Consider the following 229,673-nt stretch of genomic DNA (forward strand, 5'->3'; position numbering starts at 1 on the left):
GGCTACCTGCCGATGGCGGAGAACATGCCGTCGGGCACCAGCTACCGGCCGGGCGACGTGATCACCATGTACAACGGTAAGCGGGTGGAGGTGCTCAACACCGACGCCGAGGGCCGGATGGTCCTCGGCGACGCCATCGCCCGCGCCTGCGAGGACGGCGCCGACTACCTGTTCGAGACCTCCACCCTGACCGGCGGCCAGGTGGTCGCGCTGGGCAAGAGGATCGCCGGCGTGATGGGCACCCCGGAGCTGTGCGAGCGGGTCCGGGTGGCCGGCGAGGCGACCGGTGAGCCGGCCTGGCCGATGCCGCTGCCGGACGACGTGCGCAAGGGCATGGACTCCGACGTCGCGGACATCTCGCAGGTCAACGCGGGCATGGACCGGGCCGGCCACATGCTGCAGGGCGGCGTCTTCCTGCGTGAGTTCGTCACCGAGGACGTGGCCTGGGCGCATATCGACATCGCCGGCCCCGGCTACCACTCGGGTGAGGCGACGGGCTACTGGACCAAGGGCGGCACCGGCGTGCCGGTCCGTACCCTGCTCCACCTGGTCGACGACGTCGCCGCCAACGGCTGACCCCTGGATCCACTCGACTTCGGGGAGGTTGCTGCCTCGGCACGCCGGGAGCCAGCAACCTCCCCGAAGTCGTTTCAGAAGAGCTCGGGGCGGCGCTTGCGGCGTTCGTTGTAGTCGCGCATGCGCTGCGGGTAGCCCATCAGGCCCACGTCGTAGATGGGAATGGCGAGCTGGTGCGCGAAGCGACGGGCCGCCTCCGGGCCGCCGACCCGCCGCCGGGTCCACTCCCCGTCGTCGGCGATCAGGATGACGGTGGTCTCGGTGACCGTGGTACGGGGTTCCAGATACGCCTCAACCCCTCGCCGAGTGCGGACAAAGTTCTCAAGATGGTCCAGATCGGCGCGTTCGGCGATCCGCTCGCGGCCCACCGCGCCGGTGCGCTTGCGTCGTCGGAACAGCCCCACCGCACCCAACTCCTCCCCCGCGGGTCATCGAAGACGGTGCCAAGCGTACGTGGCGGCAACGTGTCGTTGGGCACCTCACTACGCGCTCCGTCCCCGGTGGTGACAAGATGACCGAGGTGGGGTGTGCCTTTTACTCCCCCGTAACCCCCGAAGCAGTGACGCGAACTGGGAGTTGGAACGTGAGCGAGCCGAACGACACGACCTTCGACATCGTCATCCTCGGAGGTGGTAGCGGCGGCTACGCGACCGCCCTGCGCGCCGTCCAGTTGGGCCTGACCGTCGCCCTGATCGAGAAGGGCAAGCTCGGGGGCACCTGCCTGCACAACGGCTGCATCCCGACCAAGGCCCTGCTGCACGCCGCCGAGATCGCTGACCAGACCCGCGAGTCGGAGCAGTTCGGCGTCAAGGCCGAGCTGGTCGGCATCGACATGGCCGCGGTCAACGCGTACAAGGACGGCGTGATCGCCCGGCTCTACAAGGGCCTCCAGGGGATGCTCAAGAGCAACAAGGCGATCACCATCGTCGAGGGCGCCGGCCGGCTGGTCGCGCCGAACACCGTCGAGGTCGACGGCAAGCGCTACACCGGCCGTAACGTCGTGCTGGCCTCCGGCTCGTACGCGAAGACCCTGCCCGGCCTGGATGTCGACGGCGAGCGGATCATCACCAGCGACCACGCCCTGGTCCTGGACCGGATCCCGTCCTCGGCGATCGTGCTCGGCGGCGGCGTGATCGGCGTCGAGTTCGCCAGCGTGTGGAAGTCCTTCGGCGTCGACGTGACCATCGTCGAGGCGCTGCCCCGCCTGGTCGCCGCCGAGGACGAGGAGTCGTCGAAGGCGCTGGAGCGGGCCTTCCGCAAGCGGAAGATCAACTTCAAGGTCGGCAAGCCGTTCGAGAAGGTCGAGAAGACCGCGAACGGCGTCAAGCTGACCATCCAGGGCGGCGAGACCGTCGAGGCCGAGCTGCTGCTGGTCGCCGTCGGCCGGGGCCCGAACACCGCCAACCTCGGGTACGAGCAGCAGGGCGTCAAGATGGACCGCGGATACGTGCTCACCGACGAGCGGCTGCGCACCAACGTGCCGAACGTCTACGCGGTCGGCGACATCGTGCCCGGCCTCCAGCTCGCGCACCGCGGCTTCCAGCAGGGCATCTTCGTCGCCGAGGAGATCGCCGGCCTGAACCCGGCCGTGATCGACGAGGCCGGCATCCCGCGGGTCACCTACTGCGACCCGGAGCTGGCCTCGGTCGGCCTGACCGAGGCTAAGGCCAAGGAGCAGTACGGCGCCGACAAGATCAAGACCTACAACTACAACCTGGGTGGCAACGGCAAGAGCCAGATCCTCAAGACCGCCGGCCACGTGAAGCTGGTCCGGGTCGAGGACGGCCCGGTGGTCGGCGTGCACATGGTCGGCGCCCGGGTCGGCGAGCTGATCGGCGAGGCGCAGCTCATCTACAACTGGGAGGCGTACCCGGCCGAGGTGGCGCAGCTCGTGCACGCCCACCCGACGCAGAACGAGGCCCTGGGCGAGGCGCACCTGGCCCTGGCCGGCAAGCCGCTGCACGCGCACGCCTGACCACGACAAACGCGGCGTCCGGCGACGGGCGATGATCCCACCAGGGAAATGAAGGAGTCTGGAGAACATGCCGGTATCGGTCACCATGCCCCGGCTCGGCGAGAGCGTCACCGAGGGCACCGTCACGCGCTGGCTCAAGCAGGAGGGCGACACCGTCGAGGTCGACGAGCCGCTGCTTGAGGTGTCCACCGACAAGGTGGACACCGAGATCCCGTCGCCCGCGGCGGGCGTGCTGAGCCGGATCGTGGTCGGCGAGGACGAGACCGCCGAGGTCGGCAGCGAGCTGGCGGTCATCGCCGGCGAGGGCGAGGCCGCCCCGCAGGCAGCCCCGGCCGCCCCTGCGGAGCAGGCCGCGGAGGCCGCCGCCGCGCCGCAGGCCGAGGCGGAGCAGCCGGCCGTGCAGGAGCCGGCGGCCCCGGCCCCGGTGCCGGCGGGCCCGGGCACCCCGGTCAAGATGCCGGCTCTGGGCGAGAGCGTCACCGAGGGTACGGTGACCCGCTGGCTCAAGCAGGTCGGCGACAGCGTCGAGGTGGACGAGCCGCTGCTGGAGGTCTCCACCGACAAGGTCGACACGGAGATCCCCTCGCCGGTCGCCGGCACGCTCCTGGAGATCAAGGTCGCCGAGGACGAGACCGCCGACGTCGGCGCGGACCTGGCGATCATCGGTGCGGCCGGTGCCGCCCCGGCCCCGGCCCCGGCTCAGCCGACCCCGGCCCCTGCCCCGGCCCCCGCGCCGAAGGTCGAGGAGCCGACCCCGGGTGTGTCGTACAACGAGCCGGCGCCGGAGGCGGAGACCGCCGCCCAGCCGGCGAAGGTCGAGCAGGCCGCGCAGCCGGCCGCGCCGACCCCCACCCCGCAGCGCCCGACCGCGCCGGCGCAGGGTGGCGGCGAGGAGGCCGCCGGCTACGTGACCCCGCTGGTCCGCAAGCTGGCTGCCGAGCACGGTGTCAGCCTGTCCTCGATCAACGGCACCGGTGTGGGCGGCCGGATCCGCAAGCAGGACGTGCTGGACGCGGCGGAGAAGGCGAAGGCCGCCAAGGCGGCCCCCGCCGCCCAGCCGGCCCCCGCCGCGGCGGCGGCCCCGGCCAAGCCGGCCGCGAAGCCGCAGCCGAGCGCGAAGCGGGGCACCACCGAGAAGCTCCCCCGGATCCGCGCGGTCATCGCCAAGCGGATGCAGGAGTCGCTGCACGAGATGGCGCAGCTCACCACGGTGATCGAGGTGGACGTCACCAAGGTCGCCAAGCTGCGGGCGCAGGCGAAGGACTCGTTCCTGCAGCGGCACGGCGTGAAGCTGTCCTTCATGCCGTTCTTCGCCCTGGCGGCGGTCGAGGCGCTCCAGACGTACCCGATCGTCAACGGCAGCATGGACCTCGACGCCGGGACGATCACCTACCCGGAGGCCGAGCACCTCGGCATCGCGGTGGACACCGAGCGGGGCCTGATGGTGCCGGTCATCCACAACGCCGGCGACCTCAACCTGGGCGGGATCGCCAAGCGGATCGCCGACCTGGCCGAGCGGACCCGGACCAACAAGATCAGCCCGGACGAGATCGCCGGGGCGACCTTCACGCTGACCAACACCGGCAGCCGGGGCGCCCTCTTCGACACCCCGATCGTGCCGTCGCCGCAGTCGGCGATGCTCGGCACGGGTGCCGTGGTGAAGCGCCCGGTCGTGGTCAACGACCCGGAGCTGGGCGAGGTCATCGCGGTCCGGTCGATGGTCTACCTGGCCCTGTCGTACGACCACCGGCTGATCGACGGCGCGGACGCGGCCCGCTTCCTCGTCGCCGTCAAGGAGCGGCTGGAGGCCGGCAACTTCGAGGCCGACCTGGGGCTCTGACCCCGGCGGAGACGCCCTGAGGAAGGGGGCGCGCGGTGTACGCCGCGCGCCCCCTTCCTCGTACCGGAATCCGGCACGGGAAGCGTTCGGCCGCTGAAAGACTCGTCCGGTGAGCGGCTTCGGGTGGCGGAGGCACCTCGGGCCGGCGGTGCCGGTGGCCCCCGCGGCCCGGGTCGACCGGTTCGAGGTCTTCTTCGACCTGGTCTTTGTCTTCTCGTTCTTCATCATCACCCGGACCACCGCACAGGAGATCAGCGGCGGGGCGCTGCTGCACGCCCTGCTGGTCCTCGCCGTGCTCTGGTGGACGTGGGTGTTGCACAGCGTGGTCGCCACCCGGGTCCGGCTCGGCGAGGGCTTCGTGCCGGTGCTGATGACGATCGGCATGGCGGCGCTGTTCACCTTCGCCCTGTCACTGCCGCAGGCGTTCCGGGATGTGCGGGGCGCCGCCGGGCCGATCGTCGCGGCGATCAGCTACATCGTGGTCCGCCTGGTCCACGTGCTGCTCCTCCTGCACTCAGTACGGGACAACCCGAACGAGCGCCGGCCGTTGATGCGGTTCGCGCCGGAACTGGCGGCCAGCACCCTGCTGCTGCTCGCCGCCGCGCTGATCCCCCCGGCCCTGCACGGCTCCGCCGCGGCCCCGATCGTCCGGGACGGGCTGTGGGCCGCGGTGGTGCTGCTCCAGTACACCAGCGGCCAGCTCATCAGTTCCTCGGGCTGGGGCATCGCCTCGGCCGAACACTGGACCGAACGGTACGACCTGATTCTGATCATCGCGCTGGGCGAGTCGGTCATCTCGGTCGGCGTCGGCAGCAACCTGCTCGGCCAGCCGCCCACCGGGCCGGCCGTGGCAGCGGCGGTGCTCGGCATCTTCTTCACCGCCGCGCTCTGGTGGGCGCACTACGACATGATCGGGCCGGCCGCCCGGATCGCCCTGCACGCGGCACAGGGCAAACCCCGGCTCACCATGGCCCGGGACGCCTACGCGTACTGCTACCTGCCGATGATCGCCGGCATCATCCTCTTCGCGCTCGGCGCCGAGGCGATCGTCACTCAGATCACCAACCTGCACGTCTCCAACTGGGAGCCGGCCCACGGCCCGGCCGCGCCGCTGCTCTTCGGCGGGGTGTTCCTGTACCTCGTCGGCAACATGCTCTTCCAACTGCGGACCCTGCGCACCCTGAGCTGGACCCGGGTCGGCACGCTGGGGCTGCTCGCCATCTGTCCCCCGCTGGTCGGCCGGCTGCCGGCGCTGGCGACCCTGGCGCTGCTGACCGTGATCTGCGTGGGCATGGTGGCCGCCGAGGTGGTGATCTTCTCCGAGGGCCGGACGGCGCTGCGCGAGCTGATCTTCGAGGAGCGGGTCACCCATGAGGCGCACGAGGCCGCCTACCGGGCCCGTTGGCACGAGCCGAACGAGCCGGACGAGGGGGAATGAACCGGCGCGGGCTGGTGTGATGGACCGGCCGGCCGGGGGCGACCACCCGGTCGGGCAACGGGGTAGGATCCGCAACCAGCGTCGCGGTGCACCCGGCTCGAAGACCGCCGTGGGCATGGAGGCGCGGGACGTAGGGAACCATGTGCACCCATCCCACTCACCGGCCGGGCGGCTGACCGCCCTCGGCACCCAGTTGATCGAGATCCACGACTGGCTCCGCGAGGAGCTGGCCCGGCTCCGCGCGAGTCTCGACTCCCCCGGCAGCGCCGGCACGGGCCTGACCCGCGAGCTACGGGCACACTGCGTCGGCTTCTGCGCGGCACTCGAACGGCACCACAGCGGCGAAGACGACGGCGTGTTCCGCCTCCTCGCCGAGCAGGTGCCCGAGCTGAGACCCGTCCTCGCCGAACTGCGCGAGGACCACCGCGTGGTCGCGGACCTGCTGAACCGGATCGACGCCCTGCTCACCGGGGCGGCCGACGGGGCGACGGTCCGGACCGAGCTGGACGGCCTCGCCGCGCTGATCGAGTCGCACTTCAGCTACGAGGAGCGGAAGCTGGTGGCCGCGCTGGACGCGGTGAACGGCACTGCGGCCGAGGAGTTGTTCTCACTTGCCGTGCCGGATCGACCGGATGCGCCGAGCGTGAACCGAGCGGACGGCCGCGACGTGGGAACATCCGGCGTCCGTCGACCGGGACGCTGGCGAGACCCATCCGAGGGGACGGAGACAGCATGACCACGGGGACGACCAACGCGGCAGCGGCCGGGACCTGGCGGCTCGGCGACCGCACGGTCAACCGGATCGGCTTCGGCGCGATGCGGCTGACCGCCAGCGCCGACGGCAGCCCCAGCGACCGGGACCGGGCGGTCGGCGTGCTGCGCCGCGCCGTTGAACTGGGCGTCAACCACATCGACACGGCCGCGTTCTACTTCTCGGCGCGGCGCTCGGCGAACGAGCTGATCAACCGGGCGCTGTCGCCGTACCCGGAGGATCTGGTCATCGTGACCAAGGTCGGGCCGGGCAGGGACCCGTCCGGTGAGTGGCTGCCGATGGCCCGGCCCGACCAGCTCCGCGGCCAGGTCGAGGAGAACCTGCGCCAGCTCGGCCGCGACCACCTCGACGTGGTCAACCTCCGGGTGTACGGTCCGGAGCCGCTGGCCGAGCACTTCGGCGCGCTGGCCGAGCTGCGCGACGCCGGGTTGATCCGCCACCTGGGCGTCTCCGCCGTGCAGCCGCATCAGGTCGCCGAGGCGCGCGCCATCGCCCCGGTGGTCTGCGTGCAGAACTCGTGGGGCCTCGGCTACCGGCTGAGCAACGACGCGCTGATCCGGGACTGCGCCGCGCACGGGACGGCCTTCGTGCCGTTCTTCTCGCTGGCCACCAGCGGACGGGAGGCTGGCGCGACCGGTGTCGAGCACGACGAGGTGCGCGCGGTCGCCCGCGAGCGCGGCGTCACCCCGGCCCAGGTGCGGCTGGCCTGGACGCTGTATCAGGGGCCGAACGTGCTAGCCATCCCCGGCACTGGCAACCCCGACCACCTCACCCAGAACGTCGCCGCCGGTGCCCTCCGCCTCACCCCCGCCGACCTGACCCGCCTGGCGGCCGTCCACCGCGGGAAAGGAGGGGCCCCCTCTTAACGCCTGGCGTTGTATAGGGGCCCCCTCCTAACAAGCCGCTCGGCGGATTCGCCCGTTGGCAGAATCAGCGGGCGTGGGGTGGTCGGGGCCAGGGCGGGCGCACATGCTGGAGGGATGGCGATCTTCTCCGTACAGGCTCAACCGACCGACGCGGCGAGCTGGCTCGACCTGGCCCGCCGGGTCGAGGCGGCCGGTTTCGACTCGCTGTCCGCCGCTGACCACCCGGGCCTCGGCGCGTCGCCGTTCGTGGCCCTGGCCGCCGCGGCGGCGGTGACCTCGACGCTGGGCCTCGGCTCGTACGTCTCCAACGCCGGGGTCCGCGAGCCGATCCTGCTCGCCACCGACGTGGCCACCCTCGACGTGGTCTCCGGCGGCCGGGCCCGGCTCGGCCTCGGCGCCGGCCACACCCCGGCCGAGTGGCGGGCCGTCGGCCGGAAACGCCCCGACGTCGCCGGGCGGGTCCGCCGCTGCATCGCCGTCGCCGAGGCGACCCGCGACCTGCTGGCCGGCGAGGAGGTCACCGTGGACACCCCGGACCTGGCCGCCCACGCCGCCCGGCTCGCCGGGTTGCGGCCGGTCCAGGCCCATGTCCCGCTCACCATCGGTACGGCGAACTCGACGCTGTTGCGCTGGGCCGGCACGCACGCCGACGTGGTCGGGTTGGCCGGCTTCGGGCGTACCCTCGCCGACGGCTACATGCACGAGGTGCGGTGGCGGGCCGACCAGCTCGAAGCGCAGTTCGCCCAGGTGGCGGCCGGTGCCGCCGGCCGCGCCGAGCCGCCCGTCCTGGAGGCGCTGGTCCAGCAGGTCACCGTGACCGACGACGCCGAGGCCGCCGCCGCGCGGTTCGCCGCGCACGGCGGCCTCACCGCCGCCGAGGTGCTCGCCACGCCGTTCGTGCTGATCGGCACCGAGGACGAGATCGTCACGGCGGTCGCGGACCACCAGCGCCGCTGGGGGATCACCCGCTTCGTGGTACGCGCCGAAGCCGTCGACGCGATCACCCCGCTCCTCCCCCGCCTGGCCACCCTCTCGGCTTGAGCTACCCGGTTCGCCGGTGCGGATCCGCCGTCACCCACACCACCGCTCGCCCCGCCGCTGGCGGGCCAGGTGCCGCCGCAGATCTTGGGCAAATATGCGGGTGGCGGCGATGAGCAAGGTGTTGTCGGCCGCGCTGCGTCGTAGCACCTCGTAGCACATCAGGTCTAACCTGTCGCCGTGGCAGAGCATGCTCCGCGCGAGATCACGCAGCGCGAGCTACGCAACGACTCAGATGCCATCATGCGCGACGTTGAGCGTGGAGAATCGTTCACCATCACCCGCAACGGCACCCCGATCGGCCGGCTGATCCCTATCCGGCGACGCACCTTCGTTCCCCGAGCCGAGGTTATGGCGGCCTTCGCGACGGCACCCGCGCTCGACGAGTCCAGATTCCGCAGGGACCTCGACGCAGCGATCGGGCAGGATCTTCTCGACCGTGAGTGGTGAACTCCCCCTTCGTGGCCTGATCGACACCAACATCGTCATCCACCTCGCCGGCCCGAATCCCGCAGAGCTTCCCGAGGAGATGGTGATCAGCGCCGTCACCCTCGCGGAACTGTCCGCTGGGCCCCACCACACGGACGATCCGCGGGAAAGAGCGCGCCGAACGAGCGTCCTTCAGCACGTGGAAGCGACGTTCGAACCGTTACCCTTCGGCGGCGAGGCGGCGCGAGCGTTCGGTCTAGTCTCCGCGGCCGTGCTGGCCACGGGCCGCGGCACTCGCCGCAGGATCGCCGACCTCATGATTGCATCGGTGGCCCACACGAACGGCCTGCCGCTCTACACCACCAATCATGCCGGCTTCGAGGGGTTGGACGACCTCGTCACGGTGAGGGCGGTGAACCGCCCCGCGTAGCCTCGGCACCGCCGCCCGGCGCTACGCCGCTCGACGGCGTGGGCTACTCGAAGTTGGCGGCCCGGTGGGCGCTCCCGGGCTTACCTCCATGAGCGATATAGCTGGGAGGCACGTATGTGACTCACAGTCATATCGCTCTCAGGACTTGCCCACTCCGCCCGGCGGCTGCTCGGCAACGAACACACCGACGCCCTGCACGCCTTCGACCAGACCCTCGGTCCTGAGCGCGAAGATGGCTTGCCGGACAACGATGGTCGAGACTCCGTGCTCCTTGCAGAGCTGAGCCGTGGACGGGAGCTTGTCTCCCGGAACGAGTTCACCGGACGCGATCTGCCCACGGATATGATCCGCGAGCTGCGCCCATTTGGGCTTGGCGGGCATCTGTTCTCCCTGGTCTGCACCGCCATTTGAGCACGAGGCAACTTGTTATGGCAACCGATGCCCGCCCATGCCTTGCTTTATATAACCGCTTATCTTAGGCTCGCCTCGACCGGCTCCTCCTGGTCTGCAAACCCGGAGCTGGTCGCCCCGTAGGACCACCCGGCCGGCCACTCCCCCGGTGTCGGCCGGGTGCCACCCTGCCCGCGACAACGCGGTCGACGGGCTCGTGAGCAGGCCCGGGGCGGGTGCCGGGCTCCGGTCGACGATGCGCGCGCACGGCCGACCCCGCCCGTCTCGGTGCCGCACCCCGACCAGAGAGGTGGAACAGCGTGCGGTCACTGGTCGATCAACCGGTGGACGCGATGGAGAAGGTGCTCGGCGAGCTGCCGATGCCGTGGATCCTCACGGCGGACGACGTCCGGCTCGCCATCCGGGCGGTGCGGGTGCACGCGCCCGAAGAGTGGCCGACCGGCCCGCTGTGTCGCAGCGACCGGACCCCGTACCCGTGCCTGCTGCACCGGTGGGGGCGGCGGGTGCTGCGCTCGTGCGGCCTGCCCGACGACTCCTCGGGATCATGGCGTGGCGTCGGACGCGGCGAGCCGGACTGGCCCGTCAACCTGGTCGACGAGCTGGCGGGCCGCGGCGAGCTGCTGGTCGGCGTACCCGATGGGGGTGCTGAGGGTGTGGCCGCGACGGAACGCGCCGCCGGTGCCGCTCGCGCCCCGGCACCGGCGGACCTGGCGACGCGGGCGGCGCTGGTGCTCGTGCGGCCTGCGCTGGACCACCTGCCCGGACCGGCACGCGCCGGTCCCCACCGAGCCGCCCGCGCCACCGCCCAACAGCCGGTGGTGGGACGCGGCGACCCAGGCGAACCCGCAGGTGGGGCGGGTCGGTTGGCTCACCCCGGCGCAGACCTGGCGGGCCAACGGCGGCCGGTGGTGAGCGGGGCGCACCTGCCGATCCGGCCGCTCTGGCTCTGCCGGGCCTGCGCCGCGCCCTGGCCGTGCGCGACCGCCCGGCTCACCCTGCTCCGCGAGTACGCCGACGACCGGGTGGCGCTGCTGGTCTATCTGGGCGGGATGCTGCACGACGCGATCGGCCAGCTGAACCGCCTGCACCCGCAGGACGGACCGTCGCCGGAGCGACTCTTCGCCCGTTTCCTGGGCTGGGCGATCCCCCGACGCCAACACTTGACTTCGAGAGCACTCGAAAACGAACACTGAACGGCATGGCGATGACACGAATCCTCGGCCGCAGCGGCATCGAGGTCAGCGCGATCGGCATGGGGTGCTGGGCGATCGGCGGTCCGCTCTGGGGCGACGGCGGGCAGCCGTTCGGCTGGGGCGAGGTCGACGACGACGAGTCGATCCGCACCATCCACCAGGCGCTCGACCTGGGCGTCACCCTCTTCGACACGGCCAGCAACTACGGCGCCGGCCACAGCGAGCGGATCCTCGGCCGCGCCCTCGCCGGCCGTCGCGACGACGCGGTGATCGCCACCAAGTTCGGCAACCGCTTCGACGAGGCCACCCGGCACGCGACCGGCACCGACGCCAGCCCGGCGTTCGCGGTGACCAGTTTGGACGAGTCGCTGCGCCGGCTCGGCACCGACCACGTCGACCTCTACCAGTTGCACATCAACGACCTGTCGCCGGCCGCCGCGCTCGACCTGGTGGACACCCTGGAGGGCCTGGTCGCCAAGGGCAAGATCCGGGCGTACGGCTGGAGCACCGACAACCCGTCGTCGGCCCGGACCTTCGCCGAGGCGGGACCGCACTGCACCGCCGTACAGCACGACGAGTCGGTGCTCAACGACAACCCCGATGTGCTGGCGGTCTGCGACGCGCTCGACCTGGCCAGCCTCAACCGGGGCCCGCTCGCGATGGGCCTGCTCACCGGCTCGACCCGCGCCGTCGGCAAGGACGACGTACGCGGGCTGGCCCCGGAGTGGCTGAGGTGGTTCACCGACGGCCGGCCGACACCGGAGTGGTCCGCTCGGGTCGCCGAGATCCGGGCGGCGCTGACCGCCGACGGGCGCACCCTCACCCAGGGCGCGCTGGGCTGGCTGCTGGCCCGCAGCCCGCGCACGGTGCCCATCCCCGGCTGCCGGACGGTGGCGCAGGCGGCGGAGAACTTCGCGACGCTCGCGCTCGGCCCGCTGCCCGCCGAGGCGTTCGCCGAGGTGGAACGGCTCCTGGCCGACCTGCGCCCGGCCGGCGCGGCACGCTGACCGGTCACCGGGGGCGTCGAGTGACTCATGCCGCTCGACGCCCCCGGCACCGCGGCCGTATCCGAAGATATGAGCATGCGGATCCTCATGGCCGGCGCGTCCGGCTTTCTCGGCACCCGGCTGGTCCACCGACTCACCGCGGACGGGCACCAGATCACCCGCCTGGTCCGCCGCGCGCCGCGTACCCCTGACGAGCGGCAGTGGAACCCGTCGGCCGCGCAGCTCGACCCGGCGGTGGTCGCCGACGCCGACGCTGTGGTCAACCTGGCCGGCGCCGGGGTGGGCGACAAGCGCTGGAACGACGAGTACCGGCGGGTGATCCGCTCCAGCCGGGTCGACCCCAGCACCACCCTGGCGATCACCATCGCGGGGTTGTCCGCCGCCGACCGGCCCGCGGTGCTGCTCAACGCCTCCGCGGTCGGCTGGTACGGCAACACCGGTGACCGGGTGGTCGAGGAGGACTCCCCCGCGGGCGAGGGCTTCCTGGCCGACGTCTGCCGGGTCTGGGAGGCCGCGACCCGGCCGGCCGAGGACGCCGGCGTACGGGTGGTGCGGCTGCGTACCGGGCTGCCGCTGCACCGCGACGGCGGCATGCTCAAGCCGCAGCTGCTGCCGTTCCGGCTGGGCATCGCGGGGCGGCTGGGCAGCGGCCGGCAGTGGCTGCCCTGGATCTCGATGCGCGACTGGCTGGACGCGGTGGCGCTGCTGCTGGCCCGCGACGACCTCGCCGGCCCGGTCAACGTGGTGGGTCCGAACCCGGTCACCAACGCCGAGTTCACCCGGGAACTGGCCCGCCAGCTGCACCGGCCGGCGATCATCCCGATTCCCGCGCTGGCCCTGAAGGTCGTCCTCGGCGGCTTCGCCCACGAGGCCCTGACCAGCGCCCGGGCCCTCCCCGGCGTGCTCACCAGGGCCGCCTTCCCCTGGACCCATCCCCAGCTTCCGGCAGCCCTGCACGCCGCCCTGACCGAGTGAGCGCGCGTTGATCATGGAGTTGTCGCGCCGACACGCCGGGCGACAACTCCATGGTCAACGGGGAGCGGGCGGGTTGGTCAGCAGCCGATGACCCAGTGGTTGGGGGCGGTCTGCCTGAGGGTGGTGGTGTAGAAGGTGTTGTAGAGGCCCATCTTCTCGTTGCTGCCCAGGGCGTAGGCGTAGCCGCCGGACTGGTAGGCGCGGCCGGCGGTCACGTGGGCGTAGTTGCTGGCGGTGACGCAGACCGGCGCGGTGGTCGGGGACGGGGATCCGGTCGGGCTCGGGGACGTGGTCGGGCTCGGCGAGGTGGTCGGGGAGGCGGTCGCCGTCGGGGTCGGGCCGGGGTTCGAGCCGCCGCCGTCCAGACCGAAGAAGAGCGCGTCCTGGTACGTCGAGCAGATGGTGTCCAGGAAGTACGCCGCCGCCGTACCGCACTGGTCGACGGCCGAGCCCGGGTCGACCGGCGTGCCGTGGCCCATCCCGGAGACCCGGTAGAGGCGGACCGCGTCGTTGCCGTACACCTCCAGGCTGGTGCCGGCGGGCAGCGAGGCGGTGCTGGTCGGGGTCTGCGACACCCCGAGCACGTTGGTCCACTGGTCCCGGGACTCGGTGGCGTTCGCCGTGGCGACGGTGTAGTCGCTGGTCCCGTGCCAGATCGCCACCCTCGGCCGGGGGCCGGCGTAACCGGAGTACGCGGCCCGGACCAGGTCGCCCCACTGCGCCGGGGTCTTGTCGACGCCCGGGTTCATGCAGGTGTACGCGTTGATGTTGCTGGTGGCGCAGCGGTAGGGCAGCCCGGCGATGACCGAGCCGGCGGCGAAGACGTCGGGATAGGTGGCGAGCATGACCGCGCTCATCGCCCCACCGGCCGACAGGCCGCTGACGTACACCCGGCCGGCGTCGGTGCCGTAGCTCGTCTTCGCGTAGTCGACCATCTGCTTGATCGACAGGGCCTCGCCCTGGCCACGTGCGGTGTCGCCGGTCTCGAACCAGTTGAAGCAGCTGGTGGAGTTGTTGGCCGAGGCCTGCTGCGGCACGATCAGCGCGAACTTCCACAGGTCGGCGTACTTCTGCCAGCCGGAGTTGGCGAAGTAGCCGGAGGCGTTCTGGGCACAGCCGTGCAGCAGCACCACGGCCGGCGCGCCGGCCGGCAGGTTGTCCGGCCGGTACGCGTACATGGCGAGGTTGCCGGGGTTGGAGCCGAAGCCGGTGACCTGGGTGAGCGTGGCGGCCTGGGCGGGCAGGGCGACGGCGAGCACCGTGGTCGCGGCCAGCACGATCCCGGCCGCCGCCCCGGCGAGGCGGGTGAGGATGGATGAGGAGCGGCGCACGGCGACCTCCTGAGGACGAATGTGAACTGGGTCACCCGGAATTTGCCGCGACGTTACGGCCGTGTTTCGTCACCCGACATGGTCGCCGCTCACATATTTACGAGCGCCGAAATGTGTCGTACGCCGGGTGGGGCCGGCGCGGCCGCGCCACCCAACCCGCACGTCGGCAAGGTTTCGTGTCTGACCGGCCTGTCCCGATCCGGTTGGTAACGTCCGCTGCGTGCCGACCTCCCCGTCCCTGGCCACCGACCCGTCGCCCGCGCCCCGTCCCCGGAACCGGCGCGCCGACCTGGTCGTGGTGCTCGCCGCGGCGGCCCTGGCGATTTGGGTCACCAGCGGGATGTGGTGGGACCCGAACACCCGGGCGATCACCGTCAACTCCAGCGACCAGGCGCTCTTCGAATGGCTGTTGGCCTTCGGCGGGCACGCGGTCACCCACGGGGAGAACCCGTTCTTCACCCACCTGATCAACGTCCCCGACGGGGTGAACCTCGCGGTCAACACCTCGATCACCGTGTACGCGGTGGTCTTCGCGCCGCTGACGTACCTGGTCGGGCCGCCCGCGACGTTCCTGGTGATCCTCACCCTCAACCTGGTCGCCACCGCGGTGGCCTGGTACTGGCTGCTCAGCCGCTATCTGGTGGGCAGCCGGCTGGCCGCCGGGGTGGGCGCCCTGTTCATCGGCTTCTGCCCGGCGATGGTCTCGCACGCCAACTCCCACCTGAACTGGACCGCCGGCTGGCTGGTGCCGCTGCTGATCTGGGGCGTGTTCCGGCTGCGCCGCCCCGGCCGGGCGGTACGCGGCGGGATCGTGCTCGGCCTGCTGGTGGCGCTCGCCTTCTCGATCGCCGCCGAGGGGCTCTTCTTCACCGCCCTGGCGGTCGCCCTCTTCCTGGTGTTGTGGGCGCTGCACCCGAGCCGCTGGGCCGAGGTCCGCGCCGCGCTGCCCAGCTTCGCCGGCGGGCTGGGGGTGACCGCGCTGGTGGCCGGGGTGTTGCTGGCGTACCCGCTGTGGCTGCACTTCGCCGGGCCGCAGCGCTTCCACGGCACCGGCTTCGACCCGCTCATCCACTCCGAGGACATCGCCGCGTACGGGTCGTACCCGCGCCGGTCCCTGGCCGGCTGGGCCGGGCTGGGCACCTCGCTGGCCCCCAACCCGACCGAGGAGAACTCGTTCTTCGGCATCCCGCTGCTGCTGCTCGCGGTGGCCTGTTTCGCGCTGCTCTGGTGGCGCGCCGAGCGGGCGTTCCGGGCCACGCTCACCGCGCTCGGCGTCACCGCGGTGGTCTTCGCGGTGCTGTCCTGGGGGCCACGGGCCAGGTGGAACGGCCGGCGGAGCGACCAGATCCTCCCGTTCGGGGTGCTGGACAACCTGCCGGTGATCAATGCGGCGCTGCCCTCCCGGCTGGCCCTGGTGGTCGCCCCGGTGATCGGGCTGCTGCTCGCGTACACCGTCGACCGGCTCCGCGTCCGGCCGCCCCGGCACCGCGCCATCACCGGGGCCTGGGCGCTCGGCTTCGCCGTCGCGCTGCTGCCGCTGCTGCCCACCCCGCTGCTGACCAGCGTGCGGGAACCGATCCCGGAGTTCATCACCAGCGGCCACTGGCGACAGTACGTCTCGCCCGACGGGGTGCTCACCCCGCTGCCGCTGGCCGTCGACGTCACTCCCGACGGCCAACGCTGGCAGGCGTACGCCCTGGCCCACGGGCAGGGTGAGTTCCACATCCCGGCCGGGTTCTTCCTCGGCCCCGGCGGGCCGGGCGGACGGGGCCGGATCGGGCCGGTGCCGCGGACCTTCGACTCGCTGATGGACCAGGCCGGACGGACCGGGCTGATGCCGATCATCACCGAGGGCAGCATCGAGGAGTCCCTGGCGGACCTGCACCACTGGCGGGTCGAGACCGTGATCCTGGCCGACCGGGTGCACGGCGCCAAGTACGACATCCACGAGGACGCCGTGCACCGCACCGCCACCGCCCTGCTCGGTCCGCCGCAGCGGGTGGACGACGTCTGGCTCTGGAAGGTCCCGCCGCCCTGACGCGACGAGGCTCACGGCGCGCGCCGGGAGGTCACGGGGCTAGGCTGGGCGGGTGAGCGTGACGACTTCCGGGCTGGCCGCCATCCGCGCCGGTGTGCTCGACTACCAGGCCGCGTGGGACGAGCAGCGCCGGCTGCACGAGGCCGTGGTGGCCGGCGAGCGGGGCGACAGCGTGCTGCTGCTGGAGCACCCGAGCGTCTACACCGCCGGCAAGCGGACCGAGCCGTGGGACCGCCCGATGGACGGCACCCCCGTGATCGACGTGGACCGCGGCGGCAAGATCACCTGGCACGGGCCGGGGCAGCTCGTCGGCTACCCGATCGTCAAGCTGCCCGACCCGGTGGACGTGGTCGCGTATGTCCGGCGCACCGAGCAGCTGCTGATCGACGTCTGCGCCGAGTTCGGACTGGCCGCCGGCCGGGTCGAGGGGCGCAGCGGCGTCTGGGTGCCGGAGGACGACCGGGGGCCCGCCCGCAAGGTCGCCGCGATCGGCATCCGGGTGGCCCGGGGCGTCACCCTGCACGGCTTCTCGATCAACTGCGACTGCGACCTGACGTACTTCGACCGGATCGTGCCGTGCGGCATCCGGGACGCCGGCACCACCTCGCTCACCGCCGAGCTGGGCCGCCCGGTCACCGTCGCCGACGTGCTGCCGGTGGTCGAGCGCCACCTGTCGACCCTCGTGCAGGTCTGAGCGGGAAGATCCGCCGCGTGGTGCCCCGGAGGGCAGCGCGCCGATCGTCCCCGTGGTGAACGGGCCGCAGGCCGACCACCCGCGCCGGCTACGGGTCGAGCTGCCGGACCGATCGCGTACCCTCGTCGGGTGCGGATCGACCTCGTCACCCTTGTCGTCGCCGAGTACGACCCGGCGATCGCGTTCTTCACCGAGGTGCTCGGCTTCGAGCTGGTGGAGGACAAGCCGTCCCTGACCAACGACGGCCGGCCGAAGCGCTGGGTGGTGGTCCGGCCGCCCGGCGGCGGGACCGGGCTGCTGCTGGCCCGCGCCGACGGGGAGCGGCAGGAGGCCGCGGTGGGTGACCAGACCGCCGGCCGGGTCGGCTTCTTCCTCCAGGTCGACGACTTCGACGCCACCTACCAGCGGATGGTCGAGGCGAAGGTCGAGTTCGTGCGGCCACCACGCACCGAGCCGTACGGCCGGGTCGCCGTCTTCCGCGACCTCGCCGGCAACCTCTGGGATCTGCTCGGTCCCGCCTGACCCCGAAGGGACCCGATGACCGACCTGATGTCGACCCAGCAACGGATCGCCGCCGAACTCCAGGTGGCAGCGACGTTCGACGCCGCCGAGGAGATCGAACGCCGGGTCGTCTTCCTCGCCGACCGTCTGGTCGACACCGGGCTGACCGCGCTGGTGCTCGGCATCAGCGGCGGGGTGGACTCCACCACCGCCGGGCGGCTCTGCCAGCTCGCCGTCGAGCGGGCCCGCGCCGCCGGCCACCCGGCGGTCTTCGTGGCGATGCGCCTGCCGTACGGGGTGCAGGCCGACGAGCACCACGCCCAGGCCGCCCTGGAATTCATCCGGCCCGACCGGGTGCTCACCGTCGACGTGCGGCCGGCCAGCGACGCCGCCCTGGACACGCTGGTGGCGGCCGGGCTGACCTTCCGCGACGCCGCCCAGCAGGACTTCGTGCACGGCAACGTCAAGGCCCGCCAGCGCATGATCGCCCAGTACGCGGTGGCCGGGGCGCTGGGCGGCCTGGTGGTCGGCACCGACCACGCGGCCGAGGCGGTCACCGGCTTCTTCACCAAGCACGGCGACGGGGCGGCGGACGTGGTGCCGCTGACCGGGCTGACCAAGCGCCGGGTCCGCGCCATCGCGCAGGCGCTGGGCGCCCCGGCGGACCTGGTCGGCAAGGCGCCCACCGCCGACCTGGAGAGCCTGGCGCCGGGCAGGCTCGACGAGGACGCGCTCGGCCTGACGTACGAGCAGATCGACGACTACCTGGAGGGGCGGCCGGTCCCGGCGGAGGTGGCGGCGGCGCTGGTGGCCCGCTACCGGGCCACCGACCACAAGCGGCGGCTGCCGATCGCGCCTCCGGTGAGCGGAGAGGCGGGCGACCCGGTCACCGCTGCGGTCCCCGCCCAGCGCTGATCCGCGCTCGCAACCACGGTTCGCCGAGCACGATCAGGCCGCCGATGCCGGTGCCGATCAACGTCTCCACACCCCGGTCGAAGAGCAGCTGGCCGGCCGGCCGGGGCGCCGCGAGCTGCCCCATCAGCAGCGCCATCGGGGTGATGAACAGCAGCGCCAGGCCGTAGTTGCGGCCGACCAGCAGCTCGGTGACGATCTGCAACCCCGCCACGACGAGCACGGTGGCGTACGGCGACAGGTGCGGTGCCAGCAGCACCGCGCTGGTCAGCAGCCCGAGCAGCGTGCCGAGGACCCGGTGCGCGGCGCGGACGAGCTGGGCGGTCATCCCCTGAACGGTCAGCGGGGCGACCGCCGCCACCATCGCCCAGTACGGGTGGCCGATCCCGACGGCGGTCACCGTGCCGCCGGCCAGCACCACGGCGAGGGCGTAGCGCACCGGCTCCCCCGTCCACCCGTGCGCCAGCCGGGCCGGGCGGCTCCGCTGCCGCCGCAGGACGCTGCCCACGTTTCCGACCAGCAGCGCGAACAGGCTGCTCAGCCCGGCCACGACCACGGCGATCGGCACGTCCGGCAGCGCGCGTGGGGCCGAGGCGACCGCGCCGAACGCGAAGACGAGGAACAGTGGCCCCGGCGGGTGCCAGTCCTGCGCGGCGGCGAGCGCCGAGCCCAGCGCCGCGACGGCCGCGGTGACCGGCACCGCGACCCACGCCCGCGACTCCAGCGAACCGACCAGCACCCCGAGGACGGTCGACAGCGTCAGCGCCATCCCGGCGCTCGCCTGCATCGCCATCCGGGACAGGTGCACGTGGTTGCGCCCGTAGAGCGAGGTGAACGCCCCGAAGACCGCGTACACCGACCAGCCGGGGTGATCCAGCGCGAGCACCGCGAGCAGCGGAACCAGCACGCTGATCCCGGCCCGCAGCGCGACCCGGTGGGCAGCCCCGGCCGGGCGGACGTGCAGCACCTGCCGCAGCATCACCCGCATCTGCTCGCGCATCCCGCTCCTCAGCCCCATCGGGTACCCCTCGTCGCTGTCGGCGAGGGGTACCCCGATGTCGGGGCGTGATCACGTGATCAGGGGGTGAGCCGGTGCAGGTCGCGCGGGAAGGCGGTCACCTCCCGGACGTTGGCCGCGCCGGTGAGCCGGGCCACGAAGCGCTCCAGCCCGATCGCGAACCCGCCGTGCGGCGGCATGCCGTGCCGGAACGCGTCGACGTAGCCGGCGTACGGCTCGACCGGTTCGCCCCGGGCGGCGAGGGCGGCCAGGTAATCCTCGTACCGGTGCAGCCGCTGCCCGCCGGTGACCAGCTCCATCCCCCGGAACAGCAGGTCGAAGCCGTTGGCGTACGCCGGCCGCGCCGGGTCGGGGTGGGTGTAGAAGGGCCGCTTCGCCATCGGGTACCCGGTGACGAAGAGGAAGTCCGAGCCGTGCTCGCGGTGGGCCCACTCGCCCAGCGCCCGCTCGTGCGCCGGGGCGAGGTCCGGCTCGTCGGCCGGCGCCCCGACGATCGCCAGCGCCTCGGTGAAGTGCACGGCGGGGATCTCCGCCGGCACCTCGGGCACGGTCACCCCGAGCGTGGCGAGCGCGCCACCGGCCCGGTCGGCGACCGCCCCGGCCATCCCGGCGAGGGTGTCCCGCAGCACGACCATCACGTCCCGGTGGTCGGCGACGAAGCCCAGCTCGACGTCGAGCGACGTGTACTGGGCCAGGTGCCGGACGGTGTCGTGCGGTTCGGCCCGGAACACCGGCCCCACCTCGTACACCCGCTCGAAGACCCCGACCATGAGCTGCTTGTAGAACTGTGGCGACTGGGCCAGGTACGCCGGCCGGCCGAACCAGTCCAGCGAGAAGACGTTCGCCCCGCTCTCGGTGGACGAGGCGACCACCTTCGGGGTGTGGATCTCCACGAAGCGGTGGGCGTCCAGGGTGGCCCGGAAGCCGGCCACCGCCGCCGCCGAGATCCGTAGCGCGGCCGACCGGGTCGGATGGCGCAACGCGGTCGGGGCGTGGTCGAGCTGGGTGGGCAGGGTCGCGGTGAGCGCCGGCCGGTACAGGTCGAACGGCGGCGGCACGGCGGGCGGCCCGAGCGGCCGTACGGTCGGCTCGGTGAGCTCGACCCCGGCGGGGGCGCTGTCGTTCGCGACCACCGTGGCCGTGACCTCGACCACGGTCTCCTCGGTGAGCTTCTCCACGGCCGCGCGGGCAGTCGGGTCGGTGACCACCACCTGGGCCAGGCCGGCGGCGTCCCGGACGATCAGGAACGCCACCGACTTGAGCAGCCGGCGGCGGTGCACCCAGCCGGCGATCCGGACGGTGTCGCCGATGTGGGCGTGGAGCTGGGAGGACAGGATGCGTTGCACGGCGGTTACCTCCTCGATCAATCGCAACGCGATCCCCGGGAGGTGTGGGCGAGCGGGTTCCTCGCGGTGCCACCACACCTTCGCCCCCGCCGGAGCGGGAGCCTCATTCGTCGCCCGGTGACGGGGGCCGGCCGGCGGGCTCTACTGGGCGCGTGACGCCGTTCTTCCCGCAGCTCGGGAGGGTCTTCGCGGGCCGTCGCCAGACCGCCTCGCAGCAACCGGCGGCTCTCTGACTGGCGGGTCGGCGCGCTACTCGGCTCCGTCGCAGCTTTGTCGGCGAGGGTAGCAGCCGATTCCGGGCCGTGTGACACCCTTTTCCCACGGTGGGGTGTTCAGCGTCACGACGTCCGCGGCGTGACGGCGGTCGCCCGACGTTCATCGACCGGCACCGTCCGGCGTAGGCTCGGATTCGTGACGATCGAGCACTCCACGCCGACGACCCCGCAGGCCAGCAGCAGCACCGTGGCACCCGAGGGGCGACGGCTGCTGCGGATCGAGGCGCGCAACGCCGAGACGCCGATCGAGCGCAAGCCGCCGTGGATCAAGGTCAAGGCCAAGATGGGGCCGGAGTACACGCAACTACGTGGGCTGGTCTCGCGCGAGGGGCTGCACACGGTCTGCCAGGAGGCCGGCTGCCCCAACATCTACGAGTGCTGGGAGGACCGGGAGGCCACCTTCCTCATCGGTGGCGACCAGTGCACCCGGCGCTGCGACTTCTGCCAGATCGACACCGGCAAGCCGGCCGAGTTCGACGCCGACGAGCCCCGCCGGGTCGCCGAGTCGGTCGCCGCGATGGGCCTGCGCTACGCCACCATCACCGGCGTCGCCCGCGACGACCTGCCCGACGGCGGCGCCTGGCTCTACGCCGAGACGGTCCGGCAGATCCACGCCCTGCGGTCCGGCTGCGGCGTCGAACTGCTGATCCCCGACTTCAACGCGGTCCCCGAGCAGCTCGCCGAGGTCTTCGGCGCGCGGCCCGAGGTGCTGGCGCACAACGTGGAGACCGTGCCGCGGATCTTCAAGCGGATCCGCCCGGCGTTCCGCTACGAGCGCTCCCTCGACGTGATCCGCCAGGCCCGCGCCGCCGGCCTGGTCACCAAGAGCAACCTGATCCTCGGCATGGGCGAGGAGCGGGCCGAGGTCTCCCAGGCGCTGCGCGACCTGCACGAGGCCGGCTGCGAGCTGATCACCATCACGCAGTACCTGCGCCCCTCCCCCCGGCACCACCCGGTCACCCGCTGGGTCAAGCCGGAGGAGTTCGTCGAGCTGCGCGAGGAGGCCGAGGAGATCGGCTTCGCCGGCGTGATGAGCGGCCCACTGGTCCGCTCGTCGTACCGCGCCGGACGCCTCTACCAGCAGGCGCTGGCGGCCCGGGGCAGCCTGCCGACCCCCGCCTGACCCCACCCTCGCCTCGGCCGGTGGCGTGTGCCAGCCGGCCGGGATCGTCGTGACCGGCGCCTGACCACGGCACGCCCAGCCACGTCGTCACACCCTCCGTTACCCATCCGTTACACAACGCGTGACGTTATGTGCCGGTTTGTGCGGCTTTGCGGCGTACGGATGGCGGCGGCGTGTGCCCCTGCCCGTGGTGCTGGCCGCCCTCGCCATCGTGGCCGGGGTCGCGTACCGGCTGTGGCTGCTGCGGCACGACGCCCCACCGACCAACAGCGACGAGGCCACCATGGGGCTCGCCGCGCTGCACATCGCCCAGGGACGACACCTGCCGGTCTGGTTCTACGGCCAGGCGTACATGGGGACGCTGGAGGCGTACCTCGCCGCCCCGCTGTTCGCGCTGGCCGGGCCGTCGGTGCTGGCGCTGCGGATGCCGACCCTCGCGCTGTACGCGCTCTTCCTCGTCCTGTCCTGGCGGCTCACCCGCCGGCTCGGCGGAGAACCCTGGTACGCCCTGCTGGTCGTCGCCTTCCTCGCGCTCGGCTCCGACCGGGTGGTGAAGAACCAGCTCATCGCCGGCGGCGGCTATCCCGAGCTGAACCCGGCCGGGGTGGCGCTCGCCCTGCTCACCGTCGGGCTGTGCGCCGGCAGATCAGCAACCCGGTCGACGCCGGGCCGGGCCGGCCGGTCGAGGGCGCGGCCGGCGTCGGGCCGGGCCAGCCCGGCCCCCGGCGTCATCGGCGCCGATCCCGACGCCGGGGCGCGGCTGCCGCGCTGGGCGGCCTGGGGGCTGGTCTCCGGGCTGATGCTCTGGGTCGACCCGCTGGTGCTGCCCTACGTCCTCACGACCGGCGCGGTGCTGGTGGCCCGCCGGCGACGGGAGCTCGCCGCCCGGGCGGGGCCGGTCGTGGCGGGCGCGCTGCTGCTCGGCGCGGCGCCGATGCTGCTGGACAGCCTCCGGCACGGCCGCAACCCGCTCGCCGCGATCCTCGACGCCAGCGGCGGGGAGGCGGCGACCTGGGGTGAGCGGCTGTACGGCGGGCTGGTGCTCGGGCCGCCGCTCGGCATGGGCTTCTGCTCGCCCGGCCACTGCGCCGACTGGCAGCTCTGGTGGGCGGTCGCCTTCCCGGCCCTGCTGCTCCTCGGCACGGCGGTCGCCTGGCGTGCCCTGCGAACGCCGATCCCGGCCACCCCGCCCGCGTCCCCGCCGCCGGGTGCGGTCGCCGCAGATCTCGGACACCTGCCGTTCGGACGGGACGGTAAGCGCCCAAGACCTGGCCAACCCGAGAGCGGCGACGACGAACGACGCGTGTCGGCGGCGGTACGGCTGGCGTTGCTGGCCGGGGCGGCAGCGGTGCTGCTCGCGTACACGGTGAGCAGCGCGGCCGGACGGACGCCGGTGGAGAGCGCCCGTTACCTCTCCTGTCTCGCGGTCGCCACGCCCGCCCTGCTCTGGCCACTGTGGCGCGCGGCGCGACGCGGCATCGTGCGCGGCGTCGGCCAGGGCGACACCGGCGTCGAGTCCGAGGATGTCGGCCGGGCCCGTCACCGGGCACCGAGCGGGGCGAGCCGGGCCGCCCGGGTCGGCGCGATCGCCGTGCTGGCGGCTGTCCTCGGCACGGCGACCGCCGCCACCGCCGACGCGATCGGTACGGTGCCGGCCGTGCAAGCCGAGGCGGACCGGCACCGGGCGCTCGTCGACGCCCTCGACGGGCTGGGCGTACGGCATGTGCGGGGCGGCTACTGGACCTGCAACCGACTCACCTTCGAAAGCGGCGAGAACGTGGCCTGCGCGGTGGTCGACGACGAGTTGCGCCCCGGACTCGACCGCTGGCCGGCGTACCGGCGGGTGGTGGCGGCCGACCCGGACGCGGCCTGGGTCGCACCGGTCGGCTCACCGCTGGCCGCCACGCTCGACCGGCGGCTCGATCCGAACCGGGGCCTGCTGGACCGGCCGCTCGACCCGCGCCGGGGCACGCTCGACGTGGTCGCCGTCGACGGCTGGCGGATCTACCTGCCCCGGCACTGACCCACCCGTGCGTGGCACCGCGCGGGAACGGTCAGCGGGCGTCCGGCTGCGGCACCGGGTCGCGGTCGAGCAGGCCGAGGCGGTGAGCCAGCGCCGCGGCCTCCACCCGGTTGCGTACGTCCAGCTTGGCGATGATCCGGGACACGTGCACGCTGGCCGTCTTCGGCGAGATGAAGAGACGTTCGGCGATCCGGCTATTGCTGTGCCCCTCGGCGACCAGGCGCAGCACCTCCTGCTCCCGGCTGGTGAGCAGGTCCGGTCCGGGGCGGCCACCGACGCGCAGCCCGACCCGGCGGGCCAGGATGGCGGCCTGCTCGCCCAGCGGGGTGGCCCCGAGCCGGGTGGCGATCTCGGTGGCCTCGCCGACCGCGGCGGCCACGACGTCCCGCTCGCCGGCCGCGGCGGCCGCCTCGGCCAGTTCGAGCAGCGCCCGGCCCAGCGGGTACGGCTGCCCGGCCGCCCGCCACGCGTCCACCACCACCCGCCAGGCCGACAGTCCGGCCCCGGCACCGGGGCCAGCGTCACCCGCGTCGGCACCCCCGCCGACGCCAACACCGGCAGTCGAACCGACACCGGCGAGGATCGCGGCGACCTGGGCGGCGTGCGCCCGCTCCGCCGGATAGCGGACGGGCAGGGCATCGGCCATCGCGGCCACCGCGCCGGCCAACTCGGCGTCCTCGACCAGCGCGGCGGTACGCGCGACGGCGCTGAGCACCGGCCAGCCCTCCCGGGGCAGGTCGGCCAGCCGTTCGTCGGCCAGGGCGGCCCGGCTCGCCCCGAGCGCCGCCACCTTGTCGTCCGCCGCGAGGGCGGCCTCGATCCGCAGCTCGCGCAGCGGCAGCCGACCGCTCGGCCAGAGGTACGGCCGGGCCAGGAACGCCAGCGCCCGGCCGACCAGCTCGTCGGCGGTCGGGTGGGCCCGGGCCAGCCGCAGCCCGGCCCGGAGCTGGAGCCAGTGCAGCCCGGAGACGCCCGGCGGGTCGATCCGGGCGGCCTCGGCGCAGGCCGCGTCGGCCTCGTCCCAGCGGCCCAGGGCGATCAGCGCCTCGGCCCGATTCGACAGCAGGTACGCCCCGATCGAGCGGCTGATCCCGACCCGGCGCGCCTCGGCCACCCCGGCCGCGGCCGCCTCGGCCGACTCCTGGTAGCGGCCCAGCTCGTACAGCACGTCGGAGAGGTAGACCAGGGCGCTGACCAGCGCCGGCGCGTTGTCGGTGGCCCGAGCCCGGGCCTCGGCCCGGCGCAGCTCGGCCAGCCCGAGATCGGGTGTGCGGTCCGTACGGCAGAGCATGGCGATCCGGGTGGGCAGCAGGGTCAGATCCACGCCGAGCGCCTCGGCACCGGCCGTCGCCTCGGCCGCCACCGAGGCGGCCTGCTTCGGATCGACCTTCATCAGGTGCGCCGCGATGTCGGCGAGCAGGCCCGTCCGCTCCGGCCCGTCCGGCACCCCGGCCGCCAGCCGGTACGCCTCGCCCAGCTCCGCCGCGCCATCGCTCTTGCCGAGCAGGGCCAGCAGCCGGCCCCGCTGGTCCAGCAGGCGGGCGGCGCGCAGCGGCTCGGCGGCGCTGTCCACCTCGGCCAGCCCCGCCCGGGTCAGGGTGAGCGCCCGGCTGAGGTCGCCGGCGGTGCTGGCCGCGTCGAGGGTCTCCTCCAGCACCCGGAGGTGGTCCATGCCCAGCCGGTCGGCGGCGTCGGGCACCAGCTCCCACAGTTCGAGGACCCGTTCCAGCAGCCGGCTCTGCTCGGCGTACGCGTACCGGTCGGCGGCGGCGCAGGCGGCCACCCGGGCGGTGACCAGCGCGCGCGGGTGGTCGTGTGCCGCGTACCAGTGGTGGGCGATCTCGGCCGGGGCTCGACCGGCGGCCACCAGGTGCGGCTGCGCCTCGATCGCGGCGGCGTACCGGGCGTGCAGTCGGGCGTGCTCGCCGGGCAGCAGCTCGTCGTGGACGGCCTCGCGGACCAGCGCGTGCCGGAACTCGTAGTCGCCGTCCGGGTCGGCCACCACCAGCTGGGCGGCCACGGCGGCGCGCAGCGCGTCCTCCAGCTCGGCCTCGGGCAGGCCGGCGACCTCGGCGAGCAGTTGGTGGGCGAAGCGGGTGCCGCCGGCGGCGGCGATCCGCAGCACCCGCTGGGCCGTCTCGGGCAGCCGGTCCACCCGGGCCAGCAGCAGGTCGCGCAGGGTTTCGGGCAGGGCGGCGCAGCCCACCGGGTCGCCCGCGGCAGCCAACTCCTCGATGAAGAACGGGTTGCCCTGGGTGCGCCGGTGCACGTCGTCGACGGCCCGGGCGGGCGGTTCAGCGCCGAGCAAATCGGTGAGGATGGCCGCGGTGCCGTCCCGGTCCAGCCGGCCCAGCTCGACCCGGTCCACGCCGCGCGCCCGGTCCAGCTCGGCGAGGAAGGGGCGTAGGGGATGACCGCGGTGCAGCTCGTCGGTGCGGAAGGTGCAGACCAGCAGCAGGCGCGCGGCGCGGGCGCCCCGGACCAGGAAGCCGATCAGGTCCCGGGTGGACCGGTCGGCCCAGTGCAGGTCCTCGATGACCAGCACCAACGGCCGCTCCTCGGCGATCCGCCGGAACAGGTCGGCGACCAGCTCGAACAGGTAGCCCCGCGGGGTGTCCGAGGCGGTCTGGCCGGCGGGCGTGGCGACGCCGGCCGGCACCCGGGCCAGCTCCGGCAGCAGCCGGGCGAACTCGGCCTCGTACCCGGCGAAGGCGGCCGGCCCGTCGTGGCGCAGCACCTCGCGCAGCGCGGCGGCGAACGGCGCGAACGGCAGGCCGGCCTCGCCGAGTTCCAGGCACTGGCCGACCAGCACCCGCGCGCCGACGCCGTCGGCCAGGACGCCGAACTCCTCCAGCAGCCGGGTCTTTCCGACGCCCGCCTCACCGCCGACCAGGACGGTGGCGGCCTCCCCGGCGCGGGCTCGGCCGAGCGCCTCGCGCAGCCCGGCCAGCTCCTGCTGGCGGCCGACGAGGACGGTACTGGCGGCGCGTACGGTCACGGCGTCGAGCATGCCATGACGGGTGCCCGTACCGTCCCGGCCGACCGGCCCGTCTGCCGCCGGCCCGGCCGCCCCCGTGTCGGCCGGGCCGGTGCCGTCCGCGCGCCGGGCCACGGTCGGGCCGGCCGCGCCACCGGCTCCGGGCGGCGTCGGGCCGACCCGACCGGTCGGTCCCCCGTCGGCCGGGGCGGTCGTCGCGCTCCCGTCCCCGCCGCCGGGCGGGGGCGCGGGCCGGGCGGCCGGCGCGGCGAGCGTGGTCACCGGACGGTACGGGCGGCGGGGTTCCGGCGCCCCAGCCAGCCCCGGGGATGGCGGCGGGGCAGCGACCGGGCGAGCCGGTCGCGGGCCGCGTCGGCCCGGAGCTCGGAGGCGTAGGTGCGGTGGAGGGCGAGCATCAGATCCGCGCTGTTGCTGAACATGTCGGTTCCCCTGTCGTACGGTTCGTTTCGTTGTCGAGGTCGACTTTCCGCCCGAAGGTGGCCCCGGTGCATGGGTCCGTCGCCTGATCTTCGACCGCGTCGCCTCCTTACCCGGGGCCTCAGTCGCGCGGCGGCGACGTAAGGTACTCAGCCGCGCGGCGTGGGGCCGGCCACGGATCAACCGGTTGCCGGGCGACCACTAGACTTGCGGCATGGCAAAGCCCCAGGAGAAGGTTTCGTTCGGCCAGCGGCTGAAGCAGATCGGGATGGTGTTCCGATTCACCGCCAAGCAGGACCGCTGGTTCGCGCCGTTGGTGGCGGCGGCGGTGCTGATCCCGCTCGCGCTCACCGTGGTCGCGGTCATTCTCTCGGGCTGGATCTGGCTGCCGATCGGCATCCTGCTCGCCCTGCTCGCCGTGCTGATCGTGCTCAACCTGCGGTCCAACGCGGCAATGATGAACGCCGCCGAGGGGCAGCCCGGCGCGGCGGCCCAGATCATGGAGAGCATGCGCGGCGACTGGCGGGTCACCCCGGCCGTCAGCTCCACCACACAGATGGACATGGTGCACCTGGTGCTCGGCCGCCCCGGCGTGATCCTGCTGGCCGAGGGGAACCCGCAGCGGGTACGCGGACTGCTCGGCCAGGAGAAGCGCCGGCTGGCCAAGGTGATCGGCTCCGCCCCGCTGCACGACTACGTGATCGGCCAGGGCGAGGACGAGCTGTCGATCCGCAAGCTGCGGATGACCCTGATGCGGCTGCCCCGCACCCTCTCCCCCAAGGACGTCAACGCCCTCGACAAGCGGCTGAAGGCGCTCACCGCCCGCCCGCAGCTGCCCAAGGGCGCGATCCCGAAGAACATGCGGCCGCCGCGGGGCGCGTTCCGCCAGACCCGGGGTCGCTGACCCCCGTCGTACGCGAGAAAGCCGGGCTTGTCTTCGACAGGCCCGGCTTTCTCGTGTCCCGGTAAACCTCAACCCACCCGTCATCGTCTGTACCCGCGATGAAAGACGACGACGCCCCGGCACCGACCGACCCGTTCGACGAGTTCGTCCGTAGCCGCTCGACCGCACTGCTGCGCTCGGCGTACCTGCTGACCACAGACCGGCACGCCGCAGAGGATCTGCTCCAGGAGGTCCTGGAACGGCTGTACGCGAAGTGGCGACGAGCCCGCGCCGCGCCCGACACCTACGCCAGAAAGATCATGGTGAACCGCGCCATCGACCGTTGGCGGCTGCGGGGCCGGCGGCCGGAGGCGACGCTGACCGACGCGGCCGTACCGCTGGCCGCCGACCACGCCGATGAGGTGGCCACCCGGCAGGTGGTGCTCGGGGCGCTGCGCGCCCTGCCGCCCCGGCAGCGGGCGGCCGTCGTGCTGCGCTACCTCGACGACCTGTCCGAGGCCGAGACCGCCCAGATCATGGGCTGCTCGGTCGGCGCGGTGAAGAGCCACACGGCGCGGGGCCTCACCCGGTTGCGGCACCTGACCGACCTCGGGCGGGTCGAACGCGACACGCTGCCCGGCACCTCTCCCATGACCCGGAGGATTCGATGACGTACGACCTGGAAACCGACCCGGTACGACGGGCCTTGGCGGTGACCGCGGACGAGGTACACCCGCCGGCCGATCTGGTGGACCGTGCCCGGCGGGGTGGCCGGCGCCGGGTCCGCCGGCGGCGCGTCCTGACGGGTGCGCTCGCGGTACTGCTGCTGGCCGGCCTGGCCGGAGCCGTCCAGTTGGGCCGTGCTCCCGCGCCGGCCGAGGTGGCCGACGTCCCGGAACTCCTGCTCGATCAGCCGACCCGGGGCGACCTGGCCCACGACCGCGCCTACCTCGACCGGGTGCTCGCCACCTACGAACAGACCCGCGACGACAGCCCGCTACGAGGGCTGATCCGCTCGCCCGCCGGGCAACCGCGCGTGACGTGGGCGGGGACCACCCCGGCCGGCCCGGCCGCCGCCGTGGTGCAGCGGATGCGGGTTGACGGTGGCAAGTTGTCCGTGTTCATCGGGTTCATCGGTACGGACAGCGCCGGCCGGCCGGAACCGGTCGGCGCGGACATCTTCACGCTCGATTTCGGCAGCCGCGCATTCCTGACCGGTCCGGACCGGTCGGTGCTGGTGGTGCTGGACGTCGGCGACGACGTGGAGTGGTCCGGGGAGCGGACCTATCTCGCCGACCGGGTCACGCGCACGGACTGGCGACCGGTTACGTTCGCTGACGGGGCCGCCGTGGTCAGGGTGCCGCCGCAACGCGACCGGTACAGTGTGGCGGTTCGCGATGGTTCGGGCACATATCTGAGGATCGGGAACCTGACCGACCCCACGGTGATACCGAACGATCCCGGCCTCGGCTGGCGCACCCCAGCGGGTGGCGGTCGGCCGGGAGATGAAGCAGCCCTCTTCCCGGTGGCCCCGCAGGGCGCCGGGCTGGACCTGGAGAGCGTGCGCATGCTCCTCGGCAAGGGCGACAACGGCGGGGAGCATGAGACGGCCAGCCCGGCCACGGGATTCGACTGGAAGGCGTACGGCCGCACCGGACGGGGCGAGTTGTTCGTCGCCGCCGACATACGGTTCGGCGGCGACCCCACCCGCACGGTCGTCTACATCGAGCCGCTGGACTCGACCCACCCGCGGTTCGGACCGGTCATCCGGGTGTACGGCGACGAGGTGGACCCGAACGCGACGCTGCCGGTGGCCCTACGGCTGCCAGGCGAACGGGGCTGGCTGGTGGCCCGCAAGAACGCCACGCTGAGCTACCTGGACGAACAGGGCAGATGGCGGCCCGCGGGTCGGAACGCCGCGCTGCTGCCCGCCGTCACGACCCGGGTACGGGTGGACGACACCGAGGTCCCGCTCGGCTGACCGACGGCGCGGCATCCGCCCCACGGGGGCGGGTGCCGCGCCGGGCAGCTCAGGAGCCGGCACGGGCGGGGCGGGGGGCGTCGGCGATGACCGAGTCGGCGAGGCGGTCGTGCAGGCCGCGCCGGTGCCCGTCCATCAGCAGAGCGGGTACGACCAGGGCGAGCAGCACGCCGCGCAGCAGCGCCCGGAGCGGCCCGATCCGACCGCCGTCCGACCAGGCCAGGCAGCGGATCCGGGTGATGTACATGCCGGGGGTCTGGACGAAGAAGCCGAGGAAGAAGGCGTATTCGAGGATCAGCACCACCACCGGCGGCCAGCCGTCCCGGGCCGGGTTGGCGAAGAGGCCGGAAACCAGCAGGCAGAGCACCCAGTCGATGATCAGCGCGCCGAACCGGCGGCCGAGGCCGGGGGGTGTGAAGGTGGGGTCCGTGGCGGGTGGGACCGGCGCGGTGGCGGTGGTGGTCACAGCGGTCAAGGGTAGTCCGGCCCCCGGCGGGACCATTGGCACCGTGGTCAGCAGGGGTGTCGGTCACGGCCCGGGTACGCCGGTTCGACGCCTGACGGAGAATCGGGCAAAGGCCATCAGACGGGTCGTCCCTGGTGCAGAGGGTGCCACCCGATGGGTGGTTGACGGTGGCTCAGCGGGGTAGATGACGCTCCGCGAGGGCCGTAACACAGCGGAAACAGAGGAGACACGGCCGGGCAACCCCACCGCAATACCGTCGCCAGGAGCCAGCCACCGGAGTGAGCCTGCCAGGAGGACACGTGTTCGCCAATCCCGAGGAACTCCTGCGATACCTCAAGAACGAGGACGTGAAGTTCGTCGACGTACGTTTCTGTGACCTGCCCGGCGTGATGCAGCACTTCAACCTGCCGGTCGAGTCCTTCGACGACAGCGTCTTCACGGACGGCCTCGCGTTCGACGGTTCGTCGATCCGCGGCTTCCAGGCGATCCACGAGTCGGACATGCTCCTGCTCCCGGATGTCGCGACCGCCTTCATCGACCCGTTCCGCGCACAGAAGACCCTCGCGCTCAACTTCTTCATCCACGACCCGTTCACCCGGGAGGCATACTCCCGTGACCCGCGGAACGTGGCCAAGAAGGCCGAGGCGTACCTGGCCGCGAGCGGCATCGCCGACACCGCGTACTTCGGCGCCGAGGCCGAGTTCTACATCTTCGACTCGATCCGCCACGAGACGTCCGCGCACCAGTCGTACTACTACATCGACTCGGTCGAGGGCGCCTGGAACACCGGCCGCGAGGAGCAGGGCGGCAACCGCGGCTACAAGACCGCGTACAAGGGTGGCTACTTCCCGGTGCCGCCGGTCGACCACTTCGCCGACCTGCGCGACAGCATCGTGCGCCGGTTGGTCGACGCCGGCTACACCGTGGAGCGCTCGCACCACGAGGTCGGCACCGCCGGCCAGTCGGAGATCAACTACCGATTCTCCACCCTGCTGCACGCCGGTGACCAGATGCAGCTCTTCAAGTACATCGTGAAGAACGAGGTCTGGGCCAACGGCAAGACGGCGACCTTCATGCCGAAGCCGCTCTTCGGCGACAACGGCTCCGGCATGCACACCCACCAGAGCCTGTGGCTGAACGGCGAGCCGCTGTTCTACGACGAGACCGGCTACGCCGGCCTCTCCGACACCGCCCGCTGGTACATCGGCGGCCTGCTGCACCACGCGCCGTCGCTGCTGGCCTTCACCAACCCGACGGTCAACTCGTTCCGCCGCCTGGTGCCGGGCTTCGAGGCGCCGGTCAACCTGGTCTACTCGCAGCGCAACCGCTCCGCCTGCACCCGCATCCCGGTCACCGGCAGCAACGCGAAGGCCAAGCGGGTCGAGTTCCGGGTGCCGGACCCGTCGGCGAACGTCTACCTGGCCTTCTCGGCCATGCTGATGGCCGGCCTGGACGGCATCAAGAACAAGACCGAGCCGCCGGCGCCGATCGACAAGGACCTGTACGACCTGCCGCCGGAGGAGTGGGGCGACGTCAAGCAGGTCCCGGGCTCGCTGCCGGAGGTGCTCGACGCGCTCGAGGCCGACCACGACTACCTGCTCGACGGTGGAGTGTTCACGCCGGACCTGATCTCCACCTGGGTGGAGTGGAAGCGGGCCAACGAGGTCGACCCGGTGCGCCTGCGCCCGACCCCGCACGAGTTCGCCATGTACTTCGACTGCTGAGTCTCGACCGACGGCCGGGCCGGCTCCGCGACAGCGGGGCCGGCCCGGCCGCACGTAACGGGCCCCGTAATACCTTCGCGTCCGATACATTGAACGGGTGGACACTCCCCTACGCGAACCCACCTATCTGATCCTCACCGCGCTCGCCGCCGAGCCGCTGCACGGGTACGGCATCATCGGCGAGGTCACCACCCTCTCCCAGGGGCGCGTGGCCCTGCGTCCCGGCACGCTCTACGGCGCCCTGGACCGGCTGGTTGACGCCGGTCTGGTGGAGGTCGACCGGGAAGAGGTGGTGGACGGCCGGCTCCGCCGCTACTACCGCCTCTCCCCCGCCGGCGACGCCACGCTCAGCGCCGAGACCGAGCGGATGCGGCGCAACGTCGAGGCCGCCACCGACCGGCTGCGCCGTCGCGCCGCGAGCCGGGCGACGGCGCACCTGGCGGGCGGGCTGGCATGAGCGACCTCGAACGCCGCTACCTGCGTCTGCTGCTCGCGTACCCCGCCGAATACCGTCGGCTGCGCGGGGCCGAGATCGTCGGGACGTACCTCGACCTGGCCGGACCGGACCGGCGCTGGCCCTCACCGGCGGACGCCGCCGACCTCGTTCGCGGCGGCCTGCGCCAGCGGCTGCGGGCCGCCGGGGCCGCCGACCTGGTTCCCGGGGTACGCCTCGCCGCCGTCCTCGCCTTCCTCACGGCAACCGCCCTGGCCGCGGCCTGGTCCGTGCTGGAGTTGCGCCCGCCGGCACCCGAGTCGGGGCTACCGCCGCTCGGCCCGTTCAACACCATCGGGATGGTGGCCTGGGCCGCCTGGCTGGCCGCCGGGGCGGCGCACGCCCTCGCCCCACGGCGCTACGCGCGCCCGATTCTCTGGGCCGCCGTGCTGGCCACCGCCCTGGTGGTGCCGGTCTCCGCGCTGGCCGGCCTGGCCCGGCCGCCGCTGCTGGTGCTGGCGCCTCAGCTCGCGCTGGGCGTGGTCGCGCTCGGGATGCCGGCACGACTGCCGCTCGCGGCGCGCGCTGCCCTGCTCCCGGGAAGCGCCCTGGCCGCGGGCCTGGCGGCAAGCCGGATCCGGGACGGCTACTTCTTCGAGAGCTACCGTGGCATCGAGGTCGGGCCACTCGCCGGCACGGTGCTGCTGGTGGTCGCCCTGGTGCTCGCGCTCGACCGGGCGCGCGGGCGCGACTTTCGCGGCGGTTGGGCGCTCCTCGTCCTGGCCACCCCCATCGGACTGCTGTTCGTTCGGGAGCTGGCGGAGCGGGCCGTCGGACGGAACCCGGACTGGGCCGGGGTGAGCGGCACGGCCGTGGCCGTGGCCGTCGCCGGGCCCGCGCTCCTGATGTGTGCCCTGGCCGTCCGGGCCCGAACGGCGCCAGCACAGCCCCGATCGGCCTGCCCCACCTGCGGGTCGTCCCGGGGACCGACCCGATCGTGGGGACGCTGACGGCCCGGTCGTTCCGCGCCCTTGATCCACCCGACCTGCCGCAATCGGCGGTGCCGAGCGCCGCGGTGACCACAACCTGCCGCAACCCGAGTCGATCAAGGCAGGCCGAGGGCAGGTCGGGCGGATCGGTCAGCGGGCGCGGCGGGCCAGGCCGGCGCGGACCGCCCGAACCACCACCGCCACCACCAGCGCGGTCATCAGGACCGCGCCCGGCGCCTTGGTGAACCGGGCCAGGTTCGCGCCGTCGGGCAGGGTCAGGCAGGACGCCACCGCGCTGGGCGCCACGAACCACACGGTCCGGGCCACCGACAGCGTCGCCACCGCCAGCACCGCCAACGGCCAGGTCGCGTACCAGGGATGGAAGACCGGAGCGAGCAGCACCGTGGCGGCCAGCGCCAGGCCCGCCCCGGTCAGGGCCACCCGGGGCCGGGCCACGGCCAGCCGGAGCACCCGCTGCCGGACGTCGTTCAGCCGGCGCAACGCCGTCCAGGACCGCCACCAGAGCACCACCAGCAGCACCGCGAGCACCGCCAGCGCGACCACCCGGACGACCCCCACCGCCCCCGGTTCCCGGCCGAACAGCCCGCCCGCGTAATCGATCACGAACCCCACCGCGGTCGGCGGTGAGGTCCACTGCTGCGACTCGCCACTGCGGGCCACGCCGCCCACCCAGCCCAGCCCCAGCCCGGTGGCCAGCGAGGCGACCACCAGCGCGGCCACCACTCCGCCGGCCAGCCAGCCGCCGTCGCGGAGCAGCGCCCGCACCGTGTAGCGGCCCGCCACGGCCGCGAGCGCGGCGAACGGGAGCACCACCACCACGATGGCCTTCACCGCCACCGCCAGCCCCAGCAACACCCCGGCCACCAGCAGCGCCCCCGGCCGGCCGGGCCGGCGTACCAGCACCAGCAGGCCGAACAGCAGCAGCCCGAGCCCGACCGCGTCGTTGTGCGCGCCGGCCACCAGATGCACCCCGACGAGCGGGCAGGCCAGCGCCAGCCAGGCCGCCCGCCGGATCGGCACACCGACCGCCCGGGCCAACCCGGGCAGGCAGAGCGCGGCCAGCAGCACCCCGGCCACCGCGATCACCCGCAGCAGCACGATCGTCCCGGCCAGGCCACCGCCGAGCAGCACCGCCAGGCCCGCCAGCAGGACGAAGAACGGCCCGTACGGCGCCGGGGTGTCCCGCCAGATCGGCGACACCGTGTCGGTCCAGGGACAGCCGGCGGCGGCCACCCCGACCCGGTACGGATCGACGCCGTGCGCCCAGGACCAGCCCTGGCAGGCGTACGAGTAGACGTCCCGGCTGCCCATCGGCGGCGCGACCAGCAGCGGCAGCAGCCAGAGCCCGGCGGTCAGGTACGCCCAGCGGGCCGACGGAGCGCCCCAGCGCAACGACCACCAGGCCCACACCATCAGGACGGTGCCGGCCAGCCAGCAGCCGAGAACCGCCGGCCCGTGCGGGGCCCGCCAGATGTCGAGGAGTTCACTGCTGGCGGGGGCGCCGGGCAACGCCCCGCCCAGCCAGGCGGCGACGGTCAGCAGCACCGCCCCGGCGAGGCCGGCGTAGCGGGCGAGGGCGGCGGCGACGGGCCGGACGGGCCCGCCGCGCTCACTCACCCGCGTGTTCTCCTCAGTCGGCTGTCGCGTCGGCGGGAACCGGCTGCCGGGCCGCCCGAGCCGACCGTACCAACCAAACCGTGACCACGATCACCAACAGCGTCATCAGGGGCGCACCGGGCATCTTGCTCCACCGGGCCAGGCCGACGCCGTCCGGCAGGATCAGGAACGACGCGACGGCGGCGACCACGATGTACCACTTCTCCCGAAGCGCCGCGGTCGCGGCGAGGACGGCCAGCGGCCAGACCCAGTACCAGGGGTGCACCACCGGGGAGAGCGCCACGGTCAGGGCCAGCGCCAGCCCCGCGTGGTAGAGCGGGTCCCGGTCCCGGGCCCGCCACCAGAGCCAGACCAGCAGCACGGCGAGCAGCACCACCGCGATCCCCCGGGTCACCGGGAGCGCGTCGATGTGCGCGCCGAAGAGCACCGCGACGTACCCGACGGTCTGGCCCACGGCGGTCGGCGGGGAGGTCCAGGCGACCGCGGCCCCGCCCTGCGACAGGCCACCGACCCAGCCGAAGTCGAGGCCGCTACCGAAGGTCACCGCGACCACGACGGCGATCGCGCCGCCGACCACCCACCCGCCGTCGCGCACCAGCGTCCGAATCCGGTACGGCCCGACGATCGCCGCCAGCGCCGCGAACGGCACCACGACGAGGGCGGTCACCTTGATCGCCACGGCCACGCCGAGCAGCGCTCCACCGGCCAGCAGCGGACCGGGCCGGCCCGGCCGGGAGGCCACCACGGCCAGCCCGGCGAGCAGCGCCCCGACCATCAGGGCGTCGTTGTGCGGACCGCCGATCAGGTGCATGGCGACCAGCGGGCAGGCCACGGCCAGCCACACCGCCCGCTCGGCCGGTACGCCGCACCGCCGGGCGAGCACCGGCACGGCGTACGCGATGAGCGCCACGCCGGCCAGGCTGATCAGGCGGAACGCCACGATGCTGGCGGTCAGCGAGCCGGTCGCCTTGACCACCGCGCCGGCGAGCAGCACGAAGAGCGGACCGTACGGCGCCGGGGTGTCCCGCCAGATGTACGAGACGCTGTCCAGCCACGGGCAGGGCAGCGCCGACACCCCCTGCTCGTACGGGCTGATCCCGGCGGCGTAGCTGGCGCCCTGACAGGTGTACGCGTACACGTCCCGGCTGCCGAACGGCGGCGCGACCAGCATCGGCAGCAGCCACAGCCCGGCGGTCACCAGCGCCCAGCGGACCGACGGCACCCGGTCCCGCAGCGACCACCAGGCCCACACCAGCAGTGCGGTGCCGGCCAGCCAGCTACCGAGGATCAACGGCCCGTGCGGGCCCTGCCAGATGCTGACCGGGTTGGAGCGCAGCTTGCCGTGCGGGAGCGCGCCGCCGAGGAAGGTGGCCACGGCGAGCAGCACCGAGCCCGCCAGGCCGATCCAGCGCGAGAGGTGGTGAGACACCCCGCCATGCTGCCAGCCGGGGCGGGCGGGACCGACGGTGGGCACCGGAGCGGGTGATGTGTTCAGCACCGGTTCGCCGGCGTGAGGCTGCTGGAGATGGCGTACTCGCCCGGGGTCCCCACCCGCACCTCGGTCCAGCCGTCCGGCCCCGGCCGCAGGCACCCGTCCGCCCCGTCGAGGGACAGCCAGCGCGACCACCGGACCCGGACCGGCACGTTCCCGGCCCGATCCGTGGTGAACCGCACCCGCGCCTGGTCGGCGGCCACCAGCCGGCCCGGCGCACCGACCAGCGGCGTCGGGTCGGTCACGGCGTACAACCGCCAGTCGGCGTTCCGCCACACCTCGCGCAGGTAGGGCTGGCCGGCGAGGACCAGATCGGCCTCGGCCCGCCCCCACCGGTCCGGCGGGGCGTCGGGCGCGACCGCGACGTACTGGACCGCCTCCCGGCGGAGCCAGTCCGCGTAGGAGTCGGCGGTCGGCCCGTCGCCGTAGAAGAGTGCGTTGCGGTCGCTGTCCACCTGCCGTTCCCAGCCCCGCGCCAGTGGCACGGTCGGCGGCAGGTACGCCGACTCCCAGTGCTCCCGCAGCGGCACCACCTCGACCCGGCCCACCGGCTGCCGGCGGGCCAGTTCGTCGGCGAGCGGGCGGTGGAAGGCGGCGGCGCTCTCCGCCGAGCCCGCGCGGGTCACGTCGCTGACCATCACCGGGTTCTGCCACCAGACGGTGGCGGCGAGCAGCCCGGCCAGCCACGGGCCGGGCAGCCGGGCGTACCCGGCGAGCACCGGCAGCGCGAACAGCATCGGCAGCCGCAGCGCGTTGGAACCGATCGGGCTGGGCAGGTAGAAGGCGGCGACCAGCAACAGCACGGTGAGCGCCGAGCCGATCCGCAGCACCCGGCACCGCCGGGGTACGACGGCGAAAACCAGCACGGCCAGCGCCACGTTGATCTTCATCGACTCGGGCGAGTACGGCTGGGTGCCGCCGTTGCCGAACAGCAGGGCCATCGGGGCGAGCGCGAGCGCCGGCGCGACGCAGAGCACCAGGCTCTCGGCCAGCGGGCGGTCCGCCCGCCAGCCCCCCGGCAGTGCCCGTCCCGGGCCGTCGCCCCGGCGCAACGCGGCCAGCAGCAGCGCCGCACCGGCCAGGCCGGTGAAGAGCCCGGCCACCGGGCTGGCCCAGGTGGCGGCCGCACCGAGCACGGCGGCCAGGGTCAGCCGCACCGGCCGGCCCGGCCGGCCGGCGCCCACCGCGCAGAGGGCGAGCAGCCCGAACGCGAGGCCGACGGCGAAGGTGATCCGGCCGCTGGCCAGGTTGCCGACCAGCACCACCGCGCCGAGCACCCCGGCGAGCACCGGCCGGCGGGCCCGGTGCCGGACGAACAGAGCGCCCAGGGCCGCCGCGCCCAGCACTGCGGCGAGGACGCCCAGCGGCCGCACCCCGAGCCACGCGCCCAGCCGGGCGGTGAACAGGCTGTAGCCGTACTGGTTCACCCCGCCGTACCAGCCGAGGTCGATCGGCGCACCGCCGTGGCGGTCGACGAACCCGGCCCGGGCGACCTGAGCGGCCAGGTCGGTGCCCATCGGCGGGGCCAGCAGGAACACCACGCCGAGCACCAGCGCCACCCCGGCCGCCACCAGGCTCGCCGGCACCGTGTCCGCCGGCCGCCGGGTTAACAGGGGGCCCCTGCTATGCAGGAGGCGATAAGAGGGGGCCCTTCCTTTCACGTCAGTCATTGAGGACTCGTTCCATGGCGGTGCGGGAGCGGCGGGCGGTGCGGAGGTATTCGTCGAGGAACTCGCCGGGGTCGTCGCGGCCGAGCAGGCGCACCACCCCGGCCAACTCCACCCCGTGCCGGGGCAGTTGGTCCCCGGCCCGACCCCGGACCAGCATCAGCGCGTTGCGGACCTGCGCCGCGAGGGTCCAGCCGGCCGCCATCTCCACCGCGTCGTCCGGGTCGACCAGCCCGGCGTCGCGGGCGGCGGCCAGGGCGTCGAGGGTACGCGTGCCGCGCAGCTCGGGTCGCCGGCCGGCGTGCCGGAGCTGGAGCAACTGCACCGCCCACTCGACGTCGGCCAGGCCGCCCCGGCCCAGCTTGGTGTGGGTGGCCGGGTCGGCGCCCCGGGGCAGCCGCTCGGTCTCCACCCGGGCCTTGATCCGGCGGATCTCCACCACCTGCTCGCGGGTCAGCCCGTCGGGCGGGTAGCGCACCGGGTCGATCATCGCCTCGAACTCGGCGCCCAGGTCGGCGTCCCCGCACACGAACCGGGCGCGCAGCAGCGCCTGCGCCTCCCACACCTTCGACCAGCGGGCGTAGTAGTGGGCGTACGCGGCGAGGCTGCGTACCAGCGGGCCCTGCCGGCCCTCCGGGCGCAGGTCGGCGTCGACCCCGAGCGGCGGGTCGGGGGCGGGCGCGGAGAGCAGCCGGCGCAGTTCCTCGGCGATCGCCTGGGCCGCGGCACTGGCCGCCGACTCGTCCCCGCCCGGCGGCGGGTCGTAGACGAAGAGCACGTCGGCGTCGGAGAGGTAGTTGGACTCGTACCCGCCGAGCCGGCCCATGCCGATCACCGCGAAGCGCAGCCCCGGCGGCGCCGGCTGGGCGGCCCGGGCGGCCCGCAGCGCGGCGGCCAGGGTGGCGTCGGCCACGTCGGAGAGGGCGGTGCCGACGGTGGTGACGTCGGCCAGCGTGGGTACCGGCTCGGCGGGGCGGGGGGTGAGCGGGGCGAGCGAGCCGGCCCGACTCAGCACGTCGGCGCAGGCGAGGCGGACCAGTTCCCGGCGGCGCAGGGCGCGCACCGCCCGGATCGCCTCGACCGGGTCGTCGTGCCGGGCCGCCGCCGCGGCGAAGCCCTCGCAGAGCACCTCGCGGCCCCGCGGGGTCAGCTCGGCGTCCTCGGCCAGCAGCCGCAGCGCCTCCGGTTCGCGGGCCAGCAGGTCGGCGGCGTACCGGGAGGAGGAGAGCACCCGGGCCAGCCGGCGGGCGACCGGTCCGGAGTCCCGGAGCAGCCGCAGATACCAGGGGGTGCTGCCGAGCTTGTCGGAGACCTGCCGGTAGTTGAGCAGCCCCCGGTCCGGTTCCGGCGCGTCGGCGAACTCGCTGAGCAGCACCGGCAGCAGGGTGCGCTGGATCGCGGCGGTCCGGCTCACCCCGCCGGTGAGGGCTTGGAGGTGACGCAGCGCCCCGGCCGGGTCGGCGAAACCGAGGATCTCCAGCCGGTGCCGGGCCGCCTCCGGGGTGAGCCGCAGTCCCTCGGCGGGCACCCGGGCCACCGCCTCCAGCAGCGGCCGGTAGAGCAGTTTCGCGTGCAGCCGGCGTACCTCGGTGGCGTGGGTGACCCACTCGGCGCGAAACTCCTCGACGGCGCTGCGGCCCGGGGTGGCCGCGTAGCCGAGCGCGGCGGCCAGCCAGCGCAACGCGGCCGGCTCGGTCGGCACGGTGTGGGTCCGGCGCAGGCCCTGGAGCTGGAGCCGGTGTTCGACGCCGCGCAGGAAGCGGTAGCCGAGCAGCAGCGCCTCCCCGTCGGCCCGGCCGACGTAGCCGCCGGCGACCAGTGCGCGCAGCGCGGGGATCGTCCCCGGCGCCCGCAGCGAATCGTCGCCCCGGCCGTGCACGAGCTGGAGGAGCTGGACGGCGAACTCGATGTCGCGCAGCCCGCCCGGACCGCGCTTGATCTCGCGGTCCAGCTCCTTGGGCGGGATGTTGTCAATGATCTTCCGGCGCATCGCGCGGACGTCCTCGACCGCCTCCGGCCGTTCCGCGGCGGTCCACACCAGCGGCGCGAGCGCCTCGATCCACTCCCGGGCCAGGCCCAGGTCGCCGGCCGCCGGCCGGGCCTTGAGCAACGCCTGGAACTCCCACGTCCGGGCCCAGCGGCGGTAGTAGGCGAGGTGGCTGGCGAGGGTACGCACCAGCGGTCCGCGGTTGCCCTCCGGCCGCAACGCGGCGTCGACCGGCCAGGCGACCAGCCCGCAGACGTGGATCAGCCGGGTGGCGACCTGGGTCGCGGCGGCCAGGTCGTCGTCGGAGGCGGCGACGAAGATCACGTCGACGTCGGAGACGTAGTTCAGCTCCTCGCCGCCGCACTTGCCCATCGCCACCACGGCCAGCCGCGGCCGGGGCGTGCCCTCCGGCAGCTCGTCGACGGCGAGCCCGTACGCGGCGGCGAGGGTGGCGTCGGCGAGCCCGGAGAGCGCCGCCATGGTCTGTTCCAGCCCGCGCCCGCCGGTCAGGTCCGCCGCCGCGATGCGCAACAGCGCCAGCCGGTACGCCTGCCGCAGCACCGGCACCGGGCCGGTGACGCCGGTCAGCCGGGCGGCGGCGGCCAGGTCCAGGCGGCCGTCGGCGGCCGGCCCGCGCCCGTCCGGACCGGTGCCCAGCACCACCCACTGGCCGGGGTTGGCCACCAGGTGGTCGCCGAGCGCCGCGGACGCGCCGAGCACCGCGACCAGGCGCCGCCGCAGCCCCGGATCGGCGGCCAGGGCGTCCAGCACCGCCGGCTCGTCCGCGGTACGGCGTTCCGCCTCGACGAGGCGGTGCAGCTGGCGCAGCGCCAGGTCCGGGTCGGCGGCCCGGGAGAGGGCGGCCAGCAGCTCACCGGCCGGCTCGTCGGTGGGCTCCTGCACGTCCGGCCGCCACAGCCCGAGCCCGTCCGGGCCGAGCAGGTCGGCTGCCCGGGCCCGGCCGTCGCCCTCGGCGAAGCCGTACCGGGCGAGGCGTCCCCGGCTCGGGCGGGTCATCGTCACTGCCCCAGCAGGGGCAGGCTGCGGCGGAGGGTGTCGTCGTCGTCCAGTTCGCCGAGGGCGAGGGCGGCGAACCGGATCGCGAACGGCTGCCACACCTCCTCGACGTCGGCCATCACCTGGTCGCAGGCGGCCACCACCAGCTCCGGGTCGTAGTCCAGCTCGGCGAGGAGCGCCGAGTCACGGGCCCAGTCGGCGATCATCGCGGTGTCGCACTCGATGTGGAACTGCAACCCCCAGGCCCGGTCGCCGAGGCGGAACGCCTGGTGCGGGTAGCGGGTGGAGGCGGCGAGCAGGGTGGCCCCGTGCGGCAGCTCGGTGATCTCGTCGGTGTGCCACTGGAACACGTCCGGCATCAGCGGCACGTACCGGAAGAGCGGGTCGGTCTCGGCGGCGTCCCGCTTGCCGACCACGGCCGGCCCGACCTCCGGCCCGGACGGGCTCCGCTCGACCTGCCCGGCGTGCGCGCTGGCCAGCAGTTGCGCCCCGAGGCAGACGCCGAGGGTAGGGATCCGCTGCCGGACCGCCTTGCGCAGCAGCCCCTCCAGGGCGGGGAACCAGGGCGCGCCGGGGCTGCCGTCGGCCAGCGGGTACGCCTGCTGCTCGCCGCCGAGCACCACCAGCGCGGCGTACCCGTCGAGGTCGGCGGGGAGCTGGTCGCCGGCGTACGGGCGCAGCACCCGCAGGTCGACGCCCCCCTCGGTGAGCCATTCCCCCAGTCGGCGGAGGTCGTCGGTCGGGTCGTTCTCGATCACCAGCGCGGTCGCCACGACGTCGAGGCTATCCGGTGGGCGGCGGACGGCCCGGAACGGCTCGGCGGGCGGCTCACTAGGCTGCCGCTGTGGCCATCGACGACTGCCTGCGCCCACCGGTCCTGCGTCCCGGCGACACCGTGATGCTGGTGTCGCCCTCCGGTCCGACCCGGCCCGAGCGGGTGGCCCGCGGCATCGAACTGCTGACCGGCTGGGGGCTGCGCCCGGTGCTGGCCCCGAACGCGTACGCCCGTCAGGGCTACCTGGCCGGCGGCGACGAGCTGCGGGCCGCCGACCTGAACACCGCTTTCGCCGACCCGGAGGTACGCGGGGTGATCTGCACCCGGGGCGGCTACGGCGCGCAGCGGGTGGTGGACCGGGTCGACATGGACGTCGTCCGCCGGGACCCGAAGGTGGTGGCCGGCTTCTCCGACATCACGGCGTTGCAGTTCGCGCTCTGGCGGGGCGCCCGGCTGGCCAGCGTGCACGGCCCGGGGGCGGCGTGGCTGGACGACCGCACCCCGCCCCGCTCGGCGGAGTCGCTGCACGCCGCGCTGATGACCACCGAACCGGTCACGGTCGCCGCCGTCGAGGCGGAGGAGACCTTCCCGGTACGGGTGCCCGGCCGGGCGGCGGGCCGGCTGCTCGGCGGCAACCTCTGCCTGATCGCGGCCTCGATCGGCACCCCGGACCTGCCGGACCTGACCGGGGCGGTGCTACTCGTCGAGGAGGTGCAGGAACCCCCGTACAAGATCGACCGGATGCTCACCCAGCTGCGCCGCTGCGGCGCGCTGGCCGGGGTCGCCGGGGTGGCGGTGGGCCAGTTCACCGAGTGCGCGGACGGCTGGGACACCACCGTCGCCGACGTGCTGACCGAGCGCCTGGGCGACCTCGGCGTCCCGGTGCTCGGCGGCCTGCCGATCGGTCACGGGGTCGGCCAGCTCACCGTCCCGGTCGGCACCCCCGCCGTCCTGGACGCGGACGCCGGCACCCTGACCGTCTCCCCCGCCGTCCACTGACCCCCACCCCCGACCCGTCGATCATGAAGTTGGCGGCGGGTTGAAGGCCGGCCCACACCCGGCCGCCAACCTCATGATCACCCGGTTCAGAGCGGGGTGAGGTGGGCTACGGCGCCGGTTTCCAGGGCGACCCAGACGGTGGCGTCGGGGGTGACGGTGAGACCGTGCGGTTCGGACCGCGGGGTGGGCAGTTCGTGGGCGGTGATCCGGCCGGCGGGGTCGATGTGGCCGATCCGGTTCGCGCCCCATTCGGTGAACCAACAGCCCCCGGCCGGGTCGGCGACGATCGCGTGCGGCCGGGCGGCCCGATCCGGCAGCGGGAACTCCTCGATCCGGCCGTCGGGCGCGATCCGGCCCAGCTGCCCGGCGGCGATCTCGACGAACCAGAGCGCGCCGTCGCCGCCGAGGGTGATGCCCACCGGTCCGGCCGCCTCGGTGGGCAGGGCATGCAGGGTCACCTCGCCGTCGAGGCCCATCCGGCCGATCACGTTCGCCCGGTTGAGGGTGAACCAGAGGGCGTCGTCCGGACCGGCGGCCAGCATCGACGGGAACCCGCCAGCGACCGGCAGCGGAAACCTGGTCAGCCCCCCGTCCACGGTGACCCGGCCGATCGAGTCGTCGCCCATCCCGGCGTACCAGAGGGCATCGTCCGGGCCGACGGCGAGGCCGCAGGGGCCGGTCCCCGGCGGCAGCGCGACGGAGCTGGTGTCCCCCTCGACGGTGATCCGGCCCAGCCGATGATCGCCGGAGCGCGTGTACCAGAGGGCACCGTCGGGGCCGGCGGTAATGATCAGCGGCCGGCTCTCCGCCGGGCCGGTGGGGTAGGTGCGGACCGCGCCGTCCCGCCCGAGCCGGGCCACGCCACCCGTCCCGGCCAACGTCACCCAGAGCGCGCCGTCCGGGCCAACGGCGATGGCGTACGGCCCGGAGCCCGGCCCGGTGAGGGGGAGCTCACGGATGACGGCTCTGGCCATGGGTTCACCCTTCGTCGCGGACAGCCCACCCTGCCGACCGGCCCTGCCTCACGCAACTGGTTTGTCCGTATATTGCAGGCGGATTTTCAGCGCGTTGACAGGTCCGCCACGGGTTGCCCCCAGGTCAGCCCGTCACTGTCGGTCACGTCAACGCACCACCACCGGAACTGGAGAACCGCATGATCCGCAAGCTGTCGAGGAAGAACGTGCTGGTCGGCCTGGCCGCCGCCGGGGTGCTCGGCGTGGGGATCGCTGCCCCCACGGTGGCACTCGCCGACGACAAGAGCCCCGCCCCGAGCGCCAGCGCGAGCGCTGACCAGGGCACCGACCGCCAGCAGAAGCGGGCCGACCGGCAGAACGAGTTCGCCGAGGCCCTCGCCAAGGAGTTGGGCGTGCCGACCGACAAGGTCACCGCCGCGCTGGAGAAGCTCACGGAGCAGCACAAGGGCGACCGGCCGGAGCGGCCGTCGGCCAAGGACCGGCAGGAGAAGCTGAAGGACCGGCAGGAGAACCGGCAGGCGCAACTGAAGGAGCGGCTGGACCAGGCCGTCAAGGACGGCAAGCTGACCCAGGAGCAGGCCGACGCGGTGCTGAAGGCCGTCGAGGCCGGCGTCTTCCCGGGCCCGGGCGCCCGCGGCCACCACGGCGGGTGGGACCGGACCGGCAAGTGACCCGGGTGGCCCCGCCGTCTCCGCACCGGCCGCCGCTCCCTCCCGGCCGGCACCCCTCCACGGCGGGGCCACTCCTGCCTCCTTCGACGCGCGCCCGGTAGCGCCGGCCGTCGCGGAACCCACGCCCCCGGGTGCGGTTGTTGTCGTCCTGCGGCAACAACCGCACCCGGACGCGTACCGGGCCCGGAACGACGCCCCCCGAGGTCACGCCGTGGCGGGCGGCGGGGTGTAGACGCCCAGGCGGTTCCCGGACGGGTCGAGCAGGTGCGCGTAGGTCAGCCCGCTCGGCGCGGACCGCAGCGGCACCAGGATCCGGCCGTCGGCCGCCTCGGCCCGCCGGCAGGCCTCCGCCACGTCCGCCACCTCCGCGTAGAAGATCGCGTAGTTTGGTGAGTCGCCGCCGATGGCCCGGATCGCGCCGCCGATCCCCTGCTCCCCACCGGCCGTCTGCCGGTACGACGCCCCCGGCCCGCCCCGCTCCTCGAAGGTCCAGCCGAACAGGTCGGCGTAGAACCGCTCGACCTCATCCGGCCGGTCGGAGCCGATCTCGAACCAGTTGACGGGCGTGCTGGACATGCTGCCTCCTTACCCGCGCCGGCCGGTCGGCCGACGCCGTCAGGAGTCAGCCTCGGGGTCCGCCGCGACAGCGTCCTGTCGGTGTTTCACCGTCAACCCCGGCCACCTCCCGCACCAGCGGGCGCAGCCGCCGCACCAGGTCGGGATGCTGCCCGCCGTAGCTGGCGTCGAAAGCGGCCAGCTGGTCGGGCGTGATGAACGGGGTCGACACCCCTCGCGCAGCCAGCCGTACCAGCACATCGGCGGTCACGTCGTCGAGGGTGATGTCGAGCAGGCCGGTCCAGTCCCGCACCGTGGCATCCACGATCAGGGAGAGCCGCAGGTCCGTCGCCTCGTCGGACCCCAGCACCCGCCGCACGCAACGCAGCAGCGCGAAGACCACCGCGGAATCCTGAAGCGGCTCGGGGTGGCAGGCGGCCAGCACCTCGACGACCACCTCGGCGGACGCCTCGCGGTCCGTCGCGAGCCGGTCGAGCAGCAGCCGAAGGAACGCCGCCCGATCCCACACCGGGACCATGGCCGGCAGCCCGTTCACCAGCCGCACGCAGCGCAGATACGTGTACGTCCGCTCCTGCTGGGTCGCCGGCCGCAACGGCAGCAGCCAGGCGTCGAGCAGCGCGTGGGCCGCCGACACGTGAACGATGCCGTTCACGTCTCCGAAGACGGCGAGCGCCGACGAAAGCTTGTCGAACACCGGCTCCAGGGCGTGCACGACGATGGCGGCTTCCGGGTCGCAGGACAGGTGGGCGTTCCGCCGCAGTCTGGCGAGCAGCTCGCGCGGCGCGGCGTAGCCGCTCGCCAGTTGCCCGGGCAACCCGGCGTTCCACGGCACGTCCATGTCCGGTGGCACCGCGAACCGGTCGTCCGTCCAGATGCGGACATCCCGCCCGGCCCCCTCCTCGATGCGTTCCAGGGCCAGCAGGTCACTGAGGCTCTGCCACTGCTCGGGGTCCAACTGGGCACGCCAGAGCCCCACCTGCGCCCGCCAGTCGTCGACCGGGTCGGTCGCCTGCGGGAACAACGTCCACCCGGTCACCGGACCGCCGTCGGCCAGGATGAGCAGCAGCAGGTTGGCGCTGTAGGCGGCGTACCGGGCGGGCACCCGCAGCCGGCGGGGGTGGTAGCTGTCGAACCGCCGGGCGCCGGCCGCGTACGGGGCGGCGCGGAACAGCCGCAGCAGCAGATCCCGCCAGGCCGCCCGGTCCGCCACCGCCCGCCTGGCCAGCCGCTCGTCGAGGAAGGCCAGCACGGTGGCCCGGGTGCTGAGCACGCCGTACGACAGCAGCGCGTGCAGCAGGTCGTCGTCGGGCGGCTCGCCGGCCCAGGAGAGGCTGGCGGCCCCGTCGCGGGCGACGAGATCGTCGACCACCTGCGCGGTGAGCCGGGCGACCAGGTACTCGCCGAAGGTGGCGTGCAGGAACTCGTACGTCTCGCGGCGGCGCTCCTCGTCGGACGAACGGGAGCGGTGGATGAAGAAGAACCGGCCCAGCACCACCTCGGCCGCCGCCAGCGGGGCGCGCAACCCGTCCCGTCGGGCCGCCCCGGACCCGCCGAACGGCAACGCGGCCAGGTCGGCGTCCAGTTCGTTCGTGGTCACCCACTGGACGCCCCGGTTGAACATCGCGAACGCGACCACCGCCAACCGGCGCAGCTCCTCCTCGACCGCCCGGTCCAGCTCCCGGTCGGGCAGGCCGTCGCGCTGCTTGACCACCTCCCGGCGGGCGAAGCGACTCAGCAGCCGCTCGTACAGCTCCCCCCGGCGCAGCTCCCCGGCCTGGCGCAGGTCGTGCCCCTCGGCGTCGTAGAGCGCCAGCATCAACAGCAGTAGCGGCTGCTCCGCCAACTCCCGGTGCGACAGCACGGTGGCCGGGTCGAGCGGCCGCGCGCCCGGCGCCCGGAACGCGGCGGCGTTGACCTGGTTCCAGGTCCGCACCCAGGTGTCGACCCGGGTCCCGTCGAAGGGCTCCAGCCGGATCGCGACGGTGCCCGGCGGCGGCTGGGCCCGGTCGGCCACGCTGGTCCGGCTGGTGACCAGCACCGCCACCGGCCGGCCCTGATCGGCCTCGCGCCGCTGGAACGCGGCCACCCGCCGGAGGTAGTCGGTCTGGCTGACCCCGGTGGCCTGGAGCAGTTCGTCGAAGCCGTCGAGCAGCACCACCGGCAGGGCGTCGCCGGCCGAGCGGGCCAGCACCGGCCAGTCCAGGCGTTCCCCGGTGTCGTTGCGGATCGCCTGCTCGATCTGGTCCTGCAGGTCGCCGGCCGCGTACACGTCGCGCAGCACCACCCGGACCACCAGGAAGTCGGCCGCCGGCAGCCGGCCCGCCACCACCCGGGTGAACACCGACTTGCCGGAGCCCGGCTGCCCGAGCAGCAGCAGGGGTGCCCGGGTCGCGCCGGGCGACGTGAGGTGGACGACGAGGGACTGCCACAGGTCGTCGCGGACCGGTTGCCGGTGCCACCAGTTCTCGTCGCTGGGCCGGGCGCCCGGGCCCAGCTCGGCGATCCGGCACAGCGGCGGCACGTACGCGTCGCCGAGCGTCGGCACGGTCAGCCCCACCGGCACGTCACCGGAGGAGACGACGGGCCGACGCAGTTCGGCGGCGTACGCGGCGGCGAGAGCGGCCCGCCGGTCGTCCGGTGGACCGCCCGTGGAGAGCGCGACCAGGGCGTCACGCAGCTCGGCAAGCCCGGTGGACAGCCCACGGACCTCCTCCCGGGTGGCCTCGTGCTCGTGCAGGCCAAGCCAGAACGACACCTCGGGGAAGTCGACGGCGAGCCGGGTCAGCAGGTCGCGATAGCGGTCGGCCGCGGTGGCCGGCAGCCGCGCCAGCGCCCTCGCGAGCTGCTTCTGCTGCGACCCGGTCAGCCGCTCCCAGACCTCCAGGCCGTGCAGGAAGGCATCGAGGTCGGCGGCCAGCCCGTCGTAGAACCGGGTCACGGCGGCGTGCAGCCTCGGGTAGGGCAGGTGCGGGCCGGGCACCGGCGCGCGGGTCCGGAAGAAGGCGTCGGTCAGCACGCGGGCTTGGACCGGGCCCGCCCCGGACAGCGCCAGCTGTTCGGCCTTGACGATCCGCGCCGCCGCCAGGTCGAGCGGCAGCTCGGCCTCGTCCAGCACCTCGAAGAAGGCGGTCACCACCAGCACCGCGTGCGCTGCCTCCAGCCGCTGCGTACGGCCGTACCGGGACAGCCCGGAGCGGTTCTCGGACACCCGGCGCAGCAACTCGTCCCCGAGCCGGACGACCCCCTTGACGTCGACGACTCCCAGCCCGGGCGGCACCGGCAACACCGCCGTCAGCCGCTCGAACCAGTCGACGAGCCGGCTCTTCTCGCCGCCCAGCAGGCGGACCGCGTCGGCGTAGCTGAGGGTGTCGCGCACCGCGTTCCTCCCCGGGGGACGGCAGACGCGCCAGGATCCCCTATCCGGACCGCGCGCGCTGTCGGGTTTCAGACCAGACTGAGCGGGTGCAGCCGGTCGTGCGGGATGTCGAGGTCGCCGGGGTGCAGCTCCCGGGTCACCGCCTCGGCCAGCGGGTGCACCGAGCGGATCCGGTCGGTGCGGAAGCAGCGCAGCCCGTCGCGCAGCCGGCACCAGGCCAGCAGATACCAGTGTCGGGCGTTGCCCAGGTAGGCCAGCGGCTCCACGTCCCGCGCCGAGTCCGCGCCGGAGCGGTCCGCGTACGTCAGGCGGAGCACCCGCCCGGCGGCGACCGCGTCGGCGACGGCGGCCGGGACGGGCGTGGCCGGCCCGTCGCCGATCAGGTGCACCCGGCCGGCGAGGCGGTGCGCCTCGGCGACGTCGGCGGCCGGCATCACGGCGACCAGCTTGCGCAGCGCCGCACCGGCGGCGGCCGCGAACGGCGTGCCGCCGAGGCGGTGCAACGCGAGGGCCATCGCCACCGCCTCGGCTGGCGTCAGGTTGACCGGCGGCAGGGTACGCGCCCGGTCGATCACGTAACCGCCGGTGCGACCCGGCTCGGCCCAGATCGGCACCCCGGCGGCCTGGAGCGCGGCGATGTCCCGCTCGACGGTCCGGGTGCTGACCTCGAAGCGCTGGGCCAGCCAGCGGGCGCTGCGCGGGCGCGGCGACACCGCCCGCAACTCCTCCACCAGAGCGTAGAGACGGTCCGTCCGGTTCACCCCGCGAAGCTATGCCCGGGGTACGACACGCTCAGAGCGACAGGTAGCGCTGCCGCTCGTACGGGGTGACCTCGCGGCGGTACTGCTCCCACTCGGCCCGCTTGTTGCGCAGGAAGAAGTCGAAGACGTGCTCGCCGAGGATCTCGGCGACCAGTTCGGAGCCGGCCATCACGTCGATCGCCTCGGCCAGATTCTCCGGCAGCGCCTCGTACCCCATCGCCCGGCGCTCGGCGCTGCTCAACGACCAGACGTCGTCCTCGGCGCCCGGGGGCAGCTCGTACCCCTCCTCGATGCCCTTCAGGCCGGCGCCGAGCATCACCGCGAAGGCCAGGTACGGGTTGGTCGCCGAGTCCAGCGAGCGCACCTCCACCCGGGCCGAGTTCGGCTTGCCGTACGCCGGCACCCGGACCAGTGCGGACCGGTTCAGGTGGCCCCAGCAGACGTACGCCGGGCTCTCGGTGATCCGGTCGGGCAGGGCCAGCGGGAAGAGCCGCTTGTACGAGTTGACCCACTGGTTGGTGACCGCGGTGTACTCCCGGGCGTGGGTGAGCAGCCCGGCGATGAACGACCTGGCCACCTTGGACAGCTTCATCGGGTCGCCGGCGTCGTGGAACGCGTTGCGCTCCCCCTCGAAGAGCGACAGGTGGGTGTGCATGCCGCTGCCCGGCTGGTCGGTGAACGGCTTCGGCATGAAGCTGGCCTGCACGCCGGTGGAGAGGGCCACCTCCTTGACCACGTGCCGGAAGGTCATGATGTTGTCGGCGGTGGTGAGCGCGTCGGCGTAGCGCAGGTCGATCTCCTGCTGGCCGGGGGCCACCTCGTGGTGGCTGTACTCGACCGAGATGCCGATCCGTTCCAGCGCCAGCACGGCCTGCCGGCGGAAGTCCCGCGCGACCGCGTGGGTGGTGTGCTCGAAGTAGCCGCCGGTGTCCACCGGGACCGGCACCGAGCCGTCCTGCGCGCCGTTCTCCAGCAGGAAGAACTCGATCTCGGGATGGGTGTAGAAGGTGAACCCCTTCTCCGCCGCCCGGGACAGCGCCCGGCGCAGCACGTGCCGCGGGTCGGCCCAGGACGGGCTGCCGTCGGGGAGCAGGATGTCGCAGAACATCCGGGCGCTCTCGCCGCTCACCCCACCCTCGAAGGGGAAGACCTGGAAGGTGGTGGGGTCGGGCATCGCCACCATGTCGGACTCGAAGACCCGGGCGAATCCCTCGATCGCCGAGCCGTCGAAGCCGATGCCCTCGTCGAAGGCCGCCTCCAGCTCCGCGGGGGCCACCGACACGCTCTTCAGGGTGCCGAGCACGTCGGTGAACCACAGCCGGACGAACCGGATGTCCCGCTCTTCCAGCGTACGGAGGACGAACTCCTGCTGACGGTCCACTTCCACACCTCGCGACACGTACGTCCGGCACCGGTCAGGCCGGTCCGGCCTGACCGCCCAGTCTCCACCGGCCTGATTACGCCGACGTTACGCGACCGCCTCGCGTACGTCCTGCCGTGTTCCGCGTGACGGCAGGTGGCCGACCTCCCGCGTCCGGTCGGGTTCGACCCGTCCCCCTGGGGCAAGATGAGGTCATGCCCACCCTGCGTCTCGCCCTGTGCCAGGTCGACCCGACCGTCGGCGACCTGGCCGGCAACGCCGGCCTGGTCCGCGCCTGGTCCCGCAGGGCCGCCGACGCCGGCGCCCAGCTCGCCCTCTTCCCGGAGCTGATGCTGACCGGGTACCCGGTCGAGGATCTGGTCTTCCGCCGCTCCTTCGTCGCCGCGTCGCAGGCCGCGCTGGAGCGGCTCGCCGCCGACCTGGCCGCCGACGGGCTCGGCGAGTTGCCCGTCCTGGTCGGCTACCTGGACGCGGACGGCCCACCGCAGGTCAGCTCCGACGCCGAGCCGGGCCGGGGCGCCCGCAACGCCGCCGCGCTGCTGCACCAGGGCGGGGTGGTGGCCCGGTACTTCAAGCACCACCTGCCCAACTACGGCGTCTTCGACGAGGACCGCTACTTCGTCCCCGGCAACACGCTGAACGTGGTGCGGATCGGCGGGGTGGACGTCGCGCTGACCATCTGCGAGGACCTCTGGCAGGCCGGCGGCCCGTTCGCGGTGGCCCGGCAGGCCGACGTCGGGCTGGTGCTCAACATCAACGGTTCGCCGTACGAGCTGAACAAGGACGACGTCCGGCTGCCACTGGTCCGCCGCCGCGCCGCGGAGGCCGGCGCGACCATCGCGTACGTGAACATGGTCGGGGGCCAGGACGAGCTGGTCTACGACGGCGACTCGATGATCGTCAGCGCGGACGGGACCCTGCTGGCCCGGGCCCCGCAGTTCGTCGAGCACCTGCTGCTGCACGACGTCGAGCTGCCCACGGCGCGGGAGCCGGCCGGCGGCGCGGAGGAACTGGCCGACGGGATGCGGGTGGTCCGGGCCGAGGTCGGCGACGTGCCGCCGGCCCCGGGCGGGGCGCCCGCGGTCGGCGGGATCATCGAGCCGGTCGCCGACGAGGCGGAGCTGTGGCAGGCGCTGGTACTGGGCCTGCGCGACTACGTCGACAAGAACCGGTTCCCGTCGGTGGTGCTCGGCCTCTCCGGCGGTATCGACTCGGCGGTGGCGGCGGCCATCTCGGTGGACGCGCTCGGCCCGGACCGGGTGGTCGGGGTGTCGATGCCCAGCCAGCACTCCTCCGAGCACTCCCGCTCCGACGCCGAGGAGCTGGCCAAGCGGACCGGCCTGGACTACCGGATCCAGCCGATCCAGCCGATGGTGGACGCCTTCCTGGCCAACATGTCGCTCTCCGGCGTGGCCGTGGAGAACCTCCAGGCCCGGGTCCGTGGCGTGATCCTGATGGCGCTGTCGAACCAGGAGGGCCACCTGGTCCTCACCACCGGTAACAAGAGCGAACTGGCCGTCGGATACTCCACCCTCTACGGCGACTCGGTCGGCGGCTACAACCCGGTAAAGGACGTCTGGAAGACGCTGATCTGGCGGCTGGCCAGGTGGCGCAACGCCGACGCCGGGCGCCGCGGCGAGACCCCGCCGATCCCGGAGAACTCGATCGGCAAGCCGCCGTCGGCGGAGCTGAGCCCCGGCCAACTCGACAGCGACACCCTGCCCGACTACGACGTCCTCGACCCGATCCTGATCGGCTATGTCGACGGCGACCTGGGCCGGGACGGCCTGATCGCGTCCGGCCACGACCCGGCCATCGTGGACCGGGTGCTGCGGATGGTGGATACCGCCGAGTACAAGCGGCGGCAGTCGGCCCCCGGCACGAAGATCTCGATGAAGGCGTTCGGGCGGGACCGCCGGCTGCCGATCACCAACCGCTGGCGCGAGCGCGGCTGACGCGACGGGCCGTCGTCCCGGCCGCGAGTGACATCTTCCACTCCGACCTCCCGCCGGCCGGTCGTCCGGTGCGACGATCGCGACGAACCCGGGGACCGCGAACGCGGCCTCGAGGAAGGAGAGAGTCATGGTGGAGTCCACCCCGACCGAGGTGACCGCCCTCTACGGCGGGCCGGTCACCCGACGGGTACGCACCCGCGACCTGATCGCGGCCAAGGAGCGCGGCGAGCGGTGGCCGATGCTCACCTCGTACGACCAGTACACCGCCGCGATCTTCGACCAGGCGGGGATCCCGGTGCTGCTGGTCGGCGATTCGGCGGCGAACAACGTCTTCGGCTACGAGACCACCCTGCCGGTGACCGCCGAGGAGCTGCTGCCCCTGGTCCGCGCGGTGGTACGGGCGACGAAGCACTCGCTCATCGTCGGTGACCTGCCCTTCGGCTCGTACGAGGAAGGGCCGGCGCAGGCGCTGCGCACCGCGGTGCGGTTCATGAAGGAGGGCGGCTGCCACGCGGTGAAGCTGGAGGGCGGCCGGCGCTGCGCGGCGCAGGTCGAGGCGATCGTCGGGGCCGGCATCCCGGTGATGGCGCACATCGGCTTCACCCCGCAGAGCGAGCACACCCTGGGCGGCTACCGGGTGCAGGGCCGGGGCGACACCGCCGAGGAGGTGATCGCCGACGCGCGGGCGGTGGCCGAGGCGGGCGCCTTCGCGGTGGTGCTGGAGATGGTGCCCGGCGAGGTGGCCAAGCGGATCACCGCCGAGCTGCGGATCCCCACGGTCGGCATCGGCGCCGGCCCGGAGACCGACGCCCAGGTGCTGGTCTGGCAGGACATGGCCGGACTGCGCACCGGCAAGGCGCCCCGCTTCGTCAAGCGCTACGCCGACCTGGCCGGCGCCCTCACCGACGCCACCCGCCGGTTCGCCGACGAGGTACGCGGCGGCGAGTTCCCCGCCGCCGAGCACACCTTCTGAGTACGCCGGGCGGTGCGGTCGGTGGCCGCACCGCCCACCTCGGCTGTCCGGCCGGTCTCGGTGGTCGGCTCGGCGGTGGCGAACGCGTCGTCGCGCGCCTCGCGCCGGCCACGGCCCGCTCAGGTGCTGGGCACGGCGGCCCGTCGGGCGGCCAGCCAGGGCACGAGCTGAACCACGCCGAATCCCACCTCCACGACGAGGAAGAGCCACAGCAGCCGGGCCACGCCGTGCGCCAGGGCGTACGCCTGCCACGCCGCGAACAGTGCGCGCGCGACACCGTCGAGCAGCCCGTGCAGCGGCAGCGGGCGGATCAGGCGCAGCAGCGCCCAGACGACCACGACCGAGCCCATGAGATTCGCGTACAACGTCTGCATCGGGTCCAGCGCCGGCAGGCTGCCCAGCCGTAGCGCGCCGCCGAGTTCCCGCAGGACGCCGTGCACCAGCGCGTAGGTCCAGGGCGTCGCGAACCCGATCGTGACCACCAGGTCGTACCAGGCGCTGGCGCGGACGACGCGCAGGTATGCGGGGCCGGACGGAACGTGTTGGTCGACCACAGCGGGCTCCTCATGGGCTTCCTGGGCCGCCGGTCTGGCGGCCGGAACGCCGACGACCGTAGACCTTGGAGTACGCTCCAAGGTCAAGTCCGCTCGTATCGGGGTGTCATGCGTATCGGAGAGCTGGCCGCTCAGTCGGGCCTGACCACGGACACGATCCGGTTCTACGAGAAGCTCGGCCTCGTCGCCGGCGCCCGGCTGGCGAACGGCTACCGGGACTTCCCGCCGGAGACGGTGCCCTGGCTGCACTACGTCCGCACGGCACAGGCCCTCGGGTTCTCACTGGCGGAGATCGCCTGGCACGGCGAGGAGTTACGCGACGCGCCCGACTCCGCGGCGGCGCTGTCGGCACTGTTCGCCGACAAGATCACCGTCATCGACGCGCGGATCGCGGAGCTGGCCGCCCTGCGGGCCGAGCTGACCGCCCGTGCCCGCACAGACTGCCCCCTACGCCCCACCACCTGACCGACCGGCCGGGCGGGATCCGCCACGGACCTTGGCAGGAAGTGGCCCCTGGAGGGGCTGCCTCCTACCAAGGTCCCAATCGGCTCACAGGTCGGTGACGCGGATGCCGGCGTGGGCCTTGTAACGCTTGTTGATCGCGATGAGGTTCGCGGTGAACGCCTCGATCTGGTGGGCGTTGCGCAGCCGGCCGGCGTAGATGCCCCGCATGCCGGGGATCCGGGCGGCGAGCGCCGCGACCACGCCGACCAGCTCCCGGTCCTCGGTGCAGATCAGCACGTCCAGGTCGATCCGGTCGATCTCCGGGTCGGCCAGCAGCGGCGCGCTGACGTGGTTGAAGGCGGCGCAGACCCGGGATTCCGGCAGCAGCCCGGCGGCCTGCTGCACGGCGCTGCCCTCCGCGACGGGCAGCGCGTACGGGCCCTGCTTGTCGAAACCCAGCGGGTTGACGCAGTCGACCACGATCTTGCCGGCGAGCGGCTCGGCCAGTGCGGCGACGGTGGCGGCGTGCCCGTCCCAGGGCACCGCGATGATCACCACGTCGCTGCGGCGGGCCACCTCGTCGTTGTCCGCACCGGATACCGCCGTACCGGCGGCGACGCCGGGCAGCGCGGCGATCTCCGCGGCGGCCTGTGCCGCCCGGTCGGCCGACCGGGAACCGATCAGCACGCTCTGCCCCGACCGGGCGAACCGATAGGCGAGCCCTCGCCCCTGGTCGCCGGTACCCCCGACGATGCCGACAATCAGTTCCGACACATCCGGCAACGTGCTCGCGTCATACCCCATGCCCGTCATCCTTCCAAACACCACCCTCGGCCCCGGCAGCCACCGTTGATCATGAAGTTGTCGCGGGGTCAGGCGCGTTCGAAGAGGACCTTGCGGTGGGTGGGGTCGGCGGAGACCAGGCGGACCGAGACGCGCTCGCCGAGCGGCAGCTCGCCGAGGCAGCGGGCACGGACCGGCGGGTGGTCCAGGGCGACGGTGCCGCCGGGGCGGCGAGGGGGCTTCGCGGGGCCGTTGCCCTGGGCCCGATCCGGGCCGGTGCTGTCACCGGGCTGTCGGGGCACCTCGGTGGACGGGCGTGGGGCGTCCACGTCCAGCACGGCCGCCTCGAACGTCTCCCCCACCCGGTGCTCCAGCAGCACCGCCTCGGCCAGCTCGACCGCGCCCCGGGCCGCCGCCGACGCCGTCCGGTCGGTGCTGGTCATCGTCTCCGGCAGCCTCGGCAACGCGGCGCGGGCCCAGTCGGGCACCTCCCGGCCCTCGTGCAGGGCCAGGCAGACCTCGGTCGCGTACCGGTCGGCCAGCCGGCGCAGCGGTGCCGTGACGTGCGCGTACGCGGCGGCCACCCCGCCGTGCGCCGGCTGCTCGGGCGGTTGCCCGTCGAAGGCGGTGTACGCGGCCCCACGCATCAGCTCAGCCGCCTGATCGATGAAGGCCGCCGCCCGAGGCTGGGCGGCGTCCAGCCCCGCCAGCACCTCGCCGACCGACATCCCCGCCGGCCAGTGCACGCCGAGCGGCCCGGCGGCCAGCCGCAGCCGGTCGACCGCCTCCGGCTTCGGCGCGGGCATCGTCCGCAGCAGCCCGATCCGGCCGGCGAGCATGATGTCGGCCGCCGCCATCCCGGTCAGCAGGGAGATCTGCGCGTTGTGCTCCTCCATCGGGCCGGGCCCGCGCAGCACCAGCCGCCAGCCGTCGCCGTCCGGTTCGACGTCCTGTTCGGGCAGGGGCAGGTTGACCGCGCCCCGGCGCAGACCCCGCGCGGTGAGCAGGGCACCGATCTCGGGCAGCAGGGCGATCGGCTCCGGCAGCCGGCCGGCGTCGGCGGCGCGCTGCACACCGACGTAGTCGAGCTTGGCCCGGCTGCGGACCCGGGCGCGTTCCACTGCCACGCCCACCGTCCCGCCATCGGCGTCGAGGTCGATGGTCCACAGCACGGCCGCCCGCTCGGCGTCGGGCAGCAGGCTGGCCGCCCCCTCGCTGAGGGTGTGCGGGTGCAACGGCACGTTGCCGTCAGGCAGATAGACGGTCTGCCCCCGGCGCCAGGTCTCCTCCTCCAGCGCCCCACCGGGACGTACGTGGGTGGCGACGTCGGCGATCGCGTACCGGACCCGGAAACCGCCACCGGGACGGCGGGCGAGATGCATCGCCTGGTCGAGGTCGCGCGACGCCGCCGGGTCGAGGGTGACGAAGGGTACGTCGGTCCGGTCGGCGACGGCCGGCAGCGGCGCGGCGGCCGACTCCTCGGCCTCGCGCTGCGCTGCGGCCGGGAAGCCCTCGGGCAGTCCCAGCTCGCGACGCAGCGCGCCGAAGTCGATGCGGGGCGCCAGTACGCGTCGGATCACCACGGCGTCAATCCTGGCAGCGCGGCGCACGATCCGCCTATAGGCCGACGGCTCCGGCTCGCGGCGACGAGTTGGAGTTGTCGCCGACTCGGTGGCGGTCGGCGGCGTACCCGACTCAGCCGGTCGTCCTGCGGGTGCCCGCCGGCTTGGCCGTCGAGCGGCCCGCGACGACCCTCGTGCCGGCCGGCTTCCGCGCGGCGGTGAGCCGCTTGTGCGTACCGGTCGAGGTGCTCGTCCGGGCCTCGATGCCGCTCACCGACGACGTCGCGGAGGTCGCCTTCCGGCCCGCCGCCTTGCGCGCGGCGGTCGAGGAGGCGCCGGTCGTCTTCTTCGCCGGGGCCTTCTTCGCCGGAGCCTTGCGGGCACCCCCGGCCGGGCGGGTCCCGGCGGCCTTCGCGGCGGTGGCCTTCTTCGCGGGAGCCTTCTTCGCGGCCGTGGTCCGCTTCGCCGGGGCCCGCTTCGCCGCCGTGGTCTTCTTCGCGGCGGTCTTCTTCGCCGCCGGGCCGGTCTTCTTCGCCGGGGCTCGCTTCGCCGGCGTCGTCTTCTTCGCGGCGGTGGCTTTCTTCGCCGCCGCCGTGGCCCGCTTCGCGGGAGCCTTCTTCGCCGCCGCCGTGGTCTTCCCGGCGGCAGCCCTCTTCGCCGCGGTCGTCCTGGCGGCGGCCTTGGCGGTGGCCGTCTTCGCGATGGCCTTGTTGGCGGCTGCCTTCTTCGCGGCGGTCTTCGTCGCCGGGGCCTTCTTCGCGGCGGTCTTCGTCGCCGGGGCCTTCTTCGCGGCGGCCTTGGTTGCCGGCGCCTTCTTCGCGGTGGCCTTGGTCGCCGGGGCCTTCTTCGCGGCGGTCCTCGTGCCCGGGGCTGTCTTCGCGAGCGCCTTCCGCGCCGCCGACACGACCTTCTTCGCGGCCGCCTTCTTCGCGACCGCCTTCTTGGCCGGCACCCGACCGGCACCGGCGCCCGAGGCGTTCGGCGACGCCTTCGTGACGGTGGTCGTGCTGGCCGCGCCCGGGGTCCGGCGGGCCGCGCTGGTCTGCTTCCGGGTCCTGGGGGCGGCGGCTGGGCGGGTGGTGGCCTGCTGCGCTTCGGCCATCTCGGTTCCCTCCTTGGGGACGTGCTGCCGCCGTCGCGGAGCACGAGTACCTCGACGCGGGCCGTCCCGCGCCGTCTACCTGTCCTCCCCGGCCCAACGGGCGTCCTCGGCGTCCCACGCTTCGTTACGCTCCCGCACCTGCTGCAGGGCGTTCTCCGCGTCGGCGGCTGAGGCGTACGGTCCGAGAACGTGCTTCGCGGGGCACACGTCGGCATCGGTCTCGACCCGGTGGTGTCGCGTGCACCAGTAGTAGTGCCCACCACTTCCGTCGTCGCTCATGCGATCACTGTGCAACGCGAAACGCCCGGCCGCCACCGGAACGCTACAAATCGGCGCCGACGTCTTCCACAGTAGACGTGCTCCGGGCCGGTCCGGGCCCGAACGGGAAAAGAGCGGCACCGGACCGGTCCGTGGCAATCCGGCTGCCGCGCCTCGGCCGGGCGGTTCCGCTGAACGGCCGCTACCGCCGACCTACGAGGGCCGGCAGTATCGGCACCCATGATCACCACGACGGCCGGTACGGGGTGTCCGGAGTGCGGTACGCCGACGGTGTCGATCCGCGAGGCGATGCCCTGGTGCGCCCGCTGCGAATGGAACCTCGACAGCTACGACCGCGCCCACCAGCCACCCGAGTTCGGGTGGTCCTGGATCGACCGGCGAACCCACCGGCTCGCGACCCGGCTCACCCGCCAGCAGTACGCCGCGCTCGTCGATCGCCCGCTGGAGTCGGCCGGGTTGGGGCTGGCCGGCACCGTGACCGTCGTCGTGTCGCTGCTGCTCCTGGTCGGGGTGCTGGCGTTGGCGGTGCTCGGGGTGTGGCTGCTGTTCGCGTACCCGTTCCCGAACCTCGCGATCGTCTTCGGGCTGGCGCTGATCGGGCTGGCGGTGGCGCTGCGGCCCCGGTTCGGCCGGATCGACCCCGACCTCGAGGTGCTCTCCCGGGACGAGGCACCCGAGTTGCACGCCCTGGTCGAGGAGGTGGCCGGCGCCATCGGCGCGTCGGCGCCGCACGTGATCGGCGTCGACAGCAGCATCAACGCGTACACGACGGCGGTGGGACTGCGCCGGCGCCGGGTGCTCTGTCTCGGGCTGCCGCTCTGGGGTGCGCTGGACGGGCAGGAGCGGGTCGCGCTGCTCGGCCACGAACTCGGCCACTTCGTCAACGGCGACGTCCGGCGGCTGCTGGTGACCGACCCGGCGTTGACGATGCTCGGCAACGCCGCCGACCTGTTCCGCCCGCGGCGCGACACGCCGAATGGCGGGCTGCTGGAAATGATCGGCGAGTGGCTGGGCCGGATCCTGTCGTGGCTCGTCTCCCGCCTGCTCTTCCTCGGCCACCTGGTGCTGGTCTGCACCGCGCTACGCGACAGCCAGCGGGCGGAGTACCTGGCCGACGAGATGTCCGCCCGGGTGGCCGGCACGGCGGGCGCGACGCGCCTGCTCGACGTGCTGCTCAGCCACGAGTCGGTGGCGCTGGTGGTCCGCCAGGGCGCGCGCGGCGGCCAGGGCCCGACCGGGTGGCGGGCGGGAATGCGGCGCTCGCTGGCCGGGGCCGCCGAGCGCCTGCCGCTGGTACGCCAGCTCTCCATCCGGGAGGACGCGTCGCTGTTCGCCACCCATCCGCCGGCGGGCCTACGCCACCGGATGCTCACCGCCCGGCCGTGGCAGGACCCCGGTCTGGTGCTCGGCGAGGCCCGCGCCGAACGGATCGACGCGGAGCTGGCCCGGCATTACGAGCGGATGAGCCGGATTGTGAGTTGGTCCGCGTGACCGCCCGGTCGGCCGCACTCAACGACCGGCACCGGCACTAACCTCTCCGCATGACCCCGCAGCGGCTCGACCGCGCCACCGCCCGTCGGGTAGCCGTCCGTGCCCAACTGCTCGACGCCGACCGGCCCGCCGACCTGCTGACGGTGGTAGACCGGCTGACGTTCCTCCAGATCGACCCCACCGCCGCCGTGGCGCCCAACGCCGACCTGGTCGCCTGGACCCGGCTCGGCGCCGCGTACCAGCCGAACCAGCTGACCCGGGCGCTGGAGGCCGACCGCACCCTGTTCGAGCACCGGGCGATGGTGCGGCCGATGGCCGACCTGGGGCTGCACCTCGCCGAGATGGCGGCCTGGCCGGAGGATGCCCGGCGCCGGGACTGGCTGGCGGCCAACGACACATTCCGCCGGTACGTGCTGGACCTGCTGCGCGACTCCGGCCCGCTGCTGAGTCGCGACGTACCGGACCGCAGCGTCGTGCCGTGGCCGTCGACCGGCTGGACCAACAACCGCAACGTCACGCAGATGCTGGAATTCCTCGCCGCGCGCGGCGAGATCGCCATCTCCGGCCGCATCGGACGGCAGCGGACCTGGGACCTCGCCGAGCGCGTCTATCCGCCCGGCACGCCGGCCGTGCCCGCCGAGGAGGCCGCCCGGACGCGCGACGAGCGCCTGCTGCGCTCGCTCGGCGTCGCCCGCGCGACGGTGGTCGGCGAAGCCGGCGAGCCGACCGAGATCGAGGGTACGTCCGGACTCTGGCGGGTCGATCCGGCCGCGCTGGACGGCACCCCGCTCGCCGGCCGGACCGCGCTGCTGTCCCCGTTCGACCGGCTGGTGCACGACCGCCGGCGCGCCCTGGAGCTGTTCGACTTCGAGTACCGCCTGGAGATGTACGTGCCGAAGGCGCAGCGGCGCTGGGGCTACTTCGCGCTGCCGGTGCTGCACCACGATCGGCTCGTCGGCAAGGTCGACGCGACCGCCGACCGGAAGGCCGGGGTCCTGCGCGTCGACGCGATCCACGAGGATGTCCCGTTCACCGCGGAGGTCACGGCGGCCGTGCACGCGGAGCTGGAGGCGCTGGCGTCCTGGCTCGGCCTGCCGGAGGTCCGCCGCGGGGAAAATTCAGCCGGTACAGCAGGGGGGTGGCCGGCGGCAGGGGGCTGAGGAATGCCCCGCTGCCACCGGCCCGGGACCAGCCGCCATCCGTTGCCGCGTCAGACGGCCGGTCAGGTAGTCACCGCACGGCGACTACCAGGTGAGGGCTGCCGAGAGCTGCCGGGCCTCCCAGCCGCCCAGGTCTAGGCGGTCGCATAAGTGCTGGGCCGACCGCGCTTGCCGCCGGCCGACGAGCTGGGCCAGATTTCGCCAGTGCCGGCTCCGACTTCCCGGATGCGGTGGCCGGGTTGGTGTCGGTGGGCGTGGTCATCAGGCAGTGCTGCGGGGGTGGCGTCGATGGTTGCTTCGCGCCAGGCGTTGACCACGCCGTTGGGGATGCGGCCCATGGGTTGCACCTGGTAGCCGTTCTCGGCGGCCCAGGCTCGTACGGCGGCGGCGTCGACCTCGCTCTTAGCGCCCGCCGGCCGGGCCAGGGTGGTGGGGGATGCGGGAGTCACCGGAGCGGCGGCGCCGTGGTTCAGGTCGTGGAGCCGGCCGCGGGCGTCGGCGAGTTTCTGTTCCAACGCGGCGATCTCCGCGTCGAGCCGTTGCCGGCGGGCCATGTACTCGGTGTGGCAGCGTTGGGCCAGGTCCGCCGCGAGGGTGCGGATCTTCTCGGCCAGTGCCCGGGTCCGGCCGTTCTCCGATCGCAGCGCGAAGGAGAGCAGGTGATCGACGTTGACCTCGACAGGCACGGTGGTGGGTTCTGGCGAGTCGGGCGGGTTTGCAGGGCCAGTGGTGGCGCGGATGCCCATCGGCACGGGCGTGCTGTCCCGTTCGCCCTTGGCGAGTCGTTCCAGATGTGCGCGTTGTTCTGGTGCAAGGAAGTCCTGCAAGGTCCTTGTCATCGCGGTTACGCCAATTCAGGGGTTGGTGAGCTGCTCGCTGATTGCGCTGGATGGCCGTCTCCAGAGAGATCGGATGGCTGCCTGCCAGGGGTGGCGCGCCTTTGGCCGGGCTGCACGTTCACAGCGGATCTCCTGTCGGGGCGAGGCGGACGGTTCAGATTTCGTGATGCTCGTGGCCCTTGGCGGCGCAGTCGTCCCAGATACGGGTCAGGTGCTGCGTCATGCGGATGGTGGCGGGGTGGTCGGGGTGTTCGCGCCGGTGGGTGGTGATGGTGTCGGCGAGCAGGGTCCGGGCGGGCTGGCAGTGACCAAGGTCGTACAGGATGAGAGCGGTGATGGCATGGGCCGCGAGAGTCGGGTGAGCGTGAGAGCCGGCGGTGGTGGCGAGATGTTCGCCGAGTTGCCGGTAGAGGTGGTAGGCGCGTTGGTGGTGCCCTGCACGACGGCGAACGGTGGCCAGAAGGTGTAGGGCGTGCAGGCTGCGCGGGTGGGTGGGCCCGTACAGGTAGGCGCTGTTCTGCTGGGCGTAGGTGGCCCAGCCGATGGCGTCGGTGGGGCGGCCGAGGCGGAGCTGTAGTTCGGCCAGGAGCGCGGCGGCTTCCGCATGTAGCGGATGGGCGGGCGCGGTGGCGGGGTCGACACCGGCCAGGCTGACGTGCAGGAGTTGCCGGGCGCGCAGCGGATCGGTGGGGGCCAGGGTTCGGGCGGTGGCGACGCGCCGTACGCCTTCGGCGATACGCCGGTCGCAGGCGGATGCGGGTGTGGCGCGCCAGGTGAGGGTGATGTCGGTGGGGCTGGCGCCGACGGTGATGCGGGCGAGGACGCGGTCGGCGTGGAGGGCAGCCAACTGCGGGGGTGTCGGTGCGCCGGTCGACGGGATGACCCGGGCCGCGTGCCGCAGTATCGCCCGACCGACAACGTCGGCGATGGTCGCATCGGCAAGAGGTCGTGGGCGGCAGCCCTGCTGACACTGGTAGCCCTCGTGCAGATCGGCGTAGGGCATCGGCCGGCGGCAGAACCGGCAGTGCAACAGTCCCGGACGCAGGCACAACACGCGCGGGGTGGCGGCCGGCCTGCCCGCGTGGAATGTGGCTGGGGTGGCGGCCCTGGTGACCCATTTCTGGACCAGGCGGGGTTCGAGGTTCAGCTGGCGGGCGACGGTGGTGACCGCGCCGTATGCCTTGACGGCGCGGGCGTCGGCGACGCGTTGGACGACGGCGTCGATCAGGTCTGGTGGGTATCTGCTGGGGACAGCCATGATCCGCGGTCTCGGTTGAGGATGTGAGTGGTCGGCTGTCGGGTGGGTGTCACCGGCCAGCTTGGTCTGTGTGGCGAATGCGCTGGGGCTAGGCATGGAGGTCCCAACGGTTGTCGGCCGTACGGCTGGGGTTGATCGGCACGCCGCTGCTGCCACGGGGAGGGTTACGGCGCATCGGGTGCAGGGTCGGCCCGTCGGGCAGGGTGATCGCCGGTCGGGGCGTGTAGCCGTAGCGGGCGAGCAACTGCTGCCCGTCCGTGAAGGTGGTGGTCCAGGACGGCAGGTCGACGCGGTCGATGCGGGCGCGGTGATGGGTCAGCAGCGCGGCACCGCGACCGGCCTTTTGGGCGTCGGGGTGTACGGCGAAAACCGCGAGGTGGTAGTGCGGCTCGGTGGGCTGTCTCGCGGACAGCCGACTTTCCAGCAGGTCAAACCGGCCGGCGTGGCCCCCGGCCGTGTCGGCGAGCCGGATGCGGTAGTTGGCGGGTGGTGGGATGGGCCGGTAGCGGTGAAAGCCGACGGCGGCGGCGGTGAGGTCGTCGGTGATGTGGACATCGCCGAAGAACAGTGCGTGCTCCACCCAGATCAACAGGACGTCGGCCAGGACCCGGCGGCGTGTGGCGGGTACGAGCCACTGGCCGAGCGGGGTGGCGTAGAGGGCGTCGGCGATCAACGCCGCGACCGCGTCCTTGTCCGTCCAACGCGCCGCCCGGATACGAGCGTTCGATTCCATGATTGGCGTCCCTGTCCGTGGGCTACCGGTAGGCGGCGGTGGCGAGGTCGCCGACCGTGGCGTCGATGGCGGCGGTGATGTCGCGTACCGGGTGCAGGTGCTGGTCGGCGATCGTCTTGAGGTGTGTGGTGAGGGTGGTGGTGTCGTCGGCGAGGTAGAGGTGTTCGGTGAGGCCGAGGACGGCGACGAGTCCGGCGAGGGCGGCGGTGTGGTTGTCCGGCTGCTGATATCGGGTGGCGATAGAGCGCAGCCGGGCGCGGGCCACTACCGACCATTTGCTGTCCACGGGCAGGTAGCTGTCGGCGCGTATGAGGCCGGCGAGGCGGCGGCGGGTGGCGTGGCGGAGGATGCCGGCGGCGACGAGGCCGGCGCGGGTGCGTTCGTACAGGTCGGCGGAGAAGCCGCGCAGGAACCCTTTCAGCGTGGGCAGGGTGCGGGCGTAGCGGATCGAGGTCAGGGCGGTGTCGGCGATCAGATCGTTGGCGGGCCGGTCGAGGTGTGGGCGTAGCCATCGCTCGTCGGCTGGGCGGGTCTCGTCGCCGAGGTCGACGTGTCCGGCCAGGTACAGGTTGATCAGGACCGCGCCGGCCAGGCCGAGGGCCAGTGCCTGCCGGTGGATGTGCGGCTGGCCGGTGTCGTCGTTGTGGCCGAGTAGGAACAGTTCGTCGCGCAGCGGCAGCGGGGGAAGCGGCATAGCCATGACGGGTCTCCTCCCTCTACCGCAGCCCGGTGGTGTGCTGTCGCAGCCGTGCGTGCACGCCGGTGTAGGCCGGGTCCGGGGTGGGGAGCAGTGCCTTGTCGACGGCGGCGAGGACGGTGTAGTTGGGGTCGCACACGTTGCCGATCGGCGCCCGCCCCACCTGCGAGATGAGCTGGTACGCGTCCAGGATCTCCAGACCGGTCAGTTCGCTGGCCCAGCCGACCATGTCGTGGTGGGCGATGCGGTAGGCGTCTTCCAGGGGGCGGGCGCAGCCGATCGACATGATCGACGTGTCGGTCTCCAGCCGGGGCCACACCGTCGACACGCCTTTGATGACCTCGACGGTGAGGATGGTGGTGGTGGCGATCTCCACGCCGACGCCGCAGGCCTCGCCCTCGCCCTGGCAGGCGTGGCCGTCGCCGAGGGCGAACATCGCCCCGTGCACGTTCACCCCCAGGTAGAGGGTGGTGCCGGCGCGCAGGCGTGGGGTGTCGAGGTTCCCGCCATGGGTGTCCGGGACGATGGTCGAGCGGGCTTGGAAGCCGCCGGGGGCGACGCCGATAGTGCCGATCATCGGATCGAGCGGCAGGTTGATGGCGTGATTCGTTTCGGTGGCCTGGAACCGGACTGTGCCGGCCTGCCGGTCGATGCCGTACACCCAGACCCGTTCCTCCAGCGGCGGCTGCAAGGTGGCGGTGTGGGAGGTGGAGGTGAGCGCACCGAAGTGCGGGAATGTCGAGGACACACCCCAGTCCCGGGCGGGGGTGATGGAGGCGAGGTGGATGGCGAGGGTGTCACCGGGCTCGGCGTCCTCGACGAAGAACGGCCCCGACACCGGGTTCAGGTAGGGCATGCGGCACACCTGCGACGGCAGATCCGCCGGCCCGCGTACGAGACCACCGAAGCAGTCCTCGGTGAAGACTTCCAGCACGTCACCGGAGTGCAGGTGCGCGACTGGTAGCCGCCCACCGAACGTGTACGCCAACTCGTCCCGAACCGGCCGGTAGGTGATCTTCTCCATGGCGATCACACCCGCTCCAGGTCACGGCCTGCCCGCTGCACGGGGGCGAGCCCGGACAGGGTGGGCCGGCGGCCAGACAGGTACAGGCCAGCGAGGACGATCACGCCGAGAGCCAGCCAGGCCAGACCGAGACGTTGCGCGGCGATGCTCGCGTTCACCACCACGTAAGCGAGGATGGCGAACCCGATCGCGGGCATGAGCAGGTGTGCCCACCAGTTCCCGCTGCGCTGGCGGATGAGGTGGTGCACCACCACGGAGACGTGCAGGACGAGGAACGCGACCATCGCCCCGAAATTGATCAGCGAGGACAGCAGAGTGATCCCGTCGGAACGGGCAGCCATGTACAGGCCCAGCGCCAGGGAGACGGCGCCGGTCAGCAGGGTGGCATTGATCGGCACGTTCCGGCGGATCGACACCCTCGCCAGAAACGCGGGCAACTGCCGATCCCGGGCCATCGCGTACAACAGCCGGGAGGTGGCGACCTGCGCGACCATCGAGTTCGGCAACCCCCACGCGACCGCGGTCGCCACCGCACACAGCGTCGCCAGCCAGCCCCCGCCGGCCACCAGAGCGGCGTCGTAAAAGGCAGTCCCGTTCGGATCACCGTCGGCCAACAGCCCGGACGGATCGGGGACGAGCATCGCGGCCAGCCACGTCTGGACGATGAACAACACCCCCGCCAGAACCAGGACGGCGGCCATCGCCCGGCCGATCTGCCGGGAACCGCCCTTGGCCTCCTCGGCGAGCATGCTGATGCCGTCGAAACCTAGGAAGGACAGCACGGCGATCGACACCGCCCCCGCCACGACCGACCAGGTGAAGGTGTCGGAGTTGTAGAACGCCTCCCAACTGAACCGGCCCCTCCCAGAGGCGACAGCCCAACCGGCGACGGCGATGAAGACCGCCAGGACGATCAGCTCACCGACCAGCATCACTCGGGTGACCACCGCGGTCATGCGGATCCCGACCGAGTTGACCACCGTGTTCACCGCAACGAAGCCCAACAGCCACAACCAGACCGGCACCGCAGGCACGGTCGCGTGCATCGCCACCGACGCCACCAGGTACAACAACCCCGGCACCAGGATGTAATCGAGGAGGATCACCCAGCCGGCGAGAAAGCCGACGGGTGGGCTGATGCCCCTGCCGGCGTAGTTGTAGACGCTGCCCGACATCGGGAACGCCTTCACCATCTGCGCATACGAGAACGCGGTGAACACCAACGCCACGACGCCGATCGCATACGCCAGAGCCACCATGCCGCCGGAGCCCGCGTACACGCTGCCGAAGATCGCCATCGGCGCAATCGGCACCATGTACACCAAGCCATACGCGATCAGGTCCCGAAACCGCAACCGCCGGGCCAGTTCCTGCCGATAGCCATAGCGGGCCAGCTCATCCTGCTCATACATACGCGAGCCTTTCCTGAGAAGGAGTAAAGGGGATGGGGCGGTGTCGATGTCCGTGGGGACGGCTTCACTGACAGACCGGCATGCCACCGCCCGGCCTGTAGCTGCGGTGTTGGCCCATCGGACTGCCATGTGCGAGAGGGACAAGGCCGGGCTTCTGCTACCCCTCCCGCGCACGCAGTGACATCCAGCCGGACGGAGGTGATGCCACCGTCAGCCGGGCTTATCCGTAATGGCCGGCCCCGATCGGCGCTGGCCTCTGCACGCGGTGGGCTTGCTGGCATGCCGGCAAGCCCACCGCCATCCGCCAGCGGCTGGGAGCAAGACCACCGGCCCCCGCCCACGCAGCCCTGCTGGCGGTACGCGAACGGGGAGTCACCCATGCGGTCGACGGAGTGCCCGACGCGAGCACCTGCCGGTGCGTCGGGTCGCGTTCCGACCTGTCGCCGATCGGCACGTCCATCTGGAGCTCCCTGCCGTGAGGTTGTCGCTGGCCACCGGCGCTCCGCTGGGGATCGGCACGTCGGCACATCCAGGCTGGCTTGGGCGGTGGACGGACGGAATGTCTCGCGAGTGCACCCGCGGTGCACCTGCCGTCACCTCATGTGCGGCTACCATCACCTCCACCGGTGACTGTCCGTTCCGGAAGGACGTGCGATGGCTACGGTGACGACCTGGACCGGCCAGGACGCGACCGCGCTACGGAATGCGTTGCGGATGAGCGTGACCGCCTTCGCCGAGCACCTCGGCGCGGCACGGCGGACCGTGGCCAAGTGGAGCAGCCAGGGCAGCAACGTGCTCCCCCGCGCGGACATGCAGGCCGCGCTGGACACCGTGCTGGCCCGAGCCACACCTGAGGTACGGGAACGGTTCGAGGCGCTACGGACGGCCGGCACCAGCGGGGCAACTGCGGTTACCTCGCGGCTGGATGCCGGGGCGCATGCGGATACTGGCGATGACGGAGACGGTGACTCGTGCTCGGATGGTGACGTGCGACGAAGAGATCTTCTACGCGGAGCGGCTATCGGCGTCGCCGCCGCACCCAACGTCGCGCCGCTGCTCGACGTGCTCTTCTCGCCACCGCCCTCAGACGGTGCGGCACTCTCCTTCCCGCAGTTCTCCCGGGCCGTCGCTGCCGCCAAGATCGACTACCAGGCCTGCCGGTACGAGCGTGCACTCGACCGGCTCGTGACATTGCTGCCGTCCCTCGAACCGGTGAAGTCGAGCGCGAATGGCGAGCGGCGGCAAGGGGTCGAGGCCCTGGCCGCCGACCTGTACCACGTCGTTGGCAGCGTCCTGCTGAAGGTGGGCGATCGCGGGACAGCCCTGGTAGCGGCAGAGCGGAGCACCCGAGCTGCTGCCAGGAGTCAGGACCCGGTGGCGATCGCCGCGAGCGCCCGGATCATGACCCATGCGCTCATGGGTAACAGCCACGATGCCCAGGCGGTGACCCTCGCCGAAAACGCAGCCGGCTCGCTCGACCGGGACACCCGCCTCGCATCGACCGATGCGGTGGCCGTCTACGGCGCCCTCGTCCTCCGGGGGGCCATCGCGGCCGCCCGCCGACACGACCGGGACACCGCACACGCGATGCTCGAAGAGGCAACCCGCGCTGCAACCCGCCTCGGCTACGACGGCAACGACCGGTGGACCGGCTTCGGTGCCACCAACGTCCTGCTGCATCAGGTCAACATCGCGCTGACCCTCGGCGACGCCGGGACAGCCGTCGCGATCGCCGACACAGTGGCGCTGGAGAAAGTGACGCTGGCCGAGCGCAAGGCGTCCCTGTTTGTCGACGTGGCACGCGCCTACACCCAGTGGGGCCGATACGAGCACAGCCTCAGGGCACTGCGCACCGCGTACGAGGTGGCGCCCGAGAAGGTCCGCTGCCGACCGACGGTCCGGCGCCTCGCCAGCGACCTCGCCGTGCTCGCCAACGGCTCTGTCCGCACCGCCGCTGTCGGTTTCGCCCAAAGCGCTGGGATCCGCGTGTGAAGGGCGGTCACCTCCAGATCGTCGTCTGCGGCGCCGGTCCCGCCTTCGATGTAACCGACCTCGTCAGGACCGCGCAGGAGCGATCCTGGACAGTGGCGATCACGGCCACGCCAAGCGCGATGGACTTCATCGAACCTCAGCGGCTCGAGACCCTCACCGGTCATTCGGTTCGGTCGACCTACCAGTCGTCGCCCGGCACCCGCCGGTCGCTTCCCGCAACCGATGCCCTGGTTATCGCCCCCGCAACCTACAACTCGATCAACAAGATCGCCCTCGGCCTGGCCGACAACTACGCCATGACCTCGGTCGCTGAGCTGATCGGCAGGCAGGTGCCGACCGTCATCGTCCCGTTCGTCAACGCTGCCCTCGCCGCGCGGGCGCCGTTCCGGCACGCCTTGGCCAGCCTTCGCGACGAAGGGGTACGCGTCCTGCTCGGCCCCGACGATCAGTGGGAACCGCACCCGCCCGGGAGCGGCAACGAGCGGCAGAGAGCCTTCCCCTGGGTGGTGGCATTCGAGACAGCGGCCCAGCTCGCTCACGAATCTCGACCGGCCACTTCCGGCCACACCTGACCGCAAACCGACGAGCCGTAGGTATTTCAGGCTCTGCTGAGCCCTATCCGCACAGTGGTGCCAACAATCCGGCGAAGTGTGCAATCAGCCGCCAGGTCTCGTCTGGGTTTTCCTCCTGCGTGAAGTGTCCAGCGCCCGACACAACTCCATCCCGGACATCGCTCAGGCCTGCGGTACGGAACCCTTCGATGTAGTCGGCGATCCGCCCGCCCTCTCGCTCGCCCCGCAGGTACAGCAGCGGAGTCGTGGCGGGTGGCCCGTCACTCGCCGCCAGGTTCGCCGCCGCGTCCTGAGTGAGGGTGCGATACCAGCTGAACCCTGCGGTCAGGGCGCTTTCCTCGGCGTACGCGGCAGCGTATGCGTTTCGGGCCTCGGAAGTGATTTTCGAGGGATCCGGCGTCAGGACGTCGAGAAAGTAGTCGAAATACTCCCGCTGCCGCCCCTGCACCAGCCGTTCCGGCAGGTCCGGGATCGAGTGGAAGGCGAAGTGCCAGATATACGGGTTACGAAGAACCTCCCCCCACGGGTCCACGCCGGGGATGACGGTGTCCATGATCACCGCCCGCTCGACGTCCCCGAAGCGCCGTAGGTAGGAATACACGACCATCCCGCCAGCGTCGTGGCCGACCAGGGTCAGGTCCTCAAGCCCGAGCGCCGCCACGAGCTGGTGGACGACCGCGGCGAGCTCGCTCTTGGAGCCGTCGGTCGCGTTACCGGTGGACCGTCCGACACCGGGCAGGTCGATCGCCAGCACCCGCGCCTGTCCCGACGCCAGGGACATGACCTGCTGCCAGGTACGCCAGGACTGGGGCCATCCGTGCAGGAAGAGGACGGGCTTGCCGTCTGGTGCCCCCGCCTCCACGACGTGCACGGAGGATCCATCCACCTCGACCTGGCTGTGCTGAAACATTTGATTGTCGACCATGAATGGCATCCTCACATCAGCCCCCGACAGAACCGAACCCAGCGAGGGTCTCCTCGGCCGGGCACCCACAGAGCAGCCCGAAAAGCCCGGCCAGGTCAAGGCCAAGCCGCTACGCGGTCGCCTCCGGCGAGCCTTGACCCGACCGAGAACCTCGGGCAGGGGCGAGCCTGCCCGACCGGGGAGCCCCCCTACCGCGAGGCGCATGGACAGCGGACAGCCAGGCAGAATTCGACTGTGACGATCTCGATCACCGGCTACCGGGACTTGTTCGCCAACGTCCGCAAACGGCCCAGGATGTGGCTCATCCGAGATGACTTCGCCAGCGTCGTGGCCTTCATCGAAGGGTGCAACCAGGCAAACGCCCGAACTTTACTGACCGGCTTCCAACCGTGGCTGGTGACGCAAGCCGGCTGTCTCGACAACCACGTCTGGGGGAGCATCGTCGCCCACCTGACCGAACCGATCGGCCCCAAGAACTTCTGCGACATGGACCCAGACCTCGATGCCCGCGCCGTTGAGACCCTGTTCGACCTACTCGATGAGTTCCTAGAGCTACGCGACGAGCATGACGGCCTGAACCGCATCTTCGCCGCACACGAACAGTGGCGCCGCCTCCGCGAACAGAACGGCTGCAGCGCCACCGACGCACTTACCTGCCCCACCGTCTCATGGCCCAGAGCCGCCAGCCGGATCAGGCCCAACAGCCCCACCCTTGACAACAACCATTGAGACTCGTCCGGTAGGGCGCTCCACCTTGTCACCCTGGCCCCTGGCCCGCTCCACAGTGTGTGGGCCTCACGGCGGAGATGGCTCTAGCCGGCCGTGTGGCCGCAGGAGCGGCGAAGCTCGTGGTGAGATTCGCGCCGAACAGCAGGATGCGGCCCCACGCGTCGGCCTCCGCTGGCTGCCCTATCAAGAGCGCCGTTCATTGGGCTATGGCGCGGACGAACGGCGCTTCGGCCCTGCCGGCCGCCAACTCGACCGGGCCATTTCTCGTTTGACAGCAGAGGACTTTCAACTCTGGGTTGAGGGGTAGATGCTCCCACAGCGTGAAGTCTCGCTCACTCACGATCCGGATGTCCGTTAGAGCTATGGGTTTTCGTCGGATCGAACGTAAACGATCAGGAACCCATTCAAGGCCGATCTCTGTCCTGCGGAGGTGACCGTGCCGCCACCGCCCGGAAAAGCCTCGCTTAGAACGGTCCCTATACGCAGCCGCCACATACCGCTCGCCGTCGCTTCCTCTAGACAGTCGGCCTAGCTTCGCACCGAGCGCGCCGCCGATGGTGTCGGCGACGAGGTCGCTTAGCAGGCTCCACATGCAGCCACTGTAAGGCGGAGGTCGCTGCCATCCACGTGCCAGTAGCCGGTACCCCGGGCGGTCATCACCGGGCACGAACGGTCACGGATTGCGGGCGTTGACCTGGCCCACCAGTCCCTTCGTACCCATGATCTTCGACCTTCCAAACTGAAGCTCGCCAGGGCGTCACGGGCGTCAGGGCGTCACCAGGGCGTCAAACGCCGGCCAAAGTTGACCAACGACGACCATCGACGCCTGAACATACAACCAGGCCAGAGCCTTGATCGTGGCTCTGGCCTGGTGGGCGACGGACGAGTCGACCTGTACGCCGGATTCTGTGACCGACGCGGCCCGAAGGCGCGTCGGCGGCGGCCATCCATCTCGGCCTGCCGTCGCCGGCAGGCTCCAGCGGCCTACCCGCAGACATCGGGCGGGCAGCCCTCAAGCGTCTGCGCGGACCGTCGCCTCGCGGTGACGGCCCTTTCTTGGCCTTGCTCCGGGTGGGGTTTACCGAGCCATCCCGGTCACCCGGGATGCTGGTGGGCTCTTACCCCACCGTTTCACCCTTACCGTCCCGTATCGGGTCGGCGGTCTGTTTTCTGTGGCACTGTCCCGCGGGTCACCCCGGGTTGCCGTTAGCAACCACCCTGCCCTGTGGAGTCCGGACGTTCCTCGGCGACGGGCCGTAAAGCCCGTCGACGCGACCGCCCGGTCGACTCGTCCGTCGCGTCCATCATCTTAACGACGCCCGCGCCGCCGCCATTTCCCGGCCGGGCGGTCAGCGCACGTCGATCGTCACCACACCCAACCCGGCGTCTTCGTCAGTACCGCACGCCCTGGGGCAATCCGCTACCACGCCGACGTGAGCTGCTCATTGAAGATCCGCTCACCCGTCGCCGGCTCGCGCAGTATTCCCGAGCCCAACACCTTGCCGTCCGCGTCCAGCGCCCGCAGGGTCACCTCCGTACCGATCGGCAGGGTGAGCAGGGCGGCCCCGCCGGTCACCGACGCGCTCGCCTGGATCTTCCCGTCGGCGACCGCCTCGATCCGCGTCGCACCCTTGTGCGGTACCACCAGCAGTTGGTCGGTGAGCACCGCCCGGTTGCCGTCGCGGGCCGGCACGCGGACCGCCAGCAGGTCGTACGCCGGGGCGTAGCCGGTGGCGACCAGCGGTGGCCGCAGCGGGCCGATTTCCGGCGCTGGCACGGTCGGAGCCGGGTCCCGGATCGTGGTGAAGGCCAGCAGTGGGGCGGCACCGGTGTCGCCCACCAGCAGCAGTGTCGGTCCCCCGCCCCGCGCCGTGAGCAGCGCGGCCTCGCCGCCGGACGCGTCGAGTCGGCCGGACCACCGCATCACCGGCCGCGCCTCGTCGACCAGGCCGGACTGGCAAGCCAAGCCCTGGTAAACCTGCCCAGCTTGCCGGGCCACCGTTGGATTGGGTGGTTCCGAGGTCGGCGCCCACCGGCCGTCCTCCGGGTACGTCCCGTTGGCGCTGCGGGCGCAGTCCGTCCCGACGCCCGGCTCTTCCTGCCGAACCTGCCCGTCGCACTCGACTCGCCACCAGCCCTCGGTGGCGGCCCGGTCGACGACGAGGTAGCCGTCGGTGGGCTGGGCCTGCCACTGCCGCCGCAGGCCGGACTTTCCGGCGACGGCACGGCCGAGAGAGACGCGGCAGCCGGCCGGGGCGAGGCCGAGCAGCCACTGGTTCTGCGCGCCGCCGGGCATCCCGAAGTGGACGCCGATGAGGTTGAACGGGTCGACCGGCCCGATGCTCAGCACGCCGCCCTGGAGCCGCGCCGGTGATGCCCCGACCGGGCCCTCCGAGACCACCAGGGCCGCCGACGTCGCCGAATGGTAGACCAGCACCACCTGACGGAACCCGGCGGACTCATCGGCGAAGAGCACCTTCACCGTCGGCAGGTCCGCGGATATGTGCAGCTCTTCGCGTCCGCGATCGAAGAGCCGGGTCACGTCGGCGACGAACGCCGCGTCCCCGGCCAGGCTGCCCCGGGTGGGTGAGTTGATCAGACGCCAGCCCCACGGCGAGTCGACCGGGTTGCCATGGAAGAGCTCAAATTCTTCGGACTGGTGGTGCAGGCCGGCGGCATTCAGCGCTGCGGGACCGGCCAGCGCCGCCGCAAGCACCGCGGCCACCGCCGCCGCCAGGCCGGCGAGGCGATGCCGCCGGCGCCGTCGCGCGTACCGCATCACCAGCTCGTACGGATCGGGGTCCGGGACCACCGTCTCGGCGATCCGGGCCAGCCCGGCCCGCAGTTCGTCCACGCTCATGCCCGCTCCCCCAGCAACCCGTTGACCAGCCGCGGCTCCGGCATGGCCAGCACCTCCCGGAGCCGGGCCAGCCCTCGGGCCGCCTGACTCTTGACCGTTCCAACGGAGCAGCCCATCGCCTCCGCCACCTCCGCCTCCGGCAGGTCCTCCCAGTAGCGCAGCACCAGCACCGTCCGCATCCGGACCGGCAGGCGGTCCAACGCGGCGAGCAGCTCGTCCCGGATCACCACCACCTCGATGCTGTCCGGGCCGGCCCGGTCCGGCACCGTCGAGGTGACGAGCTCCCGCAGCCCGATCCGGCGCCAGCGGCTGGTCCGCTCGTTCACCATCGCCCGGCGTACGTACGCCAGCGGTTCGTCGACCCGTCGCCAGTGCCGCATCACCTTCAGCAGCGCCTCGTGTACCAGGTCCTGCGCCGCGTCCCGGCTGCCCGTCAACAGGTACGCGGTGCGCAGCAGGTCGGCGTAGCGGACCTCCACGAACTCGCGGAACTCCGCGTCATCCACCACTTGGCTTCCCGTCGTGACCACGCACGGCTCGCTCCCCTCGTCAGGCCGGTTCGCAGGAATGGACGCGGGAGGGCGACGAAAGGTTGAGTTCCGGGAGGACCGTACTAGCCTCTGGGGAACCATGGATCTCTCCGACGCCGCGCTCCTGGTCGCCGCCGGTCTCGCCGCGGGCACGGTGAACGCGGTGGCCGGGGGCGGTTCGCTCATCACCTTCCCGGCCCTGATCGCGACCGGCCTGCCACCCATCCCGGCCAACGTCACGAATTCCGTGTCGGTCTTCCCCGGGTACGTCGCGAGTGTCGCCGGCAGCTGGGTGGACCTGCCGCGCGGAAGGCAGCTGTGGGCCCTGCTGCCCACCACGGTCGCCGGGACGATCGTGGGCTGCCTGCTGCTGCTGGCCACCCCGGCACGGACGTTCGAGTTGGTGGTGCCGTTCCTGGTGCTGGGCGCGACGGCCATGCTGGCCTTCCAGGATCCGCTGCGCCGGCTGGTCGGCCACCCGGCCGACCTGGACCCGCGCCGCCGTACCGTCACCGTGCAGGCCATGGTCGCTCTCGGGTCGGTGTACGGCGGCTACTTCGGCGCGGCGCTCGGGGTGATGCTGGTGGCCGGCCTGGCGCTGGTGCTGGACACCACCCTGGTCCGGGTCACCGCCATCAAGAACCTGCTCTCGGCGGTGGTGGGGCTGACCACGCTGGTGGTGTTCGCGCTCTTCGGCCCGGTTCACTGGACGGCCGCCGCGGTGGTCGCTCCGGCCACGGTGACCGGCGGCTACCTGGGCGCCCGGCTGGTCCGCCGGCTGCCGTCGGTGGTGCTGAAGACGGTCATCGTCGTCTTCGGCACGGTGATCGGCCTCTACCTGCTCTGGCGCGCCCTGCGCTGAGCCGCCCCCGCGCCGGAGGCCGTCGCGGCGGCCCCGGACACCGGAACGCCCCGGTGCGACGCCGCACCGGGGCGTTCCGACCAGGTTCAGTACGCCTCGCCGACCGGTTCCTCCGGGGAGTGCTCGGCGTCGCGGGCGGCCCGGTTCCACCTCGACCAGAGCACCCGCTCGCCGTAGCCGGCGGCCATCAGGTGCGCGAAGGCGAGGTAGGTCAGCATGCCGACGGCGAGCACTCCGAAGCCGACCCAGAACGGCAGGGCCAGCCCGTGTTCGGCCAGCTTGCCGGCGATGACCGGGGCCGGCGCGGCGGCGCCCCAGCGGACCAGGTTGAACGCGCCGGTGGCGACCCGCCGATCGGCGGAGCCGAGGCCGAGCGCCAGGTCGGTGAGGTTGGCGTTGGCCAGTCCCATGAACAGGCCGGCGAACACCAGCACCACCAGCGACATGGCGGTGCCGGAGGAGATGGCGAAGAGCACCATGCAGGCCAGCAGGCCGGCGATGGCGACGCCGACGGTCTGCACCGCGCCGATCCGGTGCGCGAGCCGGTGGCCGATCACCAGGATGCCGGCGGCCAGGCCGAGGCCCCAGCCGGTGAAGGCCAGCCCCAGCGGGATCACGTCGAGGTGCAGGTAGAGCGGCGTGTAGCCGAGCACCACGAAGAAGACGAAGTTGTAGGCGGCGGTCACCACGCAGAGGGTGATGAACGCCGGCTTGCGGTAGGTGGCGAAGATCGAGCCCACCTTGACGGGCGGCAGCTTGGTGGCGGGCTCGCGGAGTTTGCGCGACGCGACGGCCAGCGCGAGCACCATGAACACGCCGCAGACGAAGAACGGCAACCGCCAGCTCACCTCGCCGAGCAGGCCGCCGATCAGCGGGCCGACGGCGAAGCCGAGCCCGAGCGCGGTCTCGAAGAGCCCGACCACCCATTCCCGGTCGTTGGCGAGGTTGACCAGCACCACCATCGCGGTGGCGAAGAACATCGCGTTACCCAGCCCCCACACGCCGCGCAGCACGGAGAGCTGCACGATGTCGTTGCTGAACGAGGCGAGGATCGCGGCGAGGCCGACCACGCTGACGCCGGTGGTCAGCACGGGTTTGAAACCGAACCGCCCGCTGGCGAGGGTCGCCGGGATCATGCCGACCGCCATCACCGCGATGTACGCGGTGAACAGCAGTTCGACCTGCCAGGCGGTGACCCCGATGGCCGCGCCGATGGCGGGCAGGATCGGGTCCACCACGGCGATGCCGGCGATGGCGAGGAAGGCCACCAGTGTGGTGGCGTAGATGGCACTGCGGTTGGGCTCGGATCCCCGATCCACTCCGCCTCCCCAGATAGCTGTATCTTACAGTTAATTCGGTTGTATCATACAGCTATGACGGACGACCGCAGCCAGGAAACCGATCAGGATGAGGCAACCCTCGGCCGGATCGAGACCGAGGTGGCCCTGCTGATGCGACTGGGCGAGGCGACCCGCCGGGCCACTGGCACCGCCGAGCACCGGGTGCTGGACCGGGCGGCGTACGTGATCCTGCGATACCTGGACAGCGCTGGCCCGCAGAACGTGTCCGCGCTGGCCGCGCGGCTGAACCTGGACGGCTCGACGGTCACCCGACAGGTCTCCGCGATGCAGCGGGACGGCCTGATCACCCGTACCCCCGATCCGGCCGACGGGCGTGGCACGGTGGTCTCCGCCACCCTCACCGGGCGGCAGCGGATGGCCGCCGTCCAGGCGGCCCGCACCCGGCTCTATGGCGACCTCCTCGCCGCCTGGTCGCCCGACGACCGGGACTCTCTCGCGGACCTGCTGCACCGCCTCAACGAGGCACTGGACGCACGCAACCGCCGCCGCTGAGAACTCCACCGCCCCAGGTGTTAGGAGGGGCCCCCTGTACAACGCCAGGCGTTAACAGGGGGCCCCTCCTTTCAGGCGACCGGCTCGCGGGCGGAGTCGGCGTCGCGGGCGGGGCCGGGGGTGACGCGGGGGTCGCCCTCGTCGGCGAAGTAGTCGCCCGGAGTGGTGGCATCCACCCCGTCGGCCACCTTCACGGCCCGCAGAACCAGCGTCAGCAGCGCCGCCACCACCAGGTTGACCAGCACCGCCACGATCCCGACGTAGATCGTCTTCTTGGTGTCGAAGCCGAACTCGGAGAGCGGGAACGCCGAGCCGGCGAAATGCTTCTTCCCCGTCGCCGGGTTCGCCACCTGGTAGAGCATCCACATGCCCAGCGCCATGCCGGCCACCCAGCCGGCGATCAGCGCGCCGCGGTGGAACCAGCGGGTGTAGAGGCCCAGCGCCACCGCCGGCAACGTCTGGAGGATGATCACACCGCCGATGAGCTGGAGATCGATGGAGAACTGCGGGTCGAGGAAGACGATGCAGGCGACCGCGCCGACCTTCACCACCAGCGAGGCGATCTTCGAGACGTTGGCCTCCTGCGCCGGGGCGGCGTCCCGCCTCAGGTACTCCTTGTAGATGTTGCGGGTGAACAGGTTGGCCGCCGCGATCGACATGATCGCTGCCGGCACCAGCGCGCCGATGCCGATCGCCGCGTACGCGATCCCGGCGAACCAGCCCGGGAACTGCGCGTCGAAGAGCCGCGGCACGATGGTGTTGGTGTCCACACTGCCCGCCTTGGCCCCCGGCAGCGGCGTCACCTTGGCCGCGATGGCCATGTAGCCGAGCAGCGCGATCAACCCGAGCAGCAGGCTGTACGCCGGCAGCGCCGACATGTTCCGCTTGATCACGTTCCGGTTCCGGCTGGCCAGCACGCCGGTGATGCTGTGCGGGTAGAGGAACAGCGCCAGCGCGGAGCCGAACGCCAGGGTGACGTACTGGAGTTGGTTGTTGGCGTTGAGCAGGATGCCGTCGCCGGGGGCCGGGGACGCCTGGAACTTCGCGTCCGCCGCGTCGAAGATGCTGCTCCACCCGCCCAGCTTGTGCGGCAGGTAGATGACCGCCACCAGGATCACGACGTAGATCAGCGAGTCCTTGACGAACGCGATCAGCGCGGGTGCGCGCAGCCCGGACTGGTAGGTGTAGGCCGCCAGGATCGCGAACGCGATGATGATCGGCAGGTGCCGGGCCAGCGCGCTGTCCCCGGTGACGCCCATCGTCTTGAGCACCGCCTCGATGCCGACGAGCTGCAACGCGATGTACGGCATGGTCGCCACGATGCCGGTGATCGCGACCAGCAGCGCCAGGATCGGCGAGTCGAACCGGCTGCGGACGAAGTCGGCCGGGGTGACGAACCCGTGCCGGTGCGACACCGACCAGAGCCGGCAGAGCACCAGGAACACCATCGGGTAGATGACGATCGTGTACGGCACGGCGAAGAAGCCCGCCGCGCCGGCCCCGAAGATCAGCGCCGGCACCGCCACGAAGGTGTACGCGGTGTAGAGGTCACCGCCGACCAGGAACCAGGTGATCCAGCCGCCGAAGCTGCGCCCGCCCAGCCCCCACTCGTCGAGGTGCGCCATGTCGCGCGGCGCCCGCCACCGGGCGGCCACGAACCCCATCGCGCTGACCAGCAAAAAGAGGACGGTGAAGATGATGATCTCGGTCAGGTGATCCCGCCACATCAGTGGTCACCTCCGCTTCTTGGTCATCTGGTAGACCAGCGTGGTGGTGCCCACGCCGAGCAGGATCCAGGCCAGTTGCAGCCAGTAGAAGCGCGGGAATCCGAACAGCCGGGGTGAGTCGGCGTTGAAGAAGGCCGGGATCAACGGCACCACAATCGGTATGAAGAGCAACCAGTTCCAGGGGCTGCGATCAGTCGCCCTGGACCGCGCCGTGCTCGGCGCCTCCGGTTCGGGTGCTGCCACGTGACACACCTCCGGGAAAGTCGTGACTCGCCAGGTAACGGCCGGAGGTTACGGCCCTGTGACTCAGGTCACGTCCATCCCGGTGACGGCCATGCGCCAAGCGGCCCCCCGCGTGCGCCGAACGGCGGAGGCGGGGGGCCGATGCGCCACAGCGGAGGCGCCGCGGTCAGTGGGAGGTCAGGTGGGCGGTGTCGTTGACCGAGCGGACCGCGACCCCGCCGTCCGGGTACAGGTCCAGCACCGAGACGCCCGCGGTGTCCAGGTAGAGCCGGTGCAGGAAGGCGTCGCCGGCCGCGAGCGCGTCGCGCAGCATCAGCTTGATCGGTGAGACGTGGGAGACCACCACGACCGTCTCCCCCGGGTACGCGGCACGCAGCCGCTCGACCGCCCGGCCGGTCCGCTCGGCGACGGCGGCGAACGACTCGCCCTGCGGCGGGGCGACCCGGGTGGAGGCGAGCCAGGCGTCCAACTCCCCCGCCCAGCCCTCCCGTACCTCGGCGAAGGTCCGCCCCTCCCAGACCCCGAAGTCGCACTCGATCAGGTCGTCGTCCGGGCGTACCGGGGGGTTGCCGACGGCGGCGGCGATCGCCTCGGCGGTGGCCGTACAGCGGGACAACGGTGAGCTGACCACGGCCGCGACGGACGGCGCGAGGGCGGCGACCCGGGCGGCGGTCGCCCGAGCCTGGGCCCGGCCCCGGTCGGTGAGCGGCACGTCGTCGCGGCCCGAGTAGCGCTTCTGCACGGTCCGCCCGGTCTCGCCGTGCCGGACCAGGACCAGCCGGGTCGCGGTCTCGGTGGGGCGCGGCTCCCAGGAGGCCGGCGTGGTGGCCGGGTCGGTGCCGGTGGCCCGGCCGGTGGCGGCCCGGGCGGCCACCTCCCGGGCCGCGGCCCGGGCGGCCGAGTCGGGGGCGGCCACCTCGCGCGGCGGCTCCACGATCCGCGGCGACTCGACGGTCGGCCGGGCCGGGGCCCGGCCGGCGGCGGCGTCCATCGCCGCGTTGGCCAGGGCGTCCGCGTGCCGGTTGCGCTCCCGCGGCACCCAACTGAACCGTACGCTGGAGAACCGGCCGACCAGGCCGGCGGCCTGCGCGGCGAGCGGTCGCAGCCCCGGGTGCTTGATCTGCCAGCGGCCGCACATCTGCTCGACGACCAGCTTGGAGTCCATCCGCGCCTCGACCTCGGTCGCGCCCAACTCGGCGGCGGCCTCCAGCCCGGCGATCAACCCCCGGTATTCGGCCACGTTGTTGGTGGCCGTGCCGATCGCCTCGGACCGTTCGGCCAGCACCTCGCCGGTCTCCGGGTCGCGGACCACCGCGCCGTAGCCGGCCGGCCCGGGGTTGCCCCGCGACCCGCCGTCGGCCTCGACCACCACCGCGCGCACCGCCACGACGGCTACAGCCCCGGCTCGCTGGTACGGACCAGGATCCGCCGGCACTCCTCGCAGCGCACCACGTCCTGCGGGGCGGCCTTGCGGATCCGGGCCAGGTCGGCCCCGGCCAGCTCCAGCCGGCAGCCGCCGCAGCGGATGCCGGTGAGCAGCGCCGCGCCGAGCCCGGTGTCCTCGCGGATCCGGTCGTAGAGGGCGACCAGGTCGGCCGGGAGGTCGTTGGCGAGCGGCTGGCGGGCGGAACGCTTGAACTCCTCCTCCTTGGCGATCTCGGCCAGGCTTTCGTCGCGGCGCTGCTCGGCGGCGGTCCGCCGGTCCCGGGCCTCGGCGATCCGGCGCTCGACGCCGTCCAGCACGCCCTGCGCGGTCTCGCGCTGCTCCATCAGCTCCAGCTCGGCGTCCTCCAGGTCGCCCTGGCGGCGATTGAGCGAGGCCAGCTCGTGCTGGATCGCCTCCAGCTCCCGGGCCGGGCCGGTACCGGCGGCCAGCCGCGCCTCGTCCTTGCTCTTGCGGGCGCGTACCTGGTCGATGTCCTTCTCCAGCCGGGCGATGTCCCGGTCCAGGTCGTCGACGGCCACCTGGGCGCGGACCCGCTCGTCCTCCAGCGCGGAGAGTTCCCGCGCGAGCGCGTCCAGCTCGGCCCGCTCGGGCAGCGACCGGCGGCGGTGGGCGAGCTGGGCGAGGGCGGTGTCGATCGCCTGCAGGTCGAGCAGGCGGCGCTGCACCTTCGGGTCAGCCTTCACGGTCGGGGCTCCTTGTCGTCCGGTCGGGGTGCGGCGGCGTGCACGGTCCACGGGTCGGTGTCCAGGTCGGACACCACGGTCTCGACGCCCAGCTCGTCCCGCAGCTGGGCGGCCAGGTCGTCCAGCCAGGGCCGTTCGGTCGCCCAGTGGGCGGCGTCCAGCAGGGCCGGGCCGCCGGCGGCGAGATGCTCACCGGCGGGGTGGTGGCGCAGGTCGGCGGTGAGGAACGCGTCCACCCCGGCGGCGGTCGCTTCGGCGAGGAAGCTGTCCCCCGAGCCGCCGCTGACCGCGAGGGTACGAACCATACGCCGAGGGTCCCCCGCGGCGCGAACTCCCCAGGCCGTGACGGGCAGCACCGCGGCGGCGTGCCGGGCCAGCTCGGCGAGGGTCATCGGGGCGGGCAGTTCGCCGATCCGGCCGATGCCCCGCCCGGGGGCGTCGGCCGGCGATCCGGGTCGCGGGCGGTGCAGCGGACGCAGCCCGGTCAGCCCGAAGCGGGCCGCGAGGGCGTCGGAGACGCCCGGGTCGGCCACGTCCGCGTTGGTGTGGGCCACGTACAGCGCGACGTCCGACTTGATCAGCCGATGGACGATCCGCCCCTTGTACGTGGTGGCGGCGACGGAGGAGACCCCGCGCAGCAGCAGCGGGTGGTGCGCGACGATCAGGTCGGCCCCGGCGGCGAGCGCCTCGTCCACCGTCTCGGGCACCACGTCGACCACGCAGGCGATCCGGCGTACCGGGTTCGTGGGCTCGCCGAGCACCAGGCCGACCCGGTCCCACTCCTCGGCCCAGGCCGGCGGGTAGCGGCGGTCCAGCGCGGCCACCACGTCGGCGACCGTGGGCGCGAATCCGGTTGTGCTCACGGCCGGCCAGCTTACCGGCGTCGAGGCGGCTCTCACGCCCATGGCTGTCAGGAAGGACCCCTTGTACTACCGAATGCGTTGACAAGGGCCCCCTGCTTGCACCTCAACCCACCGGGGCGGCCGGGCGCGGCGTGCCGCGCAGCGCCGCGAGGCCGACCGCCCAGGGGAAGGCGTCCAGGTGCCGCTCGCCGGTGCCCGGCGGATGCAGCGGTACGACGTGGTCGCCGAACACGACGCGTATCCCCCACTCGCGCAGCCGATCCAGGCTGGCCCGGAACGCCGGATGCGCGGCCATCGCCGCGTTGGTGTACGGGACGGCCGCGATCGGCATCCCGAGCCCCTGCGCCTCGACCAGCAGCCCGAGCGCGAGGGTGTCGGCGATGCCGACCGCCCACTTGTTGATCGTGTTGACCGTCGCCGGGCAGACCAGCATCGCGTCCGCCGCCGGCAGCACGTCCGGGTCGCCCGGGTTCTTGTAGTGGGTGCGTACCGGGTGGCCGGTCTGCCGGGCCAGCGCCGCCCGGTCGACGAACTTCGCGCCGTCCGGCGTGGTGACCACGCAGACGTCCCAACCGTCCTGCCGGGCGAGGTCGACCAACCGGCCGACGTCACGGGCCAGCGGCGAACCGCAGGCGATGACATAGAGCACCCGGCGGCGCCCGTGGCCGATGTGCGGACCCTTCATCCGACCGGCACCGCGCTCATGCCGGCACTCCGCCACACTGATGATTCGCCCGCTCACGCTCGCTCACGCCGGCACTCCGCTGCGCTCCGTGCCACCACGAGGCACCACAACACCGCACTGATGATTCGCTCGCTCACGCTCGCTCATGCGCCAACTCCCATGTGCTCAGCCAACTCCGCGATCGGCGGAGGCGGCGTACCCCGTGTGCGACGAAGCACGTCCGACATCACCTCGTGGGCGATCGGCCGGCAGCGGATCTCGGACGGGGCGAGCCGGTCGCCGCGCAGCAGCATCTCCCCCGCGTTCGCGACGTCGCCGATCTGCGCATAGCCGCGGGCGATGTCGAGCAGGTGGTGCGCGCGCCGCTCGGGCAGCAGGCCGTTGAACGCGGCCTCGCAGATGGTGTGGTGGATCTCCACGGCCCGACCGCCGTCGCCCAGCTCCACCGCCGCGGCGGCCCGGTGCAGCTCCAGGTTGGTCGGGCCGAACGAGGTCCAGTAGTGGTTGTGGTCCCCGCCGACCAGGGTGGCCGCCTCCTGGGCACCGGTGAGCAGGTCGTCCACGGTGGCGGAGTCGCCGATCCGGGCGGCGGCCATCGCGCCCTGGAGCAGCAGCATGCCGTAGACGGAGAGCCGGCCCGGGGTGGCCTCGTTGCCGCCGCCGGGAGCGAGCCGGTTGGCGATGTTCACGTTGAGTTCGAGCGCGGGCCGGGCCCGGCCCATCGCCACCAGCGCGTTGCAGACCCGGGTGGTGGCGATGCCGGCCAGCAGCGGGTCGTCGGCCCGCTGGGCGACCGCCATCGAACGGTCGGCGGCCAGCCAGGCCAGGTCGCACTCGCCGAGCTTGCGCAGCACCGAGGAGGCGATCTGGTAGACCTGCCCGAGCAGGTGGGCCGCCTCCGGGGCCTGGTCCCCGCCGTAGCCGGCGTCGGCGGCCTGGGCGTCGCGCAGCAGCTTCGGCAGCGCCCGGGTGAGCATGCCGTAGCGGCCGTACTGGTAGGTGAGCCAGGCGTGGTTGACCGCCTTGCGCATGTCGCCCAGGGGCGGGGGGAAGGGCGCCGCGTCGAAGTACGCGCTCATCGAGTCGTACCGCTCCAGCGCCGCCCGGATCTCCTCGACCTCGACCTGGTCGATGCAGTTGAGGGCGTCGGTACGCCGCTCCGGGTCCTTGCCGAGCAGCAGTTGCACGTCGACGTGGAGGATGTCGGCGATCTCGTAGAGGACGGAGAACTTGTCCAGCCGCCGCACGCCGCGCTCGACCTTGTCGACCCAGCTCTTGGACTTGCCGAGCCGGTCGGCGAAGACCTGCTGGGACATCTTGCGCCGACTGCGCCAGTAAGCCACCCGGCGGCCTATGGGCAGTTCGTCCATCTCGCCATCCCTCCCCCACACCACGTCGGCTGATCTCCTCCGGGCAGCCATCGCGGCGGTCCGTCGGTCCCGCGTTCTCCCTCTGGTCGCACAGTCTGTACGTCAGCCGTACGGCCAGCCCTCGTAGTTTCCGTGCAAGTTGCATCAGCCGTTCGTCAGGTCAACGAGCACGGGTTACGGCAGTGACGGCGTTCGACGTGCGATGTGGACACCGTCCGGCCGGGTGAGAGGGGATGGCGCAGATGTGGGGGACCGTCGGACCGCGCGTGGCTCGCCTGTCGCCATTGGAACGGGTCCGGCTGCGCCGGGTCGCCGTCCGGTACGCCGTCCACGGCTGGGAGGTGACCCCCGGCGCATGCCTGGCCAACCGCCGCTTCGTCTGCGGCCGGGCCGGCTGTCCCACGGTGGGCTGCCATCCCGCCCTGGAGAACTGGGAGCACGCGGCGAGCGCCGACCCGGCCCGGGTGGCCACCTGGTGGTGCAGCCGCCCACACGGGGTGCTGCTGCCCACCGGGCGTTCCTTCGACGTACTGGAGGTCGCCGCCCACCTCGGCCGTCAGGTGCTGGACGCCGTCGCGTCCCACCCGGCCGGCTTCGGCGTACGCGGGCCGGTCCTGGTCACCCCCACCGGTCGCTGGATGTTCCTGGCCCGCCCGGGCGATCCGCTCCGGCCGGAATTGGAGCACTGCTTCCACGTGGTCCGGCACGGTCCCGGCTCGTGGATCCCGGCACCGCCGACCCGGCTGCCCGAGGGGGCGGTGCGCTGGGCGGTCGCCCCCGAGCAGGCCCGCTGGCAGCTACCTGACTCGTACCTGGTGCAGAACGCGCTGATCGAGGCGCTGCGCTCGGCCGGCATCACGCTCACCTCCGACCTGCTCCCCGGCCAGCTCCCCCTTCCCCGCCGCGGCCACTGACCGACGGTTCCCCGACAGCGTCCTCCCCCACACCGGACTCGTTGGAGCAGGTGAGAGCGCGTTCGCGCCAGAGCGGGGGTTGAGATGTCCACTGACGACGCGGCCCGCCACACCGGCGGCACCGAACCATCACGACACCACCGCCGCCCGCACCGCTGGGCCGGCACCCGGCCCTGGGGCACCCGCCCCGGCCGTCCCCGACCGACCGGCTCCCGCCCCAACACCACCCACCGTCCCCTCCGCTGACCCCCACTCCCGCCCCCGCCCATCGGCGTTGATCATTAGGTTGTTGCCCGCCCCTCCGCGTCGCCGACAGCAACCTCATCGTCAACCGGAGTCGGGCGGGGCCAGGGGGAGGGCGTGGGAGTGGAGGAGGCGGGCGTCGTCGGTGATGACGGCGTGCTGGTGACCGGGGAGGTGGTCCAGCCAGGTGATGCCGGCACGGCCCATCGCGACGGCGGCGGTGGCGTACGCGTCGGCCACCCCGAGATCAGGGCCGACCACGGTCACCGAACGCAGCCCCCGGGCCGGGGTGCCCCGGCGGGGATCGAGCACGTGCTCGCCACGTTCGTAGCCGCCGGAGGTGGCGATCGCCAGGTCGGTGCCGGCCAGCACCAGGCAGGTGGCCAGCGGGTCCCACGGGTGCCGCACCCCGATCCGCCACTCCTCGCCGGTGGCCGACCGGCCGCGTACCCGGACGTCGCCGCCGGCGTTCAGGCAGTGGTTGGGGGCGCCGGCCTCGACCAGGCGGTCCGAGGCGACCTGCGCCGACCAGCCCTTGACATAGCCGGACGGGTCCAGCCGCCCGGTGGCGTACGCGTCGAAGAAGCCGTCCGTCGCGCGCCACAGGTCGGCGCAGCGTTCCAGCACCGCGCGCAGGTCGGCCGAGGCCTCGGCGAGCGGCAGCGCACCCCGGTCGAACCGGCACACCTCGCTGTCGTCCCGGTAGGTGCTGAACCGGGCGTCGACCTCACGGAGCCAGCCGAAGGTCTGCTCGGCCAGTTCGTGCAGCGTGCCGGCGGGCAGGTCGTCGGCCAGGTCGAGGCTGATCGCCGTACCCATGACGTGCTCGACCCGGCGCAGGCCGGGCCGGCGTCCACCGGAGGCCATCGTGGTCAGGCCCGATCGATCGCGGCCTGCAACGACTGCCGGTACGCGTCGCTGGTGTAGGTGGCCCCGGAGACGGTGTTGAGGTTGGCGCTCTGCTTCGCGACCACCTCGCCGGCGGTGCCGCTGTAGCGGGCCTGCACGTCGTCGCTGCGCAGGCCGGACTGCCCGCTCTGCGGCATGCCGAGGGCGGTGGCGTCGACGATCCGGGTGCCGTTGAGGGTGATCCGCACCTGGAGCGACCCGTACTTGTAGCTGACCACCGGCCCGGTGACCGTCCGGTTGGCGGGCTTGGGCGCACTGGTGGTGGCCTTCAGCGCGGCGGTGGTGGACCTCGCGCCGGTGCTGGACTTCGCGCCCGGGCTACGGCTCACGCCGGCCTTGGCGCTCGGCTTCGCCGACGCCGGAGCGCTCGGCGCGGCCGATCGAACCGGAGTGGGGGCGGGTGCCGCGGACCCGCCGGGGGCCACGGGCGCCTCGGCGACGGGTCGGTCCTGGGCGACCTGGGTGACGCCCGGCGTGCCCTTGAGCACCACCAGCGCGGTGGTGCCGGCGGCCAGGCCGGTGATCGCGAGCAGCGCACGACGCATGGACGGAGGGCCTTTCTACAGCTCGAAGGTGGCGAGGTGGATCTGCCGTCGGGGGACGCCGGCCCGGCGCAGCACCCCGACGGCGTCGTCGACCAGGCCACCCGGCCCGCAGAGATAGACGTCGCGGCGGGTCAGGTCGGGCACCAACCGGCGCAGTCCCTCCGGGCTCATCACCTGGCGGGGACCGGGCTCGTTCCGGGAGCCGATCACGTACCAGACCGAGGTGTGCCGGGCCTGGGCCAGGAAGTCCAGTTCATGCCGAAGCAGGACGTCGGCCGGGGTCCGGGCGCGATAGATGAGGGCGGCTCCCGGCGGCAGTTCCTCCAGCATCGCCCGCAGCGGCGCGATGCCGCTCCCCCGGCGATCAGCAACGCCCGCTGCCTGGTCCGGTGCGCGGCGGTGAACGTGCCGGACGGGCCGACCGCCCAGACGCGGGTGCCCGGGACCAGGTCCCGCAGCTCGGCGGTGTACGCGCCGACCACCTTGACGGTCAGCCGCAACCAGCTGTCGTTGCCCGCCGCGGAGACCGAGAACGGGTGCGACTGCCACCAGCAGCCGGGGTTGAGGAAGCGCCAGCGGAAGTACTGCCCGCCGAGCAGGTCGATCTGGTTGAGCCGGCGACCGGCCAGGTAGATCGAGATGGTGTCCGGGGCCTCCGCCACCACGTCGGCGACGCGCAGCCGGTGCCGAAGGTTGAAGTGCAGCGGGGCGATCACCCGGCCCCACACCAGGGCGGCCACCACCAGCAGGTACGCGGCGATCCAGCCGGTGCGGACCGGGCCGGGCTCGAAAAGCTGCGCGCCGTTGCTGAACTGGTGCCCGTAGCCGAGCAGCAACGCCAGGTAGCTGCTCAGGTGCAGGTGGTGCCAGAGCTCGTACGGCAGGCGTCGGCGGATCGCCCGTACGGCGGTGACCCCGACCGCCACCATGATCCCGGCGGCCACGAACGCGGAGAGCATGTCCTCGTAGTCGCTGAGCAGGGAGCCGACCTCGCCGAGGATCGACCTGCGCTCCAGACCGGCGTAGCCGACCACGAGCAGGGCGAGATGCGCGAGGACCGCCACGAGCAGGGTGGCGCCGAGGTCCCGGTGCGCCCGGGAGAGGCGCTCGCCGCCGACCCAGCGTTCCAGCGGGCCGAGCCGGCTCATCATCAGCACCTGGACCAGCAGCAGGTAGCCGGCGACCAGGCCGGTGATCCGGCCGGCGGCGGTGAGCAGGTCGGTGGTCCCGGTCAGCGAGCCGGCCGAGGTGTCCAGCCACCAGGGCAGCACCGCGGCTACCAGGCCGAGCCAGAAGAGCCCGGCCAGAGCCCGGCGGCCGCCGGGCCCGCGACGCGGCCGGCCCCGTGGCGGGGGCACGGGGGCAGCCGAGGGCCCGCCGCACGACGGTGGCGTCCCGGCGCGGCCAATGAGGTGAGTGTCCTGATATGTCACGTATGCAACTTCATCGGGGTGAAATTCTGTGGGGGAAGAGGAAAAGATCTTGTCCAGCTGCGCCATCGTCGGGCGGTTGGTCCCGCTGGTCCAGGTCACCCAATCCGCGCCGTTCGCCGGCAGGGACGCGGGCGAGTTTACGCCCGGAGCGGCTGCTGACAACCCTGCCGTACGCCGCCGGAGCAGGGTGGCGGCCCGGGCGGTGAGCGTCGTGACGTGACATTTCGGCCCATCGGCGCTCTCCGCGGCGTGCTGCGGCTCAAGGAAACTTAAGGAGCGGATAAGCCTGCGCTGAGGCCGTCCGGCGCGCAGGGTCCCGCCCCGCGTCGCGGTGCCCGACTCGATCGAAAGTAGCGGTAGCAGCGGCGCGTGACCCTCGGCCGTTTCGGGTATGCCGCCGAACCGCTGAAGCCATGAGGGGAGCATCGCCATGCTCAGCAAAGAGGATCAGCGCAGGTTCGAACAGATCACCCGTCATCTGCGGGAGAGCGACCCACAGTTCTTCGCCCGCCTTGAGGACCGGGCCCGGGCCCGCCGAGGCCGGTACCTGATGCTTTTGACGATCGTGCTGTGGGCCTCACTGCCGGCGATGACCGTCCTGGCGGGGCGGCTGGCCGGCGCGATCTGCGCCGTGGTGCTGCTGGCCAACGCCGGACTCATGTGGCGGTTCCGGCGGCGTTGGCTATGACCGCGCCGACCGTCCCGTCCACGCCGGGAACGCGCCCCAACGGGATCAACGCGCCGAGAGGTCCGGGTCCGCCGTCGGTCGGGGACGGCCGAACTCCCGGTACGCCCGGCGCAACCGCTCGACGAGGCCTGGGCCGCCGATCGCCGCCCCGGGCGGGGCGAGCTGCCGCAGCAGCAGCTCCGGCCCGGCCGCCAGGGTGGGTGGCCGGTCGGGCAACGACACCGGGGACAGCCAGAACCGGTCCACCGCGTCGGCCAGCGGGGCGGGCGGCAGCCCGCCGAGCACCCGCGCCGCGCCGGCCACCGGAGGTTCGGGTTGGCGCTCCGTGCGCCGCTCGGCCGACTCGCCAGCTCCGGACCGGTCGGCCACCGGGCCAACCGCTCCGCCCGTCGCCCCCGTCCGCTCGGCCGACCCGCCCGCAGGCGCGACGGCCGACCCGCCGGCTGGGGCGCCCGCGCCGCGCAGCGTACGCAGCCGGGTGAGCAGCTCGGCCCGGCTCCGGCCACGCCAGTGCAGCAGCTGGAACGGGTCCGCGTCGAACGCCTCGGCGAGCAGGTAGAAGCTGGCCGCCAGGTGTTTGCACGGCACCGCGAAGTCGGGGCAGCCGCAGTGCTGTTCCAGCTCCGCCACGTCGGTCGGGAAGAGCGGCGCGCCCGCCGCGGCGAACAGCTCCTCCAGTTCGGCCGGCAGGTCGCCGGCGAGCAGCCGGGCACTGAAGAACGCCTGCCCGGCCAGGTCCGCCTCGATCCGCTCCCAGACCTCGTCGGGGTACGCCGCCAACCCGATCCGCACCGGGTACGGCGCCGGCCGGGAGCCCTGCACGTCGGCGGTGACCAGCCCGGGGGCGACGTCGAGCCGGAGCACCTGGCCCCGGCGCGCGTACGCCCGGCCCCGGGTGAGCCGGGTGCCGAGCGCGAAGGACTCCAGCACCTCCAGGAACCGCCGGGACCACCAGGAACGCCCGATCGCGCCCCGGGTGCTGCGCGCCCGCAGGCCGCCCTCGACCCGGCGCGGCGGCCCGAACTCCGCGAACCGGCGTCGGTCGTCCGACGTGCTCACTCCACCACCGCCCCGGACTCCAGCGCGAACAGCTCCCGCAGCGTCTCGGTGGAGAGTTCGGTGACCCACTGTTCGCCGCTGCCCACCACCCGCTGCGCCAGGCTGCGCTTGTCCGCGATCATCGCGGCCACCTTCTCCTCGACCGTGCCGGCGCACACGAACTTGCGTACCTGCACCCGGCGGCGCTGACCGATGCGGAACGCCCGGTCGGTGGCCTGGTCCTCGACCGCCGGGTTCCACCAGCGGTCCACGTGCACGACGTGGTTCGCCGCTGTCAGGGTCAGCCCGGTGCCGCCGGCCTTCAACGACAGTACGAAAAGCGGCGGCCCGTCCGCCGACTGGAACCGGGTCACCATGCTGTCCCGATCGGCCTTGCCCACCCCGCCGTGCAGGTAGAGCACCTCCCGGCCGGTACGGGCGGACAGGTGGCCACGCAGCATCCCGCCGAACTCGGCGTACTGGGTGAAGAGCAGGGCCTTCTCCCCCGCCGCGAGGACCTCGTCGACGATCTCCTCAAGGCGTTCCAGCTTGCCGGAGCGGCCGGCCAGCGCGGAGCCGTCGTGCAGCAGCTGGGCCGGGTGGTTGCAGACCTGCTTGAGCCGGGTCATGGTGGCCAGCACCAGGCCACGGCGTTCCATCCCGTCGCTGGACTCGATCTTCGCCATCATGTCGTCGACCACCGCCCGATAGAGCGCGGCCTGCTCGGCGGTGAGGTTGCAGAGCACCTCCATCTCCAGCTTCTCGGGCAGATCGGAGATGATCGACGCGTCGGTCTTGAGCCGGCGCAGCACGAACGGGCCGGTGATCCGGCGCAGCCGGTCGGCCACCTCGGCGTCCCCGTGCCGCTCGATCGGCTCGGCGAACCGCTTCCGGAACGTGGCGGCCGGGCCGAGCAGCCCGGGGTTGGCGAACTGCATGATCGACCAGAGGTCGGCGAGCCGGTTCTCCACCGGCGTACCGGTGACCGCGACCCGGTGTCGCGCGGGCAGCGACCGGACCGCCTCGGCCTGCCGGGTGGCGGCGTTCTTGATGGCCTGCGCCTCGTCCACGACCACCCGGTGCCAGTCGATCCCGGCCAGGTCGAACGCGTCCCGCCCGGCCACCGAGTAGGTGGTGAGGACCAGGTCCGCCGCGTGCACGGCCGCGGCGAACTCCGCGCCCCGCGCCCGTTCCGCACCGTGGTGCACGTGTACGCGCAGCTTCGGCGCGAACCGGGCCGCTTCCCGCTGCCAGTTGCCGACCAGCGACATCGGACAGACCAGCAACGTGGGCCCGGCCTCCGGCGGGTCCCCGGCGAGCAGGGCGAGCAGTTGCACCGTCTTGCCCAGCCCCATGTCGTCGGCGAGGATCCCGCCCAGCCCCAGCGACTGGAGGAACGCCAGCCAGGCCAACCCACGCCGCTGGTACGGCCGCAGCGTCCCGGCGAATCCGGGCGGCGGGTCGGCCGGGGTGAGCCGCCGCTCCGCCTCCCCGGCCAACAGCTCGCCCAGCGCGCCGTCGGCGGTCACCTCCAGCACCGGCAGTTCGTCGGGGCGGTCGACGCCGTCCAGGCCCATCCGCAGCAGGTCGGCCACGGTCAGCTCGCCGGCCGAGCGGAGCAGCCGCAGCCCGGCGGCGAGCCGCTGCGGGTCCAGCTCGACCCAGCGGCCCCGCAGCCGGACGAGCGGGGACTTCAGCTCGGCCAGCGAGGCCAGCTCCTCGGCGGTCAGCGGCTGGTCGCCGAGGGCCACCTCCCAGCGGTAGTCCACCACGGCGTCCAGCCCGAGAGCGCCGGAGGTGGCGGCGACCGCACCCGGGGCGGTGCGGCCACGCGCCCGCAGCCGGGCGCCGAGTCGCGCCGAGGACCGCCGCCACCAGGACGGCAGAAGCACCCCGAAACCGGCCGCGTGCAGCACCGGCGCCCCCTCGCGGAGGAACCGGTGCGCCCCGTCCGCGTCCAGGTCCAGCCCCTCCGGCGTGGCGGTCCGCAGCGCGTCCTCCAGCTCCGGCCAGAGCCGGCTGGCCCGGCCCAGCTCGGCGAGGAGCGTCTCCTGCGGGTCGACCCCGCGCCCGGCCAGCGCGGGCGTCGGCCCCTGCCAGACCTGCGCCGCGTCGACCACCAGGCCCGGCTCGTCGGCCGGGTGCAGTCCGAACTCGACCCGCCAGGAACCTCCCTCGACCAGTTCGGCCACCGGGTCGACATCCGGCTCGACCAGCCGGAAGGCGGCTCGTACCGCACCACCGGCGGCGTCCCGCTGCCAGTCGTCCAGCTCGGTACGGAGGGTGGCCAGAGCGGCCGGCTCGGCGGTGAAGGCGCGCTCCGGCCCGGTGAGCGCGGCCAGCCAGCGGGGCACCGGCCCGCCCGGCCGCATGCCCCGGTGCAGCGGGACGTCGGCGAGCGCGGCCCGGGCGGCCGCGTCGGCCAGCGCGTCCAGCGCCGCGGCGACCAGTTCCCCCGGCGCGGTCCCGTCCGGCGCCCCTCCGGACACGCGGCCACCCGCGGCCGGGTCGCCGCGGTCCGCGCCGGCCCGACCGGCCGCCCCGTCCCCGTCGGCCCGGGCGGCGCCGGCCTGGGTGACGGACCCGTCCTCGCCGGCACCGTCGGCCCGGCCGACCTCCCACTCGACGGCGGCGCGAGCGGCCGGGGGCAGGGCGAGGGCGAGCGAGCGCGCCCAGGCCGCATCGGTGCCGGTGAGCAGGGGCCGCCAGACCGCGCGGGCGGTCGCCACGTCCGCGTCGCCCACCGGACGCAGGTGACGCCGGGACCGCCCGTCCTTCGCCGTGCCCCGCACGGCCCGGCTCCGGCCGGTGGAATCGGCCCGCCCGGCCGGTGACCCCGGACCGGCGGCAACCGCATCCGCCACGCGGGGCAGGACCCGGCCACGGGCGACCAGGTCGGCGGCGAAGTCGGCCAGCTCGGCCAGGTGACGCAGGCTCGCGCCGATCACGGCGTCCTTCGGGTCGAGTGCCTGGAGCAGGGCGAACGCGGCGTCCGGGGCGTACGCGAGAGCGGGCACCCGCCACCCGGCGAGGGTGACCGGGCCGCGGACCGGCTCGTCGACGGCGGCCCGGACCAGCTCCGGCGAATCGAGCGGCGAGCCGGCCCGGGTGGGCAGGGTGAGCAGCACCGACGCCGGTTCGACGGGCGGGTCGCCGAGCGCGGCGGCGAGGCTGACCCGGTCGGCGGCGAAGGGGTGCGGGCGCTCGCGCGGCGCACGCCCGGGGCGGCGGGGGGCGCGGGGCGGCCGGGTGCTGTCCTCGGCCCAGACGGCGAGCCCGACGCCGGACAGCCACAGCCCGTGGATGACCAGCACGCACTCCCCCTCGACGACGCCCGGGGCCAGGATAGGCGGCCCCGGGCGGCTAGTGTCGGCGGCGTGGTCGATCTACTCGTGATCGGCGGCCTGGGGGTCGACATCCGCGCCCGGGTCGCCGCGCTTCCGCTGCCCGACGCCGACTCGCTGACCGTACCCCCGATCGAGCTGCGGATCGGCAACACCGGTGCCGGCGTGGCGCTCGCCGCGCACGCCCTCGGCCTGCGGGTGGCGCTGGTCGACGTGCTGGGCCCCGACCCGGCCGGCGACGTGGTCCGGGCGGCGCTGGCCCGCACCTCGGTACGGACCGTGCTGGCCGACGCCCCGGCCGGCACCCGCCGGTCGGTGAACCTGGTCGACCCGAACGGCCGGCGGATGTCCCTCTACGATCCGCGCCCCTGGACCGGCCCGGCGCCGTTCGCGGCGGCGGAGCTGACCGCGCTGGTACGCGACGCGGCGCACGTACACGTATCGATCATGGACTGGGCCCGGGACGCGCTGCCGGCGTTGCGCGCGGGCCTCGGCGATGGTGCGGCCCTCTCCACGGACCTGCACGACTGGGACGGCGAGAACGACTACCATCGCCCCTTCGCCGACGCGGCCGACCTGGTTTTTGTCAGCGATGTCCGGCTCGGCGACCGGGCCGGGAAGGTCGCCGACGGGCTGGCGCCGCGAACGGTGCTGGTGACCGGCGGGGCGGCCGGGGCGACCCTGCACGGGGTGGACAGCCCGCCGACGCGGGTGCCCGCGGCGACCCCGCCCGCCCCGGTGGTGGACACCAACGGCGCGGGCGACGCGTTCGCGGCCGGCCTGATCGCCGCCCGCCTGCGCGGCGCGTCCCCGCTGGAGGCGGCCCGGTACGCGGCCCGGGTGGCCGCCGCCGCCTGCACCCATGACGGGATGGAGTATCCGCCCGGCCTGCTGCCCCGCGACTGATCCCGGTCAGAGCGCCCCGGTCTCGCCGTCGGTCAGTTCGCGGAGGATGTCGGCGTGCCCGGCGTGCCGGGCGGTCTCCTCCACCATGTGGATCAGCACCCAGCGCAGCGACACCTCGCCGAGCTGCGGGTGCGGCACCACGTGCGCCAGGTCGAACCGGGCGGCCACCTCCCGGGAGCGGGCGCAGGCCGCCGCGTACGCCTCGGCCAGCGTCTCGACCGTCTCGCCCGGGTCGAGGGTGAAGCTGGCCACCGCCTCCTCCTCGGTGGTGAGGTAGACGTCGTCCGGCCCGGGCGCGAACAGCGCCGGGAACCAGTTCCGTTCCACCAGGGCGAGATGTTTGAGCATGCCGGCCAGGGTGGTCAGGGAGGGCACCAGCCGGCGACTCGCCTCGGCGTGGCTGAGGCCCCGCACCTTGCGCAGCACGATGGCCCGGTGGAAGTCGAGGAACGATTCGAGTACGGCCCGCTCGTCGCCCGTGCGGGCGAGGACCGGGCCGAGCGTGGGGTCGATCGTCGGGTCCGCCATTCCCGGACCCTAGTGCGGGACCGGCCGGCCCGCTGCCCCGCTATCCGCTGCGGCCCGGCCTGTGCCGGGGCAGGATGGGCGCATGGCTTCCACGGTGCAGATCCCCCTGGTGGGCGGCGCGGCCGACGGCGAGACGGTCACCGTCGAGCTGGACAGCAACGGCCGTCCGCCGCTGACCCACCACCACCTCGGCGCGGAGGGGTTGGCCGAGGCGCAGATCTACGAGCTGGAGTCGGACGACCACGGGGGCGAGCCGTGGATCTACGCCTGGCGCGGCCCGGCGGTCTGAGCCGGCCTCAGTGCGGCACCTGCGCCTCGGCGGCCCGGGACAGGGTCCGCGAGCGGATGCTCTCCAGCACGCCGCGGGTGACGTGGGAGGTGGTCCGGGCCTGGTCGCACACCTTCGCCACCAGTCGGGCGGTCTGCTCCGCCCGCGCGTCCCGCTCGTCCCACAGCCGGTCCACCTCGGCCAGCAGCGGGCCCTCCACCTCGCGTTCCACCCCGCGCAGCGCCGGCACGCCGAGCCGCTGGGCCAGGTCGAAGACCTTCCCGGCGTACGGCAGGGGCAGGAACGGCGTACCGGCCATGGCGGCGAAGATCAGGAAGTGCAGCCGCATGCCGACCGCCAGGTCGAAGTGGCGCATCAGGCCGAGGATCTGCCGGGGCGAGTAGTCGCCGTGCAGGATGCGTCCCCGCTCGGCGGTGGTCATGTGCGACATCACCCCGTGCGAGTGCCGGATGTCGTCGCGTTCCATCGGGACGAAGAGCACGTACGCGTCGATCCGGTGCACGAGGAAGTCACCGATCTGGGCGAGCAGCCGGTGGTAGCCGTCGATGTCGAGGCGCTCCGCGGCCCGGCCCGGCTCGCGTACGCTCAGCCCGACCAGCCGCTTGCCCGCCGGGACGCCCTCCTCGCGCAGCCAGCTCTCCGGGAAGTCCTCCGGTTCCAGCAGGAACGCCGGGTCGGCGGTGACGGTGATCGGGTTCAGCAGGCCGGCCTCCTCCAGCACCATCCGGGACTCCTGGTCCCGTACGGTCACCTCGGTCGCCCCGGCCAGGGTCTCCCGCACCATCCCGGTGTCCACGCTGTCGCTGAGCGGCCCGACACCGACCGCGTAGGTGAGCAGGGGCAGCCCCCGCTCCTGGGCGACCCGGACCACCCGTAGGTAGCGGCGGGCCTCGCGGTTGTAGAGGATGCCGCCGCCGCCGAGGATGAGCAGGTCGAGGTCGGCCAGGATCAGCGACGAGTCGGCCCGGCTGACGCCCTCCCAGGGCACCGCCTCCACGTCGGGATGGGCCATCGCGGTGTGCGCCGGGTTCCGGGAGAAGACAATGATCCGGGCGTTCGGCTCAAGGTGCCGCAGGTCGGACAGGAGACCGGTGAGGATCGCCTCGTCACCGAGGTTGCGGCCGCCGTACGAGCCGAGCACGCCGATGGTCAGTCCGGCGTCATCCGTCATCCGTCGCCCCTCCCCAGACCCGTTCCGCGCCGGTTTCCCGCTGCACCCGTGGACATACCTGGGGGGTAGGGGGTCAGCCGGGCGCGTCGACCAGCCGGGAGACCAGGGCGGAAACCACCTGGTCGACGTCGAACCCGGCGTCGATCGAGGTGGTCAACTGGTCGAGCAGGAACCCGTCCACCGCGTAGTGCAGCAGGGCCACCTCGAACGCGCTGCCGGGCAGCCCGGCCGCGACGTGGAACGCGACGTCGTCGGCGTACCCCCGGCGGAGCACGTCGCCGAGGGCGCGGCGCAGCTCGGGCCGGCGGGACGCCTCCAGCCGCAGCTCGAACAGCGCCCGGGTGAGGTCGGGTTCACGGGTGGTGCGCTCGACGATGTACCGCACATAGTCGGTCACCAGGGCGAGCGACGGCTCGCGCCGGCCCAGGTCGGCCAGGACCGCCGGGTCGGGCGCCATCCGCTCGAAGATCCGCTCGGCGAGGCCGGCGAGCAGCGCGGCCCGCGAGGGGAAGTAGTTGGAGGCGGTGCCGGTCGGTACGCCGGCCTCGGCGTCGACCGCGCGGTGGGTGAGCCCGCGCGCGCCGGAGGCGGCGAGCACCCGCAGCCCGGCGTCGGCGAGCAGGTTGCGTCGTTCCGGATTCCTGGCCACGAAGACACCCTAGCAATAACCACGACAGGTGTTGTACATTCTCTCTCGACCACGACAGCCGTTGTGGTTGAGTCCGATCCCCGGAGCCGATTTGCGCAAGCTCGTGTACTACGTCGCCAGCACCCTCGACGGCTTCATCGCCGCCCCCGACGGGTCCTACGACTTCTTTCCCCTGGTGCCGGAGCCGGACGTGCTGGCCCACCTGACCGCCGAATGGCCCCAGACCTTCCCCACGTTCGCCCACGCCCAGTTCGGCATCGAGTCGCCGCCCACCGGGCGCTTCGACGCGCTGGTGATGGGCCGCGGCACCTACGAACCGGCGCTGAAGCTCGGCGTCGCCAGCCCGTACGCCCACCTGAGGCAGTACGTCTTCTCCCGGTCGCTGCCCCCGTCCGACGACCCGCAGGTGGAGATCGTCAACGCCGACCCGGCGGCCTTCGTCCGCGAACTGAAGCGGCAGCCGGGCGGGGACATCTGGCTCTGCGGTGGCGGGCAGCTCGCCGGCCAGCTCCTCGACGAGGTGGACGAGCTGGTGGTCAAGCTGAACCCGGTCGTGGTCGGCAGCGGCATCCCACTGGCCGACCGGGGCTTCGCCCCGCACCGGTTCACCCTGGTCGAGGCGCGCCCCTTCGACAGCGGGACCGTCCTCCTCCGCTACGCCGCCGGGGCGCGGTAATCGGATTGCCTGGAACGGGCACCGCGTCGCACGGTGGACCGGTGACGGACGCGACGAAGAGCCGGATCCACTGGAGCGACCTGCCGGACCCGGTCCGGGCCGCCGTCCAGAAGATCCTCGGCGACCGGGTGGTGGAGGCCGTCTCGCAGCAGGGCGGCTTCTCCCCCGGCACCGCCGACCGGGTACGCACCGCCGGCGGCCGCCGGGCCTTCGTCAAGGCGGTCAGCCCGGCGCAGAACGATCGCAGCCCTCACCTGCACCGCACCGAGGCGCTGATCGCCGCCGCACTGCCCCCGGCCACGCCCGCGCCCCGGCTGCTCGGCAGCTACGACGACGGCGACTGGGTGGCGCTGGTCTTCGCCGACGTCGAGGGCCGGCACCCGGTGACCCCCTGGCACGCCGACGAGCTGGCGGCCGTGCTGTCCACCCTGGAGGCGATGGCCGGCGCCCTCACACCGGCGTCGATCGCGGCGGCGCCCACGGCCGCCGAGCAGCTCGCGGCGGACTTCGCCGGCTGGCGGCGGATCGCCGCAGACCCGCCGGCCGACCTGGCCCCGTGGGCCCGCTCGCGGCTGCCCGAGCTGTGCGCCGCCGCCGACCGGGGGCTGGCGGCGCTGGCCGGCGACACCCTGTGCCATCTCGACATCCGCGCCGACAACCTGCTCATCGGTCCGGACGGGACGGTCAGCGTGGTGGACTGGCCGTGGGCCTGCCGGGGGCCGGCCTGGCTGGACAGCCTGCTGACCCTGATCAACGTGCAGGTGCACGGCGGGCACGACCCGGAGGCGCTGCTGCGCGACCTGCCGCTCGCCGCCGGGGTGGACCCGGCCGACCTGACCGGCGTGCTGGCCGGGTTCGCCGGGTTCTTCCTCGACGGGTCCCGCCTCCCGCCGCCGCCCGGCATCCCCACCGTACGGGCGTTCCAGCGCTTCCAGGGCGACGCGCTGCTGCGCTGGCTGGACCGCCGGCTGCCCTGACCGGTCCCCCGAATCCGCCTGTCGTTGACGGCTTCAGCGACGGTTACGGGATCGGCGGGTCGCCCAGACCCCGCCGACGATCGCCGCGGCCACCGGCAGGAGGCAGCAGATCGTCAGGACCACCAGGTGCCACGGCTTGATTGCTCCCATGGCCGGGAGGATAGGCCCGGCTGACCAACGCCGCTGTCCCTGCCGATGCGTGGTGTGGCGCTGTGGCGAGGATCAGGGGCGCTTGGCGAAGTCGACGAAGGCGCGCCAGCTCTGTGGGGTGAAGACGAGGACCGGGCCCGCCGGGTCCTTGCTGTCGCGTACGCCGATGACGCCGGGCAGGTTGTCGGCCACCTCGACACACGACCCACCGTTCGAGCCCGAGCGGGTGGACTTGCGCCATCGGGCACCGCTCATGTCCATGTCTGCGCCGCTTCCTTGATCAGGTTGAGTGACTGCCTGCGGGACAGGGCTTCTCCACGGACGCCTCCCACCGCTGGTGAAGGTTAGCAATGTCATCAGCCTGGGTTACCACCTGCGCGCGGACCTGGTGATCAAGGTGCGCCACCACCGAGCCGTCGCTCAGGGTGGCCAGGATGAAGCCGCCCTGCAGGGCAGGGTAGAGCCCGGCGTCCTCGGGCACCACGAGTATCTGGACGTGCGGCAGCTCGGCGGTCTTGGCCAGATGGGCGAGCTGCTGTCCCATCAGCTCGGGGTGCCCCTTCATCGGACGACGCAGCACCATCACATCAAGAACGGCAACAACGTGACAGGCAGGTTCTCTGGTGAGAATCGCCTGCCGCCCGAGCCGGGAGGAAACCCGCTGCTCGATCTCTTCGACGGTGAGCAGGCTGCCTGCCAGCGTCATCCGAGCGTATGCCTCGGTCTGCAGGATGCCGGGAACGTACGCCGGCTCGTACCACCTCAGCAGCCTCGCGTCCCGCTCGTTGTCGATCCAGGCGCGTAGCCAGGGCAACGCGTCCTCGTCCAACGACGCGCGCCGAAGCAGCCGGCCGAACATCCCACCGGTGCCCAGTGCTTCGTCCAGCGCGGCGAGGTAGTCCGCCTTGGGCGGGCGCTGGCCGGTCTCCACGCCGGAGACATGGGACGCGGAGTAGTTGATGCGCCTGGCCAGTTCTTCCTGGCTGAGACCGGCTCGGATCCGGGCCTGCCGCAGCTCGCCGGCGATGAACTCCCACCACGACGCGCCCATGCTCCGCCCTGCCTCTCCCAGGTTTCCCGGTGAACTTCCCACGGCCTCTCACGGACCGGCCCTGGCCTGCTCAGCCGCCGCTCAGGGCGTCGAAAGCTCTTCCGAGCGTAGTGGTGTCCTCAGCAGACTGTCACGCAGCGGGCCTCCTCCCGTCCGGCCCGCTGCGGGGCCGCCCTCGGACCCTCCCCCGGTGCCTGGGCGGCCCCGACCCGTATCCAACAAGGAGAACTCGATGCGTAACGCGCTGCGCTGGTTCCGGTGCCGCACCGCCGTGCCCCCGCAACCCCTGCCCCGCCGGGTGAAGGGCGACAACCTGCCAGAGTGGATGTGCGAACCGACGCGCGTGCATCCGACGATGCGGCCGGGCAGCCCCGGCCGGCTGACCCGGGGCCAGGAGTGGCGGGCCAACGGCGGTCGCTGGTGACCGGCCCCGAACGGCACCTCGCCAGGTTTCCGATACCGCGCCTCGGGCCGTACCCCGATCGGCCACGGCCCTACCCACCCGGCCAGCCGCCGCACCTGCCGATCCGGCCGCTCTGGGTGTGCCGGGCCTGCGGGCAGCCGTGGCCGTGCGCCGAGGCCCGCCTGCTGCTCAAGGTCGAGTACGACGACCACCCCGTCGACCTGGCCGTCTACCTGTCCGGGCTCTACCACGAGGCGACCCACGACCTGTTCCGGCTCAACCCGCACGACGGTCCCACCCCGCGCGAACTCTTCGAACGGTTCGTCGCCTGGGGCCCGTACCGGAAGGGCCTGGTCGACCCACCGCCCGGACACGGATGAGCCGAGACGCCCAGGCTCAGCCGGGCGGGCGTACCTCGTGGGTGAGGAACGGCAGGGCGGCGGCGGGCAGCGCCGGCGACCCGATGATGTCGTAGTGGGTCAGGCCGGGCAGCACAGCCAGCCGGGACGCCGGCCGGTCGGTGCCGTCCCAGCCGGCGTCCCGGTGCCCGCCGCCGAGCAGCCCGAAGAACTCCGCCATGTGGCTGACGGGGATCGAGTCGGCGTCGGCGTAGACCAGCAGGACCGGCAGGGCGAGGGCGGCGACCTCGGCGGACCAGTCGTAGTCGCGGCGCAGCAGCTCGCCGGTCTTGGCCCAGAGCGTCGGCCAGTCCTGCGGGCGTGGCGCCACCCGCTCGTACAGCTCGTGAGGCGGGGAGCCGCGCATCTGCTCGGCCACCCGCTCGTCCTGGGCCGCCATCGCGGCCAGCACCTCCGGGTACCAGCCCCGCCGCCGGCACGGGGTGGAGACCAGCACCAGGCGGCGGACCCGGTCGGGGTGCTGGATCGCGGTACGCAGGGCCACCCCGCCGCCGAGCGAGTAGCCCAGCACGTCGGCCCCGGGCAGGTCGAGGTGGCGCAGCAGCGCGCCGACGTCGTCGGCCATCGTCTCGTAGCGCAGCGGGCGGTCGACGTCGGCGGTGCGGCCGTGCCCCTGGAGGTCGACCGCGATCACCTGCCGGCGGGCGGCCAGCGCGGGCCGGATCGGGGCGAACATCTCCACCGACCCGTAGCCGCCGTGCAGCAGCACCAGGGGTTTTCCCGTGCCGTGCACCTCGTACCAGAGCCGCACCCCGTTGACGTCCGCGTAGCCCATCCGGTTCCCTCCGTCGGTTCGGACCAGCTTCCCGCACCCGCCACCCGTCGGTGGCCGCTTCTGAGGGGGAACGCCGACGCCACATCGTACTCATCGATCCATCGATGAGTGCTTTCGAACGTGGTGGCCCGGCGGCGGGGACGCCCCGCCGCCGGGCCGTCGGATCACCGCCCGGTCAGCTCGGCGGCGGTGAGCACGTACCGGTGCAGCAGGCCCTCGTCACCGTGGACCGTGCCGTCCCGGCGCAGGCCGGCCTTCTCCAGCACCCGCACCGACGGCCGGTTGGCCGGGTCCACGGTGGCGTACACCACGTCCACGCAGGGTGCCGTGAGGGCGTACGCGACCAGCGCGCGGACGGCCTCGGTGGTGTAACCCCGGCAGCGCCGGGACGGGGCGACGCCGTAGCCGAACTCGACGGCGCCGGCGGTGGGCGGCCATTTCAGGCCGATCCCGCCCACGGCCAGGCCGGTATCCCGTTCGATCATCAGGTAGTGCCCGTGCGGCCGTTCCGGCTCGCGGGTGAGCCGGCCGGCGATCATGCGGTCGGCCTCGCCGGGGAAGTCCGCAGCCCAGTGCGGGCAGCGCTCACCGGCGGCGGCGACGGCGGCCTCCTCGGCCGGCCACGGGCGCAGCACGAGTCGGTCGGTGGTCAGGTCGGGAAAGAACAACGCGATTCTCCAAGGTCGTGGAGTGACCCGGGTCGCGGTGAGTCAGGAGGCGCGACCCGGAGGAGGGCATGGCAGGAGAAGCTCATGGCGATCCATGGCCTCATCTCCCCTGCGCCCACGACGGTCGCGTGTCCGCGCGACGGCACTCTAACCCATGATCCGGATACGCCGCGCCCCCGCTGCCTCGGGCCAAGGGGCAGCGGGGGCGCGACGAGGATCCGGTCAGCTGACGCCGGTAACCGCCTTGACCAGGTTGATCCCGAAGTAGATCACGAACGCGACGGAGACCGCCCACATCAGCGGGTGGATCGTCCGGGCCTTGCCCTGCGCCACCCGGATCGCCACCCAGCTGATGAAGCCGGCGCCGATGCCGTTGGTGATGGAGTAGGTGAACGGCATGAGCGTCATGGTCAGGAACGCCGGGACCGCGATGCCCACGTCGGTGAGGTCGATCTCCTTGACCTGGCGGATCATCAGCGCGCCGACGACCACCAGGGCCGGGCCGGCCGCCTCGCTCGGCACCAGCGACACCAGCGGGGTGAGCAGCAGCGCGCCGAAGAAGAGCAGACCGGTGACCACGCTGGTCAGGCCGGTACGCCCACCGTCGGCGATGCCCGAGGAGGACTCGACGTAGGTGGTGGCCGAGGAGGCGCTACCCGCGCCACCGGCGACCGCGGCGACACCGTCGACGAAGAGCACCTTGCCCAGTCGGGGCATGTCGGTGCCGTCCGCGTTGGTCAGGCCGGCCTGCTTGGCCAGGCCGACGGTCGTGCCCATCACGTCGAAGAAGTCGGCGAGCACCAGGGTGAAGACCAGCAGCAGGGCGGTCATCAGGCCGACGTTCGCGAACGCGCCGAACGACACGTTGCCGACCAGGTGCAGGTCGGGCTTCTGCCAGAGCGGGTCCGGCAGGGTCGGCACGTTGAGGCGCCACCCGTCCGGGTTGGGCTTGCCGTCGGCGAGGACCGCCCCACCCGGCTTGGCCAGGGCGTTGACGATCACCGCGAGGACGGTGGTGGCGACGATGCCGATCAGGACGCCGGCCTTCACCTTGCGGGCGACCAGGATGCCGGTGACCAGCAGGCCGACCAGGAAGACGACCGTGGGCCAACCGTGCAGCGTGCCGTTGGGGCCCGAGCCGAGCTGTAGCGGCACGCCGCTGCCGGCCCGGACGAAACCGCCGTCGACGAAGCCGATCAGCGCGATGAACAGGCCGATACCGGCGGCGATGGCCGCCTTCAGCTCGGCGGGGATGGCCCGGAAGACGGCCTTCCGGAAGCCGGTCAGCACCAGCACGGTGATGATCAGACCCTCGATGACGACCAGGCCCATCGCCTCGGCCCAGCTCATCTGGGAGGCGACGGCGTACGCGACGAAGGCGTTGAGCCCGAGCCCGGTCGCCACACCGAACGGCACCCGGCCGACGATCCCCATCATGATCGTCATGACCGCGGCGACCAGCGCGGTGACGCCGGCGACCGCCCCCATGCCGAGGATCTTGCCGTCGGCGTCCGGGGCCGTGCCGATGATCAGCGGGTTGAGCACGACGATGTACGCCATCGTCGCGAAGGTGGTGATTCCGGCGAGCACCTCGCGCTTGACCGTCGAGCCACGGCGGGTGATCTCGAAGAAGCGGTCGAGACGGCCGCGCTCGGCGGGTTCCGCCGACTCGACCGGGGCAGCAGGATCCTGCGTAGTCACGCTCATGGCGTGGCTTACTCCGTTCCGGGTTGGCCCGCCGGACGCACCGTTCGGGCGGTGGGGGTGCAGTCGTCCCGATTCGGTTGGCCCGGAGAACGTCGGAACGGCTGGGCTCCACGGATCCCCGTGAAGCACTACGAAGCCGCAACCCGAGCAGGGGAAGCGACTTCGCGCCTCCAGCTTAACCGCCGGGTAACGGCAGTTGACCTGCCCCTACCCTTACCGCCGCAGTGAGGGTGGGCAACGTCACGCCACGGTCAGCCGGGGCAGGGCCCGGCGAAGAGCGAGACGACCACCCGGACCGGCCGGGCATTCTCGGCCGTGACGTCCAGTGGCACGCAGCGGCGCCCCTTGACGAAGAACCCGCCGACGAACCAGGTGTCGCCGTCCGGGCAGGCGGCGAACCGTACCCCTTCCACCGGGCGGAACTCCCACGCCTGACCGTATTTCAGGCCGGCGTAACCACGAGCCTCCGGGCCGATCATGACCGTCGCGGTCGCGCCGGCCCGGACGCCCACCCCGACCTTGTAGTGGCCCCCGTCAGCGTCCTGGTAGCCGAAGGCAGCCGGATCACCGGTCGTCATCGCTTTCAGGCCCCGCCAGACCACCGGACCGGCGACGACGTCATCGGGGCCGGACGGGGTCGGCATCGGTTCGATCATGTGTGACTCACCGGGCCCGCAGCTGACGGGCCGGGGAACCTCGTCCGCCTCGGGGCCGGTCGCCACGGCGGCGGCGTCAACCATCGTGCTGGCGGTGGCCGCCGGGCTGGCCGTGGTCACGACCGGCCGGCCGGCGCGGTCCTCCGGCGTGCAGCCGTTGACCATCAGCAGCGCGGTGACGCCCGCGAGGGCACCCACCTCTCTCCGCATCGCCGACCTCCCGCCTACACCCTAGGGACCCCGTCAACTCGGCGTCCCGGGCACGAGATCTTGGCAGGAAACGGCCCGCACCGGGGCCGAAATCCACCAAGATCTCCCCGAGGGCCATCGGTTGCCGTGGCGGTTGCAAAACGGGGATGCGTCGTGAATCCGACCTTGGCACGCTCAGCGGATGCAGACGACTGACGACCTCGCAGCTTCCCGCTATGCGCGGATGCGATGGAACACCCCGTTGTCGGAGGAACATGCGGCGCTGCTTCTGCAGCGGCTCGACATCCGGCCGGGCGTGCGCGTGCTTGATCTCGGCTGCGGGTGGGGCGAGTTGCTGCTGCGGGCGGTTGCCGCCGGAGGAGTGAGCGGCGCAACCGTGACGACCGGCGTCGGTGTCGATACGGATGATGCCGCTCTCGCGAGGGGGCGGGCGCTGGCGGCTGACCGGTCGTTGGACAGGCAGGTCACCTTCGTGGAGGGGGAAGCGGCCGCCTCGCGGGAGTCAGGCGACCGCGTGCTGTGCGTTGGCGCCTCGCACGCCTTCGGCGGGACGGCCGATGCTCTCCGGGCGCTCGCCGAGTCCGTACGGCCTGGTGGCCGGCTCCTGTTCGGCGACGCGTACTGGGAGCAGCCACCAACGGCCGAGGCGGTAGAGATCTTCGGGGAGAAGATGGTGCCGCTCGCGGATCTCATCGAGCAGGCCCATGGGCTGGGCTGGCGAGTTCTGCACTTCAGCACCGCCGACCAGCGGGAGTGGGACGACTTCGAGTCCACCTGGCGCGCGAGCCGGCAGGAATGGCTGCTGCAACACCCGGGAGACCCTCGCGCGGCGGACCTTCAGAAGGAACTCGATGACCGGCTACGCGAATACGTCGGCGTCTATCGCGGCATTCTGGGAATTGGGTACTTCGTCCTCGGTCGTGCCTGATCAGATGGTCGTGCCCGATCAGGTGATGGTGGGCGCGGCAGGTTTCGAACCTGCGACCCCTCGCTTGTAAGGCGAGTGCTCTCCCACTGAGCTACGCGCCCGGAACGCCCGTACGGCGGGCCGGAGGTCCGGCAAGCTTACCTGCCGGCCTCCGGTCCGGTCGAACGGCGTGCCTGAAGGTGGGATCAGGCGGCGGCTTCGGCCAGGGCCTTGCGCCAGCCCTGCTGGTCCCGGGCCTCGCCGGGCAGGTTCATCTCGGCGAACCGGACCACGCCGGCCTTGTCGATGACGAAGGTGCCCCGGTTGGCGATGCCCGCGACGTCGTTGAAGACGCCGTACGCCTGGGCCACCGCGCCGTGCGGCCAGAAGTCGGCCAGCATCGGGAACTCGTAGCCCTCACGGTCGGCCCAGATCTTGTGGGAGTACACCGAGTCGACGCTGACGGTCAGCACCTGGACGTCGTCGTTGACGTACTCGTTGAGGTTGTCCCGCACCTCGCAGAGCTCGCCCTGGCAGATGCCGGTGAAGGCGAGCGGGTAGAACACCAGGAGCACGGTGCGCCTGCCGCGGAAGTCGGAGAGCCGGACCTCCTGGTTGTTCTGGTCCTTGAGCACGAAGTCCGGCGCCTCGGCGCCAACCTCGATCGGCATGGGAACTCCTTGGATCGGGTCTGGAGATGATCAGCCTGCCACACCCGGCGACGGGCGCCGCCGGGTGGCGTACGGGGGTTACTTGCGGCTCTTCGACCCGCGCCGGAGCACGAGCCGGGCACCGCTCCAGTCCCGACCCGCGTTGATCGTCGAGGTCTGCTGGAGGCCGGCGGTCTGGGCGCTCTCCGCGACCTCGCTCGGCTCGACGTGACCGTCCCGGCCGGCCTTGGGCGTCAGGAGCCAGACCACCCCGTTGTCGGCCAGCGGCCCGAGTGCGTCAACGAGGAGCTCGAAGAGGTCACCGTCGCCGTCTCGGTACCAGACGAGAACCGCGTCGACCACCTCGTCGGTGTCCTCGTCGACCAGCTCTCCACAGCGGTCGGTCAGGGCGTCCCGGAGATCCTGGTCGACGTCGTCGTCGTAGCCCATCTCCATGACGACCATCCCCGGCTCGATCCCGAACCGGTCCGCCAGGCTGCGTACCCCGTCGGCGGCCTGACCAGCGGTCGCGCTCACTGTCGCGTGCCTCCTCATCTCATCCCTGCTCGTGGCGTCGTCCGACGCCGTCGCGCCAAGTCCACACAGTTTGTGGCCCCCCGCGCAAGTGGCGCACCGGGTGGAACGGAATTTACCGTGCCAGCAGCGTGCGGGCACCCTGGGTAATGGCTTCCTCGGAGACCAGAACCTGCCGCGCCGCCGGACCTAATGGTACAAAACAGTCAAGGCCGGCAACTCTTCGCGCCGCCCCGACGTATCCGCCGTCCACCAGCGCGGCGATCACTCCCTCTCCCACCCCGCCCGACCGACGGGTCTCGTCCACGATCAGCACCCGGCCGGTGGCCGAGGACTCCCGGACGATGTCGGCCACCGGCAGCGGGGCGAGCCAGCGCAGGTCCACCACCCGGCTGCCGATCCCCTCGTCGGCGAGGGTGGCCGCGGCCCGCAGCGACATCCGCACCCCGTTGCCGAAGGTGATGATGGTGAGATCCTCGGCGGAGCCGACCCCGTACACCCGGGCCCGGCCGACCGGCACGTGGCGTGCGGCCCAGGCGCCCGGCTCGGCGTACTCGCCCAGCCATTCGCCGTCGCCGTCCGCGTAGAGGTCCCGGGTGTGGTAGAGCGCGATCGGCTCCAGGAACGCGCAGACGCTCCCGTCCACCGCCGCGGCGGCCAGGCACGTCCGCAGCATCGGCGCGGCGTCGTCCGGCCGCGCCGGCACCGCGATCACCAGCCCCGGCACGTCCCGGAGTACGGCCACCGAGTTGTCGTTGTGGAAGTGCCCGCCGAACCCCTCCTGGTAGGCCAGCCCGGCCACCCGGACCACCATCGGGTTCCGGTACGCCCCCTGCGAGAAGAACCGCATGGTGGCGGCCTCGCCCCGGAGCTGGTCCTCGGCGTTGTGCAGGTACGCCAGATACTGGATCTCCGGCACCGGCAGCATCCCGGCGACGCCCGCGCCCAGCCCGAGCCCGAGGATCGAGGTCTCGTCGAGCAGCGTGTCGAAGACCCGGGCCGCCCCGAACCTGTCCCGCAGCCCCTTGGTCACCCCGTACACCCCGCCCTTGGCGGCGACGTCCTCGCCGAAGACGGCCATCCCCGGGTGGTCCAGCATCCCGTCGGCGAGCGCCGCGTTGATGCTCTGCGCCAGGGTCAGCGGCCCAGCCAGCTCCGGCGGCTTGCCGCCGAACGCCTCGGCCCGGGCGCCCGCGTTCGGCCCGGCCGCGCGGGCCGCCGCGTCGGCCACCGCCCGGGAGACCCGGGCCGGTCGGCGTGGGGCCAGCTCCGCCACCACCTCGGCCGGGGACGCCAGTTTCGGCTCGTCGAGCACCTCCTCGGCGATCCGGCGGAGCTGCCAGCCGCGTTCGTCGTACCGGGCCAGCAGTTCCTCGCCGGTGGCGTGGCCCGCCGTCACCAGCAGCCGCGCCGTGGCCAGCAACGGGTCACGCGCCAGGTCCGCGCCGATCTCGGCCGGGCTCCGGTACGCGGTCTCCGCGTCGGCCTCGGCGTGACCCATCAGCCGTACGGTGGTCAGGTGCAGCACCGCCGGCCGGCGGTGCCGGCGCACCCAGCCCGCCGCCTGCTCCGCCACCCGGTACGTCTCGACGGGGTCGGTGCCGTCGGCGGCGAAATACCGGATCCCCGGCCTGGCCCGCAACGTCGCCTCGACCCAGCCCTGCGGCGAGCGCACGCTGATGCCGAGGCCGTTGTCCTCGCACACGAACAGGACCGGGATACGCAGCCCGGTGTGGTCGTACCAGCCGGCGGTGTTGAACGCGGCGGTGGCGGTGGCGTGGTTGACCGAGGCGTCCCCGAACGAGCAGACCACGATCGCGTCCGACGGCCACGGGGCGGTGGCGGTGTCCCCGCCGGACTCGGGCGTCACCGCGCCGGGCCGCCGGCCGCCACCGACCCGGCGCAGCCGTTCCAGGGCGAGCCCCATGCCGACCGCTCGGGGCAGGTGGGACGCGATGGTGGAGGTCGTCGGGATGACCGCCAGGTCGGGATGGCCGAACACCTTGTGCCGCCCTCCGGCGATCGGCTCCCGCGCCGAGGCGACCACGCCGCGCAGCACGTCCCGCGCCGCCTGCGCGTACCCGTCATCGGGATCCACTGCGGGCAGCGCCGGACCGGCCCCGCTGCCGGCCGCCGGGGGCACCGAGTCGGGAACGTCCGGAGCCTCGCCGGACCGGGCGGGCAGGGCACCGGCGTTGGGCGGGACCTCGACGGGCACGTCCCCGCCCAATTCGGCGGACGGGCCGACGGCTGACGACGGGCCGGCGGGCGGGGAGGCGTCAGCGCCCGAGGTCGAGCCGGCGGTCGGGGACGGGCTCGCGTCCGGCGACGGGTGAGCGGTGGAGGTCGGCGGCGGGCGGTCGGGGTCGGCGGTGCCCGGGGCCGCCGCCTCGGGTCCGGCGTCGTCGCCGGCGGCCGGCCGCCCGCTCGGGGGCGCGGTCGGAAAGTCCCCCGCCGCCTGGGCGGCACGGACACAGTAGAAGCCACCGGACCGGTAGTGCAGCAGGGCGGGGTCGGTCGGCCGCAGGGCGGCGGCGACGGCCGCGTTGCCTTCGTGGCCCGCCGAGCCGATCGTGTAGTAGCCCTCCCCGAAGCCGCGTAGCCACCGGGCGGCGAGGTCCAGCAGCCGGCTGGTCGCCTGAGCGTCGAAGAGGGCCAGTGCCTGCGCTCCGGTCAGCGGTCCACCGTCGGGCAGCCACTCGGCCAGGTCACGGCGCTGGTCCGGCCCGCCGAGCGCGCCCAGAGCCTCCCGGAACCGGTCGTCGAGATCTTGCGGGGTGGTCACGTCGGACAGCATTACCGACGGAGGCACGGGTCGCCCAGTCGGACACGATCGGACCGATCCGGGCGCGGCGCCCGCGCGGGCCTCCTAATCCTCGCCGCACGACTCCGGGCAGCCGCCGTCGGAGACCTTCCAGACCAGCTCCCGCAGCGTGGCCAGCTCTCCGGTGGTGAGGCCGCCGAGGAGCCGGGAGTCCGACATCACCTGCCGCACCTGGTCCCGTACGCGCCGGCCGGCCCCGGTCACCACCAGCGTCTTCTGCCGCCGGTCGGCCGGGTCGACCCGCCGTTCGACCAGCCCCGCCTGCTCCAGCCGATCGACCAGCGCGGTGACGTTGGACCGGTCGCAGCCGAGTTGCTCGGCGAGATCCCGGGCGGGCAGCGGGCGGTCGGGGTCGAGCGCGTGCAGGGCCCGGGCCGCGGCCGGGGTGAGCCCCAGCCCGGCGATCTCCTCGTCCTGGTGGTGTCGAATCGCGGCGGCGATGTGCAGGATCCGGCGCACGGTGTCCCCGGCCAGGCCGGTGCGGTCATCCACGTCGGGGCCGACGGCGGGAACGGTGGAGTGCGCCATGCCTCACATCGTACTTGCGAATCAATAGTGGAGGCATCCAACTATTGACCGACTCACCAATCGGCCGCCGCCGCGTGACCCCGGCCCGGCGCGTCAGCCCCGGAGGAACGAGAAGCGGACCGTACGGGTGGGGTTGTCGCCATTGGTGTCGACCAGACAGATCGACTGCCAGGTGCCCAGCCCCAGCCGCCCGTCGAGCACCGGCACGGTCGCGTACGGCGGGACGAACGCGGGCAGGACGTGGTCCCGGCCGTGCCCGGGTGAGCCGTGCCGGTGCCGCCAGCGGTCGTCGGCGGGGAGCAGTTCGTCGAGCGCGCGCAGCAGGTCGGTGTCGGAACCCGAGCCGGTCTCGATGATCGCCAGGCCGGCGGTGGCGTGCGGCACGAACACGTGCAGCAGGCCGTCGCCCTGGCCGGAGACGAACCGCTCGGCCTCGGCGGTGATGTCCCGGACGGACGGCCGGGACCCGGTGTGGACGGTGATCACGTCGGTGCGCACACCCGCATTCTGGCCCGACGGATGCTCCCGCGGTTGCCGCACGACCCGATATCGCAATGTTACTGGCCAGTACCTGTGTTCAGCGTCGCGTCTGAGGGAGGGAGGCGTGACGGAACGCGCCACGAGGGGGCAGGATGGCGCTAGAGACCAATCCCACACAGAACCGAGGGAACGCCTGTGGCTACGGAACGCAAGCGCCCGGTGATCACCGCTGGTCTGCCGAGCCAGCTTCCGGACATCGACCCTGAAGAGACCAGCGAATGGGTCGAGTCGCTCGACGGTGTCATCGACGAGCGCGGGACAAAGCGCGCCCGCTACGTCATGCTGCGCCTGCTGGAGCGGGCCCGAGAGCGCCAGGTCGGGGTGCCGTCCCTGACCACCACCGACTACATCAACACCATCCCGCCGGAGCGCGAGCCGTGGTTCCCCGGCGACGAGCACATCGAGCGGCGGATCCGGGCGTACATCCGGTGGAACGCCGCCATGCTGGTGCACCGGGCGCAGCGTCCGGAGATCGGCGTGGGCGGGCACATCTCCACCTTCGCCAGCTCCGCGTCCCTCTACGAGGTGGGCTTCAACCACTTCTTCCGGGGCAAGGACCACCCGGGCGGCGGCGACCACATCTTCTACCAGGGCCACGCCTCTCCCGGCATGTACGCGCGGGCCTTCATGGAGGGCCGGCTCAGCGCCGACCAGCTCGACGGCTTCCGCCAGGAGCTGTCGCACCCGGGCGGCGGGCTTCCTTCCTACCCGCACCCGCGGTTGATGCCGGACTTCTGGGAGTTCCCCACCGTCTCGATGGGCCTCGGGCCGATCAACGCGGTCTACCAGGCCCGATTCAACCGCTATCTGCACCACCGGGGCATCAAGGACACCTCCCAGCAGCACGTCTGGGCGTTCCTCGGCGACGGTGAGATGGACGAGGTCGAGTCGCTCGGCGCGATCGGCGTGGCCGCCCGCGAGGAGCTGGACAACCTCACCTTCGTGATCAACTGCAACCTGCAGCGGCTGGACGGCCCGGTCCGGGGCAACGGCAAGGTCATGCAGGAGCTGGAGGCGTTCTTCCGGGGCGCCGGCTGGAACGTGATCAAGGTGGTCTGGGGCCGGGAGTGGGACCCGCTGCTCGCGGCGGACACCGACGGCGCCCTGGTGAACCTGATGAACACCACGCCCGACGGCGACTACCAGACCTACAAGGCGGAGTCCGGGGCGTACGTCCGGGAGCACTTCTTCGGCCGCGACCCGCGCACCCGCAAGATGGTCGAGCACCTCAGCGACGACGAGATCTGGAACCTCAAGCGGGGTGGCCACGACTATCGCAAGCTCTACGCGGCCTACAAGGCGGCGATGGAGCACACCGGCCAGCCGACGGTGATCCTGGCCAAGACCATCAAGGGCTGGACGCTGGGCTCGCACTTCGAGGCCCGCAACGCCACCCACCAGATGAAGAAGCTGACGCTGGAGGACCTGAAGCTCTTCCGCGACCGGCTCTACCTGGACATCCCGGACAAGCAGCTGGAGGAGAACCCGTACCTCCCGCCGTACTTCCACCCGGGCGAGAAGTCCGAGGAGATCGAATACCTGCACGAGCGGCGCCGGCAGCTCGGCGGCTACCTGCCGACCCGGCGGACGCAGCACAAGACGCTGCAGATCCCGGGCACCGAGCGGTTCTCCGACGTCAAGCGCGGCTCGGGCAAGCAGAAGGTGGCGACCACCATGGCCTTCGTCCGCCTGCTCAAGGACGTGATGAAGGACAAGGAGTTCGGCAAGCGCTGGGTGCCGATCATCCCGGACGAGGCCCGTACCTTCGGCATGGACTCGCTCTTCCCGACCGCGAAGATCTACTCGCCGCACGGCCAGCGGTACACCTCGGTGGACCGGGACCTGTTCCTGTCCTACAAGGAGGCCACCGGCGGCCAGATCCTGCACGAGGGGATCAACGAGGCCGGTTCGGTCGCCTCGTTCACCGCCGCCGGCACCTCGTACGCCACCCACGGCGAGCCGATGATCCCGATGTACATCTTCTACTCGATGTTCGGGTTCCAGCGGACCGCCGACGGGCTGTGGGCCGCGGCCGACCAGATGGCGCGGGGCTTCCTGCTCGGCGCGACCGCCGGCCGGACCACGCTCAACGGTGAGGGCCTCCAGCACGAGGACGGCCACTCGCTGCTGATCGCCGCCACCAACCCGGCGGTGGTCGCGTACGACCCGGCGTTCGCGTACGAGATCGCGCACATCGTGGAGAACGGCCTGCACCGGATGTACGGCGAGGCGCAGGAAAACATCTTCTACTACCTCACCGTCTACAACGAGCCGATCTTCCAGCCGGCCGAGCCGCAGGGCGTGGACGTCGAGGGCATCCTCAAGGGCATCTACCGCTACTCCCCCGCCCCTCAGCTCGGCGCCGACGCGCCGAAGGCGAACCTGCTGGCCTCCGGCACGGGCATGCAGTGGGCGCTCAAGGCGCAGCAGCAGCTCGCCGAGGACTGGGGCGTGGCCGCAGACGTCTGGTCGGTGACCTCCTGGACCGAGCTGCGCCGCGACGCGGTGGAGTGCGAGGAGCACAACCTGCTCAACCCGGGCGCCGAGCAGCGGGTGCCGTACGTGGCGCGGAAGCTGGCCGACGCCGAGGGGCCGAAGGTCGCGGTCAGCGACTGGATGCGCGCGGTGCCGGACCTGATCGCCCGCTGGGTGCCCGGCGACTACACCTCGCTCGGCACCGACGGCTTCGGCATGTCGGACACCCGGCACGCGCTGCGTCGGCACTTCCACGTGGACGCCGAGTCGGTGACCGTCGCGGCGCTGCGCCAGCTCGCCCTTCGCGGCGCGGTGCCGGCCCACGTGCCGGCCGAGGCCGCCAAGAAGTACGCGCTGGAGGACGTCAACGCGGCCCCGGTCGGCGAGACCGGCGGCGACAGCTGACCCACCCGGCACGACAGGGGCCCGGCGCTACCCGCGCCGGGCCCCTTTTCGTCGTCTTCGCACGCTCCAAGACCGGCAACTTCAGGCAAAGTGCTGCCTCATGAGGCCGGAAGGCAGCACTTTCGGGGAAAGTGCGCGGATCCTGGCATCGCTCACGCCACCTGCTGGGCCGGCGGCGATCGCCGAGTTGCGGGCCGGCTGACGGCGGCGAAGCTGACGATGGTCCGGCGTCCCTGGCGGGAACGCCGGACCATCACCATCGCGGGCGACGCCCGGGACCGGCTCGGTCAGCCGACGGCGGCCAGGTCGGTCAGCCGGGCCAGCGAGTCCTCCAGGTCGGCGCCGACCCGCCGCAGGCCGAGCCGGAGCAGAGCGGCCTTGACCGGCCCGGCGGGCCACCGTACGACGATGAGCCGCACGATCGTCCCGCCTTCCTCCTCGTCCGGGGTCAGCTGTACGTAGATCTCGGTGCGCGCCTCGGCCCGGGCACCGGCGCCCCTGGCCCGCTCACGCCACCCGATCAGGGTCGGCTCCTGATAGGCGATCACCTCGGCCTCGTGCGCCGCGCCGCGCCCGGCCTGGACCCGTTGTCGCCGGCCGAACCCCTCTCCGGAGAGGACCTCGGCCGCACGGACCCCCGCCAGCCAGGCCGGCAACTGCTCGGCCCGCTGCACCACGTCCCAGACCGCTTCCACCGGCGCCATCACGTGCGCACTGCGTTCCACGAGGATCATTTGTCTTTCTCCCACTAAGGACATCCGCGATATTCGGAACTGTATGCGCAAATTCGGACTTAACCGGACGGGTTCGGAAAAGACACGCCGAAAAGCCTTGCGCGACCGTCCACGTCCGACCTATGGCGCATCGCCCGGCGTACCCCTAGAGTCGCGAACACGCTTCGCGCTTCCGGGAGGCCGAATGACGACCGCGCCGATGCCCGAGTTCCCCGCCGGCTTCCGGTGGGGGGTGTCCACCTCCGCGTACCAGATCGAGGGAGCGACCACCGCCGACGGCCGGGGACCGTCCATCTGGGACACCTTCGCCCACACCCCGGGGCGGATCGCCGACGGCAGCACCGGCGACGAGGCGTGCGACCACTACCACCGGCACGCCGAGGACGTCGCGCTGCTGGCCGGGCTCGGGGTGTCCGCGTACCGGTTCTCGATCGCCTGGCCCCGGGTCCAGCCCACCGGCGTCGGCCCGGCCAATCCCGCCGGGCTGGACTTCTACGAGCGGCTGGTGGACGAGCTGCTCGGGCACGGCGTCGACCCGGTCGCCACGCTCTTCCACTGGGACCTGCCGCAGGCCCTCGAGGACGCCGGCGGTTGGCTCGACCGGGACACCGCGCACCGCTTCGCCGAGTACGCCGACCTGGTCGCCGCCCGTCTCGGCGACCGGGTGAAGCTCTGGATCACCCTCAACGAGCCGTTCGTCCACATGAGCCTCGGGCACGGCACAGGCGAGCACGCCCCGGGCCGGACACTGCTCTTCGACGCTCTCCCGGTGGCCCACCACCAACTCCTCGGGCACGGCCTCGCGGTCGACGCGCTGCGCGCCCGTGGCAACGGCCCGGTGGCCATTGCGAACAACTACTCCCCGGTGCGGCTAGCCGGGGACAGCGACGCGGACCGGGCCGCCGGGGCGGCGTACGACGCGCTGCACAACCGGCTCTTCACCGACCCACTGCTCGGCCTCGGTTACCCGGAGGGGATGAGCTTCGACCCCGGCGTGGTCCGCGACGGGGACCTCGACGTGATCGCCGCCCCGCTCGACGTGCTCGGGGTGAACTACTACCACCCGACCGGCGTCCGGGCCGCCGAGGAGGGCTCCCCGCTGCCGTTCGAGATCGTGCCGCTGGCGGGCTACCCCCGCACCGCGTTCGACTGGCCGGTGGTCCCGGACGGGCTGCGCGAACTGCTCGTCCAGCTACGCGACCGGTACAGCGCCGCGCTGCCGCCGATCCAGGTCACCGAGAGCGGCTGCGCGTACGACGACGAGCCGGACGCCAACGGCCGGGTGGACGATCCGGAGCGGATCGCGTACCTGGACGGGCACCTGCGGGCGGTCCGCGCGGCGATGGACGAAGGGGTCGAGGTGACCGGGTACTTCGTCTGGTCGCTGCTGGACAACTGGGAGTGGGCGGAGGGCTTCACCAAGCGGTTCGGCCTGGTGCACGTCGACTACGCCTCCCAGCGGCGTACCCCGAAGTCGTCGTACGCCTGGTTCCGGGACCGGATCGCACGGCCGTGACCACGGTCGACCCGCCGCCGGCCGCGCTGCCGGCGGCGCTCACCGAACCGACCGTGCCGGTACGGCGGAGCTGGATCGCACTGATCTTCGCGGCCAACCTCGGCGTCTGGATGGCCTTCTTCACCCCGATCCAGGTGCTGCTGCCCGAGCAGGTGGCGCGGATCGCGCCCGGCGACAAGGAGGCGATGCTCGCCGTCGTCACCGGCCTCGGCGCGCTCGCCGCGGTGCTGGCCAACCCGCTCGCCGGGGCGCTGTCCGACCGTACCGTGCTCCGGCTGGCCGGCCGGCACCTCGGCCGGCGGCACGTGTGGACCGCGTCCGGCGCGGTGCTCGGTGCGTTCGCCCTGGTGCTGCTGGCCCGGCAGGACAGCATCGTCGGGGTGGCGCTCGGCTGGGTCGCCGCCCAGGTGTGCTTCAACGCGATGCTGGCCAGCCTCACCGCCGCCCTTCCGGACCGGGTGCCGGTCGCCCAGCGCGGCAGCGTCTCCGGCTGGGTGGGCATCCCGCAGGCGCTCGGCCTGGTGGTCGGGGCGGTGCTGGTCACCGCCGTGGTCACCGGCAACGCCGCCGGGTACGCCGCGGTCGCGCTCGCGATGCTGCTGCTGTCGCTGCCGTTCACGCTGCTCACCGGGGACGACCCGCTGCCCCGGGAGCACCGGGCGGCGCTGCGGCTACGCGGGCTGCTCGCCTCGCTGTGGATCAGCCCGCGCCGGCACCCCGACTTCGCCTGGGCCTGGTTCACCCGGTTCCTGGTGCAGACCGGCAACGCGCTCGGCACGCTCTACCTGCTGTATTTCCTCGCCGACGGGGTGCGTGTGCCCGACCCGGAGGGCGCGCTGCTGGTGCTGATCCTGCTCTACACGCTGGGCATGATGCTCACCGCGGTGGTGGCCGGGCGGCTGTCGGACCGGTCCGGCCGGCGGCGGGTCTTCGTGATCGTCTCCGGGTTGATCATGGCGGTGGCGGCGCTGCTGCTGGCGGTGGCGCCGGTCTGGCCGATGGCGGTCGTCGCCGCGTTGCTGCTCGGCGGCGGATACGGGGTCTACCTGGCGGTGGACGCCGCGTTGATCACCCAGGTACTGCCGGCCGCCACCGACCGGGCCAAGGACCTCGGGGTGATCAACATCGCGAACTCCGCGCCGCAGGTGCTCGGCCCGGCGCTCTCCGCCCCGATCGTGGTCCACCTGGGCGGCTATCCCACCCTGTACGCGGCCACCGCCGCCGTCACCCTCCTCGGCAGCGCCCTGGTATTGAAGATCCGCTCGGTCCCCTGAGCTGTTAGGAAGGGACCCTTTACCCCCACGAGGCGTTAAGAAGGGGCCCTTCCTTATTCGCTCGCCGGCCGCCGTAGGCTGGGGGACGTGACGGTACGTGTACGCTTCGCCCCTTCCCCGACCGGTATGTTCCACGTCGGCGGCGCCCGCTCGGCGCTACAGAACTGGATCTACGCCAAGCAGCAGGGCGGGGTGTTCGTGCTCCGCATCGAGGACACCGACGCGGCCCGCAACAAGCCGGAGTGGACCGAGGGCATCCTGTCGGCGCTGGACTGGATCGGCATCGAGCGGGGCAGCTACGAGGGCCCGCACTTCCAGTCGTCGAACGCGGGCGAGCACCGCGCCGCCGCTCAGCGGCTGTACGAGGGCGGCCGGGCGTACTACTGCGACTGCACCCGGGAGGACGTGCAGGCCCGCACCGGCTCCCAGTACGCCGGCTACGACGGCTTCTGCCGTGACCGCGGGCTGCCGCCGGGTGAGGGCCGGGCGCTGCGCTTCCGTACGCCGGACGAGGGCGAGACGGTGGTGGTCGACCTGATCCGCGGCGAGCCGACCTTCGAGAACAAGCTGATCGAGGACTTCGTCATCGCCCGGGGCGACGGCTCACCGGTGTTCCTGCTCGCCAACGTGGTCGACGACATGACCATGGGGATCACCCACGTGATCCGGGCCGAGGAGCACCTGCCCAACACCCCGAAGCAGCAGCTGCTCTGGGACGCGCTCGGGGTCAAGCCGCCGGTCTGGGCGCACGTGCCCGTGGTGGTGAACGAGAAGCGGCAGAAGCTGTCCAAGCGGCGGGACAAGGTCGCCCTGGAGGCGTACCGCGACGAGGGCTACCTTGCCGACGCGATGCGCAACTACCTGATGCTGCTCGGCTGGGCGCCGTCCGGCGATCGCGAGATCGTGCCCTGGTCGGTGATCGAGGAGGAGTTCCGGCTGGAGGAGGTGAACCCCTCCCCCGCGTTCTTCGACGAGAAGAAGCTGCGGGCGTTCAACGGCGAGTACATCCGGGCGCTCCCGGTCGAGGACTTCATCACGGAGTGCCAGCCGTGGCTGACCGGCACCGGCACCATCGCCCCGCCGCCCTGGCAGCCGGAGGAGTTCGACGTGGCCGCCTTCGCCGCGGTGGCGCCGCTGGCGCAGACCCGGATCGCGGTGCTCAGCGAAATCGTGCCGAACGTCGACTTCCTCTTCCTGGCCGACCCGCTGATCGACGAGGCGGCCTGGGCGAAGGCGATGAAGGAGGGCGCGGCCGAGCTGCTGGACGCGGCGATCGCCGCGTTCGAGGGGCTGGAGTCCTGGGACGCCGAGTCGCTGAAGTCCACGCTGGAGGCGGTCGGCGCGGAGCGCGGCCTGAAGCTGGGCAAGGCGCAGGCCCCGGTCCGGGTCGCGGTCACCGGTCGTACCGTCGGCCTGCCGCTCTTCGAGTCCCTTGAGGTGCTCGGCCGCGAGCGCACCCTGACCCGGCTGCGCGCCGCCCGGGTACGCCTGGTCTGACCCTGGACGCCCGCGAAGAAGGGGCCCGCCGGCTGACCGGCGGGCCCCTTCGCGTCCGGTGTGTTTCGTGGACGGGCCGCGCGGCCGGTCCGGTGCCGGTGTCGGCGCGTGCCGGTCAGCCCCGGCGCGCGGAACGGCGGCGGAGCAGCAGCCCACCCCCCAGCGCGCCGAGCACGACCACCGCCCCGATCGCCCACCACAGCCCGGCGCCGCCGTCGTCGGCGGAGCGCGAGGCGGCCGGTTCGAGGCTCGCCGACGAGGTCGCGTCGGCCGTCGGCGCGCTGGTCGGCTCGGCCGCCGGGCTGGTGGGCGGCACGGTGGTCGGTGGCGCGTCGGCCGAGGGGGTGGCGGTGGCCGCGCCGGTGGTCAGGGTGAAGGTGACCTTCCCGCTGGCCTGGTGGCCGTCGGCCGAAGCGACCTGGTACGCGACGGTGTACTCGCCGGCCGGCCCCGGGGTGAACGGCACGCTCACCCGCTTGCCGGAGATGGTCGGCTCACCGCCGGAGGCGGGCACGCCGTCCGGCCCGGCAACTGTGATCTTGATCGCACTGGGGTCCGGTGTGGCGAGGAACCGGAGTTCGATCTGCTTCGGGGCGCTCGCCACGCGCGCCCCGTCCTTCGGGACGCTGCCGGTCAGCGAATTGTGCGCGGCGGCCGGGCTGGCCGGCAGCGCGGCCCCGCCCAGCGCCACGCCGAGAACCACCAACCAGGTACGCGCCACACGAGCAAGCCTGCCCCCCATGAGCCCCTCCGTCCGGGTACGATCCGGCCGCTGATCATCGGCCGTTCAATTGGTCGGTCCCAGATCGCAAATAGTTCCAAATACTCTTCCAGCAGCTGCAACCGAGCGACGTTCCACGGAGTCTCTTCAGTGGGCACCGGTCTTCGCCGGGCGGCCATCACCATCGGCCGAGCAAGCGTGACCCGCAGCGGAAGCCAGCCATCGAACGGGGCGAGGAGGCGGCGATGGTCCGGAGGGTGAGGCGGCTGCTGGTGGCCGTAGCCGGGACGGTGATGGCGACCGTGTGCGCGCTGGCCCTGGCGGGCCCGTCCGCGGCCCACGCGGCGGCACCCAAGCCCGCGGTGGCCGGAGTGGACATCACCGGCGATCAGCTGGACGAACCCCTGCGGCTGCGCGCCGACACCCACCCCGCCGAGGTGACCACGGTGATCGACCAGGTCGACTGGCTGGGGCGTACCGGCCAGCCGCGCGGCCCACAGGCGGCGGACCTCGGTCCCAAGTACACCGTCGTGGTGCTGGCCGGGGACGTCCCGAAGAACACCTACGACCTCTACCCGCTGGCCAAGGGCGGGCCGCGGATCTACCGGCCGGCGAAGCAACCCGACCGGAGTAAGACCCTGGCCGGCTGGTTCTTCGGCCGGCTGAACATGTCCGAGACGCTGCGCGCGGCCGGCGTGCCGCTGGAGCGGCAGTTCGACACGATCAGCGGCGGCGTCGGGGGCGGCCAACGGGTCATTCCGGGCGACTCGCTTGCCCCGGGGCAGGACCTCGACGCGACGATGAACGAACTCCAGCGGCTGCTGCTGCTCAACGCCGGGGTGATGGTGGTCATCACCGTCGGGCTCGCCGGCATCGCGCTGCTGGTCCGCCGGCGTACCCGCTGAGGCCGGGCCGGCGACCGGCCCCCGGGCACCAGCCGGTCCCGGGGGTGTCCGGATCAGCACCAGCGGCGTGGCGGTCGTTCCTGGCGGACCGTACGGCTGCGGGGGCGGACGGCGCCGTGCCGGTGCGCGCCCGCCCAGCCGGGCAGGGCGCTGCGGCAGCCCTGCTCGATGACCGGCTCGGGCACGGCCGGCACCATCGGCTCGGCGGCCCGCTGCCGGGGCGCGGGCGGGTCGTCGTGGCCGCGTTCGGGCGCTCGCCCGGCCGGCGGCTCGACCGGATGGGTCACCCCCGTCCGGCGGGGGTGCTTGGCGGACGCCGGCTGTTCGTGGTGACCCGGCCGGCAGGGCTCGCCCTGGGCGCAGCCGTGCTCGGCCTCCCCGTGCGCCATCCCGGTCTCCTCACGTTCACCCTCGGCCGTCAGGCGGTCGCCCCGGCGTGCCACCTCACACCGTACTGGCCGGGTCCGACGGACTGTCCAGCGCGTACCGGGTCGGCCGGCCACCAGACGGACCGCGGCTAGCGGGCGGCGTCCAGGTCGGCGCGGGTGACCAGGGCACGCAGCGTGACCCCCTGCGCCGCCCGCGCCGCCCTCGGCCCGGTCCAGCAGAACCGGATCGGCCTCGAACCGATACTCGTCGGCGATCCGGCCGGACCGGAGCACGAATTGGCCGGTGAGCCGGCAGGTGGCGGCGAGGTCCCGGGCGAGATCGGCACGGGCGTTGCGGGTATCGGCCACGGGAGGTCATTCTCACCGATCGTTGGTGGGCGCACCCCGCTGCGCCGTGCCGGCCCACACCTGACCCCCTCGGTGTGGAGGCGCTGGTCACGGCATGTCAGGCTGAAGCGGTGAGTGAACCGGGCGGAACCGATTTGTCGGCCACACTGCGCCGGATCGAACGGGCGGCGGGCGCGCTGGCCACCGCCAGCGTGGCGCGGATGGACGAGGCCCTTCCCTGGTTCCGGGAGCTGCCGGCGGACCAGCGGGCCTGGGTCATGCTGGTCGCCCAGGCCGGTGTCCGGTCGCTGGTGCAGTGGTTGCGCCAGGGCGGCGGCGCGACCGACAGCAGCCAGGAGGTGTCCGACGAGGTCTTCGCCGCCGCGCCGCAGGCCCTGGCCCGCTCGATCAGCCTCCAGCAGACCGTGGCGCTGATCAAGGTCACCATCGAGGTGGTCGAGGAACAGGTGGCGCACCTGGCCGCCGAGGGCGAGGAGCAGCCGCTGCGGGAGGCCGTGCTGCGGTTCTCCCGGGAGATCGCGTTCGCCGCCGCCCGGGTGTACGCCCGCGCCGCCGAGTCGCGTGGCTCGTGGGACGCCCGGCTTCAGGCGTTGCTGGTGGACGCGTTGCTGCGCGGCGACTCGCCGGACGTGCTGGCCAGCCGGGCGGCGGCGCTGGGCTGGACGGACGCGCCGCCGGTGGCGGTGGCGGTGGGCCGATCGCCCGGCGGTGAGGTGGCCGCCGTGCTGCACACCGTCTACCGGCAGGCCCGCCGGATCGGGGTCGAGGTGATCGGCGGCGTGCACGGCGACCGGCTGGTCATCGTGCTGGGCGGGGCGGCCGACCCGTTGGGGGCCACCGACAAGCTGCTTCCCGCGTTCGGGGACGGGCCGGTGGTGGTCGGTCCGGCCGTACCCAGCCTGGACGAGGCGACGGACTCGGCGCGGGCCGCGCTGGCCGGGTTCCGTGCGGCGCCGGCCTGGCCGACCGCGCCCCGCCCGGTGCCCGCCGCCGACCTGCTGCCCGAGCGGGCCCTGGCCGGCGACGCCGAGGCCCGCCGCCGGCTGCGGCACGACGTGTACGCGGTGCTGGCCCGCGCCGGTGGCGAACTGCTGGAGACGCTGGACGCCTTCTTCGCCGCGGGCGGGACGCTGGAGAGCGCCGCCCGGGCGCTGTACGTGCACCCGAACACGGTGCGTTACCGGCTCAAGCGGGTCGCCGAGGTGACCGGCTTCTCACCGCTGGTCCCCCGGGACGCGTTCGCGCTTCAGGTGGCGTTGACCGTGGGGCGCCTCGACCCGGTGGCCCCGGGGGTCGCACCCGTCCCGAGTCAGACAATGACCGCAGGGGCCCGAAAATCATCCCAGACAGGCGATGACCGTCGCCGATTTTTGTAGGGTTCCTCCAAAGCTCCTAGTACGGCTTGGTGCCATGCGTTACAGCGCGACCCGCGAGTATCCGTCAGAGTCGTAGACGTGCTCGCCGTACTCTCACCTGGCCAGGGTTCCCAGAAACCCGGCTTCCTGACTCCCTGGCTCGCCCTGCCGGGTGCCGAGGCCCGCCTGCGCTGGTGGTCGGCGCTGGCCGGAGTCGACCTGGTCCACCTCGGCACCGAGGCGGACGCCGAGGAGATCAAGGACACCGCCCGCACGCAGCCGCTGCTCGTCGCGGCCGCGCTGCTCGCCGCCGAGCACCTGCCGATGCACGACGTCGCGCTGGTCGCCGGACACAGCGTGGGCGAACTGGGCGCCGCCGCCCTGGCCGGGGTGCTCCCCGCCGAGGCGGCCGTCACCCTCGCCGGCATACGCGGCCGGGAGATGGCCGCCGCCTGCGCGCTGGAGCCGACCGGGATGGCCGCCGTGCTCGGCGGCGACCCGGACGAGGTACTCGCCGCCATCGCGGCCCACGGGCTGCACCCGGCCAACCGCAACGGCAGCGGCCAGGTCGTCGCCGCCGGTGCGGTGGCCGGCCTGGAGAAGCTCGCCGCCGAGCCGCCGGCACGGGCCCGGATCACCCGGCTCCAGGTGGCCGGTGCCTTCCACACCCCGTACATGGCCCCGGCCGAGGCCGCCCTGGCCTCCGTCGCCGCCGGCATCACCCCGTCCGACCCGGCCCGGATCCTGCTGTCCAACCTTGACGGCTCGGCGGTCAACCACGGCCGGGAGATGGTGCAGCGGCTGGTCCGCCAGGTGACCGCCCCGGTCCGCTGGGACCTGTGCATGCGTACCCTGGCCGACCTCGGGGTGACCGGCGTGGTCGAGCTGCCGCCGGCCGGCACCCTGGCCGGCCTGGTGAAGCGGGAGCTCAAGGGCGAGGGGCTGCCGGAGATCGTCACCCTGAAGACCCCCGACGACCTGCCCGCCGCGCAGGACCTGATCGCCCGGCACAGCGGCCTGAGCGGCCACGAGCCGGTGATCCAGTTCCGGGTGGTGGTCGCCCCCGCAGCCGGGACCTTCGCGCCGCTGGCCGAGCTGGCCGAGGGCGTCGACCTGCACGCCGGCCAGGTCATCGGCCACATCGCCACCCGGCAGGGGCCGGTCGAGGTGACCGCGCACGGCAGCGGGCTGCTCACCGAGTGGCTCGCCCACCACGACGACCCGGTCGCCCCGGGCCAGCCCCTTGCCCGGATCGGAGGACAGCACTGATGTCCAGCAGCAAAATCATTGCCATGGGGCACTACCAGCCCTCCCGAGTGGTGACCAACGACGATCTCGCGCAGCTGGTCGACACCAACGACGAGTGGATCCGGGACCGGGTCGGCATCGTCACCCGGCGGATCGCCGGCGACGAGACGGTGGCCGACATGGCCGCGGCCGCCGCCGGCAAGGCGCTGGCCAACTCCGGCCTCACCGCCGCCGACATCGACCTGGTGGTGGTCGCCACCTGCACGTCGATCGACCGCAGCCCGAACGTGGCCTGCCGGGTCGCCGCCAAGCTGGGCATCAACGCCCCGGGCGCGTTCGACGTCAACACCGCCTGCTCGGGCTTCGCGTACGCCCTCGGCACGGCCGACCACGCGGTCCGGGCCGGAGCGTCCCGCAACGCGATCGTGATCGGTGCGGAGAAGCTCTCCGACTTCACCGACTGGACCGACCGCTCGACCTGCATCATCTTCGGCGACGGCGCCGGAGCGGCGGTGATCACCGCGACCGCCGAGGACGAGCCGGCCGGGATCGGGCCGGTGGTCTGGGGCTCGGTGCCGGAGAAGAGCGACGCGGTCCGCATCGAGGGCTGGCGCCCGTACGTCGCGCAGGAGGGGCAGATGGTCTTCCGCTGGGCCACCACCGCGCTGGCGCCCCTCGCGCTCCAGGCCTGCGAGAAGGCCGGGGTGACCCCCGCCGAGCTGGCGGCGTTCGTGCCGCACCAGGCCAACGCGCGGATCATCGACGGCATCGCCAGGCGGCTGAACATCCCCGACGCGATCATCGCGAAGGACATCGTCGAGTCCGGCAACACGTCGGCGGCGAGCATCCCGCTCGCCCTGTCCAAGCTGGTCGAGCGACGTGAGGTGCCGGCCGGGGCGCCGGTGCTGCTGTTCGGCTTCGGCGGCGGCCTGACCTACGCCGGTCAGGTCGTCCGCTGCCCCTGAAGACCCCCTCGGGCGCGAGTGCGCCGAGGTGTGGCGGCCGGCGACGCCGGCCGTCGTGAACCCCCGATGAGAGGAACCAACCGCAATGACCCGTGACGAGATCACCGCCGGCCTCGCCGAGATCCTCGAAGAGGTTGCCGGGGTGAGCCCGGACGACGTGGCCGAGGGGAAGTCCTTCACCGACGACCTCGACGTCGACTCGCTCTCCATGGTGGAGGTCGTCGTGGCGGCCGAGGAGAAGTTCGGCGTCAAGATCCCGGACAACGAGGTGCAGAACCTGAAGACCGTCGGGGACGCCGTCAGCTACATCGAGGCGCAGTCCTGATCATGAGTCGCCCCGACGTCGTCGTCACCGGGCTCGGCGCGACGACCCCGCTCGGCGGGGACGTCGCGTCGACCTGGGACGCCATGCTCGCCGGCCGCTCCGGGGTGGGTCCGCTCACCCAGGAGTGGGCGGCGCAACTGCCGGTACGGATCGCGGCCCAGCTCGCCGTCGAGCCCGCCACGGTGCTGGACCGGGTCAAGCTGCGCCGGCTGGACCGGTCCCAGGCGATCGCCATCGTCGCGGCCCAGCAGGCCTGGGCCGACGCCGGGCTGGCCGACAGCGGGCTGGACCAGGAGCGGCTGGCGGTCAGCATCGGCTCCGGCATCGGCGGGGCCACCACCCTGCTCGCCCAGGACGACATCCTGGAGGCCTCCGGCCCCCGGCGGGTCTCCCCGCACACGGTGCCGATGCTGATGCCGAACGGCCCGGCCGCGTGGGTCGGGCTGGAGCTGGGCGCCAAGGCCGGGGTGCACTCGGTGGCCAGCGCCTGCGCGACCGGTGCGGAGGCGATCGCGCTCGGCCTGGACATCATCCGCTCCGGTCGGGCCGACGTGGTGGTGGCCGGCGGCACCGAGGCGGTCATCCACCCGCTGCCGATCGCCGGCTTCGCCTCGATGCGGGCCATGTCGACCCGCAACGACGAGCCGGAGCGGGCCTCCCGCCCGTGGGACAAGGGCCGGGACGGTTTCGTGCTCGGTGAGGGCGCGGGCGTGCTGGTCCTGGAGCGTGCCGACCACGCCGCCGCTCGCGGCGCCCGGGTGTACGCACGCCTCGCCGGGGCTGGCATCACCTCCGACGCCTACGACATGGTGCAGCCGCACAGCGAGGGTCAGATCCGGGCGATCTCGAAGGCGATCAGCGACGCCGGCGTGGCCAAGCAGGACATCGTGCACGTCAACACGCACGCGACGTCGACGCCGACCGGCGACATGTTGGAGATCGAGTCCCTGCGGACGGCGCTGGGCGACCACCCCGTGCTGTCGGCGACCAAGTCGATGACCGGGCACCTGCTCGGCGCGGCCGGGGCGCTGGAGTCGATCGCCACCATCCTGGCCATCCGCGACGGTGTCGTCCCTCCGACGATCAACCTCGACGACCCGGATGACGACCTCACCCTGGAGGTGGCCGCTCACAAGGCGCGCCACATGGAGATCCCGGCCGCGCTGAACAACGCGTTCGGTTTCGGCGGCCACAACGTGGCTCTCGTCTTCACGCGGGCCTGAGCGCACTGCCTGGGGAGGCACCAGTGACCACCACCGCCGCCGGTACGGACAACGCGACAGTGGACCACCGGGATCCGGAGGTCCGGCTCCGGGCGCTGTTCGACGCCGGCTCGCTGCGCCTGATGGCGTCGCGGGACGCCTCCGGTGTGCTCTGGGCACGGGGTGAGATCGACGGCACACCGGCGATCGCGTACGCCACCGACGCCACGCGGATGGGCGGCGCGATGGGCACCGAAGGGTGCCGGCACATCGTGGACGCGATCGACGCCGCGATCCGGGAGCGGGTGCCGGTGCTCGGTCTCTGGCACTCCGGCGGTGCCCGGCTGGCCGAGGGCGTGGTCGCGCTCGACGCCGTCGGCCAGGTCTTCGCCGCCATGGTGCGGGCCTCCGGCCGGGTGCCTCAGATCTCGGTGGTGCTCGGTCCGGCCGCCGGTGGCGCGGCGTACGGGCCGGCGCTGACCGACATCGTGGTGATGAGCGGGACCGGCCGGATCTTCGTCACCGGTCCCGAGGTGGTCCGCAGCGTCACCGGCGAGCAGGTCGACATGGAGCGCCTCGGCGGCCCCGAGCCGCACGGCCGGCGCTCCGGCGTGGTGCACGTGACGTGCAAGGACGACGAGACGGCCCTGGCCGAGTCGCGCAAGCTCGCCGCGCTGCTCGGCCGCCAGGGCCGGCTCTGCCCGGACGACGTGGCCGCCCCCGCCGGGGACGGGCACGACCTGGCCGCGAAGATGCCGGCCGAGGCCAGCCGGGCGTACGACGTCAAGCCGGTGGTCAAGGCGCTGCTCGACGAGCCGGGCGTGGAACTGCACGCCAAATGGGCGCCGAACGTGGTCACCACACTCGGTCGGTTCGCCGGCCGGACGATCGGCGTGATCGCCAACAACCCGCTACGGCTGGGCGGCTGCCTCGACGCGTCCAGCGCCGAGAAGGCGGCCCGCTTCGTGCGGATGTGCGACTCGCTCGGGGTGCCGCTGGTCGTGCTGGTCGACGTCCCCGGCTACCTGCCCGGCCTGGGCCAGGAGTGGGACGGCGTGGTCCGACGCGGGGCCAAGCTGCTGCACGCCTTCGCCGAGGCGGTGGTGCCGCGGGTGACGCTGGTGACCCGCAAGGCGTACGGCGGCGCGTACATCGCGATGAACTCCCGCGCGCTGGGCGCGACCGCGGTCTTCGCCTGGCCGAACGCGGAGGTCGCCGTGATGGGGGCCAGCGCGGCGGTCAACATCCTGCACCGCAAGAAGCTGGCCGCCGCCCCCGCCGAGGAGCGGGAGGCGCTGCGCGCCCGGCTGATCGAGGAGCAGATCCGGGTCGCCGGTGGCGTCAACCGGGCGCTGGAGATCGGCGTGGTGGACGACGTGATCAAGCCGGAGGAGACCCGGCGACGGATCGCCGAGGCGCTGGCGGCGGCACCTCCCGCCCGTGGTGCCCACGGCAACATCCCCCTCTGACTCCCCCGCCCTGAAACAAATCTCGGTAGGAACCGGCCGGTTCCTACCGAGATCTCGTATGGGCGCAGCTCAGGCGCGGTTGCGGGGGTGCTGGCGGGCGGTACGTTCGTTACCTCGACGGTAGTTGCCGGTCCACCGTGCCATCACCAGTTGCGGGTCGTCCTCGACCTCGGCCAGGAACTCCGCCGCGCGGCCCCCGCGCAGCGTGCCGGCCGTCCGGCCGTGGTGCGTGATCACGACCGAGCCGTCGGCCCGCTCGACGTAGTCGAAGCCCTGTGCCTGCTGTCCCATGAGCGACCACCCTGCCAGCGGCCACCCGGCCCCGCAGCCCATTTTCGCCCCGGACCGGAGTCGGCGCCGCCCCCGCGGCGGGCCGGTCACCCCGTCAGCGGGATGCCGGCACCGCCTCGCGGGCCAGTGTGAGCGCGCCGAGCAGCGCGGCGTCGTCGGCGAACCGGGAGAGCACCACGTCGGGCCGGTGCGGCAGCACCTCGTCGAGCCGGCCGACCAGCAGCCCGCGGATCAGGTCGCTGCGGGCCACTCCGCCCACCAGCACCACCCGCTGCGGGTCGAGCAGCAGGCAGCAGGTGACCAGGTGGCGGGCCGCCTCGTCGATGCGGGCGGTCAACGCCTCCCGCGCCGCCCCGGGGCGCTTCGCCGCGTCGGCGAGCCCGGCCGCCCCGCCCGGCACCCCGAGTTCCTCGGCGAGCCGGTCCAGGGCCCGCCCGGAGAAGTCCAGCTCCAGCATGGTGCCCGGCCAGGGGGCGCCGGCCACCGCGTACCCGATCTCACCGGCCGCCCCACGGTGGCCGGAGAGGACCCCGCCGCCGACCGTCACGGCCGCCGCCACGCCGGTGCCGATCCCCACCACCAGGCCGGGGTCGACGTCGCGCAGCGCCCCGAGCCGCAGCTCGGCCAGCGCGGCGGCGTTCAGGTCGTTGTCCACCGCCACCCGGCCGACGCCGAACGCGTCCCGCACCGCGTCGGCCAGCCGCAGCCGCTCCCAACCGGGCACGTTCGGGGCCAGGTCGATGCCGTCGGGACGGACCACACCGGGCGAGGCCACCCCGGCCGCGACAAGCGGCCCACCGACCCCGGCGACCAGCTCCGCGGCGAGGTCCAGGGCGCGTTCCAGCGCCTGCGGCGCGCCCCGCTCGGCATGGGTGGGGACCCGGCGGTGGGCCAGCAGGCGACCCTGCGCGTCGGCCACCCCCACGGCCATCTTGGTGCCGCCGAAGTCGATACCGAGCAGCAGCCCGCCGGTCCGGGTGCCGGCCCCGGCCGAACCCGCCAGTCCCACGCTCACCGGGCCACCAGCTCGGCGGCGACGGCGTCCAGCGCCTCGTCCGCCCGGGCCAGCCGGTCCCGCACCGCCGACAGGCGGTCGGCGACCGCCTCGAACGCGACGCGCAGCGTACCCACCTGGGCGCGGACCGCGGCGGCGCCCGGCCCGTCCACCTGGACCCGGTTCAGCACCAGGTCGGGACGGACGGCGGCGGCGATCAGGTCGGCGACCGCGGCGTCGTCGAGCGGGCCGGTCAGCCCCTCGGCGGCGGCCCGGACGCCCTCGGCGGTCCAGGTGTCCGGGGCCCCGGCGCGGACCAGCCGGCCGACCACCGAGTGGGCGGCCCGGAACGGCACCCCGTGCCGGGTCAGCGCGTCCGCTGCGGCGGTGGTGGTGGCTCCCGAGGCGACGATCTCCTCCCGGCTGGGTGGCGACAGCGGTGCCAGCTCGGCCAGGAAGCCGCCGACCAGGGTGAAGAACCGCTCCGCACGGTCGTTGCTCTCCCAGAGCCGGACCTGCACGTCGGTGGTGGCGTTGTTGGAGTCCTCCCACCAGGCGGCGCCGACGTTGTTCAGCACCGAGGCGGCGTCCGCCGCCGCCGCGCCGGCGTACGAGACCAGGTGTTCCAGCACCACCGGGTTGCGCTTCTGCGGCATGATGCTGCTGCCCTGGGTGAAGTCGGCCGGCGTGGCGACCCAGTTCCAGCTCAGCCAGTCCATCAGGGTGCGGGCCAGCCGCGCCCCGGTCGCGAGGGACTGCGCGTTGAGGGTGCCGACGCGGACCAGGTGGTCGGCGCCCGCGACGGCCTCGTAGGAGTTGGTCACCAGGCCGGCGAAGCCGAGCAACTCCGCCACCCGGGCCGGGGCGATGTCCAGGTCGGTGCCGGCGAACGCGCAGGAGCCCAGCGGCGAGACGTTGAGCTGGTCGATCAGGTCGGCGTAGGCGGTCGCCTCCCCGGCGAGGGCCTCGGCGTACCCGGCGAGGGCGTGCCCGATGGTGGTGGGCTGGGCCGGCCGGCGGTGGGTGTAGCCGGTGATGACCACGTCGGCGTACCGGTCGGCCTGCGCCAGCGCCGTCCGGCCGGTGGCCAGCACCCGGTCCAGCACCCCGAGGAGCTGGTCGCGCAGCAGCATCCGGAACACCCCGGCGTCCAGGTCGTTGCGGCTGCGGGCCAGCTGCACGTCCAGCTCGGAGGTGGGGATGCCGCACGCCTCGGCGATCCGCCGCTCCATCAGGTAGTAGGTGTCCTCGAAGCTGCCGTCGTACGCCGGCGCCGGGCTGGTGTCGGCACGCAGCTCGGCGAGCCCGCGCAGCAGCCGCGCACCCCGCTCGGCGGGGACCAGCCCCTGCTCGGTCAGCATCACCACGTGCGCCTGGCTGGCGCGGACCATGGCCGGATAGAGGTGACCGACGTGGTGGTCGTAGGTGGGCGCCAGGTGGTGCCGCTGGTAGGTGGTCAGCTCGCTCATGCCGTCACCTCGCTCCGCTCGGCGCCGGCCTGAGGCACGGCGGCGCTGTACTGATGATTCGCTCGCTGACGCTCGCTCATGGCAGTTCCTTACTTCCTTCCAGTCCGGGGTCGGGCGCGTCGCCGTCGCCCCGGGTCTCGGCTGGTCAGTCGGTCAGGCCGAGCAGCCGTTCGGCGTTGCCGGCGAAGATCGCGCGAAGGTGGTCGTCGGGCAGGCCCAGCTCCCGGCAGACCCGGAGCTGGTCGTCGAGGTAGCGGGTCACGTAGCCGCGTGGGAACCACGACGAGTCGCTGCCGAAGACGATCCGGTGCGGGCCGATCGTCTCGTAGCAGCGGCGGAACAGGTCCTCCAGCGTCAGCTTGTACGGCATCCAGCGCACCCACTGGTTGGAGCCGGACGTGTCGACGTGGATGTTGGGGCAGCCCCAGGCGGCGAAAAACAGCTCCTGCACGTGCTGGACGCCGAAGTGCGGCACCACCACGGCCAGCTCCGGGAAGCGGCGTGCCATCCGGGCCAGTTCGTCGGGGCCGCCGTACCGGCCGAAGCTCAGGCCGCCGGCGCTGCCGTAGTGCCCGATGTGGATCAGCACCGGCACCCCGAGCCGCTGGGCGGTGGCCCACAGCGGATCCAGGTCCTCGTGGTCCAGCGGGCCGCGCAGCAGCGGGGCGAACAGCTTCAACCCGCGCAGCCCGCGTTCGGTGACCGCGCGCTCCAGCTCCCCGGCGGCGTCCGGGCCGTACGGGTCGTGGTGGGCGAAGCCGAGCAGCAGGTCCGGGTGGCGGTCGACCACGTCGGCGAGGGTGTCGTTACCGCCGCCGGTGACGAAGACGGCTCGGCGGATGCCGACCGTACGCAGTTCTCCGGCCCAACGGTCCGCCTCGTCCTGCCAGCGCTCGGCGGGCGGCTCGGGGTCGGGGAAGCCCCACGCCTGCCGCCACTGCCGGGCGTACGGGGCGGAGCCGGCGGCCCGGACCGCCCGCTCGTGCTCCCCGCCGGGGTGCATGCCGGCCGCCTGCTCGCAGGCGTGGATGGTCTCGTCCGCGCCGATCCGGAAGTGCAGGTGGAAATCGACGACGTCCAGTCCTCGATCGACGATCATGATTCCCTCCCGGTCGGCAGCGGGTCGGCGGTGGGCGGCTCGGGCGGCTCGGCGGCCACCCAGCCGGCGACGATCTCGCGCAGCCGCTGACCGGCCAGGGCGCGGACCTGCCGGCCGGCCTCCTCGCTGGCCAGCGAGACGTGCCCGGACCAGCCCTGCCAGGGCTCGGGTCGGGACTCGACCAGCACGTACGGGTGGCTCACCGGCAGCTTCGGCCGGGGCGGCAGGTCGGTGGCGGCGTCGAGGCGTACCGCGTCGGGGTCGAAGCCGAGCACCCCGGAGGTCTCGTACGCCCCGCCGTGCCCGCGGGCCGGCAGCGCGCCGTAGATCTCCGTCGTCTCCGCCGGGGTGACCAGCTGGAACCAGTTGACCAGCAGCAGGCTGGCGGTCCGCCGGCCGGAGACCCACTCCATGGCGGCCCGGACCGTGGACATGTTGGCGTCGTGCCCGTTGACCACCAGCAGCCGGGGGAAGCCGGCGGCCACGATCCCCTCGATCACGTCGGCGAGGTAGCCGACCGCGATCTCCGGCCGGATCGCGACCGTCCCCGGCCACGGCCGGGTCTGCCCCGGGCAGGCCGCGTACGCGACGGCGGGGAAGAGCACGCCGCGCGGTCCGGGCGCCTCGGCGGCGCTCTCCGCGGCGAAGCCCTCGGCGAGGATCAGGTCGGTGCCGAGCGGCAGGTGCGGGCCGTGCCACTCGACCGCGCCGACCGGGAGCACCGCGAAGTCCGCCGAGGCGGCGACCGCGCCGAGTTCGCCGCCGGGAATCCGGGCGGCGGGGAGCAGCCCGCCGCCCGCCGGCCAGCGGTCCGTCACGCCGTCCATCGCGCCGCCTCCCGGCTGGCCTTCGGGCCGCTCTCCAGCCGCCCGGAGACCACCATCACCACGAAGATCAGGACGACCTGGAGCATGCCGTACGCGGCGGCGGTGCCCACCTCGAACGAGTACATCCGGTTGTTGATCTCGACGGAGATCGGCGCGGTCTCCGAGGTGTAGATGAGCACCGAGGCGACGAACTCGCCGACGCCGTGCACGAAGGCGAGCAGCGCGCCGGCCAGCACGCCCGGCAGCATCAGCCGCAGGGTGACCGTGCCGAACGCCCGCCACCAGGACGCGCCGAGGTTGCGGGCGGCCTCCTCCAGCGACGGGTCGAGCTGGGCCAGCGTCGCCGAGCTGGAGCGGAACACCAGCGGCAGGAACCGCACGAAGTACGCCAGCGGCATGATCCAGAAGGTGCCGATCAGGACCTGCCCGAAGCTGAACGCGTTGCCGGTGCTGAACGCCGAGATCAGGTTGATCGCCACCACCGTGCCGGGCAGCGCCCAGGCCAGCATGACCGCCACGTCGAGCAGGGCCCGGCCGCGGAAGTCCAGCCGACGCACCGCGTACGCGATGAGCACGCCGACCACCACGCAGGCGACCGTGGCGATCAGGCTCATCTTCAGGGAGTTCACGATCGGCCGGTACGCCCCCTCGTCCGTGAAGATCGTGACGAAGTTCCCCATGGTGTACGCGGACGGGATCACCTCGGTCGTCCAGGAGCCGTCCCGCGAGAACGCCACCAGGGCGATGGTCCCCACCGGGGCGAGCAGCACTCCGGTGGCGAGCACCGAAGCGAGCAGGGCCAGCCAGCGGCCGAACGGGTTGGTGATCTCGCGGCGGTGCGACGCGACGCCCTTGGACTGCGAGCGGTAGCTGCGCCGCCCCTCGTACCAGCGCATGCCGAGCAGGAACAGCACCGACACCACGCCGAGCACCGAGGCGTACGTGGAGGCCATCGGCAGGTCGCCGTTGGTGCGGTTGATGTAGATCTGCATGGTCATGGTCTGGTCCACCCCGAACAGCAGTGGGGCGGTGTACGACGCCAGCGACGTCATGAAGACCAGCAGCGAGGCGGAGACCAGCGCCGGGGTGAGCATCGGCAGCAGCACCGTGCGCCAGACCCGTACCCGGCCGGCACCCAGGTTGTAGGCGGCCTCCTCGACCGACGGGTCCATGCCGACCAGCGCCGCCGAGGCGGCCAGGTAGAAGAACGGATACATGGTGAAGGTGTGCACCACCAGCACCCCGGCGATGCCGGTGAACGGCAGCACCGGCTGCTCCGTGCCGAACAGGTGTTGCAGGCCGCGCGGCAGGATGCCGGTCTCGCTGTAGAGGAGCTGGAACGAGATCGCCCCGATCAGCGGCGGCAGCGCCGCCGGCACCAGGATGATCGCCTCGATCAACCGGCGGCCCGGGAACGAGAAGCGCTTGAGCAGGAACGCCATCGCCACACCGACGATGCCGCAGAGCAGCACGCTGGCCGCCGAGATCACCAGCGAGGTGACCAGCGCGGAACGGGCCACCCCGTCGCCGGTGAGGAAGACGCTGTAGTTCGCCAGGCCGTCCACCCCGACGCTCTCGGCGAAGGTGGCGAACATCGGCTGGACCACGTACCCGAAGAGGACCAGCGCCAGCGGGAAGACCAGCACGTACGGGAACCAGGGCGAGTTGGCGCCCCCGGCGAGCCACCGGGGCGCGCGGGCCCGCGGCGGGGTCGGGTCCTCGGTGACCGGCGGGACGGTGGCCGCGCCCGGAGTCGCGGGAATCGTGCTCACGCCACCGCCTCGCTTCGCTCGACGGCGGCACCAGGCATCACGCTACTGACCTGGCTGATTCGCTCGCTCCGCTCGCTCATGGCCGCACCACCCACATGCGCTCCCGGGGCAGCCGCAGCCCGACCTGATCGCCGGCGGCCAGCCCGGCCGGTACGTCGATGGCGGTGACCTGCACCGGCTCGCCGGCCACGTCGACCACGAGGTTGGTGGCCATGCCGGTGAACTCCACCTCGGTCACCCGGCCGGGGAGCGCGTCGGCGTCGGTGGTCGAGGCGAGCCCGATGTGCTCGGGCCGGACGGAGACCAGCGCGGTCGCGCCCTCGCGCAGGCCGTGCTCGGCGGGCGCGGCCACGGTCACCTGGTCGCCACCGGGCAGCGCCACGGTGACGGTCTGCGGGCCGGCGGCGGCCACCGGCAGGCTGAGTACGTTGCTGCGGCCGATGAACCGGGCCACGAAGGCGTTCGCCGGCCGGTGGTAGATCTCCTGCGGCGCGCCGATCTGCTGGACCCGGCCGGACTCCATGACGGCGATCCGGTCGGACATCGCCATCGCCTCGGCCTGGTCGTGGGTGACGTAGATGGAGGTGGTGCCGGCCTCCCGCTGGATCCGGCGGATCTCCACCCGGGTCTCCTCGCGCAGCTTGGCGTCGAGGTTCGACAGCGGCTCGTCGAGCAGCAGGGTACGCGGGCGGATGACCAGCGCGCGGGCCAGCGCGACGCGCTGCTGCTGGCCGCCGGAGAGCTGGTCGATGCGGCGCTCGCCATAGCCGGCCAGGTGCACCTGGCCCAGCGCCTCCTCGACCCGCCGCCTCGACTCGGCCCGGCCGACCTTGCGGATCTTCAGGCCGTACGCGACGTTCTGCGCCACGGTGAGATGCGGAAAGAGCGCGTAGTTCTGGAACACCATGCCGGTGTCGCGCTTGTTCGGCGGGCGGTGGGTGACGTCCTCCTGGCCGAAGCGGATCCGGCCGGAGGTCGGGAAGTAGAAGCCGGCCACCATCCGCAGGGTGGTGGTCTTGCCGCAGCCGCTCGGGCCGAGCAGGGTGAAGAACTCCCCTGCGGCGATGCTGATGTCGACGTCGTCGACGGCAGCGCTGTCGCCGCCACGCGCGAAGCGCTTGCTCACCGACTCCAGCGTGACATCGATCATGATGTCTCTCCTTGCGTCCGGTACCGGGTCTGACCGGTGGTGGTGGGGGCCAGACCCGGTCTGGCGGTGCGTACGGAGGGGGTGCCGGGTGCGCGGCGCGCACCCGGCACCGCCGGGGTCAGCCCTTGTTCTTGATCTGGCTGTTCCAGTGGTTGATCCACTCGGTCTCGTGCTTGCCGATCACGTCCCAGTCGACGTCCAGCGGCTTGAGGTCGAGCTGGGCCAGCCACTCCGGCTTCTCGGCGATGTCCACGGCCGGAATCTGGAAGTAGTCCTTGGCCAGGTCGGCGCGGAGCGAGTCCTCGAAGAGGAACTCGATGAACTTCTGCGCGCCGGTGCTGTTCCCGCCCTTGACCGCGGCCAGGCCGTCGACCAGGACCGGGGCGCCGGAGGACGGCATCACGTACCCGAAGGGCATGTTGGCCTGCTCGGCCTGGAGCAGGATGTCCTGCAGGTTCCAGGCGCTGAGCACGCCCTGCTGACGGGACAGCTTCAGGTAGAGGTCGGTCGGGTTGGCCGCGTACGCGCCGGTGTTGGCGTCCAGCTTCTTCAGCCAGTCGTAGCCGGGCTGCGGGTTGCTGCCGTCCGGCGACTGCCGCTGGATCATCGAGGCGTAGATCGACCGCATCGTGCCGGAGGCGGCCACGTCACGGATGATGATCTTGTTCTTCCACTCCGGCTTCAGCAGGTCGTCCCAGTCCTTCGGGGCCTTCTCCGGGGTGAGTGCCTTGTTGTTGTACATGATGACCTCGGGCAGCAGGATCTCGCCGAACCAGCGGCCCTCGGGGTCCTTGTACTTGGCGTCCATCTTGCCGGCGAACGCCGGCTGCCAGGAGGTGAGCAGGTCCTCGGCGGCCCCGGCGGCCAGCCCCTGCTGGGTGCCGCCCCACCAGACGTCGGCCTGGGGGTTGGCCTTCTCGGCCCGGACCCGCTCCAGGATCTCCTGCGCGCCGAGGTTGAGGACCTCCACCTTGCCCTTGTACTCGGGGTACTTGGCGGTGAACTTGTCGACGACGAAGGTGGCGACCTTCTTGTCGCGGGCGGTGTAGATCGTCAGCTTCTCGGTGCCGCCGCCGGCCGCGTCGTCCGAGCCGCCACCGCCGCAGGCGGTGCCGGCGGCGAGGACGGTGGCGAGCGCACCGGCGAGGAAGAGTCGACGTCTCATGGGGTACCTCCGAGGGGTGAGAACTACGTTGTTCCGAGTAGCGGGTCAGGGGGCCGGCAGCAGGGTGGACAGCCCCGCGGCGGCGGCGGAGAGGGCGTAGCTGACCGCGCCGTGCAGCACGGCCCGGTCGCCGAGGACCGCCCGGCGGACCTCGGTGGGGCTCGGCGCGGCGGCCGAGACCAGGTTCTGGAGCCGGTCGACGGCGACGTCGTCCAGTTCGGCGGCGGCCCCGCTGAGCAGGACCCGACCGGGGTCGACGACGCAGGCGCAGGAGACGATGAGGCGGGACCAGGCGGCCAGCACCTCGTCCAGGTACGCGGCGGCCCGGTCGTCGGCGGCGGCCAGCTCCACCAGCGCCCGGACCGGCGACGCGGGACGGCGGCCCGGCGCCAGGGAAACCACCTTCTCGGCGATGGCGCTCTCCGACCAGCGGGCCTCGAACGGGCCGATCCCGTCGTGCCCTCGGTCGGTTGGGTCGAGCGGCAGGAAGCCGACCTCGCCGGCAGCCCCGCCGGAGCCCCGGCGGACCTGGCCGTCCAGCACCAGGCCGGCGCCGATGCCGTCGGCCACGTGCAGCAGGAGCAGGTCGGCCACGTCCGCGCCGGCACCGGCGGCGTGCTCGCCGGCGGCCATCAGGTTCACGTCGTTGTCCACCACCACGGGCACGCCGAGCCGGCGCTGAACCGACTCCCCTATCGGCCGTCCCTCGACCAGGCCGACCGACGGGGCGAGCCGGACCGCGCCTCCGGAGGAGACGCCGGGGGCGGCGATGGCCACGCCGCGCAGCGCGGGCAGGCCGTCGCCGGCCAGCTCGGGCACCGCCTGGCAGATCAGGTCGACGATGTCGCCGGTGAGCCGGACCGTACGGTGGGCGACCACCACGCCGTCGCTGTCGGCGATCTCGCAGCTGATCCGGGACGGCTCCAGCGAGACGGCCGCGACCAGCTCGGCGCGGGGGTTGAACTCCAGCATGGCGCGGGGCCGGCCGGCCCGGGACGCGCCGGGGCCGCGCTCGATCAGGTAGCCCTCGGCGATCAGGTCACGGACCAGCGGGGTGAGCGTGGCCGGGCTCAGCCCGGTGAGCTCGGTCAGCTCGGCGCGGGAGAGCATCCGCACCTGGCGGGCGGCGGAGATCACGGAGAGCCGCTTGATCTCCTTCGACCGCTCCCGGCTCACCGGGCTCGTCGGTGGCGTCACCACGTCAGTCACACTTCCTTCCTACGGCGAACGAATTATCGAGTCAAGTAACGAATGGGTCTCGGCCAGCCGAAGCAGCCGTGATGACCAGGGGAAATTCCTACGAATCGGGTCACGGAGGGACGGCGCTCCGAGGCTCGAATCGACGGCCGATGGGGCACATGAGGGGCAGTTAGTTTCTTTCGCAAAAGAAGAAAGATCTTGCACAGCATTGACGGCCACCGCGCCGGTCCCTAGCGTCACCGGGCGAAGGCCTTCCAGTGTGTACGGCCCGCCGTACCGCTGCGTACCCGGCGATCCCCGGGTGCCCAAAGCGCGCCCGCTGTCCGGGGCTCCCACCACCGTCCGAATGCGACCGCAACGTCGACGCCGCGCGTCCGACGTCGACCGCGGCTGCCCGGACCCGTTCCCGCGGAAGGATCTGCATGCGAATCAAGGCGTTCCTACTACCCACGGCCCTCGCCCTGGCCCTCTCCGGGGCACCGGCCACGGCCCTCGCCGCACCCGCCGCCGACCGTCCCGCCGACACCGTCGACCTCGACGTGCTCTTCGTCAGCGCCCACCCCGACGACGAGGCGGGCAGCCTCGCCACGCTCGGTCAGTGGAAGGAGCGCTACGGCGTGAAGGCCGGCGTGGTCACCATCACCCGGGGCGAGGGCGGCGGCAACGCCGTCGGCCTTGAGGAGGGCCCGCCGCTCGGCATCATCCGGGAGCGTGAGGAGCGCACCGCGATCGGCCGGGCCGGGGTGGAGAACCTGTACAACCTGGATCGCGTCGATTTCTGGTACACCGCGTCCGCCCCGCTGTCCGAGCGGATCTGGGGGCACGACGGCACGCTCGCGCAGATCGTGCGGGTGATCCGGCAGACCCGCCCGGAGATCGTCATGACGATGAACCCGTCACCGACCCCGGGCAACCACGGCAACCACCAGCAGGCCGCCCGGTTCGCCGCCGAGGCGTTCCACGCCGCCGCCGACCCGGCCGCCTTCCCCGAGCAGCTCTCGAAGGAGGGCCTGAAGCCGTTCCGGGCGGCGAAGTTCCTGCGTACGGGTGGCACCGGCACCTCCGCCGCCGGCCCGTCGTGCGCGTCCAGCTTCGTCCCGACGGTGCCGACCGACCAGGTCTTCGGCGTCTGGGAGGGCACCCCGAGCAGCACCGGCAGGACCTGGGCCGAGATCGAGGTGGAGGCACGCCGCGACTACGTCACCCAGGGCTGGGCCGGCACCGCCGCCGCCCCGACCGACCCGGCGAAGATCCGCTGCGACTTCTACACCCTGGTCGACAGCCGGGTCCCGTACGACCCGGCGGACGTCTCGCCGGAGGCGATCCTGCGCGGCTCGGTGCTGCCGGCCGCGCCCGGCGGACTGCCCCGGGGCACCGAGCTCTACCTGACCACGGACCGGTTCGACCTCGCCCCCGGCGAGACCGTCGAGGTGACCGCGCACGTCCGGGCGCCCCAGGACCGGGCGCTGACCTCGCCGCGGCTCGCGCTGCGGCTGCCGGCGGGCTGGACCGCCACCGGCTCCGGCACGCTGCGTGGCGCGGTGCCGCCGGGCCAGGAGCGGGCCGCCACCTTCACCGTCACCGTGCCCGCCGACGCCGGGAGCAACCAGCAGCAGCTCGTCGGCGCGACCCTGACCACCGGGCAGGGCGCGGGGCGTACCGACCGGGCGGTCCGGGTGGTCGCCGACGTGCGAGGCACCCTGGAGCCGCTGCCCGAGGTGGGCATCTTCCGGGACTGGGTCGGGACGAGCGGCTACCCGCAGCTCGACACGCTGATCAAGCCGGTGCTCACCATCGGCTCCGGGCAGCGCCGGACGGTCCGGGTGGACCTGCGCAACCACGGCGAGTCCGCGCAGCGCGGCCAGGTCACCCTCGGGCTACCCGCCGGTTTCGCCGCCGACACGGCGACCAAGAGCTACCCCGAGCTGGCGCCCGGCGCCACCGGCGCGGTGACCTTCACCGTCACCAACACCGACGCCACCCTGCCCACCGCCAACGAGGGTGGCACGGACGGCGACTACGGGATCACCATCACCACCACCAGCGCCGCCGGCAGCACCGTCGAGACCGGCGCCCTGGAGATCGTCCCGACCAGCGTGGTGCCGCACGCCGGTCCCGGCCACGCCGTCGACGGGGTCGCCGCCCCCGGCGAGTACCCCGGCGAGGAGCTGGACCTCTCCCGCATCTGGGAGGGCGAGCCCACCACAGCGCAGGACGCCTCGGCGACCGGCCGGATCGCCTGGACGGAGGACGCTCTGAAGGTCTTCGTGCAGGTCACCGACGACGTGCTCGGCAAGAAGGTGGTGCCGCAGGACTGCAAGCGGCAGCGCCGCACCGACAGCGTGGAGATCATCGTCGACCCGAAGGGGAACTCGGCGGACACCTCCACCGTCTTCAAGGCCGGCATCTTCCCGGTCACCGACGACCCGGCCAACGGCGACCCGCCGTGCTGGCAGCGGGACGCCGACAACCGGCAGGGGCCGGGCGCGACGACCGCGCCGGGGATGACCGTGGTCAGCAAGGTCACCACGCCGTACACCGGCTACACGATCGAGGCGAGCATTCCGTTCGCGGTGCTGCCGGACGCCGTCGACCCGGCCCGGATGGGCTTCAACGTGCTGGTCTACGACTCGGACACCCAGGACCTGACCTCGCAGTCCCGGCTGGGCTGGTCCACCTTCACCGGGGTACGGGCGGACCCGTACCGGTACGGCCTGGTGACCCTGCCCGGGTACACCCCGGCCGCGCGGCAGCCCAGCACCCCGGTGTTCCCGGACACCGCCGCGCGCAGCGTGCACAGCCCGCAGACCATCGCGCAGTCGGCCGTGGACGGGGTCGCTCCGGCGGCCGTCCCGGGCCTGCCGGCGGGGGCACTGCGACTCGGCGACGCCCGTTCGGTCCCGGGTGGCGTCTCGGTCACCCTGCGGGCGGACCGGTCCGGCACCGCCTACCTGTACGGCTGGGACGGCGACGTGGCCCTCGGTGACCGCACCGTCGACCTGACCGCCGGCCGGGCCGTGACGGTGGTCGTCCCGGTCGCCGGTGGCACGCCGACGTCCCTGCTGGCGGCGTTCGAGGCCGGCGGCTCGGCCCTGGCCCGCCAGCTACCGCTGGCCTGATCCGGCACGGCGGGGCTTCGCACCGGAGCCCCGCCGTCCCGCAACATCCGCGCAACTTCAGGGAAGTTGCTGCCCCAACGCGGTTGGAGGCGGCAACTTCCCTGAAATTGCCGCCTCCAAAGCGGGGTCAGCTGCCGCAGGCGGTAGCCGGCAGGCCGGTCACCGGGACCGGGGAGCGACCGGCCGGGAGGGCCTTGCCGGCGAGGACGCCGGCCAGCGCGGTCAGCGACGCCTGGCTGGACGAGTAGGTGGCCAGCAGGGTCGGCGACTTCGCGTCGGCCAGCACGTACGGGGTGTCCATCGCCACCGTCACGGCCGCGTCGGCCCGCAGGTCGCCGGCGCCGTCGCCGTACCCGACGAGGTGCACGATCCGGCCACCGCTCGGCACCACGTCGACCCCGGCGGCGGTGAGCGCCTCGGTCAACGCGGCGCGGGCCCGGTCCCGCCCGGCGGCGGAGGTCACCGTGACCGGTCCGGTCACCGGGGCGTCGCACCGGCCGCGCAGCATGGTGACCGCGGCGGCGGCCAGGTCGGCGGCCGCCGCCCGGTGCTCGGCGCTGCCCAGCGTCGACAGGTCGGGGGTGGGCCGGTCGGCCAGTTTGAACTTCATGGTCAGCACCCGGGTGACCGCCTCGACCAGCCGGGCCCGGGGCAGCGACCCATCCCGCAGCGCGGCGAGCAGCCCGTCGTACGCCTGGGTCACGTTCGGGGTCATCAGGATGAGGTCGTTGCCGGCGTTCAGCGCCCGCACCGCGGCCTCCCCCGGCGACCAGCGCTTGGCCGGCGCCATGTTCATCCCGTCGGTGATCACCACACCCTCGAAGCCGAACTGGCCCCGGAGCACGTCGGTGAGGAGCTTGCGGGAGAAGGTGGCCGGGGTGCCCGGGTCGATCGCCTCGACGTCGAGGTGGGCGGACATCACCGCCATCGCGCCCGCGTCGATCCCGGCGCGGAACGGCGGGAACGCGGTGCTGTCCAGCACGGCGCGGGACTGGCTGACGACCGGCAGGTCCTGGTGCGAGTCGGCGGCGCTCAGGCCGTGCCCGGGGAAGTGCTTGACGCTGGCCGCCACCCCCTCGGCCTGCAACCCCCGGACCGCGCCGGCCACCTGCGCCGAGGCCCGCTCCGGGTCGGCGCCGAAGGAGCGGGAACCGATCACCGTGCTGCGGGTGGTAAGCACATCGGCGACCGGGGCGAAGTCCATGTTGATCCCCATGGCGGCCAGCTCGGCGCCGGCAGCCCGCCAGGCGGCCTCGGTCAGCGCCGCGTCGCCGGCCGCGCCGGCGGCCAGCGAGCTGGGCAGCAGGGTCACCCCGTCGGTGATCCGGGTGACCACGCCGTACTCCTGGTCGGTGCCGATCAGGAAGGGCGCCGGGCCGGCGGCGAGCTTGCCGGCCGCCTCGCGCAGCCCGGTGGTCAGCTCGCGGACCTGCTCCGGGTTGTCGACGTTGGTGGTGGCCTGGTTGCCGGAGGTGGGATCGTCGGCGCTGAATCCGACCAGGATCACCCCGCCGAGGCGGTACCTCGCCACCATCTCGGCGGGCGTGTCGACCCCGGCGAGTTCCTGGTTGCCGGCCGCCGACCCCGGCGAGACCCGGGTGGCCGAGCTGCCGTACGCGTACGGCATCAGCACCTGGCCGACCAGGTCCTCGTCGGCGAGGGTCCGGACCAGCGCCGCGGCCCGGGCCGCGGGGTCGCCGGCGGGAGGCGGGCTCGTGGACGGGGCGGAGCGAGGCCGGTCCGGCGCGCCCGCGCAGCCGGAGACGAGCAGCGTGGTCAGTACGGAGAGCGCGACGAAGGCACGCCGAGGGGTGGGCGACACGCGGAACATTCCACCAGTTTTCCGCGTATCAGGGCAACGTGAACTTTGTTCAACCCACTCGGGTGAGCAGCGTCACGGGCGCGCCGTCGCCGGCGTACCGGTAGGGCTCCAGCTCGGCGTCCCAGGCCGTGCCGAGCGCCTTGTCAAGGGCGTGGGCGAGCGCCTCCGGGGCACGGGCGGACGCCAGGATGCCGCGCAGCCGGTCCTCGCCGAGCTGGATGTCGCCGGCCGCGCCGACCGTGGCCCGGAACAGGCCCCGCCCGGGGACGTACATGAACCGCTCGCCGTCCACGCCCGGGCTCGGCTCCTCGGTCACCTCGAAACGGATCATGGGCCACTGCCGGAGGGCAGCAGCCAGTTCGGCGCCCGTCCCCGGGCGACCGGTCCACCCGCACTCGGCACGCCGCGCGGCGGGCTCGACGGGCTGGGCCGTCCAGTGCAGGTTGACCGGCGCGGCGAGGACGCGCGCGATCGCCCACTCGACGTGTGAGCACACGGCGAGCGGGGTCGAGTGGACGTATACGACGCCACGCGTTGGCACGGTGACCTCCCGGAGGGCGAGGTGCGTCTTCCCCTACGACCTCGTCCACCCAAGTGGCACCTGCAACCCATGATGACCGGTGTGACGGATGGTACGCCAGCGAATCGGAAAATTCGCCGCGAGCGGTCGCCGGGAAATACCCGGGCGGCTGACCCCGTTGACCCCCGTGACGGCGCGACGACCAGCCAGGCGTCGAGGTCGTGTACAGTTCTCTGGGCGGTTCTGTGCCGCCGCACAATCTTCGCGGGCCGACACCCACCCCGGGTGTCACCCGCACCAGCCCCCGGACGCTTCAGTCCTCCCGTACGTCTGCAAGGAGTACTTCCGTGGCGAGCAACACCTCTAAGACCGCGCGCGCGTCAGTCCGGGCCGGCCAGGCTGGCCAGGGTGGCGCCCTCAGCGTGCTGGGCGAGTTCAAGTACCTGATCCCGCTCAACAGCGGCAAGCACGCCTACGTGCGCAACCTGACCAACGGCAAGACCGCGCACCTGCGCACCGACTCCGAGGCCTTCGTCGAGGAGATCCGGACCCTGGCCGCCGCCGGCCACGCCGCCAAGGTCCGCGCCGAGATCAACGGCCTCGCGGCCGCCTTCCCGGAGCACGGCTGGGACGCCACCGAGAAGCGTCTCGTCGAGGCCGGTGTCTTCGAGGGCTGAGTCCCGCACCGCGTCACCCGAACCGCCCGCCGAATCACCGGCGGGCGGTTCGTCGTCTCCATCGCCGGAAGCGCTCACGCCGACGCCGGGCGAGCCGCCGGTGCCGCGCGCGTCAGAGGCGTGGCACGCGGGAATCTTTCACCTCCGCGGTTGGCATGCTGTGATTGACGGGTAGCCGGATCGTCACCGCCGGGTAGCGCGGTGCGCGACACCGGCGGGCGCGGGAGGTGGACGGATGCCGGCGGAGCTGGAGGTACGGCTTCCCGACGGCGTACGCCTGCACGTGGTGGCGTCCGGGCCGGTCGACGCCGAGGTCACGGCGGTCCTGCTGCACGGCTGGACGCTGGACGGGCGCAGCTGGCACCGCCAGTTCGCCGGGCTGCGGGCACGCTTCGGCGACCGGGTACGGGTGGTGACGTACGACGCCCGGGGGCACGGCCGGTCCAGCTGCATGGCCCTGCGTACGGCCACCCTGGCCCAGCTCGGCGACGACCTCGCCGCGGTGCTGGACGAGCTCGTCCCGCACGGGAGGATCGTGCTGGCCGGGCACTCGATGGGCGGAATGACTGTGATGGAGTACGCCCACCGCCACCCCGCGCACTTCGCCGCCCGGATCGCCGGGCTGGTCCTCGTGTCGACCACCGCCGAGGGGCACACCCACACTGCCTACGGGCTCTCGCCCCGGATCGCCCGGTTGATCCGGCTCGCCGAGACCACCGGCGCCGGGGTGCTGGCCCGCTGCGGCTCGTGGCGTCCCCCGCACGCGCTGCTGCGCGCCCTGCGGCCGAGCATCCGCTGGCTGCTCTTCGGCGAGCGGTGCGACCCGGCCGACATCCGGCTGGTCACCTCCGCGGTGGCGCACGCCTCGCTCCGTTCGATCGGCGGGTTCCGCGCCTCGATCGGCGTCCAGCACCGGCTGGACACCCTGGCCGCGCTCGGCCACCTGCCGGCCGCCGCGCTGGTCGGCGACCGGGACCGGCTCACCCCGCCGCCGTGCGCCCGCTCGATCGCGACGGCGCTGCCCAGCGTCGAGCTGACCGTCTGCCCGGGCGCCGGCCACATGCTCATGATGGAGCGCCCGGACGAGGTGAACCGAGCCCTCGCCACGGTGCTCCACCGGGCTCTGACCGGGCCGGGCGGGCTCACCGCATCGGTCGGGCCCGACGAGCTCACCGCCCCGGTCGGGCCGGACCCTTCGCTGGCCCGGCCGGTGACGGCGAGCGGAACAGCCGGACAAGGGGTGGAAACACCCGGATAACGGGCAACCGGCACCGGTGGGCCCCGGGTGCCGGCATGGCCGCGACAAGGGCCTCGGCGGCGGGCCCGTACCCTCATTCAGCCCGCCGTACCCGCCGCGTGATCACAGGAGCCCCCGACTTGAGCGACGAAACCACCCTGGACCGGGAGATCGCCGTCGAACAGCGACATCTCGACCGGGTGTACGCCCGCCTGGCGGAGCTGCGCCGGTCGGCCGCCGAGGCCGAGCGGGAGGGCTACCGGCTGGCCCGGGTCGGCAACTTCGGCGCGCTGGTGGAGCGGGACGCGATGGTCTTCCACGCCGCGCAGCGCCGGCACGTGCTGGACGCCGAGCATGAGGGGCTGGTTTTCGGCCGGCTCGACCTGCGTACCGGGCAGGTGCTGCATGTGGGCCGGCTCGGCGTACGCGGGGAGGACGCCGAGACGCTGGTGGTCGACTGGCGGGCGCCGGCCGCCGCCGCCTTCTACCGGGCCACCCCGGCCGACCCGATGGGCGTGGTACGCCGGCGCACCATCCAGTCGTCAGCGGAGCGGGTCACCCGGATCGAGGACGACCTGCTGGACCCGGAGGCGGCACCGCCGGACCTGGCGGTGGTCGGCGACGGGGCGCTGCTGGCCACGCTGTCCCGGGCCACCGGGCGGGGCATGCGGGACATCGTCGCCACCATCCAGCGGGAGCAGGACGAGGCGATCCGCTCCCCCGGCTCGGGGGTCACGATCGTCTCCGGCGGTCCGGGCACCGGCAAGACGGCGGTGGCGCTGCACCGGGCCGCGTACCTGCTCTACTCCGACCGCGCCCGGTACGCCGGCGGCGGCATCCTGGTGGTCGGCCCGTCCGGCGTGTTCGTCGAGTACATCGCCTCGGTGCTGCCCTCGCTCGGCGAGGAGACCGCCACCCTGCACTCGCTCGGCTCGCTCTTCCCGGGCATGTCGTCGACCCGGACCGACCCGCCGGAGGTGGCGGCGGTGAAGGGGTCGCTGCGGATGCGCCGGGTGCTGGAACGCGCGGTCCGGGACGCCGCGCCGGACTCCCCCACCGAGCTGCGCCTGCTCTACCGGGGCGAGCTGCTCCGGCTGGGCCGGGCCGAGCTGGACGCGATCCGGGACCGGGCCCTGCCGCGCGGCGCGCGCCGCAACGAGGTGCGCCGGGTCGGCTTCGACGCCGTCCTCGCCGCCCTGTACGCGCAGGCCCGTGGGTTGCGGATCGGCCGGCTGCCGGAGCAGCCCGTGTTCGAGGACGAGATCATCGACCGGCCGGAGTTCCGGGAGTTCCTCAAGGCGTGGTGGCCCCGGTTGCACCCGCGGCATGTGCTCGGTTGGCTGGCCCGCCCCGAGCGGCTGCGCCGGTACGCGGGCGGCGTGCTCGCGGCCAACGAGATCCGGCTGCTGACCGAGGCGTACCGGACGCTGGACGTCGAGGGGCTGACCATCGCCGACATCGCCCTGCTGGACGAGCTGGACGCGCTGCTCGGCAAGCCGGTGCAGCGGGCGAGGCCGAAGCGCGATCCGTTCCGGCTCGCCGGGGGCGTCCGGGAGCTGAGCACGTTCGCGGACCGGCAGCGGGCGGCCCGGGCCGCCGCCCGGGAGCGGCCGGAGGACTACCGCGACTACGCCCACGTGGTGGTCGACGAGGCGCAGGACGTCTCGCCGATGCAGTGGCGCATGATCGGCCGGCGCGGCCGGCTGGCCTCCTGGACGGTGGTGGGCGACCCGGCGCAGACGGCCTGGACGGGCGATCCGGAGGAGCTGACCCGGGCCCGCGACCAGGCGCTGGGGCGGCGGCGCCGGCACCGGTACGAGCTGACCACCAACTATCGCAACTCGGCCGAGATCTTCGCGGTGGCGGCGGCGGAGATCCGCCGACGCTACCCGGACCTGGCGCTGCCGACCGCGGTGCGCTCCACCGGGGTGCCGCCGGTCGAGCGGACCGTGCCCGCCGCCGAGCTGCCCGCCGCGACCGTCGCGGCGACCGAGACGCTGCTGGCCGAGGTCGAGGGGACGGTCGGCGTGATCACGCCGGTGCCGCGCCGGGACGAGGTCGCCGGCTGGCTGGGCGACCTGGGCGGCGGCCGGCTCCAGGTGGTGACCAGCCTTCAGGCCAAGGGCATGGAGTACGACGGGGTGGTGCTGGTGGCGCCGAGCGAGATCCGGGCCGATCCCGGGTCGGGCGTACGGACGCTCTACGTGGCGCTGTCCCGGGCCACCCAGCGCCTCACCACCCTCGACCCGGCGCGCTGACGGCGCCTGCGATCGCGGCGGACCCTGAGCTGGCCCACCTCAGGCGTTCACTTGCATACATAGCGATGTGAGCATAGATTAGGCGCGAGCGAGGTGCGGGACGAAAGGGTGTGGGCGTGGGCGCAGGTCATGACCACAGCGGCGGGATCACCAACGCCGCGCACCGCCACCGGGGTCGACTCTGGGCCGCGTTCGGGCTGCTCAGCGCCCTGATGGTGGTCGAGGCGGTGACCGCGTTCGCCACCGGCTCGCTGGCCCTGCTCTCGGATGCCGGGCACATGTTCACCGACGTGCTCGGCATCGGCATGGCGCTCGCCGCGATCACCGCCACCCGACGCGCCAACACCGATCCGCAGCGCACCTTCGGGCTCTACCGGCTGGAGGTGCTGGCCGCGCTCGCCAACGCGGTCCTGCTCGGCGCGGTCGCCGCCTACGTGCTCGTCGAGGCCGTACGCCGGTTCGGCGAACCGCCGGAGGTGCTCGCCGGGCCGATGCTGGCCGTGGCGGTGCTCGGCCTGCTCGCCAACCTCGTCGCGTTCGCGCTGCTGCGGGCCGGCGCGCAGGAGAGCATCAACCTGCGCGGGGCGTACCTGGAGGTGCTCGGCGACCTGCTGGGCTCGCTCGGCGTGATCGCCGCCGCGCTGGTCATCACGTTCACCGACTGGTGGTGGGCCGACCCGCTGGTCGCCGTCGCGATCGGCCTGTTCATCCTGCCGCGGACCTGGCGGCTCGGCCGGGCGGCGGTCCGCATCCTGGTGCAGGTCGCGCCGGAACACCTCCAGGTGACCGCGGTGCACGACCGGCTGGCCGCGGTGCCCGGCGTCGCCGAGGTGCACGACCTGCACGTCTGGACGCTCACCTCCGGCATGGACGTGGCGTCGGCGCACCTGACCACGGCCCCCGACGCCGAGGTGAGCGAGGTGCTCGCCGCGGCCCGGGCCGCGCTGCACGAGGACTTCCGGATCGATCACGCCACGTTGCAGATCGAACCCGGAGCGTCGGCCGGAACGTGTGGACCGGCGGAGTGGTAATTAGGGCAAACTTAAATCCAAGTGGCTATTGTGCATTCATGCCGGCTTTAATCCGATTCCCAGCCCTCGTCCGGCGGGTCCCGGCCGGTAGGCTCAGTCGCGGTCTCCGCAGGCGGCACAGCACGTCGCCGGTGGTGGCCGTCGCCTAATCGCCGCAGCTCGGCGAGCCGGGGAACCACCTTCCTGGGGTGCATCCGCGTCAGCGGTAGGGATCTTCCGTCCCGAACCCGTCAGCTAACCCGGTCGGCGGTTGACGGAAGGACAGCTGGAATGCCATCTGCACGACGGACGGCCGCCCGGTTGGCGGCCCTGCTCGTCGCGGCGCTCGCCCTCGGCGTCGCGACCGCGCCGGTCTCCCCCGCCTCGGCCGCCCCGACCGGGCTGCTCGCCGCCGCGCCCGGCGACGACGAGGGCGGCACCGCGGCGCTACGCGCCCAGCTCGACGCGGCGAGCAAGGGCTGGCTGGACGCGCGGGCGGCGTTGAACCGCTCGGTGAAGCGGCAGCAGCAGCTCACCGCCCAACTCAAGACGATCAACGCGGAGCTGGGCGTACGCGACGCCAAGGTCGGCGAGATCGCCGCGGTCGCGTACCGGGCCGGGCGACTCGGCACCGCCGGGGCGCTGCTCAACAGCGGCAGCCCGCAGAGCTTCATGGACCGCGCCGCCACCCTGCAACAGGTCGCCGCGCAGGAGGACCGCGCGCTGCGCGACCTGATCGACACCCGGGACCAGGCCACCCGTACCCAGGCGGCGTTGACCGGCGAGATCCAGGAGCAGCGCCGGCAGGTCACGGTGATGGCCAAGCGCAAGGAACAGGCGGAACGCGCGCTCGAGGTGGCCAACAAACGGGCCGCCACCACCACCGCCAGTGGCGGCAGCGTGCAGGGCACGTCCCGCGCCAACGCCACCCCGGCCCCGCGCAACGCCGACGGTTCCTGGCCGGCGGAGTCGTGCAGCGTCAACGACCCGACCCCGGCCAACGGCTGCATCACCCCGCGTACCCTGCACGCGCTCCAGCAGGCCAAGGCCGCCGGGTTCACCCGGTACGTCTCCTGCTACCGGCCCAGCGGCTCCGGCGAACACCCCAAGGGCCGCGCCTGCGACTTCGCCGCCCAGAAGGACGGCTTCGGCGGGGTGGCCACCGGCGGCGACAAGACGTACGGCAACAACCTGGCCGCGTACTTCATCCGCAACGCCGACCCGCTCGCCGTGCTCTACGTGATCTGGTACAAGCAGATCTGGCTGCCCAGCAGCGGGTGGAAGGCGTACAGCGGCGGCAACGGCGACCCGTCCAGTGACCACACCAACCACGTGCACCTGTCGGTGTACTGACCACCCCGGGCCGGCTACGCCCGGGGACGTACGGCGGATGTCGTCGTACGGGTCACGACAGCGGGGCGGCGACGGTCGAGCATCGAGGGCATGAGCCGACTCTCTCCCACCGGACGCAAGGCCCTGCTCACCCTGCACCTGGTCACCTCGCTCAGCTGGCTCGGCGCCGACCTGGTGCTGCTCGCGCTGGGGGTGGCCGGACTGCGCGGGGCCGACGCCGAGGTGGTCTACCCGGCCGCGGGCCTGCTGGTCACCTGGCTCTTCGCCCCGCTGAGCGTGCTGGTCTGGCTGGTCGGGCTGGCCAGCGCGCTGCTCACCCCGTGGGGCCTGCTGCGCTGGCGCTGGGTGCTGGTGAAGTTCGCGATCACCACGGCGATGCTGGGGTTGGTGCTGCTGCTGCTCGCCCCGACGGTGCGCCGGATCGCCGAACTGGGGACGGACCTCACCACCCGGGACCGGCTGGACCTGATCATCCCGCCGACGGTCTCCACCACCCTGTTGATCGTCATGACCGTGCTGTCCACCTACAAGCCATGGGGACGCCTGCGCCCGGCCGCCCCGGTGGCCCGCCGACCGGGTGATCGTGCTCGGTCAAGGATGTAGTGACCCGGAACCTCCGACGGAGGCCACTACCTCCCGGATCGAGCACGATCTCGCGGCGGGCGCGCGGGTGGGCACAGCACGCGGGGCGGACGGCGGGCGGCGGCCCTGACTCAGCCGGCCTGCTCCTCGAGGGTGGCGCCGAGCCGGCTGGCGAGGCCGAGGTGGGCCGCCCGGGCCTGCCGGAAGGCGTACCCGAAGAGCGGCGCCGGGGCGGAGAGGGTGATCTCGACGTCGATGCGCACCACGCCGCCCGGCTCGTCCCGCAGCCGGGTGTGATTACGGACCGTGGTGGCCGGCTGCTGGCGGGCCACCGTCACCACCTCGTCCTCGGTGGCGACCAGCACGTCCGCCTGGTAGGTGACCGGGAAGTGCAGCGGACCCAGCTCCAGCCGATCGGTGATCGCATAGCTGGCCAGCGCGCCGGGCCGGGGCGGCAACTGACGGACCCGGACGATCAGCGGATGCAGCTCGCCCTGGCGGGTCAGGTCGCTGAGCAGGGCGACCGCGTCCGCCCGGGCGCAGCGGGCCTGCACGGTGTAGCTGAAAGTGTCGCTGCTGAGCACGCCGTACCCCCTTGCCCGTCGGCGTCCGCATGATCGTCCCGTAACCGGGGCCGGCTGGCAACGGGCGGCACGGAGCCCCGGCCCGCTCAGGCGCCGGGCAGCACCTGGGGGGTGCTGCCGGCGAAGTATGGCTCGGGTGCGCCGAAGAGGCCCAGCAGGCCGGTGACCCACAGTTGGCGGTGCACGAACCGGCTCGGCTCGGTGACCACCAGCTTCACGCCGCTGACCTCGGCGGTCTGGAAACCGGCAACCATCGCGCTGATGCCGACGGAGTCGATGAAGGTGACCAGCCGCATGTTCAGCTCGATCCGGGACGGACGGCCCTTCGCGAGCACTTCGGCGATCGCTTCCCGCACCTCGTACGCGGTGTCGACGTCGATCTCGCCTCGCGGCGCGATCTGGATGACACCACCCGGCAACATCGACTGCACGATCGACAGGCTCACGCGAGCACCTCCACTCGCCCGTACGGGCGCCTCATCAGTACGCGGGCCGCGACCGAGAGTATTCCTCCGACGGCCTCGGTCGCCACCCCTCGGGATGGGCAATTCGCGGACTGGGCACACCTGGGCATCCCAATCCGGATCCTCCAGTTCCTCTTTCTTCCGGACGACGGGTTCGCTTCGTCCAACGACCGGCCCGGCCGGCCGATTCGCCGCCCCAGGGTAACGGCCCCGGGGCCGGTCCGGCTCGCACCCGGGCCCGGCGCGTTCGCCGGGTTGACCCGTCCCGCCCCATCGACCGTGCCTGACCTGGATGGTTTGCGGCAACTGCGGGCGGGGCACTGCCCGAGTGAGTGAAACGTCACCCGCCGGACGACCGCCGGAGCCCGATGTGGCGCCGGACTCCGCCCCCGAGGAGGTAACCCCATGTTCGGAACGACCCTGCTGGACCGCCGCGGCAAGCCCGAGCGAATCGCGGACCAGGCGTGGCGGCACCTGCTCGACGCCGCCGGCTCCGCCGGGGACGGGGTTCGCGGCGTTGCCCGCTCCGCCCGGCGCAACGGGTCGGGCCTGGCCGAGGACGCCACTGACCTGGTCGGCTCCGCCGCCGGCGAGGCCCGCCGCCGCGCCACCCTCGCCTTCGACGCGCTCGCCGGCCGGCGGCCGGCGCTGCCATGGGCGCTGCTGGTCAGCGCCGCGCTGGTCGGCGCCGCGATCGGCTGGGCCGTCGGCACGGCCGCCCGGGCCGCCGGGAGCCGCCGGCCCGAGGTCGAGGAGATCCAGTTCCTGGACGTGGACCGGCTGGACTCCCCGGCCGACCGGGACGGCTGACCGGCACCCGCCGACGGCGGGGCCCGACAAGCCGCGGGCACCGCCGGCCCGGACCGGCGAGCCGGAGCCACCAGAGCCGGTGGGGACCGGCGAGCCAGGGGGCACCGCCCGCGCGGACCGACGGTGGCCGCCCCGCGGACGGGACGGCCACCGTACGGAAGGTCAACGAGTGGTGCAGGAGATGAGCCCAGGCACCAGGTTGGTCCCGGTCCAGCTCCCGAGGAAGCCGAAGCTGGTGGTGGCGCCGACGCCGAGGGGGCCGTTGTAGCCGGCATCCCTGACCGTCACCAGCCTGCCGCTCTGGGTGTACGTGCCGCCCCAGAGCTGGCTGATCTGCTGCCCGTTGTCGAAGCTCCAGGACACCGACCAGCCGTTGATCGGCGAGCCCATGTTGTTACGGACCGTCACCTCGGCCTGGAATCCGCCCTCCCACGAGTTGGTCACCTGGTAGGTCGCCCCGCAGCCGCCGGCCGGATTCGGCGTGGTCGGCGGCGCGGTCGTCGGCGGCGCAGTGGTCGGAGGCGCAGTGGTCGGCGGCGCGGTCGTCGGCGGCGCAGTGGTCGGCGGCGCGGTCGTCGGCGGCGCAGTGGTCGGCGGCGCGGTCGTCGGCGGCGCGGTGGTCGGCGGCGTGGTGCCGCCGAGCCGGTCCGCCACCAGGATGCCCCGGCCGTTGGTGCCGAGGTAGACCCGGCCGTAGACGCGCGGGTCGCCGGTCAACGCCTCGCCGGCGTTGCCGTACTGGTGCTGGTCGTCGTTGATCCGCACCCAGCTTCCGCCGGAGTTGTCGGAGCGGTAGACGCCGTGCTGGCCGTCGACCGTGCCGATGACGAAGAGCGCCGGGTACGTCTGCCCCGGCGCCGCCTTGCCGAAGCCGACGTTGATCGAGGTGCTCACGCCGGTGACCATGGTGAAGCTGGTCCCGGAGTTGGTGGAGTGCCACAGGCCACCCTCACCGGCCAGCCAGATGTCGCCCTCCTTGCCGGGCAGCGCCTTGAACTTGACCCCGGTGGTCGGCAGGCCGGTCGCGGCGCTCGCGGTGAAGGCGGCCCCGCCGTTGGTGCTGACGTAGAACTTCCCGTTGCTGACTCCGTAGAACTTGTTCGGGTTCACCCGGTCGGACTCCACGGTGGCGTTCGCCGGGATGCCGGTCGCCGCGGTCCACGAGTTGCCGTAGCCGACCGTGCGGACCACCTGCTGGCCGGCGTCGCCGGGCGCCCAGACGAACTGGCTGCCGTCGGCGGAGGCGGCCACCGTGCCGCCGTTGTTGATCCCGCCCGGTTCGCTGCCCTGGAACCAGTTCGCCCCGCCGTCGGTGGAGAACGCGACGTGCCGGTCGTTCGGCCGGTCCGAGGCGGTGAAGTTGCCCGCCCGTACCATCACCGCCGGCTTGGTCTCGGCGTAGTCCAGGCTGGTGGTGCTGGTGAAGACCGGCTGGGTGAACATCGAGGCCGGCACCGCGTTCAGGTCGGTGTGCCGGAAGCCGCCGATGTCGCCGAGCCCGCTGATCAACGGGGCACCCGAGGGCGGGCTGATCAGATCGAGTACGGCGGTCTCCTCCAGGCCCTTGACCATCGGCTTGATGGTGAGCTGCCCACCGGTGTCCCACTTGGTCAGGTCGGTGCTGCCGTAGATGGTCGCCCCGGTGCCGTACATCATCCGGTTGCTGTCGAACGGGTCGATCTCCAGCGACTCGTTCATCCAGCCCAGCTTCGGGGTCTCCTCCGGCGGTTGCGGGTTCGCCCCGAAGGTCAGCCACGGCACCGAGCTGATGTTCATCGTGTACTTCTTGGTGCGGTTCGGGTAGCTGGACCAGTCCCAGATCCGCGTCCAGGTCGCGCCGCCGTCGGTGCTACGCCAGAAGATCGCGTCCGGCCACCAGGAGACCTGGGTGGCCACCATGAGGGTGTTCGGCTTCTGCCGGTCGATGGTCAGGCCGGAGTAGCCGAAGTAGTCGTCGCCGCTCGACGAGGGAATCGGGCTGATCTGCGTCCAGGCGCCGGTGGCCCGGTTGAACTTCCACACGTCACCCTTGCCGCCGTCGTACGGGCCGCCGGTGTCGCTGGTGGCGATGTAGAGGTAGCCGCCGACCGGGTCGACCACGCCCTTGTGAGCGAGGTAGCCGGTGGGCTGGCCGGCGATCCGCTCCCAGGTGGTGCCACCGTTGGTGGTGCGGTAGACCGGGTTCTGCTTGTCCGCCACGCCGACGTAGACGGTCTGCGTGGCGTTGCCGGCCGTACCGGTGCTCTTGTCGAAGCTCACCCAGGTCAGGCCCTGGTTCTGGCTCTGGTAGCCGCTGCTGTCGTTGGGGTCGGCCCGGTAGTTGCCGACGTTCGGGAAGTTGGCGACCTTCGCCCAGGTCACCCCGTAGTCGGTGCTGCGCCACAGGCCGTTGCCGCCCTCGGCGCCGTAGTAGAGGATGCTGTTCTTGTTCGGGTCGACGGCCAGCCGCTCCCCCATGCCCCGGCCGGGCATGTTGCCGCCGTTCTTGAACGGCAGCGCGGTGGCCTGCCAGGTGGCGCCCTTGTCGGTCGAACGCAGGATCGCGCCGTTGTTCGGGTCCCAACTGTTGGTGTACATACCGACCGCGGCGTACACCCGGTTGGTCTGCACCGGGTCGGTGGCGAGGCTGACCACGCCGTTCCAGCCCCACTTGTCGGCGCCGACCCAGTCCAGCAGCGGCGTCCACGACTGGGTCGACTGCTCCCAGCGGTACGCCCCGCCGATGTCGGTGCGGGCGTAGATCAGGTTCTTCTCGGTCTGGTTGAAGACGATGCCCGGGACGAAGCCGCCACCGTCGATCCGGACGTTCTTCCAGCTGTACGGCTCGGCCGCAGCGGCGGCGGCCGGGGTGGCGGGGGTGGCGGCGAACTGCACGACGACGGCCGCCGCGGTGGCGGCCAATGCCGCGGCAGCCGCGCCGGCGAGACTTCTGCGCATGGGCGGGTTCCTCTCGGTTGCCCGTGGTGGGAGCCGACAGCTCCGAGGTCGTGGGGCGGCATCGGACGCGCCGAACCGGAGTTGTCGGCGACGGCTCCAGGTCGTGGCGCGTTTGCGCCACGACCTGGAGTTGGCAGAGCGACGCGGCGGCCGGGGGCGACCGCGCCCTGGCGTCGAGGTGGAACCGGGGAGCTGCCCGGGCTCCCCGTCGGCGTGTGGGCTCCCGCAGCCGAGGGACATCCACCTTAACCGATGGGTGGCCGAATTAGGAAGCGCTCCCAACTAATTCGGGTCACCCCGCCGGGGTGAGGGCAGGTCACCCGGGGTCGGGACAGGATGAGCGATGGCGGCGCCCGTGCCGGTGGCGGAGCGCCCGTGCCCCGAACCGACCCGGGAGGGAGGCCACCCATGGCCACCGCGACGATCACGCGCACCGATCAGGACATCCAGTCCGACGTCCTCGACGAGCTCACCTGGGAACCCCGGGTACGCCCCAACGAGATCGGGGTGACCGTCTCCGAGGGCGTGGTGACGTTGACCGGCTGGGTGGACAGCTACGCCAAGAAGTGGGCCGCCGAGCGGGCGGCGCACCGGGTGTCCCGGGTCCGGGCGGTCGCCAACGACCTCGCCGTCCGGATCGCCACCTCCGCCGAGAAGAGCGACCCGGAGATCGCCACCGCGGCCGGCCGGGCCCTGGAATGGGACGCCTTCGTGCCGATCGAGACGCTGGACGTGACCGTCTCCGACGGCTGGGTCACCCTGCACGGCGAGGTCGAGTGGGAGTACCAGCGCCGGGCCGCCGAACGGGCGGTCGGCCGGCTCACCGGCGTACGCGGGGTGAGCAACGGGATCACCGTCCGGCCGGGCACCCGCGCCGACGGGCACCAGTTGGCCGAGCGGATCGTGGACGCGCTCGCCCGCAACGGCGCCACCGAGGCGGAGGGCATCAGCGTCCGGGTGCGCGGCGACACGGTGGTGCTGGCGGGGCTGGTCCACTCCGTACCGGAACGCGAGGAGATCGAGCGGGTGGTGTGGTCCGCTCCCGGCATCCGCGAGGTGCACAACCACGTGACCGTGGGCGAGGGCGCCCGATGACGACCCCGTTGCAGGTCACCACCGCGCGGCTGGGCGTACCGGTGACCGACCTCGACCACAGCCTCGGGCCCGTCGACGCGCCGGTCACCATCGTCGAGTACGCCGACTTCCAGTGCCGGTTCTGCGGGGCCGCCCACACGAACCTGGCCGAGGTGCTGCGCCAGCGGGCCGAGACCGTACGGCTGGTCTACCGGCACTTCCCCATCGCCAACGTGCACCCGTACGCCGAGAGCGCGGCGGAGGCGGCCGAGGCGGCCGGCCGGCGGGGCCGGTTCTGGGAGATGCACGACTGGCTCTACGACCACCAGGACCAACTGGACCCGGTGCACCTGTCGCTCGGCGTCGAGCAGCTCGGGCTGCCCGCCGAGGAGGTCAACGCGGAGGTGGGGCGGATGGCGAACGCCGACCGGATCCGGCGGGACTTCGTCGGCGGCATCCGCAGCGGGGTGACCGGCACCCCGACCCTGTTCGTCAACGACGTCCGCCACGACGGCGGCCACGACCTGGCGGACCTGCTGGCCGCGGTCGACACCGCCGCGAACGCCTGACCTGTTTGGAGGGGCCCCCTGTACAACGCCAGGCGTTAACAAGGGGCCCCTCCTTGCATCAAATCAGGCGCAGTTCGCGGGCGCGCTGGACGGCTTCGCGGCGGCGGGTCGCGTCGAGCTTGCGGTAGATGTTGCGGACGTGGGTCTTCACCGTGTTGACCGACAGCGACAGCTCGCCGGCGATCTCCACGTTGGACAGGATGCTCTGGAGGTAGCGCAGGATCGTCAGCTCCCGCTCGGTGAGCGGCTCGTCGAGCGTCCGCTCCGGCCGGACCGGCCGGTCCGCCGCCTCGTCGGCCCGCCGCTCGTCCACCCCGCGTACCAGGTCGCTCACCGTCGCCCAGTGCGCCGTGCCGGAGTCCAGGTGCGCGGCGAGGAGGTCACGTACCCCCGGCTCGGCGTGGGTGAACACCCGCCGGTAGCCGTCCGGCTCGGCCAGGTCGAGCACCTGCTCCAGGACCCGTCCGGCACGCCGCTCGTCGCCGCCGTCCCGGGCCAGGACCGCGTCGAGCAGGCCGGCGGCGAGCCGGACCGGCAACGGCCAGGACGCCGCGCCGGGCGCGGCCCAGTCGGGCAGCGCCGGACCGGCGGCCCGCGCATTGCCGGCCCGCAGCTCCACCTGGGCCAGCGCCACCCCCAGCGCCGCCGCCTCCGCGCCCCCGTCGTCGAACCCGGGCAGCGCGTCGGTGAGCAGCGTGCGGCCGGTGTCCACGTCACCGACGCCCGCCCGTAGCCGCGCCTCGGCGGCGGTCAGCCAGGCGGCCAACTCCCGGCCCGGTACCCGCTCCCGGGCCTCCGCGAGGGTCCGCAGGGCGGCAGCCGACCGGCCCTCCGCGGCCAGCAGCTCGGCCCGGCAGAGCGCGGCCAGCGCCGCCGCTGCCGGCTCCGCGGTGGCCGGGCCGGCGAGGGCAAGGTGCGCCGTGGCCTCCGCCGGTTCGTCCCGGTGCCATGCCACCAGGGCCAGCGCCAGGTACGCGTAACCGCAGTCCAGCCGGGAGGACCAGCCCTGGCAGGCCGGCGTGGCCAGGGCCTCCCGCGCGGCGTCGGCGGCCGCCCGCAGCCGGCCACGGGCCGCGTCCAGCAGCGCCGACCGGCTGGCGCCGACCAGTTCCGTACGCGGTCGCCCCGCTGCCCGGGCCGCGGCACGGGCCTCGGCGAACCGCTCCGCGGCGGCGGGCAGCTCGCCCTCGGCCAGCGCCACCAGGCCGAGCGCGGTGCCGGCGACCGCCCGGATGTCGGCGTCCTCCCCGGCCCCGGCCCGCGGGTCGTCCCCCGGCCCGGTGACGGAACGCGTGGCGAGCAGCCGGGCGGCGGCACGGCGTACCTCGGCACGGTCCCCGGTGAGCCGGGCCAGGGTCAGCTCCAGCGCGGTGGCCAGTCGACGGAACCGGTCCCGGCGCGGGGCGGGCAGACCAGCGGCCTGCTCGACGGCGTGCCGCAGGTGACGCCCGGCCGCCTCGACGTCCCCGCCGTACGTTCGTTCGGCGGCGCAGGCCAGCGCCAGCTCCGGATCCCGGCGGACGGCGTCGACGGGCGGTTCGGGCGGTGGTGGGGCGGCCGGCGCCTCCCGCCCGTACGGGGCCAGCTCCGGCCACCGGGCGATCAGCAGTTCGGTGGCCCGGTTCCACTCGCCCCCGGCCAGCGCGTGCCGCAGCGCCTCGGCCGGCCGGTCGTTGCCCGCGTACCAGCCGGCGGCCCGCCGGTGCAGGTCGCGCAGTTCCTCGGCGGTGAGCCGGCCCAGCTCGTCGTGGAGCAGATCGGCCAGCAGCGGGTGGCACCGGTACCACGGCGGGGTGCCGCCGTCGTGTTGGACGAAGCCGCCGGCGCGGGCCAGGTCGGCCAGTACCTGCCCGGCGTCGGGCCGACCGGTCACCGCGTCGGCGAGGTCGGCGCAGACGGCGGCGGCGACGGCGCTGCGCCGCAGCACGTCCCGGGCGTCCGGGTCCAGCGGGCCGAGCACCTCGTCCCGCAGGTACGCGGCGACATCCGGCTGGTCGCCGCCGAACCGCTCGACGGCACGGGCCGGGTCGGCCTGGGCGCGCAGCGCCAGCGCGGCGAAGCGCAGCCCGGCCGGCCAGCCGCCGGTCCGCTCCCGCAGCCGGGGCACCGCCGCGGCGGGCAGCGGCACCCCGTGCGCGACCAGCAGATCCGCCACCTCGTCGTCGGTGAACGCCAGGTCGTCCGGGCCGACCTCGGTCAGCTCCCCGGCCAGCCGCCACCGGTGCAGGGACAGCAGCGGATCGGCCCGGACGCCGGCCACCAGCCGTAGCCGCCCGTCGGTGTGGCGGAGCAGGAACTCCAGCCCGGTCAACGCGCCCGGATCGGTGATCCGGTGCAGGTCGTCCAGGACCAGCCGGACCGGTCGATCCCGGGCGGCGAGCGCCGCGGCGAGCAGTTCGAGCTGGTCGGGCCGGGGCGGGCTGTCCGGCACCGGCGGCTGCGGCCCCTCGTCGGGTACGCCCTCCGCGGCCGCCCGAAGCGCCGCCGCCAGGTACGACCAGAGCCGTTCCCCGGTGTCGCCCTCCTCCACCGCCACCCAGGCGGGCGGCGGCTCGGCCCGGCCGGCCCGGGCCCACGAGGCGAGCAGGGTGGTCTTGCCCCAGCCGGCCGGCGCGCAGACCAGCGTGACCGGTCCGGCCACGCCCCGGTCCAGCCGGTCCAGCAGTCGCGGCCGGACCAGCAGCGGCTCGGGCAGGGCACCCGGCGCCAGCCGCGACCCCAACAGCGGCACCACCCCACCCCCACCCCCATCCCACCCCATCCACCCTCCCCCTCCCTGCTGCCCCCACCACTCCCACCACTCCCCACCCACCCACCCCCGCCCGCTGGCGGTGATCAAGGAGTTTGCGCCTGGACGGAGATCGACTCAGACGCAAACTCCTTGATCAACCGGGTCCGGCGAACGGGCGTCGCGGGGGATGGGGGGTACCCGGCAGGGCGGGGTTCACCCCTTGCGGGGGAACTGCGGTCACCCGGGGTGGGGGGAGGGTGGGTGCGCGGGTGAGGGAGGGGACGCGGGGCGGGACGACGGGAGGGGCCGGTGGCAGGGATGGCACGGGTGGCCGGCGCGGCGCGCGCCCTCGTACGCCGACGGGAGCGCTGGCCGCACGCGGCCGGCACCGATCCGCGGCCCGGGCGCTGGCAGGTGGTGACCGTGGCGGGCCGGCCCGAGGACGTGCTGCCGCCCGGGCGGTGGCCGGAGCCGCTGCGCCGGCTCGACGGCGCGGTCGAGGTGTACGCCCGCCCGGCGCCCGGCGGCCGCGGCACCGAGCTGGCCGCCCGACCACTCGGCGGCGAACTGCGGCTGCCCGGCCTCGCCGCCCACCTGGTCGGCGACGATCCGGGCCGGTTCCTCCGGCAGGCGTTACGGGAGGCCAAGCAGCTCGCGGAGACCGGGGAGGTGCTGCGCGCGGACCGCTCCCGGCTGGACCGACCGGGGGTGGCCGGGTGAGGGCGCTGTGCTGGGAGGGCACCGGCACGCTGGCGGTACGCCAGGTCCCCGACCCGGAGCTGCGCAACGCCCAGGACATGATCGTCCGGGTCCGGCGGAGCGCCACCTGCGGCGCGGACCTGCCGCTGCTGACCGGGCGGATCCCGTACCTGGCCGCCGGGGACGTGCTCGGACACGAGTTCCTCGGCGAGGTGGTCGAGGTCGGGCCCGAGGTACGCCGGCACCGCGTCGCCGACCGGGTGGTGGTCTGCGCGGCGATCGCCTGCGGGGCCTGCTGGTTCTGCCGGCAGGGTCTCTTCGCCTGCTGCGACAACGGCACGCCGGGTGCGGCGGCGGCCGAGTCGGCGTGGGGTCAGCCCACCGCCGGCTGCTACGGCCATCCGGGCCCGCTGGGCGGCTTCGCCGGCAGCCATGCCGAGTACGTGCGGGTGCCGTACGCCGATGTCGGCGCGTTCACCGTGCCGGACGGGGTCAGCGACGACCGGGCGGTGTTCGCCTCGGACGCCGCCCCGACCGGTTGGCTGGGCACCGAGCTGGGCGAGGTGGCCCCGGGTGACGTGGTGGCGGTCTGGGGTGCGGGCGCGGTCGGCCAGCTCACCGCCGGGGCCGCCCTGCTGCGCGGGGCCGACCGGGTGATCGTCGTCGACGGCCACGACGACCGGCTGCGGATGGTCGAGCGGCACGTGGGCGCGGAACCGCTCGACTACCGGTACGTGGACGTCCCCGCCGAGCTGCGGGAGCGCAGCGGCGGCCGGGGCCCGGACGTGTGCGTGGAGGCGGTCGGCATGGCGGCCGACCCGCCGGGCCTGCTGACCGGCCGGCTCGGTGGCGGCGCGGACCGGCCGCTGGCGCTGCGCGAGGCGGTGCACGCCTGCCGCAAGGGCGGCACGGTGGTGGTGCTCGGCACCTGGACCGGCTTCGTCGACACGTTCCCGCTGGGCGCGGTGATGAACAAGGGGCTGACCGTGCGCAGCGCCCGGCAGCACGGGCAGCGCTGGATCCCGATGCTGCTGGAGCGGATGGCCCGCGACGAACTGCGTACCGAGCACCTGGCCACCCACCACCTGCCGTTGGAGCGAGGTCCGGACGGGTACGCGCTGTTCCGCGACCGGGCCGACGGCTGCGTACGGGCGGTCTTCTCGCCGTGAACGGCCGCCGCCGGGTGGCACACTCGGCTGGTGCGCAACGACCGCCCGTACGACCTCGTCCTGCTCGGTGCCACCGGGTTCACCGGCAGCCTCACCGCCGAGTACCTGGCCCGGCACGCCCCGGTCGGGCTGCGCTGGGCCCTGGCCGGCCGGAACCCGGACAGGCTGGCCGGGGTACGGGACCGGCTGGTCGGGATCGACGCCGGCCTGACCGAGCTGCCGCTGTTGACCGCCGACGTCACCGACACCGCGTCCCTGCGGGCCGTCGCGGAGCACACCCGGGTGGTCGCCACCACCGTCGGGCCGTACGTCCGGCACGGGGAGCCGGTGGTCGCGGCGTGCGCCGCCGCCGGCACCGACTACGTCGACATCAGCGGCGAACCGGAGTTCGTCGACCTGATGTACGTGCGGCACCACGCCGAGGCGGTGCGTACCGGGGCGCGGCTGGTGCACGCCTGCGGCTTCGACTCGGTCCCGCACGACCTGGGCGTCTGGTTCACCGTCCGGGAGTTGCCCGCCGACGGGCCGATCAGCGTGGACGGCTACGTCCGGGCCGGCGGGCGCTTCTCCGCCGGCACGTACCACTCGGCGCTCCTCGCGTTCTCCCGCAGCGGCCAGACGAGGCGGGCGGCGCAGGCGCGCCGGGCCGTCGAGCCACGGCCGGAGGGTCGCCGGGTCCGCGCGGTGCCCGGACACGTGGGTCGGGCGCGGGCGACCGGCGGGTGGGCGGTGCCGCTGCCCACCATCGACCCGCTGATCGTCCGCCGGTCGGCGGCGGCCCGCCGGGAGTACGGCCCGGACTTCCGCTACCGCCACTTCGCGGCGGTGAAGCGGCTGCCGACCGTGCTGGCCGCCGGGGTGGGCCTGGCCGGCCTGGTCGGGCTGGTGAAGCTGCCGCCGACCCGGCGCTGGCTGCTCGGCCGGCTCGCCTCCGGGCAGGGGCCGAGCGCCGAGCGGCGGGCCCGGTCGTGGTTCCGGGTCCGGTTCGTCGGCACCGGCGGCGGCCGGACCGTGGTCACCGAGGTGGCCGGCGGCGACCCCGGCTACGACGAGACCGCCAAGATGCTCGCCGAATCCGCTCTCTGCCTGGCCTTCGACGACCTGCCCCCGAGTGCCGGGCAGGTGACCACGGTGACCGCGATGGGCGACGCCCTGCTGGGCCGCCTCACCCGCGCCGGCCTCACCTTCCGCGTACTGGAGTAAGGAAGGGTTCCTTGTTAACGCCTCCGGTAGAGCAGGGGCACCCTGTTAACCGACAGAGTTGACCCTCGAGCGGGTTGAGGGCTCAGGATCACCGAACGTGGAGAGCGAACTGCGTAGCATCGGCGAGCTGGCCCGGGCCAGCGGGCTGACGGTGAGCGCGCTGCGGTTCTACGACCGTTGCGGCGTGCTGGTCCCGGCGCTGGTCGACCCGGCCACGGGTTACCGCTGGTACACCGACGACCAGATCGCCCCGGCCCGGCTGGTGGCCGGGCTGCGCCGGGTCGGGATGCCGCTGGCCGGGATCGCCGACGCGCTGGCGCATCGGCACGAGCCGGCGGTGGTCCACCGGCTGCTGGACGCGCACCAGCGGCGGCTGGAGGACGGCCTCGCCGACGCCCGCCGTGAACTCTCCCGGATCCGTGCCCTGCTCGACCCCGAGGAGATCCCCATGACCACCCGTCTCGTGCTGGACCGCGCCGACCTGGCCGCCGCCGTGGACGCCGTCCGGTTCGCGGTCGGCGCCGACCCGGAACTGCCGGTGCTGTCCGCCGTGCTGCTGGAGGTGGATTCGGACAGCGTACGGCTGGTCGCCACCGACCGGCACCGGCTGGCCGTGGCCCGCGCGGTCGGGAAGGTCGACGGCCCGCAGGTACGGGCGCTGCTGCCGGCGGGCGCGGTCGACGAGCTGCGCGCCCTGCTCGACACCGGCGTCGGGATCACCCCCGAGGCACACCTGACCGTCACGCCGGACCGGGTCGAGGTCTCGGTCGCCGGCCGCACGGTGGCCGCCGCGACGCTGCCGTACGACTTCCCGGACTACCGCCGGCTGCTGCACGTCCACGTCGCCGGCGCGCCCGCGTACCGGATCCGGGTCGACGTGGCGGCGCTGCGCGCCGCGCTGACCGCCGACGACGTCCCGGTGCTGGTCCGGGAGCACGACGGGGTGCCCGCCGAGGTGGCCGTGCTCGGCCTGGACGACCGGGGCGGCCTGCGCGTCGTCGAGCCGGACGAGGGTCCGGCGGCGGACGCCGTACGGGTCGGGGTGAACCGGGAGTACCTGCTCGACGCCCTGGACGCCGGGGACCGCGGCCAGCTCGTGCTGGAGCTGGACGGCCCGATCACCCCGCTGGCCGTCCGCCGGCCGGACGACGTGGACGCGTACTCCATCCTCATGCCGGTCCGGCTCTGACCCGCAGGCGCCGGTAGCATCTGGGGGTCCCACCTGACTGCCTGGACGGAGGCGTACGGAGCAGCATGCTCGACATGGAGTTGATCCGGAAGGATCGCGAGGCGGTGGCGACCGCGCTGGCGAAGCGACTGGATCCCGCCGAGGTCAACCGGGCGCTGGACGAGATCCAGCGGCTCGACCAGGAACGTCGCGCCCTGATCACGGAGATCGACGCCGAGCGGCAGCGCCGCAAGGCGGAGGCGCGCGCGTACGCGCAGGCCAAGCGATCCGGCGCCACGCCGGAGCCGGTCGCGCCGGAGGCCGAGCGCAAGCAGCTCGCCGAGCTGGAGTCCCAGCTGGACGAGGTGCAGTCCCGGCTGCGCACCACGATGAGCGAGCTGCCCAACCTCCCTGCCGACGACGTCGTCGCCGGTGGCAAGGAGGCGAACCGGGTCGTCAAGACCTTCGGTGAGCCGCCGGCCATCGAGAAGGTTCGGGACCATGTGGAGCTGAGCCGCGCGCTCGGCCTGGTCGACCACGAGCGCGGCGTGAAGCTGGGCGGCTCCGGCTTCTGGATGTACACCGGCATGGGCGCCCGGCTGGAGTGGGCGCTGCTCAACTGGCTGATCGAGCAGGACATCCAGGCCGGGTACGAATTCCTCCTCCCGCCGCACCTGCTGCTGGACAGCGCCGGCTTCGCCGCCGGCCAGTTCCCCAAGTTCTACGACGACGTCTACCACCTGGACCGGCAGTCCGCCCCCCGCGGCCAGTTCCTGCTGCCGACCGCGGAGACGGCGATCCTCGGGGCGTTCCAGGACGAGATCCTGGAGACCGCGAAGCTGCCGTTGAAGGCGTTCGCCTACACCCCGTGCTACCGCCGGGAGGCCGCCGGGTCCCACTCCGACGAGCGCGGCACGGTCCGGGGCCACCAGTTCAACAAGGTGGAGATCTTCCAGTTCACCCTGCCGGAGCAGGCGGACACCGCGTTGACGGAGATGGTCGCCCACGTGGAGCGCCTGGTCGAGGGGCTGGGCCTGCACTACCAGACCAGCCTGCTCGCGGCGGGCGACGCCAGCGCCTCGATGAAGAAGACCCTCGACATCGAGGTCTGGATGCCGAGCACCGGTAAGTACAAGGAGGTGTCGTCGGTCTCCTGGGCCGGCGACTACCAGGCCCGTCGGGCGGCCATCCGCTACCGGGAGCCGGGCGGCAAGCAGACCCGGTTCGTGCACACGCTCAACGGTTCGGCGCTGGCCACCAGCCGGCTCTTCCCGGCGATCCTGGAGCAGTTCCAGCAGGCCGACGGGTCGGTGCTGGTGCCGGAGGTGCTCCGCGACAAGCTCGGCACCGACCGGCTCACCCCGGTCCGCTGACCCCGGCGGCCCGCTGACCCGCGTACGGTCAACTCCGGATGCGGCATGCGGTGGTTTCCGTAAACGTTGGATACCCCCGTTTGCCGCATCTGGAGCTGCAACGACGGAGCAAGCGGCCCTCCGTCGCCTAAAGTCTGGTTCGTGCTGTTCGACCGATTGACCTCGCGGTGGACCCTCGGCTGGTTGGGCGCCGCCGTGGGCGTACCGCTGCTGCTGGTGACCGGGCTGCTGGTCGGGTGGGCACTGACCGGCACCCCGGCCCCGGCCGCCGCGCCCGTCGCCACCACGCCGCCCTCGCCAACGGCGAGCCCGACGCCGGAGGACTCCGTGCCGCCGGCGGCGCCGGCCCCGGACGACCTGCCGGTGGTCACGTACGACCCGGCGCCCGGCGGGTTTCCCGCCGACCCGGGTACGGGCGACACCCGTCCGCTCACCACCGGCCTCACGCCGACCCGCGCCGTCGCCGCCTACGACGCACCGGGCGGGCGGCCGCTGGCCTTCCTCGCCCCCACCATCAGCGGCGTCACGTTGACCATGCCGATCGTCGACCGGCGGGTCGGCTGGACCGCCGTACTGCTGCCCTCGGCGAACCGCCGGATCGCCTGGCTCCCGGCCGGCGGCTGGAGCACGACCGCCCTGGCCGACCAGATCGTGGTGGAACGCCGATCCCACCGGCTCACCTGGTACCGGGACGGCCGCGCGGTGCAGTCCTGGGAGGTCAGCCTCGGCATGCCCGGGCAGTCCACCCCGCTCGGCCGCACCTTCATCCTCGGCCGCACTCCCCCGCCCCAGTCGGTCTACGGCGGCGTCGACATCTTCGCCCTGGGCGCGATCCCCGACGACCCGGACGCGGTGCCGACCGGCCTGCGCGGCGCGCACATCGGACTGCACAGCTGGTACACCGACGACCCGCTCGGCAAGGACGTCACCAACGGCTGCATCCGGTTGACCCGCAGCGGCCAGCGCAAGCTGCTGGCCGAGGTGCCGCCGGGCACCAGCGTGGTGGTGGTCGACCAGCTCACCACCACGCCGCCGGCCGCCTGACCCGGCTCACTGGCCGAGCAGCCAGCCGTTCTCCTCGGCGACCCGGACGGCGTCGGCCCGGTTGCGCGCCCCGGTCTTGCCGATCGCCGAGGACAGGTGGTTGCGCACCGTCCCCTCGGAGAGGTGCAGGATCGCGGCCAGCTCCGCCACCGTGCCGCCCGACCGCGCGGTCCGCAGCACCTCGGTCTCCCGCTCGGTCAGCGGGCTCGCCCCGGTGGCCAGGGTCTCCGCCGCCAGGGTCGGGTCGACCACCCGCAGCCCGGCGTGCACCCGGCGGACCGCGTCGGCGAGCTGCCGGGCCGGGGTGTCCTTGACGACGAACCCGTTCGCGCCCGCCTCCATCGCCCGGCGCAGGTAGCCGGGGCGGCCGAAGGTGGTCACCACCAGCACCCGGCAGTCGGGCACCGCCGCCCGCAGCGCGGCGGTCGCCGCGATCCCGTCCAGGCCGGGCATCTCCACGTCGAGCAGGGCCACGTCGGGCTGGGCGCGTCGGGCCTCCGGCACCACCTCGTCGCCCCGGCCCACCTCGGCAACGACGGTCAGGTCCGGCTCCAGCGACAGCAGCGCGGCCAACGCGCCCCGGACCAGCGCCTGGTCGTCGGCGAGCAGCAGCTTGATCGGCTCGGTCATCCGCGTGTCCTCCGCTCTCCGGGCCGGCCACCCCGCCGCCCGCCGCCCGTCCAGGCCCGGCCGCCCGTCGCGACCTCACCGCCCGGCAGAGCCCGGCCGTATGTCGCGGCCCGGCCACCCACCACGATCCCGCCGCCCATCAGGACCCCGCCGGCAGGGCGACACGCAGCAGGAAGCCGCGCCCGCCGGGGCGACGGCCGACGGCGACCGTGGCGCTCAGCCGCCGCGCCCGCTCACGCAGCCCGACCAGGCCGTGCCCGGCCGAACCGGGCTCCCCGACCGGCCCCCGGCCGTCGTCGCGGACCTCCACGGACGAGCCGTCCACCCGGATCTCACACCGCCGCGCGCCGCTGTGCCGGACCACGTTTGTCACCCCCTCGCGTACCGTCCAGCCGAACAGCTCGTCCGCCTCGACCGGGAGCTGCGGCAGCGTCTCCGGCAGCTCCGCGGCGATGCCCGCGGCGGCCAGCGCCGAGCGGGCGCCGGCCAGCTCCGCCGCGAGGCTCACCCCCCGGTACGCCCCGACCGTGCCCCGTACGTCGGCCAGCGCCTGCCGGGCCAACCGCTCCACGTCGGCGATCTCCGTGGCCGCCCGGGCCGGATCCAGCTCCAGCAGCCGGCCGGCCAGCTCGGCCTTGACCGCCACCACGGTCAGCGAGTGGCCGAGGATGTCGTGCAGGTCGCGGGCGGCACGGGCCCGCTCCTCGGCCACCGCGAGCCGGCGGATCTCCTGCTGGGCGGCCTGGAGTTGGCCGTTGCGCTGGGCCAGCCGGGTCACCCCGAACATGGCGAACGAGGCGAGCAGGACCGCGAACACCACGGTGCCCTCCGCCTCCCAGCCCGGCACCAGGGCGGCGGTGACCAGCGGGGTCAGCGCGGCGAGGAGGACCACCACCGCCGCCTCGACCGTCGGCAGCAGGAACACCGCCGCCGCCGCGACGAAGACCAGCGTGGTGAGCCAGTCTCCCGAGGTGCCCGGCATACCGGCGAGCCCGAGCCCGAGCAGCAGCGCCAGCGCCGCCCGGGCCCGGCCGCGCGGGACGGTCAGGTGCGCCTGTAGGCGGGCCCGCGCCCACTGGAAGACGTACACGTAGGTCACGCCGAAGGCGACCAGGGTGGACGCGCCCACCACCCGTCGCCACACCTCGGGCTGGTGCAGGGCGGTGAGCAGCGGGATGTTGAGGAAGAAGAGCCAGACCGCGGAGAGCAGCCAGCCGGTTACCCGCCAGTGGGTCCTCGGCTGGCTGCGTTCCGACGGCAGGTTCACGACGAACACGCTAACCTCCGCCCGTACGGGTCAGACGCGGCTGGTGTCCCGGCGGAACAGCCGGGCCGCGCCGAGGCCGAAGACGGCGGTCCAGACGGCGACGTTGCAGACCGCGACCCAATCCAGCCCGTCCCCGATCATCGGGGACCGGGCGAGCTGACCGACGCCGTACACCGGGGTGAACTTGGCGATCTGCTGCATCACATTCGGCAGCATGTCGAGCGGGAAGAACAGGCCGCCGAACATGGCCAGGATCGCCAGCACCGGGCCCATGAACTGCATCACGTTCTCGGCCGGGGCGAGGTAGCCGACGAAGAGGCCGAGTGCGGCGAAGACCAGCGAGCCGAGCCACGCGGTCAGTCCGGACTCGATCCAGACGTACGCCGGCAGCCGGACCCCGGAGGCGGCGCCGACGGCGAACTCGACCAGCACGCCGAGCAGGCCGAGCACCATCGCGGTGGCCACCTTCGTGGCCACGTACGCGGCCGGGTGCAACGGGGTGAGCCGCAGCTGTCGGCTCCAGCCCAGCGACCGCTCGGTCGCGACCGCCGCCCCGGCGCTGGTGGTGGCGACCATCGCGGCGTAGACCGCAAGGCTGATCATGATCCAGCCGGTCACCGGCAGCCCGTTGTCCAGGTGCTGCCCGCGCTGGGGCAGGCCGAAGAGGAGGAAGAAGACCGCCGGCATGACCAGGATGAACAGCAGGGTCCGGCGGTTGCGCAGCACCCGGCGGATCTCGATGCCGAGCACCGGGGTGGAGAAACCGCCCAGGGCGGGAGGCCGGCGGTTTCCGGCCCGGGTGGACGAAGCGGTGGTGGACGAGGTGGTGACGGTCATCTCAGGCTCCGGACTCAGCGGGTCGGCGGTCAGGCGGTGGTGGTCAGCGCGAGGAAGGCGTCCTCTAGGTTGCGCGAGGTGATCTCCAGGTCCCGGGCGTCGGTCCGGGTCAGCAGGTGCCGGGCGACGACGTCCGAGTCCTCGGTGTGGACCAGGACCGCGTCGCCGCGTACCTCGACCGACTGGACGCCGGGCAGCGCGGCCAGCGCGGCCTGGTCGGCGCCGGGCAGGGTGGCCCGCACGACCCGGCCGGAGGCCAGGTTCTTGATCTCGGCGGTGGTGCCGTCGGCGACCACCCGGCCCTGGCGGACCAGCACGATCCGGTCCGCGTACGCGTCGGCCTCGTCCAGGTAGTGGGTGGCGAAGAGGACGGTCCGGCCGGAGCGGGCGTCGGCCCGGATCGCCTGCCAGAAGTCCCGCCGGCCCTCGACGTCCATTCCGGTGGTCGGCTCGTCGAGCACCATCAGATCCGGGTCCGGCAGCAGCGCCAGGGCGAACCGCAGCCGCTGCTGCTGGCCACCGGAGCACTTGCCCACCGGCCGGTCGGCGATGTCGGCGATCCCGGCCCGCTCCAGCACCTCGGCCACCGGCCGGGTGTAGCCGTAGAAGTGCGCGGTCATCCGCGCCGTCTCGGCCACGGTGAGGTCCTTGAGCAGTCCGCCGGTCTGCATCACGGCGGCGACCCGGCCGAGCCGGACGGCGTCGGCCGGCGTACCACCGAAGAGCCGGACGGTGCCGGCGTCCGGGCGGGCCAGGCCGAGCAGCATGTCCACGGTGGTGGTCTTGCCAGCGCCGTTGGGGCCGAGGAAGGCCACCACCTCGCCCGGCTGGACGCGGAGGCTGAGCCCGTCGACGGCGGTCACCGGGCCGAAGGTCTTGGTGAGTCCGGCCAGCTCGACGGCCGGTGGGATGTCGGTCATGACAAGGATCTTCCGGGGGTCGGCCCGTCCGTCCCCGGAACGACCGTCACCTTCGGACCATGACATTTGTCAGGCCCGCCCGCCCCGGGCAGCCGACCGGCCGCCCGGGCGGGGGTGGTCAGTGCCCGTCGCGGGCCCGGCGGGGCAGCAGGAACGCGCCGACCAGGGTGACCAGCACCAGCCCCAGCTCCGCGACGAGGGTGATCCGCACCGCGTGCGACACCCCGTGACCGATCCCGTCGAAGAAGATCGTGCCGAGCAGGGCGACGCCGAGTGCCCCGCCGAGCTGCTGGACGGCGGTCAGGGTGCCGGAGGCGGAGCCGGTCTCCCCGTCCTGCACCCCGGAGAGCACGATGTCGAAGAAGGGGGCCATCACCAGGCCCATCCCGAAGCCGACCGCCAACAGCGCGGGGGCCATCCGCCACGGGGTGACGTGGTCGCCGGCCAGGCTGAGGGTGACCAGCATCCCGGTGACCCCGGCGAGCACCACCACGAGTCCCAGGTGGATGAGTCGCCGGCCGAGCCGCTGGGCCAGGCCGGCCCCGGCGAGCACGAAGGCGACCACCATGCCGAGCGCCTGCGGCACCCCGGCCAGGCCGGTACGCAGTGGCGACCAACCCAGGCCGAGCTGGAGGTAGAGGCTGAACACCAGTGAGAAGCCGGTCAGCGCCGTGAAGAAGGCCAGGCCGGCGACGAGCCCGCCGGTGAACGCGCGACGGCGGAACAGCGCCGGCACGACCAGCGGATCCCGCCCGGCGCGCTGCCGGCGCACCTCGTACCCGGCGAAGACCGCGAAGACCACGATCGCGGCGGCCAGCATGGCGAACGCCCATCCCGGCCAGTCGTGCTCCCGCCCCTGCACGAGCGGATAGACCAGCAGCACCGCGCCCAACGAGACCAACGCGACGCCGGGCAGGTCGAGGCGGCTGACGTGGGTGGCGCGGGACTCGGGCAGGAAACGCGCCGCGCCGAGGGCGGCGAGCAGCCCGAGCGGGATGTTGATCAGGAAGATGGCCCGCCAGCCGGTGCCGGCGAGGTCGGCGTCGACCAGCCAGCCGGCCAGGATCGGGCCGCCGACCGCGGAGATCCCCATGACCGGGCCGAACGCGCCGAAGGCGGTGGCGAGCTGGTACGGCGGGAACATCTCCTTGATCAGCCCGAGGCCCTGCGGGAGCAGCACCGCCCCGAACAGGCCCTGCGCGACCCGGGCGGCGATCAGGGTGCCCGGACTGCCGGCGAGCGCGCAGAGGGCCGAGGCGGCGGTGAAGCCGAGCACCCCGACCAGGAACATCCGACGGCGTCCGTACAGGTCGCCGAGGCGACCACCGGTGATCAGGCCCACGGCCATGGCGAGGGTGTAACCGGCGCCGATCCACTGGATGACGGTGGGCGAGCCGCCGAGGTCGGCGCGGATCGCCGGGCCGGCCAGGTTGGTGACCAGCACGTCGAGCAGGTCCATCACCTCCGCGGCGAGGATCACCGCCAGGGCGAACCAGCGCCAGCGGTGGCCGGCCGGCTCCCCCGTGCCGGCCGGGCCCGGCGGAGCCGGCGAGGCGAGTTCCGTGGTCATCACGTCCTCCAATGTTTCGAACACTGTTCGCTGACGAACAGTGTTCTATCAACGAACGGCGTTCGCGGCAAGTACGATGTTCGAGTCCCCGAATCCGGAGGTCGTCGTGAGCGAACAGCCCGCCCCGCCCTGGCGTACCCGGCCGCGCAGCCGGGCGCCCCGACAGGCGCTGAGCCAGCAGGCCGTGGTCGACGCCGCCCTTGCCGTGATCAGCCGGGAAGGGCTGGGCGGGCTGAGCATGCGCCGGGTGGCCCAGGAACTGGGCACCGGGCCGGCCTCCCTCTACGCCCACGTCTCCGGTCGGGAGGAGCTGCTCGAACTGGTCGTGGACCGGGCCAGCGCGGAGATCACCGTCCCGGAACCCGACGCGGAACGCTGGACGGAACAGGTCCGCGACGTGGCCCGGCAGGCGTACCGGGTGTACGCCACACACACCGAGTTGGCGCTCGCCTCGCTGGCCACCATCCCCACCGGTCCGAACGCGCTCCGGGTCACCGACGGGCTGCTCGCCATCCTCCGCTCCGGCGGAGTGCCGCCGCAGCCGGCGGCCTGGTTCCTGGACCGCCTCTTCCTCTACATCGCCGGGGACGCCTACGAGGGCGCCCTCTACGCGGAGAAGGTGCGCGCCTCGGGGCAGGACCGGGCGGCCTGGTGGGCGCGGATGCGGGCGCAGCTCAGCGGGTACTACCGGAGCCTGCCACCGGAGCGCTACCCGCACCTGCGGGAGCACCTGGAGGAACTGATGGCCGGCGACGGCGACACCCGCTTCGACTTCGGGCTCGACCTGCTGATCCAGGGCGTCGCCGCACACGTGCCCCGCCGGGAGTGACCCCGGCCCGGCCGGGTAACCAACGCCGCGGCAGACGTCGCGGCACCGGGAGGTCAGGCATGGGCGTACCGACGGGACGGGTCGACACGATCGTGCTGATCCACGGACTCTGGATGACCTCGCGCAGCTGGGAGAACTGGGCCGACCGGTACGCGGCCCGCGGCTTCCGGGTGCTCACCCCCGCCTGGCCCGGCATGGACCGGGAGGTCGAGGAGCTGCGGGCGGATCCGACGCCGATCGCCGGGCAGCGGATCGCCGACATCACCGACCACTACGCCCGGGTCATCCGGGACCTGCCCCGGCCACCGATCATCATGGGCCACTCGATCGGGGGCCTGATCACGCAGCTGTTGCTCGACCGGAAGCTCGGCGCCGCCGGGGTCGCCGTGCACAGCGCCCCGGTCCGGGGAGTGCTGCGGCTGCCGCTGAGCACGCTGCGCTCCGGGTTCTCCATCCTGCACAGCCCGGCCAACCGGCACCGCGCGGTGCCGTTCACCGCCGAGGACTTCCGGTACGCGTTCGGCAACACGATGAGCCAGCAGGAGTCGGACGCGGCCTGGGAGCGGTACGCCGTACCCGGGGCCGGTCGCGTCCTGTTCGAGATGGCGTTCGCCAACCTGAACCCGGAGTCGGCCGCGGAGATCGACAAGAAGCGGGACCAACGGGCCCCGCTGCTGCTCACGGCCGGCGGCGCCGACCACGTCATGCCGCCCTCGGTAATCTCCGCCAACGCCAGCCTCTACCGGGGCTCGACCGCGATCACCGGATACCGCTGCAACCCCGGTCGGTCGCATTTCGCGCTGGGCGAGCCGGGGTGGGAGGAGGAGGCCGACTTCGCGCTGGAGTGGGCGGTCGAGGCGGCGAACGAATTCTCGCCGACCGTGGTCAGCCAGGCCCCTGGCCGCCGCCGGCCCTCGCCCAACCACCGCTGACGCGGCAGGCCCGGCTGAGAACCTGGAGGCTCCCGGCCCCGCCGGGGCCAATGCGAGCGCGTCCAGGGCCGGCAGCAGCGCGGACCCCCCGGTTTCCCAGCAAGATCTACGAGGGAACGGCGACGCCCACCGGATGCGGCGCGGAGCACATCGAGACTCGCGGCCGGCGTGTTTGACAGCGATCATCCGCGACAACAGGATTGGCCGATGTTCCCCGACGAGTTGAGGTCTCGGGCGCAGGCGCAGCGCGCGGCCGGACGGACCCCGATGCAGATGGCCCGAAGGCTGGACGCTCCCCGAGCCCCGGTCGATCCGCTGGTCCGGGGCGTCGCCGTCAACCGGCCGGACCCGCTCGGCTTCGGGGAGCTGCCGCTCATCGGGTGCTGGGTCAATCCAGGGTGGAGCAACGGCCTGATCATCGAGGACCGGCCCGCCGACTGGATCGACCCCGGCGCTCCGCGGCACGACTCCGGCGGCCTGACCGGCATCGTGGTCGCGCGACAGGACGACCGGGGGATCAGTCTGGCCGGTTTCCTGGTGGACACGTACTGCCTCGGGGCGAAGAACGCGGTGCCGCCGACCAGGCTGGACCAGTACGACATGCCCTTCTTCGTCGCGGAGTTCTTCGGCGCGTACCCCGATCCGCCGATGCGCGCCCCCATCGACCTGGCCCGGAACCTCGTCTGCGGTGCCGTCGACTTCGCCCGGCGGCTCGGCTTCGAACCGCACCAGGACTACGACTCGGCGGTCGGCCACCTCGGGGCGTGGCAGCCACCCGGCCGCATCAGGTTCGGCCGACACGGCCGACCACTGTTCATCCAGGGTCCGCACGACAACGCCGGCCGCATCATCCAGACCCTCGACCGCTCGGTGGGCGCGGGCAACTACGAGTACGCCCTCGTCGCCGGCGGATAGCGTCGATCGTTCCGGGCCCGAGCCGGCCCCCTGGCGGGGTGCCGGTGCGGGAGTCCAGTGAGGTGATCAGGTGCAGTTGGACGGCTTCGTGCTCGACCACATCCCGGCGGGCACCGGCGAGTCGACCGAGGACTTCAGCTACGAATGGGACGACGTGGCGTTCACCTCCCGGGTGTGGGAACGGGAGGTCGACGGCGGCCACCAGGTCGACCTGCAGGTGCTGGTGCTGCGCGGGCCGCGGCTGGCCACCGCCACCGCCCTGCGGGACTTCCTCGCCGAATATCACGAGCGCGACCCCGGCACCTGGGCACTGAGCGATTTCCAGCCGGGCGGGGCGACCGCCTTCATCGGCGAGAACGAGGCGTTCTGGCTGGTCGAGCCCGGGGTGGCGGTGCAGGTGAGGTCCCCGACCGGCCGGTTCGGCGCCGACGAGCTGCGAGCGACGGCGCTGGGCGTACGGCCGGCCGGGCCGGGCGGGTAAGCGTCACCGGGCCGGGCGGGTGAGCGGCACCGGGCCGGGCGGGTGAGCGGCACCGGGCCGCGGTCACGGCCCGCCACGAGGCCCCGCGCTCCGATCGCCCTGAACGGGACCATCCGCCCTGGCATGGGTCCGCGATCGGCGGGTATGACGGGAGCATGAGGGCGAGCTTCCGGCTTGGCCGGATCGCGGGCGTACCCATCGGGGTCAACTGGAGCGTCCTGGTCATCTTCGTACTGATCGCCTGGGCGCTCTCGGCCAGCCTGTTCCCACACTCGTACCCCGGCCATTCGACCTTCGCGTACGTGGTGGCGGGGCTGGCCGCGGCCGTGGTGTTCTTCCTCGGTCTGCTCGCTCACGAGGTGGCGCACGCGGTGATCGCCAAGCGCAACGGGATCGACGTCGAGAGCATCACGCTCTGGCTCTTCGGTGGGGTGTCCGAGCTGAAGGGCGAGGCGCGGGACCCGGGCGCCGAGTTGCGGATCGCCGGGGTCGGGCCGCTGGTGAGCCTGCTGATCGGGATCTTCTTCGGCGTGATCGCCGCGCTGGTCAGCCTCGGCGGTACGCGCGGCCTGCTGGTCGGGGCGCTGTCCTGGCTGGCCGGCATCAACGTGCTGCTGGCGATCTTCAACGTGTTGCCGGCCGCCCCCCTCGACGGCGGGCGACTGCTGCGCGCCGCGGTCTGGAAGGCCACCGGGGACCGGACGAAGGCGTCGGTGGTGGCCGCCCGTGCCGGTTGGGCGCTCGGCGTCGTGCTGATCATCATCGGGTTCTGGCGGTTCGTGGCCGGCGCCGGGTTCGGCGGGCTCTGGCTGGCGCTGATCGGCTGGTTCCTGATCGGGGCCGCCAGCATGGAGGAACGCCAGGCCCGGATGGGCAGCGCGCTGCGCGGCGTACGCGTCGCCGACGTGATGACCCCGCAGCCGCAGACCGCCTCCGGGGAGATGACCGTCGCCGACTTCGTGGACCACTACCTGTTCGCGTACCGGCACACGGCGCTGCCGCTCACCGAAGACGGGCGGCCGGTCGGCCTGGTCACCCTCGACCGGGTACGCGGCATCCCGCCCGACCGGCGGGAGTCCACCACGCTGGCCGAGGTGTCGTGCCAGGCCGGCGACCTGGTGCTCGCCAACCCGGACGAGCAGCTCAGCGACCTGCTGCCCCGGCTCAGCGGGTGCGCCGACGGCCGAGCCCTGGTGGTGACCGAACAGCGGCTGGTCGGGATCGTCTCCCCCAGCGACATCAGCCGCGCCGTGCAGCGGGGCAGCATGCGCGAGCAGATGGCCGCCGGACGCCGCTGAGCGCGGTGTTCACCCGCCGGGTTGGCGCTGCCGTCGGGCCCGCGTGGCTCGGTGCGCGCTTCGTTGCCGGCATCAGGTCCAGAGCGGGCGAGAGCCGTACCGTGCCGGGCGACCGGTCGGGAACGGACCGTCAGGACCGCGGAAAGTAGCGGTCCAGCTCATCGGTGCGGAACTTCCCAGCCGGATCGAGGTCACGCAGCAGGGCCCGGAAGTCGTCGTGGCGGGGGTACGTCGCGGCCGGGTCGCGCCCGAAGAGCTTGCCCCAGTGCGGGCGCGGCGCGAACGGGGCCAGCCGCTCCTCCACCTCGGCGAGCACCGGGGCCACGGCTGCCGGGTCGCCGATCCAGGTGAAGTGGACCGCCAGGCTGTCCCGGTCGTGGTTCGGGCTGAGCCAGAGCGTGTCCGCGGCGACCGTACGCAGCTCGCACACCTGGAGCACCGCGGCGATCCGGTCGGCGGCGGGGTCGAGCGCGGCGAGCGCGTCGGTGGCCGCCGCGCGCGGCAGGTGCCACTCCGACTGGAGTTCGTCGCCGCTGCTCGGGGTGAAGCCGAGCCGGAAGTGCGGCAGCCGCTCGTACCACGCCCCGGGCTCGCCGAGCTGGGCGGTGCAGTGCTCCGCCGGCATCCCGGGCACCGGATGGCAGGGCGCGTCGGCGGCGACGGTGCCCAGCCAGTCCGCCGGGAGGGGCGGCTCGTCGGCCCGCTGCTTGACCCACACCTGGTCCAGCCGCGACGAGCGCCAACGGGTGAAGACGGAGACGCTGTACGCCGCGTCGCAGGCGGCGTCGAGCGCGGCGCGGGGCAGCCCGAACCGGACGTACTGCCGGACGTCGAAGGTGGGCACCACGTCGAGGGTGACCCGGGTGACCACGCCCAGCGCGCCGAGGTTGACCACCATCCCGGCGAACCGCGGGTCGCCGCGATCCACGGTGAGCAGGTCGCCGTCGGCGGTGACCAGTTCCAGGGCGGCCACGGCGGTGGCCAGGTTGCCGTGGGCCGCACCCGATCCGTGGGTGGCGGTGGCGACCGCGCCGGCCACCGAGATGTGCGGCAGCGAGGCGAGGTTGGCCAACGCGTACCCGTCGGCGTGCAGGCGGGTGGCGACGTCGCCGTAGCGCAGGCCGGCGGCGACGGTGACCGTGCCGCGGTCGCGGTCCAGCGCGACGGTGGGGGCCAGCCCGGCCACCGAGACCAGCTCCCCGGTGGTGTCGCCGAGCCGGTTGAACGAGTGCCCGGTGCCCACCGCCCGGATCCGGCCCGCCCCGGCGACCAGCTTGCGCAGCTCGTCGATGCTGGACGGCTCGTGCCGCGCCCGGGCGGCGTACCGGACGTTGCCGGCCCAGTTGCTGCCGACCCCGGTCATGCGGCCGCCTCCTGCTGACGGTTGGTGTGCGGGGTACGCGCGTCGGTGAAGCGGCCACCGGAGTACCGGGTCAGCGCCGCCACCACCTCGTCGGGGCGCTCGCGTACCTGGGTGAGGTTGAGCAGTTCGACGGCGGGCCGCCCGTCGCCCGGGTGTCGCGCGGTGGTCGGCGGGCCCGGCGGCGGGCCGGCGGCGGGCACCCCGACCAGCCGGGCCGCGTCGTCGAGGGCGAGCGCGTCGAACTGCTCCCACCGGTACGTCCCACGCAGGCCCGGGCGGCGCACCTCCAGCCCTTCCGGCCCGATGACGAAGCGGAACGGCCGCGCCGCGCCGACCAGCACCGCGCCGCCGACCACGATGACGCCGAGGGCCGCCAGCATCTGCAGCAGGGCGCCCTCGCCGGCCACGGCGAGCACCATCATCCCGCCGGCCACGCAGGCGACGGCCAGTGGCAGCGCGCCGCGGCTGCGGTGCAACTCCATGTCGTGCCCCCGATCCTGTGCCGTGGTCCGGGGTGCATCATGCACCACGGTGTCAAGGCAGGGGCTGCGGGCGCCGGCGGTGGCGCGAAGGGTCGGGCCCGTGGTCGATGCCTCCCGGTCGAGGTGGCATTCGCCCGCTTGTATTCCTTGATAGGCATATGAGCGGTGAGGCATATTGGGCGTACGCCCGCTACGGGCCGTGAACGACTGGCTCGGGCCGTACCGACGGATGTGGACGGACCACCTCGACGCCCTGGAGCGCCATCTCGACAGTCAGGAGTGACGATGGACCGTGACAGCTTCCGCCCCGGCCCGCTCGCCGAGGTCGCCCGCGTACCGGCCGGAGACCGGTGGGACCTGGTGTTCGTCCGGGACCTGCGACACCCGCCGGAGAAGGTGTGGGCCGCGCTGACCGAGCCCGACCGGCTCGCCCAGTGGGCGCCCTTCCTCGCCAGCCGCGACCTCGGCACGCCCGGGGACGCCACGCTCGGCGCGCTCGACGGCGAGCGGCGCTTCGAGGCGCCCGCGACCGTGCTCCGCGCCGAGCGACCGGTGCTGCTCGAATACACCTGGGGTGACGACATGCTGCGCTGGGAGTTGAGCCCGAGCGACGCAGGCACCCGGCTGACCCTGCGGCACCGGATCGGCATGCCCGACCTCGCCCCGATGACGGCCGCCGGCTGGCACCTCTGCCTGGACGTCGCCAGCCACCTGCTCGACGGCGACCCGGTCGGCCCGATCCGCGGCGCCGAGGCGAAGGACTTCGGCTGGGAGCGGCTGCGCGACGCGTACGCCGAACGGCTCGGGCAGGCCCCCGCGGGTGAGCCCGGCGGACTAGCCTGAGGCGTGACCTCGACAGCCGTCTCCATCCACGGGCTCGGGGTGGCCTTCGGCGCCCGGCCCGTGCTCCAGGACGTCGACCTGACCGTGGCCGTCGGTGCCGCGCTCTGCCTCACCGGAGACAACGGCGCCGGCAAGACCACCCTGCTCCGCTGCGTCACCGGCCTCGTCGAGCCGGACGCCGGGACAGTACGGGTCTTCGGGCAGCGGCCCGACGAGACGGCAACGTTCTGGCGGCGGGTCGCCACCACGGTCGAGCAGCCGAGCTGGTATCCGGGCCTGACCGTCCGCGAGCACGTCGAACTGGTCCGGCTGGCCAACGGCGCCGACCCGGGCGACGGCCGGATCGACCACCTCTTCACCGCGCTGGGGCTGCATCCGCTCGCGGACAGCACCCCCGACACCCTCTCCTCGGGCCAGCGACAGCGTCTGCTGCTCGCCGTCGTCCTGTCCCGGCCGAGTGAACTGCTGGTCCTCGACGAGCCCGAGCAGCGGCTCGACGCCGGCATCCGCCAGGTCGTCGTCGGGCAGTTGCGCGACTACCTGGACACCGGAGGCAGCATCCTGATGGCGAGCCACGACCCGACCCTGGTCGCCGCCGTGGGATGTCCCGTCCTTGCGCTCGACGGCGCGCCGACGCCGACCACCAGCGGCGCGGCGTGACCGCCCGGCTGGCCGGCGGCTCGGGCACGGACGAACTGCAGGCCTCGGCCGTCGAACTGCGCCGGTGGGTCCGCCGCCGACAGGCGTCCGCCGGTGGAGCCGTCTCGATGGGGACGGTGTACGTGGGGGTGCTGGCCGTCGCCATGGCGGTCGCGCTGTTCGGGCCGGAGTTGGGGCGTATCCTCTGGCCCGCCGCACCGATCGTCGACCCGGACCCGCTGGCGGTCGTCGCCCTGATCGGGGTCGGCGGCGCGGGCGGGTGGTTGGCGCTGCGTCGACTCGGTCCACTGGTCATCAGCCGCCCGGACGCCAGTTGGCTGCTCACCGCGCCCGTACGCCGGCGTGGGCTGCTGCTTCCGGCGCTGGTCCGCGCAGTGCTCGCCACCGCCGTCGTCGGGGTCGCCGTCGCCGTGGTCGGCGTCGGTCGACTCGCCGCCCGCCCGATCGACGGGGCGGCGCTGCTCGGCTGGGCGGCCCTGGGCGGCGCAGCGGGCATGCTGGTCGCGCTGGCCGCGGTGCGGGCCCAACGCGACCCGGGATGGGGCCACCGATGGGACCGGCCCGTCACCGCGCTGCTGCTCGGATCCGGCGCGTCGGCTCTGGTCGCCCCCGTGGCCCCGGCGCCGCCGATCGCCGCGCCCAGCGCCCCGATCCTGTGGGCTGCGGCGCTGGCGGCGGTCGCCGCCGCGGTCCTGGGCACCGCCGTCGCGGTACGCCGGCTCGACGACCTCTCCGGGCGGCGGTTGCGGGAGGCCTCGATCCTCGTCGGCTCCTACCGGGACGCCGCCTACACGGCCGAGCCCTCCTTCCTGTCCGATCTTCGGGAGCGCCGCTCGTGGCGGGGCCGTTCGCTCCGGTCGGCGCGGATACGCCGGCTACCCGGGCTCCCGATCGAGGCGATCCACGACCTGCTGGTGCTGCGACGCAAGCGACGCCGCCTCGGCTGGCTCACCGCTGCCGCGCTGCTCCCGGCGGCGCTCGCCGGCAGCCCGGGCTGGGTGCTCGTGCTGGCCCTGCTCGCCGGGGGCCTGAGCAGCGCCGACACCACGCTCGCCGCGGTACGTCGCGACTCGGCCCAACCGGCCCTGGTCCGGCTGCTGGGCCGCACCGGTCGCCAGGTCGTCGCCGCCCGACTCCTCGCGCCGGCGTTCCTGGCCGCCGCCTGGTCGGGGCTGGCGCTGGCCGCCCTGGGCCTGCGGTCCGACCTGCCACCCGGCCCGTGGTGGGCTCTGGGGTTGGCGGTCGGACCCGCCGTCGCCGTCGCCGCGCTGCGGCGGGCCCGGGCCCGACCGATCGACAACAGCATGCCGCTGGTCGACACCCCGATGGGCGCCTACCCGCCGGGGCCGCTGATCTGGCTGCTCACCGGCCTGGATCTGCTGGTCGCCCTCACCCTGCCGACGGTCGCCGCGTTGCTCGGGAGCACCGGGTCGACCGTTCTCGGGTGGGGCTGGGTGCTGGCCCAGGCCGCGTTCTCCGCACTGGGCGTCGCGGCATACCTGGCGCTGACCACCGACCGGACCCGCGCGGCGGTCTGACCAACTCAGCCGGCCACCGGGGTATCCAGACCGGGCGCTGGCGGCAGAGTGATCGCCGTGGCGGCCTTGCGGATCGGCTCGGTCACCCGGCGGATCATCCCCTCCCGGCCGGGCAGGCGCGGCATGAGCCGCAGCATCAGCGTCTGGAACCGGATCTGCGCGTTCGAGCCGAGCACCATGCCCTTGAGGTTGCGCTCGGCGAGCTGCTGGTTGGCCGCCACGAACGGGCGCATCCGCCGCTCGTAGGTGGCGAACCCGGCCACCGGGTCGCCACCGGCCTCCGCCAGCGACGTGGCCAGCACGTACGCCCCGACCAGGCTCAGGCTGGTGCCCTGTCCGGAGGCGGGCGAGGCACCGTAACCGGCGTCGCCGACCAGCCCGATCCGCCCGGTCGACCAGCGGTCCATCCGTACCTGGCTCATCGCGTCGAAGTAGAAGTCCGGTGCGTCCGCCATCGCGGCGAGCAGCTCCGGCACCCGCCAGCCGGCCCCGGCGAACGCCGCGGCCAACGCCGCCCGCTGCGCGGCGACGTCCCGGTGGTCGGGCTCCTCGGCCGGCGACGGGCAGAGGAACAGCGCCCGGGCGTCGGGGGCGCCGGCGGTCCGGTAGACACCGACCGTCCGTCCGGGGGCGGCGTGCATCAGCTCGACGCGCTCCTCGCCGTACTCGGCCGGCACGGTGAAGATCGCGATGTGGTGCCCGAGCGTACGCAGGTATTCCGAGCCGGGCCCGAAGGCCAGCCGCCGGACCGTGGAGTGCAACCCGTCGGCGCCGATCACCAGATCGAAGCGGCGGTTCGGTCCTCGCTCGAAGGCGACCTCCACCCCACCGGCGGACTGGTCCAGCGCGGCGATCGAGTCGCCGTAGACGTATTCCACGTCGCCGGTGGCCTCGATCAGGATCCGGGCGAGGTCGCCGCGCATGATCTCGACATCGTCGCCCTCCCGGCCGCCGAAGAGCGCGGCGTCCATGGTGGCCAGTTGCCGCCCGCCGGCGTCGACGAAGCGGGTCCGCCACATCCCGGTGTCGTGGCGGCTCACCTGCTCGCGCAGGCCCATCCGGTCCACCACCGTCAGGGCCGCGCCCCGGATGTCCACCTTGTATCCCCCGTCCCGGGGGGCCGGGGCCCGCTCGACGACGGTCGGACGGAAGCCGTGGCGGCGCAGCCACCAGGCGAGCGCAGGGCCGGCGACGCCGGCACCGGAGATCAGCACATCGGTCATGCCGCCGACAGTACAAGCGTGTTAGACATCTGTGCAAGACGCCTGTGCAAAGAATTTGCTACCCTGTTTCGCATGGGAAATCGGGAGGACCTCCTCGCCGGGGCCAAGCGCTGCCTGATGGAGAAGGGCTACGCCGGCACCACGGCCCGCGACGTCTCCGCCGCCGCCGGCACCAGCCTGGCCGCCATCGGCTACCACTTCCGCACCACCAAGGCCCTGCTCAACGAGGCCCTCATCGAAGCGATGGCGGAGTGGGGCGAGGAACTGGGACGCGCGCTCGCGGACGACGGGGCTCCGGACGCCACGCCGGCGGAACGGTTCGAGGCGGCCTGGGAGCGGATCATCGAATCCTTCGACCGGCTACGGCCGCTCTGGGCCGTCCAGTTCGAGCTGATCTCGCAGATGGACCGCGTGCCCGAGCTGCGGGAGGCGTTCGCCACCGCCAACCGGCAGGCCCGGCTCGGCCTGGCCGAGGTATTCCACCGGCTCGACCCGGCCGCCGACGAACCGGCCGCGCTCGCCCTCGGCACGTTCCACCAGGCACTGCTCGCCGGTCTGGCGACCCAGTGGCTGGTCGACCCGGGCGCGGCCCTCTCCGCCAAGGAGCTGACCCAGACGCTGCGCACCATCAGCAACGACTTCCGAACCAACCAACCCTGACCCCCGCGATCCACTCCATGTGGCGCAAACGGTGGTCACCGGCCCGGCCGAGACCACCGCTTGCCGCACACGGAGTCGATCAAGGGCGAGGCGGGCACCGGCACCAGGATCATCCGGAGGCCCGAGCGGTGCGGCGGCGGGCCGAGCGGGCGGCGAGGCTCACCACCGTCGTGCCCGCCGCCGTGCCGACCAGCACCAGCACCGCCCCCACCGCCCAGAGACCGGTGTCGTCCGTCGACGCGGCATGCGCCGCCCAGGCGGCGGTGAAGGCGACCGTCATCGCCGGTGCCACCAACCAGGGGCTGAGCCACCAACCGCCGGCGGCGGCGAGCAGGGCGAGGGTGAGCACGACCCCGACCACCTGCCACCCGGCGTACGGGCCGCTGATCGCGCCGGTCTCCGGGTCGACCGTGTAGCCGGTCTCCCAGCCGAGCCAGGCCCACCACGCACCGACCGTGGCCACCACCAGCAGCAGCCCGAGCAGGGTACGCGTCGTCTTGGTCATGGCCCGATCCTCCCGGGCCGGGCGGCAGGACGGATGAGCACGCGTACCCAGGGTGGGCCCGCCACGGACCGGGACGGGTGGCGGTTACCGGCGCTGCGCCCAGTCGACGCGGGTGAGCTCGTACTCGACCTCGCCGTGTTCTGATCCTTCGATCGCCTCGGGCCAGTCTCCGGTGAAGGTACGGAGGAACGACATGCCCGCCTTCTCCATCACCCGCCGGGACCGGGTGTTGACCGCCATGGTGTTCGCGGTGACCCGCTCCACCCCGAGGTCCGTGAAGCCCTTGTCGATGAGGGCCCGCGACCCCTCCGTGGCGTAGCCCTTGCCCCAGGCGGCCCGGTTCAGGCGGTAGCCGAGTTCGACCACGGCGGGGCTGTGCTCGTCGAGGGGACGGAACTCGAACCAGCCCAGGAAGGTCCCGGTGGCCTTCTCCTCGGCGGCCCAGTAGCCACGCGTGCCGAGGCACGGGTAGTCGTGCAGCAGCCGGGGCAGGGTCCGCTCCTGGATCGCCTCACGACTCGTCGGCCGGCCGCCGTTGATGAAACGCATGACGTCGGGGTCGTCGTCCAGCGCGACGAGGTGGTCGACGTCGGTGTCGTTGAACGGCCGGAGCACGAGCCGTTCGGTTTCCAGGAAGACCTGCATGTCGCGATCCTCGGTGCGGCCGGCCGGTCGCGCCACCGGATATCCCGGCGTCAGCACGCGGCCGTCCGGCGGCGGTCGCGCCCGGTGCCTGAACAATTCCTGAACGGCACCCGAAGCCGGCAGATCAGACTGCTGATGTGGACGGACGCGGGCCGCTCTGCCGGCACAGGTGCATCCGGTGAGTGATGTCAGCATCCCCGGCTATGACGACTTCCGGCTTCTCGGCCGGGGTGGCTTCTCCGCCGTCTACTCCGCGCGGCAGGTCGACTACGACCGCCGGGTCGCCGTCAAGGTGCTCGACATCGGCATCAACGACGACGCCCTGCGCCGGAGGCTCCAGCGCGAGCGGGCGGCCACGGGCCGGTTGACCGGTCACCCGAACATCGTGACGATCCTGGACTCGGGCTTCCTGGCCGACCGGCGACCGTTCCTGACGATGGCGCTGTGCCCGCAGGGGTCGCTGGCGGACCGCGTCGCCCGCGAGGGCCCGCTCCCGCTCGCCGACGTCCTGCACGTCGGGGTGACGATCGCCGGTGCGCTGGAGACCGCGCACCGGGTCGACATCGTCCATCGCGACATCAAGCCGGAGAACATCCTCATCACGGCGATCGGTGAACCGGCCCTCGCCGACTTCGGCATCGCGACCATCACCGATCACCGGTCCATGACGCGGAACACGCAGGCGTACACGCCGAATCATGCTCCGCCGGAGGTGTTGCGGGGCGAGCCGGCGGGGGTCGCCTCCGACGTCTACAACCTCGGTTCCACGCTGTACCAACTGCTGGCGGGACATCCACCGTTCGCCATGTCGGGCTCGGCGGGGCTCGCCGTCTTCGTCGACAAGGTGCTCAACTCCGAGGCTCCACCGCCCCGCGACGACCTGCCCGAGTCGCTGCTGGGCGTGCTGCGCCGGGCGATGGCCAAAGCCGCCACCGACCGGTACGCCAGCGCCGCCGAATTCGGCGAGGCGTTGCGCGACACACAGCGAGAACTGGGCTTGCGGGTGGATGACCTGCCGGTGCTGGTGACCGCCCCGGACGTACCGCAGCCACCGCCCGCACCGCAGGCGACCGTCCTGCCGTCGACCGGCGGCGGCACGCGGTTCCCGGACGCCTCCCCGAACGCGGCGCAGCGGCCGGGCCCACCCCAGGCGGGCTCCGCTGGCCCCGACGCGACGGTCCTTCCCCCGGCGCCGAGCATGGCCTTCGCGGCCGCCCCCGGGGCCGGGGCGGCGACCCGCCTCGGGAACCCGCCCCCGGCGCCACCGGCGCCACCGTCCGTGCCGGCTCCGGCGGCTCCCCCACCGAAGAAGCGCCGGGGCCTGCTCGTCGCCGCCATCATCGGCGTCCTCGTGGCGCTCCTCGGCACCGGTGGGTACGCCGCCATGACCCTCGCCGGCGAACGCGACGACAAGACCACGTCGCGGGTCACGCCGCCGGCCACGCCCAGCGGCGCCACCGAGCCCGCGCCCGGCGCCTCACCCGACGGCGGCACCGGACCCGCGCCCGGTGCCTCGTCCGCGGCACCGAACGCCCCCGCGTCGGCGCCACAGCCCGGGTCGACGTCACCCAAGCCGGCCGGCCCCGCGATGACCAGCATCGTCGTCAAGAACATCACCTGCGCGACCAGCTCCCCGGGCGGGCCGTGGGAGGGGCAGTTCGATGTCTCGTGGAAGGCCACCCGGGCCGACAACGTGCAGCTGTACGGCCCGACGTCGAGCGCCTTCCTGGGCGGGTTCGAGGGCGCCTCGGGCGAGGCGACCTTCGCCTTCCCCTGCACGCCGAACGGCAGCTTCCTGCTCCGGGCCGTCCCGCGGTCACAGTCGGCTCCCGGGCCGTACAAGGACTACAAGGGCCGCTGGCCGGACTCGGCGCGGGTCACGAACTTCACGGTCTCGAAGCTCACCTGCGACGGCAGCGCGCCGAATCTCGAACTGCGGTGGTCGAGCCGCGGCGCCGACGAGGTACACGTCTTCTACAACGGTGACATGGCCGCCTCCCTCGTCGGTCTCTCCGGCGCGGCGAACGGCAGCGGCGTCGCCTACGGCGACTGCACCGCCGGGAGCAGCTACTTCCTGCGCGCGGTGGCCTACAAGAACGGCGTACCGGGTGGTTCCCGCGACGTGCACGTGAAGTGGTGAGCATGGATCTGCTGCTGACCGTGGTGGACACCACGGGCGCCGAGCACGACATCCGCCTCCTCGCCGAGCCGAGCGCCGATGTGCGTACCCTGCTCGACGCCGTGCGTCGCGCGCTGCCGGGCCCGGCCGCCGGCCAACGCATGTTCGTCGAGCGCACGGGTGGCGAGGTCGAGGCCGGGCGTACGCTTGCGGAAACAGGCGTACGCATGGGCGACCGGCTGCTGCTGACCGGACCGGTCGCGCCGCCGTGGCTGATGCCGGCGGGAATGCGGCCAGCCTTCGAGGTCCTCGTCACCGGCGGCCCGCAGGCCGGGCGGCGCCTGCCGATGGCGGCCGGCGCGAGCGTCTACCTGGGGCGTGATCCCGGCTGCCAGATCGTGGTGGACGACGTCGAGGTCAGCCGCCGGCACCTGCACATCGGGGCGGGCTCGCGGCAGATCACCGTGACCGATCTGGGCTCCAGCAACGGGACGTTCGTCGACGGGGTGCGGGTCGAGGGCACCGTCACGGTCGAGCCGGGGCAGGTCCTCACCGCTGGGACGACCACGCTGACCGTCGCGCGTTCCGGCCCGGCGACGCCCGACGGCGCCACCGTCCGCGATGGTCGCGTCGCCTTCTCCCGGCCGCCTCGGGTGCAGCGACCGGTCGAGCCGCAGACGCTCACCGTCCCGATCGCCCCGGCGTCCCCGCCGAAGCGGCGCGTCCCGCTCGTCGCCGCGATCGTTCCCGTGCTGCTCGGGGCCGGAATGGCCTTCGTCATGGGCCCGATCATGCTGCTCATGGCGCTCTTCGGTCCGGTCATGCTCGGCGTCTCCTGGTGGGAGGACAAGCGCAGCGGCCGCCGGGACTTCACCGCGGCGAGCGAGCGGTACACCGCCGAGCTGGCGGCGCTGACCGAGCAGGCGGCGCAGGCGTACGCGCAGCTGCACGCCGCGCGCCTGGCCGCCGCACCCAACCCGGCCGACCTCACGGCGAGGGCGCTGCGGCACGCACCCGACCTGTGGGAGCGCCGGGCCGCCGACGACGACTTCCTGACCGTACGTGTCGGGACCGCCGACCTGCCGAGCCGTCTGACGCTGCGCCCGGAGTCCGACCGGGAGCCGGACGAGCGGGCCGGGGCGCTGATCCGGACGTACGCGCTGGATCGGGCCGCGCCGGTCGACGCGGATCTGCGTACCGTCGGGGTCCTGGGGGTCGCGGGCTCGGAGCGCGACGCGCTGCTGCGGTGGCTGATCCTCCAGTACGCGATCCTGACGAGCCCCCGCGAGCTGGCGATCGTGGTGCTTGGGTCGTCCGAGGAGTGGGCGTGGACGCGCTGGCTGCCGCACACCGAGACGATGACGGCCGGGCTGCCGGGCGTACGGACGGTGGCGTTCGATCCGGAGGACGCGCGCGCCGTGCTCCAGATGGTCGACGACCTGGTGCAGCAGCGGCGCATCACGCTGGAGCGGCGGGGCGACCCGGGCGCGTGGCCGCCGAACGTGCTGCTGGTCGTGGCGGGCGACGCGGGCGTGCCCCGTTCGGCCCTGTCGCGGGTGCTGGCCGACGGGCCGCAGGTCGGCGTGTACGCCGTCGCGGCCGCGCCGACCGCGGAGACGCTGCCCGGCGAGTGCCGGGCGATCGTGCGGACCGGGCCGGGTCACGAGACGTCGGTGACCGTCACCCTGACCGGGCGCACGATCGGCGACATCGTGGTGGACGGCGTCGCACCGCAGCTCGCCGCCGACGTCGCCCGGCGGCTCGCGCCCGTGCTGGACAGTTCCGCCGCGGCGGTCACCGGTGACCTTCCCCGCCAGGTGCTCCTGCTGGACCTGCTGGGCCTGCCCGAGCCGGACGGGCCGAGCGTCGCCCATCGGTGGAGCACGCTGGGCGACGACGGCCTGGGGGCGCCGATCGGCCACGGCCCGCGCGGGCGGTTCACGATAGACCTACGCCGCGACGGCCCGCACGGTCTCACCGCGGGCACCACCGGCGCGGGCAAGTCCGAGCTGTTGCAGAGCATGATCGGTTCGCTCGCGGCCACCTACCCGGCGAGCCGCCTGACCTTCGTCCTGGTCGACTACAAGGGCGGCGCCGCGTTCAAGGACTGCGTCGGGCTGCCGCACACCGTCGGTTTCTTCACGGATCTGGACGCCCACCTCGCCCGGCGAGCACTCATCTCGCTCAACGCGGAGCTGCGCCGCCGGGAGGAGATCCTCCGCGAGCACGGCGCCAAGGATCTCATCGAGCTCGAACAGCGCCACCCCCGGCACGCCCCGGCGAACCTGCTCATCGTCATCGACGAGTTCGCGTTCCTCAAGAAGGAGCTGCCCGAGTTCGTCGCCGGGGTGGTCGACATCGCGCAGCGCGGGCGGTCGCTGGGCGTGCACCTGATGCTCGCGACGCAGCGCCCGGCGGGCGTCATCGACGACAACATCCGCGCCAACACCAACCTGCGCATCGCGCTGCGCGTCGCCGACGAGGGCGACAGCAACGACGTCCTCGACCGGCCCGACGCCGCCCGCATCCCCAAGAGCCTGCCCGGTCGGGGCTACGTGCGGGTCGGGCACAGCGACATCAGCCTCGTCCAGAGCGCCTACGCCAACGCGCGCACCTCGGTGGGGGGCCAGGCGGCACCCACGCTGGTCACGCTCGCGCCGCCCGGTTCCGGGCTCCGGGAGCAGCCGGCCGCGCGGTCCGCCGACGCCGCGGGCGACGACCGTCCCACCGATCTGCAACGCCTCGTCGCAGCGGTCCGCGCGGCGCACCGGACGGCCGGCGTACCGGACCAGCCACGGCCGTGGCTCGACGCTCTGGCCGGACACTACGACACCGCCGCCATCGCCGGTGACGCCGCCGGCCCCGCCGACGACGGCCTGGCTGTCGCGCTCGGCGTCGCCGACCTGCCGCACCGGCAGGCGCAGCAGCCGTGGCTCGTCGACCTCACCGAGCTGGGGCACCTGCTCGTCTACGGCACGGCCGGTTCGGGCAAGACCCAGGCCCTGCGTACGCTCGCCGCCGGGCTGAGCCGCCTCGACCCCGCCGACGTGCACATCTACGGAGTGGACTTCGCCAGCGGGGGCCTTCGGCCGCTGACCGCGCTGCCCCAGTGCGGCGGCGTCGTCGGGGTCGACGAACCCGAGCGGGTCGATCGGCTCTTCACGATGCTCGACGGGGTCATCGCCGAACGCAAACGGCTGCTGGGCACCACCGGCTCCTCGTCCGTCGCCGAGCATCGGCGCAAGACCGGCGAACGGTTGCCGTTCCACGTCGTGCTGCTCGACGGATACGCGGCGTTCCACCACGCGTACCTCAACGTGGACCGGGGGGAACTCGTCGACACGCTCGCCCGGCAGATCGCCGACGGCAGATCGGCGGGCGTGGTCTTCGTGATCACCGCCGACCGGCGCAACGCGATCCCGTCCACCCTGTCCGGGGCCATCTCGGCCCGGCTGGTGCTGCGGATGGCCGATGCCGAGGAGTACGCTGCGCTCGGCCTGCCGATGTCGGTGGCCCAGACCGAGCTGCCGCCGGGGCGGGGCTTCTTCGACGGCGACGAGGTGCAGATCGCCGTGCTCGGGGCGGACCCCTCCGGCTCGGCCCAGGCCGCGGCGCTCGCCGCCCTCGGCTCGACCACCCACCCCACCAGACCACCGGCCGTCACCGTCCTGCCCGACTCCGTACCCCTGGCCGAGGTGGAGCCGGGGCCGCTGCGCGTACCGGTGGGGGTCTCCGGGGTGACGCGCCGCGTCGCCGACGTCGACCTCGACGACGTGCCGGTCCTCGCCGTCTTCGGACCCGACCGCTCCGGGCGCTCCACCGCGCTGTCCACGGTCTGCCACGGGCTCCAGGGGCGGCTCCCGGGGCTGGAGGCGTATCTGCTGGCCCCTCGGCGTACGCCCCTGCTGCGGATGCCGGGGTGGGCCGAGACGGCGGTCGGGCTGGACGCGTGCGACGCTCTCGCCGGACAGTTGCAGGAGCTGGTACGCGAGCGCGTCACCGCCCCCGGCACGCCGTGGCTCGTCGTGATCGACGACGGCGAGGAGATGGCCGACTCGCTGGGCGCGTCCGCGATGTCCACCCTGGTACGCCGGGGCCGCGACGCGGGCCTGGTGCTGGTCGCGGCCGCCGACGTCCACGCGGTGCACCGATCGTTCGGCGGTTGGCTCACCGACCTGCGCAAGGCCAAGCACGGCCTGCTGCTGCGGCCGGAGGTCGACGTGGACGGTGAGCTGTTCGGGCTGCGCCTGCCGCAGAGGGCGAGCCGCCGCTTCCCGCCCGGCCGCGCCTACCTGGTACGCCGGGGCGACGTGGACTACGTACAGGTCAGCTCGTCCTGAACGAGGCGAAGATGGCCCGGAACGTGGTCGCGTAGTCGTCGGCGAAGGCCGCCGGGCAGGTCGCGTAGGCGTGGACGAGATGTCGCGTGCCCTGCCCGACCAGCAGCGCCGCCTGGGTCTGGAAGAGCGGGAACGCCAGCCGGTCGCTGCGGAACGTGACCGCCGAGAGCAGCGCGTCGTGCCCGTCGATGGTCTCGTGCCGCCGCCCGTGCACCTGCGGGTCGAGCATCCTCGTCCCGTGGGCCGCGGCGGCGGTTTCCACCAGCTCGTCCAACGTCGCGTCCACGAGTACGCGGGTGCTCAGCACGACGAGATTCACGGTGAAGTCGGCCGGCGACCGCGTGTCGACGGCGAACGCCGACGCCGTCGCGTGGGGGCGTTCCGCCCAACTGTCCGGCAGGGTCAGCCGGAAGGCCGGCGGGGCCGGCGAGAGGGCACTCGGGTAGGTCAGTTCCATGGCGGGTCTCCGGCCGGTCGGGCGAGGAAGCGAGCGGCGGCGCGGATCACGCTGCTCGCGGCGTCATCGGGTGCGGTGGCGGCGGCATGTGCCCCGGACAGGTCCGGGGCGGCGGGGACGGCACCGATGGTTCCCGTCGTCGCGTGAACGGCCTGATCGACCGTACCGCGAGCAGTGTCGACAGCCGCTCCCGCCGCACCGGTCGCCTGGCTCACCGCGTCTCGTGCCGTGTCGGCGGCGGACCGCGCGGCGTCGGTGGCGCTGTCGACCGCCTCCCGAGCCGCGGCACCCGCGCTGTCCGCGGCCTGCTGGGCGACGTCGAGCGCCGCGTCAGCGGCGGATGTGGCCTGGTCCACGGCCTGCTGCGCGCCGTCGACCGCATCATGCGCCGCGCCCCCGAGCGCACCGGCCGCGTCGGCGAGACCGCCGGCGGCGTCCGCCCCCTCGGGCAGCGCCCCGGCGCCGTCGAGCAGGGAGTCCGCCAGCGCGGGGGGATCGAAGAAGTCCGCGACCGCCTCGCCGACGTCGACCGCCGCGTCCGCGATGGACGTGGCCGCGTCAGCGACCAGGTCGAGCGCGCCTTCGAGCGTACCGATGGGGTCGGTGATGGCGTCGCCGATGGCACCGAAGATCTCCGCGGGCGAGATCGACAGGTCGAGCGAGAACCCGGCGCCGATGCCGAGCGCCGCGCCGACGTCCACCTGGAAGCCGACCTTGTCCCACGACAGGGTGCCGCTGCCGCTGACCTTGATGCCGACGCCGACCTTGCCCTCGACGCCGACCTTGGCGCTCCCGGCGCTGCCCCCGATGGAGGCGCCCGCTCCGGCCGAGGCGCCGGCCTCCGCGTCGAGGCCGGCACCCGCCGAGACCCCGTCCTTGCCGACGGAAGCCTCACCGTGGCCGCTCGCGTGGGCACCGGCCTCGGCCTCGGCGTGCCCGCTGGCGTCCCCGACGCCGTCGACGCCGATCGAGCCCTGCGCGCTGGCCCGGGCCTCCGCCGAAGCCTCGGCGCTGGCGGAGACGCTGACCCCGTCGGGCCCGGCCGACGCGGACGCCTCGGCCTCGGCCCGGGCGCGGACCGACGCGTCGGCCTGCCCTTCGGCGTGCACCGGACCCGCGTCGATCCGGCCTTCGGCGTGCACCGAGGTCTCGACGCCGACGCCGGCCTTGGCGTGCGCGTGGGCGTTGCCCTTCTTGTCGACGCCGGCGTCGGCCTCGCCGTAGGCCCACCCGCTACCGGAGACCGAGATGCTGCCGGCGCCCGAGACGACACCGCCGCCGAACGAGCCGCGCGCCTGCCACGAGGCGCCGAAACCGGTCCGCGCCTCGACGCTCACCTGCGGCGGAAGGCTGCCGTCGGCGTTGACCCACTGGGTGTCCCACGGCTGCGGCGCCGACGACCGCTGGAGGATGCGCAGCAGTAGCGGGAACCAGAACACATCGAGTTCCTGGCCCGGCGGCGCGGCCGGCGGCGGGGGTGGCGGGTCCGCGACCGGTGGGTGCCCCTCCTCCGCCTCGACGCCGAGCACATGCTCGGCGAGGTTGTCGTGGTCGTTGGTGATCGCACCGCCCAGACCGTCGAGCCCGCCGAGGATCTGCTGGTAGGCCGTGAAGAGGGCCGGGTCCTCGCTCAGCTCGGCGCCGGCCCGCAGCAGGTCCATCCGGACGTCGGACAGCTGCTGCAGAGCCCCCTGCAGCGTTCGGGTCAGCTGCCGAAGGTCATCGGTGTTGATGCGTACGCGTTCGGTCACGATCCGCTCGCCAGCTGCCGGCCCTGCTGGCGCAGCAGGCGGCCGAGGTCGCGTAGCTGCGTCGCGACCCGCACCGCCTCGCCTCGCCGCCCGCGCATCGCCTCGCGGAACCGGTCGGCCTTCGCGCACTGCCAGTCCGCGTTGTCGCCCCTGCTGACCAGTTGTTGGCCGACGTGGTAGACGTCGTCGGCGCGATTGAGCAGCAGCCGCGCCAGCTCCTCAAGCCGCGCCGCATCCATGGCCACGGGTTACGAGCCGGCCTTCATGAGGGCGTCACGACGACGGGCGATCTCCGCGCCGGCCTCGCCCATCTGCTGCTGGAGGCGCTGCAACATGGGCTCGAAATCGCTCTGCCACGACTCCCGGAAGCGCGACGCGGCCGGACCCTCCCAGTAGGTGTTGCCGAGCTGGCTGCGGATCGTGCTGAGCACGTCCGCGACCATGCCGGCCTGCCGGTCGAAGGTGGCCTTCAGCGCGGCGAGCTGGTCGAGCTCTCCACCGATCATGGGCATGACGTTTCCTAACTGTCGAAGGTGAACGAGCGGTACAGCGCATCGATCAGCTCGGCGCCGGCCAGCGGCGTGAGCCGCACCGTCGCGTCGTCGTCGGGCTCCGCGCCACGGTCGTCGGCGAGCGGCGTCAACAGCGCGGGCACCAGCCAGTAACCGCTGCCCGTGGCCCAGGCGAGTTCCGCGCCGGTCCGGCCGCCCCCGGTCCGCGACAGGACACTCACCGCGGTCAGGTCACCGCCGGCGAGGGCGGCAACGGCATCCTCAGGTACGCCCGCGGCGGCCAGCGCCGCGCGAACGGTCTCCGCCGAGCGCAGCACGCTCAGCGGAACGCTCACCGATGCCGCGGCCGTCCTCGGCAGCTTCTCGACCCCGGCGCGCCACCCGAGCCGGGGCAGCAGATCGTCGCTGTGGAACGGGGTCAGCCGCACGCCGCCGGGCTCGGGCAGCACCTCCACGGCCGCGTCGCCCGCAGCCGCGTAACGGATGGGAGGCGCCCACCGGCCTGCGACCGCCCGGTGCAGCTCGACCGTCAACGCGGGCCGGCACACGACCTGCGTCAGGCGTACCACGGACAGGGGAACGCGTGGCGGGTCGCCGGGCAGGACGACCGCACGCTCCACCAGCGACCGTCGTGACGCGGCGAGAGCCTCCTCCCGGCGCCGGCGTGGGTACACCGCCACCGGCGCGCGCAGATGACGCGGCACCGGCTCCCCGAGCAGACCGGCGACCTGCACGAAGTCGGCGTGGCTGAGCGCGAGCGACTGCTCGTCCCGTGGCCCGCTCAACACCGGTTCGCTCATGCCACCAGCCGTTCGACCGCTAGCTTGAGCAGGCCGGGCAGGGCCGCTTCACGGCCCGCGGCGGCCGGGAGCAGGGCCACCTGCACGGTGCTGTCGCCGACGCGGGCGACCGCCGCCCCGGTACGCGCGAACGCGGCCTCGCCGATGCCGGGCAGCGGCGTTCCCTGGCTCGCCGCCCGCCACGCCATCGAGCCGAGGAAGCCGTGCGCCGTGAGCAGCATGAGAACCGGGCCCTCCGGTGCGGTGAACTCGACCATCCCACCCGGCCCCAGCGTCGGCTTCGCGGTGACCGGCGACGGCCAATGCAGGGCGCTCGCGACCTCATCGGCCTGCAGCAGCGTGACGTTGCGAGCCAGGGCCGCGGCCGGGGCCGCGCTGCCGCCGTGGGGGTGCCGGTTGATCGCGGCGAGGACCAGGTTGTCGGTCGGCACCTCCGGTTGCGGCCCGTGCGCCGTCCCCCGCTCGACGACGTTCACCGCCATCACGCGCCGCGACCAGGGCCGGACGGTCATCTGGATCGTGTCGCCGGTCGCGCAGCCGCCCGCCAGCGCCAGCGGAAGGGCCCAGGCCACCGTGCGGTCGCTCGTGCCGTCGTCGACCGCGAGGTAGTACGTGATCGGCTGCGGAGGGCTGTCATCGCTGCTGGAGGTCTGCGTCCGCCACAGGGCGATCCAGAGGACCTGGCCGGTGACCGTCTTCGGCGCCGTGAGATCGGTGATCGTGCGCACGACGGTGTAACAGCCATTGAGCAGCAGTACCGCGCCGGCCACGGTGATCAGGGCCGAGGTGAGGCCGGCGAACGGGGCGAAGGCGCTCGCCGACACCGCGTCGATCTGCATGGCGATGTCCACCACGACGTGGCCGTAGCGGGCGATGAAGTAGCCGATGACGCCCAGCAGGACACCGCGGAACACCAGCTTCGGTGCGGTCTCCCCGTACCGTCCGCTGCTCGGGTACCGCACCCGTACCCGGTGCCAGGTGCCGCCGAAGGTGGACCAGACCCGGGTACGGTCACCCATGCCCATGTCGATGACGGCGCTCGCCGTGCGGGTCGCCCCGAGCGCGGCGCCGTAGGCGAGGTAGCGGTCCCAGAGCCCGACGGCGGACGGGGGCAGATCGGCGAACGCCTCGTGCCCGCGCAGCCAGTCGCGGACACCCATCCATCGGCTCGCGGCCTGCCGCCCCGCAGCGGTGTCCCGCTCCCCGTTGTAGCGGCCGGCGACCGTCGACAGCCACGCGAAGCTGATGACGGCCGCCCCGATGGTCGCCTCCAGGTCGTCACCGCGCTTGTCCGGGGTACGAAAGGCCCAGTGACCGAAGCCGTAGGTAATCCCGGCCGCGGCGACCGCGGCCACCGCCACCAGCAGGACGACGATCGCCGGGCCGAAGCGCCGGCGCGACAGGCCGCGCGCCCGGCTGTCCGCGATGACCTCCCTGCGCAGCGCCTTCCACCAGGACTTCGCCGCCTTCTCGTCCCGGAAGGTCATCGCGGTCAATGGCACGACGCCGTCCATGGCCAGGTCCTTGACGCGCTGGTAGATCCGCCGCTCGTACGCGTTCAGGCCGGCCGGGACGCTGCCCGTCAGGTGAACCGTGGTGTGGTACGGGTCGTTGTCGGGCTGACGGAACTCCAGGTAGCCGCGAGCGCCGAGATCCAGCAGCGTCGCCTCGGCGGCGTCCTCGGTGACCTGCCAGCCGGTACCGAGCAGGCTCGCCACGGCGGGCGGCTCCTCCGACAGATCCTGCGAGGGCGGCGCGGGGTGGATGTGTCGCGGCTTGGTGAGCGACAGCAGCAACGCGTACGCGCCGAAGAAGAGCGCGAGGGACGCGCCGATCGCGCCGAGTTCGAGGACGGCCGGGTTCATGGCCTAGAACCGCACCTGCACCGGGCCGCGCTCGCCCTCGGCCGTCTCGAAGAACTCCCGCGCCTTGAACCCGACGAGGCCGGCGATCAACATCGTCGGGAAGGTCTGCCCGGCGGTGTTGAACGTCTGGACGGCCGAGTTGTAGAACTGCCGTGCGTACGCGATCTTGTTTTCCGTCGTGGCCAGCTCGGCCTGCAGGGCCGCGAAGTTCTGGTTGGCCTTGAGGTCCGGGTACGCCTCCGCGACCGCGAAGAGCCGGCCGAGGCTCTGGGTGAGCGCGTTCTCCGCCTGGGCCCGCGCGCCGGGTTCGGCACTCGCCGCCGCGACCGCCCCGGTACGCGCCGCGGTCACCGCCGCGAGCGTCGCGCTCTCGTGCGCGGCATATCCCTTGACCGTCTCCACGAGGTTCGGGATCAGGTCCGAGCGGCGCTTGAGCTGCACGTCGATCTGGGCCCACGAGGCGGCGACCTGGTTGCGCAGTCGCACGATGCGGTTGTAGGCCACGATCATCCACCCGAGTACGCCGACGATCGACAGACACACCAGCCCGCCCACGACCGCCATGATTCCGCCTACCTCCGCCACGGAACTGCCTTTCTACTAGGGGAATCAGTGGAGGATCTTGTCGAGCATCGCGCGGGACGTCTGTTCGTACTTGTCCAGATCCCAGTCGAAGCTGCTCAGGTTCATGGTGTAGCTGCCGGCTTTGCTGATGACGACGATCTCGGCCCCGATGTCCTTCACCGCGATGTAGCCCTTGTCGACGTTCTGGAGCTCGGTCACCCGCTTGAAGGTCTCTCCGGCGTTGCTGCGCTGATAGTCGTAGGTGAGGGCGCCGCTGCTCGACGTCGACATGGTGATCGTCACCATGGCGATCCCTTCCTTGTCACGCCACAGGCAGTGCCCGTCGTCGTGCATCTCCTGCCCGACCAGCTCGGAGACCTGCTCGGCGGTGAAGGGGCACTGGGGCACCGTCTCGTTGGCCACGCCGTCCCCGGTCGTCGAGGAATCGTCCGACGACGAACCGCTGCTGTTCGACTCGGCTGCGGTGCCCCCGCAGGCGGTCACGGCAAACAGGATCAGGCCCGCTAGCGGGGCGAGCACGCGGCGCATGGGTTCTCCTCTGGGAAGGTCACGCTTCGAACGCCAGTCAGGTAAGGGCCACGGCATGCCGGGCGAGGTCCCTCGGCTCCCGCGGCCTCCCGGTCATGATCTGATGGCGGTAGGGCAGGAGCCATCCGTGGCAGCACGGAAGAATCCGCTCACCGGCTCGTCAGGCCCGCGGCACCGGCCGACCTGGCGCCACCGGCAGCCGGTGTCGATCCGCCGGACCCGCCGCCGCGGCAACTCCCCCGAATCTGTGTCATCGATCCCCCTCTGACGCGAACCGGCCGCCCCACACGATTCCGCCCTCACGGACGGCCGGCGGCACACGCCGCGTCCACTCGACCAGTCTGATCGGCCGGCTTCGGAAGTCGTTCAGGAATTGTTCAGGCGGACGGGTGCAGCCGCGTGGGGAGGGACATCGGCGGGCTCGGCAGCCACGACGTACGCGGTGGCTCGCCGGGTCAGAGCGGCGGTCGTCCACGTCGGGGAAGAAGAGGCCGGACCTGGCCTAGGAGCCGAGGTACCGCAGGATCGCCAAGACCCGGCGACTGTAGCCGGTCACGTGGGACAGGTCGAGCTTGTCGAAAATGGTGTTGATGTGTTTCTCGACCGCACTCTGCGACACGTGTAGGCGTTCGGCGATGGCGGCGTTGGTGTGCCCCTGAGCCATGTGATGCAGTACGTCGCGTTCGCGAGCAGTCAGGCGGTTGAGCGGGTCGGTGTGGCTGGTGGCGGACAAGAGTTGCCGGACGACCTCGGGGTCGAGCGCCGTGGCACCGGCGGCGACACGGTCGAGCGCGTCGAGGAAGTCCTCGACCTGGGCTACCCGGTCCTTCAGGACGTAACCGACGCCTTCGGACCGGTCGGCGAGAAGTTTGGCGGCGTAGCGTTTCTCGACGTACTGGGACAGGACGAGTACGGCGATGCGCGGCCAGCGGCGGCGGATCTCCAGCGCGGCCCGCAGTCCGTCGTCGGTGTTGGTGGGCGGCATACGGACGTCGGTGACGACGGCATCGGGGTGGTGCTGCTCGACGGCGGTGACGAGCTGGTCGGCATCCGCGACGGCGGCCACCACGAGGTGCCCCTCGTCGGCGAGGAGGCGGGCCAGCCCTTCACGGAGCAGGGTGGAGTCTTCGGCGAGGACTATGCGCATGGCAGTTCCACCCGGATCGTCGTCGGGCCGCCGGCTGGGCTGTGCAGGTCGAACTGACCGTCGAGCGCGGCGACCCGGCGCACCAGCCCCTGTAGGCCGCTGCCGTGTGGATCGGCGCCGCCGGGGCCGTCGTCACGCACGTACATCTCGATTCTTGTGTCCTGCGCCTCGATCTCGATGGTGATCAGGGCGGCTCGGGCGTGTTTGGTGGCGTTGGTGATCGCTTCACAGGCAACGAAATACAGCACGGTCTCGATCGATCGGGCGGGCCGGACCGCGACGTCGTAGCTGATTTTGACGGGGGTCGCCGACCGTTGCGCCACCATGTTCAGCACCTCGTCCAGGGTGGTGTGGTCGAGCGCGGAGGGATATACCCGCCAGGCCACGTCCCGCAGGTCGTCGACGGCGCGCTGCGCGTCCTCGTGCGCCTGCGCAAGAAGTTCGCGCACCTTGTCGGGGTCGCGGGTGCGTCGCGCGCGGCCCAGCAACATGCCGAGGGCGACGAGGTGTTGCTGAAGCCCGTCATGAAGGTCACGTTCGATGCGCTGGCGCTCGGCGTCGACCGCGGCGATGACGCCGGCTCGGCTGAGAGACAGCTCGCTGATCCGCTGTTGCAGCGCCGCTCGTGTGCTGGATTCGAGCAGGCCGCGGGCCAGCCACCGGTCCAGGGTGGCCACGCTGGCTATCGCCTGTAGGTTCACCACCAGCAGGGTCGCCCCGATGAGCACTTGCACCAGGAAATCGGCCGTGGTCATGGTGCCCACGACGAAGGAGCGCACCACGATGGCGGCGAGCACGGCACCGACCACGAGCAGGCCGGAGGTGAGCACGCCGAGCGCCGCCGGTAGGAGCCGGGCGGCGAGATAACCGAGCACACGCGGTCCGCTCGCCCGGATCGGCGGCGGGGCTGGTTCCGAGGCGATGACGGCCAGGCGACGCCGTTCCCACCTGGCGATGCGTTGAGCAGACCGGACGGTGCTGGCGCTGATGCGGCGGCGAGCCGCCGGGGCCGGCGAGACCGCGACCACGACGAGCCCGGCGACGGCCAGGAACAGCAACTCGGCCGCAGCGGTGAGGGCGCCGACTGCCACGCCCGCCACCGGCCGGCCCCAGCGAGCCACAGCGCCGACCCACAACCGCCGACCATGCGCCGCGCGCTCCGCCACCAGGCCGTCCCTCCACAGCTCTCACGTCGTCTCGGGTTGAGGGCGGTCACGGGCACCGCGTGGCCCGGCCGCCCACCCAACCTACCTATCGACCACCGGCGGCTTTCATGACCTGCGTGTCGACCCCGCCGTCGGCATCACCAGCCGTCCTCCGCGCGGCGCGGGGTTCCGTACAGGGTGCCGCGTACGGCCTGGGCCGGGTTGGCGACCCCGGAGTGCCCGTACCGTTCGACCCGCGTGCCCGGCCGGTACGGTTCGGGCTCGGCCACTGGGGCGCGCAGCAGTGCCGGCTCGTGCGGCGCCGCTTCGTGTGCCGTCGCCGACCGCCTCCGACGCGTCCTGATCAGGCGGGAGACGACGAAATACCCCACAGCGAGCGCGCAGACCGCGATGACAATCTTCTGGAACGTCCCGGCATACGCCTCGACGGAGGGCCAGTTCTCCCCGAGCAGGTAGCCGGCCATCACGAACACGGTGTTCCAGATCAGGCTGCCGAGGGTGGTGTAGAGCAGGAACGTGGCGATCGGCATCCGCTCCACACCGGCCGGAATGGAGATCAGGCTACGAAAAATCGGGATCATCCGGCCAAAGAAGACGGTTTTCACCCCGTGGCGGACGAACCACGCCTCCGTCCGGTCGATGTCGCTCAGCTTCACCAGCGGCAGCCGCGCCGCGATTGCGCGGACCCGGTCCCGCCCGAACACGACGCCGACGTAGTACAGCGCCACCGCGCCCAGCACCGAGCCGACGGTGGTCCACACAATCGCGGCGAAGAGGTTCATCCTGCCCTGACTGGCGACGAACCCCGCCAGCGGCAGGATCACCTCGCTCGGGATCGGCGGGAACAGATTCTCCAACGCGACCGCCAAGCCGGCGCCGGGGGCGCCGAGCCGCTCCGTCAGGTCGGTCACCAACCCAACCAGACCACCCTGCGGCGGATCGGACTTCTGGGCCAACAGGCCGGCGTGCATCGATGCGTGCCACAAACTGATCATGCCGAAGACGCTATGAACTCACCTCGGCCCGAACCATGAGGTCGACCGCCGACCTCAGCCGGCCGACCTCAACGCCGGGGTGCGGAAAACCGCACCCCCTCGTCGCGGCGGTTCCCGCGACGATGGTCGTGATGCGGTTGCCCAAGGGGTACGTCGTGTGCCGACAATCGCTGGCGGGTGCGAGTCGCGCCCCGCATCGTCGTCCTCGCGCCAGGGTTGGGCCAACCGATCGAGTAGTCATGGATCCTCGGTATGCCTGCCACCGGGCCGTGGGCTTTGGTTACCCGTGTTGGCCCGGTGCAGGCCCCCCGGGTTATCTGGTGATGAGGTCGCGTTCGAGTTGGATGATCGGGTTGATTGTGGTGTCGTAGTTGCTGAGCACGATGGAGGCCCAGTTCAGATCGGGGTAGATGTCCAGGCGGTTGGCTGCGCCGGGGCCGCTGCCCGAGTGCCCGACGATGCGCCGGTTGTTGAGGATCGTGTTGAGGTAGCCGTACCCGTAGAACTCGACCTGGGCCGGTGGCTCCGACGGCGGCAGGGCGTGCTTTCCGCTGGTGATGAGGTCGACGAACGCGGGGTTGAGCAGTTTGCCGGCGGTCAGCGCGCGGGCGAAAGCGAGCAGGTCGGACAGGGTCGAGTAGGCGCCGCCCGCCGGTCCTGTGCTGAACGGCGCATACGGGCTGGTGGCGAAGTCGCCACGGGTGCCGTCGCGTTGCGTCGAGTACGGTCGGGCGATGGCGTTGTTGGCCAGCACCTGGGGTCGGCCGTAGAAGTCGGTGTGGGCCATTCCGGCGGGTGAGAAGACATGCTGGCGGATGTAGTCGAAGTACGACTGTCCGGTCACCTTCGCCACGATCGCGCCGAGGACGAAGAAGCCGTCGTTGCTGTACGCGTATCGGGTGCCGGGGGTGAACTGCAGCGGCGCCTGCCGGATGAGCGCGAGGGTGCCATCCATTACCTCGTCGAAGCTGTTCCAGTCCAGTCCTGGTGGGGTGCCGCCGCCGACGGCGGGCCGGCCGACGCCCGAGGTGTGGGTGAGCAGTTGGTGGACCGTGACCGTGCCGGCGACCTCGGTGGCGAAGCCGTCGAGGTGGGTGCCGAGGGTGTCGTGGAACGCCATCTTGCCCTGCTCGACCAGTTGGGCGATCGCGAGTGCGGTGAAGGTTTTCGTGATGGACGCGAGCCAGAAGACGGTGTCCGGTCGGTTCGGTATGGACTGGTCCTTGTTGGCCATGCCGTAGGCGCGCACCAGCACCGGTTGACCGTGGTGAGCGATGAGCACGGTTCCGGAGAACATGTCTTGTGCGGCCCGCCCAGCCACGAACCGGTCGTACGCACCGCCGGGCCGCAGATCCTTCGGCCGTGCGGCATTGGCGGCGCCGGGCGCGGCGACGAGCGCCGTACCGGCCAAGGAGGCGGCACCTAGCGCGCCGAGGACGGTTCGTCGGGCCATGGGGCGGGTCATCGAGGGCTCCTCGCGAGGGTTTCGTAGATGACGGTGGCGATCTCGGCCATTGCCTCCTGGGCCTGGTCGCCAAGGCTGCGGACAGCCTCGAACGTCGTTTCCTGTCTCATGAACTGGGCGAAGGTGAGCCACCGGCGGTCCGGCAGCTCGATGTACCCGGCGAGGGCCTTGTGGAGCAGGGCACCGCCGGTGGGGGTAGCCAGGCCACCGGTGCCGGTCTTGGCGAAGACGTGGCCCGCCGCCGGGGAGTTCGGCTGGTTACCGGCGATGGAGCCGTCGCTGCCCATGATGGGCAGCGCTTGGCGGTACTGCGCGAAGTACGGCCGCCGTTTGATGTGGGTCAGGAACCGGATGAAGGTGTTCGCGGTGTAGCTGCCCTCGGCCGCTCCGGCCAGGTCGGGATCGAGCCCGGCCGCGCGGAACAGTTGGCGGAGGTACTGCTCGTAGGTCGCCTTCGGGGTAACGCTGTCGCGGCCCGCGACCGCGCCCACCAGATACGGGAACGTGACGGTGTGCACGTTCGAGCTGACCTTGAGCATGACCTTCACCTGTTCCGCCAGCGGCGGCGACACGTGCTCGGCCAGTCGGGCACCCCGCCACCCGGTCGGGGCCGCCTCGATACCGCCCCCGACCGTTACGCCCAGGGCGTGCAGCGCTTCGGCGAGCACGGTCCCCGCGAACCGCGTCGGGCTCGGCACGAAGTACGCGACAAATCGCGGTTGGGCACCCAGCGGGATGTCGCCGATGACCGTCACGGTACGGCTGCCGTCGGCGTTCGTGACGTCGTCGCCGAAGGCGAGCGGCCGTGCTGGCCCGGATGCCGGCACCGTGGTCACCTGGCTGACGAAGCGCAGGTAGCCGGTCTGCGGGACCGCCCGCACGATACCGGAGGCACCGGCAGCGCCGCCGGGGGTCACGACGGCGTGCACGACATGGTCGTTGACCATCATCGGCGACACCGTGATCCGCGTATCGCCCATGAAGACGCCTTCCTGCGCCTCCCGGAACAGCGACGCGTCCACCAGGATCTGACCCTCGACGCGCCGTACGCCAGCGGCGGCGACCTGCCCGGCCAGGTCACGGATCTCCCGCAACGGGTCCGGCAACGGGACCCCACCCGGGTAGGTGGGATCCGGGTCCGGCAGGTACAGCGTGCCGTCCGGCCGGCGACGGCCCGACAGCAGCAGGTCGCCACCGGCGACCAACACCAGGTCACCCCGGAGCACACCACGCACCACCGGCCCAGTTCGGTAGACCCGGGTCCGGAACCGGTGATTCGGCCCGAGCGCCTCGAACGCGGTACCAGCGACGAAGACCTTGAACGACGAAGCGGCCACGAACAACTCGTCCGGGCGCAACGCATACACGACATCGCCGGTGTCCGCAGCGGCGAACGCCATGCCCCAGCGCGAGCCCGCGAACGCAGGCCGCTCGATGATTGCCTGGATCCCCGCCGCCAGCTCCGACCCGGTCGGCGTGCTATTCACGGATCCGGCGTAGGCCGCTCCACCGGGCGCAAGCACCCCGCCCGCCGCGAGCGGGACCGCACCCAACATTCCGAGCACAGCTCTCCTGGATGGCTGCGTCAACGCAATCTCCTTCCGTAGGCAACAGCGATGACTTCTACCGGCCGGCGGATATCGGGAGCAGATGATCGAGCCATACCCAATCCATATGTGGCTGCTGGGAAACTGGGCCGATGCGGGTACTGCTGGTCGAAGACGAACAGCCACTGGCCGGCTACATCGCCGCCGGGCTACGCAAGCACGGCTGCGCCGTAGACATCGCCCTGGACGGCCAGACCGCCCTCGACAAGCTCGACCTCACCCCGTACGACGTCGTCGTGCTGGACCGGGACCTGCCGGTGGTCCACGGGGACACCGTCTGCCGGCGGTTGGCCGAGCGCGGCACGTCACGCATCCTCATGCTCACCGCCTCCGGCGCGGTCGAAGACCGCGTGGACGGGCTCACCCTCGGAGCCGACGACTACCTGGGCAAGCCGTTCGCGTTCACCGAACTCGTCGCCCGTGTGCGCGCCCTGGCCCGGCGCATCGGCACCGCCCGACCACCGGTCCTGCGCGCCGCCGACCTGCTGCTCGACCCAGCCCGCCGCACCGCTGAACGCGGCGGCCGGCTGCTGCACCTGACCCCGAAGGAGTTCGGCGTACTAGAGCAGCTCCTTGCGGCCGGCGGCGCTGTGGTCAGCGCCGAGGCCCTGCTGGACAAGGTGTGGGACGAACACACCGACCCGTTCACCAACGCCGTTCGGATCACCGTCGGCACGCTGCGCCGCAAGCTCGGTGAACCACCGGCCATCGAAACCGTGACCGGCGCCGGCTACCGGATCGGACCGTGACGGTGCGGCTCAGCGCCCGCAGCCGGCTCGCGTTGCTGCACACCGGCCTGGTCCTTGCCGCCGGTGCCGTACTGGTCACGCTTACCTACGTGCTGATGCGCCGCAACCTCAACGACCGGCCAAGGATGCTCGCTATCACCGGTTCACCCGATGCCGCGTCGCCGGTCCCGGCCGATGGCCTCGCGGCCCTGGAGACCGTCGACCGGCTGCACGCCGGGACACTTTCGCAACTGCTGACCCAGTCACTCATAGCGCTCGCGATCGTCACCGTGCTCGCGGCCGTACTCGGCTGGCTGCTAGCCGGACGGGTGCTGCGGCCGATCCGCGCCATATCCGACACCGCCCAACGGCTATCGGCGGAGAACCTCTCCGAACGGGTCCCCGTCACCACACCCGCAGACGAACTCGCCATGCTGGCCCAAACCATCAACGGCATGCTCGACCGCATCCAGTCCGGCATCGCCGAGCGGGACAAGCTGCTGCACAGTCTGCGCATGTTCGTCGCCAACGCCGCCCACGAACTGCGCACACCCCTGACCACCATGCGCACCGCCATCGACGTAACCCTCGACGGTCAGCCCTCCACCGAAGAGTTCCTCGTCATGGCCGGCGACGTGCGCACCGCGGTCGAACACAGCCAACGCACCCTCGACGGCCTGCTCACCCTGGCCCGCAGCCACACCGGGCCCAGCAGGCAACACCCCATGGACCTCGCCGACGTCGTGGCCGGGATCATCGACTCAGTAAAGGAAAAGGCGGATACCCAGCATGTCGAGCTGCGCACCGACCTGCGCCCCGCCCCACTCACGGGTGATCCCGTCCTGATCGACCGCATGGTCACCAACCTCGTCGACAACGCCATCCGCTACAACGAAACCGGCGGCAGCATCGCCATCACCACCGACACCGCAGCGGGACACGCCCAACTGAGTATCACCAACACGGGCCAGCGCGTCGAACCCGGCACCGCGAACCAGATCTTCGAACCCTTTGTCCGAGGAATCGCCAACCAGCCACGAATCGACGGCGGAGCCGGGCTCGGCCTGTCCATCGTGAGCGCCGTCGTCAACGCCCACCACGGGCAACTATCCAGCAACGCACCCGAAACCGGCGGACTGGGCATAATTATCCGTATCCCCACACGGTTCCGCTAGTGTTCTGGGCTGCCGCGCGAGACCGCGCCATCAGTGACGCCACCTCACCCGGCTCAATCAACATGCCGTGCTGATCAACCGGACTGCACGCCAAGGTCACGCGCACGGATCTGCCGCGGATAAGGCGCGGTGCCAGCTCAGTCAGGGTGTCAGCAGCCCGTCAACGCAGCCGTCCATCGGCGTCGAGCACTCGCCTACAAGCGAGGGGTCGCAGGTTCGAGTGCCAGCGGCCCGTCGGCCCAGCCGTCCACTGGCGACGGTGCAGCGCCAGACACCGGGCCGAAGCATCGATCCGGGACCGCGTGCACGAGCAGGGCCCAAGCCCGAGGCGTAGCTGATCCGGCCGATCACCGTGTCCCTCGGGCCACTCGGCGGTCGCCGCTCGACCACGGCCGCTCGACCGGGACACGCACGTTTTCCCAGTTCACGGCGCGTTTGCCAAGACGGTTCGGGTACTGCCCGTCCGGTTTCACGTTTGCCCAGCTCACGCGCTGTTGGTGGGCCGGAGGTACCACCATGCGAACCACACCGCGACGATCGCCGGTGACCCGCTACCACTGAGTTCAACCAGGTCACGGGCGCAAGGAGGCCCCCGGTGACGCTCATCGAAGCCCCACCGGGCACCATCCGGGACTTAGGCCGCGGTGTCCCGTGGCTCGAAACTGACGTTGAGGCTCACATCCAACGCGGCCGCCAACCGCTCCAGCACCGGCAACGTCGGAACGGTCCCTCCCGCCTCGAACCGGGCAACCGCCGACTGGGTCATTCCCGATACGTGCGCGAGTTGCGCCTGACTCCAACCCCGACGCTCGCGAAGCTCCCGAACCGCACGGCCGAGCTCGAACGCCAGCCGCGCCGCGTCGTACGCCTCCGCGGCTCCGGGCTCAGCCATGCGCCGGTCGCGCATGGCGGCCCAGTCTGCCCGTTCACCCATGGCCTAGCCCTCCTCCTCTTCGACGCGGTGCGCCTCGTCAACACACCGAGCCAACGCCCGACGCGCCCGGTCGACCTCTCGCTCGTCGCGCATGCGCGTCTTGTGGAACACCGTCAGCAGGATGATCCGCCTGTCGGACGCGATCCAGTAGGTGACCCTCACCGCCTGCCGCTCCAGGTGAAACCGCAACTCGCGCAACTTTCCATCAAGCTGCTTCGTGTACGGCTCACCCAGCAGCGGCCCCTGCTCCGCCAACAGATCGACGTAGAACGCCGCCCTGGCAAACAGTGCAGTTGGCAGGCTCTCCAGCCACTTCTCGACCTCCGGCTCCAGCTCAACGGCACCCCAGGTCATAGCGACAATGCTATACCAACGACTGCTCGTAACCAGGCAACAACATCAGCCGGAGCAACCACCGACCACAGCGATGGTTCGCATGCCGATCAGAGAGCATTGAGAAACCCCAGGTCAGGGGCGTAGGTGGGACGGAGGTACCACCATGCGAACCACACCGCGACAGTCGCCGGTGATCCGCTACCGCTGACTATTTCCAGCCCACGGGCGTCGGGCGCTGCTTGATGGCCTTGACTCGGCCCTTCCAACTGTCGGTACGGTGCCGCCGATCCGAAACAACCTCCGCACCGACGGCTCCCCGGTGATCTTCATGATCATGCCCTCAAGACGATCGCGTCCAGTCGTGATGAGGCCTGACCGAGCTGGCGTTGTCCGCCCCGTGACCGACCCAACTCCGGCCGCTCGGCGGACCGTCGGCTGCCTTGATGTCTGCCGCTGGCCGTAGGATGCGAGGCCGATGTGGCATGCGACCGGCGAGGAGCGATACATGGGTCAGGCAGCGGTAGGTAGTGGCGACCAGCAAGTCCCGATCGCCGACGACCAGCTGCCTGAGGACGTGATCATCGACCTGATCACCGGCGACGCGGTCAAGGAGACCGAGAAGGAGAAGGTCCGGCAGGAGCTCATCCGGGGTCTCTGGCGGGAGTACCGGATCCCCCTGGCCGATATGGCCCGTGACTTTCCGGTGCCGACCCTTACCGAGGAGGGCCGCCGGCGCATCCGCCGCGCGGACATCGCGATCTTCCGGCCGGGCACCGCGCACACCGCCGACAACGTGCAGCGGGTAGTGATCTGCAAGCCGCGCCCGAAGAACGGCAAGGTCACCAAGATCCGCACCCATGAGCAGGCCCGGCGCGACCTGGAAGAGCTGGAAGTGCTCATGGGCTACGACCTGGCACTCCAGATCGAGTATGGGATGTGGGCCAACGGCGTCGACTACTTCTTTCTGCACAAGAAGCAGGAACGGTTCGGGGTCACCTACCACCCTATGACTAGTTGGCCGCTGGTCAACGACAGTCTCGCCGGCCCCAATAGCCTGATCTCGGCTGCTAAGTTGCGTCGAGGCGAAGCGGGCATGCTCAAGACTGCCTTCCGTCGCTGCCACAACTACATTCACGGCAACGAGGGCATGTCCAAGGACGCCGCCTTCTGGCAGTTCCTCTACCTTCTCTTCGCCAAGGTCCACGACGAGCAGGTGAGCAAGGGTGATCCGAACGCCCGCCGGTTCTACGCCCTGCCCGAGGAGCCTTACGACGACGAGGGCCGGCGAAAGATCCGACGGCGGGTGCTCGACCTCTTCGCCGAGGTGAAGCAGGAATACCCCGACTTCACTGCACGGGACGAGATCACTCTCTCCGACCGGGCGCTCGCCTTCATCGTCAGTGAGCTCGGGGCCTACGACCTCGACGACACCGAGATCGACGTCAAGGGGCTCGCCTATCAGGAGCTGGTCGGCACCAATCTGCGTGGTGACCGGGGGCAGTACTTCACCCCCCGGGGAGCTGTGCAGTTGATGGTCGACATCCTCGATCCGCAGGCGGACGAGACGGTCTTCGACCCGGCCTGCGGGACGGGCGGCTTCCTCCGGGAGACGCTTCGCCACCGGCTGGTCAGTTGGCAGGTCGCCGAGGACACCGCCAACCGGTCCAAGACGCCTCAGCAGCTCGCCGCCTATCGCAGCCGGCTCCGCGGCTACGCCGAGAAATACCTCTTCGGGGCGGACTTCGACCCTTCTCTGGTGCGCGCCACCAACCTCAACGTCATGCTGCTCACCGGCGGACCGGGCAACATCTACCACATGGACTCGCTCGCCTTCCCGGTCGGGCATTTGGACGGGCTCGCCGAGGCGCGCAGTCGCATCCCACTCAACAGCATCGACGTGTTGATGACCAACCCGCCCTTCGGCACTGATATCAAGATCGTCGATGGCGACGTCCTGAATCACTACCGCGACGGGGTGGCGAAGTCGTGGTCCCGCAACAAGGAGACGGGCCAGCTCAACGCCGCAGACCGGGACGCGGCTCCGCCGATGGCCCCCGAGCAGCTCTTCATCCAACGCGCGGTCGAGTGGGTCAAGCCCGGGGGGCGGATCGGTATCGTCCTCCCGAATGGCATCCTGTCGAATCCCGGCCCGGCGGACGAGGCGATCCGGCGGTGGATCCTGGCGAACTGCTGGGTGCTGGCCAGCGTCGAGCTGCCGGTCGAGACGTTCATCGTCGAGGCGAACGTCAATATTCTGACCACCCTGCTCTTCCTCAAGAAGAAAACGGCGGAGGAAAGGATGGATCAGACTCTCGGGGTGCAGCAGGATTACCCGGTCTTCATGGCGGTAGCCGAGAAGGTGGGCGTCGACCGTCGCGGCAACGAGGTCTACGAGCGAAAGCCGAACGGCGACATCATCTACACGACGTACGTCGAGACCGAGGAGGTGCTGAATCCCGACGGCCGCACCGAGACCCGGGTGATCCAGCGACGACAGAAGGTCATCGACAACGACCTGCCGAAGATCGCTGAGGCGTACCACGCCTTCCGTCGCCACCATCCCGAGCCGGGCAAGCCGCGATGATCACGCGAATCGAGGCGTACAACTATCGGTGTTTCTCGACGCTCAGCGTCGACCTCGACCGATACCACGTCCTGGCCGGCGCCAACGGTGCCGGCAAGACTACCCTGCTCGACCTGTTGCCGCTCCTCGGCGACATGCTGCACGAGCGGCGGATCACCACCGCCTTCCTACAACGGCTCGACTCGCGGAGGTCGGTCCGCGCAAGCACCCCCACCGAGCTGCTGCACCACGGCACCGGTGACCGCATCGCGTTCGCCGTCGAAGCTCAGCTCCCGCCGGAGGTCACCGCCGTGCTGGCCGGCTCCAGCCTCGCGCGGTTGGACCGGCCCACCCCCACTCATCTGCGCTACGAGCTGGGCTTGGAGGTCTCGCGGTACGGCATGGAAGTCGCCGAGGAGCACCTCTTCCTCTTCGCCGCCGACGGCAACCGCCCAATGCCAGGAGAGATGGGGCAGGGGCGACCCGGCCGGGATCACGACGGCGAACTACGGCACCCCGACTGGCAGTCGGTCATCGCCCGGGAGGGCCGGGGCACCACGCGGTTGACCGCCGAGACCACCGCGAGCGAAACCGAGCTCCCGCAGATCCGGGTGCCGCCCGCCCAGCTCGCCCTGGCCACCGTGTTGCCCGACCCGGGTCTCTTTCCGGCCGCACTCTGGCTCGCCCAGTTGATAGGGGAGGGTGTCGTCTTCTTCGACCCGGAATGGGATCTGCTGCGCCGGCCTGCTCCGCCGGGCGATCCGCTACGCCTGATGCCATCCGGCCGCAACACCCCATGGCTCGCGCTGTACCTGCAACGCGCGGACCCGGAACGCTTCGCCTCCTGGATCGACCACGTGCGGACCGCGCTCCCGCAGGTCGAAAGCATCCGCCCGGTCGAGCGGGAGGAGGACCGGTACGCCTACTTCGCCGTCCGCTACAGCGGTGGTTACGAGGTCACGTCGTCCGGGCTCTCCGACGGCACGCTGCGCGTCCTGGCGTTGACCCTGCTGCCGTACCTGCCCGCCGACGCGGTGCCGGCGTTAATCGTCACCGAGGAACCTGAGAACGGCATCCACCCGCGCGCGATCGAGACCGTGATGCAGTCACTGAGTTCGCTCTACGAGGCACAGGTATGGGTCTCCACCCACTCACCGATCGCCCTGGCCCACACCGACCTCGCCGATGTCCTCGTCGCCCGTCTCAACACCGACGACGGGGTCAGCGTGGTACGCGGCAACCGGCACCCACGCTTGGTCGACTGGCGCGGGTCGTTGGACGTGGGCAGCCTCTTCGCCGCCGGGGTGCTGGCATGAAGCGGGACGTCGTCTTCCTCGTCGCCGACGCCGCCATGGATCAGATGCTGCGAGGCTTTCTCGGGCGGCCACAATTCCACCGCAGTATCGGTTGCAACCCCTTCCGCTTCGATGCGCGGGAAGACCTCATCGTCGCCCCGTTCCGTGACCCCGACGTCTACGGTCGAGCGGCCGAACTGCTCCAACCGTACGAACGGTCGCACCGGCACGCGGTCGCCATGCTCGATCTAGCCTGGGAGGGGAGCCCCACTCCCGAGCAGATCCGGGAGCACATCGGGGCGAAACTGAAAGCCGCCTGGTCCCACTCCGCGGTGATCGTCATCGAGCCGGAGCTGGAAGCCTGGGTGTGGCAGGAGAATCCACACGTCGCCGAGGCATTCAAGTGCGGCACCGACTTCCGCGACGTGCTACGGCGCAGCGGTCACTGGCCGGACGGTGCCAGCAAGCCGCCTGACCCCAAGGCCGCGCTGGAGTTCCTCCGCCGGAACCACCGGGCCGACCGATCCAACGCCGCCTTCGGCCGCCTGGCCCAGAAGATCTCCGTACGGCACTGCGAGGATCGCGCATTCTGTCAACTTCGCGACACTCTACGCGAATGGTTTAAGGAAGCTTCTTGAAGCTCGTCAATGCTGACAACCCGGTCCGTTCATCCTGGCTCGCCGAGCAGGGCTTCCGCCTCGATCCCTCGCCCTTCCTCTCCGGCGCCTACGAGGCCAAGAAACTCCTCGAACGCCTACCGCACACTCAACCACTGAGCCAGGTGGCCCAACCGGACGGCATCTTTCACCCGGGGCGGTTCTCCCGGCGCTGGGTCACCGACCCCGAGCACGGCATTCCATTCTTTTCCAGCACCGACATCCTGGAAGCCGACTTCAGCTATCTGCCCCTGATCGCCAAATCAGCTGCCGAGGAGAACCCTCGACTCAGAATACAACCCGGCTGGATCTTGATCACCCGCTCCGGCACGGTCGGGCGCATCGCCTACGCACGCCCGGACGTACGAGATTTCGCATGCAGTGAACACGTTCTACGGGTAGTGCCAGACAAGGCCAAGATTCCATCTGGCTACCTGTTTGCCTATTTAGGCAGCAGATACGGCCTGCCGATCATCACCAGCGCCGCCTACGGGGCGATCATTCAGCACATCGAGCCGCACCACATCGCCGGGCTTCCGGTTCCGCGATTCGACCCGGACATCGAGAATCAGATCCACCAGCTCATCGAGCAAGCCGCTGAGCTGCGCGCAAGCTTCCAAGCCGGCGTACGCGAAGCGACCCGCGACCTCTTCACCAGCTCTGGCCTTCCCGAACTGGTCGACTACTCATGGCACAAGCAGCCTCGCGCTACTGGCTTCGGCGCACGTCGCGTTAGACCGACTTCGCTTCGCGCCTCGAACTACGACGCACGCGCCAAGGCCCTGACTGAAAGAATCGGTTCCGTTGAAAGCATCCGACTGGGAGATGTATGCGCCGGAGGTAAACTTGCGTCGGGAGTTAGGTTTAAAAGAATAGACAGCCTCCCTGAAGCCGGTGCCGTCCTACTGGTGGGACAAAAGGATGGATTTTGGTCGCGCCCTGAAGGGCGTTGGATCAGCGCCGACCAATCACCTAACGGAATCTTCGCCAACAACGAGACGATCATGGTGGCATCGCAGGGACTTCCTGGAGAGTCGAGCTTAATCTGTCGCGCAATGATGGTAACCGGCAGCTGGCTGAAGTTTGCATATACTCAACATTTCCTAAGGGTCGAACCTGGAAAAGAAAGCATATCAGGCGCTTACTTATTCGCATTCCTTCGATCAGAGCCGGCCTTCCGGATTCTTAGATCGATGCTGCAAGGAACGGGACCTCAAGATATCCATCCAATTTTGCGGCGGGAGATCCCCGTGCCGTTGTGCACGCCCGAGGATCGAGAGCGGATTGCGGAGACTGTGCGGCAGGCCTACCGGGACCGGGACGAAGCTGATAGAAGGGAGGATCAAGCTCTGACTCTGCTCGATCAAGCGGTCCGAGAGGCGGCTGGCTAGCTCATGGCACAAATCGTCGGTGGCGGTCCCCCGGTCAACGACGCAGAACGCAAGGCCATCGCCCTGCTGCGAAAGCATGCCCCCGCCGAGTGGTCCGTTCTGCACAACATCGAAGTGCGCGGCCGGGCCGGCATCTTCGAAGTCGACCTCGTGGTGATCACACCGCACGCAGTATGGCTGGTCGATGTGAAGGGCACCTCCGGGCGGATCGAGGTCGCCGGCGCGCGGTGGTATCCGTCCCGGCGGGACGCCTTCGGCTCTCCGGCCGCCAAGCTGCGGCAGCACGCCCGGGTGGTCGCCGATCTGCTGCGCCGGCAGCGCCCTGAGCTTAATCGGGTCTACGTCGGCGCGCTCGTGGTGTTGACGGCCGACAACGCGAAGCTGATCGACCCGGTCGGCAACGACGCCGAGGACACCGTCACCCTGCCCGACCTGGTCGGAGCACTGGGCGACCTGGCCCGCGTGCGTACCGGCTTTCCCCGTGACATACGAGGCCATCACCCGGCGATCATCGCCGCCCTGCACGGCATCGTCGACCTGCCCACCGGCCCGCAGCGCTTCGGTAATTGGGAGGTGCGAGAGCGGCTCGGCGGTGACGACGTCATCACTGAGTATCGGGCGGTAAACTCCGCCACTCGCCACTCAGGGGACAGCGCCCTGCTCCGGGTCTACCGGGCAGACCCGTTCCTGCCAGAGGAGGAGCGGCGGGCCGAGGAGCGCCAGATCGCCAACGCCTACGACGCGCTCAACCGGATGGGCGGCCACCCGTGCGTCGTGGGACGACGGGACTTTTTTCCCATCGAGGACGGCAGCGCGTTCGTTCTCGTCCTCGATGACGTGGCCGGACAGCCGCTCCGCACGTACCTGGACAATCCCCGGGCCGCGCTCGCGGCGGACGCGAAGCTTCGCGTGGTGGTCGACGTACTGCGCGGTCTCGCCCACGCCCACCGCAACCGAGTCGTCCACCGGGCGCTCAGCCCCACCACCGTGCTGGTCACCGAGAGCGGGCGAGCGCTGCTGACCGGCTTCGACTATGCCCGTCCGGCCGGGCCGCCTCGCGACCCCACCGTGCTACGGCTCCTCGTCGACGCGCTCGACGAGCAGTACGTGGCCCCCGAGTGCCAGGCGCACCCGGAAAAGATGACCACCGCCTCCGACGTGTACGCGGCGGGTGTGATCGCGTACCGGGTACTCACCGGGGAGTTGCCCTTCACGTCCTCCACCGACCAGTTCGAACGCGGCAGCGTCCTCCCCGACGCCCCGATGGCGGAAGCCGGGCTCCCGGCGGGGCTCAGCGCGCTGTTGAAGCGGATGTGTGCGCGGGCCCCGTCGGGCCGGCCCAGCGCCGACGAGGCGCTCGACGAGATGCAGGCGGCACTTGGGCGGCGTCGGGAACCACCGACGCCGCCCTCGGCCGACCCCGCAGGCCCCGGCGGAGCAGACGAGCCGGACTTCTGGCACCTGCCGGAAGGGTATCCGCTGACCCCGAAGTACACGGTGCGCCGCCGGCTGGGGCGCGGCCAGTCCAGCGTGGCGTACCAGGTCTACGACGACCTGGCCGGGGCCGACCGGGCGGTGAAGCTCGTGCTCCGGGACCGGGAGTCGGTGATCGAACGGCTCCGGCACGAGTACAAGATCCTGATCGGCCTGCCGCCGCACCCGAACGTGGTCAAGGTCGAGGTCGCCGACTACCTGCACGGCCGGCAGATCCCCTACCTCGCCTTCGAGTACGTCGAGGGGCGGGACGTCAAGACGTTGCTCGCCGACCGCTCGTTGGGCCCGGCCGACGCGGTGGCGCTCGCCTGCGACGTGGCGCGTGGCCTGGCTTTCCTGCACCAGCACGGCGTCTACCACTGCGACATCAAGCCCGCCAACCTCTACTGGAGCGAACGCGGTGCGAAGATCATCGACTTCAACATCGCCCTGCACAGCGAATCCACCCTGTCGCCGCCCGGCGGTACCCCCCGGTACGTCGCCCCGGACCTGCGTGGTCACCGTCACCTCGACCAAGCCGACCTCGCCGACCGGGACGTCTACGCGCTCGGCGTGACGCTCTACGAGTTGCTGACCGGCGGTGGCTACCCCTGGGACGCTGCACAACCCGTCCCCGGGGAGCCACCGCGTGATCCACGTAGCTTCATCGGCCTCGGTGATCTGGCCGATCCGCTCGCCGAGGTGGTCCGCCGGGCGATCGCACCGCGTCGTAGCGATCGCTACGGCACCGCCGAGCGGTTCCTCGCCGCCCTCCACGAGATCCGGGAGATCCGGACGGTGTCGCCACCGCCGCCCGTTCCGGAGCCGGCCCCGGAGACCACCGGCGCGAACCCCTTCGTCGACTACCTTCAGACGCTCTACAGCCAGAGCGTCCGCAGCAACGCCGGCACCCGAGGCAAGGACACCCAGAAGCTGTACGTGGAGACCGCGCTGGACGACCGCCTTCGTCCGGCGGTGCTCAGCGGCGACCACGACCTGGTGATCATCACCGGGAACGCGGGCGACGGCAAGACGGCGTTCCTGGAAAGACTCGCCGAGCAGGCCGCCGAGCGGGGCGCGGTAACCGGTCCGCCGCGCTCCAACGGCGTCGACTTCCAGCTTCCTGGCGGTCGCTGGTGTCGGATCAACTACGACGGCAGCCAGGACGAGGGTGACACCACCAACGACGAGGTGCTCCAGTCGTTCTTCGCGCCCTTCGCAGGCGCGGACGCGACGGACTGGCCGCAGGACGAGACACGGCTCATCGCCATCAATGAGGGCCGGCTGGTCGACTTCCTGACCACCGAGGAGAAGGCGTACCCGAAGCTGGCCGACCTGGTCCGCGCCGGGCTGCAGGGCAAGCCGACCGCGGCGCGGACCGTGGTGGTCAACCTCAACCGGCGCAGCCTGCTCGCCCCGACCTCCGAACTCCAGGAGTCGATCTTCGATCGGTTGTTGATCCGGCTCACCGACGAACGGTACTGGTCGGCGTGCGGCGGGTGCGCGCTGGAGCGAACCTGCTACGCGCGGCACAACGCGATCACCTTCGCGCACCCCACCGCCGGCCCGCAGATCCGGGAACGGCTGCGTGACCTCTACCGGCTCGCCGACCTGCGCGGCCGGCTGCACATGACCATGCGGGACCTCCGGTCGGCCTTCGCGTACATGTTGACCTCCGGGCGGAACTGCGCCTCGATCCACCAGTTGTACGCGGCCAACGACACCGACGCGATCCTCGACTCGCACTACTTCACGAGCTACGGGGGCCCGCCGGGCGGGCAGGACCGCCTCCTGCGACTGCTTCGGGAGGTCGACCTGGCCAGCGCCCCGGCTCCCGCGCTCGACCGACAGTTGGACTACTTTGGTCCGGCGGCGGGCCGGGCGTTGGTGACCGTCGACGGACGTGGCGACCAGGATCAGCGGCTCCTTGCCCGGCTCGCCGAGCACCTCACCCGAAGTTCGGCACCGGAGCAAGACGATCGGGCGGCACATCGCCGGTACGTCGCGGCGGCCCGCCGCCGGTTCTACTTCGAGAGCCTCGACCAGCGTCGGTCCCGCGGCCTCCTGCCGTACCGGGGCGCGGACCGACTGCTGACCCTGCTCAAGAACCCCGAAAGCGTGGGGGAACGGCTGGACGAGCTGGTGGATGCAATCAACCGAAGCGAGGGGCTCACCGATCCGCGACAACTCGGGGACGTACTGGCCCTGCGGCTGCGTCAGGTGCCCGGGGAGACGATCCGCAGTTACCGGCTCTTTCCAAAGGAGCGACTCGCCCTCTCCGTCGGCGACGAGCCGAGCAATCCGTACCTGGAGAGCCAACCCGACGCCCTCGTGCTCCGCTACCACGGTGAGGTCGGTCATCGGGCACAGTTGCGGCTCCGGCTCGACCTCTTCGAGCTGCTGCATCGGCTGGGGGTGGGCTACCTGCCGGGAGAGGCCGACCAGCAGGGACTCTACCTGGGATTGACGATCTTCAAGAACGAGTTGTCCGCCGCGCCGTACCAGGAGATCCTGCTCGCCTCCGCCCGCGGTGAGCTGAGCCGGGTCCGGCGGGAGCCAGACGGGCTGCTCGTCATGCATCGCGGCGAAGCGACGGGGGGCCGGTAATGGGGCTGAGGCAACAGGACACCGATTTCCGCTATCCCGGAATCAGCTACATCGACTACAAGCTGCTCGACATGGATCGGGTGCTGACCGCCTTCCTTATGCGACTCAACCACGGCGGCGCGCCCAGCCGGGTCTCCCGCAGTGCGGACCTCACTGTCGACCACTACGCCGAGGAGATGAGCAAGAAAGAGGAGAACCGGCACCTCTTCGAAGGTTTCGACGAGGAGACCACCCGGCGGTGGGTGGAGAGTCACCTGATCGACATGGTGAACCGCGGCAAGCCGACCCAGAAGATCGCCGGACTCCGGCCGCTGTACGGCTACACCTACCGGCTGCGCAACGCCCGGCACTCCCGTTCCTACGGAGCCGACGAACACCTCTACGAACTGCTCCGGCACGCGTCGGCCGGCCGCGACGGCGACACCCTGCGGTTGCTGCGCGAGTTTTTCTTCCCTGACCTAAGTGGTGCGCTCGGTCCGCTTACCGCGACGGCCGACGTCGACGTGGAGACTCAGGCGCTGATCAGCCTCGTGGAGGCGGTCAAGAACCAGGTTACCGACACCCGGGACAACCGGGTACGGATGTCGTACCCGCCGTTGCTGCCGGACGCGGCGAAACTCCTCGCCGACGACGTGGTTCGGCTGCTTTACCACCGGCGATACATCCCCCGAAGCGTCATGATCGACTACCTGAAGATCCTCTTCGCCTTCCATCTGGGGCTCTACCACCTGAGGCTACTCAAGGCCCTACCGGCACTCACCGCCGGTCAAATCCCCGAATCCCAGCACGGCTTCTTCCTCGACGTGGGCGGGACGCCGAACAGTTCGACGGCGAGGCTCGCCGAGCGCAGCGCCCAGACCTGGTATGCACGGATCCCGGACTTCGTCCAGTCCACCTACTTGGTCAAGAAGCTCGACGACTTCGCCCGGCATCTCCAACGGCGCGGCAAGCGGGTCAGCGGCGCGGAGGGACCGGTGCCGGTGGCCGACCTGCTCCGTCTGCTCGGTCCGAGCTGGACCAAGGATCGGGACGCCTTCGGCACCTTCAAGTTGACCGCGCTGTTGGAGAGCACGGCGGCGGACGACCATGAGCGGGAGATCAGGGAAATCATCGATCTCGGGCTCGACGATTTCACCACGTACGTCGAGATCGTTACCGCCTACAAGGTCAACTTTCACCGCAAGTACCTTACTGAATGCCTCGACGCGCTGTTACTGAAGAACCGCTCGGGCGCGATGATCGCCCAGCCTCGCCGGGGGCGACGGCGCTTCGTCCTCGACGGTCGGCTACTCGAGGTGCTGTTGCAGATAGCCCTGCTCACACCGGCACCAGGCGGTGGAATGCACACCGCCGAACTCAGGGTCGACGAGTTCCTCACGATCCTCCGGGACCGCTACGGTCTGTATGTGGACCGGCTACCACCCGGAGACGGCTTCGACCGGGCGGCGATCACCGATCACACCGCCCTACGCGCCAACCTGAACGCTTTCATAGGCAGGCTGCGGGAGATCGGCTTCTACTCCGACCTCTCGGATGCCTACCTAAGCCAGACAATAACCCCACGGTACGTGGTGAGCACGGACGGGACGACGCGGTGAGCACGGGGCTACGAGAACTGACCGAGGACGACCTCGACAACGCGCTGGAGCGGCTGCTCGCTCCCCGGCTGACCGACTTGCTGCGACACCGTGCACCCGGCCATTGCATGCGGAACACCGATCTCGACGTGGCGCTCGCGGGCCGACTCTGCGACAGTGTCCGCCGCGCATTGGGTCCGAACGGGCAGGTGTACGTCCTGGCCGGCGCGGACTCCGCTGCCGGTGGCAACTCCGTCACCAGCACCAAGCTGATCGAGCTACGGAATCCCGACGCACACGGCGACCCCCGGCCGCCACTACTGGTCTTCGTTCCTCCGGGCGCTCGGGCCAGCGCAGAGGACTCCTTCGGCATCGCCACCTTCGAGCAGATCGAACTCGGCGACGTGTACGCCGATCTGGCCGCCCATCTGCTAGCGGAGCTTCCCCCGGCGCTGCGCGACGGTGTGATCGAGGTCTTCGGGGTACTTCGGGAGCGCCGGTGGGTGTACGCCTCGGCGATCGCCCGCGCCCGCTACCTGCTCACCGTGATTCAGAACGACAGCGACCCGCAGGCCGCGGGAGCCGCGATCTTCGAACTCGGCCTGGTCCCCGACTTCGCGCTCTTCACCGACCTGCGCAGCGTCCGCACCTGGACCGTCCGCAACCTGGAGAGCACCCTTACCATCGTCGAATCGGCCCGGCCAGCGCGGCAGCGGGTCGTCGAACTGGAGCTGACCGACCCGGCATTCCGGGCGCGGCTGGCCGACTTTCTCGTCACGTCCAGCGCGTCGACCGAAGCCGCCGGTCTGACCGATCCCCGCCGCTGGGCCCGCCGAATCGTCGTCGATCGGGCGAACTGGCGATTTTCCTTCCAACAGTGGCCGCTGCGCGAGGTGCAGGCCACCGTTGCGCTCCGGATCACAGTTGGCGAGCTGGATCTGCCCCGTGCGGGCACCGACCCGCAGCACGTCGACGATCCGGTACTCCAGAACATCAGCGGCCAGCTCTACCTCCCGGCCGGGACGCACGGTCAGAACGTGCTTCCGGTCAGCTTCCAGGTTGAACCGGACCCGCGACAGATCGCCGGCCTCGCCAAGTTCGCCGTGGAGCTCGTTCCCGAGGACGGCGGGCCGACGGGTGTGGCCACCAAGGTCAAGGTCAGCACCGTCGCCAAATCGACGTACCGAGCGAATCTCAGGAACCTTCGCGCGGCCGGGCTGGCCGCGGGCTGGCACTACGTGCGGGTGCTGCCGGTCGACTCGGAGGGCATCCCACTTCCCGTCGAGACCACGCGGCCCGACCAGCCCGGCAACGAGAGCGATCGTTTCTTCGTCGTGCCGGACGGAGACATCGACGAGCCGGAGCCGCGGCAGAACCGGCGCGACATCGGACTCACTCACGCCCTCCTACGCTGCGCCTTCAACGCGCCCGGTGACGCCGTCGAGGTGCACCATCGGGCCTGGCAGCACGACGGTGATCTGGTCGAGGTCAGCTTCGGGGCGGCCGGGCGGGTCACCATCCCGCTCTCCCCGGCACTGACCCGGATTCAACGCGCCATCCTCACCGAGCCCCGACGTCTCGCCCACTGGCGGGTGCTGTCCGGCAACGGCGCCGATCCGGGTGCGGCGGAAGCGCAGCCGCTGGCTTGGCCAGACCATCTCGTCGATGTGGTCGGCCGATTCCATGCCGCGCGGCACGCCGTCTCGACGGCTGTCCGAGGCGATCAGGAGTACGTGGTCGAAGGCTGCGACCTGCGCGACATCCGGGAAGCCAGCCGCGAGTACGCCGAGCGCTACGCCGAACTAATCGCCTGGCAGCTCCGGCGGGCCGAACGTGCCTCGCCCGACGAACTCCCCGCCCGCCTGCGCGAGCTCTCCGAGATTCTCCGGGTGGACACCGTCGCCGTCGACCACACGGATGCGTACGGTGTCCGCTCCGAGGTCCTGCTGGTCGCTCCCACCCATCCGCTCCGACTTCTCTGGCTCGTTACCTGGGCCGAGTTGGGCCAACGGTGGCTCAACGACATCCGGGACCGGGAACCGGACGCGGCGGAGAGCGCGCAGCAGGCGTTGTTCCAGCTCACTCCCACCGGCTTTCCACTCACTGTCCCGCGTTCGGGCGGTCGGCTGGCGGTCGCAGCGGAGGGCCCGTTCACCTACTGGGGGGTGTATCTGCCGTCGGACACCGCCGACCCGCAGGAGGTCCTGGCGGGCGTCGCCACCACCCTACGGCTGCCGGACCCAGCCGGACGTCCGGATGCCGGCCTGACCGGTCGACGACTCGCTGATCGCATCGAACGTTATCTGCGGCTCCATCCCTACGTCACGACGCTGGCTCTGAACGCGGTCAACGCTGGCCGGGCCGAACACCTCGCGGACGCCCTCGTCGAGTTACAGGGTCGAGTCGAGTGCGCGGACCTCTGCTACGACATCCGGCTCTTCCTGCCCGACCCGGGTCACCCCGACGCTGGATCCGCTCTCGCCAGTCTCCTGGACGGCACCTGGAGCACAGCAGCCGAGGCGGAAACGTTCCACGTGCCGCTCCCGGGCATCGTACCGAAGCTTTCGGTCGCGCTGCGGCCGCTCACCGAGTTCCGATCCGCGGCCGGCGACACCTCGGCGCATCTGACCGTGTTCTTCGACGCCTTCGGTGGCGAACAGATCGATACGGCACCCCCGCTGCCCCCCGTCCCGGCGCCCGTCCACGGGCTCCGCCAGGACCTGACACTGGAGTACGGGCAGGACGCCGAGCTGACCTCGTGGCGGAAACGGCCCCGGCACGGCCCGGCCCATCCGATACCCGGGGCCGAGGAGCTCTCCGATCTACTCTCTTCCCTTCCGGCACTGATCTCCGCTAGCACCGCCACCGTCTCCACCGGCGAGCCCGGTACCCGGGCGGTGCCACGAATCACCCTCTCGCTCACCGCGCAGGACCGTGCGCTGCTCCACAAAGCGCATACCGTCAGCGACTGGGTGCTCACCATCGACCGCACCCTGGGCCTCGACTACTTCGACGAGCCGGGCAGTGGCGAGCGCCTGCACTACGTCATCGACCACGACTCGGAACTCGGTAATCCGCTCGGCCACCACGTGGTGATCAGTTCGCGGTCCGTCGAGGAGTTGCGCGCGCTGCTGGACCCCGTCATCCGGCAGCACGGCTTTCCGGTCGACGAACGGCACGTCGCCTCCTTCTTCGACCAGCTCCGGCTTCTCTCCGGGCGGCTCGCGCTCAAGCTCGCCTCGACCACGCCGACCCAGCGGACCGAGGTGTTCGGTCTTGCTCTGGCGCGGCTGTACCTGGAATATCAGGGAGTCCTGTCGGATCAGGTGCTGCTTCCGTTGGACTCTCATCTGGATCTCTACCAGGAGACGCGCCGCCGTGCCGACGCCGTCGGCGAACGCACCCGGCTGCACCGGAGCGATCTCGCCCTGTTCAGCCTGGATGCCCGCCGTCGGACGATTACCTGCCGGCTGGTGGAGGTAAAGAGCTATTCGACGCTGGCTGACCCGGGCGCATACCAGCAGCTGAAGGATCGGATGCAGGCGCAGCTCGACGGTAGCCAGCGTGTTATCGCCGAGCACTTCGACCCCGAACACCACCACCCGGACCGGGTGGACCGGGTGCTGCACAACCACCGTCTGGCCACGATCCTCCGCTTCTACCTCGATCGGGCTGTCCGTCATCGGATCATGCACCCGACGGCGGCAGCAGAGGCACGCTGGCTCATCGATCGGCTCGACGAGGGCTACCACCTCGAGTTCACTCGTACCGGTCTGATCTTCGACCTCAATGGTCACGGCTGCGACACCGAGCACGAGGCGGGTACCGAGTTCCACCGGGTTGGCCGGGAACTGATCCAGGAACTGATCACAGCGATTCCCACCGACCCCGCCAGCCTGACGGGGGAACGACCCGAGGGCGTGACGCTGGTCGGGGAAGAGCTCTCCGTACCCCGGCTCTGGACGGCCGCGTTCCGTGCGCCCTCGCGAAATCATGATGTTCCCGCCGGCGCTACTGCCGCCGATGACGGTACGACGACGAAGGGTACTACTGGCGCCGCGGCAACGTCGGCGCCCCTCAGCGGTAGCGAAGGTCATCCCGGTTCTCATATGGACGACCCAGGGCCGCCGACCGGACCGCTCAGCCAGGACGGGACTGCTCCCGGCGACGACAAGCAGCCTGTCCGCCGGGTACCCAGTCAGGCCACCGCCCCCGTCGATGAGTCTGTGAGAACTGACGCCGGCTCTGCGGGCACGAACACGCCCGAGGTGGTGGCTCGCCCGGACGTAGTATTGGGCGCGACCCGCGACTCGCCTCAGTTCGGGCTGTTGGGCGAAAGCGCCGGGCTCAAGGTGGCACTTGACCTGAACGAGACACACACCATCAGTCTCTTCGGCGTCCAGGGCGGTGGAAAAAGCTACACCCTCGGCACCATCATGGAGATGGCCCTGCTTCCGGCTCCACCGGTCAATGTGGTGCCACATCCGCTGGCGACCATCGTCTTCCATTACAGCCAGACCCAGGAATATGCTCCGGAGTTCACGAGCATGGTGGAGCCAAATGACGATCCCGATCAAGCGCGAGATCTCCAGAACCAGTACGGCATCGCCCCGCGGGGGCTTTCCGACGTCGTTATGCTCGTACCCGAGGACCAGCTTACGCAGCGCCGATTCGAGTACCCACATCTCACGGTACTACCCCTGAAGTTCGGCTCCGCCGAGCTTCGCGCCGAGCACTGGCGTTTCCTCATGGGGGCAGTGGGCAATCAGTCGACTTACATCCGGCAGCTACAGCGGATCATGCGAGCGCATCGAAACGATCTACGAATCGACGTCATTCGTCAGGGGATTGACGCCTCAGGCCTGCCGGATCACCTCAAGCAGCTGGCACAACAGCGCCTCGATCTCGCCACCCAATACGTCGATGACGAGGCTCGCATCAAGGACCTGGTCCGTCCCGGCCGGATGATTATTGTGGACCTGCGCGATGAGTTTGTCGAGAAGGACGAGGCGCTCGGCCTCTTTGTGGTGCTCATGCAGCTTTTCGCCGAGGCTCGAAGCGGGGAGCGGCGATTCAACAAACTTGTGGTTTTCGACGAGGCACACAAGTACATTGACAGCCCTGACCTGGTCGCTGGACTCGTGGAAAGCGTCCGGGAGATGCGACACAAAGGCATGAGCGTGCTAGTCGCGAGCCAGGACCCGCCGTCCGTGCCCATCTCGTTGATCGAACTATCGAATCATATCATTCTACACAAATTCACGTCACCAGCCTGGCTCAAGCATTTACAGAAGGCAAACGCCGCCTTGTCAGGCCTCACCCCTGGCAAGATGGCTGATCTCACACCCGGCGAAGGGTATGTTTGGTCTAGTCGAGCTACAAACCATACGTTCACCACTAAAGCAATCAAGATTCGGACTCGACAGCGCATCACCAAGCATGGCGGAGGCACCAAGACCGCGGTAGAGCAACGCCCCTTCGAGTGACCTCCTAACGGCGAGGAGGCATGCCTCGGCAAGTTCGACCTCGTGATCGTGGTGGCAAGGCCGCCTATATCCGAGGCAGAACCGGCTGCAGGTTGCACGGTACGTCGAGCTTGTCGACAGCCGACGCCGCACAGGCGTGGTCCCTGACTCGAGGATCACGTTGGGTGGCTCGCCTCCCGGCCGTAGCTGGGGAGTTCCAACTCGCCGACGGCACCGCCTCCAGGCGAGGACGAGTCGCACAGCTTGGTCAAGGCATCGAAGTGGGCGCAGTGTTCCATCACCGCGTGGTCGGTGGTGGTGAGCGAGCCGTGTCCGTCGAGGAAGCTGTCACGTAGGTCCGGGCGGAGAGGCCAGATGCGGGTGGCAAGCCGTACCAGGTCGCGGGCCGGCAGGTCGTAGCGGCTGTGCTCAAAATCGATCAGGCGGACGACACCATCGTCGCTGTAGATCATGTTTCGGGGCATGAAGTCCAGGTGACACGGCCGGGCCGGCAGCGGAGCAAGGTCGCGAAGAGCCTGCATATGGGCGCGTATCTCGCTTCGGCGGCTGGCCGTGATCTGGTCTCCGGCGCGGTAGATCCAGTATTCGGCGCGTTCGGCGAGCCAGGCGGTCCAGTCTGGTTCGAGGCGGGGCGGTCTGGCGGCATGCAGGGTTGCGAGTAGTTGCCCTGCCTGTCGGTACGCGTCCTGCTCGGCCTCAGGGTCGAGCTGGCGCTCGGCGAGCGGGACTCCGGGTACGGCGGTCACCACGATGGCGGGCGGGTCGTCGGTTGTGGCGAGCAGCCGGGGCGCTCTGTCGCCGAGTGCGGGGATCCAGGTGTGGTAGGCGTGGACTTCCTGGGTGTGGCGTTCCGGGCTGCGGTGTGCTTTGACGATGATTTCACCGTGGTCGCTCGTTGAGGCGCGTAGTGCGCGGGTGCCGGCGTGGCCGGGATGCCAGCCGGCGGGTACTGCCTCGGTGTCGAGTAGGCGTTGGCAGAGTGTCAGGAGAAGGTCGAGGTCGGTCACTGCGGGGTCCCGAGGTGTCGGGTGTCGTTGTGGGTGACGAGCTGCCAGATGGTGCGGCCGAAGCGGTTGGTGGGCCGCTGCCACCGGTTGAGCGAGGCGTGGTCGGTGACGAAGCCGAGCCGGAGGCAGGCGTTCTGGGGAAGACCGAGTAGCAGGGTGTGGGCTGCTTCGACGGTTTCGCCGTGGGCGGCAATGAGGATTCGTTCGCCGTCGTGTCTGGCGAGGATCTTCTGGAGGGCTGTTGTTGCCCGGTTGAGGTACTGGTTCCAGGTTTCGGAGCCGTGGGCGTACGGACGATTGGGAGCGTGCTGGGGCGGGCCCTGGAAGGCGGTCTTGACGTCGACCCATGGCTGGCCGTCGGCGTCGCCATGGTCGGGGCCACGGAGTTCCGGTTCGATGGTGGCGGACAGCTGCAGGGCTTCGGTGATGATCTCGGCGGTCTGCATCACGCGGAGCCGAGGGGTGGCGTAGTAGGCGGTGTATGGCCGGTGTGAGTGCTCGTCGGCCAGGCGGGCGGCGAGTTGTGCGACCTGATCGCGGCCGAGGTTGGTGAGTCCGGTGCAGCCGTGTTCACCGCCGACGATGCCGGCGACGTTGCAGGCGGCTTCACCGTGGCGGGCGATGACGAGTTCGGCCGGGACCATTCGAGGGGCTCCTTCGCGGTGCGGTCAGCGTGGCGGGAACGGAGAGGGCCAGGGCCGGACAGTGGGCCACGGGTGCCGGTAGCCGTTGTGGCCGAGGTAGCGGAGTGTCAGCAGGTGGTGCAACTCGGCGAATTGGCGCAGATCAGCAGGGCGACACTGCTGGGGCGCCACTGCGACGCGGTAGGCGCCAATGCAGCAGGCGAGTGTCTGCTCGTCGAGGCGGCCGTAGGTCATGGAGGCGGTGACGAGCAGTCCGGCGAGGTCGTAGCCGAAGGGGGCGAGGGTCAAGTCGTCGAAGTCGACGACGGCGACGCCTTCCCCGCTCACGAGGTAATTCCGGACGTTCGGGTCCTTGTAGAAGGCTGCTGGCAGGCCGGGACGGTCGAGTACGGCATCCACCGCCGCCACGTCGACGCCCGCGACGGCAGCGGCGCGATGCAACGCCGCGCGGCGTGGGTCGGCGAAGTCCGGAATAACCAGTTCGATCGTCGTGGTGTGGGGTTGGTGGAGGCGCGCTGCGTGCAACTCGCGTTCGTGTGCGGCGGCGTGCAGGCGGCCGAGCGCTGCTGCTACCCGAGGCAGGTCAGCGGCCGCCGGTGTGTGCCCCGGCAGTCGCTCGAAGATCAGATGCTGAGCGTCGCTCGCCAGTAGGCGCGGGAGGCGGACATCGGCGTTCAGGCTGGTGAGCCAGGTGTGGTGGGCGGCAGCGGCGACGCATCGTTCCGGGTCGTCGTAGCGCTTGATGAAGGTCCCGCCGTTCATGCTCACGCCGCTGCGCTGTAGCTGACGGCGGGCTGGGCGGTGCAGGATGTTTCGGCGTCAGCGAACGAGGTGGCTGCCGTCCCGTCCGCTGCGCTCAGGCCAGGGGCTGGTGTTCGCGGCGTACGCGGGTGATGAGCTGGTTGGCTTGTCGGCGGCTGGTGAGGGTTATCAGTCGTGCGTGCGGTCCGTGCTCGCGCTGGAGGTTCTGTACTCGCGGGCGCATGCTGCGCCGGTATCCGAGGATGTAGCGGACGAAGTTCCAGGTGATGCGGTCGTAGACGCCGTCCTGGTGGTGTTGTCCGCCTCGGTAGCGCCAGCGCCGTTGGGTGATGCCCCACAGGCAGGTGACGGCGGGTAGGTCGAGGAAGATCACGGTGTCCGCGGCGGCCAGCCGGATAGACAGGGTGCTGGCGTAGTTGCCCTCGATGATCCACCGTTCCCCGGCGACAAGTTTCTCCTGCTGGGCGGCGAACTCGTCCTGCGGCAACGGCCGCCACTGCGCGTCGTAGTAGACAGCGTCGAGGTGCGTCAGCGGCGCGTCGAGGATCTGGGCCAACTGCCGGGCGACGGTGGATTTGCCGCTGCCGCCGCAGCCGATGATGGCGATCCTGTCCATGGCTCTCCAGGATAGGGGTCCGGCGGCGTCGTGCCGGGTCGACACGGTGAGTCATGAGGCCACCGGTTCCGGGTGACGCAGGAGGCGATCGAGCACGTCCAGCTGGGTGGAGAGCCGGAACGGGTTGAGGTGTCGTAGGCATTCGGCGATCAGCCGGGCGTGCTCGCCGGTGCCGGCGATCTCGGCGAGCCAGCCGACGCGATGACGGACGTCGGTGGCGTTGCGGACGATCAGGGATGGCGGGACGAACGCGGCGCCGTTTCGGACATCGGCGGGGAGGATCGGCGCGCAGCCGGCGAGGACGGCTTCGAAGATCCGCTGGGTCATCTGCCCGGCGGCGGCGTAGCGGCGCGGCAGCAGCAGGACGGTGGCCAGAGCGTCGGCGTAGATCTCGGCGACGCGAGGAAAGGGAACCCGGCCGACGAAACGCACGTCAGGCCAGCGCGCGGTGTCGGTCCACTTGCCGGCCACCAGGTGGGGTAATTGGGCGGCGGCGGGCGCGAAGTAGGTGTCGAAGGCATCGTCGCGGTCGTACTGGTTGCCGACGTAGCAGAGCGGGTCAGGGCGGGGCAGGGCCGCCAGGGCATCGGGAGCGGCGGCGTCGATGGCCGTGTCAGCGACCGGGAACAGCAGTGGCACCGCGCCGGGAGTCGGGTAGAGCGCTGGTTCGCAGACGGTGACGTTGCGGGTGCGGCGGAGCGGGTCCGTAGCGGGTAGCCGGCGGTCTTTGTCCCACAGGATGGTTGAGGTGCCGAGCCGGTGGGTGTAGTGGGCGAGCAGGTCCGCTTGGCGGTGCAGGTCGCAGGTGTGCCCGGGGCGGCCGCATGGCGTGGTGTTGCGGCCGGGGATAGGCCATCGCCATTCGAGGAAAAGGGCGTCGATGTCGGGTAGTCCGGCATCCCAGCGGTAGTGGCCGGTGAGGTCGTCCCCTGCCTCGCACAAGTCGCGGTTGGGTTGCAGGAAGATGATGTCGTGGCCAGCCGTGTGCAGTCCGTCGACCAGGGTCCGGCGGTGGCTGCGGCCTCCGTCGGGGGTGTCGGTGACGCCGGGGCCGAGGAACCCCCAGAAGCTGTAGCCGATTCTCACTTCGTCACCCACCAGTCTTCGATGAGCAGCGCGTCGAGGCCGGATTCGACGAGACAGTCCAGGGCCATGTCAGGTGTGCCGCAGATCGGCTTGCCCTTGATGTTCAAGGACGTGTTGATCAGGACGGGGTGTCCGGTGATCTCGCCGAACGCGGTGAGGACGTCGGCGAGGAACGGGTGCTGTTCGCGGGTGACGGTCTGGACCCGGGCGGTGCCGTTGACGTGCACGATCGCCGGTAGCTGGTCGCGGGTCAGGTCGGTTACCGGCGCGGCGAGCGACATGAACGGCGAGAGTTGGCGCAGTCGGACGTAGTCAGCGGCCTTGTCGGCGAGGACGACCGGGGCGAACGGCCGGAACGGTTCGCGGAACTTGACGGTGGCGTTGAGTCGTTCGACCACTCCCGTGTTCAGGGGCGAGGCGAGGATCGACCGGTGGCCCAGGGCTCGCGGTCCGGCCTCCAGTTCGCCGGTGAACAGCCCGACGATTTCGCCCTCGGCCAGGCACCGGGCCAGGTGCTGAGCGGGTTCGGCCGGACGGCTCGCGTGGAGACCGGGCCGGGGTTGCGCTGGCAGCGCCAGGCCGGGGTAGGCGGGGCCGAGGTAGCAATGCTGGGCGATGCCGGCGGGTGGGAGGCCGGTCGCGTCCAGCCATGCCGCGGCTGCGGCGCCGATCGCGGTGCCGGAGTCACCGGGTGCCGGCGGTACGTGCACCTCGTCGACGATGCCGGCCTGGGCGATGAGGCCAGCGGCGACGCAGTTCATCGCGACCCCGCCTCCCAGGCAGAGCAGTCCGGATCCGGTCAGCTGGCGGGCGCGGCTGGCGAGATGCAGCATCACCTGCTCGGTGCGTTCCTGCAGGGCGGCGGCGAGGTCGGCGTGTACGGGTTCGACCGGCGCTGTCGGCGGGCGGGGCGGGCAGGTCGCGTCGGCGAACGCGGGCGTGACTCGGCCGTAGCGGCTGGAGAGCACTCGCAGGGCGAGCAGCGTCGGATCGAGGGTGAACCCGTCGGTGGTGAGTCGGATCGCCCGGGACATCAGATCCCGGAAGCGGGACGGGTCGCCGAGGGCGGCGAGCGCCATGACTGTGCCCTCCTCGTCGCTGCGTCGCCAGCCGAGGTGTTCGGTGATGGCTCCGTAGGCGTATCCGAGGGAAGCCGGGTCGTTGATCGCGTGCCCAAGTTCGAGTGTGAGGCGCGAGCCGTCCCGGCGGGCGTGCCAGGTGGTGGTGGTTTGCAGCTCGCCGAGGCTGTCGACGGTCAGGACCGCCGCGTCGTCCACACCGGCGGCGAGGAACGCGTACAGGGCGTGGGCACGGTGGTGTTGGACGGGCTGGAGGCGGGCTCGCGGGAAACGTTGGGTCAGGTCCCGCATCCGGGCCTGGTAGCGGCGGTGGACAGTGGTGAAGCTGCGGGCCCGGGCGAGAGCCCTGGTGCGGCTGGCAGGCTGTCGCAGGTGGGCGGGCAGCTGGCCCAACGCGGACAGGTAGCGGCGCCCGTCGAAGTTGTACGCCACCGTGGTCACGTCCTGCGGCGACAGGCCGGCCTCGCCGAGCAGCCAGGCGACGGCACGCGCCGGGTACGCCTTGCTGTGTTTGACCCCGTCGAGCCGTTCCTCCTCGACGAAGCCGACCAGCTGGCCGTCGACCAGCAGCGCTGCCGCCGAGTCATGCGTGTACGCGCAGAGCCCGAGCACCACGCTCGCGGTCATGCCACGGCCCCAGTGGTGAGCGCTGCCGGGGTGAGGTGCTCGTACCAGGCGGTGAGAGCGGTGCCGAGCGGGCCGGGCGTGTCGTGGGCGAGCTGGCGGGCCTGGTCCCGCTCGCCGGCCTTCCAGGCTCGGTAGCCGGCCAG

202 protein-coding genes, 1 tRNA gene, 1 other RNA gene, 2 pseudogenes and 1 riboswitch (2 of these 207 cut by a window edge) are annotated in these 229,673 nt (G+C 72.5%); of the genes and pseudogenes, 92 read left to right on the plus strand and 114 right to left on the minus strand.

Going from position 1 to position 229,673, the window contains the following annotated elements; genetic code table 11:
- On the plus strand, positions 1–576 hold the final stretch of the coding sequence (locus GA0070604_RS23395; RefSeq protein WP_091122619.1) for a leucyl aminopeptidase. 993 nt of this gene lie to the left of the window's left edge; 576 of the gene's 1,569 nt are visible here — the last part of the coding sequence; its start codon lies off the left edge, out of view; it ends in the stop codon at positions 574–576.
- A gap of 74 nt (positions 577–650) precedes the next feature.
- Here GA0070604_RS23395 and GA0070604_RS23400 read toward each other — a convergent pair whose 3' ends face one another.
- A complete protein-coding gene (locus GA0070604_RS23400) occupies positions 651–980 on the minus strand; it encodes a hypothetical protein (protein WP_091122622.1) in 330 nt (109 codons plus the stop codon).
- Positions 981–1,159: 179 nt separating this feature from the next.
- On the opposite strand from GA0070604_RS23400, the gene lpdA reads away from it, so the two are divergent.
- From lpdA to GA0070604_RS23430, 6 genes are all read left to right on the plus strand, one after another.
- A complete protein-coding gene (gene lpdA / locus GA0070604_RS23405; protein ID WP_091122625.1) occupies positions 1,160–2,551 on the plus strand; it encodes a dihydrolipoyl dehydrogenase in 1,392 nt (463 codons plus the stop codon).
- Positions 2,552–2,618: 67 nt separating this feature from the next.
- Positions 2,619–4,391, plus strand: a complete 1,773-nt coding sequence (sucB, locus tag GA0070604_RS23410; protein ID WP_091122628.1) for a 2-oxoglutarate dehydrogenase, E2 component, dihydrolipoamide succinyltransferase — start codon at positions 2,619–2,621, stop codon at positions 4,389–4,391.
- A gap of 109 nt (positions 4,392–4,500) precedes the next feature.
- Positions 4,501–5,829: a low temperature requirement protein A gene (locus tag GA0070604_RS23415; protein WP_091122632.1), complete on the plus strand. Its 1,329-nt coding sequence runs from the start codon at positions 4,501–4,503 to the stop codon at positions 5,827–5,829.
- Positions 5,830–5,971: 142 nt separating this feature from the next.
- On the plus strand, positions 5,972–6,565 hold the full coding sequence (locus GA0070604_RS23420) for a hemerythrin domain-containing protein (protein ID WP_244162058.1): 594 nt from the start codon (positions 5,972–5,974) through the stop codon (positions 6,563–6,565).
- A complete protein-coding gene (locus tag GA0070604_RS23425) occupies positions 6,562–7,467 on the plus strand; it encodes an oxidoreductase (protein WP_091122635.1) in 906 nt (301 codons plus the stop codon). The genes GA0070604_RS23420 and GA0070604_RS23425 overlap by 4 nt, the downstream gene beginning before the upstream one ends.
- A gap of 114 nt (positions 7,468–7,581) precedes the next feature.
- Positions 7,582–8,508: an LLM class flavin-dependent oxidoreductase gene (locus GA0070604_RS23430; RefSeq protein WP_091122637.1), complete on the plus strand. Its 927-nt coding sequence runs from the start codon at positions 7,582–7,584 to the stop codon at positions 8,506–8,508.
- 30 nt (positions 8,509–8,538) lie between these two features.
- Here the strand turns inward: GA0070604_RS23430 and GA0070604_RS34020 are convergent, their stop codons facing one another.
- On the minus strand, positions 8,539–8,667 hold the full coding sequence (locus tag GA0070604_RS34020; RefSeq protein ID WP_279615703.1) for a hypothetical protein: 129 nt from the start codon (positions 8,665–8,667) through the stop codon (positions 8,539–8,541).
- An 18-nt stretch (positions 8,668–8,685) separates the two neighbouring features.
- Here GA0070604_RS34020 and GA0070604_RS23435 point away from each other — a divergent pair, with 18 nt between their 5' ends.
- Positions 8,686–8,955, plus strand: a complete 270-nt coding sequence (locus GA0070604_RS23435) for a type II toxin-antitoxin system Phd/YefM family antitoxin (protein WP_091122638.1) — start codon at positions 8,686–8,688, stop codon at positions 8,953–8,955.
- Positions 8,945–9,364, plus strand: coding sequence for a type II toxin-antitoxin system VapC family toxin (locus GA0070604_RS23440; protein WP_091122643.1), 420 nt, complete (start codon positions 8,945–8,947; stop codon positions 9,362–9,364). Before GA0070604_RS23435 ends, GA0070604_RS23440 begins: the two co-directional genes overlap by 11 nt.
- Before the next feature lie 138 nt (positions 9,365–9,502).
- Here GA0070604_RS23440 and GA0070604_RS23445 read toward each other — a convergent pair whose 3' ends face one another.
- A complete protein-coding gene (locus GA0070604_RS23445) occupies positions 9,503–9,745 on the minus strand; it encodes a GntR family transcriptional regulator (protein WP_091122648.1) in 243 nt (80 codons plus the stop codon).
- A gap of 329 nt (positions 9,746–10,074) precedes the next feature.
- On the opposite strand from GA0070604_RS23445, the gene GA0070604_RS34175 reads away from it, so the two are divergent.
- The 3 genes from GA0070604_RS34175 (at position 10,075) to GA0070604_RS23465 (ending at position 12,950) form a co-directional block, all read left to right on the plus strand.
- Positions 10,075–10,968 (plus strand): hypothetical protein, encoded by an 894-nt coding sequence (locus GA0070604_RS34175; RefSeq protein ID WP_341845347.1) that lies wholly within the window; start codon positions 10,075–10,077, stop codon positions 10,966–10,968.
- A 5-nt stretch (positions 10,969–10,973) separates the two neighbouring features.
- Positions 10,974–11,975, plus strand: coding sequence for an aldo/keto reductase (locus GA0070604_RS23460; RefSeq protein WP_091122651.1), 1,002 nt, complete (start codon positions 10,974–10,976; stop codon positions 11,973–11,975).
- Positions 11,976–12,050: 75 nt separating this feature from the next.
- Positions 12,051–12,950 carry a TIGR01777 family oxidoreductase gene (locus GA0070604_RS23465; RefSeq protein ID WP_091127361.1) on the plus strand — a complete coding sequence of 300 codons (900 nt, stop codon included), beginning with the start codon at positions 12,051–12,053 and terminating at the stop codon, positions 12,948–12,950.
- A gap of 77 nt (positions 12,951–13,027) precedes the next feature.
- Here GA0070604_RS23465 and GA0070604_RS23470 read toward each other — a convergent pair whose 3' ends face one another.
- Positions 13,028–14,281 (minus strand): extracellular catalytic domain type 1 short-chain-length polyhydroxyalkanoate depolymerase, encoded by a 1,254-nt coding sequence (locus GA0070604_RS23470; RefSeq protein WP_091122654.1) that lies wholly within the window; start codon positions 14,279–14,281, stop codon positions 13,028–13,030.
- A 220-nt stretch (positions 14,282–14,501) separates the two neighbouring features.
- Between GA0070604_RS23470 and GA0070604_RS23475 the strand changes: the two genes are divergently transcribed.
- The 4 genes from GA0070604_RS23475 (at position 14,502) to nadE (ending at position 18,429) form a co-directional block, all read left to right on the plus strand.
- The gene (locus GA0070604_RS23475) at positions 14,502–16,319 is read left to right on the plus strand and encodes a DUF6311 domain-containing protein (RefSeq protein ID WP_091122658.1); all 1,818 of its coding nucleotides are present in this window, start codon (positions 14,502–14,504) and stop codon (positions 16,317–16,319) included.
- A gap of 52 nt (positions 16,320–16,371) precedes the next feature.
- Positions 16,372–17,013 (plus strand): lipoyl(octanoyl) transferase LipB, encoded by a 642-nt coding sequence (gene lipB / locus GA0070604_RS23480; RefSeq protein WP_091122662.1) that lies wholly within the window; start codon positions 16,372–16,374, stop codon positions 17,011–17,013.
- 129 nt (positions 17,014–17,142) lie between these two features.
- Positions 17,143–17,535 (plus strand): VOC family protein, encoded by a 393-nt coding sequence (locus GA0070604_RS23485; RefSeq protein WP_091122665.1) that lies wholly within the window; start codon positions 17,143–17,145, stop codon positions 17,533–17,535.
- Positions 17,536–17,550: 15 nt separating this feature from the next.
- Positions 17,551–18,429 (plus strand): ammonia-dependent NAD(+) synthetase, encoded by an 879-nt coding sequence (gene nadE, locus GA0070604_RS23490; protein WP_091122669.1) that lies wholly within the window; start codon positions 17,551–17,553, stop codon positions 18,427–18,429.
- On the opposite strand, the gene GA0070604_RS23495 is transcribed toward nadE, so the two are convergent.
- On the minus strand, positions 18,401–19,426 hold the full coding sequence (locus GA0070604_RS23495) for an FUSC family protein (protein ID WP_208602156.1): 1,026 nt from the start codon (positions 19,424–19,426) through the stop codon (positions 18,401–18,403). The two genes, nadE and GA0070604_RS23495, sit on opposite strands and share 29 nt — an antisense overlap.
- A gap of 77 nt (positions 19,427–19,503) precedes the next feature.
- Positions 19,504–20,790 (minus strand): aspartate--tRNA(Asn) ligase, encoded by a 1,287-nt coding sequence (gene aspS, locus GA0070604_RS23500; protein ID WP_091127362.1) that lies wholly within the window; start codon positions 20,788–20,790, stop codon positions 19,504–19,506.
- A gap of 354 nt (positions 20,791–21,144) precedes the next feature.
- On the opposite strand from aspS, the gene lipA reads away from it, so the two are divergent.
- A complete protein-coding gene (gene lipA, locus GA0070604_RS23505; protein ID WP_091122673.1) occupies positions 21,145–22,188 on the plus strand; it encodes a lipoyl synthase in 1,044 nt (347 codons plus the stop codon).
- Positions 22,189–22,309: 121 nt separating this feature from the next.
- Positions 22,310–24,211 carry a hypothetical protein gene (locus GA0070604_RS23510; RefSeq protein ID WP_091122677.1) on the plus strand — a complete coding sequence of 634 codons (1,902 nt, stop codon included), beginning with the start codon at positions 22,310–22,312 and terminating at the stop codon, positions 24,209–24,211.
- A gap of 31 nt (positions 24,212–24,242) precedes the next feature.
- Here the strand turns inward: GA0070604_RS23510 and GA0070604_RS23515 are convergent, their stop codons facing one another.
- Positions 24,243–27,470 carry a helix-turn-helix transcriptional regulator gene (locus GA0070604_RS23515; protein ID WP_244162059.1) on the minus strand — a complete coding sequence of 1,076 codons (3,228 nt, stop codon included), beginning with the start codon at positions 27,468–27,470 and terminating at the stop codon, positions 24,243–24,245.
- Positions 27,467–27,628: a hypothetical protein gene (locus tag GA0070604_RS32735; protein ID WP_167363564.1), complete on the minus strand. Its 162-nt coding sequence runs from the start codon at positions 27,626–27,628 to the stop codon at positions 27,467–27,469. Before GA0070604_RS32735 ends, GA0070604_RS23515 begins: the two co-directional genes overlap by 4 nt.
- Positions 27,629–27,840: 212 nt before the next feature.
- Here GA0070604_RS32735 and GA0070604_RS23520 point away from each other — a divergent pair, with 212 nt between their 5' ends.
- From GA0070604_RS23520 to GA0070604_RS23530, 3 genes are all read left to right on the plus strand, one after another.
- The gene (locus GA0070604_RS23520; RefSeq protein WP_091122680.1) at positions 27,841–28,530 is read left to right on the plus strand and encodes a DUF4191 domain-containing protein; all 690 of its coding nucleotides are present in this window, start codon (positions 27,841–27,843) and stop codon (positions 28,528–28,530) included.
- A 98-nt stretch (positions 28,531–28,628) separates the two neighbouring features.
- The gene (locus GA0070604_RS23525) at positions 28,629–29,180 is read left to right on the plus strand and encodes a SigE family RNA polymerase sigma factor (RefSeq protein ID WP_091122684.1); all 552 of its coding nucleotides are present in this window, start codon (positions 28,629–28,631) and stop codon (positions 29,178–29,180) included.
- The gene (locus GA0070604_RS23530) at positions 29,177–30,490 is read left to right on the plus strand and encodes a hypothetical protein (RefSeq protein WP_091122687.1); all 1,314 of its coding nucleotides are present in this window, start codon (positions 29,177–29,179) and stop codon (positions 30,488–30,490) included. Before GA0070604_RS23525 ends, GA0070604_RS23530 begins: the two co-directional genes overlap by 4 nt.
- 49 nt (positions 30,491–30,539) lie before the next feature.
- On the opposite strand, the gene GA0070604_RS23535 is transcribed toward GA0070604_RS23530, so the two are convergent.
- Positions 30,540–30,992, minus strand: coding sequence for an RDD family protein (locus GA0070604_RS23535; RefSeq protein ID WP_091122691.1), 453 nt, complete (start codon positions 30,990–30,992; stop codon positions 30,540–30,542).
- A 263-nt stretch (positions 30,993–31,255) separates the two neighbouring features.
- Here GA0070604_RS23535 and glnA (GA0070604_RS23540) point away from each other — a divergent pair, with 263 nt between their 5' ends.
- The 3 genes from glnA (GA0070604_RS23540) to GA0070604_RS23550 all read left to right on the plus strand — a co-directional run bounded on the left by glnA (GA0070604_RS23540) (position 31,256) and on the right by GA0070604_RS23550 (position 34,123).
- Positions 31,256–32,680 (plus strand): type I glutamate--ammonia ligase, encoded by a 1,425-nt coding sequence (gene glnA / locus GA0070604_RS23540; protein WP_091122694.1) that lies wholly within the window; start codon positions 31,256–31,258, stop codon positions 32,678–32,680.
- 97 nt (positions 32,681–32,777) lie between these two features.
- Positions 32,778–33,137: a PadR family transcriptional regulator gene (locus tag GA0070604_RS23545; RefSeq protein WP_091122698.1), complete on the plus strand. Its 360-nt coding sequence runs from the start codon at positions 32,778–32,780 to the stop codon at positions 33,135–33,137.
- Positions 33,134–34,123, plus strand: coding sequence for a hypothetical protein (locus GA0070604_RS23550; protein WP_091122700.1), 990 nt, complete (start codon positions 33,134–33,136; stop codon positions 34,121–34,123). The genes GA0070604_RS23545 and GA0070604_RS23550 overlap by 4 nt, the downstream gene beginning before the upstream one ends.
- A 129-nt stretch (positions 34,124–34,252) precedes the next feature.
- Here the strand turns inward: GA0070604_RS23550 and mptB (GA0070604_RS23555) are convergent, their stop codons facing one another.
- The 5 genes from mptB (GA0070604_RS23555) to GA0070604_RS23575 form a co-directional block, all read right to left on the minus strand.
- On the minus strand, positions 34,253–35,740 hold the full coding sequence (mptB, locus tag GA0070604_RS23555) for a polyprenol phosphomannose-dependent alpha 1,6 mannosyltransferase MptB (RefSeq protein ID WP_091122704.1): 1,488 nt from the start codon (positions 35,738–35,740) through the stop codon (positions 34,253–34,255).
- A 13-nt stretch (positions 35,741–35,753) separates the two neighbouring features.
- Entirely contained in the window at positions 35,754–37,169 is a 1,416-nt protein-coding gene (mptB, locus tag GA0070604_RS23560) for a polyprenol phosphomannose-dependent alpha 1,6 mannosyltransferase MptB (protein ID WP_091127364.1), read from the minus strand.
- A gap of 62 nt (positions 37,170–37,231) precedes the next feature.
- A complete protein-coding gene (locus GA0070604_RS23565; protein WP_377592221.1) occupies positions 37,232–38,749 on the minus strand; it encodes a hypothetical protein in 1,518 nt (505 codons plus the stop codon).
- A gap of 145 nt (positions 38,750–38,894) precedes the next feature.
- Positions 38,895–41,903 carry a bifunctional [glutamine synthetase] adenylyltransferase/[glutamine synthetase]-adenylyl-L-tyrosine phosphorylase gene (locus tag GA0070604_RS23570; protein WP_091127365.1) on the minus strand — a complete coding sequence of 1,003 codons (3,009 nt, stop codon included), beginning with the start codon at positions 41,901–41,903 and terminating at the stop codon, positions 38,895–38,897.
- A 2-nt stretch (positions 41,904–41,905) separates the two neighbouring features.
- Entirely contained in the window at positions 41,906–42,676 is a 771-nt protein-coding gene (locus GA0070604_RS23575; protein WP_091122711.1) for a type 1 glutamine amidotransferase, read from the minus strand.
- 125 nt (positions 42,677–42,801) lie between these two features.
- On the opposite strand from GA0070604_RS23575, the gene GA0070604_RS23580 reads away from it, so the two are divergent.
- The gene (locus GA0070604_RS23580) at positions 42,802–43,677 is read left to right on the plus strand and encodes a S66 peptidase family protein (protein ID WP_377592222.1); all 876 of its coding nucleotides are present in this window, start codon (positions 42,802–42,804) and stop codon (positions 43,675–43,677) included.
- Positions 43,678–43,763: 86 nt separating this feature from the next.
- On the opposite strand, the gene GA0070604_RS23585 is transcribed toward GA0070604_RS23580, so the two are convergent.
- Positions 43,764–44,651: a Vgb family protein gene (locus GA0070604_RS23585; RefSeq protein WP_091122717.1), complete on the minus strand. Its 888-nt coding sequence runs from the start codon at positions 44,649–44,651 to the stop codon at positions 43,764–43,766.
- 179 nt (positions 44,652–44,830) lie between these two features.
- On the opposite strand from GA0070604_RS23585, the gene GA0070604_RS23590 reads away from it, so the two are divergent.
- Positions 44,831–45,322, plus strand: a complete 492-nt coding sequence (locus GA0070604_RS23590) for a hypothetical protein (protein WP_091122721.1) — start codon at positions 44,831–44,833, stop codon at positions 45,320–45,322.
- A gap of 204 nt (positions 45,323–45,526) precedes the next feature.
- On the opposite strand, the gene GA0070604_RS23595 is transcribed toward GA0070604_RS23590, so the two are convergent.
- From GA0070604_RS23595 to glnA (GA0070604_RS23610), 4 genes are all read right to left on the minus strand, one after another.
- On the minus strand, positions 45,527–45,898 hold the full coding sequence (locus GA0070604_RS23595) for a VOC family protein (protein WP_091122725.1): 372 nt from the start codon (positions 45,896–45,898) through the stop codon (positions 45,527–45,529).
- A 46-nt stretch (positions 45,899–45,944) separates the two neighbouring features.
- Positions 45,945–49,274, minus strand: coding sequence for an NACHT domain-containing protein (locus GA0070604_RS23600; RefSeq protein WP_091122728.1), 3,330 nt, complete (start codon positions 49,272–49,274; stop codon positions 45,945–45,947).
- A gap of 68 nt (positions 49,275–49,342) precedes the next feature.
- On the minus strand, positions 49,343–50,035 hold the full coding sequence (locus GA0070604_RS23605) for a helix-turn-helix transcriptional regulator (protein WP_091122731.1): 693 nt from the start codon (positions 50,033–50,035) through the stop codon (positions 49,343–49,345).
- Positions 50,036–50,066: 31 nt separating this feature from the next.
- Complete coding sequence (glnA, locus tag GA0070604_RS23610; protein ID WP_091122734.1) at positions 50,067–51,416, minus strand: type I glutamate--ammonia ligase; 1,350 nt, start codon at positions 51,414–51,416, stop codon at positions 50,067–50,069.
- 194 nt (positions 51,417–51,610) lie between these two features.
- On the opposite strand from glnA (GA0070604_RS23610), the gene GA0070604_RS23615 reads away from it, so the two are divergent.
- Positions 51,611–53,371: an NAD+ synthase gene (locus GA0070604_RS23615; RefSeq protein WP_091122737.1), complete on the plus strand. Its 1,761-nt coding sequence runs from the start codon at positions 51,611–51,613 to the stop codon at positions 53,369–53,371.
- 127 nt (positions 53,372–53,498) lie between these two features.
- Positions 53,499–54,344, plus strand: coding sequence for a 3-methyl-2-oxobutanoate hydroxymethyltransferase (panB, locus tag GA0070604_RS23620; RefSeq protein ID WP_091122740.1), 846 nt, complete (start codon positions 53,499–53,501; stop codon positions 54,342–54,344).
- A 119-nt stretch (positions 54,345–54,463) separates the two neighbouring features.
- On the opposite strand, the gene GA0070604_RS23625 is transcribed toward panB, so the two are convergent.
- Complete coding sequence (locus GA0070604_RS23625; protein WP_091122744.1) at positions 54,464–54,898, minus strand: hypothetical protein; 435 nt, start codon at positions 54,896–54,898, stop codon at positions 54,464–54,466.
- A 108-nt stretch (positions 54,899–55,006) separates the two neighbouring features.
- Between GA0070604_RS23625 and GA0070604_RS23630 the strand changes: the two genes are divergently transcribed.
- On the plus strand, positions 55,007–55,363 hold the full coding sequence (locus tag GA0070604_RS23630; RefSeq protein WP_091122747.1) for a MerR family transcriptional regulator: 357 nt from the start codon (positions 55,007–55,009) through the stop codon (positions 55,361–55,363).
- A gap of 84 nt (positions 55,364–55,447) precedes the next feature.
- Here GA0070604_RS23630 and npdG read toward each other — a convergent pair whose 3' ends face one another.
- From npdG to GA0070604_RS23650, 4 genes are all read right to left on the minus strand, one after another.
- Positions 55,448–56,146, minus strand: coding sequence for an NADPH-dependent F420 reductase (npdG, locus tag GA0070604_RS23635; protein ID WP_091122751.1), 699 nt, complete (start codon positions 56,144–56,146; stop codon positions 55,448–55,450).
- Positions 56,147–56,214: 68 nt separating this feature from the next.
- Positions 56,215–57,708: an RNB domain-containing ribonuclease gene (locus tag GA0070604_RS23640; RefSeq protein WP_091122754.1), complete on the minus strand. Its 1,494-nt coding sequence runs from the start codon at positions 57,706–57,708 to the stop codon at positions 56,215–56,217.
- 112 nt (positions 57,709–57,820) lie between these two features.
- Positions 57,821–58,789, minus strand: a complete 969-nt coding sequence (locus GA0070604_RS33205; RefSeq protein WP_244162061.1) for a histone — start codon at positions 58,787–58,789, stop codon at positions 57,821–57,823.
- A gap of 75 nt (positions 58,790–58,864) precedes the next feature.
- Complete coding sequence (locus GA0070604_RS23650; RefSeq protein WP_089009863.1) at positions 58,865–59,068, minus strand: hypothetical protein; 204 nt, start codon at positions 59,066–59,068, stop codon at positions 58,865–58,867.
- A gap of 219 nt (positions 59,069–59,287) precedes the next feature.
- Here GA0070604_RS23650 and GA0070604_RS23655 point away from each other — a divergent pair, with 219 nt between their 5' ends.
- On the plus strand, positions 59,288–60,559 hold the full coding sequence (locus tag GA0070604_RS23655; RefSeq protein ID WP_091122758.1) for a M48 family metallopeptidase: 1,272 nt from the start codon (positions 59,288–59,290) through the stop codon (positions 60,557–60,559).
- Positions 60,560–60,609: 50 nt separating this feature from the next.
- On the plus strand, positions 60,610–61,719 hold the full coding sequence (locus GA0070604_RS23660) for a DNA glycosylase AlkZ-like family protein (protein WP_091122762.1): 1,110 nt from the start codon (positions 60,610–60,612) through the stop codon (positions 61,717–61,719).
- Between the two features lie 134 nt (positions 61,720–61,853).
- On the opposite strand, the gene GA0070604_RS23665 is transcribed toward GA0070604_RS23660, so the two are convergent.
- The 6 genes from GA0070604_RS23665 to GA0070604_RS23690 all read right to left on the minus strand — a co-directional run bounded on the left by GA0070604_RS23665 (position 61,854) and on the right by GA0070604_RS23690 (position 67,682).
- Positions 61,854–62,558: an Lsr2 family DNA-binding protein gene (locus GA0070604_RS23665; RefSeq protein ID WP_091122764.1), complete on the minus strand. Its 705-nt coding sequence runs from the start codon at positions 62,556–62,558 to the stop codon at positions 61,854–61,856.
- Positions 62,559–62,712: 154 nt separating this feature from the next.
- Entirely contained in the window at positions 62,713–63,816 is a 1,104-nt protein-coding gene (locus tag GA0070604_RS23670; protein ID WP_091122768.1) for a CDC27 family protein, read from the minus strand.
- 88 nt (positions 63,817–63,904) lie between these two features.
- The gene (locus tag GA0070604_RS23675; protein ID WP_208602157.1) at positions 63,905–64,549 is read right to left on the minus strand and encodes a GNAT family N-acetyltransferase; all 645 of its coding nucleotides are present in this window, start codon (positions 64,547–64,549) and stop codon (positions 63,905–63,907) included.
- Between the two features lie 22 nt (positions 64,550–64,571).
- On the minus strand, positions 64,572–65,249 hold the full coding sequence (locus GA0070604_RS23680) for a GOLPH3/VPS74 family protein (RefSeq protein ID WP_091122771.1): 678 nt from the start codon (positions 65,247–65,249) through the stop codon (positions 64,572–64,574).
- Positions 65,250–65,265: 16 nt separating this feature from the next.
- A complete protein-coding gene (locus GA0070604_RS23685; RefSeq protein WP_377592224.1) occupies positions 65,266–66,270 on the minus strand; it encodes an acetamidase/formamidase family protein in 1,005 nt (334 codons plus the stop codon).
- A gap of 5 nt (positions 66,271–66,275) precedes the next feature.
- Positions 66,276–67,682, minus strand: coding sequence for an APC family permease (locus tag GA0070604_RS23690; RefSeq protein ID WP_091122777.1), 1,407 nt, complete (start codon positions 67,680–67,682; stop codon positions 66,276–66,278).
- A gap of 654 nt (positions 67,683–68,336) precedes the next feature.
- On the opposite strand from GA0070604_RS23690, the gene GA0070604_RS23695 reads away from it, so the two are divergent.
- Positions 68,337–69,674 (plus strand): hypothetical protein, encoded by a 1,338-nt coding sequence (locus GA0070604_RS23695; protein WP_091122779.1) that lies wholly within the window; start codon positions 68,337–68,339, stop codon positions 69,672–69,674.
- Entirely contained in the window at positions 69,671–70,246 is a 576-nt protein-coding gene (locus tag GA0070604_RS23700; protein WP_091122783.1) for a flavoprotein, read from the plus strand. The genes GA0070604_RS23695 and GA0070604_RS23700 overlap by 4 nt, the downstream gene beginning before the upstream one ends.
- Positions 70,247–70,289: 43 nt before the next feature.
- Here the strand turns inward: GA0070604_RS23700 and GA0070604_RS23705 are convergent, their stop codons facing one another.
- Complete coding sequence (locus GA0070604_RS23705; RefSeq protein ID WP_167363565.1) at positions 70,290–71,171, minus strand: alpha/beta fold hydrolase; 882 nt, start codon at positions 71,169–71,171, stop codon at positions 70,290–70,292.
- Positions 71,172–71,405: 234 nt separating this feature from the next.
- Here GA0070604_RS23705 and GA0070604_RS23710 point away from each other — a divergent pair, with 234 nt between their 5' ends.
- Positions 71,406–71,900, plus strand: coding sequence for a hypothetical protein (locus GA0070604_RS23710; protein WP_091122790.1), 495 nt, complete (start codon positions 71,406–71,408; stop codon positions 71,898–71,900).
- Between the two features lie 196 nt (positions 71,901–72,096).
- Here GA0070604_RS23710 and GA0070604_RS32115 read toward each other — a convergent pair whose 3' ends face one another.
- From GA0070604_RS32115 to GA0070604_RS23725, 4 genes are all read right to left on the minus strand, one after another.
- A complete protein-coding gene (locus GA0070604_RS32115; RefSeq protein WP_141721376.1) occupies positions 72,097–72,492 on the minus strand; it encodes a DUF2550 family protein in 396 nt (131 codons plus the stop codon).
- Positions 72,493–72,779: 287 nt separating this feature from the next.
- Positions 72,780–73,191, minus strand: an RNA gene (gene rnpB / locus GA0070604_RS23715) — RNase P RNA component class A.
- A 129-nt stretch (positions 73,192–73,320) separates the two neighbouring features.
- Positions 73,321–74,760, minus strand: coding sequence for a hypothetical protein (locus GA0070604_RS23720; RefSeq protein WP_141721377.1), 1,440 nt, complete (start codon positions 74,758–74,760; stop codon positions 73,321–73,323).
- Entirely contained in the window at positions 74,757–75,266 is a 510-nt protein-coding gene (locus tag GA0070604_RS23725) for a SigE family RNA polymerase sigma factor (RefSeq protein WP_208602158.1), read from the minus strand. Before GA0070604_RS23725 ends, GA0070604_RS23720 begins: the two co-directional genes overlap by 4 nt.
- A gap of 124 nt (positions 75,267–75,390) precedes the next feature.
- On the opposite strand from GA0070604_RS23725, the gene GA0070604_RS23730 reads away from it, so the two are divergent.
- A complete protein-coding gene (locus tag GA0070604_RS23730; protein WP_091122798.1) occupies positions 75,391–76,152 on the plus strand; it encodes a sulfite exporter TauE/SafE family protein in 762 nt (253 codons plus the stop codon).
- Positions 76,153–76,238: 86 nt separating this feature from the next.
- On the opposite strand, the gene GA0070604_RS23735 is transcribed toward GA0070604_RS23730, so the two are convergent.
- Entirely contained in the window at positions 76,239–77,471 is a 1,233-nt protein-coding gene (locus tag GA0070604_RS23735; protein WP_091122802.1) for an MFS transporter, read from the minus strand.
- Positions 77,472–77,525: 54 nt separating this feature from the next.
- Between GA0070604_RS23735 and GA0070604_RS23740 the strand changes: the two genes are divergently transcribed.
- Positions 77,526–78,005, plus strand: a complete 480-nt coding sequence (locus tag GA0070604_RS23740) for a MarR family winged helix-turn-helix transcriptional regulator (protein WP_091122806.1) — start codon at positions 77,526–77,528, stop codon at positions 78,003–78,005.
- Between the two features lie 71 nt (positions 78,006–78,076).
- Here GA0070604_RS23740 and mctP read toward each other — a convergent pair whose 3' ends face one another.
- The 7 genes from mctP to GA0070604_RS23775 form a co-directional block, all read right to left on the minus strand.
- On the minus strand, positions 78,077–79,732 hold the full coding sequence (gene mctP / locus GA0070604_RS23745; protein ID WP_091122810.1) for a monocarboxylate uptake permease MctP: 1,656 nt from the start codon (positions 79,730–79,732) through the stop codon (positions 78,077–78,079).
- Between the two features lie 6 nt (positions 79,733–79,738).
- Complete coding sequence (locus tag GA0070604_RS23750; RefSeq protein ID WP_091122812.1) at positions 79,739–79,975, minus strand: DUF3311 domain-containing protein; 237 nt, start codon at positions 79,973–79,975, stop codon at positions 79,739–79,741.
- Positions 79,976–80,141: 166 nt separating this feature from the next.
- Positions 80,142–81,362 carry a bifunctional RNase H/acid phosphatase gene (locus GA0070604_RS23755; RefSeq protein WP_091122815.1) on the minus strand — a complete coding sequence of 407 codons (1,221 nt, stop codon included), beginning with the start codon at positions 81,360–81,362 and terminating at the stop codon, positions 80,142–80,144.
- A gap of 5 nt (positions 81,363–81,367) precedes the next feature.
- Positions 81,368–82,105: a zinc ribbon domain-containing protein gene (locus GA0070604_RS23760; RefSeq protein WP_091122818.1), complete on the minus strand. Its 738-nt coding sequence runs from the start codon at positions 82,103–82,105 to the stop codon at positions 81,368–81,370.
- Positions 82,102–82,932: a Nif3-like dinuclear metal center hexameric protein gene (locus GA0070604_RS23765; protein ID WP_208602338.1), complete on the minus strand. Its 831-nt coding sequence runs from the start codon at positions 82,930–82,932 to the stop codon at positions 82,102–82,104. Before GA0070604_RS23765 ends, GA0070604_RS23760 begins: the two co-directional genes overlap by 4 nt.
- A gap of 139 nt (positions 82,933–83,071) precedes the next feature.
- Entirely contained in the window at positions 83,072–83,653 is a 582-nt protein-coding gene (locus GA0070604_RS23770; RefSeq protein WP_091122823.1) for a flavoprotein, read from the minus strand.
- 143 nt (positions 83,654–83,796) lie between these two features.
- Complete coding sequence (locus tag GA0070604_RS23775) at positions 83,797–85,023, minus strand: helix-turn-helix domain-containing protein (protein ID WP_091122828.1); 1,227 nt, start codon at positions 85,021–85,023, stop codon at positions 83,797–83,799.
- 242 nt (positions 85,024–85,265) lie between these two features.
- Between GA0070604_RS23775 and GA0070604_RS23780 the strand changes: the two genes are divergently transcribed.
- Positions 85,266–85,937, plus strand: coding sequence for a bifunctional DNA primase/polymerase (locus GA0070604_RS23780; protein WP_091127367.1), 672 nt, complete (start codon positions 85,266–85,268; stop codon positions 85,935–85,937).
- Positions 85,938–86,264: 327 nt separating this feature from the next.
- On the opposite strand, the gene GA0070604_RS23785 is transcribed toward GA0070604_RS23780, so the two are convergent.
- The 4 genes from GA0070604_RS23785 to GA0070604_RS23795 are packed head-to-tail and all read right to left on the minus strand — an operon-like array spanning position 86,265 to position 88,992.
- On the minus strand, positions 86,265–86,999 hold the full coding sequence (locus GA0070604_RS23785) for an FAD:protein FMN transferase (RefSeq protein ID WP_091127368.1): 735 nt from the start codon (positions 86,997–86,999) through the stop codon (positions 86,265–86,267).
- A gap of 53 nt (positions 87,000–87,052) precedes the next feature.
- Positions 87,053–87,634 (minus strand): FMN-binding protein, encoded by a 582-nt coding sequence (locus GA0070604_RS23790; protein ID WP_091122831.1) that lies wholly within the window; start codon positions 87,632–87,634, stop codon positions 87,053–87,055.
- A gap of 15 nt (positions 87,635–87,649) precedes the next feature.
- The gene (locus GA0070604_RS33760; protein ID WP_244162236.1) at positions 87,650–87,952 is read right to left on the minus strand and encodes a ferric reductase-like transmembrane domain-containing protein; all 303 of its coding nucleotides are present in this window, start codon (positions 87,950–87,952) and stop codon (positions 87,650–87,652) included.
- On the minus strand, positions 87,841–88,992 hold the full coding sequence (locus GA0070604_RS23795) for a ferredoxin reductase family protein (protein WP_244162062.1): 1,152 nt from the start codon (positions 88,990–88,992) through the stop codon (positions 87,841–87,843). Before GA0070604_RS23795 ends, GA0070604_RS33760 begins: the two co-directional genes overlap by 112 nt.
- A 505-nt stretch (positions 88,993–89,497) precedes the next feature.
- On the opposite strand from GA0070604_RS23795, the gene GA0070604_RS23800 reads away from it, so the two are divergent.
- Complete coding sequence (locus GA0070604_RS23800; RefSeq protein WP_091122834.1) at positions 89,498–89,755, plus strand: DUF3040 domain-containing protein; 258 nt, start codon at positions 89,498–89,500, stop codon at positions 89,753–89,755.
- 45 nt (positions 89,756–89,800) lie between these two features.
- On the opposite strand, the gene GA0070604_RS23805 is transcribed toward GA0070604_RS23800, so the two are convergent.
- Together GA0070604_RS23805 and GA0070604_RS23810 are read right to left on the minus strand one after the other, a co-directional pair.
- The gene (locus tag GA0070604_RS23805) at positions 89,801–90,814 is read right to left on the minus strand and encodes an SWIM zinc finger family protein (protein WP_091122837.1); all 1,014 of its coding nucleotides are present in this window, start codon (positions 90,812–90,814) and stop codon (positions 89,801–89,803) included.
- Positions 90,811–94,107 carry a DEAD/DEAH box helicase gene (locus GA0070604_RS23810; protein ID WP_091122841.1) on the minus strand — a complete coding sequence of 1,099 codons (3,297 nt, stop codon included), beginning with the start codon at positions 94,105–94,107 and terminating at the stop codon, positions 90,811–90,813. The genes GA0070604_RS23805 and GA0070604_RS23810 overlap by 4 nt, the downstream gene beginning before the upstream one ends.
- A gap of 63 nt (positions 94,108–94,170) precedes the next feature.
- Here GA0070604_RS23810 and GA0070604_RS23815 point away from each other — a divergent pair, with 63 nt between their 5' ends.
- Entirely contained in the window at positions 94,171–95,043 is an 873-nt protein-coding gene (locus tag GA0070604_RS23815; protein WP_091122843.1) for a carbohydrate kinase family protein, read from the plus strand.
- Positions 95,044–95,049: 6 nt separating this feature from the next.
- Here the strand turns inward: GA0070604_RS23815 and GA0070604_RS23820 are convergent, their stop codons facing one another.
- Complete coding sequence (locus GA0070604_RS23820) at positions 95,050–95,571, minus strand: DinB family protein (protein ID WP_091122846.1); 522 nt, start codon at positions 95,569–95,571, stop codon at positions 95,050–95,052.
- An 82-nt stretch (positions 95,572–95,653) separates the two neighbouring features.
- Here GA0070604_RS23820 and GA0070604_RS23825 point away from each other — a divergent pair, with 82 nt between their 5' ends.
- A complete protein-coding gene (locus GA0070604_RS23825; protein ID WP_091122850.1) occupies positions 95,654–95,860 on the plus strand; it encodes a hypothetical protein in 207 nt (68 codons plus the stop codon).
- 7 nt (positions 95,861–95,867) lie between these two features.
- Here the strand turns inward: GA0070604_RS23825 and GA0070604_RS23830 are convergent, their stop codons facing one another.
- Both GA0070604_RS23830 and GA0070604_RS23835 read right to left on the minus strand, forming a co-directional pair.
- A complete protein-coding gene (locus tag GA0070604_RS23830; protein WP_091122854.1) occupies positions 95,868–97,031 on the minus strand; it encodes a polysaccharide pyruvyl transferase family protein in 1,164 nt (387 codons plus the stop codon).
- A 73-nt stretch (positions 97,032–97,104) separates the two neighbouring features.
- On the minus strand, positions 97,105–97,680 hold the full coding sequence (locus tag GA0070604_RS23835; RefSeq protein ID WP_091122858.1) for a TetR/AcrR family transcriptional regulator: 576 nt from the start codon (positions 97,678–97,680) through the stop codon (positions 97,105–97,107).
- Positions 97,681–97,771: 91 nt separating this feature from the next.
- Here GA0070604_RS23835 and GA0070604_RS23840 point away from each other — a divergent pair, with 91 nt between their 5' ends.
- Both GA0070604_RS23840 and GA0070604_RS23845 read left to right on the plus strand, forming a co-directional pair.
- The gene (locus GA0070604_RS23840; RefSeq protein WP_091122861.1) at positions 97,772–98,356 is read left to right on the plus strand and encodes a dihydrofolate reductase family protein; all 585 of its coding nucleotides are present in this window, start codon (positions 97,772–97,774) and stop codon (positions 98,354–98,356) included.
- Between the two features lie 41 nt (positions 98,357–98,397).
- Positions 98,398–99,333 carry a phosphotransferase family protein gene (locus GA0070604_RS23845; RefSeq protein WP_091122865.1) on the plus strand — a complete coding sequence of 312 codons (936 nt, stop codon included), beginning with the start codon at positions 98,398–98,400 and terminating at the stop codon, positions 99,331–99,333.
- A 222-nt stretch (positions 99,334–99,555) separates the two neighbouring features.
- Here the strand turns inward: GA0070604_RS23845 and GA0070604_RS23850 are convergent, their stop codons facing one another.
- The gene (locus tag GA0070604_RS23850; protein ID WP_091122869.1) at positions 99,556–99,744 is read right to left on the minus strand and encodes a DUF397 domain-containing protein; all 189 of its coding nucleotides are present in this window, start codon (positions 99,742–99,744) and stop codon (positions 99,556–99,558) included.
- A pseudogene (locus GA0070604_RS23855) lies at positions 99,735–100,534 on the minus strand (helix-turn-helix domain-containing protein). The gene GA0070604_RS23850 and the pseudogene GA0070604_RS23855 overlap by 10 nt, the downstream one beginning before the upstream one ends.
- Positions 100,535–100,766: 232 nt before the next feature.
- Between GA0070604_RS23855 and GA0070604_RS23860 the strand changes: the two are divergent.
- Complete coding sequence (locus GA0070604_RS23860; protein ID WP_244162063.1) at positions 100,767–100,958, plus strand: hypothetical protein; 192 nt, start codon at positions 100,767–100,769, stop codon at positions 100,956–100,958.
- The gene (locus tag GA0070604_RS23865; protein WP_091127369.1) at positions 100,955–101,317 is read left to right on the plus strand and encodes a hypothetical protein; all 363 of its coding nucleotides are present in this window, start codon (positions 100,955–100,957) and stop codon (positions 101,315–101,317) included. The genes GA0070604_RS23860 and GA0070604_RS23865 overlap by 4 nt, the downstream gene beginning before the upstream one ends.
- 16 nt (positions 101,318–101,333) lie before the next feature.
- Here GA0070604_RS23865 and GA0070604_RS23870 read toward each other — a convergent pair whose 3' ends face one another.
- The 4 genes from GA0070604_RS23870 to GA0070604_RS23885 all read right to left on the minus strand — a co-directional run bounded on the left by GA0070604_RS23870 (position 101,334) and on the right by GA0070604_RS23885 (position 105,372).
- Positions 101,334–102,131, minus strand: a complete 798-nt coding sequence (locus tag GA0070604_RS23870; protein WP_091122873.1) for an alpha/beta fold hydrolase — start codon at positions 102,129–102,131, stop codon at positions 101,334–101,336.
- 164 nt (positions 102,132–102,295) lie between these two features.
- Positions 102,296–102,799 carry a GNAT family N-acetyltransferase gene (locus GA0070604_RS23875; RefSeq protein ID WP_208602159.1) on the minus strand — a complete coding sequence of 168 codons (504 nt, stop codon included), beginning with the start codon at positions 102,797–102,799 and terminating at the stop codon, positions 102,296–102,298.
- A 222-nt stretch (positions 102,800–103,021) separates the two neighbouring features.
- Entirely contained in the window at positions 103,022–104,506 is a 1,485-nt protein-coding gene (locus GA0070604_RS23880; RefSeq protein ID WP_091122876.1) for an NCS2 family permease, read from the minus strand.
- Positions 104,507–104,757: 251 nt separating this feature from the next.
- Positions 104,758–105,372, minus strand: coding sequence for a hypothetical protein (locus GA0070604_RS23885; protein ID WP_141721378.1), 615 nt, complete (start codon positions 105,370–105,372; stop codon positions 104,758–104,760).
- Positions 105,373–105,553: 181 nt separating this feature from the next.
- On the opposite strand from GA0070604_RS23885, the gene GA0070604_RS23890 reads away from it, so the two are divergent.
- Entirely contained in the window at positions 105,554–106,300 is a 747-nt protein-coding gene (locus GA0070604_RS23890; protein WP_091122884.1) for an SAM-dependent methyltransferase, read from the plus strand.
- 26 nt (positions 106,301–106,326) lie between these two features.
- Here the strand turns inward: GA0070604_RS23890 and GA0070604_RS23895 are convergent.
- The 6 genes from GA0070604_RS23895 to GA0070604_RS23920 form a co-directional block, all read right to left on the minus strand.
- Positions 106,327–106,401, minus strand: a tRNA-Val gene (locus GA0070604_RS23895).
- Between the two features lie 84 nt (positions 106,402–106,485).
- On the minus strand, positions 106,486–106,950 hold the full coding sequence (locus tag GA0070604_RS23900) for a peroxiredoxin (protein WP_091122887.1): 465 nt from the start codon (positions 106,948–106,950) through the stop codon (positions 106,486–106,488).
- Positions 106,951–107,028: 78 nt separating this feature from the next.
- Complete coding sequence (locus GA0070604_RS23905) at positions 107,029–107,466, minus strand: DUF3052 domain-containing protein (protein WP_091122889.1); 438 nt, start codon at positions 107,464–107,466, stop codon at positions 107,029–107,031.
- Between the two features lie 112 nt (positions 107,467–107,578).
- The gene (locus GA0070604_RS23910; RefSeq protein WP_091122892.1) at positions 107,579–110,260 is read right to left on the minus strand and encodes a thiamine pyrophosphate-dependent enzyme; all 2,682 of its coding nucleotides are present in this window, start codon (positions 110,258–110,260) and stop codon (positions 107,579–107,581) included.
- Positions 110,261–110,332: 72 nt separating this feature from the next.
- The gene (locus tag GA0070604_RS23915; protein ID WP_091122896.1) at positions 110,333–110,815 is read right to left on the minus strand and encodes a MarR family winged helix-turn-helix transcriptional regulator; all 483 of its coding nucleotides are present in this window, start codon (positions 110,813–110,815) and stop codon (positions 110,333–110,335) included.
- A gap of 93 nt (positions 110,816–110,908) precedes the next feature.
- The gene (locus GA0070604_RS23920; protein WP_091122899.1) at positions 110,909–111,313 is read right to left on the minus strand and encodes a secondary thiamine-phosphate synthase enzyme YjbQ; all 405 of its coding nucleotides are present in this window, start codon (positions 111,311–111,313) and stop codon (positions 110,909–110,911) included.
- 177 nt (positions 111,314–111,490) lie between these two features.
- On the opposite strand from GA0070604_RS23920, the gene aceE reads away from it, so the two are divergent.
- On the plus strand, positions 111,491–114,235 hold the full coding sequence (gene aceE, locus GA0070604_RS23925; RefSeq protein ID WP_091122903.1) for a pyruvate dehydrogenase (acetyl-transferring), homodimeric type: 2,745 nt from the start codon (positions 111,491–111,493) through the stop codon (positions 114,233–114,235).
- Positions 114,236–114,522: 287 nt separating this feature from the next.
- Here the strand turns inward: aceE and GA0070604_RS23930 are convergent, their stop codons facing one another.
- On the minus strand, positions 114,523–114,969 hold the full coding sequence (locus GA0070604_RS23930; RefSeq protein WP_091122907.1) for an SRPBCC family protein: 447 nt from the start codon (positions 114,967–114,969) through the stop codon (positions 114,523–114,525).
- A 184-nt stretch (positions 114,970–115,153) separates the two neighbouring features.
- On the opposite strand from GA0070604_RS23930, the gene GA0070604_RS23935 reads away from it, so the two are divergent.
- The 3 genes from GA0070604_RS23935 (at position 115,154) to gltX (ending at position 119,256) form a co-directional block, all read left to right on the plus strand.
- Positions 115,154–116,485 (plus strand): GH1 family beta-glucosidase, encoded by a 1,332-nt coding sequence (locus GA0070604_RS23935; protein ID WP_091122910.1) that lies wholly within the window; start codon positions 115,154–115,156, stop codon positions 116,483–116,485.
- Positions 116,482–117,759, plus strand: coding sequence for an MFS transporter (locus GA0070604_RS23940; protein ID WP_091122913.1), 1,278 nt, complete (start codon positions 116,482–116,484; stop codon positions 117,757–117,759). Before GA0070604_RS23935 ends, GA0070604_RS23940 begins: the two co-directional genes overlap by 4 nt.
- Positions 117,760–117,846: 87 nt before the next feature.
- Positions 117,847–119,256 carry a glutamate--tRNA ligase gene (gene gltX / locus GA0070604_RS23945; protein ID WP_091122917.1) on the plus strand — a complete coding sequence of 470 codons (1,410 nt, stop codon included), beginning with the start codon at positions 117,847–117,849 and terminating at the stop codon, positions 119,254–119,256.
- Between the two features lie 115 nt (positions 119,257–119,371).
- On the opposite strand, the gene GA0070604_RS23950 is transcribed toward gltX, so the two are convergent.
- Positions 119,372–119,977, minus strand: coding sequence for a copper resistance CopC family protein (locus tag GA0070604_RS23950; protein ID WP_244162064.1), 606 nt, complete (start codon positions 119,975–119,977; stop codon positions 119,372–119,374).
- A 245-nt stretch (positions 119,978–120,222) separates the two neighbouring features.
- On the opposite strand from GA0070604_RS23950, the gene GA0070604_RS23955 reads away from it, so the two are divergent.
- Positions 120,223–120,882 carry a hypothetical protein gene (locus GA0070604_RS23955; RefSeq protein WP_091122925.1) on the plus strand — a complete coding sequence of 220 codons (660 nt, stop codon included), beginning with the start codon at positions 120,223–120,225 and terminating at the stop codon, positions 120,880–120,882.
- 53 nt (positions 120,883–120,935) lie between these two features.
- Here GA0070604_RS23955 and GA0070604_RS23960 read toward each other — a convergent pair whose 3' ends face one another.
- Entirely contained in the window at positions 120,936–121,271 is a 336-nt protein-coding gene (locus GA0070604_RS23960) for a hypothetical protein (RefSeq protein ID WP_091127371.1), read from the minus strand.
- A 458-nt stretch (positions 121,272–121,729) separates the two neighbouring features.
- Between GA0070604_RS23960 and GA0070604_RS23965 the strand changes: the two genes are divergently transcribed.
- The 6 genes from GA0070604_RS23965 to GA0070604_RS23990 all read left to right on the plus strand — a co-directional run bounded on the left by GA0070604_RS23965 (position 121,730) and on the right by GA0070604_RS23990 (position 128,183).
- Positions 121,730–122,995 carry a PucR family transcriptional regulator gene (locus tag GA0070604_RS23965; protein ID WP_091122929.1) on the plus strand — a complete coding sequence of 422 codons (1,266 nt, stop codon included), beginning with the start codon at positions 121,730–121,732 and terminating at the stop codon, positions 122,993–122,995.
- A 78-nt stretch (positions 122,996–123,073) separates the two neighbouring features.
- Positions 123,074–124,243: an acyltransferase domain-containing protein gene (locus GA0070604_RS23970; protein WP_091122934.1), complete on the plus strand. Its 1,170-nt coding sequence runs from the start codon at positions 123,074–123,076 to the stop codon at positions 124,241–124,243.
- Positions 124,243–125,187: a beta-ketoacyl-ACP synthase III gene (locus GA0070604_RS23975; protein ID WP_091122937.1), complete on the plus strand. Its 945-nt coding sequence runs from the start codon at positions 124,243–124,245 to the stop codon at positions 125,185–125,187. Before GA0070604_RS23970 ends, GA0070604_RS23975 begins: the two co-directional genes overlap by 1 nt.
- Positions 125,188–125,272: 85 nt before the next feature.
- Positions 125,273–125,512: an acyl carrier protein gene (locus tag GA0070604_RS23980; protein ID WP_013735281.1), complete on the plus strand. Its 240-nt coding sequence runs from the start codon at positions 125,273–125,275 to the stop codon at positions 125,510–125,512.
- A 2-nt stretch (positions 125,513–125,514) separates the two neighbouring features.
- Entirely contained in the window at positions 125,515–126,735 is a 1,221-nt protein-coding gene (gene fabF / locus GA0070604_RS23985) for a beta-ketoacyl-ACP synthase II (RefSeq protein ID WP_091122942.1), read from the plus strand.
- A 23-nt stretch (positions 126,736–126,758) separates the two neighbouring features.
- The gene (locus tag GA0070604_RS23990) at positions 126,759–128,183 is read left to right on the plus strand and encodes an acyl-CoA carboxylase subunit beta (protein WP_091122945.1); all 1,425 of its coding nucleotides are present in this window, start codon (positions 126,759–126,761) and stop codon (positions 128,181–128,183) included.
- Between the two features lie 69 nt (positions 128,184–128,252).
- Here the strand turns inward: GA0070604_RS23990 and GA0070604_RS23995 are convergent, their stop codons facing one another.
- The 9 genes from GA0070604_RS23995 to GA0070604_RS24035 form a co-directional block, all read right to left on the minus strand.
- Positions 128,253–128,474: a hypothetical protein gene (locus GA0070604_RS23995; protein ID WP_091122949.1), complete on the minus strand. Its 222-nt coding sequence runs from the start codon at positions 128,472–128,474 to the stop codon at positions 128,253–128,255.
- Between the two features lie 94 nt (positions 128,475–128,568).
- A complete protein-coding gene (locus GA0070604_RS24000; protein WP_244162065.1) occupies positions 128,569–129,489 on the minus strand; it encodes an ROK family protein in 921 nt (306 codons plus the stop codon).
- Positions 129,486–130,937, minus strand: coding sequence for an argininosuccinate lyase (locus GA0070604_RS24005; protein ID WP_091122953.1), 1,452 nt, complete (start codon positions 130,935–130,937; stop codon positions 129,486–129,488). The genes GA0070604_RS24000 and GA0070604_RS24005 overlap by 4 nt, the downstream gene beginning before the upstream one ends.
- 145 nt (positions 130,938–131,082) lie before the next feature.
- Positions 131,083–132,036, minus strand: a complete 954-nt coding sequence (locus GA0070604_RS24010; RefSeq protein ID WP_091122956.1) for an amidohydrolase family protein — start codon at positions 132,034–132,036, stop codon at positions 131,083–131,085.
- Positions 132,033–132,863 carry a creatininase family protein gene (locus GA0070604_RS24015; protein WP_091122960.1) on the minus strand — a complete coding sequence of 277 codons (831 nt, stop codon included), beginning with the start codon at positions 132,861–132,863 and terminating at the stop codon, positions 132,033–132,035. Before GA0070604_RS24015 ends, GA0070604_RS24010 begins: the two co-directional genes overlap by 4 nt.
- Positions 132,851–134,635 carry an ABC transporter permease gene (locus tag GA0070604_RS24020; protein ID WP_244162066.1) on the minus strand — a complete coding sequence of 595 codons (1,785 nt, stop codon included), beginning with the start codon at positions 134,633–134,635 and terminating at the stop codon, positions 132,851–132,853. The genes GA0070604_RS24015 and GA0070604_RS24020 overlap by 13 nt, the downstream gene beginning before the upstream one ends.
- A gap of 76 nt (positions 134,636–134,711) precedes the next feature.
- Positions 134,712–135,785, minus strand: a complete 1,074-nt coding sequence (locus GA0070604_RS24025; RefSeq protein ID WP_091122963.1) for an ABC transporter ATP-binding protein — start codon at positions 135,783–135,785, stop codon at positions 134,712–134,714.
- A gap of 118 nt (positions 135,786–135,903) precedes the next feature.
- Positions 135,904–136,950 carry an extracellular solute-binding protein gene (locus tag GA0070604_RS24030; RefSeq protein ID WP_091122965.1) on the minus strand — a complete coding sequence of 349 codons (1,047 nt, stop codon included), beginning with the start codon at positions 136,948–136,950 and terminating at the stop codon, positions 135,904–135,906.
- A 45-nt stretch (positions 136,951–136,995) separates the two neighbouring features.
- A complete protein-coding gene (locus tag GA0070604_RS24035; protein ID WP_091122967.1) occupies positions 136,996–138,159 on the minus strand; it encodes an ROK family protein in 1,164 nt (387 codons plus the stop codon).
- A 413-nt stretch (positions 138,160–138,572) separates the two neighbouring features.
- Between GA0070604_RS24035 and GA0070604_RS24040 the strand changes: the two genes are divergently transcribed.
- Positions 138,573–141,269 carry a sugar-binding protein gene (locus tag GA0070604_RS24040; RefSeq protein WP_091122970.1) on the plus strand — a complete coding sequence of 899 codons (2,697 nt, stop codon included), beginning with the start codon at positions 138,573–138,575 and terminating at the stop codon, positions 141,267–141,269.
- A 127-nt stretch (positions 141,270–141,396) separates the two neighbouring features.
- On the opposite strand, the gene GA0070604_RS24045 is transcribed toward GA0070604_RS24040, so the two are convergent.
- Entirely contained in the window at positions 141,397–143,100 is a 1,704-nt protein-coding gene (locus GA0070604_RS24045; protein ID WP_091122974.1) for a glycoside hydrolase family 3 protein, read from the minus strand.
- Between the two features lie 40 nt (positions 143,101–143,140).
- Complete coding sequence (locus GA0070604_RS24050) at positions 143,141–143,632, minus strand: DUF3145 domain-containing protein (RefSeq protein WP_091122977.1); 492 nt, start codon at positions 143,630–143,632, stop codon at positions 143,141–143,143.
- 326 nt (positions 143,633–143,958) lie between these two features.
- Here GA0070604_RS24050 and GA0070604_RS24055 point away from each other — a divergent pair, with 326 nt between their 5' ends.
- The 6 genes and pseudogenes from GA0070604_RS24055 to GA0070604_RS24080 all read left to right on the plus strand — a co-directional run bounded on the left by GA0070604_RS24055 (position 143,959) and on the right by GA0070604_RS24080 (position 150,749).
- On the plus strand, positions 143,959–144,288 hold the full coding sequence (locus GA0070604_RS24055; protein WP_091122983.1) for a hypothetical protein: 330 nt from the start codon (positions 143,959–143,961) through the stop codon (positions 144,286–144,288).
- 235 nt (positions 144,289–144,523) lie between these two features.
- A pseudogene (locus tag GA0070604_RS24060) lies at positions 144,524–145,423 on the plus strand (alpha/beta fold hydrolase); the annotation flags it as partial.
- Positions 145,424–145,665: 242 nt separating this feature from the next.
- Positions 145,666–147,783 (plus strand): HelD family protein, encoded by a 2,118-nt coding sequence (locus GA0070604_RS24065; RefSeq protein ID WP_091122990.1) that lies wholly within the window; start codon positions 145,666–145,668, stop codon positions 147,781–147,783.
- Positions 147,784–147,899: 116 nt separating this feature from the next.
- A complete protein-coding gene (locus GA0070604_RS24070; protein ID WP_091127374.1) occupies positions 147,900–148,814 on the plus strand; it encodes a cation diffusion facilitator family transporter in 915 nt (304 codons plus the stop codon).
- A 132-nt stretch (positions 148,815–148,946) separates the two neighbouring features.
- Positions 148,947–149,078, plus strand: a riboswitch (cyclic di-AMP (ydaO/yuaA leader).
- A gap of 6 nt (positions 149,079–149,084) precedes the next feature.
- Positions 149,085–150,146, plus strand: a complete 1,062-nt coding sequence (locus tag GA0070604_RS24075; RefSeq protein WP_091122994.1) for a coiled-coil domain-containing protein — start codon at positions 149,085–149,087, stop codon at positions 150,144–150,146.
- Positions 150,147–150,236: 90 nt separating this feature from the next.
- Entirely contained in the window at positions 150,237–150,749 is a 513-nt protein-coding gene (locus GA0070604_RS24080; protein ID WP_091122997.1) for a hypothetical protein, read from the plus strand.
- A 110-nt stretch (positions 150,750–150,859) separates the two neighbouring features.
- Here the strand turns inward: GA0070604_RS24080 and GA0070604_RS24085 are convergent, their stop codons facing one another.
- Together GA0070604_RS24085 and GA0070604_RS24090 are read right to left on the minus strand one after the other, a co-directional pair.
- Entirely contained in the window at positions 150,860–151,312 is a 453-nt protein-coding gene (locus GA0070604_RS24085; RefSeq protein ID WP_091123001.1) for an SRPBCC family protein, read from the minus strand.
- 86 nt (positions 151,313–151,398) lie between these two features.
- A complete protein-coding gene (locus GA0070604_RS24090) occupies positions 151,399–151,758 on the minus strand; it encodes an STAS domain-containing protein (protein ID WP_091123004.1) in 360 nt (119 codons plus the stop codon).
- Positions 151,759–152,181: 423 nt separating this feature from the next.
- Between GA0070604_RS24090 and GA0070604_RS24095 the strand changes: the two genes are divergently transcribed.
- Positions 152,182–152,586, plus strand: a complete 405-nt coding sequence (locus tag GA0070604_RS24095; protein ID WP_091123007.1) for a hypothetical protein — start codon at positions 152,182–152,184, stop codon at positions 152,584–152,586.
- A 162-nt stretch (positions 152,587–152,748) separates the two neighbouring features.
- Here GA0070604_RS24095 and GA0070604_RS24100 read toward each other — a convergent pair whose 3' ends face one another.
- Positions 152,749–155,523 (minus strand): cellulose-binding domain-containing protein, encoded by a 2,775-nt coding sequence (locus GA0070604_RS24100; protein WP_091123011.1) that lies wholly within the window; start codon positions 155,521–155,523, stop codon positions 152,749–152,751.
- A 408-nt stretch (positions 155,524–155,931) separates the two neighbouring features.
- On the opposite strand from GA0070604_RS24100, the gene GA0070604_RS24105 reads away from it, so the two are divergent.
- Both GA0070604_RS24105 and GA0070604_RS24110 read left to right on the plus strand, forming a co-directional pair.
- Entirely contained in the window at positions 155,932–156,618 is a 687-nt protein-coding gene (locus GA0070604_RS24105; protein WP_091123014.1) for a BON domain-containing protein, read from the plus strand.
- Complete coding sequence (locus tag GA0070604_RS24110; RefSeq protein ID WP_091123018.1) at positions 156,615–157,166, plus strand: DsbA family protein; 552 nt, start codon at positions 156,615–156,617, stop codon at positions 157,164–157,166. Before GA0070604_RS24105 ends, GA0070604_RS24110 begins: the two co-directional genes overlap by 4 nt.
- 58 nt (positions 157,167–157,224) lie before the next feature.
- On the opposite strand, the gene GA0070604_RS24115 is transcribed toward GA0070604_RS24110, so the two are convergent.
- Positions 157,225–159,927, minus strand: a complete 2,703-nt coding sequence (locus tag GA0070604_RS24115) for a helix-turn-helix transcriptional regulator (RefSeq protein ID WP_091123021.1) — start codon at positions 159,925–159,927, stop codon at positions 157,225–157,227.
- Positions 159,928–160,215: 288 nt separating this feature from the next.
- Between GA0070604_RS24115 and GA0070604_RS24120 the strand changes: the two genes are divergently transcribed.
- The 6 genes from GA0070604_RS24120 (at position 160,216) to GA0070604_RS24145 (ending at position 166,553) form a co-directional block, all read left to right on the plus strand.
- Positions 160,216–160,617: a hypothetical protein gene (locus tag GA0070604_RS24120; RefSeq protein WP_208602340.1), complete on the plus strand. Its 402-nt coding sequence runs from the start codon at positions 160,216–160,218 to the stop codon at positions 160,615–160,617.
- Positions 160,614–161,765, plus strand: coding sequence for a zinc-dependent alcohol dehydrogenase (locus GA0070604_RS24125; protein ID WP_091123025.1), 1,152 nt, complete (start codon positions 160,614–160,616; stop codon positions 161,763–161,765). Before GA0070604_RS24120 ends, GA0070604_RS24125 begins: the two co-directional genes overlap by 4 nt.
- 30 nt (positions 161,766–161,795) lie before the next feature.
- On the plus strand, positions 161,796–162,968 hold the full coding sequence (locus tag GA0070604_RS24130) for a saccharopine dehydrogenase family protein (protein ID WP_091123028.1): 1,173 nt from the start codon (positions 161,796–161,798) through the stop codon (positions 162,966–162,968).
- 109 nt (positions 162,969–163,077) lie between these two features.
- The gene (locus GA0070604_RS24135) at positions 163,078–164,157 is read left to right on the plus strand and encodes a DNA polymerase III subunit beta family protein (protein WP_091127375.1); all 1,080 of its coding nucleotides are present in this window, start codon (positions 163,078–163,080) and stop codon (positions 164,155–164,157) included.
- A gap of 65 nt (positions 164,158–164,222) precedes the next feature.
- Positions 164,223–165,509, plus strand: coding sequence for a serine--tRNA ligase (gene serS, locus GA0070604_RS24140; RefSeq protein WP_091123031.1), 1,287 nt, complete (start codon positions 164,223–164,225; stop codon positions 165,507–165,509).
- Positions 165,510–165,650: 141 nt separating this feature from the next.
- The gene (locus GA0070604_RS24145; protein WP_091123033.1) at positions 165,651–166,553 is read left to right on the plus strand and encodes a L,D-transpeptidase; all 903 of its coding nucleotides are present in this window, start codon (positions 165,651–165,653) and stop codon (positions 166,551–166,553) included.
- A 6-nt stretch (positions 166,554–166,559) separates the two neighbouring features.
- Here the strand turns inward: GA0070604_RS24145 and GA0070604_RS24150 are convergent, their stop codons facing one another.
- From GA0070604_RS24150 to GA0070604_RS24170, 5 genes are all read right to left on the minus strand, one after another.
- Positions 166,560–167,183, minus strand: a complete 624-nt coding sequence (locus GA0070604_RS24150) for a response regulator transcription factor (RefSeq protein ID WP_091123036.1) — start codon at positions 167,181–167,183, stop codon at positions 166,560–166,562.
- A gap of 139 nt (positions 167,184–167,322) precedes the next feature.
- Positions 167,323–168,450, minus strand: coding sequence for a sensor histidine kinase (locus GA0070604_RS24155; protein WP_141721379.1), 1,128 nt, complete (start codon positions 168,448–168,450; stop codon positions 167,323–167,325).
- A 30-nt stretch (positions 168,451–168,480) separates the two neighbouring features.
- On the minus strand, positions 168,481–169,287 hold the full coding sequence (locus GA0070604_RS24160) for an ABC transporter permease (protein ID WP_091123044.1): 807 nt from the start codon (positions 169,285–169,287) through the stop codon (positions 168,481–168,483).
- A 29-nt stretch (positions 169,288–169,316) separates the two neighbouring features.
- The gene (locus GA0070604_RS24165; RefSeq protein WP_091123048.1) at positions 169,317–170,207 is read right to left on the minus strand and encodes an ABC transporter ATP-binding protein; all 891 of its coding nucleotides are present in this window, start codon (positions 170,205–170,207) and stop codon (positions 169,317–169,319) included.
- 118 nt (positions 170,208–170,325) lie between these two features.
- Entirely contained in the window at positions 170,326–171,777 is a 1,452-nt protein-coding gene (locus tag GA0070604_RS24170; RefSeq protein ID WP_091123052.1) for a DHA2 family efflux MFS transporter permease subunit, read from the minus strand.
- A gap of 106 nt (positions 171,778–171,883) precedes the next feature.
- Here GA0070604_RS24170 and GA0070604_RS24175 point away from each other — a divergent pair, with 106 nt between their 5' ends.
- From GA0070604_RS24175 to GA0070604_RS24195, 5 genes are all read left to right on the plus strand, one after another.
- A complete protein-coding gene (locus GA0070604_RS24175; RefSeq protein ID WP_091127376.1) occupies positions 171,884–172,606 on the plus strand; it encodes a TetR/AcrR family transcriptional regulator in 723 nt (240 codons plus the stop codon).
- Positions 172,607–172,665: 59 nt separating this feature from the next.
- The gene (locus tag GA0070604_RS24180) at positions 172,666–173,538 is read left to right on the plus strand and encodes an alpha/beta hydrolase (protein WP_091123056.1); all 873 of its coding nucleotides are present in this window, start codon (positions 172,666–172,668) and stop codon (positions 173,536–173,538) included.
- Between the two features lie 207 nt (positions 173,539–173,745).
- Positions 173,746–174,453, plus strand: coding sequence for a hypothetical protein (locus GA0070604_RS24185; protein ID WP_091123059.1), 708 nt, complete (start codon positions 173,746–173,748; stop codon positions 174,451–174,453).
- Positions 174,454–174,523: 70 nt separating this feature from the next.
- Positions 174,524–174,934 (plus strand): hypothetical protein, encoded by a 411-nt coding sequence (locus GA0070604_RS24190; protein ID WP_091123063.1) that lies wholly within the window; start codon positions 174,524–174,526, stop codon positions 174,932–174,934.
- A 155-nt stretch (positions 174,935–175,089) separates the two neighbouring features.
- The gene (locus GA0070604_RS24195) at positions 175,090–176,232 is read left to right on the plus strand and encodes a site-2 protease family protein (RefSeq protein WP_091123065.1); all 1,143 of its coding nucleotides are present in this window, start codon (positions 175,090–175,092) and stop codon (positions 176,230–176,232) included.
- Positions 176,233–176,362: 130 nt separating this feature from the next.
- On the opposite strand, the gene GA0070604_RS24200 is transcribed toward GA0070604_RS24195, so the two are convergent.
- Positions 176,363–177,595: an FAD-binding protein gene (locus GA0070604_RS24200; RefSeq protein WP_091123069.1), complete on the minus strand. Its 1,233-nt coding sequence runs from the start codon at positions 177,593–177,595 to the stop codon at positions 176,363–176,365.
- Positions 177,592–178,077 carry a PH domain-containing protein gene (locus GA0070604_RS24205; protein ID WP_091123072.1) on the minus strand — a complete coding sequence of 162 codons (486 nt, stop codon included), beginning with the start codon at positions 178,075–178,077 and terminating at the stop codon, positions 177,592–177,594. Before GA0070604_RS24205 ends, GA0070604_RS24200 begins: the two co-directional genes overlap by 4 nt.
- A 285-nt stretch (positions 178,078–178,362) precedes the next feature.
- Between GA0070604_RS24205 and GA0070604_RS24215 the strand changes: the two genes are divergently transcribed.
- From GA0070604_RS24215 to GA0070604_RS24225, 3 genes are read left to right on the plus strand one after another with little or no spacing between them, the layout of a single operon-like run.
- Positions 178,363–178,920, plus strand: a complete 558-nt coding sequence (locus GA0070604_RS24215; protein WP_091123076.1) for an SRPBCC family protein — start codon at positions 178,363–178,365, stop codon at positions 178,918–178,920.
- A 3-nt stretch (positions 178,921–178,923) separates the two neighbouring features.
- Positions 178,924–179,580, plus strand: a complete 657-nt coding sequence (locus tag GA0070604_RS24220; RefSeq protein WP_091123079.1) for an ABC transporter ATP-binding protein — start codon at positions 178,924–178,926, stop codon at positions 179,578–179,580.
- Positions 179,577–181,118: a DUF6297 family protein gene (locus GA0070604_RS24225; RefSeq protein WP_091123085.1), complete on the plus strand. Its 1,542-nt coding sequence runs from the start codon at positions 179,577–179,579 to the stop codon at positions 181,116–181,118. Before GA0070604_RS24220 ends, GA0070604_RS24225 begins: the two co-directional genes overlap by 4 nt.
- Positions 181,119–181,123: 5 nt before the next feature.
- Here GA0070604_RS24225 and GA0070604_RS24230 read toward each other — a convergent pair whose 3' ends face one another.
- Positions 181,124–182,341, minus strand: a complete 1,218-nt coding sequence (locus GA0070604_RS24230) for an FAD-dependent monooxygenase (protein WP_091123088.1) — start codon at positions 182,339–182,341, stop codon at positions 181,124–181,126.
- A gap of 72 nt (positions 182,342–182,413) precedes the next feature.
- Between GA0070604_RS24230 and GA0070604_RS24235 the strand changes: the two genes are divergently transcribed.
- Complete coding sequence (locus GA0070604_RS24235) at positions 182,414–183,001, plus strand: TetR/AcrR family transcriptional regulator (protein WP_091123091.1); 588 nt, start codon at positions 182,414–182,416, stop codon at positions 182,999–183,001.
- Between the two features lie 109 nt (positions 183,002–183,110).
- Here the strand turns inward: GA0070604_RS24235 and GA0070604_RS24240 are convergent, their stop codons facing one another.
- Positions 183,111–183,506: a hypothetical protein gene (locus tag GA0070604_RS24240; protein WP_091123095.1), complete on the minus strand. Its 396-nt coding sequence runs from the start codon at positions 183,504–183,506 to the stop codon at positions 183,111–183,113.
- 84 nt (positions 183,507–183,590) lie between these two features.
- Positions 183,591–184,151 (minus strand): GNAT family N-acetyltransferase, encoded by a 561-nt coding sequence (locus GA0070604_RS24245; protein WP_091127377.1) that lies wholly within the window; start codon positions 184,149–184,151, stop codon positions 183,591–183,593.
- A gap of 178 nt (positions 184,152–184,329) precedes the next feature.
- Between GA0070604_RS24245 and GA0070604_RS24250 the strand changes: the two genes are divergently transcribed.
- Both GA0070604_RS24250 and GA0070604_RS24255 read left to right on the plus strand, forming a co-directional pair.
- Positions 184,330–186,291: a serine/threonine-protein kinase gene (locus tag GA0070604_RS24250; protein WP_141721381.1), complete on the plus strand. Its 1,962-nt coding sequence runs from the start codon at positions 184,330–184,332 to the stop codon at positions 186,289–186,291.
- A gap of 2 nt (positions 186,292–186,293) precedes the next feature.
- A complete protein-coding gene (locus tag GA0070604_RS24255) occupies positions 186,294–190,610 on the plus strand; it encodes an FtsK/SpoIIIE domain-containing protein (RefSeq protein ID WP_091123102.1) in 4,317 nt (1,438 codons plus the stop codon).
- Here GA0070604_RS24255 and GA0070604_RS24260 read toward each other — a convergent pair.
- The 13 genes from GA0070604_RS24260 to dacB all read right to left on the minus strand — a co-directional run bounded on the left by GA0070604_RS24260 (position 190,597) and on the right by dacB (position 203,368).
- Positions 190,597–191,067, minus strand: coding sequence for a DcrB/PsbP domain-containing protein (locus tag GA0070604_RS24260; RefSeq protein WP_091123105.1), 471 nt, complete (start codon positions 191,065–191,067; stop codon positions 190,597–190,599). The genes GA0070604_RS24255 and GA0070604_RS24260 overlap by 14 nt on opposite strands.
- Positions 191,058–192,818: a hypothetical protein gene (locus GA0070604_RS24265; protein ID WP_091123108.1), complete on the minus strand. Its 1,761-nt coding sequence runs from the start codon at positions 192,816–192,818 to the stop codon at positions 191,058–191,060. Before GA0070604_RS24265 ends, GA0070604_RS24260 begins: the two co-directional genes overlap by 10 nt.
- Positions 192,815–193,057: a hypothetical protein gene (locus GA0070604_RS24270; protein WP_091123111.1), complete on the minus strand. Its 243-nt coding sequence runs from the start codon at positions 193,055–193,057 to the stop codon at positions 192,815–192,817. Before GA0070604_RS24270 ends, GA0070604_RS24265 begins: the two co-directional genes overlap by 4 nt.
- Before the next feature lie 9 nt (positions 193,058–193,066).
- Positions 193,067–193,330: a WXG100 family type VII secretion target gene (locus GA0070604_RS24275; protein ID WP_141721382.1), complete on the minus strand. Its 264-nt coding sequence runs from the start codon at positions 193,328–193,330 to the stop codon at positions 193,067–193,069.
- Between the two features lie 8 nt (positions 193,331–193,338).
- Positions 193,339–194,130, minus strand: a complete 792-nt coding sequence (locus GA0070604_RS24280) for a hypothetical protein (RefSeq protein WP_091123118.1) — start codon at positions 194,128–194,130, stop codon at positions 193,339–193,341.
- Positions 194,127–195,995 (minus strand): DUF2207 family protein, encoded by a 1,869-nt coding sequence (locus GA0070604_RS24285; RefSeq protein WP_091123122.1) that lies wholly within the window; start codon positions 195,993–195,995, stop codon positions 194,127–194,129. The genes GA0070604_RS24280 and GA0070604_RS24285 overlap by 4 nt, the downstream gene beginning before the upstream one ends.
- A gap of 3 nt (positions 195,996–195,998) precedes the next feature.
- Complete coding sequence (locus GA0070604_RS24290) at positions 195,999–196,559, minus strand: LemA family protein (RefSeq protein WP_091123125.1); 561 nt, start codon at positions 196,557–196,559, stop codon at positions 195,999–196,001.
- Between the two features lie 45 nt (positions 196,560–196,604).
- On the minus strand, positions 196,605–197,108 hold the full coding sequence (locus GA0070604_RS24295) for a hypothetical protein (RefSeq protein ID WP_091123129.1): 504 nt from the start codon (positions 197,106–197,108) through the stop codon (positions 196,605–196,607).
- A gap of 502 nt (positions 197,109–197,610) precedes the next feature.
- A complete protein-coding gene (locus GA0070604_RS24300; protein WP_091123132.1) occupies positions 197,611–198,255 on the minus strand; it encodes a response regulator in 645 nt (214 codons plus the stop codon).
- Positions 198,246–199,346 carry a sensor histidine kinase gene (locus GA0070604_RS24305; RefSeq protein ID WP_091127378.1) on the minus strand — a complete coding sequence of 367 codons (1,101 nt, stop codon included), beginning with the start codon at positions 199,344–199,346 and terminating at the stop codon, positions 198,246–198,248. The genes GA0070604_RS24300 and GA0070604_RS24305 overlap by 10 nt, the downstream gene beginning before the upstream one ends.
- A 212-nt stretch (positions 199,347–199,558) precedes the next feature.
- The gene (locus tag GA0070604_RS24310) at positions 199,559–200,416 is read right to left on the minus strand and encodes a DedA family protein (RefSeq protein ID WP_091123135.1); all 858 of its coding nucleotides are present in this window, start codon (positions 200,414–200,416) and stop codon (positions 199,559–199,561) included.
- Between the two features lie 313 nt (positions 200,417–200,729).
- Complete coding sequence (locus tag GA0070604_RS24315) at positions 200,730–201,881, minus strand: serine hydrolase domain-containing protein (protein ID WP_091123139.1); 1,152 nt, start codon at positions 201,879–201,881, stop codon at positions 200,730–200,732.
- Positions 201,878–203,368: a D-alanyl-D-alanine carboxypeptidase/D-alanyl-D-alanine endopeptidase gene (gene dacB, locus GA0070604_RS24320; protein ID WP_167363566.1), complete on the minus strand. Its 1,491-nt coding sequence runs from the start codon at positions 203,366–203,368 to the stop codon at positions 201,878–201,880. Before dacB ends, GA0070604_RS24315 begins: the two co-directional genes overlap by 4 nt.
- A gap of 212 nt (positions 203,369–203,580) precedes the next feature.
- Between dacB and GA0070604_RS24325 the strand changes: the two genes are divergently transcribed.
- Positions 203,581–204,237, plus strand: a complete 657-nt coding sequence (locus GA0070604_RS24325) for a response regulator transcription factor (protein ID WP_091123145.1) — start codon at positions 203,581–203,583, stop codon at positions 204,235–204,237.
- Positions 204,234–205,391: a sensor histidine kinase gene (locus GA0070604_RS24330; RefSeq protein WP_091123149.1), complete on the plus strand. Its 1,158-nt coding sequence runs from the start codon at positions 204,234–204,236 to the stop codon at positions 205,389–205,391. Before GA0070604_RS24325 ends, GA0070604_RS24330 begins: the two co-directional genes overlap by 4 nt.
- 634 nt (positions 205,392–206,025) lie before the next feature.
- Here GA0070604_RS24330 and GA0070604_RS24335 read toward each other — a convergent pair.
- Both GA0070604_RS24335 and GA0070604_RS24340 read right to left on the minus strand, forming a co-directional pair.
- Positions 206,026–206,325, minus strand: a complete 300-nt coding sequence (locus GA0070604_RS24335; protein ID WP_091123152.1) for a helix-turn-helix domain-containing protein — start codon at positions 206,323–206,325, stop codon at positions 206,026–206,028.
- A gap of 3 nt (positions 206,326–206,328) precedes the next feature.
- A complete protein-coding gene (locus GA0070604_RS24340; RefSeq protein WP_091123156.1) occupies positions 206,329–206,679 on the minus strand; it encodes a type II toxin-antitoxin system RelE/ParE family toxin in 351 nt (116 codons plus the stop codon).
- A 487-nt stretch (positions 206,680–207,166) separates the two neighbouring features.
- Here GA0070604_RS24340 and mads2 point away from each other — a divergent pair, with 487 nt between their 5' ends.
- From mads2 to mads8, 7 genes are read left to right on the plus strand one after another with little or no spacing between them, the layout of a single operon-like run.
- Positions 207,167–209,245, plus strand: a complete 2,079-nt coding sequence (gene mads2, locus GA0070604_RS24350; protein ID WP_091127379.1) for a methylation-associated defense system DNA methyltransferase MAD2 — start codon at positions 207,167–207,169, stop codon at positions 209,243–209,245.
- Positions 209,242–210,540, plus strand: coding sequence for a methylation-associated defense system AAA family ATPase MAD3 (mads3, locus tag GA0070604_RS24355; protein ID WP_091123159.1), 1,299 nt, complete (start codon positions 209,242–209,244; stop codon positions 210,538–210,540). The genes mads2 and mads3 overlap by 4 nt, the downstream gene beginning before the upstream one ends.
- The gene (gene mads4, locus GA0070604_RS24360) at positions 210,537–211,157 is read left to right on the plus strand and encodes a methylation-associated defense system protein MAD4 (RefSeq protein ID WP_091123162.1); all 621 of its coding nucleotides are present in this window, start codon (positions 210,537–210,539) and stop codon (positions 211,155–211,157) included. Before mads3 ends, mads4 begins: the two co-directional genes overlap by 4 nt.
- A complete protein-coding gene (gene mads5, locus GA0070604_RS24365) occupies positions 211,154–212,566 on the plus strand; it encodes a methylation-associated defense system restriction endonuclease subunit S MAD5 (protein ID WP_091123167.1) in 1,413 nt (470 codons plus the stop codon). The genes mads4 and mads5 overlap by 4 nt, the downstream gene beginning before the upstream one ends.
- 3 nt (positions 212,567–212,569) lie before the next feature.
- Positions 212,570–216,646, plus strand: a complete 4,077-nt coding sequence (gene mads6 / locus GA0070604_RS24370; protein WP_091123171.1) for a methylation-associated defense system protein kinase MAD6 — start codon at positions 212,570–212,572, stop codon at positions 216,644–216,646.
- Positions 216,646–218,244: a methylation-associated defense system protein MAD7 gene (gene mads7 / locus GA0070604_RS24375; RefSeq protein WP_091123175.1), complete on the plus strand. Its 1,599-nt coding sequence runs from the start codon at positions 216,646–216,648 to the stop codon at positions 218,242–218,244. Before mads6 ends, mads7 begins: the two co-directional genes overlap by 1 nt.
- On the plus strand, positions 218,241–223,709 hold the full coding sequence (mads8, locus tag GA0070604_RS24380; RefSeq protein WP_091123179.1) for a methylation-associated defense system ATP-binding protein MAD8: 5,469 nt from the start codon (positions 218,241–218,243) through the stop codon (positions 223,707–223,709). The genes mads7 and mads8 overlap by 4 nt, the downstream gene beginning before the upstream one ends.
- Before the next feature lie 155 nt (positions 223,710–223,864).
- Here the strand turns inward: mads8 and GA0070604_RS24385 are convergent, their stop codons facing one another.
- The 7 genes from GA0070604_RS24385 to GA0070604_RS24415 all read right to left on the minus strand — a co-directional run.
- Entirely contained in the window at positions 223,865–224,716 is an 852-nt protein-coding gene (locus tag GA0070604_RS24385; protein WP_244162067.1) for a phosphotransferase enzyme family protein, read from the minus strand.
- Positions 224,713–225,360, minus strand: a complete 648-nt coding sequence (locus tag GA0070604_RS24390; protein WP_091123182.1) for a histidine phosphatase family protein — start codon at positions 225,358–225,360, stop codon at positions 224,713–224,715. Before GA0070604_RS24390 ends, GA0070604_RS24385 begins: the two co-directional genes overlap by 4 nt.
- Positions 225,361–225,384: 24 nt before the next feature.
- Positions 225,385–226,122 carry a phosphotransferase gene (locus GA0070604_RS24395; protein WP_091127381.1) on the minus strand — a complete coding sequence of 246 codons (738 nt, stop codon included), beginning with the start codon at positions 226,120–226,122 and terminating at the stop codon, positions 225,385–225,387.
- Positions 226,123–226,216: 94 nt separating this feature from the next.
- Positions 226,217–226,738 carry a P-loop NTPase family protein gene (locus GA0070604_RS24400; RefSeq protein WP_091123186.1) on the minus strand — a complete coding sequence of 174 codons (522 nt, stop codon included), beginning with the start codon at positions 226,736–226,738 and terminating at the stop codon, positions 226,217–226,219.
- Positions 226,739–226,789: 51 nt separating this feature from the next.
- Positions 226,790–227,836, minus strand: coding sequence for a glycosyltransferase family protein (locus tag GA0070604_RS24405; protein ID WP_091123190.1), 1,047 nt, complete (start codon positions 227,834–227,836; stop codon positions 226,790–226,792).
- On the minus strand, positions 227,821–229,530 hold the full coding sequence (locus tag GA0070604_RS24410) for a carbamoyltransferase family protein (RefSeq protein ID WP_091123193.1): 1,710 nt from the start codon (positions 229,528–229,530) through the stop codon (positions 227,821–227,823). The genes GA0070604_RS24405 and GA0070604_RS24410 overlap by 16 nt, the downstream gene beginning before the upstream one ends.
- A protein-coding gene (locus tag GA0070604_RS24415) for a thymidylate synthase (protein WP_091123197.1) crosses the window boundary here: on the minus strand, positions 229,527–229,673 show its end. 807 nt of this gene lie beyond the right edge of the window; only the last 147 of its 954 coding nucleotides appear in the window; its start codon lies beyond the right edge, outside the window; the stop codon is at positions 229,527–229,529. Before GA0070604_RS24415 ends, GA0070604_RS24410 begins: the two co-directional genes overlap by 4 nt.

Origin of the sequence: Micromonospora eburnea, from assembly GCF_900090225.1 — a bacterium.
Classification (GTDB): domain Bacteria; phylum Actinomycetota; class Actinomycetes; order Mycobacteriales; family Micromonosporaceae; genus Micromonospora; species Micromonospora eburnea.

Bases quoted from the DNA above. Each gene is read 5' to 3' on its own strand.
- sucB (WP_091122628.1), top strand. From the start codon at position 2,619: ATGCCGGTATCGGTCACCATGCCCCGGCTCGGCGAGAGCGTCACCGAG.
- GA0070604_RS23425 (WP_091122635.1), top strand. From the start codon at position 6,562: ATGACCACGGGGACGACCAACGCGGCAGCGGCCGGGACCTGGCGGCTC.
- GA0070604_RS23430 (WP_091122637.1), top strand. From the start codon at position 7,582: ATGGCGATCTTCTCCGTACAGGCTCAACCGACCGACGCGGCGAGCTGG.
- GA0070604_RS34020 (WP_279615703.1), bottom strand. From the start codon at position 8,667: ATGTGCTACGAGGTGCTACGACGCAGCGCGGCCGACAACACCTTGCTC.
- GA0070604_RS23445 (WP_091122648.1), bottom strand. From the start codon at position 9,745: ATGCCCGCCAAGCCCAAATGGGCGCAGCTCGCGGATCATATCCGTGGG.
- GA0070604_RS23460 (WP_091122651.1), top strand. From the start codon at position 10,974: ATGGCGATGACACGAATCCTCGGCCGCAGCGGCATCGAGGTCAGCGCG.
- GA0070604_RS23465 (WP_091127361.1), top strand. From the start codon at position 12,051: ATGCGGATCCTCATGGCCGGCGCGTCCGGCTTTCTCGGCACCCGGCTG.
- nadE (WP_091122669.1), top strand. From the start codon at position 17,551: ATGACCGACCTGATGTCGACCCAGCAACGGATCGCCGCCGAACTCCAG.
- GA0070604_RS23495 (WP_208602156.1), bottom strand. From the start codon at position 19,426: ATGCGCGAGCAGATGCGGGTGATGCTGCGGCAGGTGCTGCACGTCCGC.
- GA0070604_RS32735 (WP_167363564.1), bottom strand. From the start codon at position 27,628: ATGTTCAGCAACAGCGCGGATCTGATGCTCGCCCTCCACCGCACCTAC.
- GA0070604_RS23520 (WP_091122680.1), top strand. From the start codon at position 27,841: ATGGCAAAGCCCCAGGAGAAGGTTTCGTTCGGCCAGCGGCTGAAGCAG.
- GA0070604_RS23525 (WP_091122684.1), top strand. From the start codon at position 28,629: ATGAAAGACGACGACGCCCCGGCACCGACCGACCCGTTCGACGAGTTC.
- GA0070604_RS23530 (WP_091122687.1), top strand. From the start codon at position 29,177: ATGACGTACGACCTGGAAACCGACCCGGTACGACGGGCCTTGGCGGTG.
- GA0070604_RS23535 (WP_091122691.1), bottom strand. From the start codon at position 30,992: ATGGTCCCGCCGGGGGCCGGACTACCCTTGACCGCTGTGACCACCACC.
- GA0070604_RS23550 (WP_091122700.1), top strand. From the start codon at position 33,134: ATGAGCGACCTCGAACGCCGCTACCTGCGTCTGCTGCTCGCGTACCCC.
- GA0070604_RS23565 (WP_377592221.1), bottom strand. From the start codon at position 38,749: ATGGGCACCGACCTGGCCGCTCAGGTCGCCCGGGCCGGGTTCGTCGAC.
- GA0070604_RS23570 (WP_091127365.1), bottom strand. From the start codon at position 41,903: ATGACCCGCCCGAGCCGGGGACGCCTCGCCCGGTACGGCTTCGCCGAG.
- GA0070604_RS23580 (WP_377592222.1), top strand. From the start codon at position 42,802: ATGCTGGTGTCGCCCTCCGGTCCGACCCGGCCCGAGCGGGTGGCCCGC.
- GA0070604_RS23585 (WP_091122717.1), bottom strand. From the start codon at position 44,651: ATGGCCAGAGCCGTCATCCGTGAGCTCCCCCTCACCGGGCCGGGCTCC.
- GA0070604_RS23590 (WP_091122721.1), top strand. From the start codon at position 44,831: ATGATCCGCAAGCTGTCGAGGAAGAACGTGCTGGTCGGCCTGGCCGCC.
- GA0070604_RS23595 (WP_091122725.1), bottom strand. From the start codon at position 45,898: ATGTCCAGCACGCCCGTCAACTGGTTCGAGATCGGCTCCGACCGGCCG.
- GA0070604_RS23615 (WP_091122737.1), top strand. From the start codon at position 51,611: ATGCCCACCCTGCGTCTCGCCCTGTGCCAGGTCGACCCGACCGTCGGC.
- panB (WP_091122740.1), top strand. From the start codon at position 53,499: ATGGTGGAGTCCACCCCGACCGAGGTGACCGCCCTCTACGGCGGGCCG.
- GA0070604_RS23630 (WP_091122747.1), top strand. From the start codon at position 55,007: ATGCGTATCGGAGAGCTGGCCGCTCAGTCGGGCCTGACCACGGACACG.
- npdG (WP_091122751.1), bottom strand. From the start codon at position 56,146: ATGGGGTATGACGCGAGCACGTTGCCGGATGTGTCGGAACTGATTGTC.
- GA0070604_RS33205 (WP_244162061.1), bottom strand. From the start codon at position 58,789: ATGGCCGAAGCGCAGCAGGCCACCACCCGCCCAGCCGCCGCCCCCAGG.
- GA0070604_RS23650 (WP_089009863.1), bottom strand. From the start codon at position 59,068: ATGAGCGACGACGGAAGTGGTGGGCACTACTACTGGTGCACGCGACAC.
- GA0070604_RS23655 (WP_091122758.1), top strand. From the start codon at position 59,288: ATGATCACCACGACGGCCGGTACGGGGTGTCCGGAGTGCGGTACGCCG.
- GA0070604_RS23660 (WP_091122762.1), top strand. From the start codon at position 60,610: ATGACCCCGCAGCGGCTCGACCGCGCCACCGCCCGTCGGGTAGCCGTC.
- GA0070604_RS23665 (WP_091122764.1), bottom strand. From the start codon at position 62,558: ATGACAAGGACCTTGCAGGACTTCCTTGCACCAGAACAACGCGCACAT.
- GA0070604_RS23670 (WP_091122768.1), bottom strand. From the start codon at position 63,816: ATGGCTGTCCCCAGCAGATACCCACCAGACCTGATCGACGCCGTCGTC.
- GA0070604_RS23675 (WP_208602157.1), bottom strand. From the start codon at position 64,549: ATGGAATCGAACGCTCGTATCCGGGCGGCGCGTTGGACGGACAAGGAC.
- GA0070604_RS23680 (WP_091122771.1), bottom strand. From the start codon at position 65,249: ATGGCTATGCCGCTTCCCCCGCTGCCGCTGCGCGACGAACTGTTCCTA.
- GA0070604_RS23685 (WP_377592224.1), bottom strand. From the start codon at position 66,270: ATGGAGAAGATCACCTACCGGCCGGTTCGGGACGAGTTGGCGTACACG.
- GA0070604_RS23690 (WP_091122777.1), bottom strand. From the start codon at position 67,682: ATGTATGAGCAGGATGAGCTGGCCCGCTATGGCTATCGGCAGGAACTG.
- GA0070604_RS23695 (WP_091122779.1), top strand. From the start codon at position 68,337: ATGGCTACGGTGACGACCTGGACCGGCCAGGACGCGACCGCGCTACGG.
- GA0070604_RS23705 (WP_167363565.1), bottom strand. From the start codon at position 71,171: ATGGTCGACAATCAAATGTTTCAGCACAGCCAGGTCGAGGTGGATGGA.
- GA0070604_RS32115 (WP_141721376.1), bottom strand. From the start codon at position 72,492: ATGTGGAGCCTGCTAAGCGACCTCGTCGCCGACACCATCGGCGGCGCG.
- GA0070604_RS23720 (WP_141721377.1), bottom strand. From the start codon at position 74,760: ATGAGCGTGGACGAACTGCGGGCCGGGCTGGCCCGGATCGCCGAGACG.
- GA0070604_RS23730 (WP_091122798.1), top strand. From the start codon at position 75,391: ATGGATCTCTCCGACGCCGCGCTCCTGGTCGCCGCCGGTCTCGCCGCG.
- GA0070604_RS23740 (WP_091122806.1), top strand. From the start codon at position 77,526: ATGACGGACGACCGCAGCCAGGAAACCGATCAGGATGAGGCAACCCTC.
- mctP (WP_091122810.1), bottom strand. From the start codon at position 79,732: ATGTGGCGGGATCACCTGACCGAGATCATCATCTTCACCGTCCTCTTT.
- GA0070604_RS23770 (WP_091122823.1), bottom strand. From the start codon at position 83,653: ATGAAGGGTCCGCACATCGGCCACGGGCGCCGCCGGGTGCTCTATGTC.
- GA0070604_RS23775 (WP_091122828.1), bottom strand. From the start codon at position 85,023: ATGGACGAACTGCCCATAGGCCGCCGGGTGGCTTACTGGCGCAGTCGG.
- GA0070604_RS23780 (WP_091127367.1), top strand. From the start codon at position 85,266: ATGTGGGGGACCGTCGGACCGCGCGTGGCTCGCCTGTCGCCATTGGAA.
- GA0070604_RS23785 (WP_091127368.1), bottom strand. From the start codon at position 86,999: ATGGGTACGGCGATCAGCCTCGACCTGGCCGACGACCTGCCCGCCGGC.
- GA0070604_RS23790 (WP_091122831.1), bottom strand. From the start codon at position 87,634: ATGCGTCGTGCGCTGCTCGCGATCACCGGCCTGGCCGCCGGCACCACC.
- GA0070604_RS23800 (WP_091122834.1), top strand. From the start codon at position 89,498: ATGCTCAGCAAAGAGGATCAGCGCAGGTTCGAACAGATCACCCGTCAT.
- GA0070604_RS23820 (WP_091122846.1), bottom strand. From the start codon at position 95,571: ATGGCGGACCCGACGATCGACCCCACGCTCGGCCCGGTCCTCGCCCGC.
- GA0070604_RS23825 (WP_091122850.1), top strand. From the start codon at position 95,654: ATGGCTTCCACGGTGCAGATCCCCCTGGTGGGCGGCGCGGCCGACGGC.
- GA0070604_RS23830 (WP_091122854.1), bottom strand. From the start codon at position 97,031: ATGACGGATGACGCCGGACTGACCATCGGCGTGCTCGGCTCGTACGGC.
- GA0070604_RS23850 (WP_091122869.1), bottom strand. From the start codon at position 99,744: ATGGACATGAGCGGTGCCCGATGGCGCAAGTCCACCCGCTCGGGCTCG.
- GA0070604_RS23860 (WP_244162063.1), top strand. From the start codon at position 100,767: ATGCGTAACGCGCTGCGCTGGTTCCGGTGCCGCACCGCCGTGCCCCCG.
- GA0070604_RS23870 (WP_091122873.1), bottom strand. From the start codon at position 102,131: ATGGGCTACGCGGACGTCAACGGGGTGCGGCTCTGGTACGAGGTGCAC.
- GA0070604_RS23880 (WP_091122876.1), bottom strand. From the start codon at position 104,506: ATGAGCGTGACTACGCAGGATCCTGCTGCCCCGGTCGAGTCGGCGGAA.
- GA0070604_RS23885 (WP_141721378.1), bottom strand. From the start codon at position 105,372: ATGCGGAGAGAGGTGGGTGCCCTCGCGGGCGTCACCGCGCTGCTGATG.
- GA0070604_RS23890 (WP_091122884.1), top strand. From the start codon at position 105,554: ATGCAGACGACTGACGACCTCGCAGCTTCCCGCTATGCGCGGATGCGA.
- GA0070604_RS23900 (WP_091122887.1), bottom strand. From the start codon at position 106,950: ATGCCGATCGAGGTTGGCGCCGAGGCGCCGGACTTCGTGCTCAAGGAC.
- GA0070604_RS23910 (WP_091122892.1), bottom strand. From the start codon at position 110,260: ATGCTGTCCGACGTGACCACCCCGCAAGATCTCGACGACCGGTTCCGG.
- GA0070604_RS23915 (WP_091122896.1), bottom strand. From the start codon at position 110,815: ATGGCGCACTCCACCGTTCCCGCCGTCGGCCCCGACGTGGATGACCGC.
- GA0070604_RS23930 (WP_091122907.1), bottom strand. From the start codon at position 114,969: ATGATCCTCGTGGAACGCAGTGCGCACGTGATGGCGCCGGTGGAAGCG.
- GA0070604_RS23935 (WP_091122910.1), top strand. From the start codon at position 115,154: ATGACGACCGCGCCGATGCCCGAGTTCCCCGCCGGCTTCCGGTGGGGG.
- GA0070604_RS23955 (WP_091122925.1), top strand. From the start codon at position 120,223: ATGGTCCGGAGGGTGAGGCGGCTGCTGGTGGCCGTAGCCGGGACGGTG.
- GA0070604_RS23960 (WP_091127371.1), bottom strand. From the start codon at position 121,271: ATGGCGCACGGGGAGGCCGAGCACGGCTGCGCCCAGGGCGAGCCCTGC.
- GA0070604_RS23975 (WP_091122937.1), top strand. From the start codon at position 124,243: ATGTCCAGCAGCAAAATCATTGCCATGGGGCACTACCAGCCCTCCCGA.
- GA0070604_RS23980 (WP_013735281.1), top strand. From the start codon at position 125,273: ATGACCCGTGACGAGATCACCGCCGGCCTCGCCGAGATCCTCGAAGAG.
- fabF (WP_091122942.1), top strand. From the start codon at position 125,515: ATGAGTCGCCCCGACGTCGTCGTCACCGGGCTCGGCGCGACGACCCCG.
- GA0070604_RS23995 (WP_091122949.1), bottom strand. From the start codon at position 128,474: ATGGGACAGCAGGCACAGGGCTTCGACTACGTCGAGCGGGCCGACGGC.
- GA0070604_RS24005 (WP_091122953.1), bottom strand. From the start codon at position 130,937: ATGAGCGAGCTGACCACCTACCAGCGGCACCACCTGGCGCCCACCTAC.
- GA0070604_RS24010 (WP_091122956.1), bottom strand. From the start codon at position 132,036: ATGATCGTCGATCGAGGACTGGACGTCGTCGATTTCCACCTGCACTTC.
- GA0070604_RS24015 (WP_091122960.1), bottom strand. From the start codon at position 132,863: ATGGACGGCGTGACGGACCGCTGGCCGGCGGGCGGCGGGCTGCTCCCC.
- GA0070604_RS24025 (WP_091122963.1), bottom strand. From the start codon at position 135,785: ATGATCGATGTCACGCTGGAGTCGGTGAGCAAGCGCTTCGCGCGTGGC.
- GA0070604_RS24030 (WP_091122965.1), bottom strand. From the start codon at position 136,950: ATGAGACGTCGACTCTTCCTCGCCGGTGCGCTCGCCACCGTCCTCGCC.
- GA0070604_RS24040 (WP_091122970.1), top strand. From the start codon at position 138,573: ATGCGAATCAAGGCGTTCCTACTACCCACGGCCCTCGCCCTGGCCCTC.
- GA0070604_RS24045 (WP_091122974.1), bottom strand. From the start codon at position 143,100: ATGTTCCGCGTGTCGCCCACCCCTCGGCGTGCCTTCGTCGCGCTCTCC.
- GA0070604_RS24075 (WP_091122994.1), top strand. From the start codon at position 149,085: ATGCCATCTGCACGACGGACGGCCGCCCGGTTGGCGGCCCTGCTCGTC.
- GA0070604_RS24080 (WP_091122997.1), top strand. From the start codon at position 150,237: ATGAGCCGACTCTCTCCCACCGGACGCAAGGCCCTGCTCACCCTGCAC.
- GA0070604_RS24095 (WP_091123007.1), top strand. From the start codon at position 152,182: ATGTTCGGAACGACCCTGCTGGACCGCCGCGGCAAGCCCGAGCGAATC.
- GA0070604_RS24100 (WP_091123011.1), bottom strand. From the start codon at position 155,523: ATGCGCAGAAGTCTCGCCGGCGCGGCTGCCGCGGCATTGGCCGCCACC.
- GA0070604_RS24105 (WP_091123014.1), top strand. From the start codon at position 155,932: ATGGCCACCGCGACGATCACGCGCACCGATCAGGACATCCAGTCCGAC.
- GA0070604_RS24110 (WP_091123018.1), top strand. From the start codon at position 156,615: ATGACGACCCCGTTGCAGGTCACCACCGCGCGGCTGGGCGTACCGGTG.
- GA0070604_RS24115 (WP_091123021.1), bottom strand. From the start codon at position 159,927: ATGGGGTGGGATGGGGGTGGGGGTGGGGTGGTGCCGCTGTTGGGGTCG.
- GA0070604_RS24120 (WP_208602340.1), top strand. From the start codon at position 160,216: ATGGCACGGGTGGCCGGCGCGGCGCGCGCCCTCGTACGCCGACGGGAG.
- serS (WP_091123031.1), top strand. From the start codon at position 164,223: ATGCTCGACATGGAGTTGATCCGGAAGGATCGCGAGGCGGTGGCGACC.
- GA0070604_RS24150 (WP_091123036.1), bottom strand. From the start codon at position 167,183: ATGACCGAGCCGATCAAGCTGCTGCTCGCCGACGACCAGGCGCTGGTC.
- GA0070604_RS24160 (WP_091123044.1), bottom strand. From the start codon at position 169,287: ATGACCGTCACCACCTCGTCCACCACCGCTTCGTCCACCCGGGCCGGA.
- GA0070604_RS24165 (WP_091123048.1), bottom strand. From the start codon at position 170,207: ATGACCGACATCCCACCGGCCGTCGAGCTGGCCGGACTCACCAAGACC.
- GA0070604_RS24170 (WP_091123052.1), bottom strand. From the start codon at position 171,777: ATGACCACGGAACTCGCCTCGCCGGCTCCGCCGGGCCCGGCCGGCACG.
- GA0070604_RS24180 (WP_091123056.1), top strand. From the start codon at position 172,666: ATGGGCGTACCGACGGGACGGGTCGACACGATCGTGCTGATCCACGGA.
- GA0070604_RS24185 (WP_091123059.1), top strand. From the start codon at position 173,746: ATGTTCCCCGACGAGTTGAGGTCTCGGGCGCAGGCGCAGCGCGCGGCC.
- GA0070604_RS24195 (WP_091123065.1), top strand. From the start codon at position 175,090: ATGAGGGCGAGCTTCCGGCTTGGCCGGATCGCGGGCGTACCCATCGGG.
- GA0070604_RS24200 (WP_091123069.1), bottom strand. From the start codon at position 177,595: ATGACCGGGGTCGGCAGCAACTGGGCCGGCAACGTCCGGTACGCCGCC.
- GA0070604_RS24205 (WP_091123072.1), bottom strand. From the start codon at position 178,077: ATGGAGTTGCACCGCAGCCGCGGCGCGCTGCCACTGGCCGTCGCCTGC.
- GA0070604_RS24215 (WP_091123076.1), top strand. From the start codon at position 178,363: ATGGACCGTGACAGCTTCCGCCCCGGCCCGCTCGCCGAGGTCGCCCGC.
- GA0070604_RS24230 (WP_091123088.1), bottom strand. From the start codon at position 182,341: ATGACCGATGTGCTGATCTCCGGTGCCGGCGTCGCCGGCCCTGCGCTC.
- GA0070604_RS24235 (WP_091123091.1), top strand. From the start codon at position 182,414: ATGGGAAATCGGGAGGACCTCCTCGCCGGGGCCAAGCGCTGCCTGATG.
- GA0070604_RS24240 (WP_091123095.1), bottom strand. From the start codon at position 183,506: ATGACCAAGACGACGCGTACCCTGCTCGGGCTGCTGCTGGTGGTGGCC.
- GA0070604_RS24245 (WP_091127377.1), bottom strand. From the start codon at position 184,151: ATGCAGGTCTTCCTGGAAACCGAACGGCTCGTGCTCCGGCCGTTCAAC.
- GA0070604_RS24255 (WP_091123102.1), top strand. From the start codon at position 186,294: ATGGATCTGCTGCTGACCGTGGTGGACACCACGGGCGCCGAGCACGAC.
- GA0070604_RS24260 (WP_091123105.1), bottom strand. From the start codon at position 191,067: ATGGAACTGACCTACCCGAGTGCCCTCTCGCCGGCCCCGCCGGCCTTC.
- GA0070604_RS24270 (WP_091123111.1), bottom strand. From the start codon at position 193,057: ATGGATGCGGCGCGGCTTGAGGAGCTGGCGCGGCTGCTGCTCAATCGC.
- GA0070604_RS24275 (WP_141721382.1), bottom strand. From the start codon at position 193,330: ATGCCCATGATCGGTGGAGAGCTCGACCAGCTCGCCGCGCTGAAGGCC.
- GA0070604_RS24280 (WP_091123118.1), bottom strand. From the start codon at position 194,130: ATGAGCGAACCGGTGTTGAGCGGGCCACGGGACGAGCAGTCGCTCGCG.
- GA0070604_RS24285 (WP_091123122.1), bottom strand. From the start codon at position 195,995: ATGAACCCGGCCGTCCTCGAACTCGGCGCGATCGGCGCGTCCCTCGCG.
- GA0070604_RS24290 (WP_091123125.1), bottom strand. From the start codon at position 196,559: ATGGCGGTCGTGGGCGGGCTGGTGTGTCTGTCGATCGTCGGCGTACTC.
- GA0070604_RS24295 (WP_091123129.1), bottom strand. From the start codon at position 197,108: ATGCGCCGCGTGCTCGCCCCGCTAGCGGGCCTGATCCTGTTTGCCGTG.
- GA0070604_RS24300 (WP_091123132.1), bottom strand. From the start codon at position 198,255: ATGCGCATAGTCCTCGCCGAAGACTCCACCCTGCTCCGTGAAGGGCTG.
- GA0070604_RS24310 (WP_091123135.1), bottom strand. From the start codon at position 200,416: ATGATCAGTTTGTGGCACGCATCGATGCACGCCGGCCTGTTGGCCCAG.
- GA0070604_RS24315 (WP_091123139.1), bottom strand. From the start codon at position 201,881: ATGACCCGCCCCATGGCCCGACGAACCGTCCTCGGCGCGCTAGGTGCC.
- GA0070604_RS24325 (WP_091123145.1), top strand. From the start codon at position 203,581: ATGCGGGTACTGCTGGTCGAAGACGAACAGCCACTGGCCGGCTACATC.
- GA0070604_RS24335 (WP_091123152.1), bottom strand. From the start codon at position 206,325: ATGGGTGAACGGGCAGACTGGGCCGCCATGCGCGACCGGCGCATGGCT.
- GA0070604_RS24340 (WP_091123156.1), bottom strand. From the start codon at position 206,679: ATGACCTGGGGTGCCGTTGAGCTGGAGCCGGAGGTCGAGAAGTGGCTG.
- mads2 (WP_091127379.1), top strand. From the start codon at position 207,167: ATGGGTCAGGCAGCGGTAGGTAGTGGCGACCAGCAAGTCCCGATCGCC.
- mads3 (WP_091123159.1), top strand. From the start codon at position 209,242: ATGATCACGCGAATCGAGGCGTACAACTATCGGTGTTTCTCGACGCTC.
- mads4 (WP_091123162.1), top strand. From the start codon at position 210,537: ATGAAGCGGGACGTCGTCTTCCTCGTCGCCGACGCCGCCATGGATCAG.
- mads6 (WP_091123171.1), top strand. From the start codon at position 212,570: ATGGCACAAATCGTCGGTGGCGGTCCCCCGGTCAACGACGCAGAACGC.
- mads7 (WP_091123175.1), top strand. From the start codon at position 216,646: ATGGGGCTGAGGCAACAGGACACCGATTTCCGCTATCCCGGAATCAGC.
- GA0070604_RS24390 (WP_091123182.1), bottom strand. From the start codon at position 225,360: ATGGTCCCGGCCGAACTCGTCATCGCCCGCCACGGTGAAGCCGCCTGC.
- GA0070604_RS24395 (WP_091127381.1), bottom strand. From the start codon at position 226,122: ATGAACGGCGGGACCTTCATCAAGCGCTACGACGACCCGGAACGATGC.
- GA0070604_RS24400 (WP_091123186.1), bottom strand. From the start codon at position 226,738: ATGGACAGGATCGCCATCATCGGCTGCGGCGGCAGCGGCAAATCCACC.
- GA0070604_RS24410 (WP_091123193.1), bottom strand. From the start codon at position 229,530: ATGACCGCGAGCGTGGTGCTCGGGCTCTGCGCGTACACGCATGACTCG.